We start from the raw sequence: 230,686 nt of genomic DNA on the forward strand, positions 1-230,686 counted from the left end.
TCGGCTACCGTCGCGGGTGGGCTGACCTATTTCACCACCAATTTTGCCGCCAATGGCCTCGACCGCGGCTTGCCGCGCGGGTCTGTGGTGGTGTATCCGGCGCCGTCGCAGTCGCGGGTGCCGCGCAATTTCTTTAGCGACAACGAATCGCCGGATCCGGTCCCAAATCGCAATGAAGTCGGCTATCCGATCAGCGTGCATGCCAATATCACGGCGACCGTGTCCGTGCAAAGCTTCACCATCCGTCCGCGCGGCAGCAATGCCAATCTGACCGTACGCCCACTGACTTCCGGCTCGGATACGCAAACGCCGTCATCCGCCGCGGCCATCGTCCCGCTCGACCCCCTGGCGGCCGGTACCACCTACGATGTGCAGTTTATCGGCAAGGTGGATAACATTGACGTCAACCGCTCATGGTCTTTTACAACACAGTAAGTGTTTGACAAGGCGACGGCATGCCGCCGTCGCACAAATTCTGCTATCGTCTTTCCTGATATCAACGGGAAAGACAGGCAGACCGCATTCCGTTGCTTACCGGGGAGGCAGACCATGCCGATGATAATAAGCGGACGGCGGGATGACGGCAAAACCGACAACACATAGCCATAGCGCCACGGAAGACATCGAACTGCTGCAAGCGGCTTTCGAAGCGACGGGAACCGGAATTTGTTTCCTGGATCCCGGTGGCATATTTCTGCGCGCCAATCAGGCCTTTTGCCGGATGCTGGGTTATGCGTCCGACGAAATCACCGGTCGCCACTGGACAATGGTTGCGCCGCCCGACATCGCGGCATTCGGCGATCACTTCCTTGCTGAATTATTTGCCGCATCGTCACGCTTGCCGAATGAATGGCAAATGCGCCGCAAGGACGGCTCGCTGCTGACCACCATTGTCAGTTTCCAGGTAATGACCCTTTCCGATGGCGCGCGCCGTCTGGTCATTACCTTTACCGATATCGAACAGCGCAAGGCCGCCGAAGAAACCGTACTGCGCCGCTCCCAGGACCGGTATCGCGATGTTGTCGAGAATGTCAGCGAAGCGATTGTCGTCGTGCAGGGCGATCGTTTGATTTATGCCAATCCTCGTGCCGCCGAGCTGTCGGGCTTTGCACCGGAAGAATTGCTGAAGCAGCCATTCACCGCCTTGATCCATCCTGAAGATGTTGGCAACGTGATGCGGCATTACCAGCGCCGCTTGGACGGCGAGGTGGCCGTTTCGCGCTATATCCTGTTTCGTGCGGTGCGCCGCGACGGCAGCATCGCGTGGGTCGAATCCAGCGCCGTGCGCATCGACTGGGAAGGGCAGCCCGCCATCCTCGCTTTCCTGCCCGATCAGAGCGACCGGCGCCGGCAACAGGACGCGCTTTGCTTCATCACCGACATCACCGAACGCAAGATGCTCGAGGACCGCCTCAAGCAAACCCTTGATGAGCGCGAAACCATCCTGGAAAACTCCATTGTCGGCATGGTGTTCCTGAATCAGGCAGGGCGGGTGAACTGGGCCAACGATGCGATGTTCCAGATGTTCCGGGTGAACGCGGTCGATCCCATCGGCAAGTCGCTGGAACTGCATTATCCCTCCCGCGAGGAATACCTGAAGACTGGTGCGGCGGTCGCCGCTGCGGTCAGCCGTGGCGAATCGTACGAAACCGAGCTGCGCATGCGGCGTGGAGATGGAACGTTGTTCTGGGCCTATCTGTCCGGGCGCGCGGTCAACCGGCACGACCTGTCGCGCGGCACCGTATGGGTGGTCATGGATATCACCGGACGCCGTCATCTCGAAGAAGCGCTCAACAAGTCGGAAGAACATTACCGTCAGGTCGTCAACAACGTCACGGAATGTATTTTTGTCGTGCAGGACGGGCATTTCGTGTTTGCCAATCCGCGCCTGACCGAAATCACCGGCTACAGTCCCGAAGAGTTGTTCGTCATGCCATTCACCAGTGCCGTCCATCCCGACGACCGCAGCCTGGTGACCGATCACCATATGCGCCGCCTGCGAGGTGATGCAGTCCAACAGTATTACCATTTCCGTGTTGTCAATCCAGTCCATCAAAAGATCATCTGGGTCGAACTGTCGGCGGTGATGATCGAGTGGGAAGGGCGACCGGCAACGCTGTCCTTCATGACCGACATCACCGAGCGCCGGCGTCTTGAAGAAAGCCTGCAGCAGAGCGTGGCTGAGCGCATCCGCCTTGAAACCCTGCAGATCCAGGGCGAGCTGAAGGAAGCCGAACTCGCGCGCCGGCACGCCGAGGAAACCACCAGGGCCAAGTCCATCTTTCTGGCCAACATGAGCCATGAAATCCGCACGCCGATGAACGCCGTCATCGGCATGGCCCATCTTGCGCTGCGCACCGAACTCGATACCAAGCAGCGCGACTACATTGAAAAGATCCGTACCGCAGGGCTGTCGCTGCTCGGCATCATCAATGACATCCTCGACCTGTCAAAGATCGAAGCCGGCAAGCTCGATGTCGAGCATGTCAGCTTTCATCTCGACGATGTGCTCGGCAATCTCTCCGCCGTGACCGGTGCCAAAGCGCATGAAAAACGGCTTGAGTATCTATTCGCGTTTCCGCTCGACGTGCCGCGCCATCTGGTCGGCGATCCACTGCGGCTGGGGCAGGTGTTGATCAACCTGATCAATAACGCGATTAAATTCACCGATCACGGCGAAATTCATGTCTCCTGCGAGGTGCTGGAAACCGGCACCGACCGGATACAGCTGCAATTCACGGTGCGCGACACTGGCATCGGCATGACGCCCGAGCAGACCGCCAGATTGTTCCGCGCCTTCAGCCAGGCCGATGAATCGACCACCCGCAAATATGGCGGCACCGGGCTCGGGCTATCAATTTCGAAACACCTGGTGGAATTGATGAACGGCACCATCTCGCTCGACAGCGAACTCGGCGCCGGCACCAGCGTCCGCTTTACCGGCTGGTTCGGCCTGACCGACTTGCCCGAACGACGCACCACCGTCCCCAATGCGCTGAACGGCGTGCGCGTCCTGCTGGTCGACGACAACGTACATGCGCGCAAGGTGCTGGCCGACACGCTGGGCATGCTGCCGGTGCGCATCGATCTCGCCAGCAGTGCCGGCCAGGCACTGGACATGATTCACACGGCGGACGGCAACGCGCCGTATGCGGCCGTATTTACGGATCTTGAGATGCCCGGCATGGATGGCATCGCACTCATCGATGCCGTCAGGGATGACGATGTGCTGACCGGCGTACCGCGCCTTGTCCTGCTGGCCGCGCATGGCAGTGAGGAAGCACGTGAACGTATCGGCCGTGCACGCGCCGATGTCGTGCTCGCCAAGCCAGTCAATGCGTCGGTGCTGGTCGATACGCTGGTCAACCTGTTCGCTCCGAAATCGGCATTGACGCAGGATCGTCCGGGTGAAGCGACGCCACGGTTTGCGGACCTGCGTGTCTTGCTGGTCGAAGATAACGACATCAACCAGCAGATTGCGACCGAATTGCTGGAGGCTGCCGGCATCGAAGTCGACATTGCCGCTAACGGACGCATTGCCTTGGACAAGCTGCTAGCAGCGGATGCCGATTGCTACGGCTTGGTGCTGATGGATGTGCAGATGCCGGAAATGGATGGCCATGAAGCGACGCGCCTGCTCCGCGCCGATGGGCGGTTCGCTGGTCTGCCGATCATTGCGATGACCGCGCACGCGCTGGTTGAAGAACGCCAGCGCTGCTTTGCTGCCGGCATGAACGACCATCTCGCCAAGCCCGTCGATCCTGCCGAGTTCTACCGCACCATCCGGCGCTGGTGTCCGCGGTACGCCAGGCCAGACATCCCGGTTGCAGTGACCGAAGCGGACAGCGGCCTGCCCGAACAGGAGCCCGAACTGGTTATCGATGGCATCGATGTGCAGGATGGATTGTCCCGTACCATGGGTAGCCGTTCCTTCTATCTGCAGATGCTGGGACGCTTCCGCGAAGGACAGCGCGAGTCCGCCGAATCCATCGCCGAGGCACTTGAGCATGACCGCATCGCCGCCGAGCGGCTCGCCCACACGCTCAAGGGTGTCGCCGGCCTGCTGGGCGCACGCAAGCTGCAGCGCCTGTGCGGCCAGATTGAACAAGACATCCATCGCGGTCTCGTGCGCGAACAATTGCAGCCGATGTTGGACGACCTGAACATGACGCTGCGTGGCTTGCACGCAGCGATCGATAAAGTCTTGCCGCGCCAAGCGCCGCCCGCCGCCACGCTGGTTCCCGCTTCTGTGGACCGCGACGCCATGCAATCGACCATTTTCCGGTTCGCACAATTGCTGCGCGGTTCCGATGCCGACGCTACCGAACTGCTCGAGCAGGCCTCGGGATTGCTGGCTACCGCGCTTGGCACCGATGCGCTGGAACGCATCAACAAGGCAATGCGCCAGTATGAATTCGACGATGCACTCGCCGCATTGGGCGAGAGTGCGCGGGCGGCAGGCTACCAGATTGAAAATACAGAAGGCATGGCATGACGCATCCGACGCATTCAGCACATTCGATGCATAGCACGCAATCGTCCGGCGTCGTGCAAAAGCCGACCATCCTGCTGGTCGATGATTCGCCCGACAACATCGCTTTGTTATCGGCCTTGCTGAAGGAGCAGTACAAGATCAGGATCGCGACCAACGGCATCAAGGCCTTGCAGATTGCCGCCGCCGATCCGCTGCCCGACCTGCTCCTGCTCGACGTCGTGATGCCGGAGATGGACGGCTATGAAACCTGCCGCCGGCTCAAGGCAGATGCACGCACCGCCGATATTCCAGTTATTTTCCTGACCGCCAGGGTACGGCCGGAAGACGAGGAAATGGGGTTGGGGCTCGGGGCTGCCGATTACATCACCAAGCCGATCAGCCCACCGATCGTGATGGCGCGCGTCGCCACCCAACTGCAACTGAAGAACGCGCGACAGCAGCTGAAAAACCAGAACGACCTCCTCGAGCAAATGGTCGGCTTACGCACTCGCGAACTCGTGAAGATGCAGGATGCGACCATCATGGCCATGGCCTCGCTCGCCGAGACCCGCGACAACGAGACTGGCAACCATATTCGCCGCACCCAAGCCTATGTCGAAGCACTGGCGCGTAAGCTACAGACGCATCCGCGTTTTTCCGCTCTGCTGACCGACGCCAATATTGAACTGTTGTTCAAGTCTGCTCCCTTGCATGACATCGGCAAGGTCGGCGTACCGGATCGCATCCTGCTCAAGCCCGGCCGCCTTGATGCCGAAGAGTTCGAGATCATGAAGCTGCATACAGTCTACGGCCGCGATGCCATCCTGTCGGTGGAGCGACAGCTCGGCGGCAGTAACGACTTTCTTACCTTTGCGCGTGAAATTGCGTATTCGCACCAGGAAAAGTGGGATGGCTCAGGCTATCCCGAAGGATTGTCGGGCGATGACATTCCAACCTCGGCACGGCTGATGGCAGTCGCCGATGTCTATGATGCCCTGATCACACGGCGGGTCTACAAGCCTGCGTTCAGCCACGACAAAGCGATGCACATTATGCGTGAAGGGCGGGGCAAGCATTTCGACCCCGATATCCTCGATGCCTTTATTGAGATCGAAGAACAGGTTCGCGCCATCGCCACCCAATACCGTGACGATGTTACAGACGACAACGCCGTTGCTTGAAGCACTACCGCGCAAGCCCTGCCTTACCCACATTTCCTGTGGCTAATCCTGTGGATAAAGCATGCCAGAATTGGCTATCCATCTGATTCTTCAGGGAATTTTCCCTATGATGAAAATCACCGCAACTGCGAACATCTGACGCCCGGGATAGTCCATACCTCCATATGGATGAAAGGAGAACGCCATGGCAGCAGTGAAATACACCAAGGCAGACTGGGTTGCACAAGCGGATATTCAGGAACTGGCCGATGGCCGGTATCAAGGAGTGGTTCTGGTCAGTCGGGAACACGGCAAAGATTCGGAGGATGCGCGTCACACGGTGGAAGCGCCGTCTGACAGTCCTGAGCAGGCACTGGAACAAGCCACAGCCCTCGCGCATCGGCTGCTGGCCGATGTAGCAGCGTAATTTGCCTCGCAACAGATAGATGAGGCATATCGACGCGGTCTTCCGCGCGTTGCAAAGATCGCCGTTTCGCCGGCGATTCCACCTTAAGCCCGAGGAACGTACCTACCTGGGAAACCAGGGCGTCGATGAAGTCATGCGGCATGCCCGCGACTTCATCGACACGCGCCTGGCGCCAGCCAACCCGGAAAACGACGGAAAGCAAACGCCGTTTCGCGGCCACCCGGTATTTGTCGCGCAGCATGCGACGGCAACGTGTTGTCGCGCCTGCCTGGCAAAATGGCATGGCATCGCTGCCGGCAGGGTGTTGGGCGAAGCGGAACGCCGGCATGTCATTTCGGTACTTGAGCGTTGGTTGCGTATTGAAGCGGCTCGCGCACCGCGCGCATCGGCGCAATCGGCTTTCGACTTCCCCACAAATGCCGTGGACAATCCTGTGGACAACCAAGGATGAGCTTAGCTAAGCCAATGATTCACAAGGGAAACTTTCCTTTGATCAAAATCAAGGCAGCGGGAATGCCTCTTGCATCGCCCGGCAGGTAGACAACCAGAGGAGCACAACATGGAAATCATCATTGCACTTAACTATATGGTTTTGATTGCCGCGACCTATGCGGTGCGGCGATCCTTGAAGCTGCGCGCGGCGCGCATCGAGAAGACCCCGCGTCGTCATCGTCGTTGACGGTCAATTTGTTACTGCAGTGCGGGCATGCGCGGTAAAGTTTCTACCCCTTTTAGGGGGAAGGTTGGCATGGGCGTGCGAAGAACGGGTTTCTGACTGCGTACGGTGTGTGCTTCTTACACAAAAGCTAACACATCGGACGAATCGAGGATAAACCTCAAGGGGCGATTGACAGGTAATTATTTCCCGATGCAGAAACGGCTGAAAATCACGCCCAGCAAATCATCGGACGTGAATTCGCCGGTAATGCTGTTCAGCTTGTCTTGCGCGATGCGCAGTTCCTCGGCCAGCAGGTCGAGCGCCTGATCATTGGTCTGGCCGCCACTGGCGGCCAGTTCGGCTGCGATATCGAGATGATCACGGGCCGCCTTCAAGGCCAGCAAGTGCCGTTCGCGCGCGATGAAGCGTGACTCTGCCGTCTGCTGCCAGCCGGCGACGCGCAGCAATTCCTTGCGCAGCAGATCGATGCCGCTCCGGTCGGTCGCCGACAGGTAGACATGTGTCGCATCGCTCATGCGGTCGACCGCCGGCTTGTGTCCTGACAGGTCGATCTTGTTCCAGACGCGCAGCACCGGGACATTCGGTGGAAAACGGCTGACAATGGTCTCGTCGGCCCGCGTCGGTCCACGGCTCGCATCCAGCAGATGCATGATGACATCCGCCTTGTGCACTTCGCCCCAGGTCCGCTCGATACCGATACGTTCGACTTCATCACCGGCGTCACGGATGCCGGCGGTATCGATGATATTGAGCGGAATGCCTTCCATCTGGATGGTTTCCGTCACCTTGTCCCGGGTAGTGCCGGCAATCGGCGTGACAATCGCCACTTCTGCACCGGCGAGCGCATTCAGCAGGGAGGACTTGCCGACGTTCGGCTGACCGGCCAGCACGACATTCAAGCCATCACGCAGCAGGGCGCCTTGCGAGGCCTGCTGAAAGACTTCCGCCAAGTTGGCCCGAATACGTTCCAGCTGGCCGCGCGCATCCGACTTTTCCAGGAAGTCGATTTCCTCTTCCGGAAAGTCCAGTGTCGCTTCGACCAGCATGCGCAGATGGATGACCTTATCGACCAGCGCATGAATGGTCTTGGAAAACACACCCGACAGCGATTGCGATGCGGATTTTGCCGCCGCTTCGGTCGATGCCTCGATCAGGTCGGCGACCGCTTCGGCCTGGGCCAGGTCCAGTTTGTTGTTCAGGAAAGCGCGGTGCGTGAATTCACCCGGTTGCGCAAGGCGCAGGTCGATCTCCTTGCCGGCTTCCAGGCAGCGCGCCAGCAGCATTTGCATCACCACCGGGCCACCGTGTCCTTGCAATTCCAGCACATCTTCGCCGGTGTACGAATGCGGTGCCTTGAAATAGATGGCGAGACCCTGGTCGATCGCGCTGCCGTCTTCATTGCGAAAAGGCAGGTAGGTCGCATGCCGTGGCTGCAGTGCTTTCGGGCCGCAGACTGCCTGCATGACTGACGTGAGATTTTTGCCGGAAATGCGAACGACGCCGATGCCGCCGCGTCCGGGAGCGGTGGCGATGGCTGCGATGGGGGAGGAGTCGTAGTTCATGGAAACGATTGTAGGTTTGTGTTACCGGCGCGGGCAACAGAAAACGACGGGTGGCAGTGGCGTGGGAAGTTTTTACAACGGCAGTTTAGCGCCACAAGAAAAAAGCCCGCGCAATGCGGGCTTTTTGACAGAGCCTGACAGGGCATTTATGCCGGTTGGCCAGCCTCGATTTTCTTGGTGATTACCCATTGCTGCGCGATCGACAAGATGTTGTTCACCACCCAGTACAGCACCAGGCCGGCCGGGAAGAAGAAGAACATTACCGAGAACACGATAGGCATGAACATCATGACCTTGGCCTGGATCGGATCGGGCGGCGTCGGGTTCAGCTTGGTCTGGATAAACATCGATACCGCCATCAGCACCGGCAGGATGTAGAACGGGTCCGGCGCAGCCAGGTCCTGGATCCAGCCCAGCCACGGCGCGTTGCGCATTTCGACCGATGCCAGCAGCACCCAGTACAGTGCAATGAACACCGGGATCTGCACCACGATCGGCAGGCAGCCGCCGAGCGGGTTGATTTTCTCGGTCCGGTACAGTTCCATCATGGCCTGGTTCATCTTGGCCGGATCGGACTTGAAGCGCTCGCGAATCGATTGCATCTTCGGCGTCACCGTCTTCATCTTGGCCATGCTGCGGTAGCTTGCCGCGGACAGCGGGAAGAAGGCGAGCTTGATCAGCACGGTCAGCGCGATGATGGTCCAGCCCCAGTTGCCCAGGATTTTGTGGATCTGTGTCATCAGCCAGAAAATAGGCTTGGCAATGATGGTCAGCAAGCCGTAGTCCTTCACCAGGTCAAGACCGGGAGCCAGCTTTTCCAAGGTCTCGGTTTCCTGCGGACCCGAGTACAGGCGTGATTCGACAGAAGTCGTGGCACCCGGCGCGACGGTACCTACCGGCAGGATGGTGCCGGTCGAGTACAAGTTGTTGCCAATCTTCTTGGTGTAGATTTCACGTGACATTTTTTCCGGCGGCACGATCGCCGTCACGAAGTAATGCTGGACCAGTGCCACCCAGCCGTTATCCGCTTTTGTTGCGTGCTTGGCTTTGCCTTCTTCGATGTCCTCGAAAGTCATCTTCTGGTACTTGTCAGTGTCGGTATAGACCACCGGACCCGTAAACGTGCTGTAGAAGTGCGACTCGTTTTCCATATTGTTCCCGTCGCGTACCAACTGCAGGTAAAGCGAAGGATTGATCGGCGCACCGCTGTTATTGACGATGTCATGCTTGACGCCGATGGTGTACTCACCGCGCGTGAAGGTGTAGGTTTTGATCAGTTTGACGCCGCCCTGCTCGGATTCGAGCACCAGTTGCACCTGGTTGCCATTGTCCAGCGTACGTGGACCAGGCTTGGCAATGTAAGCGGATTTGTGGTTAGGGAAATCGCCGCCAATCAAGCCGGTCTGGCCGAGATAAGTGTGCTTGCTGCCCGGGTCGAACAACAGCATGTTCTTGTTCGGATCCACCGCGTCTTTATGCTTGAGCAGTTCCAGGCGCTTGATTTCACCGCCCATCGTATCGATATCAACCTTCACCACGTCGGTCGTGATCGTCACGATCTCGCTTTTCGCTGCCGGAGCGCCAGCCGGAACAGCCGCAGCGCCTGGTGCCGCCGACGTGCTGGCTTGTGGCACATCACCCTTGGCTGCCGGCGCATTGCCCGCAGCCGGTTTGGCGACCTCTTGTGTCAGGCCCGGAAAAAACATCGAGGGCTTGCCGTTGTGGCGCATCCAGTTATCCCACAGCAGAAGCAGGGACAACGAGAACACAACCCACAGAACGGTACGTTGGATATCCATAAATATAATCAGTCAGTGTGGTCAGGATTTCAGTGATGGCAACCGCAGGCCTTGGCATCTGGCTCATCGGTTGTTTTCTGCGGCACCGGATCGAAACCGCCCGGATGCCAGGGATGACACTTGCACAAACGTTTTGCCGCCAGCACGCTGCCTTTGCCCGGGCCATACATACGGATCGCCTCGGTCGCGTAGTCGGAACAGCTAGGGTAAAAGCGGCACTTGGGCCCGAGAAAAGGGCTGATGCCGAGCTTGTACGCGCGCAATAGTAGCAGCAAAAGCGTTTTCATTCCCGGGCCTTTAACTTCGATTGCGAAGCCAGCAACTCGGTCAGTTCTGTGCGCAATTGCGCTTTCAGGTTGACGGTGGTAGCGGGTTCGGCTTTGGAGTTCACGGGCCTGGAGAGGCGGACGATGCAGTCGATCGCCGGCAGGTCGGACTGGCGGAACAGTTCGCGCGCTACACGCTTGATAGTGTTGCGGGTCACCGCACGCGGCGCGAAACGTTTAGCTGCGACAATGCCAAGCCGGGCGTGGCTTAGTTGAGTGCTGCGCGCATAAAGGACGAAATGTGCGGTCCGATACACGGGCCGCAAACGAAAAACGGATGAAAAATCATCCGTTTTAACGATTCGCCGATCGCGTGCGTAGCTGTGTGAACGATCTTCGCTCACGTCGGCAGCGTCGGTTGCAGTGCCTGGCTTAGACAGCCAGACGCTTGCGGCCTTTGGCGCGACGTGCGTTCAGCACAGCGCGGCCACCGCGGGTTGCCATACGTGCACGGAAGCCATGGGTGCGCTTGCGGCGTACGACGGAAGGTTGGTAAGTACGTTTCATGTTGGTCTCGCTAATCGGCAAAAATGGGTGGAATCATCACGCGGCCCATTCTTGTTTTGTGCGCTACACACAAAACGCAACAGGCAGTGAACCCGCAATTAGACACTCTTTTCCGCTTCTCTGTCAATCACTTAGGTATGGCGGGAATGGCAAGCCGGCGCGGTTTCGCAGGGATTTTGTGCCATTGTGCAAGGTCTGTTGGCAGAGAAGCGGGAGCGGTAAACCAATTCTGATGCGAACAATACGGGGCAGTCCAGGAAGGGTAATTCAAGCTTTGCCAAGTCCATTCCGCGCGCATTCGGCCTAGGCCGATTTGTGATGAATTGTTTAAAGTTCATGTTACCAAGCCTGAGAAAACTGCATAAAAATTAAAAATATCCTCGGCACGGCATGGTCATTCTGACATGCTGTATATTTCATCAGCACGATGTTGGATGTTTGCTTGCCGCACCTTCCTCAAGCGGAAATTTCTGCGAATGGCAAGCAATTTATTATGTGGGAAAAATGACCCAGCCTGTGGATAACTCTGTTGCCCGGCGTTAGAATAGCTCTCCCGTGTGGATAAACCCGATCGCTGACATATCGATTCTGCGCCCTGCTCAAATCCTGATCGTAGCTATGGGCCGGGCAGCAAGCTGATAGAGGGAGGTATCGTCTGGACCGGGCCAATTTAATTTCCACATAACAAGATATAGAAAAATACATGGAAGATTTCTGGCAAACCTGTTCTGCAATGCTGGAACAGGAGCTTACGCCCCAACAATACAGTGCATGGATTAAACCGTTGGCGCCCATCGATTTTGAAGATGGCCGTCTGCGTATCGCCGCGCCCAATCGCTTCAAGCTCGACTGGGTGAAAACCCAGTTCGCCAGCCGGATCACCACACTTGCATCTGAATACTGGGAAGCGCCGATTGATGTCCAGTTTATTCTGGACCCGCGCGGCAATGCGGTACGTCGCCCGGCTCCGGCGGTTGCCGACGCCTCATCTGGCGGAAATGGCAGCAATAGCCATAACAGTCAGAATGGTCAGAATGGCAGCAACGGCCGCCATGATCAAATGATTGACCAGGGACCAGACCCAATTGAGCGGGCTGACATCCTGATCGAAAACACCGCACGACGCGACCAAAGCAAGATCAATACAGCATTGACCTTCGAAAGTTTCGTGACCGGCAAGGCGAACCAGCTGGCGCGCGCCGCCGCGATCCAGGTGGCCAATAATCCAGGTGTTTCCTATAACCCGTTGTTCCTTTACGGCGGCGTAGGTCTTGGCAAGACCCACTTGATCCATGCGATCGGTAACCAGTTGCTGAACGATAAACCTAACGTACGCATCCGCTACATTCATGCAGAGCAATATGTTCGCGACGTAGTGACTGCTTACCAACGCAAAGGTTTCGACGATTTCAAACGGTATTACCATTCGCTCGACATGCTGCTGATCGACGATATTCAATTCTTCGCCGGCAAGAGCCGGACACAGGAAGAGTTCTTTTACGCGTTTGAAGCGTTGATTGCGGCCAAGAAACAAATCATTATTACCAGCGATACCTATCCGAAGGAAATCACCGGCATGGATGACCGGCTGATTTCACGTTTCGATTCCGGTCTGACGGTCGCCGTCGAACCGCCGGAACTTGAAATGCGTGTCGCCATTCTGCTTAAGAAGGCTGCACAGGAAGGTGCCGTACTGTCCGACGACGTCGCTTTTTTCGTCGCCAAGCACCTGCGCTCCAACGTCCGCGAACTCGAAGGCGCGCTGCGCAAGATCCTCGCTTACTCCCGCTTCCACGGCAAAGATATTACGATCGATGTTGTCAAGGATGCATTGAAAGATCTGCTTTCGGTCCAAAATAGACAGATATCGGTGGAGAACATCCAGAAGACGGTCGCCGACTTTTTCAACATTAAAGTTGCCGACATGTACTCGAAAAAGCGCCCGGCTAATATTGCTCGTCCGCGCCAGATCGCGATGTATCTTGCCAAGGAATTAACGCAGAAAAGCCTCCCCGAAATTGGTGAATTGTTTGGTGGCCGCGACCACACGACGGTGTTGCATGCCGTGCGAAAGATCGCAGCGGATCGTAGCAAGAGCCCGGAAGTCAACCACGAACTCCACGTCCTCGAGCAGACCCTGAAGGGCTAATCCACCACTGCTTACCGGCTTGTGGATAAGTTTCGGCACGGGCTGTCCCGGAATGTCGCTCCGGGGCAAACGACCCCGTCCGGCATTTCTGCATTGATTTGCCGCTCGGTATCCTGGAAAGACAGCGCCACCTCGGCAAAGCAAGCGGTCTACCCTGTAGATTGCCTTGTCGCTGCGGCAACAAAACGCCGTTCTATTTCATTGAAAGGAACCTTTTTCTGTCAAAATAGAGGGTATTTAGAAATGGCTCGATCCGGCTCGCGACCGTCGGTAAGCAACAGGCCTTTTCTCCGATTCACAGCATTGTTTCAACTCACACTACAAGGATAAAAAGCATGCAATTGGTGAAAACCCAACGCGACACGCTTCTCCGGCCGCTGCAGATTGTGAGTGGTATTGTCGAGCGTCGGCACACATTGCCGATTCTGGCCAATATCCTCATTCGCAAGGACGGCGAGAAAGTGTCTTTCCTGTCGACCGACATCGAAGTGCAGATCACCACGCATGCCAATGTTGGCAGCGGCGGCGAAGTCGCAGCGACCACGGTGGCCGCGCGCAAGCTGCTCGATATCCTTCGTGCGCTGCCGGATTCAGGCGATGTTTCCCTATCGCTGGCCAACAAGCGCATGACGGTCCAGTCTGGCAAATCGCGCTTTGCGCTGCAGACGCTGGCCGCCGAAGAATTTCCGACCGTGTCGCAGGCCGAGCACTTCAACGCCAAGGTCACTTTGCCGCAGAAGACGCTCAAGCACTTGTTCAACATGGTGCACTTCGCAATGGCCCAGCAGGATATCCGGTATTACCTCAACGGCCTGTTGCTCGTAGTCGATGGCAAGAATGTGATCGCCGTGGCAACCGACGGTCACCGCCTCGCTTTCTGCCAGGTCGAGACCGAACAGGATTTCCAGCGCCAGGAAGTCATCATTCCGCGCAAGACCATCCTTGAATTGCAGCGCCTGCTGGAAGATATCGACGAGTCGGTAGACCTCGAAATCGCCAACAATCAGGTCAAGCTGACTTTTGCGGATATCGAGCTGATTTCCAAGCTGGTCGAGGGCAAGTTCCCCGACTACACCCGCGTTATCCCAAAGGGCTACAAGAACAACTTCACGATCGATCGTCAGACGCTGCTCCATTCGCTGCAGCGCGCGGCGATCATGACCAGCGATAAGTTCAAGGGTGTCCGCTGCATTATCACCCCGGGTAGCCTGAAGATCAGTTCAACCAACGCCGATCAGGAAGAGGCAGTGGAAGAACTCGAAATCGATTACGGCGGCGACAGTGTCGACATCGGTTTCAACGTCACCTACCTGCTCGACGTACTGAACAACCTCAAAGGCGACAGCGTCAACATCGCGCTTGGAGATGCCAATTCGTCCGCACTGATCACCGTGCCCGAGAATGGCGACTTCAAGTATGTCGTGATGCCGATGCGCATTTGATGTATTGAACAAGAAAGAAGGCAAGGGGGCCGCCGTGGTCAAGGCGCGCCCCTTTGCTGCGTTTTAGAAAGTGCAAAATTTGTAGCTCACGGGCTTCTTCCCCGTGCTTGTTTGGCCGGGGAAGCTTGGGAAGAGGGTGAGGAAGTCGATCTATCGATTTTACGTGCTCAACTTCACCGCCACCAACCCAGGCCTCTTTTTCGTTGTAATGGAGAGGAAGCCCAAAGCCTCTCGCTCTTTAGTCGTAACTCGAATCATCAGAAAGCAGCCATGTCCGCGATTCCTCAAGAAACTCCGCAACCGCAGCAAAGCCAGTACGGCGCATCCTCGATCCAGATCCTCGAAGGGCTCGAAGCAGTGCGCAAGCGTCCCGGCATGTACATCGGTGACACCTCAGATGGCACCGGCCTGCACCACCTGGTATTCGAAGTGCTCGACAACTCGATTGACGAGGCATTGGCTGGCCATTGCTCCGAGATCCACGTCACCATTCATTCCGACAATTCGATCTCGATCACCGACAACGGTCGCGGCATCCCCACCGGCATCAAATGGGACGACAAGCACGACCCCAAGCGCAGTGCGGCCGAGATTGTCATGACCGAACTGCATGCCGGCGGCAAGTTCGACCAGAATTCCTACAAGGTTTCGGGCGGCCTGCATGGCGTCGGCGTGTCGTGCGTCAATGCATTGTCCAAACTGCTCAAGCTGACGATTCGCCGCGATGGCAAGGTCCACACGATGGAATTCGCCAGGGGCATCGTGCAAAACCGCGAACTGGAAAACCATGATGGTGTCCAGACTTCGCCGATCAAGGTCATTGGTGAAACCGACAAGCGCGGCACCGAAGTCCATTTCTGGGCGGACGAAGAAATCTTCACGCACGTCGAGTTCCACTACGACATCCTCGCCAAGCGAATCCGCGAGCTGTCCTTCCTCAATAACGGCGTGCACATCAAACTTACCGATCAGCGCTCCGGCAAGGAAGAAGACTTCGCATTCGAGGGCGGCACCCGTGGCTTTGTTGAATACATCAACAAGAACAAGAGCGTGCTGCATCCGACCGTGTTCCAGGCGACCGGCGAAAAAATGTCCGAGCATGGCACCAACATCAGTGTCGACGTTTCCATGCAATGGAACGATGCGTACAACGAACAGGTGCTCTGCTTCACCAACAACATCCCGCAGCGCGACGGTGGTACCCACCTGACCGGCCTGCGCGCCGCGATGACTCGCGTCATCAACAAGTACATCGAAGAAAACGACTTCGCCAAGAAAGCCAAGGTCGAGATTTCCGGCGACGACATGCGCGAAGGCCTGACCTGCGTGTTGTCGGTCAAAGTACCCGAACCGAAGTTCAGCTCGCAGACCAAGGACAAGCTGGTCTCCAGCGAAGTGCGCGGCCCGGTCGAGGAAATCGTCGCCAAGACGCTGACCGACTACCTGATGGAAAAGCCGAACGACGCCAAAATCATCTGCGGCAAGATCGTCGAAGCCGCACGTGCCCGCGAAGCCGCGCGCAAGGCCCGCGAACTGACCCGCCGCAAAGGCGTGATGGACGGCCTCGGCCTGTCCGCCAAGCTGGCCGACTGCCAGGAAAAAGATCCGGCGCTGTGCGAACTCTACATTGTCGAGGGTGACTCCGCGGGCGGCTCCGCCAAGCAGGGCCGCGACCGTAAGTTCCAGGCGATCCTGCCGCTGCGCGGCAAGGTGCTCAACGTCGAAAAAGCACGCTTCGAAAAAATGCTGTCGTCCGAGCAGATCACCACCCTGATCGCTACCCTCGGCACCAGCATCGGCCCGGACGAATTCAACGTCGAGAAGCTGCGTTACCACCGCATCATCATCATGACCGACGCGGACGTTGACGGCGCCCACATCCGCACGCTACTGCTGACCTTGCTGTATCGCCAGATGCCGCAACTGGTCGAGCGCGGCCACGTCTACATCGCCCAGCCGCCGCTCTACAAGGTCAAGCATGGCCGTGACGAGCGCTACCTGAAGGACGACGTCGAAGAAGCCAGCTACATGATGCAGATCGCCCTCAACGACGCGGCGCTGATCCCGACCGACAATGCATCGCCCATCGTTGGCGACGCCCTGTCCGAGCTGGTCCGCCAGTACAACACCGCCAACGCCATCATCATGCGCCTGTCGCGCGCGGTGGATGACGCGGCGCTGTCAGCGATCATGACCGGCGTCACGCTCAATCTCGATAACGTCGAGAATGCGGAGGCCTCGGCTGCCGCGCTCGGCAAGGCGATCAACGACCCGGCTGTCGAAGTCCTAGTCAAGTCCGACGAACTGTCCGACAAGCACATGCTGCGCATCCAGCGCCGCCACTTCGGCAACCTCAAGATCAGCGTAATCGATGCCGACTTCGTTCATGGCCCGGATTATCAGGTGCTGTCGGCTGCCGCAGCGACCTTCAAGGGCCTGATTGGCCCCGGCGCGATGGTGCGTCGTGGACAAGGCGACAAAGCCAAGGAAATCGCGATCCGCGACTTCCATGAAGCGATGAGCTGGTTGCGTGACGAAGCCGAGCGTGGTGTCTCGAAGCAGCGCTATAAAGGCCTGGGCGAGATGAATCCCGAGCAGTTGTGGGAAACAACGATGGATCCGACTGTGCGACGTTTGCTGAAGGTGCAGATTGAAGACGCGATTGCTGCTGACCAGATTTTCACCACGCTGATGGGTGATGATGTGGAACCGCGTCGGGCGTTCATTGAGTTGAATGCGCTGCAGGCGGGGAATATTGACGTTTGATGTTGTTCTTGTAGGTTCTCAGAGAAGATGAAAATTGTCTCACTGCGGTGAAAACAAATTTTCAAACTTGATGAAGAAATCCTACTATAAGCGTACGGTCGCCACAGTAATTGTGACCGGCCTATCAAGTCAGGCAGATGGCTGTGAAATTGAAAAGGCTAGCGTTGAACCGCTGGCCTTTTTCGTTATGTCGATGAGACCGCGAGGCTTTGCAGGAATCTGCTTCGGGGACAGCTACCGGCCAATAGAGAAAATCACTTGAGCTTCTGCAGTCTGACAGAAGCCGCTTCTTGACAGCTGGCACGGCGCTCGAACGCCGCTCGAACGCCGACGCTTACAGCTTGCTGGGAGAAGAAAACCTGCCCCCTGCGCATTCGGCAAGAAAGCCGCGGTCAGGATGTTGGGGCAGTGGATTGATGATGCACTGAAGCCACAGACTAATTGAGTCTTGCCACGCTTTTTGCCTGTCGTGTCAGTGGCCTCAATCGCAGTGCGCAATTTATGAAGTCTGAAAAAGATGAGCAATGTGTGGTCCGGACCGCAGACAGCGTGGAATATATGCCACACCAATTGGTAAAACCGGGGATGCAGACAGAAAGAAATGGCGCGTCGCCGGGATAGCCCTAGATGAGATATGTATGCGCATACTACGGCCCGCAGCCTTATTGTTCTTGCGCTACAGCAACGTCTTATTGGGGAACTAGAAAGAAGGTGATATCCAACTCCCTCATTTTAAGAGACTAGACGTTATCGAAAGTAAAAATAGTTGACATCTTCTAATATATGCGGCGTTGCGAATTGGAAATCAACTATAATTTTCTCATTGTAAGCGCTACACCTGCAGCGATGTAGGGTCGGAAAGCCACGGATCTCTCTGAGATGGCCGGGTTGCCAAAGTCGATAGGTCGGCAACCAGCCATTTACTTTAAACAGGGAAAAACCATGGCAGCAAAAACTACAGTCAAAGTCGCCACATTAACCGGTGCTGCAAAAGATGATTTCCTTGTCTCAGGTTCCACAGGTCTAACAGAAGAAAACCTGTCCGCAAAATTGGATGTATTGAGCAACGACCCAGGCTCTGCAAAGGTGTATTCATTGTTGCAGAACGGAGCAACAACACTAGCTTCCATTACCCAGTTCCCCGTGATTACGAGCGCGAAGCTCGCAAGCGGCGCGACGGTTTCCATCAATGCCGATGGGACCATTGGCTATAACGCCTCCACGGTGACCACCAATTTGCAAGCCTATGGCGCTGGTGAGGTGTTTACCGATACCTTCGAATACACCATTCGTATGGCAAACGGCGCGCTTAGCACAGCAAAGGCCACAGTGGAAATCGCTGGCGTCAACGATGTGCCTACGCTGGCGTCCATTGCGCCGGTTTCTATTCTGGACACGGCCGAAGCTGATGCAGCAGGCATTGTGGAAGGCAAGCTGGCTGGCACCGACGCCGACCGTACCGCTGTTTTGCGCTACAGTTTTCTGGACGGGAGCCAGGAAAGCACCGATCCCTACGGCACGTTGACACTCGACGCCGTAACAGGGATATATCGCTTTGTTGCCAATGCCAGCAAGGTCGATGCACTGAACGCGGGCGCTACCGCCAAGGCCAGCTTTGAGGTCAAGGTGCAGGATGAGCACGGTGCCGCATCCGCACCCGCAACATTGCAATTTGATCTGATTGGCGTGAATGATATTGCCTCCATTTCCGGTACCGTAAACGGCGGCGTCACCGAAGATGGCATGCTGGCGGCTACCGGCAAGCTGATCGTCATCGATCGCGATACCGGTGAGTCTATTTTCCAGATGCCGACATCTCTGTCCGGGGCCTATGGTGATTTCACCTTCGATGTAGCAACGGGCGAATGGGCTTATTCACTGCGTAATGGCGATGCAAACGTTCAGGCACTCAAAGGAGGTGCTTTGGTTTCGGATACACTCGTCATTACCTCGTTCGACGGCACTGCATCGGAAACAATCAGTGTCGATGTGGCAGGCACCAACGATGCCGCCAAGATTGAAGGCGATATCACCGGTAGCGTATCGGAAGATGGTGATGCAACCGCAAGCGGTGTGCTGACGGTGCAAGACATTGATACCGGCGAGGCCGGTTTCCGTACCCCAGAGAGCTTGGCCGGCCAATATGGCACTTTCTCCATCGATGTCACGACAGGCGAATGGACTTATTCGTTGGCTAACGACAGCGAACAAGTCCAGGCCTTGGCCGGCAATCAGAAAGTGATTGATAAACTCGTCCTCACCTCGATTGATGGTTCAACATCGGAAACGATCCAGGTAAGCGTGACAGGCCTTGATGAGACACCGGCGCAAGGAGGCGGCACGGATTCAGCGCCGGTCAACAAAGTGGAAAGGTACTTGGTCAACCACGGCCGGAACGATAATAACGGAGATAGATATAACTCTATCGAGAACTTCGACTCAAATGATTTCCTGGCTTACACCCCGAACTATAAATTCAAAAACCTCATAGTTACGGACATTGGGAACGATGGCATTTTTGATAGCGTAGCTACATTTGAATTCAAAACGGGCGGGGTTGCTTCTGAAGTCGAAATCGTACTCATCGGATACGCGGGCCTCACTGCATCACAGATTGTAGTCGTCAGCTAAGGGCACACAGAGAAAGGTAGGATTAAAGGCCGCATTGCAGCCTTTTCTTTTACAGCTGGCTGGGTTGGGTAAGGGCGCGGACTATCGTTAGGCAATCGAAAGCGAACCCATTGGTAAGCTGGCCAGCAATGAAGGGCTGGTACGCGAATCGGGTGGTAAAGATAGTTTGCGCCGTGGTCTGATTATCTGTGCTTACCTTCCTCCAGATATTCCTTTATGGCTCGCCCCTCTGCGAAACTCATCAGGCGTAACACCTAGCATTCGGCGAAACATGGTGATGAATGCCGAAGCACTGCTGTAGCCTAGATCGAATGCCACCCGCTCTACGGTCTGGGCGCCTTCAAGCAGCGGCATTGCCTTAACAACCCTGAGCCGCTGCCGCCATTCGACGAAAGACATTCCCAGATCGCGCTGACAGCGGCGTGTCAGCGTGCGTTCGGTCGTGTTTGCTTCGCGTGCAAGCTCGGGAAGGGAGCGCGTATCGCCAGGATGCGCTTCCAGCATTCGCAACACAGGCCCCAGTACCGGATCGTCCGAAGTGGGAAGGTAACTACCGACACAGGCGGCGCTGGCGAGCTGGTCTAATACGACCCGCAAAAGTCTATCCTCTGCTTCTGACCGTTGCTCCTGCGGCGGATGATCTCGAAGATGTTCAAGAACTGCACGCAAAAGAGGGCTGACTGTCAGGGCGCACGCCGTCTTGGGGAGTGCCGAGCAAAGCTCCTCTGCGATATACACCGAACAAAAGGTGGTTTCATACTTGTTCAGTCCCATATGCTCGACGAAGGGCGGAAGCCAGACCGCGTACTGCGGTGGGGCCAGATAGTGGCGGTCCGCAAGTTTTACCTCCATGACGCCGCTGAAGGAATACACCAGTTCCCCCCATACATGATGATGTTGCGGGTTGACCGCCTCAGCGGGAATGCTGGCCGAACGAAAGTAGATTGGCGCAGGAAGGGCTTCGCTGAACGGAGGGCGATACAGATGCTTTACGTGTGTCTTCATTGGGGTGCGCGCTTTTTGAAGCGATCTGCTTAACGTGGCGGGATTAAGGGATCCACTGTCTGATTCTCACTATATCTATATTTACCGCCAAGCGCATACTGTTTCTTCATTACAGGAAGACATCGAAGGAACAATCATGGATGCAAGGAAGGCACTGGACGGACAGGCAATCGGGCTTATGGTGGTGCTTTGCATCGTATGGGGAATGCAGCAAGTGGCGCTCAAGGCAACCGCAAGCGATATAAGCCCCTTGCTGCAGGTATCGATTCGCTCCGGCATCGCCGCGCTTCTTGTCGGACTGATCATGTGTGTAAGGAAAGAAAAGATATCGTTTGTGCAGGGAATGTGGCGACCCGGGCTCGTTGTCGGCATCCTGTTTGCGCTGGAGTATCTCTTCGTCGGTGCTGCGTTACGTTATACGAGCGCCGCGCATACCGCCGTCTTCCTGTACACAGGGCCGATTTTTGCTGCTCTCGGCCTGCATTGGAAATTGCCGGCAGAGCGTCTTGAACCGTGGCAGTGGATCGGTATCGGCGTGGCCTTTATTGGCATTGTCACTGCCTTCCTTGGGCACGGCATGCTGGAATCGTTCTCTCACGTTAGCGACACGATGTGGGGAGATTTGCTGGCGCTTGCTGCAGGTGCGTCCTTGGGTGCAACGAATGTCGTGATCCGCTGTACTAGTCTTTCGCGTGCACCGGCAACCGAGACACTCCTGTATCAACTCCTTGGGGCGTTTGTTCTTCTGTTTATCGCAGCGGCAACGAGCGGGCAGTTGTCCATCAATCCAACCCCACTCGCATTGGGTGGCCTGATATTTCAAACGCTGATTGTGTCGTTTGCGAGTTTTCTTGTATGGTTTTGGTTGTTACGTCATTACGCCGCTTCACGACTCGGCGTGCTGTCATTCATGACACCGATTTTCGGCGTTATTCTCGGGGCCTGGTTGCTCAACGAAGCGATCGAGTCGACATTTTTTGCGGGTGCACTGATGGTGCTCAGCGGGATCGGATTGGTCAGTGGTTACGAATGGTTGGTGGCTGCGGCACGTCGAATGACACCAAAACCTCAGTAAACGCTGAACGCTGAAATGCAGCCCAGCCTCTTACCTTGAGCGTTAGCATCAGATTCTCAACTGTCGAGGTCATCATGCCAGAGCAATCACATCCGGTCGCAGTCGTCGCAGCGGACGTACCACCGCGTGTCAAACCGTCGAACTATCCCGAGCCATTTGCATCGCGCATGTCAGGCCGGGAGAAGCGTGCTCTCGGCGATCTGTTCGGACTCAGCAACTTCGGTGTCAATCTCACCCGCTTGGCTCCCGGTGCGGTTTCCTCGCTTCGTCACGCTCACACCAGGCAGGATGAGTTCCTCTATATTTTGCAGGGCCACCCAATGCTACACATCGACGAAGGAAAAACGCAACTCTCGCCAGGCATGTGTGCGGGCTTCAAAGCAGGCACAGGCAATGGCCACTGCCTGATCAACCAGACGTCTGATGAAGTTGTTTATCTCGAAATCGGCGATCGGACGCCCGGCGATGAAGGCACTTATCCGGACGACGACCTCATGGCATCGCTTGTTGAAGGGAAATGGCAGTTTCAGCATAAGGACGGAACACCGTACTAAGGCTGTTAGCACACTGCGGTCAGCTGCTAGCTTGTCTTTCGCAGCAGGGATATGCTTTTGGGTAGCCAGCCAACTCCAGCTTGGATGGCCCGCATTTTCACTCAATAAGTTTCCCCTACGCCCACGACAACTTATCTAGTTTGCCAACAAGAGAGTAAACTGCGAACAAGTCCTGTCCATCCGCGATCAGAACAATCTTTTGAGCAACCCATGTCCGAATTGCCCCATCCCCTATTTGCCGACCTGAAACTCAGCGAACCGCTGCTGCGCGTACTGAACGAACTCGGTTACGAAGCGCCATCGCCCATCCAGGCGGCCACCATTCCTATTTTGCTCAACAACCGCGATGTGCTTGGTCAGGCACAGACCGGTACCGGCAAGACAGCGGCATTCGCATTGCCCATCCTGGCGCGCATTGACATCCGGCAATCCGCGCCGCAAGCCCTGGTATTGGCGCCCACACGTGAGCTGGCAATCCAAGTTGCGGAAGCCTTTCAACGCTATGCCAGTCACATTCCCGGCTTTCATGTGCTGCCGATTTACGGCGGCCAGAGCTATGGCCCGCAGCTGAGCGCCCTGCGGCGTGGCGTGCATGTTGTCGTTGGTACACCCGGACGTGTCATCGATCACCTGGAAAAAAACTCGCTCGACCTTTCGCAGATCAAGACACTGGTGCTGGATGAAGCCGATGAAATGCTGCGCATGGGTTTTATCGATGACGTCGAGACCATTTTGCAGAAGACCCCGGCGGGGCGCCAGACAGCGCTGTTCTCAGCGACCATGCCGTCGGCGATCAAACGCATCGCCCAGACTTACCTGCGCGATCCGGCGGAGGTCACCGTCGCAGCCAAGACCGGCACAGCGGACAACATACGCCAGCGCTACTGGCTGGTCAGCGGCATGCATAAGCTGGATGCATTGACACGCATCCTGGAAGCCGAGAGCTTTGATGGCATGATCATCTTCGCGCGCACCAAGCTGGCTACCGAAGAGCTGGCGAGCAAGTTGCAGGCGCGTGGATTTTCTGCAGCGGCAATTAACGGCGATATCGTGCAGCAACAGCGCGAGCGCACCATCCAGCAGCTCAAGGACGGCAAAATCGATATCCTGGTTGCCACCGATGTCGCTGCGCGTGGCCTCGATGTCGAGCGCATCAGCCATGTGATCAATTACGACGTGCCGCATGACCCGGAAAGTTACACGCATCGCATTGGCCGTACCGGACGCGCCGGGCGCAGCGGCGAAGCAATCCTGTTTATCGCTCCACGCGAACGCAATCTGCTGAAGACCATTGAGCGCGCAACCCGTCAGCCGATATCCATGCTTGAATTACCAAGCATTCAAGAGGTCAATGATGTGCGCATCGCCCGCTTCAAGGACCAGATCAGCGACACGCTCGCAGCCGGTGGCCTCGAAATTTTCCAGTCGCTGATTGAAGATTACGAACGCGAAAAGAATGTCCCGGCTGTTGAAATCGCCGCCGCGCTCGCAAAACTGGCACGGGGCGACGTGCCCCTGCTGTTAGACAAGAACAAGCGCGAGCCGCTACCCGAGCGCTCATGGTCAGACGATCGCTCAGCCCGTCCTGGAAAGTTCGAAAGCAGTACACGTAGCGAACGGCCGGACCGATTTGAACGCAAGGACCGCCCTGACCGCGCGGCGTTTGCCAGCAAGGCGCGCGTCGACCGCCAGCCGGATGCGGGCATGCAAAGCTTCCGTATCGAAGTGGGCCATGCCCATGGCGTCAAACCCGGCAACATCGTTGGCGCAATTGCCAATGAAGCGGGAATCGACGCCAAGCTCATCGGCCGCATCGAAATCTACGACGATCACAGTACGCTGGATCTGCCGGAAGACATGCCTCCCGAACTGCTGAACCATCTCAAAACCGTCTGGGTCGCCGGCCAGCAGCTACGCATCAGCCGTGACGGTGAGCCGGCGGCTATGTCAACTGCATCCGCTCCCCCGGGACGCGCGCAGGAAAAACCATCAGCCGCGCATAGCGACGCACGTGCCGAAAAGCCGCCACGCAAGGAGCGGCCCGCACGTGAAGAACCCGTAGAGCACGACGCGCCGCCAAAGAAGGAACGCTCCGGCAAGAAAGGCGAAGTCGGCATGCAGGCTTACCGTATCGAAGTGGGGCATGTTCATGGCGTGAAGCCCGCCAATATTGTTGGCGCGATAGCGAACGAGGCCGGACTTGATGCAAAGTACATTGGCCGCATTGAGATATTCGACAACTACAGTTTGCTGGATCTTCCGGATGGCATGCCGAACGAAATTTTCGAGCAGCTGAAAACGGTGAGCGTGGGCGCACATCCACTGCGCATCAGTCATTCCGGCGTCGCTCCCACTCAGGAAAAAACCAGTGGAAAGAAGATCACCTTGAGTGCGCCAAGAAAAGGCGCCGAACGGCGGGTTGAAGAGAAGAAGTCGGCAGGCAAGCCGCCACGCAAGGCAACTGAAGGATTCGGCAAGCGCAGCACTGGTGGGAAGGCCGGGTCCAAGCCGCAGCGTAAGGGCGGCAAGCCGGCATGATGGTCTTTGCCTGCTGACTTTTGGTTGGCAGGCAGATTAGCTTGCTGATGCATTGGTGAAGTGTTTGCCTGATTCAGGCTGCCAGGCCCATTCTCTGTTGAGAGGTTAGTCGATACTTGACACTCTCAACCCCCATCCCAGCCTTCCCCTCTCAGGGGGAAGGAACCGGTCCTTTCCCGGACAGTAGGAGGACACCGGTCCTGTTTTCAGACGCATCCCATTAGGACTTGGCTGGAAACAAAACACCCATTAACCTGCCCGCCATCGCCTGCAGACTCCTTCCCCCTAGCAGGGGGAAGGCTGGGATGGGGGTTGAGTGCATCAAGTACTTACTGACCTCTCAAATAAATGCTTAGTAAGGCGCGGTACACGCCAAGGCGCGCATACCAGCTCACACGACATTCACTTCCAGGGCGTAATCAAATACTTTTCCCCGGTGCTACGCTTGCCATACGCTGCAATCGCGTCCAGTTGCAGCGCCTCGGCAAGCGATACTTCTTTCGTGTAATGGCTGGCAAAGGTGGTTTTCAGTTCCGCAGCAACGCGTTGTTTGAGCCGCTGCACGACAGCAGGGCCGGCCTTTTGCAGGAACGGAAACAGCAGCCAGCCGCCCATGCCCCAGGTCATGCCAAAGTCGCGAACGATTTCAGTCGGACGCGTGTCGAGGCCGCCGTAGATATAGACCTGCTTGAATGTGGTGGAGCCATAACGGCTGTATTCCTTGGCGTTTCGGTTTGCCGCCGCTTCCATGCCGCTGAGGATTTGTCCTGCCAGCCGGCCGCCACCAATGGCATCGAACGCAATGGTCGCGCCTGTCACCGCCAGCGCATCGGTCAGGTCCTGCATGAAGGTATCGGAACTGGAGTTGCAGACATACTTCGCGCCGATTTTCCGGAGCAGATCTTCCTGCTCCTGCGAACGCACGATATTGACCAGATCGATGCCATCCTTCAGGCAGATCCGGTTCAGCATCTGACCGAGATTGGATGCGGCAGCGGTATGGACCAAGGCCTTGTGCCCTTCCATGCGCATGGTCTCGACCATGCCCAATGCGGTCAATGGGTTGACGAACGAGGAGGCGCCTTCTGCCGCAGTGGTTCCTTCGGGCAGCGGCAAACACTGGTCCACCGGAACGCATCGATATTGCGCGTACATGGCGCCACCGAGGACCGCAACAGTTTTGCCCATCAACTGCCGGGCGGCATCGGAGGTACCGGTGCCGATCACGGTGCCGGCGCCTTCATTCCCGACCGGCATGGACATGCCCAGCCGGGCTGCCATGCTTTTCATGCCCTTTTCGGGGATGCGCGCCGTAACCAGCGGGCCGCTATCCGTGTCCACGACGGTCGCGGTGCTCATGTCGGCAGCGCCGAAGAGCAGACCGATATCGGAAGGATTGATGGGAGAGGCTTCAATACGCACCAGCACTTCGTTCTCGGCCGGCGTCGGCACGGGCACGCTGACTAGCGACAATTCCAGTTCGCCGCTTTGTTTAACAAGTGAACGAAGTTGCAGCCCAGACTTTTCGGTATTCGTGGTATTCAATTGTGATCTCCTCAGTGGCTCAGTAGCTCAATAGCGCGATGGAATGGTAGGTGGCTATACCTTGACATGACCACGCCGATCTTATCACCGAGGGGATTTACAGGTTTGCAAGGCAGTTCGGAGCGATCCATTGACTAAGTTCAATGCATGCCAAGAACTTATTTTTCATCGCGGTCGTCTTAATCCATGGTCATTTTGATTCTTCAAACTTCAACCGCGTAAAGGTCAGACATGAGCATACTGGGCAATATTTTCAACAAGATCTTTCCATCCCGTGCCAAGAGCGACCAGGCAGTCGATGCCACGCAGACAGCGCAAAACACCACGACCGCAGCTACGCCAGCCGCACCTGCAGGGGCGGCACCAGGTGCAACGGGGACTCCGGCAGCAGCGCCAGCGGCAATCGAGCAAGTCGATGTTGAAGCCATTCTGAACCAGAAGGCGCAGCAGAATGGGCAGAAGCTGAACTGGCGTACCTCGATCGTCGATTTGATGAAGCTGCTCGATCTCGACAGCAGCCTGAATGCCCGCAAGGAACTGGCCCAGGAACTGAATTACACCGGTGACATGAACGACTCCGCGTCAATGAACATCTGGTTGCACAAGCAGGTGATGAACAAGCTGGCGGAGAATGGCGGCAAGGTGCCTGCCGACCTGAGGGATTAATTCACAGTACCGGCATTGCCAACGTAATCAGGCTCCTTCGGGAGCCTTATCTTTTTGGAGCCTGATCGGGGCAAGCGTTCAACCCATGCAGTCGATGCAGCCGATTGCGCTATCCCACGTTAAGATGTGTTTCATCTGTCATTACACGCCGACAACCCGGCCCTTGTCTCCCATGGATATCATTTATAGTCCTGACCACCAACTCCACCGCGGCGAGTTCGAGTTTTACCGTGGCGAACTCGTGCCTTGCTTTGAAAAGCCCGAACGTGCTGACTATGTGTTCAATGCCGTCACTGCGCAGGCGGTTGGCACAGTCTGCGATCCCGAACCGTTCCCGCTGACTGCCATCGAACGCGTGCATGCGCCGCGATACCTGCGCTTCCTTGAGCGCGCATGGGATAGCTGGACGGCGCTGGGCAACACACGGGATGCGATTCCCGCCGTGTGGCCGATCCGCGGATTCCGGCATGATGTCGAGCCGGATAATTTCATCGCCCAGCTTGGCATGTATTCGTTCGACAGCGGCACGCCGTTCACAGCGGGAACATGGCGCGCCGCGCGGCTGGGTGCGGACATTGCACTGACCGCACAACGGCGCATCGCACAGGGCGCTCGCGCAGCATTTGCCTTGTCGCGTCCGCCGGGTCATCATGCGGGCCCGGATTTCCTTGGCGGATACTGCTTCATCAACAATGCCGCTGTTGCCGCGCAGGCTTTCATCGACAGTGGCGCGTCGCGCGTCGCCATCCTCGACGTCGACTACCACCACGGTAACGGTACGCAATCTATTTTTTACGAGCGCGCCGATGTGCTGTTCCAATCCATTCATGGCGACCCAAAAACGGAATACCCGTTCTACCTTGGTCACGCGGATGAAATCGGTGCGGGCGACGGCGCAGGCTTCAATCAGAACTATCCGCTTGCTGCGGGCAGCACTAATGGACAATGGTTTGACGCACTCGACGCCGCCTGCAAACGTATTGCATCGTTTGCACCGGATGCGCTGGTGGTGTCATTAGGTGTTGATACCTACGTTGGTGATCCGATTTCAAAATTCAAGCTGGATGCGCCAGAGTATCTGCGCATGGGTAGCCAACTCGCCGGGCTTGGACTGCCGACGCTGTTTGTCATGGAAGGCGGCTATGCGGTGCAAGAGATCGGTGAGAATGTCGCGCATGTGCTGCGCGGATTCAGGGAGCTTGCTGGTTGAGTGCGGTGCGGGGCAACAGACACTCCAGAGCCCCGGCACCTGAGATCTGAATGTCGTCGCCAAGAGTGCGGACGCTTCAGCAGGGAGGAGATTTTGTCATGATCGGACTCTTGAGCCGCTGCTTCGCATCAGGAACAAGAGCGCGCACATGTGTTGCGCGCTCCGCCTCTCTTTTTATTCTCCGCCGTACGCATACGTAAACTTGTTTCCGACAATGCGCCCCATCACGCGCGAGCGCTGATCAAGGCCGACGTGGTCTTTCGGATTCATGGAAATCACGCCCTGCGGCACCATCAGGTTCTTGGTGCCTTCGATAGCCGTGCGCAACGCGACCCGAAACTCCCGCGTGCCCGGCTTGGCAGTTTTAAGCGCCTGCGGCACCGCATTCGCAATCAACAGGTAAGCACCCCAGGCATCTGCGGAAAATTGCGTCATCGTGTCCGGGCCATATGCAGCTTCATAGCGTTGCAGGAAGTCCATTGCGGTTTTCTTGATGGGGTTGGTGTTGGGCAGAGTCTTCGCGACCACGCCGGGTCCGGACGGGAAGAACGTCCCTTCGACATCTTTTCCGCCAACGCGCAGGAAGTCGAGCGTACCGATACCATGCGTCTGGTAGATGCGGCCCTTGTAGCCGCGCTCGACCAGGGTTTTTTGCGGCAATACCGCCGGCGTCGCCGAACCGGCTACCAGGATGGCATCGGGCTGCGTGGACATCAGTTTCAGAATCTGTCCCGTTACGCTGGTGTCGGTGCGCGCATAGCGCTCGCTCGCAACGACCTTGAGCTTGCGTAGTTCCGCCAGCTTGGAAAACTCGCGCCACCACCCTTCGCCATAGGCATCCGCAAAGCCGATGAAGCCAACGGTCTTCACACCATTGTCCGACATGTGCTGGGTGATGATGGTCGCCATGTGCGAATCGTTCTGCGGGATCTTGAATGCCCAGGCGCGCTTGGCATCCATCGGTTCGACGATCGCCGACGAGGCGGCCAGCGCAATCATGGGTGTTTCGGACTCGGCTGCAATATCCAGCATCGCCAGCGCATTCGGTGTGGTGACCGGTCCCACCACCGCGTCGACTCTTTCCTCAGCGGTCAGCTTGCGCATGTTGCGGGTCGCGTTGGTCACATCCGAACCGTCGTCGAGAATGATGTATTCGGCCTTCTGCCCGGCAATCTCTTTCGGCCAGAGCAGCATTGCATTCTTGGTCGGGATGCCGATTGCAGCCGCCGGCCCGGTGGAGGAAATGGTGACGCCGATCTTAATCTGCGAGAACGCCGGCACGGCCAGCATGACAAGGGAGGCACCAACAAGGGCGGGTAAACGACGCAGGTGGAAGGACATGGGCTTTCCTTGGTGGAGAAAGCTGAAATTATAGAACGGGAAGGGCGGGCGCTTCCTGCGCAGAACAGGAGATCGTCTCCGGGCAGCTACCGGGCAATGAATGGCAGAGAAGCGACATCATCATGGCGTTGCCGATGTGATTGCCGTAGGGGGAATGGTGAAGGGCGAGATGATTGCCGACTAACTCAAATGCCCAGTCATTGTCCGGTTGGGAAGAGAGACCTCGCAGCGGCAGGCAGCAATGCGCATTGTCGAACCGAAGATAGCGTGAAGACCATTGAGCCGATGGCAGCCCTTGGCCTTCACGTTATGCTTTGATGCTTTCTAAACTTATCTTGGCCGGCTGTTCATGATGGCGATCATCGCGTTCATCATGTCACGACAGGCGATGTAGTTCATTTCGCTCACGCAGGCATACCATTCACCACTGAATCCGAGCGAGACAGGATAAAGTGATACATGTGCTGGAATATAGGTCTGCATGGCCTGTCTTACCCGGGCCGGTTCGGACAGCAGCATCTGACGATAGGACGCTTCGTCCATCTGCATCATGGTGACCAGTGGCTGCGGGTCCACGTACGGCAGGTCGCTCACTTGCAATGTCACTTGCGGACGGAACGAAGCAGGCGGTATTGGTCCGATCAGGCCAGGTTGCGGGCTGTTATACAAGTTCCAGGTACGCGCCGGCATGACCGTGGTTTCCGATCCACCTTGTCCTGGCGGTGCGCTGAAGGCGACGATACGCGCGACCATGATGCCGTTTGGCATGGTCGTGGTATCGACGTCCAGCCAGGCAAAGGTTTTGTCAGCCGAGACGTTGAACCGTGCAATCACCGGCGTATAGCTGGAGGGCGGCAGTAGCTCGACGTTTTCAATGCCGGTACCGCGTACTTCGAGCCGGAAACTGCCCCTGACTGCGGCATTGTCCGCTGGTGCATTGACCAGTGCAGCAGTAAACGATGCCTGACCGGGCGAAGGGGCAGGTGTTGGCGTCGGAGATGGTGTAGGAGCGGGCGCTGGAGCAGGCAGGGGTGGCGACCCCGAGGGATCCAGCGGTTGTGAACCTGCGGTCACCGGAATCCGGCTGATCGCTGCTTCAATGCCCTGCGGCGTTACCGCTGCGGCGATCTCCATGGTGCGCTGTATCGACAACTCGGGCGTGTTGTAGTTCAGCCCTTGCTGAACCGCAAAATAATGGCCTACCGTATATTTGTTGTTCAGCAGAGCAGGCACCCAACCCCAGGTCGGATCATTCTGGAAGCTATGTGCGGAGTCGAGCATGCTGCGAATCAGCGTGCCCCTGCTGGCGGCGCCACTCGTAATGCGCCCGGCCCAGAATTGCACGTCTTCTTCGGGGGGCGCTGTGTCACCGCTGCGCCCCAGCACATTCTTGTAAATGATCCGGACAAATTCCGCTGGTGTCATGTTGACCGCATAACCGGTCAGTGACGGGTATTGGATGGCGGCGTTGTAAAAATCTTCTGAAATCTGGTCGATGCTTTGGCCTGCTCTATGGCGGTCTATCCAGAACCCAAGGCCATCGGCTTCCGGGATCCGGTTAAAGAATGCGACATAGAGCTCGATCAGTGTCTTGAGCGCGTTGGCATCGATGCCCTGTGCCTGCGCAGCCGTCGCCGTATTCACGGTGACATCGGTAAATTGCAGCCGCTGTGCGTCTGCATTGAGATTGGTAGTGCCATCCGCTCCCGCATTGTCGATCACTGCGTACCCGCTTGCACTCTTGACGATGGTGTAGTTGGCGCGTTCGCCAGAAAATACTGCCTTGTTTCCGAGGACGGTTGCTGCTGCCAGCTTCGTACCGGACGTGATCGCCGATGCTGTTTCGCCACTTCCGCCACAGGCTATAAGCAGCACGCATGCCGATGTAACGGCATACCTCTGTAAGACCGATTTCATCTGTCACCCCAACGTGTTTTTACTGATGACGCTGACCGCGTCAAGGTTCATGACCCATCATGGGCATTGATTTAAGAGCCGGCGCCAAAGGACACGGTTCCCGGCGAGGGCACGGCGGATTTGATTTCTGTTAATGATGATGCGAAGACAGCTGCGGGTGCGACAAGACGGAAGGGAGAGATCACCTCATCTTTTGAAACGATAAAAAACCGCCGGCGTAATGCCGGCGGTCGGAGCCCTATATGGAGGAGGCTGGGAGGAGGCTGCAGAATGACGCTGCCACGTCCACCATCAGCACGGGTTTACTTGCTGGTGCTGCCCGTCGTGCCTGTACTACTTGAAGGACTAGTCGTGCTCGAAGGGCTCGAGCTTGACGGTGTCGTGCTGCCAGAGCTGCTGCTACCCGACGAATCGGTGGCGCTGGAGCCGGTGGACGAGCCGGTGGTCGAGCTTCCGGAACCCGATGTGCCTGATGTACCCGACGTGCTGCTATCGGTACCGGTTGTGCCCGATCCGGACGAACCCGTCGAGCCGTAGCTTGGCATTGGCGGAACGCTCAAACCGGAACTTGAGCCAGAGCCAGAGCTGCTGGTATCGCTGGAGCTACCCGACCCGCTCGAACCGGAAGTGCCGGACGTCCCCGATGTTCCGGATGTACCTGTCGTTCCGGAAGTGCCTGATGTATCCGAGGTGCCGGACGAACTTGAGCTGCTTGGCGTCGTCGTCGAGGTCGTCGTGCTGGGACTGGAGCTGGAACTGCTGCTCGGACTGGTGGTGCTCGTACCTGACGAGCCGCTGCTGCTGGTATCGGAAGAACCGGATGAACCCGAGGTACTGCTCTTCGGCGTGTCCACGGTTGTCGTCGTGGTTGTCACCGGGGCCGATGTTCCGCTGCCCGATGCGCCGCTGCTGGAGGTTCCCGCACCTGACGAAGTGGTGTCAGCCTTGGAAGGATCAGGGGTGACGGTGGTCGTGGTGGTGGTTTGTCCGAAGGCCATGGTCGCTGTGCCGATCAGCGAAATAAAAATGGCAATAGGTAACTTCTTCATGCTCGCTCCTTTTTATAAACAATGAATTCTTCAGAACTGCCGAAGGCAAGCCGGCTAAGACAGGATCGGAATAATCAGCGCTCCGATACAAGTCATGGCAGGTTCTTTGTTTAGACCTTATTTGGTTGACAGGTTCGCATCATTGTTGGTGCGTCGCGGAAAAGTAGATGGTCTTGCCAAAATACATGACCAGTACATCGCTAGTGATATGTTCGACGGAGCAACAGCGTAGGTGCAATGAAGAAACGCGCGATGCCGATCTGTTGCCGCGTGATCATCATCAGCTCGGTCAGTCTTCGCGTTCGCGGCTTTGCTGCTTGAGTTGAGTGTATTTGGCCGACGAGCCGTATGAGGCCTCCACAGTGTATTTTTCCGCGTTTTTGCGGATCTTGTCTTCGGCGGCCTGCAACAGGTCGATCCCGCTTTCACTGGTAATCAGCAAGAGGTAGAGCAGCACATCCGCGCATTCGTCGCGCAGCTGATCATGAAAATGCGGGTCGGATGTGAGTCGCCTGAGATCGTCATCCGATTTCCACTGGGTTAGTTCCAGCAGTTCGGACGCTTCCAGATTAAGGGAAATGATCAGGTCCTTCAGCGTGTGGAATTGTCGCCAGTTGCGTTCATCACGAAAGCGGTTGAGTTGTTGGTGGATTGCGTCGAGGTCGGCCATGTTATCTGTCCTTTGGTTATCGTTGCTGCAAGTGTGCCTTGCTTCGGATTGTGCTGCCAGTGGCAACGAGCGATAAAAAGCAGCAGGCAGCGATCCAAAGCAACATCGCGCCGGACGCGATAGCATTGTCGGATGGAGAATACTCAATACACAGCGACTGCCGGTAGCGGCGTTATCGTCATTGGCGCAGGTATCGTCGGCCTATGCACTGCTTATGCCTTACGCAAAACGGGAATGACGGTTACCGTCATCGATCCTGAAGAGCCCGGCACGCAATGCTCATACGGCAATGCCGGTGCCATCTCTTTCGGCTCGGTAGCGCCGCTGGCCATGCCCGGGGTGATCAAGAATGCCGCCGCCATGCTGCTCGATGCCGATAGCCCTCTGCATGTTCCTTTTCGCTATTGGATGCACGCGGCACCATGGCTGAGCCGTTTCATTGCCTCGGCGACGCCGCAGCGGGTCGAGCAGATCGCCTCGGCATTACAGCAATTGTTTGCCGGGGCATTGGACAACCACCGTGCGCTTGCACAGGAAATCGGCTGTCCGCAACGCGTTGTGCAAACCGGACAACTGCACCTGTATCGGGATGCGAGCGCGCTGGCAAAGGACACCGGTTCATGGCAATTGCGAGAGCGCCACGGCGTACGTACCGAACGCCTGGACGCCGATGGCATTCGAGCGCTGGAACCAGCGGTCAGCCCAGCGTATCGCACTGCCGTCTTCATGCCTGATCAGGGCGCGGTGACCGAACCATTCCTGTATGCGAAAACGATCGCTGATGCATTCCGCGAGTGCGGTGGCGTCATTATTCGCGACCGCGTCTTGGGGCTGGCAAGAGCGACGGATCAATCAGCGGGCTGGCGGGTACAGGGAGTGCAACAGACGTATCAGACGCAACATGTCGTGGTGGCCGCAGGTGCCTGGTCGGCGGCGTTGCTACGCCCGCTAGGCTGGCGTGTGCCACTCGAAAGCCAGCGCGGGTATCATTTACACGTCACGGAGCCGCACGTGTCGATCTCACGTCCCCTGGTGCTCGCGGACCGCAAGGTATTCGTGGTGCCGATGGAAACCGGACTGCGCATTTCCGGCACCGTCGAGTTTGGCGGCCTCAAAATGCGGCCGACCTGGCGACGCGCGGATCTCCTCGGCGTCGCGGCGAAGGAAGGCCTGCCGGCGTTGCGGCTGGATCCACAGGCATCGCGGTGGATGGGGCATCGGCCCTGCCTGCCAGATTCCTTGCCGGTGCTCGGACCAGTGCCTCGCAGTCCGGGGCTGTGGTGCGCATTCGGACACGGACATCTTGGTGTGACAGGTTCAGTGAATACTGCGCAATGGATCGCATCGGCGATAACAGGAGCAATGGATATGGCGAAGTTCGAGGCGTTCAGTATCGCGAGGTTTTGATTTGCCGGAGCGATGGGAAAAACGACCGGGGCCAACACTCACAGGCATCGCTCTGACAGTAAAAGCAGGACGTTAATATGTGCAGACGTAGCCTGCTGTGCAGATCAGGCTGGCTGCGGCGCCCAGCCGAATAATTCCTTGAACGCCTTCCGGTATTGCGATGCACCCAGGCGCATGCTGTTGTTATGCGTACCGCCTTCCACCAGTAACAGGCGCTTCTTGCCCGGCGCCGCCTCATACAATTTTTCACTGAAGCGTGACGGCACGTAACGGTCGTCGGAACCATGGACGATCAGGACCGGAAGATCAACCCGGGATATCTTGTTCACCGAATCGAATTTTTGCGATAACAGCAATTGCAAGGGTAGCCACGGATAGGTCAGCGAGCGCGCGATGTCGACCAGCGACGTAAATGATGATTCAACAATCAGGCCATGCGCGGCAGGCAGTGAAGAAACGCCTGTCTTCTTGCTATGTTTGCCATGCAGACTGGCTGCGAGATCGATAGCCACTGCACCACCGAGCGAATGGCCATAGATGAAACGCTTTTCCGGGTCCGGTTGCAAGTCGGTCAGGTGCTGCCATGCGACTTGCGCATCTTCATACACCGTTTTCTCGGAAGGCAGGTCGCCATCGCTTTTGCCGAAGCCGCGATAGTCGATGGCGAGCACGGAAAAGCCGAACGCATGCAGTTGCTCTATGCGAAACAACTGGCCGGTGAGGTTCCAGCGTGCGCCATGCAGATATAGCACCGCGGGCGCTTTCGGATTGGATGACGGCCACCACCAGGTGTTGACATGCTGCGTCTTGCCATCGACCTGCACCGGAAGTTTCTCTTCGATGATGTCTTCGGGCATGCCGCTATACCAGCTCGCCGTGCCGGGTTCGACACGGAACGTGAGTTCACGCTCCTTTTGCGCAAGCTGACCGCAGCCGGCAGCGGCGAGAACCGAAACGATACTGGAGACTGCCGCAATGGAAACGCCGCGGCGGCGAAGGAATTGTATAAAGGCGGAAGAGAGAAACTTGAAAGCCATGAGCGGAATGAAGGGTAATAATTGTGGCGCGGGTAAAAATCATAGCTTGGGCAAACAACAGCTTGGGCATGGAACGGCTTGAACGCCATATCCGAATGGTACGTCGTACCAGCTGGAAACAATATGCCAGGATAAGACTTTTCTTTTGGCAAAACGTTCGCCCCGGACAGTATGTAAAGCCATCCGGTGCAAAAGCAAGCTTGCATCTGTAGCGCTTGTAATAAGCCTGTCAATCGTGCTGGTGATCGCTTGCTTGATCATGCGGGTGCTTGTGGATCGGATCGACCCAGTGCACTTCTTGCGGAGTCTCGACCGCGGCAATATCCAGATTGATGACCACTGCTTCATTGTCGCTGCGGACCAATACGCATTCCAGCGGCTCAGCCTCGCTTGCATTGATTTCCTGATGCGGCACATAAGGCGGAACGTAGATGAAATCACCCGGACCGGCTTCTGCGGTGAATTCCAATGCGTTGCCCCAGCGCATGCGCGCGCGGCCACGCACCACATAGATCACGCTTTCGAGTGCACCGTGATGATGCGCGCCGGTTTTGGCGTTTGGATGGATGGTAACCGTCCCTGCCCACAGTTTTTGCGCGCCGACACGCGCATAGTTGATCGCGGCGGCGCGGTTCATGCCGGGCGTCTGCGGCGTGTTGGTATCGAGGTTGTCGCCTTTGACCACCCGCACGCCGTTGTCGCGCCAATCCGGCTGGCTTGTCGTTTCGCTCATGGCATCCTCCATTGGGAATCCACATGATACGACGGTGCCCTGCATCCTGCAGGACTGTTTCCTGCGACCTTGCAACGGTGGATGGACTTGCCGCTATAGGCGGCGCTCAGTCAGTCATAAATGGGACCTACCAGTTTGTATTTGTCTTGCATCGCGCATTCCTCCGTGTCTCCAGCGTTGTTATTCGTCGTCGACTCACTGCCTGTCGGCGCATGTCATGGCGAGCATGTAGATTAAGTCCGATGACGCAATGAACGTGTCGCGGCGGATTGGCCGTGGAAGCCAAACAGCTGACCCTGAGAGTCAGGGGCGTGAATACAGAGGCAAAAGATTTTCCATGCATAAACAAGCTTGCGCCGCCTCATGAGGATGGTGGTTTTTCAATAGAATGAAATCAGACCAATGACATGAAAGGACTCCGTCATGCGCTACGAACTGTATTACTGGCCGGGTATTCAGGGACGCGGAGAGTTTGTACGGCTGGCGCTCGAAGAGGCCGGTGCGGATTATGTCGACGTCGCACGCGGATCCGAACGTCGCGGCCTTGGCATGGCAGCGATGATGGAACTGATGGAAAGCCCCGAGGTGGCGCGGCTGCCTTTTGCTCCGCCGTTTCTGAAGGCCGGCAAACAGCTGATCGGCCAGACTGCCAACATCCTGCTTTTTCTCGGACCGAGGCTAGGACTGGTGCCCAGGGGAGAGGCCGCGAGACTATGGGTGCATCAATTGCAACTGACGATTGCCGACTTCATCACTGAAGCGCACGACACGCACCATCCGATCGGCAGCGGCTTGTATTACGAGGAGCAGAAACCCGAAGCGCGCCGGCGGGCCGGCGACTTCCTGGAAACGCGGGTGCCGAAGTTCTTTGATTATTTTGAAAGCATCCTGCAACGCAATCCAGAAAGCGATGAATGGCTGGTCGGCGATGCACCGAGCTATGCGGATCTGTCGCTATTCCAGGTGATTGCCGGCATGCGCTACGCTTTTCCAAAGGCGATGAAACGGCTGGAGCCTGACTATCCGCTGCTGGTCGCGCTGCACGACCGGGTCGCCGCACGCAGACGGATCAAGGCTTACCTCAAGTCGAAGCGACGGATACCGTTTAATAACGACGGGATCTTTCGCGCGTATAAGGAACTGGATCGTTAGGCTTCATAACTAAGCGGCACGGGTAAAATAGCAGGTAATGACCACATCCAGCCTTCCTCGTCGCCATACCCGGCGCCTGCTGTTTCAACCCATCCACCCCGCCGTATGACCGGCCCCGCGTTGATTCAGCAATTTGCCTCCTGTACGCCGGGTGAAACCACGGTGCTGGCGCTACTCGCCCTGCACGGCGAACCGCTGGGCCGGCTGCGCCTCCTCGAATGCCTGCGCATGCTCGGCATTACCGATAGCGATGGCAATCCTTATCTTGCTGCCAGCGTCGCTGACCTGCTTGCCGACCTCCATGACAAGGGACTTGTCAATGAAGCGCCTGCCAACGCTGTCACCTGCGTGGAGGCGATAGTCCGGCCGGTGATCCTGCAGGCACTGGAAAGCAGTGGTCCGGCATTCGGCGCGCTGTGCCGCGCCGTCGAAGCGGCGACGCCAGTGGGCCGCACTTATGACGGTTATTTATTCCTGCGGACCTATAAGCAGGCGCTGGCACGGCTGCGCATGGCATTGCTGCAAGCACAGGGGCCGGACAAGATCGCACTGTGGATGGACACGTGCGCGCGGTTCCCGGAATTCCGGCAGCGCCATCCTTATGTCGAGTTGCTCGGCCAACCCTTCGATGCCGCTCTGCTCAAGCATCTGCATCCGGCATTGCAGGAAGAAGCGATGGTTGCCCTGCTGGCGCATACGCAAAATGCACCGGAAGCCGCCGCGCCCTTGCGCACCTGGACTGAGCAGCGGCGGGTGCAGGGTGCCTGGAATGAAGATGCATTGTCGCTGGCCTATGCCGAGCATCTGCTGCTCTGTGGTCGCCTGCAGCAGGCGCAATCCATTATCGGTGATTGTCACGCGCCCACCGCCGGCTTTACCCGCGCGGCTATCTTGCTGCTGCGTGGCGAACACACAGCAGCGCTGCAGGGGTTCGATGCGGCGCTCAAGTTCCTGCGCAAGGAAAGCGGCAAACGGAATGTATTTGTCGATGGACCGAGCGGCGCCTTCTTTGTGCTGGCGATGTTGCGATCGAAGGACACCAAACACAAGAAGCTCGCGGAATCGTTTTTGACGCTTGCGCAGCGCACGCCGCAAGGCAGTTCGCGTATTTTCCATGCCTTGCAGGGCATGCAGGACACCTGGGCCGGGACACAGAAATCCGACGTGCTGCAGGCATACGAGCGGTCGATGACCGACGACATGCTGCCCGCGCTATTTGATGCACTGGCAAGTTACTGGCTTGGACAGCCGCTGCCGAATACGGGCAATGCAAAGCTGGAAAAGATATACGCCCGTGCCCAACAGCATGGCTTCGATTGGATTGCCGCACAGGCCGCCTCGCTGCTTGCGCGACTGGGCGAAGACGGTTATGGGGAACGAGCTTTGCTCTTGCGCCGCGAGCAAGGTGTCGATGATCTGTGTGACTGGTTCGAACATCAGGAACCGTGGGAGCGGCAGCTATCGGCGCTGATGGATCTGCGGCGCGAGCAACGTCCGGCAACAAAGCCCGAAGCGCCCGGCAGGCTGGTATGGATGATTGCTTACGATGCTCGCAGCCAGGCGGTGGAAATCGAACCGAGGGAACAGCGGCGCGATTCCGGCGGCGACTGGGGGAAAGGCCGACCCGTCGCGCTCAAGCGCCTGCGTGAAGACAGCGATGCGCTGGACTTCCTGGTACCGCAGGATCGGGCGGTGCTGGCGGCGATCGGCGTCAGTCCTTCTTTCTATCGCGGCCCCAGTTATGACCTTGATAATGACAGGGCACTGCTTGCGCTGATCGGCCACCCACTGGTGTTCTGGCAAGACGCGCCCGAACAGAAGGTTGAACTGCTGTCCGGAAAAATCGAACTGATCGTGACTGAACAGGACGGCAAGCTGCGGCTTGCATTACAACCGCCGGTGGATAGTACGTCGCGCCGTGAAGTGCTCATCGTTGAAGAGGGCACATCGCGCCTGCGCATCGTCGAGATCAAGGATGAGCATCGCCGGATCGCTGCGATCATTGACAATGAACTGGTCGTGCCCTCGCACGCCAAGGCCAGGTTGTTGCAGGCGGTGAATGCGGTATCGACCCTGGTGCCGGTCCAGTCCGACATCGATATTGCGGGCAGCAACAGCGCGGTCACGGAGACCGAGAGCGTGGAGAGCGATACGCGCTTGCATGTGCATCTGCTGCCGTATGGCGAAGGCCTGAAGATGCAATTGCTGCTCAAGCCCTTTGGCGACGATGGGCCATCGTACACACCCGGCAAGGGCAGCGAAAATGTGATCGCCGAGGTGGACGGTCGTCGCCTGCAGGCAAAGCGTGCGCTGGCGGAAGAGCGGATGGCTGCCGCCAGCCTGCTCGACGCCTGCACCGCACTGGCCGATGCGGTCGACACGCATGGCGACTGGTATCTTGCCGATCCGCAGTCCTGCCTTGAACTGTTGATGCAGTTGCGTGGCTGTCCTGGTATCGTGCTCGCCTGGCCGCAAGGCGAACGTTTCAGCATCGTTGCCGAAGCGGGACCGCAACAATTACAGATATCCATTAAAAGCGATCGCGATTGGTTCGAAGCGAATGGCGCATTGCGGATCGACGACAAGACCGTACTCGAACTGCGCCGCCTGCTGTTCGATGTGCAGCAAGGTCAGGGACGCTTCATTGCGCTTGACGGTAAGCGTTTTGTTGCACTGACTGAAGAGTTCCATCGGCGCATTGCCGAACTCGCTCATGTCAGCGATCTGGAAGGTTCGGACGGTGACGCCGTGCATGTACATCCGCTCGCTGCCGGTGCGCTGGAAGAACTGGCGTCGGAGACAACCGGGTTTTCAGGCGATCAGCGATGGCAGCAGCATGTCGCGCGCCTGCATGAGCTTGATGCCTATGCGCCCGCAGTGCCGAGTACCTTGCAGGCGGAATTGCGCGATTATCAATTGGCTGGTTTTCAGTGGCTGGCCAAGCTTGCGCACTGGGGCGTGGGCGCCTGTCTTGCCGACGACATGGGACTCGGCAAGACCGTGCAAACCCTGGCCTTGTTGCTATTGCGTGCGCCGCAAGGGCCTGCACTTGTTGTCGCACCGACTTCAGTATGTCCAAACTGGATGAGTGAGATTGCCCGGTTTGCGCCTACGCTCAATCCTGTCCTGTTCGGTAGCGCAGATCGGGCACGCAAGCTGGACGATCTGCAAGCCTTTGATGTCGTCGTTGTCAGTTATGGCTTGCTGCAACAGGCAGCCGAACCGTTTGCTGCCATGCATTGGCACACCATCGTACTGGACGAGGCGCAAGCCATCAAGAACGCGCAGACCAAGCGCAGCCAGACCGTCATGGCGTTACAGGGCGGTTTCCGCATGGCGCTCAGCGGCACGCCGATTGAAAACCATCTGGGCGAATTATGGAGCCTGTTTCGCTTCATCAATCCTGGCTTGCTTGGTACGGCGGAGCAATTCAATGAACGTTTCGCGCTGCCCATCGAGCGGCACAAGAACGTCCGCGTGCGCACGCGTCTGCGCCGCCTGATTCATCCCTTCATCCTGCGCCGGACCAAGGCGCAGGTATTGGCTGAGCTGCCCTCCCGCACCGAGATGCTGCGGCATGTCGACCTCACCAGGGAAGAAACCGCACTCTATGAAGCGCTAAGGCGTATTGCGCTGGAACGGCTCGAAAAAGTGGATATGCCGGCCACACAAAAGGCCTTGCAGATCGTGACCGAACTGATGAAGCTGCGGCGCGCGTGCTGCAATCCGAATCTGGTTGCGCCTGAACTTGGATTGGCGAGCAGCAAGCTGGCGGTGTTCGGCGAACTGCTGGACGAATTGCTGGAGAACCGGCACAAGGCCCTGGTGTTCAGTCAGTTTGTCGATCATCTGAGCCTGATACGCGGCTGGCTGGACCAGCGTGGCGTGCGCTACCAGTACCTCGATGGATCAACACCGATGCAGGAACGGCAACGGCGGGTCGAGGCTTTTCAGGCAGGCGATGGCGATGTATTCCTGATCAGCCTGAAGGCGGGTGGTACCGGGCTGAATCTGACGGCAGCCGATTATGTGATTCATATGGATCCATGGTGGAACCCTGCGGTCGAGGACCAGGCATCGGACCGTGCGCACCGGATCGGCCAGCAGCGTCCGGTGACGATCTACCGGCTCATCGCTCGGCATACGATAGAAGAGGGGATCGTCGAACTGCATAAGCGCAAGCGGGAGTTGGCCGAGAGCTTGCTGGATGGCGGTGAGGCTGCAGCCGGATTGTCGTCGGAAGAGATGCTGGCGTTGTTGCGGCTGGAGTTGGGGAGGTTTGCCGGGTAGCCGGGAATTGCCGGCTACCGCTACTCCTCAAACCTCCACGACGAGCCGGGCATCGAACGCCTTGTTCTCCCAATCCACCTCGTCCACACTCTTTGCTGCCCGCCGGTTCAACGCATATCCGCGTGGATTCGCCACTACCCTCGTCCCGTTCAGCACGTAATCGAAACTGTCATGCACATGCCCGTGTATCCACAGCGCTGCCTTGCCCATCAACGCACTCAGGTCGCTAACAAAGGCCGCATTGAGCGGCGACCCGGCAAAGCGCGGATGAACCGAACTGGGATGTGGGCCATGATGCGTCACCACAATGGTCTTGCCGTCGAACGCTTCATCAAGCTTCTGCGCAAGCCAGTCACGCGAGCTCTGATGCATGCGCAATGCATGTGCCGCGCTGAACAAGCCGTCGTCGGTCATGATCCGTTTATGGTCGTACAGGATTTTCTCCGACTCGGCCATCGCGTCTTCCTGCGTCAACTCGCTGAATTGGTAATCGGTCCACAGGCAGCAACCCAGAAAACGGACATCGCCGACACGCCACTCCTCATTTTCCAGATAGCGGATATGACTGTTGGCGGTGGACTGCCGCAGCTTTGCAATCAGTCCGGAATAGTGTTCGTGGTAAGCCTCGTGATTACCGTTGACATAGACGACCGGCACAGGCCAGTCGGCAAAAGTCTCAAGCGCCCCGGCGCCATGATGGATATCGCCGGCAATTACCAGCACATCAGCGTCCGTCGGTTCAATCACCCGATAGCCGGGAAACTGTTGTTGCAGGATATCGAGATGCAAGTCGGAAGCAATCTGAATTTTCATGGGGAGCAGTATCCGCAATAAACATGCAATAAACGTGAGCCTGTTACTTTACCGTACCAGCTTCAACATGTCCTTGAAGCGCGGATGGGACGCTGTGCGCATCCATTCGAACAACACCATTTCCGTCGTCACCAGTTCAGTACCGGCAGCCTTCGCGCGTTCGAGCGCCATCTGTTTGTTGAAGGGAACGCGTGAGCCAATTGCATCGGCAACCAGGCGCACCGCGCGTCCATGCCGGCGTAAACCGAGTACCGTTTGCAGGACGCAGACATGCGCTTCGCAGCCGGCAACGATCAGGTCGCCGCGTGTTTCATGCAGCTGTTCCAGGAAGCCGGGCTCGGCACAGGCATCGAAGTCCATCTTGCCGATGACGATATCGCAAAGCGCATGCACGTCTGCAACGTTGGGTCCAAGACCTGCCGGATTCTGCGCCGTGCCCACAATCGGAATGTCCAGCAGCTTTGCGACCTGGGCCAGCCGCAACGTATTGGCCACGACCTGTGCGCCCTCGTGGATCGCGGGCATCAGTCGCTCCTGCAAATCAACAATGATAAGAGTTGCGCGGCTTGCATCGCATGGGTTGATCATTTTTTCACCTGCTGGATGAGTTTCTTCACATAGGCCGTAAACAAGGTGCGGCCATCCTGTCCGAACATGCGGATGCGGCCGGTATGGGTCAGCAGAAGCAAGCCGACACAATGGCCGAACAAGGCAGTGGTTTCCTGCGCCGCGACTTTCCTGCTGCATCCAAGGGTAATCAATCCCTCTTCGACCCCGGACAGTGCTTCACGCAGACGCGCATTCAGGCGCTCGTTCAGTTCCGGTGTCAGGCCCAGCGGCTGCATGCCCTGGAACAGGTAAAAGCCGAGGTCCAGTTCGCGCGGGTAGAGCAGGTAAAAATCGAAAAAAGCGAGCGCATGATGTTCGATCCGTTGCGCGGTATTCGCCTTCGCCGGCAGGCCTGCGTTGACGGCATCATTCAAGCGATCCAGCGACTGTGACAGCAGGTCGCCGTAGATTTCTTCCTTGCTCGCGTAATGATTGTAAAGCGCGCTGGCGGTATAACCCGCTTCGTTGGCAATGGCGCGCATGTTGGCGCCGACCAGACCATCCTTTTCAAATACCCGGCGCGCCGCATCCAGAATCATCTGCCGCTTCATGTCCTTGACCGCACGCAGACGGGTCAACCGTGGCGCTTCGGTATCGGCTTCCACTTCCATGGTGGCGTCTTTCACGGTATTTGCTTGTTTTTTCATCGAGCAAATGTAGCACAGTCGGCATTTAACTTAACATCTTGACTGGAAAATGAACTTAGTTCACATTATCCAAAAATACATCATGCTACAACCGTTGCGTGCGGTCATGACCGTTAAACCCCATTGCAGCGCACAACCAACCGTTCAGGAGCTACGATGCTGATGTCATCTGTGCAATACCGCGAATCCCTGCGCCAGTACAAGCCAAAGGTTTTTCTCGATGGGCATCGCGTCGAATCGGTGGCGGATGAGCCGGCGTTTGCACCGGGCATCAATGCGCTTGGTGTGACCTACGACTATGCGCTGAAAGGAGAGTTTGCGCCGCTGATGCTGGCCACGCAGCACACCAGCGGCAAGCAGGTCAATCGCATGTTGCACATCAATACCAGCAGCGGCGATCTGCTCAACAAGCTGGAAGCGGTACGCCTGCTTTGCCAGGAAACCGGATGTGCGCAACGCTATCTCGCGCATGACGCCTTCAACGCGATTTATCAGGTCACTCACCGCATCGATGCCGATAAGGGCACCACGTATGGCCAGACTTTCCTGAATTATCTGCATGATGCGCAGGACAGGGACTTGTCGATTGGCATCGCCATGACCGACGCCAAGGGCGACCGCAGCAAGCGACCGCATCAGCAAGCCAATCCTGATACCTATGTGCATATCGTGGAGCGCAACGGTAAAGGTATCGTGATATCGGGCACCAAGGCTATCGTCACGGGTGCGCCGTACATGCATGAGTTCCTGGTCATGCCCTGCCGGAACATGAGCGAGGCCGATGCCGAGTTCGCTGTCTGCTGCGCGGTACCTTGCGACGCGCCTGGCCTGACACTGATTGCGCGGCCGGCGGGCCGTCCCGGTGAAAAGACGGCGCTGTTTTCCAGCAAGTTCGGCCAGTCGACTGCGGTGCTGGTCTTCGATCGGGTCTTCGTTCCCTGGGAGCGCGTGTTCTACGCGGGCGAGTGGGAACACTCGGCCTACATGACCTACAACTATGCGACGCACCATCGCCATAGCTGTATCGGTGCACGCGCCGGTTTTGGCGATTTGCTGATCGGTGCCGGCGCCTTGATGTGCGAGGCAAACGGTTTCGACCCCGGCAAGGAAACGCATCTGCGCGAGCAAATGGTGGAACTGATCAAGATCACCGAAGGCTTTTACGCCTGTGGGGTTGCCGCTTCGGTATATGCAACGCAGGATGCGGAGGCGAAAACCTTCGTACCGGATGCAGTGTTTTCCAATATCGGCAAGTTGCTGCTGGCAACGCAGATCTATGACATGCACCGCATTGCGCATTATGTGTCTGGCGGCCTGATCGTTACCTTGCCCGGACCGGATGAGGACCACAATCCGGAAACGGCCGCCAATCTCGCCGACGTGCTGCGCGCCAACCCCGATGTACCTTATGACAAGCGGATACAGGCCGCGCGATTTATCGAGGACCTGACAGCGTCGTACCAGGGCGGATGGTATTCGGTGATCAGCCTGCATGGCGGCGGATCGCCGGCGGCCATGAAGCAGGAGATTTACCGGAATTACCCGATCGGCAATAAAGTTGAGCTGGTGGAGAGACTGATGGAGCGCGGGATCGTTGATGATCCGCGCCGGCCTATCACGGCGAACAAGCAGCCGGGGAAGTGTTGCTCAACGGGTTGCACGGTGCCCGGTGCACCGGTGATGGTCGATTTGCCTGCGTCGGTAAAGAAACGAGAGGACTAACTTTGGTCGGTAAATAGACGAGCGTAAGGCTATAGCGCGGCTCCTTCCCCCTGGCAGGGGGAAGGCTGGGATGGGGGTTGAGTGTTTCAAGTATCTACTGACCTTTTAGTAGCCTGAAAATCGGCTGCGACGAGCAATTCAGATGACGGCTTTCTTTTGTTGCCATATCAACTGCGATGAACGGCATTGTCGTGTCCGCTCAGCATCCGCCGCAGCTCCTGCTTGCCTTCCCGCCGTTTGCGGCGCGATGCCTGATGTCCGCCATGCGCGCCGGCCTGACGCAGCTTGGCTGCGACTACCAGCGGATTCCGTGGCTTCAGTGTCTTGATCGTGATTTTCATGTTTATCCTCTTATTGATCGTGATGCTGCCGGGATGTTGCAGTGCTGTTCACCAAAACAAAAACCCCGGCGCACTTCCTTGCCGGGGTTTGTTGAAAGTGACCGGCTCGGGTCGGCGGTAACGCCGATGCCCCGAGCGATGCGCGGGGCTATGCGATATGCAGATTCGTGTCAGCCTGACGCGGCATGGGCGGTCCTTTCCTGAAAATGGGTGAATGAAATGTGAGCGCCGATTGTGCGGCAGGCATGCCGTGAATGTCAAAGGAATAGACAGTTCTTACAGCGATTCGTTGCGTGAGCGCCAAAAGTAACGCAACACAAAAAAGCAATGCAAAAAAAAGCCCGCGGACACAAGGTCAGCGGGCATAAATCCAACTCTTGGAGAGAGTGGAGGAGACTCTTTACAAATTACAGCAATGGCGGTCGGGCTTCGCGGCGACCGCCGGTCGCCGGCACTAGATCAGGCCGGCTTCGCGGGAATTACTCGCCTGCAGCGGCGCTCTTGCCTTTGGCAGCAGCTACAGCTTCCTGGCGTACCTGGTCGCGTGTCTTGGTCGATGCGACGTTGGTAAATTCAACAAATTCGCTGTTACGGTTGCTGGCGTACTGGCCTTGTGCATAAGCTTCTTCCAGTTCAGCGCGCACTTCAGCGCGTGTCTTGCCCGAAGCAACGTTCTTGTTGGTGAATTCGACGAATTCGGCGTTGTGAGCAACCTGACCGTTCGGGTTTGCCTGCTTCATTTCGGCAATGACTTCAGCGCGTGTCTTGGTCGATACGAAACCGCTGTGATCAACGTAGGGGTAGGTGCTATCGGCAAATGCAGAGCCGGCGGCGAAAACAGCAACAGCAGCAATCAGATTCTTGGCGTTCATTATATTCTCCACTAAATAAGGTTAATTGACTCCGGGCTCATTTGTTCTGAGTCCTTCGAGAGTCGCACTGCGTTGTGTGCTCATCGATGAAGCACAGTCTATCCGTCGCGCGATGGAAGAAAAACCACGTATGCCGCAATGCATCATTTCGGTTTCCGAAATAATCGTTTGCCTGCTTCTGCATTTTTCTTCCTCGCGCCTCTCCTTGAAATCTTTGAAATCTTGTGAAAATTACCAGCCGCCACCCAGCGAGCGGATCAGGGCGACCGTCGTCGTCGCCCGTGCGCCGCGCAGTTGCACGGCGCTGCGTTCGACGGTCGCAAGGTTACGCTGGGCATCCAGCACCTCGATATAGCTGGTGCGTCCCGCCGCATACAGCTTGTTGGCCAGATCCGCCGACCGGCGTGCCGACGCCAGCGCATCATCAATCGCTTCCGCCTGTCCTGACAGCGTGCGCAAGCCAACCAGGTTGTCTTCGACCTCGGCAAACGCGGTCAACACGCTTTGCCGGTATCCCGCCACCGATTCTTCCAGCGCCGCCTGGCTACGCACGATGTTGGCCTGGTTTCGACCACCATCGATGACCGGTAGCGACAGCAGCGCACCGATGATCCAGCTGCGACTGCTCCACTTGAACAAATCGGACAAATCTGCCGATTCGCTGCCGCCCGCGCCGGTCAGGCGCAGCGCAGGGAACATTGCCGATCGTGCCACGCCGATACGGGCATTCGATGCCATCATTGCGCGCTGGGCGGCAACGATATCCGGACGGCGTTCCAGCAGCGCGGATGGCAGGCCGGCGGGAATGCCGGGCAACGTGGATGCCGTCAGCAGCGGATTGGACTCCGCACCGAAGGCCGCAGCCGGTTTGCCAAGCAATACCGCCAGCGCATGTTCCAGTTGCGCGCGCTGCCGTTCCAGCGCAATCGTTTCCGAACGGATGGTCGACAACTCGGTCCTTGCGCGCACCACGTCGAGCTCACCGGCATCACCCAGGTCGTAACGACGCTGATTGATGCGGACATTCTCTTCCCGCAGACGCACCGTCTCGTTCAGGAACGACAGCTCCGCATCCGCCGCACGCAGGCGAAAATACGTTTGTGCCACATCGGCCTGCAGTGCCAGCAACACCGAGCGATACGTCGCTTCGCTGGCAGCAGCATCCGCCTGCGCGGCGCTCACGTTGTTGCTTACCCGTCCAAACAGGTCGACTTCATAACTTGCCGTCAGGCGTGCCTGCCAAGCAGTGGTCGCCGGCACCGGGGTACCTGCCGGCAGCCCAAGGGACACCGCCGAACTGCGCCCACGCTGCGGACCGAATTCCGCGTTCACCGTCGGCATGCGATCGGCTTCGGCAACGCCGGCAATTGCACGCGCCTGCTTCACGCGGGCCGCCGCCGCGGCGAGATTGGCATTGGCGACGGTAGCGTCATCGATCAACTTGTTAAGTGCCGTATCGTTGAAGGCCTTCCACCATTCGCCGCGCGGCTGCGCTTCGGCCGGCTGGGCCGGTTTCCAGCGCGCCGCTTCCGCGAAACTTGCTTCCTTGAAGCCGGATGGCATCTCGATGTCCGGCGCACGCAACTCCGGTGCCGCACAACCCGCCAGGATCATGGCCGCGAGCAATGGCGAGATCAGTCTTGGCAGAAAGGTCTTTGTCTTCATTTCATTCGTCGTCATCATCATTTACGCAACTCCCGTCGTAGCGGATTCAATGGCAGGCACTTTTCTTTCAAGGCGCTTTGCCAGATTGCGCAACAACACATAGAACACCGGCGTCAGGAACAAGCCGAACAGGGTTACGCCCAGCATGCCGGCGAACACCGCGACACCCATCGCATGGCGCATTTCCGCACCAGCACCGGAAGAGAACACCAGCGGCACGACGCCCATGATGAAAGCGATCGAGGTCATCAGGATCGGGCGCAGGCGCAGGCGGCAGGCTTCGAGCGCGGCTTGCACCACCGTCCGTCCGTGGTCTTCGAGTTCACGGGCAAACTCCACGATCAGGATCGCGTTCTTCGACGCAAGGCCGACCAGCACGAACAGCGCGATCTGCGTGAAGATGTTGTTGTCGCCACCAGTGAGCTTGACGCCCAGCAGCGCGCACAGGATCGACATCGGCACGATCAGGATGACCGCCAGCGGCAGCGTCCAGCTTTCGTATTGCGCAGCCAGCACCAGGAACACCAGCAGCACGCACAGCGGGAACACGAACACCATGGTATTGCCGGCCAAAATTTCCTGATAGGTCAGGTCGGTCCATTCATAGGTCACGCCCTTGGGCAGTACTTCCTTGGCAATCCGTTCCATCGCTGCCTGCGCTTGTCCGCTGGACACGCCGGGTGCCGCACCGCCATTGATGTCAGCCGACACATAAGCGTTGTAGCGCTGCACACGATCCGGACCATAGCTGTCCTTGACGCGCATCAGTGACGACAGTGGGATCATTTCGCCCTTGTTGTTGCGGACCTTCAGTTGCGCAATGTCTTCCGCATGCGAGCGATAGGGCGCATCTGCCTGCACCTTGACCTGATAGGTGCGGCCGAACTGGTTGAAGTCATTGACATACAGCGAACCGAGATTGATCTGCAACGTCTGGTAAATCGTTGCCAGCGGCACGCCCAGCTGCTTGGCCTTGGTGCGGTCGATGTCGGCGAACAATTGCGGCACATTGATCTGGAAGCTGGAGAACACGCCAGCCAGTTCCGGTGTCTGCCATGCCTTCGTCTGCAGTGCCTGCACGGCCTTGTACAACTCGTCATAACCAACGTTGCCACGGTCTTCGATCATCATCTTGAAGCCGCCGATAGTACCCAGTCCATTCACCGGTGGCGGCGGGAACACCATGATGAACGCGTCTTCGATACTGCCCAGCTTGGCATTGATCTGCTGCGCAATGGCGGCACCCGATTGCGATGCGGACTTGCGCTGGTCGAATTCATCCAGGCCGAAGAACACGATACCGGCGTTAGGCGCATTGGTGAAGCCGTTGATCGACAGTCCAGGGAAGGCGATCGAATCGCGCACGCCAGGCACCGACCTGGCGATGTCCGACATGCGGCGGATCACTTCATCGGTGCGGTCGAGCGAGGCCGCATCGGGTAGTTGCGCGAAACCCACCAGGTATTGCTTATCCTGACCGGGCACAAAGCCGCTCGGCACTGCCTTGAATACGAATACGGCGGCGATCGCAAGCACCGCATACACAATCAGGGCAGCGGCCTTGCGGTTCAGCACCGTTTTCACGCCGCCTTCATAGCGCTCCGACGCACGGCCGAAGACACGGTTGAACCAGCCAAAGAAGCGGCCGAACACCTTGTCCATGCCGCGTGTCAGCGCATCTTTCGGTGCATCATGCGGCTTGAGCAGCGCGGCGGCGAGCGCCGGCGACAGCGTCAGCGAGTTGAATGCGGAAATTACGGTCGAGATCGCAATCGTCAGCGCAAACTGGCGATAAAACTGACCCGACAGGCCGGACACAAAAGCGATGGGCACAAACACTGCGCACAGCACCAGCGCGATCGCAATGATCGGGCCGCTGACTTCCTTCATCGCCTGCACTGTCGCATCGCGGGGCGACAAGCCGGCATGGATGTTGCGCTCCACGTTTTCCACGACCACGATCGCATCGTCGACCACGATACCGATGGCCAGCACCAGTCCGAACAGTGACAAGGTATTGATCGAAAAGCCGAACATCAGCAATACCGCGAAGGTGCCCACGATGGAAACCGGTACCGCCACCAGCGGAATGATGGAGGCACGCCAGGTTTGCAGGAAAACGATCACCACCAGCACCACCAGTGCAATCGCTTCAAGCAGGGTGTGGATCACTGCCTTGATCGATTCGCGTACGAACTGCGTCGGGTCATACACGACGCTATATTCAACGCCTTCCGGGAAGTCATTCTTCAGTTCTTCCATCTTGGCGCGCACGTCAGACGACAATTGCAGCGCATTCGACTGCGGCGCTTCAAAAATCGCGATGGCCGCTGCGGATTTATTGTTGAGCAGTGAGCGCAGTGCATAGTCGGTAGAGCCCAGTTCAATCCGTGCCACATCTTTCAGCAAGGTGACCGAGCCGTCCTGACCTGTACGCACGATGATGTCGCCAAACTCCTGTTCCGATTGCAGGCGCCCCTGGGTATTCACGGTCAGCTGGAACTCGGCATTCTTCGAAGGCGAACCACCAATGACACCGGCCGCAACCTGCACGTTTTGTTCGCGGATGGCGGCTACCACGTCGCTCGCTGTCATGTTGCGGGCGGCGACCTTCTGCGGATCGAGCCAGACACGCATTGCGTAGTCACCAGCACCGAACAGCAGTGTTTCTCCCATGCCGGGAATCCGGGCCAGCTGGTCCTTGATGTTGAGCACCGCATAGTTGCGCAAGTAGACATCGTCATAGCGGCCGTTTGGTGAAGACAGGTGCACCACCATGGTCAGGTTGGGCGAACTCTTGGCCGTGGTGACGCCAATCTGGCGTACTTCTTCCGGCAAGCGCGGCAAGGCGCGTTGCACCCGGTTCTGTACCTGGGTTTCCGCCTGCTCGACGTTCGTGCCAATCTTGAAGGTCACGGTCAATGCCAGTGCGCCATCGGATGTCGCCTGCGAGGACATGTAGAGCATGTTTTCGACGCCGTTGATCGCTTCTTCCAGCGGACCGGCCACGGTTTCCGAAATAACTTTCGGATTCGCACCCGGATAGGCGGCGCGCACCACGACCGACGGTGGCACCACGTCGGGATATTCCGAGATCGGCAGCTTGAAGATGGCCAGTACGCCGGCCACGAAAATCAGGATCGACAGGACAGCGGCAAAAATCGGCCGGTCGACAAAAAATCTGGAGAAGTTCATGTTGTTTCTCTCTTGAGAGTCGCTATGTCGTCTTCCATCCGGCAATGCGAGGTCCTGGCATGGTGACTGCCATTGCGGGAGTGGAACTTGTACGGTTTAGCCGTGAGCCACCAATGACCGGAATAATCGAATCATCGGGATGCCGCAGGCCATCCAGCTTGCCGTCATCTGCATGACGGGCAGCCGGGGATATAAATCTTGCGGTTTGACTATGTGGACGAGTGACGGACGGTCAGGATTTCACTGGCACGGTGTCGTCTTTCTGCGCGGCCTTTTGCTCGCCCTTCTGTTCACCCTTGGCACGCTTGTCCGAATTGGTCACGGCAGCTTCCATCGGAACCGTCTGCGCGGTGACCGGTGCGCCGGGACGAACCCGCTGCAGGCCATTGACCACCACTTTTTCGCCGGGCTTTACGCCATCACGTACAACGCGCAGGCCATCGATGACCGGGCCTAGCGTAACCGGGCGATATTCCGCCTTGCCTTCCGCATTCACGACATACACGAACTTGCGGTTCTGGTCGGTGCCGACTGCACGATCCGAAATCAGCGCAGCCTTGGTATTTGCCGCGCCCCCGTTGCCGCTTGCCAGCTGTACGCGGGCAAACAAACCTGGCGCCAGTGCGTTGTCGGCGTTCTTGAAGGTGGCGCGCATACGCACACTGCCCGTCGCCGGATCGACGCGATTGTCGACGAACTCCAGCGTGCCTTCATGCGGGAAGCCTGTTTCGTTGGCGAGTCCAATACGCACCGTCACAGGCTTGCCGCTGCGTGACTGTGCGCCGACGCGCAGGAAGGTATCTTCATCGCCGTCGAAGCTGGCGTAGATCGGATTGTTCGACACGACAGAGGTCAGGACCACGCTGCCATCCACCAGATTGCCGGCAGTGACTTCCGCCTTGCTGACGCGGCCGTTGATCGGTGAGTGCACACGGGTAAATTCCAGGTTCAGCCTGGCCGCATCATATGCAGCCTGGGCGGCACGGGCATTGGCCTCCAGTTCTTTCACGCTGGATGCTTTTTCATCGGCTTCACGCTGTGCGATTGCCTTGTCGGCGACCAGTTTCTCGGCGCGCGCCAGTTCCAGTTTTGCCAGGTCGGCTTTCGCACGCGCCGCATGCGCGGCGGCTTCAGCGCGGCTGGCCTCGGCCTGGTAGGGACGCGGATCGATCACGAACAAGACGTCGCCCTTCTTTACTTCTGCGCCCGGCTTGAAATTGATGGAAGAAATGAAGCCCGCGACGCGCGGACGGATTTCGACGCGGTCTACGGCTTCCAGGCGACCAGAAAATTCCTGCGTTTCGATCACGGCTTTTTCGACCACTTCAGCAGCTGAAATCGGCGGGCCGCCGGCCGCTTGGGGTGCTTCCTGTGCTGCCGGCTGTCCACAACCGGACAAGGTAAAAGCGGCTGCAGCGCCGAGCGCGAGCAAGCCGGGCAGACGGCGCAAGCGAAGCAGTGAGGAAAAATGGAGATTCTGTTTCATGTTCTTATTCCTTTGAATCTGTAAACTTGTAAAAAGCCTGTGAAGCGATGAGCAGTGTCAACCCTCCCGTAACGGGAAGGTCAAGTGTTTTGTTGTGCGTTCAAGCCAGCGATAAACGCGGTGATTTCATCCAGCACATTTCCCTGGCGGGCACAGCAACATCGCGCGTCCGGTACGTCCAGCGCGATCGGTGGCAAGCGACGCATCGTCGTAGCGACCCCGGATGCCAGCAGCTTCGCGCCATATTGTTCGGCTTCATCGCGCAATGGATCGTCATCGGCCGACAGAATCAATGCCGGCGGCAAACCCTTGGTACGGCTTGACTGCAGCGGCGATGCATACGGATGTGCGCGGTCGATGGCATGCGGCAGATATCCGCGGTAGGACTGGGCGCAGGCATAGGCCGCTCCCATGCCGCCATTGGCTGCAGCAACCGTGCGCATCGAGCAGCTGCTGAGGCCGGGGTCCAGCATCGGCATCATCAGTATCTGTGCTGCCAGTGCGGGACCACCGCGGTCCCGTGCCATCAGCGTTGCCACCGCGGCCAGGTTGCCGCCGGCTTCGAGTCCGGCCACGATCAGGCGTGCTTGCTTCCAGCCCTTGCGTTTGCTGAAGCGGCCGGCCCAGGCGAGTACCGCATGCGCGTCTTCCGCGGCAGACGGGAAGGGCTTTTCACTGGCCAGCGTATAGCTTGATGCCAGCACGATATAACCGCTACGCGCGGCCAGCACACGCACGAAAATGTCCGACATTTCCAGCTCGTCCTTGACGAAGCCACCGCCCGGAAAATAGATGATCATGCCTTCCGCCGGCTTGCCGGCGGGCGTGTATAGCCGCGCATCGAGTTCGCGGTGTTCGCCTTTGATGGCTTGCGCTCGCATCTTGACGTCGGCGATTTCCCGTTTCAGACTGTCCGGCATATCGTCTTCGCGCTGTTCCTGTACCATGGCGTCCTCTGCATTGCAGCTTTTGCTGTCCATGGGCCGGACTATAGCTTTGTTCTGCAATCCGGATAAAGAGCTATGATCTGAATTGACTGTTCGTAATTCTGAACAATAAAAGTCATCCTCCTGTCACAAACCGGGGCGATGATTCGTCATCATCATGAAAACAACTATGCGGGGCGCGCTCGTCGATCCGACGGCTTCCCGTTTCCGACCATTTGAGGGAGATCCCCCATGGATAAACTGCAGGCAATGGAAGTGTTTGTACAGGTTGTCGATGCCGGTGGGTTCACTCGCGCCGCCGAGAACATGCAGTTACCAAAAGCCACCGTATCGACCCTGATCCGTAATCTGGAGTCGGAACTTGCGGTCAAGCTGCTCAACCGCACAACCCGCCATGTCAGCGTAACCGCGGATGGCGCGGCCTACTATGAACGCTGCCTGAGCATACTGGCCGATGTGAAAGATGCTGAAGAATCCCTGTCGCGGACAAGGGCAAGTCCGAGCGGACGATTACGTGTCGATGTGCCGACCGGCATGGGACGCGGCATCATCATTCCTGCTCTGCCGCAATTCTTTGAGCGCTATCCCGACATCGAACTGGAAATCGGCTGCAGTGACCGCCTGGTCGAGCTGGTTGAAGAGGGGATCGATTGCGCGGTGCGCGGGGGAGAGCTGGCCGATTCGAACCTGATCGCACGCCGCGTGGGCGTCATGCATTTCATCACCGTCGCAGCACCGGGCTATCTCGCGCGCCACGGCCGTCCGCAACATCCGAACGATTTGCTGCAGCATCGCTGCATCAATTATTTTTCATCGAAGACCGGCAAGATTTACGAGTGGGATTTTGCACGTGAAGGCGAGCGCTTCCAGATCCGCGTGCCGGGTCGTGTCGCGGTCAATGATGCCGATGCATATATCGCGGCAAGCCTGTCGGGGATGGGAATAGCGCAGATGTCGCTGTTCGCTGCGCAGCCGATGCTGCTGTCAGGACAGATGGAAATGGTCCTGGAAGACTGGTGCGTCGATCCGGTTCCCGTGCACGTCGTTTATCCGCAGAACCGGCATTTATCTGCCAAGGTCAGGGTATTCGTGGAATGGATTGCAGAGCTGTTTTCCGCCCATGACGCCTTGCGTGGCGACGGTAAACGTTGCCCGGCGATGCTTGGCACGATCAAGGCAAAAGCCTTGCCGGCACCTGCCGGAGCGGTGCCTCTCCCCATATCGCTGGAGATGCAACCGCTCGCGGACAGTTTGTAGCTGGCTTATACCAATCCCGACCCGTAGCGTAACAGATGAAATCGATGGATTTTTTTGACTGGCAAGGCGCATGAGAAGTCAATAGCCTTGCTATTGACGACGATTGCAACGCAGCCAGGCGGAAAAAGACGCGATTTCATGTTGCGTTATGGGCCGGGATTGGTATTAAGCCGCAGCCATTTGTGTGCCGGCGGCGGCACGTTTCTTTGCACCTTCTGCCTTGTTGCGCAGCCGCGACGGCGGCAGGCGGCGCAGGGTGCGCAGCGACTGCAGGTCATGGATCACGATGGCGCGCTGGTCCACCGAGATCAGGCCGATGGCGTTGAACGCCGAGAAGGTACGGCTGACGGTTTCCAGTGTCAGGCCAAGGTAGTTGCCGATTTCCTGGCGTGTCATGCGCAGGTTGAACTGGCTGCCGGAGTAGCCCATTTCGGCAAAGCGCTCGGACAGGAATACCAGGAAGCGGGCGACGCGTGCTTCGGCGCTCAGCGAACCGAGTGTGCCGACCATCGCCTGTTCACGCACCAGTTCACGGCTCATTACGCCGTAGATTGCGGCTTCGAGTTCGGCATGGGTACGGCCCAGTGTCGAGAATGTCTTGAACGGAACCAGGATCACGTCGCAGTTGGTCAGGGCAACAGTTTCGGTCGAATACTGTTTGCGGTGGATGCCATCGATGCCGAACATGTCGCCCTTCATCGGGAAGCCCAGCACTTGCTCGTTGCCGAGTTCGTCAATCATCACGGTCTTCAGGAAGCCCGAATTCACGATGTACAGCATGTCGAAAGGTTGGCCGATCGTGTGGATGCGCTGGCCCGCCTTGAACTGCATATGCTGGAACTGGAAATCATCGTTGCTCAGGCGCACCGAGATGCGCAGCAGGTCACAGACTTCTTTCAGGCTGGACCACAGTTTGGCCTGACGCTGCCAGGAAGCGCCCGACGGAGACGGAGTTGCCAGGGAAACGGTATTGGAACGTAGATCGGTCATATGCGAGGTCAACATTGCTATACCTTTTTGAAATAGTTGGTGGTTGTTCTTCGTCACAAAAACACTTTGCGACGCGGCAATCAGTGGTTGAGATTATGTCCATTCAACTGACTGCTGGAAATCAGCGAGAGGATGATTAGCAATGTCGGCACTCGGACTGCGGTAGTCGGATTATTCCTACACGGCCGTTAACACATTGTTACCGCATGGAATAAAGAGAGGAAAAGGGACGGGAAAGCGCGTCGATGAAAGCGACGGTTTGGAGTTGATTTAAAAGGACATTTTGAGAAAACGCAGCTCTGTGGTTCGCAGTTACGCTTTGTTACTCCCTGTTGTTTTCAGGCATTATCGTTGCCAGACGTATTCGGTTGCTTATGCTGCTTCGCAACCTTGATAATCGCATTTCGAATGCCGGCGAGAACTGTCACCGCATTAAACGGCTTGACGATGAAGCCATGCACACCCCATTCGACCGCACGCTGCAGGAACGACGGCTCCATCTTTCCGGAGACGAGAAAGATGAGCGCTTTCGGCAATCCATTGCGCAGCGTATCAAGCCTGGCGAAGCCTTCATCATCCGGTGTGTCAATATCGATGCAAACCAGTTGCGGCTGCAACTTGATCATGTTCGCCAGTCCTGCCGAACTGGTATTGGAACCTCCCACGACGTTATGTCCTCCATTGACCAGCACGCTGGTAAGCAGGTTGCGGGAAATGGCATTGGCATCGATGACGACTACTTTCAGCATCGCTCGGATTCCTTATCGTAGCTGGGCGGCAATGCACATTATAAGGAGTATCGTATGGCCGTTGCGCCTTGATTGCTGTCGGGCGCAGGGCGATCGCACGTCACGATGGAAAGCATTGATGTGGATTCGACTCTTGCCTTTTTGGCATAGAATGAACTGATCCGCCTATGTTCAAACACCCGAGGATGCCGTCATGTTCAAGAAATTGATTTTGCCCCTGCTATTGCTTGGCGCTGCCACGCCGGTGTTCGCGCAAACCGGATCTTCCGTGGACCCTGCTTCGTGCCCGAGCATCCTCAACCAGACCTTCAATCGCCTTCAGGACGAGGCGCCACAAAACCTCTGCAAATACGCTGGCCAGGTCGTGCTTGTGGTCAACACCGCCAGCTACTGTGGCTTCACCAGCCAATATGAGGGACTGGAAAAGCTTTACGCCAAATACCAGCCCAAGGGACTGACGGTCCTCGGGTTTCCCTCCAATGACTTTGGCGGCCAGGAGCCGGGCGACAGCAAGCAGATCGCAGATTTTTGCTACAACACCTATGGCGTCAAGTTCCCGATGTTTTCCAAGACTTCGGTCACTGGCAAGGAGGCCAACCCCTTGCATGCGCAACTGGCGAAAACCACCGGTACGACGCCGAAGTGGAATTTTTATAAATACCTGATCGACCGCAGCGGAAAGGTGGTCGGCAGCTATTCCAGCCGTGTGACACCGACCGACCGCCAACTCACTGCTGATATCGAAAAGGCGCTCGCGCAAAAAATGTGAGCGTTGGAAGTTCGCCGGCCAACACCGGTGACAGCTGCGCTGGCCGGTATCCGTTAAATCGCAATGGACTGGTCATGCCCCGGAAGTTGATAAAAAACGAATTGCCAGAACTATCATGCGCTGTATGATGAGAACAGGGACGGCAATAAATTTTTATCGCACAACACACAACAAGGGGCAAGCATGTATCAAAGAATACTGGTCGCCTATAACGGCACGCCGGAGAGCCGGCTCGCACTGCAGGAATGCATTCGTCTGTCGCCCGGCCCTGCCGCGCAAATCCATCTGCTTGCTGTCGTGACGCCGGTGCCGATCGTTCTGGCGGGCGAGTTCGTCGCCGCAGTGCCCACCATGGACGAGGAACTGGCCGAGCGCGATGCAATGGCGCAGGTGCTGGAGTCGGGACGGAAGTTGCTGGCCGAGGCAGGATTGAGTGTGACGCCGCATCTGGAGGTCGGCGAACCAATCACCGTAATCAGCGATCTGGTCAACCGCTCCGGCATCGAACTGGTCATCGTCGGGCATTCGCGACACAAACCGTTTGCAATGCGCTGGTGGCGCGGCTCGATGGATGCGGTGCTGGTGGATAAGGTCCGCTGCAGCGTGCTGGTCGCCGGCGAATCGAGGCAAGGCTAAGACTTGCGGCCATCATGCGGCAGGTGGTTGCCCGCCGCAGATGATCACTGATCGCTTAGAGAAAGCGGTCGAGGAGTTTTTTGCTCGCCTTGTCGAGTGCCTCGGTGTTGCGCAGCAGGTATTGCACGCCGTGGCTGTCGGCGATCAGCAAGGTCGATTCGGCGACGCGGCGGATATCCTCTTCGCCTTTCAACACAAAACGCGCGACGCCGCGATCCGTCTCCACTTCCCAGGTGCTCGGCACGGCAAAGGTGGACACGTCGCGGATGCGCTTGATCACAGGCAGGAATTCGCGACTCTTCAACTCTTCTTCCAGCAATTCCCGCACCGGTCCCGGCAGATCCGCCAGCCGATCGATCCATGCCAGTTCATGGCCATCGATATCGACCAGCGCAATGCCCTCATCCGGCGCGCCGATCGGGAAGGCCCGCACTGGTACCACGCCTTCATGCACGCCTTCCGGTGAGGTGAATACCAGCTTGCCGAAGGCATTGCGGCTCAAAGTAAAGTTGCTCATGCAATGTCCTCGCTCAACGCGGCAACCGCATTATTTTCAGCCTGACGCTGCTGCGCCTGGTAGAGCCTGAAGTAGGCGCCGCCGCGCGCCAGCAGTTCTTCATGCTTGCCGACTTCGACGATCTGTCCCTTGTCCAGCACCACCAGGCGATCCGCCTGGCGCAGCGTCGACAGCCGGTGTGCGATCGCAATCGTGGTGCGGCCACGCACCAGGTTGTCCAGCGCCTTCTGGATCTCTTTTTCGGTCGTGGTGTCGACCGACGAAGTCGCCTCATCAAGGATCAGCAATTGCGGATCGATCAGCAGCGCGCGGGCAATGGAAATCCGCTGGCGTTCGCCGCCGGATAAGGTCTGGCCCCGCTCACCGACCATGGAGTCATAGCCATGCGGCAGGCGCAGGATGAACTCATGCGCATTCGCCGCACGTGCCGCCGCCATGATTTCGGCGCGCGTCGCATTTGGCTTGCCGTAGGCGATGTTGTCGGCGATGGTGCCAAAGAACAGGAAAGGTTCCTGCAACACCAGGCCGATATGGCGACGATACTCGGCCACCGGCAGCGAGCGGATATCGACACCGTCGACCATGATCGCGCCTTCCGACACGTCGTAGAAGCGGCAGATCAGATTGACCAGCGTGCTTTTGCCCGAGCCGCTGTGGCCGACCAGACCGATCATTTCGCCCGGCTTGATCGACAGGTCGACGCCACGCAGCACCGCCCGGTTGCCGTAACGGAAACCGATATCCTTGATGTCGATGCGGCCTTCAATGCGCTGCAGGTGAACCGGGTTGGTTGCTTCCGGCACACTTGACACGTGATCAAGGATGTCAAAAATGCGCTTGGCGCCGGCTGCCGCTTTCTGCGTAACCGAGACGATACGGCTCATCGAATCGAGACGGGTATAGAAGCGGCCTATATAAGCGAGGAAGGCGGTCAGCACACCGACTGTGATCAAGCCCTGCGACACTTGCCAGATGCCGACCGCCCAGACGATCAGCAAGCCGATCTCGGTTAGAAAGGTCACAGTCGGCGAGAACAGCGACCACACCTTGTTGACGCGGTCGTTGATGACGAGGTTGTGTTTGTTGGCTTCACGGAAACGCGCGGCTTCGCGTTTTTCCTGGGCAAATGCCTTCACCACACGAATGCCGGGAATGGTATCGGCCAATACATTGGTGACCTCGCCCCAGACCCGGTCGATTTTTTCAAAGCCATGCCGCAGCTTGTCGCGCACCACATGGATCATCCATGCGATGAAGGGCAGCGGCAACAGCGTGACCAGGGCCAGCCAAGGGTTGATCGATACCAGGATGATCGCAGTCATCGTGATCATCAGCACATCGGTGGCGAAATCGAGCAGGTGCAGCGACAGGAATACACAGATGCGGTCGGTTTCCGATCCGATGCGCGCCATCAGGTCACCGGTGCGTCGTCCGCCGAAATACTCCAGCGACAGGCGCATCAGGTGTTCATAGGTCGAGGTACGCAGGTCCGCCCCAATGCGTTCGCTGACCAGCGCCAGAATATAGGTCCGTGCCCAGCCAAGGATCCACGCAAACAGCGCTGCGCCGAACAGGCCGGACAGATAGAGCGTCACTAGGCCCGTATCGATGGACTTGCCGTTCTGATAAGGGATCAGCACATTATCCATCAGTGGCATCGACAGGTAAGGCGGCACCAGTGTTGCGGCTGTGGAAGCCAAGGTCAGCAGGAAGCCCAGCAGCAGCTGGCCCTTATAGGGTTTGGCGAAACGCCAGAGCCGAAACAGTGTCCAAGTTGAAGGTGGCGTATGAATTTCGCGCGTGCAGACAGGACAGTCTTCCTGGTCTGCGGGAATCGGTGCCTTGCAGCTGGCGCACATCGCCTGCTCAGGCTCTAGCAATACAACGCCGCTGACTTGCGCATCGCGTTGCTGCTCGAACTGGCTGATCACTCGCAGCGCATCGGGATTGTGTCCCAACGTATAGCGCCAGCATGCCAGTCGTTGCTGATCGTCGTGCAATTCCAGCGTGCCGACACCGGCATGGTCATGATGCGCTAGTGCCAGGTGTTGACGAAATGGCCATTCCTGCCACGCGCTTTCGCGTGTTGCCCTGGCAAGCAGGCGACGGTTGGTGACCACGACAATGCCGGATGAAAAACGCAATTGCGGGTCAAGGTCGAGTTCAACGCTGGCCACCGCGGTTTCGCCGGGCTGTAGCTGGCTATCCGTATCGTGCTGCCAACTGGCCGGAACGGCGCTGCGGACGGGCAGCACCGGAAGGGATTCTGTGTTCATTCAAGCTCTGAAAGGGCAAACAGGAAGAAGTTTTTGTTTGCAGTATGTAAATTTACCGGTGCAGATTGCATAAAATTGCGCTCGGGAATGGTGCCAATGCGGCATCAATGTCGCACTAATGTGGCGCCAAGTATACCGAGAGGCGATAATGTTGTTTCGCAGGATGTGATCCCAAGCGATAATTTTTTCGTGGTTTCAGTAAACTAACGACTGCGAAAAGCGTTATTCACGCACCGGCCGTAAAAGAGACAGTACAAAAATTATCGAATTCACCATAAAAAACGGCCTTTACCCTTTAGCCTCACGTATTAAATGAACAAAAAAACCATTGAGATCATCAATGTGATGTCTCTGCGCGGACCCAGCATATGGACGTATCGTCCCGTTATCGAGGCGTGGGTCGATATCGGCGATCTCGAAGATTCTCCCTCCAACACCATCCCCGGTTTCTATGAGCGCCTGACCGCATGGCTGCCGGGCCTGATCGAGCACCGCTGCGGTATTGGCGAGCGTGGCGGTTTCCTGCTGCGCCTGCGTGACGGCACTTGGCCGGCGCACATCATGGAACACGTGATGATCGAATTGCAAAACCTGGCCGGCGTCCAGACCGGGTTTGGCAAGGCGCGCGAAACCTCGAAGCGCGGCGTCTACAAGGTCGCCGTGCGCGCCCGCTACGAAGAGGTCAGCCGTGCCGCCCTGGTCGCCGCCCGTGACCTCGTCATGGCAGCCATCGAGGACAAGCCTTACGATGTCAGCGGTACCGTCAAGAACCTGAGCGAACTGGCGGAGTCGGTCGCGCTCGGCCCCAGCACCGCCAGCATCGTCGATACCGCCGGCGAACGCCGTATTCCCGCCTTGCGCCTGAACGACGGTAACCTGGTGCAACTTGGCTACGGGCATCGCTCCCGCCGCATCTGGACTGCTGAAACCGATCAGACCAGCGCCATCGCGGAAAGCATTTCCAGCGACAAGGATCTCACCAAGAGCCTGCTGTCGTCCTGTGGCGTGCCGATTCCTGAAGGTCGTCTGGTCAGCAGCCCGGACGACGCCTGGGACGCTGCCGAAGACATCGGCATTCCGGTCGTCGTCAAACCCTCCGACGGCAATCATGGTCGCGGCGTTTCAACCGACCTCAATACCCGCGACGACGTGATCGCGGCGTTCCATCTGGCCGACAAGGAAGGCAGCGGGGTTATCGTCGAGCGCTTCATTCGCGGCGACGAGCACCGCCTGCTCATCGTCGGTGGCAAGCTGGTCGCCGCCGCCAAAGGCGAAATCGCCACTGTCACCGGTGATGGCGTATCCAACGTGACCGAGCTCATCAATTCCCAACTCAACACCGACCCGCGTCGCGGCGAAAGCGAAGAGTTTCCGCTCAACGTCATTACCTACGAGGAAGAGCCGACCGTGCTGCTGGTGCTGGAGCGCCAGGGTCTCGGACCCGATTCCGTGCCGGAAGCCGGCAAGACCGTACTGATCCAGCGCCATGGCAACGTCGCCTTCGACATCACCGACGAAGTGCACCCGCAGGTCGCTGCTGCCGCATCGCTGGCTGCCCGCATCGTTGGCCTCGATATTGCCGGTGTCGACCTGGTCGCCCAGGATATTTCCCGGCCACTCGAAGAGCAGGGCGGCGCCATCGTCGAAGTCAATGCCGGCCCTGGCCTGCTGATGCACTTGAAACCCGCGAGCGGCAAGCCGCGCCCGGTCGGTCAGGCGATTGTCGACCACCTGTTCCCGGAACAGGTGAACGGTCGCATCCCGCTGGTGGGCGTCACCGGAAGCCGTGGCAAAACCATGGTCACGCGCCTGATCGGGCGCATGCTGCAACTGCACGGTCCGAATGCGGCGGTGGCTTGCAGCGACGGCCTGTTCCTCGGTCAGCGCCGGATGGACAAGAACGATTGCGCCAACTGGCAGGCCGCACATCGGGTACTGATGAACCGTGCGGTCGAAGCTGCGGTGATTGAACACGGCTTCCGCTCGATCCTCACCGAAGGCATTGCCTATGACCGTTGCCAGGTCGGTGTCGTTACCAACATCGATGCCGACGCCAGCTTGCCTGACCTGTATATCGATGACGCCGACCAGGTGTTCAATGTTGCGCGTACCCAGGTCGATATCGTGCTGCCCGATGGCGTCGCGGTCCTCAACGGCGCCGACGAGCGGGTCGCGCGCATGGCCGAGCTATGCGACGGCGACGTGATTTTCTTCAGCGTCTCACCGGACAACGATGTGGTCGCGCAGCATCGTGCGCAAGGCGGCCGTGCCGTCTATCTGCGCGATGGCCAGGTGATTCTCGCCAACGGCGCACATGAAACCTTACTGGTAAAGATGTCCGCGATCGGCATTTCCAATCTGGACAAGCGTGCCTATGTCGTCGAAAACGTGCTGGCAGCGGTAGCCGCCGGATGGGCACTGGGTATCGCATCGGATGTGATTCTCGCTGCAGCGGAAACCTTTGATTACGGTGCTTGAGCAACATGCCATGTGCCGTAACCTTGCCGAACTGTCGGTGAGGGTATGACGCCCCTCGGGGCCAACCATGATCATGCAAAAACAGCCAGGCCGGATGCACGCAAATCAGCGAGCTCCGGCTGGCAACCAAGGAAATACTGATGGAAATTTCGCGTATCCGCGCACTGCGCGGGCCCAACCTGTGGAGTCGGCATACTTCGATCGAAGCGATCGTGTCGTGCGAAGAAATTGAGCGCGACATCGCCAACCTGCCGAAGTTTGAGCCGAAACTGCGCGCACGCTTCCCTGAAATCAAGTTTCTCGAACCGGCCAGTCCACTGCATCCGTGTTCGCTCGCGCATGCGCTTGAAGCCGCCGCACTCGGCCTGCAGGCACAGGCCGGATGTCCGGTTACCTTCAGCCGTGCGGTGCAGACCGTGGAGCCTGGCATCTACCAGGTGATATTTGAATACACCGAAGAAGCCGTCGGCCGCCTCGCGCTCGAACTGGCAGAAGCGCTGTGCCGCAGCGCACTGGACGATACTCCGTTCGATCTCGAAGGCGCACTGGCGCGCTTGCGTGAGCTGGACGAAGACATCCGTCTAGGCCCGAGCACCGGTGCCATTGTGCAGGCTGCGGTTGCACGCGGCATCCCTTATCGCCGCCTGACCGAAGGCAGCATGGTCCAGTTTGGCTGGGGAAGCCACCAGCGCCGTATCCAGGCCGCCGAGACCAGCCGCACCAGCGCGATTGCGGAGTCGATTGCGCAGGACAAGGAATTGACCAAGATGCTGCTCAATGCCGCCGGCGTACCGGTGCCGCATGGTCGCTCGGTAACCGACGCCGAAGACGCGTGGAAAGCCGCCTGCGAAATCGACGGCCCGGTCGTGCTCAAGCCACGTGACGGCAATCAGGGCAAAGGCGTCGCCGTCAATATTCGTACTCGCGAAGAAGTGATCGCCGCGTTCAACGTTGCCTATGGCATCAGCACCGATGTCATCGTCGAGCGTTACATTACCGGCCACGATTACCGGTTGCTGGTAGTCGGCGACCAGCTGGTTGCAGCGGCTCGCCGCGCACCGCCGCAGGTAATCGGCGACGGCAAGCACACCATCGGCCAGCTGATCGACGAAGTGAACAAGGACCCGCGTCGTGGTGACGGTCATGCGACCTCGCTGACCAAGATCCGCCTCGACGATATCGCCCGTGCAACACTGTCCAAGCAGGGGTATACCACTGAAAGCGTACCGCCCAAGGGCGAGCTGGTGGTGTTGCGCAATAACGCCAACCTCAGTACCGGCGGCACTGCTACCGACGTAACCGAGGACGTGCATCCCGAAATGGCGGCGCGTGCGGTCGAAGCGGCGCAAATGGTCGGTCTCGACATTTGCGGCGTCGATGTCGTGTGCGAAAGCGTGCTTAAGCCGCTCGAAGAGCAGGGCGGCGGCATCGTCGAAGTCAATGCGGCGCCCGGACTGCGCATGCATCTGCAACCGTCGTTCGGCAAAGGCCGGCCAGTCGGTGAAGCCATCATTTCCACGATGTTCAAGGAAGGTGACGATGGCCGCATTCCGGTGGTGGCCGTGGCCGGCACCAACGGCAAGACCACAACCGTCAAACTGACCGCGCATATCCTCACCACCAACCGCTATCGCGTCGGCATGACCGGTACCGATGGCGTCTATATCAGCGGCCAGCGCATCGACACCGGCGACTGCAGCGGACCGCGCAGTGCGCGCAACGTGCTGATGCATCCCGACGTCGATGCCGCGGTGTTTGAAACAGCCCGCGGCGGCGTGCTGCGCGAAGGCCTCGGTTTCGACCGCTGCAATGTCGCGGTCGTCACGAATATTGGCGAAGGCGACCACCTCGGTCTCAACTTCATTACGACGGTCGAAGACCTCGCCGTCGTCAAGCGCGTCATCGTGCAAAACGTCGCCCCCACCGGCACTGCGGTGTTGAACGCGGCCGATCCGATGGTGGCCAACATGGCGGCGGTATGTCCGGGATCGATCACTTACTTTGCCAAGGATGTGCATCACCCGGTGATGACCGCGCATCGGGCGCAGGGGCGCCGTGTCCTGTTCGTCGAAAATAATGCGATCGTTGCCGCCGAAGGCAAGCGCGTCCACAAGATTGCACTGAGCGAAATTCCGCTGACCGCCAATGGCACCATCGGCTTTCAGGTCGAGAACGCGATGGCGGCGATCGGTGCAGCATGGGGACTTGGCATCGACTGGAAGGTCATCGAGGCCGGCCTCAAGTCCTTTGTCAGCGATGCGCAGAGTGCGCCGGGACGCTTCAATCTGTTTTCCTACAAAGGCGCGACGCTGATCGCTGACTATGGCCATAACCCGGATGCGATCCAGGCGCTGGTCAATGCCATCGATACCATGCCGGCCAAGAAGCGTTCGGTCGTCATCAGTGGTGCCGGCGACCGGCGTGACATTGATATCCGTCGCCAGACGGAAATCCTCGGTGACGCCTTCGACAGCGTGGTGCTGTACGAAGACCAGTGCCAGCGCGGACGGGAAGATGGCGAGGTGATCAAGCTGCTGCGTGACGGACTGGTCAATGCCAAGCGTGCCAAGGAAGTGCGGGAAATCCGTGGCGAATTCGTTGCCATCGACACCGCACTGGAAAGCCTGTCGGAAGGTGATCTTTGCCTGATCCTGATTGACCAGGTGGACGAAGCGCTTGCCTATATCGGGAAACGTGCTACTGCATAAGTTGTCACGTAATTTGATACGCAGGTTTTGTGAGCTAAATATGGAAATTCAGTGCTGTTGCGATGTCCGCGCAGGATGTCGCAACAGCGCCTGTCTTTAGTTCAGGTTTTTTTCCTCTCAGGGCACCGGTTGCAGCCGGATCAACTGGCCATTGTCATGATCGGTCAGCACATACAGCAAGCCATCCGGCCCTTCACGCACATCACGGATGCGTTGCGTCACATCCTGCAATAGCTTTTCTTCTTTCACCACCTTGTCGCCCTGCAGCACCAGCCTTGCGAGGTACTGGAGCTTGAGCGCACCGACGAAAAGGTTGCCCTGCCATTCCTTGCCGTAGCGGTCGCTGCGCAGGAAAACCATCCCGGATGGGGCGATGGAGGGATTCCAGTAATACACCGGTTGCTCCATGCCTTCCTTCTCGTTCAAACCTTCGCCGATCTTGCCGCCACCGTAATCGAGTCCCCAACTGATGACGGGCCAGCCATAATTCTTGCCGGCTTCGGGACGATTGACTTCATCCCCGCCTTGCGCGGCATGCTCATGGATCCAGAGCCGGCCATCCGGGCCGAGCGCCGCGCCCTGCGAATTGCGATGACCGTAACTCCATATCTCGGGCAATGCCCCTGCCTTGCCGACAAATGGATTATTTTTCGGTACTGAACCGTCCTTGTTGATGCGTACCACCTTGCCATGATGGTTGTCCAGTGTTTGCGCATCGTCCTTGCGCTTGTAGCGGTCGCCCAGAGTCAGGAAAAGCGTACCGTCCTTCGCTTCGACGATACGACAGCCGAAATGCGCATCGCTCCGCGTTTTCGGCTTCTGGCTGAACACCACCTTGACCTGCTCCAGTTTTTTTCCGTCATCGGACAGGCGTGCCGACGCGAGTGCGGTCGAGTTGCCGCCACCTGATTTCGCCGGCTCCGCATAGCAGAAATAGATGATGCGATTTTGCGAAAATCCGCTGTCGGTCTGCACATCGAGCAAGCCACCCTGACCGCCGACATCGACCTCGGGAAGCCCCGCAATGGGCGGACCGGCCTTGCCATTGGACTCGATCAGGCGCATTCGGCCCGGACGTTCGGTAACCAGCATGCGACCTTGGCCGATGAACGCCAATCCCCAGGGATGTTCAAGCTTGTCGGTCAGCACTTCAGGTTTGACACCGGCGGCGTGTGCGCCGGTAAGGCAAGACAACAGGAATGCGCCGGTCAACAACCATGGCCGGGCATTACGTCGGTTCGGCATGATGAAACTCCCCTTGTACAGTCGGCTCGGTCGGTGCAGTCAATACAGCGGACCGATGTGATACGCGGAGCAGGGCGTAAACTGCCAAGGCCATGTACCCGCACATCGGCATTATCTGGATTTTTTGTCCTGGGATTTTTCCGCATTTCTGCGGTCCACTCCCGGCGTGGCGTCGTCCATTTTTGGATCGACTTGTTTCGGCGGTGTTACGATCGCCTCTGGATCCGTCTTGGGCGGCACAACTACCATACCGGAATTCGACGGCGCCTTCATTGATTTATCCGGCAATGTGCTCATGCCCGGATCAGCCGGTGTGCGAATCGAAGGATCAGACCGGCCGCTGCCGGTCTGGGCAAGGGATGCCGCCGATGCCAGGGCGGCGACCACTGCAACAAGCATGGTTTTCATCGATGACATCTCCTTGAGCGTGGATGGTGGGCGGATTGCCCGGTGGTCGTGGTGACGATGTTGGCTCTACCTGCTCCGATTACCACCAGACTAAGCCTGCTTTCCGGATTGTTCCTGCGGCGAATTGAGCGGCGCAGCAGCGGCGGTTTCGTCGGTGACGCCTTCGCGCGGTTCACCCTGCGCAGTCATTTCCTGCTGCAGGGCGAGCATTTCGCGGCCGAGTTCTTCGCGCTTGTCGCCATCGATCATTCTCAGCACTGCGGGAAAAAGCTTTTCCTCTTCTTCCTCGTGATGGTGTTCCGTCTGCTCCTTCAGCACCTTGAATTTGGCCTCAAATTCCTTCTCGGCCGGATCCATTTCCAACAGGTCCGCCAGCAGGCGCTTCAATGAAAGATGCTCTTCCAGCGATTCCAGGAGATCATCCTCGGTGCGCGCCGCATTGACCGCCGGATAGAAAATCTCTTCCTCGGATTTGATATGGACTGTCAGCTTATCCGCCGCCTTGGCAAACAGCGATTGCCTGTTTGTATCGTCGCTTTCCTTGACCTGCTTGAGAAGATCTTCCATTTCCCTGTGCTGGGCGGTCAGCATTCTTACTGCATCGGTTTGTTGTTCGATCATGCTCTGGCGCTCCAAAAATGTTTTTTCAACAAGGTTAGAGACCAAGGGCATCAACTGGTTCAGGCGCTGACCGGAAGGAACGTGACGGTGCGCAAACATCATGGCTCAACGCAAAAATCTTGCCGCGCTTAAAATGTGTGCTCTGCATGGGACAAGGAAACAGCATGATTGAACGCAAACCGCTCGACACCTTCGCGATTATGGTGATGCTGGCGCTCTGCGTGCTATGGGGTATGCAACAGGTAGCAGTCAAAGTAGCGGCGCCGGACATGGGGCCTGTCATGCAGATTGGCGTGCGTTCTGTGATCGCGGCGTTGATGGTTGCCGCCCTGATGCTGGTGCGCCGCGACAAGCTGTCGCTCAGGGACGGCACGCTGCTTCCAGGCATCGGCGCCGGCGTGCTTTTCGCTACGGAATTCCTTTGTGTTGCGCTGGGATTGCAGTACACCACCGCATCGCATATGTCGGTCTTTCTCTATACCGCACCGATCTTCACCGTGCTCGGCCTGCACTGGTCGATCGCGGGCGAGCGCCTGGCACCGATGCAATGGGCCGGTGTGCTGGCGGCATTTGCCGGAATCGCCGTGGCTTTTTCCAATGGCTTCGTTGCGCAGGGACGTGACTGGTGGCATGTACTGATCGGCGACGCGCTCGGCGTGCTGGGCGGGATATTCTGGGCGGCGACCACGGTGCTGATCCGCCGTTCGGCCCTGTCCGAGGCGCCGGCGGCTACTACGCTGTTGTATCAGTTGGGTAGCTGCGGCGTCATCCTCGTTGTGATCGGGCTGGCAGTCGGACAGGGCACCGGCATTACGCTGAGCGGCACGGTGCTCGGCAGCCTGTTTTTTCAGGCAGTGATCGTGGCCTTCCTCAGCTACCTGGTGTGGTTCTGGATGTTGCGAAAATATTTGGCGTCACGCCTGTCGGTCTTCGCCTTCCTCACGCCCTTGTTCGGCGTTGGTTTCGGCATGCTGTTTTTGCATGATCCTATCGACCTGCGCTTTGCTGTTGGCGCGGTGCTGGTGATGCTGGGTGTCGTGATGGTCAACATGCGGTAGTGTCAAGTGCCGGTCGGCCATGTGGCTGCTGCATCGCCGTGGTTGAAAATTCCTATGGCACTTTTGCTGCGATGTAGAACCTAAGTTGACTGGCGCGATGTGCGCCTTGCCTGATAGGAGTTTTGCCATGTTCTTCCGTTTGGGACGACTGTTCCGCACCGTTGGTCGTGAAATCATTGTCCTATGGTACGCCTGCCGCAACCCGGCAACGCCCTTGCATCTGAAGATTGGTGCCCTGTTGTTGGGCTTGTACGTGCTCAGTCCGATAGACATGGTGCCCGACTGGCTTGTCTTTCTTGGCTGGGCCGATGATGTGACCTTGCTTGCACTCGGCATTCCCGCGTTGCTACGCCTGGTCCCGGCCCACGCACTGCAACAGGCACATATCGCCACCGATCGCCTGATGTCGCGCGTGTCGCCATTGCGCTCCGGAGGCCGCCAGCGATAATGGCAATTCGTCACGCGATATTGACGAAATAACTACGCAATAACAACGGCGCGAAGAGCCTGCAAGGCTTTTCACACCGTTGTCTTATCCGCTTCGCCGTAATCCGTTCAGGTACGCTTATCACGCTTATGCGGTCTTATGCCCCAACTAGCGTGTAAGCTTTCATGTTGTCTTCCAGCCAGCGACGCGACAGGTCGCTTTCCTGCTGCGACGGATGAAAATCGCGGCGCAGGTATTCCCGCCACGGACGATAGCTCTGGCGGATCAATCCGCGCTTGCCGAACAGGTAACTTGCCGCGCTCTTCCAGGTGCTCCATGTCCATAACGTTCCGTCATGCCTGAGGTTGTTGATCGTCTGCCGCAATGTATCGCCGAGGAAGATCAGTGTTACGCGACGGAACCAGGTGATTCGCCACTCATGCGTGCCGCCCAGCGCCTGGTACAGCTCGAATGCGGTGCTCTTGTGCTCGGATTCTTCCGCGCTGTGCCAGAGCCACATGGTCTTCAGGCGCGCTTCGCTGCCATCGAGCCAGTCATGGTTCTTCAGCATCCATTCGGCGAAGATTGCGGTGAAATGCTCATTGGCAGCGGTGATCGCCAGCCAGTGACGCGCATCGGCGCCTTCGAGCAGCCTTAGCCGCTTTTGCGCGCGCGGCGCCCAGTTATTGACCAGTCCCTGCTTATCCAGATGGGCATTGAACAGCGCATGGATCCGGCGGTGCGTAGCTTCCTGGCCGACAAAGCCTTGCACTTCCGCCTTGAAGTGTTGCTGCTGTTCGGGTGGCAGCGCCTTGAAGCCGTTGCGAACGGAATCAATGAAAAATTGTTCGCCAACCGGGAAGCTCATCGACAAAGCGTTGAATAATGCCGAGCGAAAGGCATCGCCGCCGCACCAGTGACGATCAAAAGGCGTCTCCAGGTCAATCAATAGCCGACGCACAACAAGATCGGTCATGTGCAATGCTCCATCGAAAAATTATGCGGGTTGGTACCCTTAAGTACCGGTAGCATATGGTGGTGCCGGCTATTGGTACTGTCAAGTACCAGCTTTAGAAAAGAAATTCTAAAAACGAAAAGATGACGCAAATTACGAAAACACCTGACCCAGCTGTTGCCCACCGTCACCGCCTGCTGGAGGGCATGGCGCAAGCTGTTGCGGCCAAGGGCTATGCCGAGACTACCATCGCCGATATCGTGCGCGAAGCGTCCGTTTCACGCCGCACTTTTTACGAATACTTCAACACCAAGGCCGATTGCCTGATTGCCCTGTACACCGCAGCCAGCCATAACGCGATTGACGTATTGCGCAATGCAATCGATCCCGCTCGTCCATGGCAGTCACAAGTGGAAACGGCAATTCATGCCTATCTTGGTTGTCTCGCACAAAATCCGGTACTGATGCGTACGCTATTTATCGAGATTCTCGGACTCGGTGCCGAAGGACTTGCTGCCCGGCGCCGGGTCAACAATGAAATCGCGAGTTTCATGCTCAAGGTCATCAACGCCGAGCAGGATGGCAAGCCACGTGAGACGGCACTAACGCCTGACATGGCCATGACCGTGGTCGGCGGTATCAATGAATTGGTATTGCAGGCCATAGAACAGGATAGTGCTGCCGACGTTGCCAAGCTGGCCGAACCGGCGATCCGCCTGGTCAAGGCGGTCACCCGGGATGTCGCCTAAGGCCGTTTGGGTCATCGAAAGACCTCCGCCAGCCCGGGTTCGGTCGAGGTCAAGTTGCTGGCCGACGATTTGGCACCGGTTATTTCTCACTGACGCAATTGCAGCAGCTGAATGTCGACGTGCTGAAAGTGGACCGCGCACTCATGGTGACGCTGGACCACGGGGCAGTCGCGGCGTTTGCTGCTCACTTCTTAGTCAGTCCGAGCGTCTTTTTCATCGCGGCAGTTAAGGTCTGGCGTGTCGTCAAAAACTCCTTCCAGGGATCCTGCTTCAATGTATTGAGGCGTTCCTGCAGTGTTGCAACAGTCCATGCCGCCGCCTTGTCAATGCGGTCCAGTTCTTCCCAGGCGATCGGCACCGACACCGGTAGACCAGGGCGCGCGCGCGCCGAGTAGGGCGCGACGGTGCTGGCATGACGGCGGTTGCGCTGGAAATCGACAAAAACTTTTTTCACCCGGTTCTTTTCGCCCATAGTTGCGCTGAACAGCTTCGGCAGCGTGTGCGCGAGATGCTTGGCGACAGCTTGTGAGAAGTCTGTGACCTCGTCCCATGTATGACGACGCGCAAGCGGCACCACGATGTGCAGGCCCTTGCCGCCACTGGTTTTCAAAAAGCTTTTCAGGCCTAGCTCATCGAGCATGACCTTCATCAGTTGCGCAGCTTCCTTCACGGTCTTCCATGGCAATGAGGGATCCGGATCGAGATCGAAGACCATATTGTCAGGTCTATCGATCCTGTCCGCGGTAGCACTGCAGACATGCAGTTCTATCGTGCCCATCTGGTTTACGCCGGCGAGCGCATGCGCATCATCGATGGCCATCAGCGGGTCATGTTCGGGATCCAGGGTAGGGTCGAGCAAGCGTATTCCGGGAATGGACAATTTTGTCGCATGCTTTTGAAAGAACTGTTCGCCGCGTATGCCCTCGGGACAGCGCAACAGATACACCGGCCGATTGTTCAGGTAAGGCAATAGCAAGGACGCAACCCGCGCGTAGTGGGTTGCGACATCAAATTTGGTGAGGCCGGTGGTTGGGTCAACGACCCGGTCAGCGTGGGTAATGTGGATACCGGCAACTACATCCTTGCCTCCCTGTTCCGTTTCTTGTGCGGATCCTGGGCTGGATTGACGATGCTTTGCCGTTCTCTCCGGCTTGTCGGCCTTGGCGGCTGCCGCACCATTGGAAACCGGCACCGACTGCTCGCGTCGAATCTCTTTGGCCGGCTTGTCTTCACGCAGCCCATGGAAAACTGCTTGCCGCACAATGCCATCGGAGGTCCATTCGGCAAAGGAGATTTCGGCGACCAGCTGCGGTTTGACCCAATGTGTTTCCGCGCGACGGACGCCGGCCGGCATGCTTTCGAATGGGCGTTTATCGATTTCCAGCCTGCTCAGGTGCTGGTGAAGCGCGAGCAAGGTCTTGCGGTCGAAGCCGGTACCAACGCGGCCGGCATAGCGTAATTTTCCGTCTTCATACACGCCAAGCAACAGGGCGCCCAAGAACTTGCGGCTGCCTTGCGGTTCCGTATAGCCGGCGATGACGAATTCCTGACGACGTTGGCACTTGAGTTTGATCCAGGTGTTGCTGCGCTTGCCGACGTAAGGCGAATCGGCAAGCTTGCCGATGATGCCTTCCATCGACATGCCGCACGCGCTGTCGAGCAGTTGCTGTGGCGGCTCCGACATGGGCGCACTGTAACGGATCGCGCCGTTGTCAGCGTCAGTCAGCAATTGACTGAGCCGTGCGCGACGGTCACTGAGTGCGGCCCCGCGCAAATCGTAGCCGTTCAGGTAAGGAACATCAAACAGAAAATAGAGAATCCTGGACGGACTTTTTTCATCGAAGGCATTTTGCAGCAGCTGGAACGAGGGAACGCCATGTTCATCGAGGACGACAATTTCACCATCCAGCCATGCACTCTTCAGCCTAAGGGCCTTGATGGCTTCCACTTGCCTTGGCAGGCGAGCAGTCCAGTCCTTGCCGTCACGTGTGAACAAGCGGACTTCGCCCTTGTCGACACGTGTCAGCAGGCGGTAACCGTCAAATTTGATTTCAAAGAGCCATTTCCCGGCCGACGGCACTTCATCGACCAGCGTGGCAAGGTGCGGCACCATGGTTTCCGGCAATGGTGCTTTGAGCGAACCCTGTATCTTTCCACCTGCTGAAGTTTTGGGTACGGTACGCGGTGCCTTGGTATTCAAGTGGGCATCGTTGGTCTTCCTTGGTGCCTGGGCTTTTTTCGCCGTGCTGGATTGAGGGACAGGCGCGTCCTGCAGCACGCTGTCGGGCAGCGCTTCGGTGATATCGTAGTCCTTGACGGAGCGTGCGGTCTCGTCCTTTTCCTTGATGAGCAGCCATTGCTCCTTGCCGCCGCTGCCAGCGAGACGGGTGCGCACCAGGGTCCATCCGCCATGCAGTTTTTCTCCGTTGAGCCGGAACTTGATCTTGCCTGCCCGGTAAGCGGCTGCCGGATCTTCCTGCGGTTCCCAGTAGCCAATGTCCCAGACATCGACATGGCCGGCTCCATACTGGTGTTCAGGAATATCACCCTCGAAGTCGATGTAATCGAGAGGATGATCTTCGACATGCACGGCGAGGCGCTTTTCCGCCGGGTCGAGGCTCGGTCCCTTTGGAACCGCCCAGCTTTTCAGCGTGCCGTCGATTTCAAGCCGAAAGTCATAGTGCAGGCGGCGCGCATCGTGTTTTTGCACGACGAAGCGCAAGCGCTCCGATGGTGCAACTACCATTCCTTTCGGTTCCGGCGTGATGCCGAAATTGCGCTTCGCGTGATAGGTCGACAGCTTGTCGGGCATGGCAATCCTCCTTGCTCCTTACTCCGATGGGGGCGCGCAGGCGGCACGTCAATGCACCGACTTCGAGGGTCTGCTGCGGCTTGCCGTTTTGCGTGCGGCGGGCGGCGGTACCTTCTTCGGCAAACCGCTCCGGCGGCTGCGGTTAGCGGTGCCCTGCAGACTCTGCCGCAACAGCTCGGTCAAGTCTGTTTCACTGTCGGCCGTTTCCGATTCCTCGATCTTCACATCGGTCACCTGTTCGGCCATACCTTCATCGTATTTCTTTTTGACCATGGCCATGATGTCGTCGCGGAAGGTATCGTGATACTGGGTGGGGTCCCAGTCTTCGGTCATGCTGGCGATCAGTTGCGTCGCCATGGTCAGTTCCTTGGGCTTGACTTCAACGTCTTTCAAGCCTTCTTCGGGCAAGTCCAGCGCCTCGGTCGAGCGCACCTCTGTGGCCCAGCGCAGCGTATTGAGCACGATGGCTTCCGGAGTCGCAATCAGGGCCGCCAGATGCTGCTTGTTGTGCAACACAACGAGCGCGATGCCGATTTTTTTGGATTTGCGCAGTGCTTCGCGCAGGAGGGCGTAAACCTTCTCGCCACCTTTGGTGGGCGCCAGATAATATGGCGTTTCGAAAAACAGGAAGTTAACGTCTTCAGCGTCGGTGAAACCGACAATATCGATGGTGTGCGTCGACTTGACGTTAGCCGCCTTGATTTCCTCGTCGGACAGGACGACGTACCGACCTTCGTATTTGACCGCCTTGATGATGTCGTCCTTGTCGACTTCCTTGCCGGTGTCCTTGACCACGCGCTTGTAGCCGACCGCTTGCAAGGTATCCCGCTTGAGCCAGTCGAAATCGATTTCATCCTGCTGGATTGCAGGGTAAAGCGACACCGGTGCGTGCAACAGGCCAAAGCTGATTGCGCCCTTCCACATGACACGTGCCATAAACTATCCTTTCAGCGAAGCTGATTAATTGAAATGTTAATTGTTCGACATGGCTTGCTACACTGAGTTCTCACGGCCGTCTTAACATAGAAAATTCGTTTTTTACGAACAAAAGATCATTATTTATTCGCTTTTTATATTTATCTAAAAAACGTACTATGGTGTGGTTGTGAATAGCCGGCGCCTCGCGCAAGGCGGCACACGAATACTTATTCTTCGGAGGAAACATGAAAAAGTTTTTGGTCACCTTGATGGTTGCGGTTAGCGCACTGTCTGTCGTCGTGTCAGATGCACAGGCCAAGCGCATGGGTAGCGGCGGGTCATTCGGCAAGCAGTCGCAGAGCGTCAGCCGCCAATCGGCCGCACCATCGCAAAGTCAGGCGGCCCCTGCTGCGGCTAAACCTGCACCCGCCGCTGCTCCTGCAGCCGCTGCCAAACCGGCTAGCCCGTGGAAAGGCATTCTCGGCGGCGCACTGCTTGGCCTCGGCCTCGGCGCATTGCTTTCGCACTTCGGCCTTGGCGGTGCGATGGCCAGCATGATCAGCACAATACTGATGCTTGCCCTCCTGGCTGGTGCGGTGTTCTTCATCTACCGCATGATCATGCGTAAGCGTGAAGGCGGGACAATGGCGAAAAATGGCTTGACCCCTGCTTACGCGAACGGCTCTGGTGCGGGCTCGGGCGGTTATACCCCCGAAATCGGTTCACGTATCGAACCGACGCAACCGGCGGCACTGCAGTCATCGTTCAGCGCATCGGGTAACGAGAGCGACAATAACGTCAACAATGGCGCAAGTCCTGCACCATGGGGTGTACCGGCGGACTTTGACAGCGCGGGTTTCCTGCGCCATGCAAAGACCTACTTTATCCGTCTGCAAGCTGCCTGGGACAAGGCCGATGTGAACGACCTGCGTGAGTTCACCTCACCTGAGATGTTTGCGGAAATGAAACTGCAGTTGCAGGAACGGGGCGCGTCGGCCAACCATACCGATGTGGTATCGCTGGACGCGGAGCTGCTGGGCATGGAAACAGTCGGTAACGACTACCTTGCCAGCGTGAAGTTCTCGGGCATGATCAGGGAATCGGAAAACGCGGCTGCAGAACCGTTCACCGAGGTATGGAACCTCAGCAAGCCGGTATCCGGCAATGGCGGCTGGATCCTAGCGGGTATTCAGCAGTTGGCGTAAGACAGTAGCAGAAGTAATAATTCCATCGGGCGCAATGCCCGATGGGTGAAGGACGAGAAGCAAAAAGGGGGAGCTGGGTAACCAGCTCCCCCTTTTTGCGCATTCGATGTTGAAATGGCTGCACCTCGAAACGACTTTGGGAAGGAATGTTATCGAAAATGTGTGGCGATCTGAGTGGGATTTTATTGCGCGGTGTCGAGGACCTGACTGTGTTCAGATAAATTCGATCAGATTGCAAAATGCACCTTAAAATTTCCTTCTATGCAAGGACAAATGAGCCGTTCATCTTTTCGCCAGCAAAGCCGTAAATTACTTTCTGTCCTTTCTATCAATGCATGCGCCGACGCGACGCTGCCTCATCGTTTCTCCGCTGCTCGTGGAGCATGCGTTCGAACCATTCCGCCGGCGCCGGCCGGGCAAACAGGAAGCCCTGTCCAAAATCGCAGCCTGCCGCCGTGAGCAGGTCGCGCTGTTCCGGCGTCTCGATGCCTTCCGCGATCACCCTCAATCCGAGCCGATGCGCCATCATGATGATCGATTCGGCGATGGCCCGGTCGCCTTCATTGGTGGTGATGTCACGTACGAAAGACTGGTCGATTTTCAGATAGTCGATATCAAACTTTTTCAGATACGCCATCGATGAATAACCGGTACCAAAATCGTCGAGCGCAACCTGAATGCCGGCATCGCGGTATTCGAGCAGTTTGTCTGCGACCACCTGCGATGCGTTAAGCAGCAGTCCCTCAGTAATTTCGACCGAAATGCTTTGGCCCGACAAGCCAACATGCCGCAGATAGCTCGCCCAGTTGATGTCTTCCGACTGCGAAAGAAACTGCACCGGCGATTTGTTCACCCCGATCTGAAAAGGCGAGCCTAGGATTTCGCTCCATCGTTCCGAACAAGCTGCTGCCTGGGTGAACACCCAGTTGCCGATGTCATGGATCATCCCCGACTCTTCGGCCAACGGAATAAAGCGCGACGGGTCTACCGGGCCGAGGCCCGGATGCTGCCAACGCAGCAAGGCTTCCGCTTTCGCAATGCGCCCTGTCGCCAGTTCCACGACCGGCTGGTAATGCACTTTCAATTGCCCCGCATTCAATGCATGTCGCAAATCCCCCGACAGGCGCAGGCGATGATGCGCTTCTTCCTGCATCGAGCGGGTGAAATAGCTGAACTGGTTGCGGCCCGCATGCTTGGCAACATACATCGCCTGGTCCGCATTACGTACCAGTTCTTCCGGTGTGCCCGCATCTGCCGGATACATGGTGATGCCAATGCTGCCCGACAGATAAGCGACTTCCTTTCCAAGACGGAAAGGCTCGGCCAATGCGTCCAGAATCTTTTGCGCAATGTCTTCCACGTGGACCATCGTGTCGAGTTCGCTCAGGATCACTGTGAACTCGTCGCCACCCAATCTCGCCACCGTATCTGAATGACGCACACAGTCGCCGAGACGCCTTGCTGCCTGCGTCAGCAACAGGTCACCAATATCATGGCCGAGCAGATCGTTGACTTCCTTGAAGCGGTCGAGGTCGATGAACAACAGTGCCATTTGCCTGCCGTTGCGATGCGCCTTCTTTACCTCATGCTCAAGACGGTCGCGGAACAGACGACGGTTAGGCAAGCCAGTGAGGGCGTCGAAATTGGCGTGGCGCCAGATCCGCTCTTCGGATTGGCGTTTCTCCGATATGTCGGTCATCGTGCCGGTCATGCGCAAGGGCATGCCCTCCATGTTGCGTGCGACGACCACCGCACGCGCCAGCATCCATTTCCAGCTGCCGTCCTTGCACTGCATGCGGAATTCACGACTAAACGATGAGTCCTTGCCATCCAGGCAGGACTGCAGCGTGTAGATGGTGGGTTCGAGGTCATCCGGATGCACGCGTCGTTCCCACTCATCGAAGCTGGTCGATATTTCCTGTTCGCTGTAACCCAGCATCTCTTTCCAGCGAGTCGAGTACGCCACTTCGTCTTTCACGATGCTCCAGTCCCAGACACCATCGCCCGAGCCTTCCAGCGCAAGGCGCAATCGCTCGTTGGAAGCACGCAATTCTTCGCGTGCGCGCCTGGCCTGCGTTACGTCCTGTCCCTGTACGAAGATGCCCGAGACCGATCCATCGTCCTCGAGGATAGGCTGGAAGACAAAATCGACAAACAACTCTTCCAGCGGCGCACCCTCCGCAGCTTGCACCACGACTCGCGCTTCATGTCCGACGTATTCCGAGCCGCTGGCATAGACGCTATCGAGCAGATCGACATAGCCACGCGCTTCTGTTTCAGTCAGCACCTTGCGGATCGGCTTGCCTGTCACGTCCACTTTTCCAAAAAGCTGATGATAGGCGGTGTTTGCCAGTTCGAACACGTGTTCAGGGCCGCGCAGCACCGCGATGAATGCCGGAGCATGATCGAAGAGCTGACGCAGCATCGTCAGTTCCGCATCGAGGTTGCGATTCGTGCTTGCCAGCAATTGCGAGTGCCGGAAGACGTTGCTGCGCGCATGCATCAACGTATCCGATCCGGTTTCAGCCTCCTCGAGTGCGCGTCGGAGCTTGAGCATCTCGGTGATATCGATCGGATTCTGGATCAGGAATTTGACCTTGCCGTTCTCATCCAGCACTGGCGTATGGACTGCGCTCCAATAACGATCGTCGAACACCTGGCCGTCTGCCGTATTACGTGCCACGCCATAGCGGATTATGGGTATGAAGTCGGGTTTGCCTGTGTCCATGGCCCTTTTGAGGGAAGTGCACACCGTCTCCATGCTGCTGTAATCAGGCAGCGCCGGATTGTTGGGAAATGCCATGGCGATATGCTTGCCGCGAATTTCTTCAAGCGTTCTGCCAACCGATTGCAGATAGGCATCATTGGCATCAATGATGATCAGTTCGGGCGACATTAACAGGTAGAGATTTGGCGACGCGCGGAGTGCGGCTTTGTAATCCGGTTCTAAATCGAGCTGGAGGTTCATCGCACCCGTCCAGTTAGGAAAATTGCCCACAGTAAAGGCTTGCGGTTAAGCATCAGAAACATCGGAAGCATTAGAAACATCAGAAAACTGAGAGCAAAGAGGGAGCGTGAAGTCAAAACGACAACCCTAGTAGATTGCCGAGCCAGCGTCTAGGTTCCGTCGAGCTATTGAACATTCGATGAATCAACCCCAAATACCTCTAACTTTCCGATTTTTTCCATCCATCACATTAATTACATGCGCGTGCGCCCTTCCACTGTGGTTGTTTTGAGCCTGCTGGCATTGCTGCATGCCTACATCGGCTGGCGCATCCTTCCGCAATTGCCGGTGCCGGACAGCCTGCGCGCTGTCGGCGTTGTCTTGCTGGTGCTCTCTTTCGTGCTGGTCCCGACTGGGATGATGGCGCATGGCATCGCCCGCCAACCACTAGCCGATCGCTTGTCTTGGGCTGGCATGATGGCTTTAGGCATGTTTTCGTCGTTGTTCGTGCTGACGTTACTGCGCGATGTGATGTTGTCGGCGATTGGGCTGGCCGGGGTGCATGACCCTGAAGTCGTCATGTGGTCGGCGGTTGCGGTTCCCACGCTGGCCGCATTGGCGACATTGATTGGCTTCTTCAACGCGCGCCGCACCGCACGCGTGGTCGACGTGGAGATACCGATCAACGACTTGCCTGATGCCTTACAGGGTTTCACGATCGCGCAGATTAGTGACATCCATGTAGGGCCGACCATCAAACGCGGTTACCTCGATGCCATTGTCGACCGCGTGAACAGCTTGCAGGCCGATGCCGTTGCTGTCACCGGTGACCTGGTCGACGGCAGCGTTCGCCACCTTGCGCCGCATACGGCGCCGCTGGCACGCCTGCAGGCGCGGCACGGCGCTTATTTTGTCACCGGCAATCACGAGTATTATTCCAACGCCCATGCCTGGATTGACGAAGTGCGCCGCCTTGGGCTACGCGTACTGATGAACGAACATGTGGTGTTGCCGCATGATGGTGCACGCGTACTACTGGCTGGCGTCAACGATTTCACTGCGCATTATTTTGACGAATCGCATCGCAGCGATCCGCGTGCGGCACTGGCGGGAGCGCCCGATAACGTCGGCGTGAAGATCCTGCTGGCGCACCAGCCGCGTACCGCCACCGCAGCGGCAGAAGCGGGCTTCGACCTGCAGCTGTCAGGCCATACGCATGGCGGACAATTTTTTCCATGGAATTTGTTCGTGCCAATGCAGCAGCCGTATGTGGCTGGTCTGAATCGGCTTGAACAGTTGTGGGTTTATACCAGCCGCGGCACCGGATACTGGGGGCCGCCGAAGCGTTTCGGCGCACCGTCGGAGATCACGCGGGTTCGCTTGGTCAAGGCGTGATGATGGATGTATTGCACGTCATTAGTGCGAGGTTTGCACTTGGCGAGCGCTTGTAGTTCGACGATTTTCGTGTGTTCTTTGCGTGAGTGGGCTTGTTGAGTTGATGGTGGGGGCTAACGATGATAGTGCGCTGCTGGAGTTTTTCTTTTCTTCGGTGATGCGGGTCTGTTGACTCTTCGTGGATGCTAGCCGGGACTGGCCCCGGCGGGCCACCTCCTTTCTTTGCTTCGCCAAAGAAAGGAGGCAAAGAAAGGCGACCCCGGTTCGCCGCCCTTCGGGTACCCAAAAGAGCGCGGACCAAAACGGGAAGCGAAACAAACTCGCCTGCGGCTCAGACAGGTTTCGCTTCTTTATCCGTTTTGGCCCGCGCTCTTTTGGCGTCTGCACAGGGGATTTTTAAACCCATCCCCTCCCTAGCCCTCCCCTTGAAAGGGAGGGAACTTCGGCTCGCTCGCTGCGCATCGCATTGCCGAATGCCGAATGCCGAATGCCGAATGCCGAATGCCGAATGCCGCTGTCGGCGCTCTTTGCGAACGGTACTTTCGTCGGACGGTAATTCATCCTCACTACCTCCCACCATCAAGAACGTTCCCTCCCCTTCAAGGCGGCCCGCGTAGGGGGAGGGCTAGGGTGGGGATGGGTTGAAATCCCCTGTGCAGACGCCAAAAGAGCAGTGCCGCAAGCGGATAAAGAAGCGCAGTTGTCTGAGCCGCAGGCGAGTTCTGCGCTTCCCGCTTGGGGCACTGCTCTTTTGGGAACCCGAAGGGCGGCTGAACCGGGGTCGCCTTTCTTGACTTACCTTCTTTGGCGAAGCAAAGAAGGTAAGTGGCCCGCCGGAGCCAGTCCCGGCTAGCATCCACGAAGTACTAACCGACCAGCATCACCGAAGAAAAGAACCCCCGAAATCTTGCAACAAAGCATTAGTCACCCCAAAACCCCTCCCCCCGCAACAAGTAGAAACAACTCTAACAACCTACACCCCCGTCCCACCGAACCTGCCCGCAAGAAGCATGTCGAATTCCGGCAAGCCAACCCCATAGCGGCCACATGCAAAAGCCACCCCACCGCTATGTCCCGGTCCACGGCAGCAGCAACTTGTTTTATGGAAATTCGAAGGAGATTTGACGTGGGCATTCTAGGTACCATCATGGGCAGGCGCGAGCCTGAAGTCGCATACCGCACCGTAGATGGCGGTCATCCGGCGCCATATCCGGACATGACGGACGAACAGCTTTACAACTATGAAGTCACATTCAATGTACCGAAGCGGACGTTTGACAGGCCGCCTGTATCGGCACGGCGAAGAGACGAGGAGGTCACCATATTGCGCGAACCCAGAACAGACATGCGAATTGAACCAAGGACGGAAATGCGTATTGAACCGCACGCCGAACCGAGAATGCCGCAACCCGAGCGCCCATTCGATGCGCCGCGCTATACCGCCCGCCCATTACGTGAGCCCGCGCGGGACCATGAACCCGCCGAACAGATCGAGCCGGTAGCGCCAGTTGCACCGGTTGCGCCACGCGCGGCAGCCGTACCCGAGCCGCAGCCTGCCGCAGCGCCGCCGCTGGACCTCAGTAAACCGGTGCGGCTAACGACCACCAAGCAACCGGTCGAAATCATCACCACCCGTGCACGCCATCCGCTCTACAAGGTGCATGGCTACATTGGCGACGACGATGTGGTGACAGTATTTACCCTGGACGGACGCTTGTCGGAGAATGGTTTGCCTTACCTTGAAAACATCCCTTCACAGCAGCAACTGCATGTGAACATCTATCCCAACACCGATCCACGGAGCAAGGACCGCTACCTGCTGACTCAACATGCCAGCCGCGAAGAGGCAGATGCCGAGGCGCGTCCCGGGCGACTGACCTGCGTTGCGGTTCAGTTCGACATGTGAAACACGCAGCGCGGGCGCCGAAAACACGCATCGGCAAAGGCCCGCGTTGCAACGACCTGTTTCAGCCCCACTTCCCCGCATTGAACAAGGTTTTCAGTTCGCGCGGCTGGGAACGCCAGTACTGCGGCGGCGCATCGACATGCGCACCCAGCCTGGCCGCTGCATGCCACGGCCAGCGTGGGTCGTACAGGATGCCGCGTGCCAGCGCAACCAGATCGGCCTCGCCGGAGGCGACAATCGCTTCTGCCTGTTCCGGCTCGGTGATCAGGCCAACGGCAATTGTCGGCAAGCTGGTTTCATGCTTGATGCGTTCGGCGAATGGCACCTGATAGCCGGGCCCGACAGTGATTTTCTGCTTCGTCGACAGACCGCCGCTCGATACATGAATGAACGCACATCCGCGACGTTCAAGTTCCCTGGAGAAGGCAACCGTCTGTTCCAGATCCCAGCCGCCGTCAACCCAGTCGGTCGCGGATACACGCACGCCGACCGGCCTCTCAGCGGGAAAGGCTGCACGTACGATGTCAAAAATCTCCAGCGGAAAACGCATGCGGTTTTCCAGCGAGCCGCCATAGGCATCTTCACGCCGGTTGGACAGTGGCGACAAAAACTGATGCAGCAGATAGCCATGCGCGGCATGGATTTCAATCGCATCCAGCCCCAGACGTGCCGAGCGCCGCGTCGCATCGGCAAATGCATCGCGAATGCGCTGCAAGCCAGCGGCATCGAGTGCGACCGGCGTCTCATCACCTTCTGCAAACGGCACGGCAGACGGTGCGGAGGTTTTCCAGCCGCCTTCGGCCAGCGGGATCGAATGTCCGCCTTCCCACGGTACATGTACCGATGCCTTGCGCCCCGCATGGCCCAATTGAATCGCTACCGCGGTTGGCGAATGCTTGCGCACCGCCTGCAATACCTTGGCCAGCGCCGCCTCGGTGGCGTCATCCCACAGCCCCAGATCACCGGGTGAAATGCGACCTACCGCCTCGACCGCGGTCGCTTCGATAAACATCAGGCCAGCGCCCGATAGCGAAAGGTGGCCCAGATGAATCATGTGCCAGTCGGTCGCTGCGCCATTCTCGGCGGAGTACTGGCACATCGGTGCGATTACAATGCGGTTCTTGAGTGTGAGTTGCCCGAGCGAATAGGGCGAAAATAAGATGCTCATATTCTTTTTCCTGGAAACAGATGAAAAATCCGGTACGACAGTTGATACTGCGATACATCGCCCTCGGATGAGGGAGCGCGGTGTGGGGTGGCTGCGGTCACTTTCCCGTTGCACGCAGCAACGAAGGTCTCTTCTTGCAACACACGGTGAACATACGGCGAGCACACGGCGACAACCAAAAGCAAGAGACAGCAAAACACAACAAAACACCACACAGTCATGGCCGAAAACAACAAGCTTCATTTAACCATCATTGCCTCCTATCTGCTGGCTGCGGGCGCTTTGTTCATCGTGCTGCACAAGGGCTTGCTGGCCGCGCTGTTCTCCGGCTTGCTGGTGTATTCGCTGGTGCATGTCATGTCGCCCCCGTTGTCGCGCAACATTAGCGATCACCGTGCACGCATGATTGCGGTCATCTTGCTTGGCAGCGGCATCGTGCTGGTCCTGTCGCTGGCCATCTGGGGCGGCGTCAGTTTTTTTCAGAGCGATGCCGGCAACCTGGGCGTGCTGATGAAAAAGCTGGCCGATATCCTCGAAACCTCGCGCGACCAGATGCCGGCATGGCTCAAGCAATACATCCCTGCAAGTGCGGAGGCGATCCGGGAAATGATGACGGCGTGGCTGCGCGACCATGCGTCGGAGGCGCAGTTCATCGGCCAGCAGGCGGGGCGTACGGTCGCCCATTTGTTGGTCGGCATGGCAATCGGCGCGATGGCAGCGCTGTATGACACCACCACCCCACCGAATTACAAACCGCTTGCCTCGGCACTGCATGCCCGCGTCGTGAACCTCCACAGCGCGTTCCGCCAGATCGTCTTTGCACAGGTCAGGATCGCCGGCATCAATGCGATCTTTACCGCTGTCTACCTGGTGATCGTATTGCCGCTGGCTGGCATACACCTGCCTCTTACCAAGAGCATGATTGCGATCACCTTCTTCGCCGGCTTGCTGCCCGTGGTCGGGAACCTGATTTCCAATACGGTAATTGTTATTGTTAGCCTGTCGCATTCATTGTCCATCGCCGTAGCATCATTGGTCTTTCTTGTCGTCATCCACAAGCTCGAATATTTCCTGAATGCCAGGATCATTGGTGCGCATATCAATGCCAAGGCGTGGGAACTGCTTGCGGCCATGCTGACGATGGAAGCCATTTTCGGTTTGCCAGGCGTGGTTGCCGCTCCCGTGTTCTATGCTTATGTAAAGAAGGAACTCGCCGATTACGATCTTGTTTGAGCAATATTCAATGCTGAAACTTTCGACATTTCCTGTTATCACATCAATACGGGCGGTGGTTCTGCGTTGCTGCATTGCCGTCCGCCATTGCTAATCAAAGGAGAACAACCATGTCGAATCTGAACAGAACGTCTGCTGAAGGCGAGGACAAACAGAAAGCGACTTCATCACATGGAAACGACTCGAAGTCAGTGACACCAAAGGATGTGTCTTCAAAGGATGCGGCTTCCCGTGACGTACGGGTGCGTCAGATCCAGTCTGCGGACAAGGACGAGAAAGAGGAAGAGCAGATCGACGATGCAGTGGAAATGACTTTCCCCGCCAGCGATCCGATAGCGATTCCCAAGCCTGAAACCGAAGCCGACAAGCAGCGCTCCGGACGGTAAGCCGCAATCCTGTGCCATGCGCGGGTGAGCTTCCACGCATGGCACCACCATCTCTCTGCACTTCCGCTGTCCGTTACGCTCCGCTCTGCCATGCCCACCCTGCCTCACCAGACGCGATACACGCGCCCCGTGTGCAAGCCATCCACACTCTTGACGTAAGCCTGCGCCACACGCATTGCCGGCACCGGCTCAAATCCATAGAAATACGGACCGTAGGCATCCATCGATTCCTGCAATACGGATGGATTGATCCCGTTGATGCGTAAGCCGCGTGGCAATTCGATCGCGGCTGCGCGCACGAAACCCTCGACTGCGGCGTTGACCATGGTGGCGCTGACGCCGTAGCGGATCGGTTCGTCGCCGACTATCCCGCTGGTCAGCGTGATCGAACCGCCGTCATTCAGATGACGCTGTGCGGTCAGCGCGACATTTACCTGTCCCATCAACTTGTGCTGCAGGCCGATGTGCAACTGCTGCGGTGTGATTTCCGAGAGCGGACCAAAGTGCACATTGCCGGCGGCAACCACTACCGCATCTGCCTTGCCGACACGCGCAAACAGGGCTTCGACACTGGTCGGGTCGGCAATATCCACCTGGTACTGACCATTGGTGTTGCCGACCCGGATCACTTCATGTCGGGTAGCGAGTTGTTCCGAGACTGCTTTGCCGATGGTGCCTGTGGCGCCGATAACGATAACTTTCATGCTGTTCTCCTGTGATGGGTGGTTTTCCGGGTTGCCCTATGCAAGGTTGTCAATGGCGGCAACGGTGAAGCCATTATTGATTTATTCATTAAAGGAATAAATGCGTTAGGATGAACAACATTACTAAGTATGAGTTAGCAATCGATGGACAAATTGCGCAGCATGGAGATCTTTGTCGCCGTGGTGGACAGCGGCAGTTTCACGGCCGCCTCCGAGGCGTTCAATATTTCACCGGTCATGGTCGGCAAGCATGTGCGTGAGCTGGAAGAACGGCTGGGCACCCGTCTCCTGACACGCACCACCCGGCGGCAGAATCTGACCGAGATCGGGCGCCAGTATGTTGAACGCTGCCGCCAGATCCTTGCCGACATTGCCGCTGCGGAATCGGGTGCGGAAGCCATGCGCACCAGTCCACGCGGCTTGCTCACTATCAGCGCGCCGGTATCCTTCGGCAGCCAGCTGATGGCGCCGGCCATTGCTGATTATCTCGGTCTGTATCCGGAAGTGAGCCTGGATCTCAGTCTCAACGACCGTGTGGTGGATCTGGTCGAAGATGGCATCGATGTCGCGGTACGTATCGGCAAACTGGACGATTCCACCCTGGTGGCGCGTCCCTTGCAGCCTTACCGGATGCTGATCTGCGCGTCGCCCGACTATCTGGCACGTGCCGGCACACCCCTCAGGCCGGAAGACCTTGCCGGCCACCAATGTCTGGACTTTATGCACTGGAGCAAGGAAGTACGCTGGAAGCTTGCCGCGACCGGGGACAGGCAGACTGATGTGCCGGCCAGCCGCTTTCGCTCCAACAATGGACAGGCGCTGCGCATGGCTGCCTTGCGCGGTTATGGCATCGTGATGCAGGCCGAAATCCTGTTGGGCGACGATGTCCGTGCCGGACGCCTGGTATCGCTGCTTGACGACTATGCCCCGCCGCCGCGGCCCATGCATCTGGTTTATCTGCGTGATCGCCAGCCCACACCCAAGCTTGCGACGTTCATCGATTTCATGCTGGAGCGTTTCGGAGCGAAGCAAGGGACGAAAAGCCCGGAGAAAAACACGACAAAAAGCGCGGCAAAAAACGAGGCGAAAAAAAAGCCGGCTGGGTAAGCCGGCTTGCCAACGCTACGAATGCGATGATGGGTAGGGTAAAGCCATCCGTAACGCGCATTGCTATGCTCAATGTGACCACATGAGCTATTCGTATTTGCCCCTCGCGAAAAAATTCAGCAGCTTGTCGACTTCGCTGCGCTCGTTTTCGACACGCAGGCTATTGATGAACTTCTGGTAAGCCTGCGTATCCTTTTTCGCCAGTTCCGTAAATTCGGTGACAGACATCGGCTTCTTGCCATTGGAAGGCGCTTGCACGATCAGCGTATCGAGGTCGGCCTTCTTCAGCTGCGTGGCCACGGGATTGCCTGTGACGAGCGCCGCCGGATCCTGCGCCACACCCGCCATGCCGATCGCCTGCAGGATATCCGGGCTGCGCCAACCGATCACAGATAGCGATATCAGCAGCATGATCAACAGCGTCTTCAAGGTCTTCTCCGGGAATTACAGATAAGGTTTTAAGCGATGGCGCGAAGTTATCACATCGAAAAACCCCTCGCCATGCCATGAATATGTGATGTGGGGTTTGCCCTGCAAAGCGGTGCTTGGCGCGCTACACTGCGCAGTCCAAGATTTGCGGGGGCAGAATGATGAAAATTGCGGTCTACGGTTTCGGTGCGATCGGCGGGTTGATCGGTGCGCGTCTTGCAGGCGCCGGATGCGAAGTCAGTGCGGTCGCGCGTGGTGCGACGCTTGATGCATTGCGCCGGCACGGCGCGCGCGTGCAGTCGCAGGAACAAACCCTCACCGTGCCGTTGCGGGCGGAACAAGACCCGGCAGTGCTCGGCGTGCAGGATGTGGTGATCATCGCCGTCAAGGCCACCGCCTTGCCGGACGTTGCGCGCCAGGTTGCGCCGCTGATCGGACCGGAAACCATCGTGATCACCGCGATGAATGGCGTGCCATGGTGGTTCTTCGCTGCCGATGGCCAGCCCTATGCCGGCACCCGCCTGGCGTCGCTCGATCCCGACGGCGCCTTGCTGCGAGCCATCCCGGTCGCCCAGATCATTGGCTGCGTGGTGCACTTGTCGAGTTCCTGTCCCGAACCGGGGCTGGTTCGTCTCGGCTTTGGCAACCGGCTGATTCTCGGCGAACCCGGCGGTGGCGACAGCGAACGCCTGCAACAGCTTGTGGCGTTGTTGGGCAAGGCGGGTTTTCAGGCGGAGGCCAGCAAGGATATCCGCACCGACATCTGGTATAAGCTGTGGGGCAACATGACGATGAACCCAGTCTCCGCCATCACTGGCGCCACGGCCGACAAGGTGCTCGACGATCCACTGGTACGCAGCTTCTGCCTGTCTGCCATGCAGGAAGCCGCAACGATCGGAGAGCGCATTGGCTGTCCGATCACGCAGAGCGGCGCGGACCGCATGGACGTGACGCGGCAGCTGGGCACATTCAAGACGTCGATGCTGCAGGATGCCGAAGCAGGCAAGGCACTGGAAATCGATGCGCTGGTCACGGCGGTGCATGAGATCGGCAAGCTGGTCGACGTGCCCACGCCGGCGATTGATGGCTTGCTGGGGCTGGTGCGGCTGTTTGGCCGAACGCATGGCTTGTATCCAGAATAGCCTTATTTAAGCGCTCTAATGCATTAAAAGCACTGCATGAAAGCGCCGTTGCTGCGGCAGGTCTGGCCACCCGGGGCGACGTAGGTCCCACCGCTGCCCTGATAGCGCTCGCCACCGCTCCAGCATCCTCCGGAATCGCAGCTGGTCACCGGCGCAGGAGGGGGCGGGCCGACAGCTTGTGGCACGGCAAGGATCGGCGGGGCTGGGGACGGCGCGGGCACCGGTGGTTCCGGCATTCGCACGATGGTTGCAGGCACGACGCGACGTGCGGAGCGTGGGTCGGCGGGGCGCGTTGGCGTCGATGACGAGCCTGTCGCGGCAGGTGCTTTCGCTGCGTCAGGTGCTGCGGATGCTGCCGGCGTCGTTGTCGGTTCCCTTGGCACGGGCTTGTTCTGTATGCTGAGGAGCTTGGGATCGACTGAACTGCAAGCGGTCAGCATAAGCGCAGTAGCCAGGAAACAAAGTGGTGTTCTCAAGTCGGCTCCGGCGGAAATGAAATCAAGGCTTCGATTCATTATCGTTGGACCAGACCGATCTGCAAGCTGATGGCCGGACGGCCGTTACATGAGTGCTTTCGCAGAACCTTACAATCTCACGCCGCCTGCCGCCGCAAAAACTCCGGCACCTTTGCCGCGCTCAGTGCCGTGACACGCGACAACAATTCCGTATCCACGCGGGCCAGCCCATATTGGCTTTGCAAATGCTCGCCGATATGCAGCAGCACATTGGCGCTGACTTCCGCGTCGGCCTCCGCACGGTGCGCAGTACCCTTGAAACGAATTCCAAGCGATGAGGACAGCGTACCAAGCTTGTAACTAGGCAAACCCGGAAACACCCGCCGCGACAGTTTCAAGGAACATACCAGGCGGCGATGACGCGGCATTAACCCGAGATCACGGCTTTCCGCAATCAGGAATTTTTCATCGAAACTTGCATTGTGCGCGGACAGCGCGTCATCACCGATAAACGCCAGTAACTCCGGCACCACTCGAGAGACGCAAGGCGCGCTGTCGACCATCTTCTGGGTAATCCCGGTCAGGCTGGTAATGAAGGCTGGCACGTGAACGTGGCAGTTGACCAGCGACACATAGCGGTCAACGATGCGACCTCCCTGGATCTTCAAGGCAGCGACTTCGGTAATGCGCGCTCCGGCCGCCGGCGACAATCCGGTGGTTTCAAAGTCGAGCATCACGATGGGTTCCTGGTACATGGCTGTTGCAGCGCCAATAGGATGGGATCGGCGTTATGGATGGCAAAAGGAAGCCCTGATTTTACGGTATGCGACAACAAGAAGCGATGTCGGAAAGGTCATATCTCGCACGCGCTGACACGGCGCATGCAACGCGATGCCGCATCACCTATCGTTTGCATCGCCGCATCGGCCCATTGCCATAGTCGCCCGGCTTACCTTCAGTGATCGGGAAACAGGCGGAAGCAACAGGGAACCCTTGTTGCCCGGACATTGTCTTTCTGTCAACGCAGTCGAGCTTGCGCGTGTCGCGTCCCACGCCGATCTTGCCATTCACGTAAAATTCCGTCGGCTCATTTCTGGACTTGTCATGCCAAGCAATCCTCTCAGTCATTACCGTCTTTTCCAATTCGGCGCATGCCTGGCCTTGCTCGTTTTGTTCGCAATGACGGCCCGCGCACAAGCACCGACCCGCAGTGACGACATCGCCAAACGGGTTGCGCCCTGCATGACTTGCCATGGCAAGGAAGGCCGCGCCACCAATGATGGCTACTATCCGCGCATTGCCGGCAAACCGGCGGGCTACCTGTATAACCAGCTGATCAATTTTCGTGATGGTCGCCGCCAGCAATATCCCTTGATGGTGTATATGGTCCAGAACCTGTCCGATGACTACCTGAAGGAAATGGCCACCTTCTTCGCCGACCAGCATCTTCCATATCCGCCACCGCCGACCATCGATGCGACGCCGGCTATCCTGGATCGCGGGCGCCAGCTTGTAATGAACGGCGACCCGGCACGCAAGGTGCCTGCCTGTATTGCCTGTCATGGCGAGGCGCTGACCGGCGTTGCCCCGGCCATGCCCGGCCTGCTTGGTCTGCCGCGCGACTATATCAATTCCCAGTTCGGTGCCTGGCGTGAAGGTACGCGCCGCGCGCTTGCCCCTGACTGCATGGCCGAAATCACCCGCCAGCTCCGTCCCGACGAGATCAGTGCGGTGTCCGCCTGGCTATCGACGCGCGCAGTCCCCGCAGATGCGGCGCCTGCCCGTTCCTTGCCGGCAAAGCTGCCGGTTGCCTGCGGCAGCGTCCCGCAATAAGGGGAAATCATGAAACGTATTCTGCTGGTATTGCTGGCCCTCGTACTGTGCGGCCTTGGAATCACCGCCTATCTCGGTACGCGCGAAGACGATGTCAGCGCCGCCCCAGCCGCCGTCCAGGCTGATCCCGCCGAACTCGTTAGAAGGGGCGCTTATCTTGCACGAGCGGGCGACTGCATGGCCTGCCACACCACGCGCGGCGGTGCCGCTTACGCGGGCGGTCGCGCGATCCAGACCCCGTTCGGCGCTATCCATGCATCCAACATCACGTCCGACAAGGAAACCGGCATTGGGGACTGGAACGCCGACGATTTCTGGCGTGCCATCCATAACGGTAAGTCGAAGGACGGCACGCTACTCTATCCTGCATTTCCTTATCCAAACTACACTCGTGTCACGCGCGCCGACTCCGATGCCCTCTATGCGTATTTCAAGACGGTGCCGCCGGTGCGTCAGGCCAACAAGGAACCGGAATTGCGCTTCCCGTTCAACTACCGCTTCCTGCTGGCCGGCTGGCGGGCCCTGTATTTTCGCCCCGGCGTATATGAAGCGGAACCGACGCAGAATGCCGAGTGGAATCGCGGCGCCTATCTGGTGCAGGGACTGGGGCATTGCAGTGCCTGTCATGCACCGCGCAATTTCCTTGGTGCCACGACAGGTGGCGAAAACCTGAGCGGCGCGATGATCCCCATGCTCAACTGGTATGCGTCATCGCTGACGGGTGAACGCGGGGAAGGCTTGGGCAAGTGGGAGGTGCAGCATATCGTCGATCTGCTGAAAGCCGGCGTTTCGACGCAAGGCGCCGCGTCCGGCCCGATGGCTGAAGTGGTGCGCGAAAGCCTGCAGTATCTGGACGAAAAGGATGTGCGGGCGATGGCGATCTACCTGAAATCGCTGCCGCAGAATGAAAGAGCCGAAGAGCCCCAGGGGCCAAGGCGCAATTCCGAGACCGAACAGATGCTGAGCGTCGGTGCCTCGCTCTATGAAAAGCATTGTGTCGAATGCCACAAGGCATCCGGGGAGGGGCAGCCGCCCGGCTATCCGGCGCTTGCCGGCAACCGCTCGCTGCTGCTTGCTTCGCCGGTCAATCCGATCCGGGCGGTGCTGCACGGCGGCTATCCGCCCAGCACAGCCGGCAATCCGCGGCCTTATGGCATGCCGCCTTTCGGTGCGATCCTGAACGACGATGAGGTCGCCGCGGTGGTCTCCTTTGTGCGTAACAACTGGGGCAATCGCGGTTCGATGGTAACGGGCGATCAAGTCAATAAATATCGATCGATCGCGCTGGAGTAGCCGGAGCCGGTGCGGGGGCGGTTACACTATGGGGTTTTCATCCACCCCTTGCCGCCCATCCTGCATCTGCCATGACTACCTTTAATGTAGAAAACGTCAACGTTACCCGTTTCGATTCCATGCCCACGCCGGAAGACTTGCATGCCAGTCTTCCCCTGACGGAAGCGGCGGGCACCGCTGTTACCAAGGGCCGTGAAACGCTGCGCAACATTCTCGATCGCAAGGATCCACGCATGTTCGTGGTGGTCGGACCGTGTTCCATCCATGATCCGGTTGCTGGCCTGGATTACGCACGTCGCCTGAAAAAATTACAGGCCGAAGTCAGCGACACCTTGCTGCTGGTCATGCGCGTCTACTTTGAAAAGCCCCGCACCACCACCGGCTGGAAGGGTTACATCAACGATCCGGACATGGATGATTCCTTCCAGATCGAGCGCGGCATGGCCGCTGCGCGCAAGTTTCTGCTCGACGTCTGCGAACTTGGCCTGCCCACCGCGACTGAAGCACTTGATCCGATTTCGCCGCAATTCCTGGGCGACCTGATCGCCTGGACCGCGATCGGCGCACGCACCACCGAATCCCAGACGCACCGCGAAATGTCCTCCGGCCTGTCGACCCCGGTCGGTTTCAAGAACGGCACCGACGGCGACATCGGCATTGCGATCAACGCGATCCTGTCAGCCTCGCATCCGCACTCCTTTCTCGGCATCAACGGCCAGGGCAAGGTGGCCATCGTGCGCACCAGCGGCAATCGCTATGGACATGTAGTCTTGCGTGGCGGCGACGGTCGTCCTAACTACGACACCGTGTCGGTAGCGATGGCCGAGCAAGCGCTGGCCAAGGCGAAGCTACCTGCCAATATCGTGGTCGACTGCTCGCATGCCAACAGCTTCAAGAACCCGGAGCTGCAACCGCTGGTCATGGCCGACGTGGTTAATCAAGTGCGTCTCGGCAGCAATTCGCTGGTCGGCGTGATGATCGAATCGAACATCGTCGCTGGTAAGCAATCCATTCCGGAAGATCTTTCCCAACTGCAGTACGGCTGCTCGGTAACCGATGGCTGCGTAGGCTGGGAGACCACTGAAAAGATGATCCGTGACGCCGATGCGATGCTGAAGGGCGTGCTCTCGGCACGGCTCAAATAAACTGCTTCACTTTATATAGATACTCTTTATCTTCAGCCTGCCGCAAGTTCGCAGGCTCCTCTCAAGCGCTGCCTGCATGAAGGCAGCGCTCCCCATGTAAGCAAGCCGCTTTGCCTGCCGTGCTCTATGCTGACGGGAAACAAGAATGCCATCGGCTTCCTGCCCCGCCTGGATGAATCTTTATTCGAAGTGGGACAAGGCGTGTGGTGCGTATTTTGCATGTGCGGCTGTTCATTGAAAGTCTGGAGAGCGCATCATGGCAACTGTCGGCGATTTCATCCTGCAGCGGCTGCAGCAATGGAAGGTACAACGCCTGTACGGCTATCCCGGTGATGGCATCAACGGGATCATGGGTGCCTTGGGCAGGCAGGACGCCATTTCCTTCGTGCAGACAAGGCATGAGGAAATGGCCGCTTTCATGGCCTGTGCGCATGCAAAATTTACCGGCGAGGTCGGCGTTTGCCTTGCCACTTCAGGCCCAGGCGCCATTCATTTATTGAACGGCCTGTACGACGCCAAGCTCGATCATCAGCCAGTAGTTGCGATCGTAGGCCAGCAAAAACGTGCATCGCTCGGCGGCGACTACCAGCAGGAAATCGACCTGATGTCGCTGTTCAAGGATGTCGCGCACGAGTACATCCAGATGGCGACCACGCCCGAGCAAGTGCGTCACCTGATCGACCGCGCGGTCCGGATCGCGCTTGACCAGCGTACCGTGACCTGCGTCATCGTGCCCAACGATGTGCAGGAACTCGATGCGGTGGAAGTGCCGCCGCGCGAACACGGCACCGTGCATTCCGGTATCGGCAGCGTAGGACGCAACCTGTTGCCAACCACCGACAGCTTGCAACAGGCTGCGGCATTGCTCAACAGTGGCAAAAGAGTCGCGATACTCGCCGGTGCAGGTGCATTGCAGGCAACCGATGAATTGATAGAAGTTGCTGAAATCCTTGGTGCAGGCATCGCCAAAGCGCTGCTCGGCAAGGCGGCCGTGCCTGATGAACTTCCCTTCGTCACCGGCTCGATCGGCCTTATCGGCACGCGCCCCAGCATGGATATGATGAACGAATGCGACACCTTGCTGATGGTTGGCTCGAGCTTCCCCTATGCGGAATTCCTGCCCAGAGAGGGGCAGGCGCGCGGGATCCAGATCGACATCGACGGACGCATGACCAGTCTGCGTTATCCCATGGAATGCAACCTGATCGGCGATGCTCGCGCGACCCTGCGCGCCTTGTTGCCGCTACTCGATCGCAAGAGCGACCGCAGCTGGCGCACGCAGATCGAAACCAATGTGCAGCGCTGGTGGAAGGTGATGGAACGACGTGCGCTGGACGACGCCAATCCGATCAATCCGCAACGGCCCTTTTACGAGTTGTCGCGTCGGCTGCCAGACGATTGCATTGTGACCTGCGACTCCGGATCCACTGCCGCATGGTATGCACTGCATCTGCAGATGCGGCGCGGCATGATGGCATCGCTGTCAGGCACGCTGGCGACCATGGGGTCAGCCGTGCCTTACGCAATTGCCGCCAAGTTCGCTCACCCGCAACGCCAGGTGATTGCGCTGGTCGGCGACGGTGCGATGCAGATGAACGGCATCAACGGATTGATCACAGTCGCCAAGAACTGGCGCGACTGGGGTAACCCCAAACTCGTGGTGATGGTGCTCAACAACCGGGACCTCAACTTTGTGACCTGGGAGCAGCGCGGACAGAAAGGCGATCCGAAATATCCGGCATCGCAGGATTTGCCGGATTTTGCTTACGCCGATTTCGCGCGCATGCTGGGCTTGCATGGCATGCGGGTCGAACGCCCCGATCAGATCGGTGCGGCCTGGGACAAGGCGCTCGCCTCGGACCGACCCTGTGTGCTCGAATTCGTCGCCGACGCCAACGTGCCGCCATTGCCGCCGCAAGTCACGCGTGCGCAGGCCAAGTCGTACTACGAGGCCATCGAAAAAGGCGACCCCGACGCGCAAGCCGTGAAGGCCGCATTGGCACAACAGCAGTCCGAGGCGTAATGCAGATAATGAATGTAAAGGACTAACACCTACTCAACCACTCCTGTGAGGAACGATGAAAAATACCGCTCTTCCACGTCACATTGGCTTCATCCCGGACGGCAACCGCCGCTGGGCCGTCAATCAGGGCCTGCACAAGCAGGACGGTTACGCATTCGGCATCGAACCCGGACTTGCGCTGTATGAACAGTGCAAGGAATACGGAATTGAAGAGGTGTCGGTTTACGGATTCACGCAAGACAACGTCAAGCGTCCGTCGGAACAGAAGGAAGCGTTCCGCCAGGCCTGCGTGCGTTTTGCACTCGAAATCCATGAGCGCGGTGCGGCCTTGCTGGTTGTCGGCGACGACGGTTCCCAGCAATTTCCATCCGAACTGCGCCGCTTCCGTCAGCGCCAGGGCTCCGGGATCAAGGTCAACTTCCTGGTGAACTATGGCTGGCAATGGGACTTGTCGGGTATCAGGGAAGGCGACATCTATTCGAAAGACGTGTCACGGCTCGACATGATTGTGCGGTGGGGCGGTGGAAGGCGGCTGAGCGGTTTTCTGCCGGTGCAGTCTGTCTATGCCGACTTTTATGTCGTCGATGACTATTGGCCGGACTTCAAGCTTGCGCACCTTGACGAGGCGCTGGCGTGGTTTGCCAAACAGGACCGCACGCTGGGTGGTTAAGTCAGTGGCCATGCCGATCTCGGCGTCCCGTCGCGCCACCTCAGGCATCGTCCTCTTCCGTTGTCACGTCCGATTCGATGGGATCGATCAGATGGGCATTGTTGTTGCTGACCCGGTTCACGTCGGTGCTGACCTTGTACCATTCGAAGGCTTCCGGCGGTAGTGCCACCGCACGTGCCAGGTGCTCGGCCTGATCGGGCGGCAGACTGTTGTCCATCCAGAGCGCGGCATCTTCGGCTGAAAACACGACTGGTCGGCGGTCGTGGACATCCACCAGCCCACCTTCGGCGGCGGCCGTCACGATGACAAAACCGGTATTCTCGCCCGGCTCTTTTTCCGGCCGATAACCGGTGATCGCTGCCAGAAACATCGGACGGTCGTCCCTGCGCCGGATATACCAGGGCTGTTTGTGGCCTTTCTCGCCGGTCCATTCATACCAGCCATCGGCCGGCACAATCGCGCGTCCCGCTTTCCAGAGCGAACGGAAGTAGGGACCGGTTGCCGCTTTCTCGATACGTGCGTTAATGGCGATTGGGATTTTCTTTTCGGCCGCCCACGATGGGCGGTAGCCCCAGGTAACCTGGTCAATATGTTCTCCGTCATCGCCGAAGCGGTGCATGAGCCAGGGAGCGGTACCAGGCGCCACATTCCAGCTCGGCCCGCGCCCATCTCCATGGCGGCCGAAGTCATCGACATTCCAGCCCATTTCATGTGCATACGCGACTTGCGACCGGTGTTGTGTGATGCGTCCGCACATGATGAAGAGTCCAGATGTTAGTTTTATCCGCTGACCAGCCCGTACAACATGGCGGCATTCAGCGACACGATAATCGTAACGACCAGCCACGCCAGCCGCTTCAGCCAGACTGGATTGGCAAAGATACCCATCTTGGCTTTGTCGCTGGTAAAGCGCACCAGCGGCACCACGGCAAACGGCAGCTGCAGGCTCAGGATTACTTGGCTCAGAATCAGTAGCTTCGCGGTACCGCTTTCGCCGTAGTAAACGGTCGCGATCAGCGCCGGTACGATGGCCACTGAACGCGTAACCAGACGTCGCAGCCATGGCCGCATTTTCAATTGCACATAGCCCTCCATCACTACCTGTCCCGCCAGCGTGGCGGTCAACGTCGAGCTCTGTCCCGACGCCAGCAAGGCCAGGCCGAACAGGAAACTGGCCACCGTTGTGCCGAGCAGCGGTGTGAGCAAGTGATAGGCATCCTGAATTTCAGCGACTTCATGGTGGCCGCTGGTATGGAATACCGCAGCCGAGGTGACCAGAATCGAAGCATTCACCAGCAGTGCAAAAAACAGGGCGATGACGACATCGATCGATGCGTACTTCATGGCATTACGCCGGCCTTCGTCGTTCAGTTCAAAGCGCCGCGTCTGTACCGTGGATGAATGGAGATACAGGTTATGCGGCATGACGGTCGCACCGATGATGCCGATGGCGAGATACAGCATCTTCGGATCGGTCACGGTTTGCGAGCTGGGTATGAGTCCAGCGGCGACTTGGCCCCACTGAGGGCTCGACAAAATCAGGTTGGCGCCGATGCAGACAAAGATCACTGCCAGCAACGATATGATCAGGGCTTCGAAATAACGAAAGCCGCGCTGCTGCAGCCACAGTACGACCAGCACATCGAGCACCGTGAGTGACACGCCCCAGGTGAGGGGAATACCAAACAGCAGGTTGAGCGCAATGGCGGTGCCGATGACTTCCGCCAGATCAGTCGCGCAGATCGCGATTTCGCAGACGATCCACTGAAAGAATGCCGAGCGGCGCGAGTAATGCTGTCGGCAAGCCTGTGCGAGGTCCATGCCGGTCGCGATGCCAAGCCGGGCCGACAAAATCTGGAGCAGGATCGCCATCAGGTTCGACAGCATGATGATCCATAGCAGTGAATAACCGAATGAAGAGCCGCCGGCGAGATCCGTTGCCCAGTTACCGGGGTCCATGTAACCGACGGCAACCAGATAGCCGGGACCCATGAAACCAAGCAGGCGTCGAACCCAGTGACCCTTGTGGGTCACCGTAATACTACGCAGCATGCTCGATCCGTTTGAGCCGTCGGCAGCAGTTGTCGATGCACCCCATGGAGCCGGTGTTTCTGCGATGGTGGGCGGCGGCATGAAGAGTCATCCTTTATGTTGAAAATGTCAGCGCTGAAGTACCTGTGCGTACAGCAAAACGCGCCGGCGAAAGCGATAAAGAGCTTTTGCCGGACGCATGGTGCGGGCACATTAATGCTGCATGCCCGCGCGGCATAACGTGATGATTGACATTACGGTTTAATGGTCTTGCCTTTCGCCGATTTCGACAGGCCGTCCGGTGCCGCACCGAGTTCGGCGCCAGTGGGCGGATCGATGGTCGGCTTGGACATCGTGCGTGCAGCCATGGCATCGAGAGCGGTCATCTCATCGGGCTTCAATTGCACGGTCGGCATGCCATCGCCGCCATCCACTGCTGCCTGTTCATTGCGGTCCGAGACGAACATCCATTGATCGCCCTGGTTCCAGGAACCGCGTGCATCACCTTCGCCCTGCGACATGTTGAAATACACACCGGTGAAACGAGGATCGCCTTGCAGTTTACCGGGCGGGAAATTCGGCTCGATGGCATAGAGCGCTTTTTCGAAGGACTTCTGATGCGCAATCTCCCGTGTCATCAGGAAACCGAGGGCTTCCTTCACACCAGGATCCTCCGTACAGTTGATCAGGCGCTCGTACACAATTTTCGCACGTGCTTCTGCGGCAATATTGGAACGCAGGTCGGCGGTTGGCTCGCCGATGGTATCGATATACGCAGCGGTCCATGGTACGCCGGCAGAGTTGATCAATGGCGAGCCGCCACCATACAGTACCTGGGTGACGTGGCTGTCGTTGCCGCCGCCGCTGATCTGGCGATACATTTCCGCTTCGGTGTCGATGCCTTCGGCCAGCTTGCCTTTGTTACCTTTGTTCAGCATCGCAACCAGGCTGCCAATGACTTCAAGGTGGCTGAGTTCTTCTGTCGCGATGTCCATCAGCATGTCTTTGCGCCCTGGATCATCTTCGGCCAGTGCTTGCGTGAAATAGCGGCACGCTGCAGCAAGTTCGCCCTGCGGTCCGCCGAATTGTTCAAGCAGAAGATTGGCCAGACCGGGATTGCTTTCGCTGACCCTTACTGTGTACTGGAGACGTTTGTTATGAGCAAACATGGTTATCCTTTCGAACGTTGCCTGGCACTGGCATAAGGCTGGCCAGGATTGCTTTGTGGAGTGGACGTCGAACGGATGCAAGACACATACCACGGCGCGATAACGCCGTGCGCGTGGTGATGAATGCGATATCTGCGTGTACGGGTGGGGTCGGGCGCATGCTGCGACCGGAAAGTTTTACCGGCCTATTTTATAAAATGCACACATAGGCATGCTGACATTTGCCATGTCAGACCGGACTAACAAAAAATGCTGCCAATGCACTCATATGCTTAGGCTATGAAGCTGATTGAAAATTCCTTGTGAATGAAGATGGCAAGATGCGTTCTGAACTCATTAAGCAGATCCAACAAGTCATCAAACCAGCAGACTGCTAAAGCTTAAGTACGAGTAACAGGGAAGTGTCAGCGCATCATGATGCGTCGCAGCGTGAAGCTGAACGCATCCACGAGTGCTACGAGCAAGAGCATCGCGACAATAACTGTAGCGGCCTGATGCATCTGGAAAAGCGAGAGGTGATACTTGAGCATCTGCCCGAGGCCACCAGCACCGACGACCCCGAGGATTGCCGCAGCACGGATATTATTTTCCCAGCGATAAAGTGTGTACGACATCATTTGTGGCAAAGCTTGCGGAAGCGTCGCATAAAAGAACGCGGCCATCGCATGCGTTCCGTTGATACGCAGTGCCGACTCCGGTTGGGGAAGCGCATTTTCCAGCGCATCGGCAAACAGTCTTCCAAGCACGCCACTGGTATGCAAGGCCAGCGCAAGCGTACCCGCAAACGGGCCAAGGCCGGCCGCAATCAACAGGATGGATGCCCATACCAGTTCCGGAATTGAACGCGATGCATTGAGCAGCATGCGTGTCACGCCTCGCGTTACACTACCGAAGCGTCCGCTCGCCGGAATCGCGAGCGCTGCACCGGCAAGCGCGGCAAGCAAAGTGCCCAGTGCCGACATCGCGAGGGTTTCGGCAGTAGCGCCAAGGACCTTGCGCAAAAAGTTCGGCGCCGTTTCTGGCGGCGCAAAACCTTTCAGAAAATCCACGCTGGTACGCAGTGCATCGCTGGTAAAGAGTGCCTTCCACTGCAGCGGCAGCGTCACGAAACTGGCGATCACCAGCAACAGCAGGCCGAACAGCAGCAACAGGGTTGAGCCGCGAATATGCGGGGGTGCCGGTGGCAAGCCGGTCTCGGACAACTTCATGCCAGCCTCCGCCGCAACATCTTGCTGACACCGTCCGCAGCGGCCACCAGCAGTACGAAAATGATCAACATGGTGGCCACTTCGCCGCCTGCCAGCATCTTCATGGATTCATCCATGCGCTGGCCGAGCCCGCCGGCACCGACAAAGCCCATCACTACGGAACCGCGGATCGCGCATTCCCAACGATACACGGTGTACGACACCAGTTCCGATGCCGAGTCCGGCAGTGCACCATAAAACAATGCAGCAAGGCGACTGCTGCCGTTGTATAGCAGTGCATCGGTAGCGTGCGGGTCGGTCGACTCGAGGATTTCTGCGTAGACCTTGCCGAGCATGCCACAGTAGGTCAATGCGATGGCCAGCACACCTGCGGTCGGACCGAGGCCAACGATACGCACTAGCAGCAGGGCCCAGACCAGTTCGGGCACGCTGCGCAACAGGATAAGCAGCCAGCGTAGCAACTGGCGCAGCGCACGTCCGGCCATGCTGATGCGCCCGGTGCCAAGGCGCGATATCGACAGCAATTCGGTGATCACCAGCGTCAGGGGTATCGCGCCAAGCAGCGCCAGCGCCATGCCGGCGGTCGCCATGGCAACCGTTTGCCAGGTCGCTTGCGCCACCAGTAACAGGAACTCGCTGGAATGCGCAGGCGGAATAAAAGAGAGCAGGAAGCGTCCGGTGGCTTGCAGGCTTTGCGCATCCAGCAGGATCCAGGGTTTGAATTCACTCCAGACCAGCAGCGGCCACAGCACCGCCAGTGCAATGACGAACGTAGTAACGCGGCCGCGCCATGCCGGATCGCGATAGGGCGTGAGACCGGCGTGAGCAGAATGAGCAGAATGAGCAGGGTGGGCCGGAGGTGCGGACATGCGCTTGGAAATACTTAGAAACAGCCGGGAGCGAAGCGACGCCCTGTCGTGCCCTCGCCGGCAGCGATACTATCGGCCATACCGGGATCGGTGCGATCGGCTTCGGGTGTCGACGTTCCCTGCTGGTAGAGGTCGGCAATCATGTGATCGCTCACCTTTTTGCTGGGTGCATCGAAAATAATACGGCCGTGGCGCAAGCCGACAATACGCGGAAAGAGCGCGCGTGCAAGTTCTACCTGGTGCAGGCTGCATACCATGCTGGCGTTACGTCGTGCTGCTTCTTGCTGCAGCACGTCAATCGTCTGCCGGGCCAGCGTCGGATCGAGCGCCGACAGTGGCTCGTCGATCAGGAATGCTTCTGCACCCGAGACGATCAGCCGGGCCAGGCTGCAGCGCTGGCGCTCGCCACCGGACAGACGGTCGACGCGCGCATAGAGTTTGTCCTGCAGGTTGAAGCGGCCAAGCGCTTCAAAGGCTGCCCGCGGGTCCGCCGGCTTGAGCAATGAAAGCAGTGCCTGCCCCAATGTCCATTGCGGCAGCCGCCCGGCGAGCACCGCGGTGACCACGCGCTGCCGGGGCGGCAACGGCGGTGTCTGCGGCGCCAGAAAAAGCCGGGTACGCAATGCATGCCGCTGCGCCGATGACAGCTTCCACGGCTCGACGCCGAATGCGGTAAAGCTTCCGCCATCATGCGCGCGTGCCAGTGCCAGCGTATGCAGCAGCGTGGTCTTGCCCGCACCTGACGGACCGATGAGCGCAAGCTGTTCGCCGCGCGCAATGTTCAGCGTCACATCGGACAACGCATGTTGCGGCAATGTAGGCGCATAGCGCACCGACACGCCGCTCAGTGAAAAGCTCATTACTTCAGCAGTCCTGCCTGTTGGGCAGCCTTTTCAATGGAGGTATAGTTCTCGGCCTTGGTGGGAATAAAGCGGCTCGCACGTTGCAGGTCCAGGATTTCCTTGGCTTTTGGATCATTCTTGTCGAGCGCGAGGAAAGCATCGGTCAGCTTCTTGCGCAGCGCAGGATCCATGTCCGAACGCACGCTCCAGTTGTAATCAAAGTATCCGGGCGTTGTGTAGAACACGCGCAGCGCATTGCGATCAACCTTGCCCTGTGCGATCAGCTTTTCCCAGACCGAGATGTTCAGCGCACCGGCATCCACCTTGCCACCGGATACGGCGGCGACTGTCGCATCATGCGCACCGGAGAAAGCGATGCGCTTCATGTCAGTGTCTGGATTGACGTTCGCATTCAGCAGATAAAAACGCGGCATTAGGTGACCGGAGGTCGACGATTCCGAGCCGAAAGCAAAAGTCTTTCCCTTCAGGTCTTCCAGCTTGTTGATCGACTTGTCGGTTGTAATGAATACCGATTTGAATTGTTCGTCTTCTTCGCGCTGTACCAACGGGATCACCTTGCCGCCGCTGCGTGCCTTCGCCTGCACGAAGGTAAAACCGCCGAACCATACCATGTCCAGCTTGTTGTTGATCAGGCCTTCGACCGAGGCGGCGTAATCCGTGACCGGCACGAACTCGACTTTCATGCCGAGCTTTTGTTCGAGATAGCTACCTAGCGGCTTGAACTTCCGTTGAAGTTCCGTTGGCGCCTCGTCAGGGATGGCCGACACCCGGAACACCTGTTGTGCCTGTGCCAGGCCGGCAATCAGGAATGTAGAAACGGTAAGCGCAACGCGAACAAAATTTTTCATGCGGAAGGGGAACCCAAGAGTTGAAGGAAGGCCGTTCTGGCCGGGAAGGAGGCGGCGACGCTGCGTCCGGTCGCCATGATAGCAAAACTGGACAAACTTCCCTTCCTTCGTCCGCCTGAGGATGTCCGGCAGGAACTTTTTCCTTGTTCGGCTCTCTTAACCGGTCTTTTGGCACGGATGCAGTACCCCGCTTCCATATCACTCACGGCGCACTCGCGCTGCAACATTCCTTTAATAACATTGCATGTCTGCTCATATCCACGTTCTCGTCGTTGACGATTTTTCCACCATGCGCCGTATCGTGTCCAACCTGTTACGGGAAATCGGATTCGCCAGGATTACCGAAGCAGAAGATGGAGAAAAGGCCTTGCATTGCCTGCGCTCCGGCATTCCCATCAATTTTGTGGTCACGGACTGGAATATGCCGGTCATGGATGGCTTGACCATGCTGCAAAAGATTCGCGCGACAGAAAACTTCAAAGACCTGCCGGTCCTGATGGTGACGGCCGAAGCGAAAAAGGAAAACATCATCGCAGCCGCCCAGGCCGGCGCCGACGGCTATATCGTCAAGCCCTTCAACGCCGCAACCCTGAAGGAAAAGGTCGACAAGATCCTGGCGAAAAAAGGGCTCGCTGTCTGATACGCATGACGCGCTTATCTGCGACTGAAACGACTGAAACATTACGCAGGTATGAGGAAAATGGGTATACCCGCTATGCCCTTCATGTGATGCCGGGATACCTACTTGCGAACCGGTAATCTGAAACAGTGACAAGCCTAGGTGCCTTGCTGCAGCAGTTTTAGCGTCGCACGTGCCGCTTCTTCCGAAGATGCCGGGTTTTGCCCGGTAATCAGGTTGCCGTCGACTTGGACATACGAGCTCCAGTCCGGTCCCTTCGAAAACTGACCGCCACCTTTTTTCAGCGAATCCTCGACCAGGAAAGGCACGACCTTGGTCAGCTGTACCGCTTCTTCCTCGGTATTGGTAAAACCGGTCACGCGCTTGCCTTCGACCAGCGGACGTCCGTTATGCAGCTTGGCATGACGGAGTACGCCGGGTGCATGGCACACCAGTGCGACCGGCTTGCCCGCCGCATACGCGCTCTGAATCATCGTCAATGAATCCTGGTCTTCCGACAAGTCCCATAACGGGCCGTGTCCGCCCGGATAAAACACCGCATCGAATTCCTCATGCGAAACGCTGGACAGCAACACGGTATTGGCCAGTGCCTGCTGTGCTTCCTTATCCTGCTTGAACCGTTGGGTCGCCGCGGTTTGGGCATCGGCATCATCACTCTTCGGGTCCAGCGGCGGCTGGCCACCCTTCGGCGAAGCCAATGTGATCCTTGCGCCTGCATCCTTGAAGACATAATAGGGCGCCGCGAATTCTTCCAGCCAGAAACCGGTTTTCTTGCCGGTATTTCCCAGCTGGTCATGTGATGTCAACACCATCAGAATATTCATAAGCTCTTCCCTCTATCGCTTGACAATGAATCAACGTAGAGTAAGCCTGCGTGTTGAAAGTTCGACCTTATGAACCGGAAAAGATCTTGCGGAAATGCATGGGCAATTGCTTACCGTGTAATGCTTTATTACCTGCAAGGTTATCGCGCATCCCTCATAATCGACTGAAAATAAAACCAATTATCGAGCCATCGGACCGTATCAAGAGGAGATAAGCATGACCAGCAATGCCGAAACGATTACCCACCGTATCTGTCCGCTCTGCGAGGCGTGCTGCGGACTGGAGCTGAGAGTAAGCGACAACAAGGTGGTTAGCATACGCGGCCATGACGAAGACGTGTTCAGTCACGGCTATATCTGTCCCAAGGGTGCGTCCCTGAAAGATTTGCATGAAGATCCGGACCGCTTGCGCACGCCGCTGATCAAGCGCGACGGCAAATTTGTCGAAGCGAGCTGGGATGAAGCATTCGCTGAAATCGAACGTCGCTTGCCGCCGGTGGTACAGGCGCACGGTGCCGATGCGCTTGCCATGGTGATCGGCAATCCTTCCGCGCACAAGATTGGCCTACTGCTGTACTTCGCGCGCCTGGCTAAGGCGATTGGCAGCCGCAATATGTTTTCCGCCTCCACGCTGGACCAGATGCCCAAGCAACTCTCGTGCGGATTGATGTTTGGTAATTGGTTGTCCTTCCCGGTACCGGATATCGAACGCAGTGATTTCCTGCTGATGCTGGGTGCCAACCCCATGGTGTCGAACGGCAGCTTGTGGACAGTGCCGGATTATCGTGGCAAGGCCAAGGCCATGCGCGCACGTGGCGGCCGTATCGTCGTCATCGATCCACGTCGCACCGAAACGGCCATGGCCGCCGACGAGCATCACTTCATCCGCCCTGGTGCGGATGTCTTCCTGCTGCTCGGCATGGTGCATACCCTGTTCGACGAACAACTGGTGCGGCTGGGGGTGCTTGCCGAACATGTCGCCGGTGTCGACCTGGTGAAGAGCGCGGTGAGCGACTTTACGCCTGAACGCATGGCCGATCGTTGCGGTATTGATGCTGCAACCATTCGCACGCTTGCAAGACGACTTGCGAGCGCCGAACGCGCCGCGGTCTATGGCCGCATGGGAACCTGTACCCAGGAGTACGGCACGCTGTGCAGCTGGCTGATCGATGTGCTCAATGTGCTGACCGGTCACCTTGACCAGGAAGGCGGTGCGATGTTTTCGAAGGCTGCCGCATTTTCCGCCAATACCACCGGCAAGCCCGGCATTGGCCGGGGCATCATCACCGGCCGGCGCAGAAGCCGTGTATCGGGTGCGCCGGAAGTCATGGGGGAGTTTCCGATTGTCTGTCTGGCGGAAGAGATCCAGACACCGGGCGATGGACAAGTGAAGGCCTTGATTTCGATTGCCGGCAATCCGGTGTTGTCGGCACCGAATGGACCGCGTCTTTCCGAAGCGCTCGACGGGCTGGAATTCATGGTTAGCGTCGACATCTACCTGAACGAAACCACGCGCCATGCCGATGTCATCCTGCCCGGCCTGTCGCCGCTGGAAGAATCGCATTACGACGTCGCATTCCCGCAGTTCAGCTATCGTAATCATGCGCGGTACAGCGAGCCGGTACTGCAGCGCAATCCGGCACAGCCGCCGGAATGGCAGGTGCTGCTACGCCTTGCCGCGATCGTGCAAGGCAAGGGCGCGCAGGCCGACGTATTGAAGCTGGATGATGCGTTGTTTGCCGAAGATGTGCGGCGCATGGCGGGGGAGCATGCCGATGCGGTACTGGCTGCCTTATCACATCTGAATGGCCCTGAGCGCCAGATCGACCTCGCCTTGCGCACCGGTCCCTACGGCGACCAGTTCGGCCGTAATCCGGGCGGCATCAACCTCGCCAAGGTCAAGGCGGCGCCTGGCGGCATCGACCTCGGCCCCTTGCAATCACGCATACCGGAAGTGCTGCGCACACCGTCGGGCAAGATTGAACTCGCGCCTGAGATGCTGCTCGCAGACCTGAGCCGGGTACGCGGCGATCTGGCTCAACCCGCTCCCGCGCTGGTCGTGATTGGCAGGCGCCATGTCCGTTCGGGCAATAGCTGGATGCATAATCTGCCTATCCTTGCCAAAGGCCCGTTCCGCTGTACCGCCCTGGTCCATTCCGTCGATGCGCAGCGACTTGGCCTGCAATCAGGAAGCACGGCGCGTATCAGCAGCGGCGGACGCTCCATCGAAGCACAGGTAGAAATCAGCGATGACATGATGCCCGGCGTGGTCAGTCTCCCGCACGGCTGGGGTCATGACATGCCTGGCACACGCATGCGCGTGGCGGCAGAACGCCCTGGCGCCAACCTGAATGCTATTCTCGATGAAGGCAAACGGGATCCCTTGTCGGGCAATGCGGTGTTGAGTGGGGTGGCGATAGAAATGACTGCCGTGATCAATGCATGACTTCATAAACTGCACGATGAGGGCGTAAAAAAGGCAGACCGAACGGTCTGCCTTTAGATGACTTCGAAGTCCTTACTTCTTCGCTGCGTCGGCCTTGTCTTCAGCTGCATCTTTCTTGGCTTCAGCCACTTTTTTCTTGGCCTTCTTGTCGGCTTTGGCTTTTGTCTTGTCAGCATCGGCGTTAGCCTTCGCGACTTTTTCTTCCGCCTTTGCGTCTGCCTTTGTCGATTTCTCCGCAGCCTTTGCGTCCGCCTTGGCGGCTTTTGCTTCTTCCTTCGTGGCCGGTGCAGTCGTCGTTGTTGTGCCTGCCGGTGTGGTAGCAGTTTGCGCAAATGCTGCGGTCGTGAACAGGCCTGCAATCAGGGTAGCAATCAGTTTGTTCATGGTCGTCCTCTGTAGTTGATATAGAAAATCGCTGCATCTCTACAAACGACCTGTCTTGGCCTCGAGTTGACTATGACGTTGTAAGCAATTGTTATAGCGACATCGTTGCCAAAAGTGACATATAAAGAGTTGCTTACAAGTGGTTGCGCAAAATCAAGCTTCGGCTGCATTTCTTACCGCAAAGAGTTTCGTGAAGGCAAAATTACTCATCGTTTTCAAGGAGCTAAGCATGCGCAAGAAATCACCACTGGTTGCACAAGAGGGTTACACGCCAAATCATTTGCTGGACACCCTGATGACAATGCTCGGCGCGAAAAGCGATGCGGCACTGGCTCGTATTCTCGCCGTGCCGCCTTCAACCATCAGCAAGGTGCGCCACAAGCAAGTCGCCATCAATTCCGATCTGCTGCTGGCAGCGCATGAGCTCACGGAAATGAGCATCCGCGAATTACGTGACCTGATGGGAGACACCAAGTCCAAATATTGGCTCGGTGGTATGGATAGTGTCGTTAAGACACGTACCATCTCTGCCATGCCGCGCTATCATCGCGAAGCGTCGCAGATTGTCAGCCATGCCTGAACGTCGCACGCGGGAAACCGCGTCGCAAAAAATTAAGCGGTACATGTTGCAGGCATGTACCGCACGATGAAAAGGCGATTCGTCACATCGCCTGAATCTCAACCTGCATTCAATTAGTTTTTATTTCCGTTTCCCTGCTCCTGGTTTTCCTGCTCATTGTTGTGTGCATCTGTTTGCTCGCCACGATGGTTCGCCCTGCGATCCGCAGAGTCACGCGGGACCGCGCGTCGCTCAGCCATGCGGCGTTCGCGGAACTTGTTAAGGTCGTAACTTGCTTGTTCAAACGGTGTTTCTGGTCGCGTCATTCTGTATCTCCGCCATAGGAATCGGCATTCGCCTGTACCAAGTCTAAGAGCTTGGCTCTGCGCAACTTTGATACGGAGCAAACGCACACTAGTCCTGTACAAATCAGGACAAAGAAAACGGCCATCACACATGGGTTTAAAACAAGCGCTTTAGACAAGCACTTAAAGACAACGCGCATAGGCAATCTGGCATATCGGGCAATGCATCCAGCAAGCTATCAGCGTAGAATACTGTGCATATATACAGTATGCGAAACTGATGGAACTGATCGACAAGCTGGAAATTCTCGCCGATGCGGCGAAGTACGATGCATCCTGTGCCAGCAGCGGTGCACCTAAACGCTCTTCCGCAGGTAAGGATGGCATCGGCGCCACGACTGGCATGGGAATTTGCCACAGCTACACCCCGGATGGGCGCTGTGTCTCGCTATTGAAAATCCTGTTGACCAACTACTGCTTATACGACTGCCAGTATTGCGTCAATCGACGTAGCAGCGATGTGCCGCGTGCGCGGTTTGCAGTCAACGAAGTTGTCAGGTTGACTACCGACTTTTACCTGCGCAATTACATTGATGGCTTGTTCCTGAGTTCGGGCATCATCCGTTCCGCCGACTACACAATGGAGCAGTTGATTCTGGTGGCAAAGCTGTTGCGGGAAGAGCATCAGTTTCGTGGCTATATCCATCTCAAGACAATTCCCGATGCGGCTCCCGAACTGATTGCTGAAGCCGGTCGCTATGCCGACCGTCTCAGCGTCAATATCGAGCTTCCGACTGCCGCCGGGATCGAGCGCCTTGCGCCGGAAAAGAGTGTGCATACCATCAAGCTCGCGATGGGATCGATTCGCCGCAAACTCGACGAAAAGGAAGCCGAGCCCAAAGCGCCGCGCTATGCACCGGCCGGACAAAGTACGCAAATGATCGTCGGCGCCGACCAGGCCGACGATAGCACCATCCTCAACACGGCCGAAACCCTGTACGGCGCTTACAAACTCAAGCGTGTCTATTACTCGGCGTTCAGCCCGATTCCCCATAGCCCGAGCGGACTGCCGAGCAAGCCGCCTCCGATGATGCGCGAGCACCGGCTCTACCAGGCGGACTTCCTGCTGCGTGGCTATGGCTACAACGTGAAAGAATTATTGCCGGCCGCAGGCAATCTTGCGCTCGACATCGATCCCAAACTGGCCTGGGCATTGGCTCATCGTGAACACTTTCCACTCGACCTCAATACTGCGGATCCGAGTTTGATCGTACGTGTTCCCGGCATTGGTTTGCGCAATGCGCGACGACTAGTGGAACTTCGCCGGGCACGGCGAATCCGTTATGCAGATCTGGCACGCCTTCGCTGCAGCATGGACAAGCTCAAACCATTCATCGTGACCGCTGACTACCGGCCGCAGCACGACACTGCATCATCGGAAGCCTTGCGTCGCGCACTGGCTGATCGACCGCAACAACTCGGCCTGTGGCCGGCATTGCAGGAAGCCGCATGACGGTACAGGTGCGTGTCGCCGGATTTGATGACTGGCGCGATGTGGCGAGGCAATTGATTGCTGCTCATGTCGCACCACATGATATTCAGTGGACCGCACAGCAAGTCAGCACCGACCTGTTTGCCAATGAGTCATGGCAAGCACTTGCCGTACAACCGGCCGCGAATGGAGCAAGGTCGTTGCAGGTGCCGCGGCGTCTGCTCGACATGCTGGCTACGGCCAGTTGTTATCAGGCAGACGATCGCTGGAGTTTTCTTTACAAGGTTTTATGGCGCTGGAACCTTGGTGAGCAAGCAGTGATGTCCGCTGCGGATGAGGACGGCATGCGATTACATGCGATGGTGAAAACGGTTGAGCGTGAAGAGCACAAGATGCATGCCTTTGTGCGGTTTCGCGAAAGACCTGCGGAGCAGGGTGATCCCCGGTTTGTCGCATGGTTCGAACCGGAGCACGACATCCTGACGCGCGTGGCGCAACACTTTTCGCATCGCATGGGTAAGAGCAGCTGGATGATCGGTACGCCGAAAGGTTCGGCCGTGTGGGACGGCGCCGGGCTGCACTTCGGCCCTCCGGTGGCGCGTGTCGATGACATCGCGGATAGCGGCGAAGCTCTGTGGCTCGCGTACTACCGCAGTATTTTCAATCCTGCCCGCTTGAATACCGGGGCGATGGAGATGCATATGCCTGTACGTTACTGGAAGAACCTGCCGGAAGGCAAACTGATTCCCGAACTGGTCAGCCGTGCCGGGACTGGCGGCCAGCGTGTCGGGCAGGCCAAAGAAGTTGGCGTGCGCAAAGGGAAGACCATCGACATCGCTCCTGCGGATGCACAACCGCAGCGTGATGCGCCCACCGATCTTGACCAGTGTCGGCGCTGCGACTTATGGAGCATGGCAACGCAGGGTGTGCCTGGCGTCGGACCCGCTCATGCGACGATCATGCTGGTTGGTGAGCAGCCGGGCGACCAGGAAGATCTTGCCGGGCTGCCCTTTGTCGGCCCCGCCGGAAAACTGCTGGACGATGTGATGCAGCAGGCCGGCGTGGACCGCGATACCGTCTACCTGACCAACGCCGTCAAGCATTTCAAATGGGAGCCACGCGGCAAGCGACGCCTGCACAAGACGCCGGGGCAACGTGAGATTTCAGCCTGTCATTACTGGCTGGAACACGAGATTGCGGCAATCAGGCCCAAAGTATTGGTAGCGCTGGGCAGCACCGCGCTCAAGTCGATCATGCAAAGCAGCAAGGTTACCTTGAACAGCATGCTTGGCAATCCGGTGCAGCATGACGGTCAGTGGGTGGTCGCAACCTACCACCCGGCCTACGTCTTGCGGGTGCCGGATGAGCAATTGAAAGCGGCGGCCTTCGCCGACATGGTGAAAGCCTTGCAAGCCGCGGAGCGGCTCATCGCCGGGGACGCGCGACATCACTGAATATGGAAGCATGACAGCTCGCAAATTTCCGCGCCTCGCCTTTGTCGACCTTGAAACAACTGGCGGCACCGCCACTGAAGACCGCATCACGGAAGTAGGCATCATCGAAGTCGACGATGACGGGGTGCGCGAATGGAGCAGCCTGGTGAATCCCGGCATCACGATTCCGCCATTCATCCAGTCATTGACGGGCATCTCGGACGCGATGGTCGCAGACGCGCCGCCGTTCGAAATGATTGCCGATGAAGTCGCCGCACGCCTTGCCGACCGTGTATTCATTGCCCATAACGCACGCTTCGACTACGGCTTCCTGCGCAATGAATTCCGCCGCATCGGACGCGATTTCCGACCACAAGTCCTGTGCACGGTGCGGTTGTCACGCAAGTTGTTCCCTGGCTTCGCACGACACAATCTCGATACACTGGCCGAACGCCACAAGCTGCATGTGACCGAACGTCACCGTGCGCTTGGCGATGCGCAGCTGATCTGGCAGTTCTGGCAGCGTATCCATGAAGAGCATACGATCGAAACGATTGATGAAGTTGTCGGCAAACTCATCAGCCAGCCCACCATCCCGGCGCGGCTCGATGCGCTGCAGATCGATCAGATGCCGGGGTCGCAAGGTGTCTACCTGTTCTATGGTGCAAACGATCTGCCTTTGTATATCGGCAAGGCCAATAACCTGCGTCGCCGCGTGTTGTCGCATTTTAGTGGCGACCATATGTCGTCGAAAGAGCAACGGCTCAGCCAGCAGATCGAACGCGTTGCATGGATAGAAACTTCCGGGGAACTAGGCGCGTTGCTGCAGGAAGCCGCCTTGGTCAAAGCATTGCGGCCCGCCTATAACCAGAAGCTGCGCGACAACGAAGAAGTCTGTTCCTGGCGCCTGACGATGCGCAAAGGCCGGCTAGTACCGGTGCTGACCACCACCGATGACTTGTTCTTCGGTATTGATGCCAACATGTATGGCTTGTATAGCAGCACCCGCAAGGCCAATGACGCGATACGTGCGATCGCCGACGCCAATGGTCTTTGTCAACTCTTGCTCGGGCTGGAAAAAAGCAGAGGCGGCAAGGCCTGTTTTGCCAGCCAAGTCGGCAAGTGCCACGGCGCCTGTGCCGGCAGGGAAAGTATCGACGCACACAACGCCCGGGTGCTGGCGGCACTGGAAAGGTCGCGCCTGCAGCCATGGCCGTTCAAGGGGCCGGTTGCCATTCGCGAAAACGAGACCTTCCATGTGGTCGATTGCTGGTCGTATCTGGGCGCCGCGCGCACCGGTGAAGAGACGGAAATGCTGCTGCAGAAAGGACGCCATCCATTCGATCGAGATGTGTACCAGATCGTGCGCAAATGGCTGAAAAAATCCGATGTGCAAGTTGTCGATTTATAACAACGATCAACTATCGGTTACTGAATACATTGCCTCTCTGCCATTGTTCCGTGATAATGCCGGATCGTTTCTGACCGTCCGGCCATGCCACAATCTTCTACGAACTCGATCGAAGATCGCCTTTATGTGCTGCAGAAGCGCTGGGAGAGGTATGTCGCCGACGGACGTTTCGAGCAGTTCATCGAGTTCGCCGTCGCCGTCAATAGTTTGGCCGAGTATTTCAACCGTCTGCGTTTGCCTGGCCTGGTGCGCTTGTGCGAAGGCCTTGAAAATGCCGCGCTGGCCCGATTGGGTGACGACTCCACCCATCCGATTTCACAGCAGGACGTTCTGGCGCTACAGAGGCAGATCGATGCGCTTGCAGGCGCGGTCGCCAGTTCCCGTTCTTCAGGTACCGGTCGGCGAACCCAGGAAGCCGCGGCGTCGGCTGCCGACATCGACTGGATCAAGCCGCGCTCCGTATGGCTGGTGGCCGGGATGGAAAAGCGCGAAATGGCAGACGCGCTGACCCGCCAGCTGCAGTTTTTTGGTTTCAAGGTCGGCGAGCATGCCTGGGACGACCCGGACCATGCCGATGAAAAACCGCTCGCTGTGCTTTTCATTCCCGCACAAGAAAACGCCACACCGGAGGAAATCGCCCGCATCACCACTGTCCGCGCAGCCTGCCCTGCCAGTCAGCTGATCTACCTCGGCGTCGAATCGGCCATTGAGCCTATCGTCGCACTCATGCGCGCCGGCATCGACGTCACCATCCCGGCCGAAGACCAGCCGGCCATGGTCCTCAATTGCATCCTTGACCTGGTCCAGACCAAGGAGCAGGAGCAGTACCGGGTGCTTGTGGTGGAAGATTCCCGCGTCGCGGTTGCGCTGATCCAGCGAACACTGGCCCAGCATGGCATCGATACCCATGCGATCAACGATCCGGGCAAACTGCTCAATGCGCTGGAGTCCTACAAGCCTGACCTGGTACTGATGGATATGTACATGCCGCGTTTCAACGGCGTCGAAGCTACACGTGTACTGCGCCAGATGGCCGCCTACAGTTCACTGCCGATCGTCTATCTTTCCGGCGAATCCGAAGTCGGCATGCAGGTCGAAGCGCTGCGTCTCGGCGGTGACCAGTTCCTGATGAAACCTTTCAATCCGGTGCTGCTTGCTGCCGTCGTCAAGACCCGGATCGAGCGCTTCCGCGAAGTGCGGCGCTCGACGCGGCTGGACGGCCTGACCGGGCTGTTTAACCATACGGCGGCCAAGTCGCGTCTGAAAGTGCTGGTTGATGAACTATCAGGGCCGTATCCTGCGGACCCGAGTGGCTCCGGCGAACTTACCGTGGCCATGATCGATATCGATCATTTCAAGTCGATTAACGACACCTACGGCCATCCAGTCGGCGATCAGGTGATCCGTGGTCTCGCCTGGTTGCTGAAGGGCAGGCTACGCTCGATCGACCTCATCGGCCGCTATGGCGGAGAAGAATTCCTCGTGGCCTTGCCTGGCGTCAGCGCCGAAAAAGCCATCGCTGTCATTGACCGTATCCGGCGCGATTTCTCTGGCTTGCCGCATGCACATCCTGAAGGTGCCTTGTATGCCACCTTCAGCGCCGGCGTCGCATCCTATTCTGTGACACAGACCGCGATAACGTTGACGGAGGCTGCCGATAATGCGCTATTGCAAGCCAAGCGCCTTGGACGCAACCGTGTCGAATACAGTGTTGGACTGCACGTCATCCAAGCATAAAGCGACCTCGATTCGTCTTGAATATTCCTGTTTTTGCGAACCAAACGTCTTAAGAACTTCGCTTTTTTAAAAATTGAAGCTTGTCTACGATGAGGGCTCCTATAGCACTGGAGACTTTAATGAAACCGACCATCGTTGCCAAAGGCGTCAAGCTGACGCAGGTATTACGCGATTACGTGACACGTCGGCTGCAATTTTCGTTGAACCATGCGCGCCAGTCGATCGGTGGCGTCATCGTCCGCATCTCCGACCAGAATGGACCCAAGGGCGGTATCGACAAGCAGTGCCGCATCCAGATCAATGTACCGGGTATGCCTAGTATCGTCGTCAGCAGCACAGCCGCGCGGATTGCGGAAGCGGTTGACCTTGCGGTACATCGCGCCGCCATGGCGCTGGGGCGCACGCGTTCGAGAGCAAAGAGCATAGCGCATGCACGCTACCCTGCCCTCGAATTAAATGCATAACTTGCAGCCGGCGCACCGCTCAAGCTTTTTTTCATTTACATCACTATAAGAAATCATGAAACGAGTCATTCTGTTTATCGGTACCAACCTTGCCATCATGCTGGTACTCGGCATTAGTGCCAGCCTGCTCGGTGTGAATAAATACCTTACCGCCAACGGCCTTAACCTTGGTACCTTGCTGATGTTTTCCGGCTTGATGGGCTTCGGCGGCGCATTCATTTCACTTTTCTTGTCGAAGCCCATTGCAAAATGGTCGACCGGCGCCCGCGTCATCGAGCAACCATCCAACTCGACCGAACTATGGCTAGTCAACACGATTTCCAGCCAGGCGCAGCGGGCCGGCATCGCGATGCCGGAGGTGGCGGTCTATGAGGGCGAACCCAATGCATTTGCCACCGGCGCGACCAAAAACAGTTCGCTGGTTGCGGTATCGACTGGCCTGCTGGAGTCCATGACGCGCGAAGAAGTCGAGGCAGTGCTCGCACATGAAGTCGCGCACATCGCGAATGGCGACATGGTGACGCTGACGCTGATCCAGGGCGTGGTCAACACCTTCGTCACTTTCCTTGCACGCGTGGTTGGTTATGCGGTGGATCAGGTGCTGCGCCGAAACGACGAGCAGAGCAATGGCCCTGGCATTGGCTACACCGTCACCGTCATCATTTGCGACATCGTGTTCGGTATCCTGGCCAGCATTATCGTCATGTATTTTTCGCGTCAGCGCGAATTCCGTGCCGATCGCGGTGCCGCGCAGCTGCTTGGCACGTCGCGCCCAATGATTGCTGCGCTCCAGCGTCTGGGTGGTTTGTCGGCGGGGGACTTGCCTAAAAACATGGCGGCATCGGGTATTGCGGGCGGTGCCGGTCTCATGGCGTTGTTTTCCAGCCATCCTCCCATCGAAGACCGGATCGCTGCTTTGCACAGTGCCTGACCTTTGATTGTTTTTCTTACGTGTCTTAATTGTTTGGCGGAGGAAGCTGGTGGTCAGCCACTGTCTTCCTCCATGGCGTTTCAACATCGACTATGCTGTGAGATCGCGCAGATTACCGGTAACGTGCCATGTCGCGTCCCTGCATGTTGTTGACGCTCGCTGAATCTGAATGTAAAGACCAAAGACAAGCGATTCCCTGCTTGTTTTGATGGACCTGAAATGAAAAAGCCGCGCATATGCATTGCGCGGCTTTTTAGTATTTGGTTGCGGGGACAGGATTTGAACCTGTGACCTTCGGGTTATGAGCCCGACGAGCTGCCAGACTGCTCCACCCCGCGTCTGAGGGATCGAATTGTACAGGCGATGACGTATCGATGCAATCGAAAGCTGGCCAATTACATGAAATAATAAGGGCTTCCTATTTCTTCTTAGTTCAACGAAACAATGAGTAATAAACCATCCCGCACACTGACCTTCAAATGCAAGAAATGTACAAAGCCGGTTACGGTCTTTCTGCAAAAAGTTTCTGCCTGCTCGCATATTCAGCCGTACCAGGGCATTTGCGCCTGCGGTGAAGTACTGCGTCATGCCACCGGCCAGAAAGACGCTGTCCAAGCCTTCCTCGAATCACCCGATGGCAACTGGACCCATCACCACCATCACTAAGCCTGTCGCATCAAATCGCGTCCACACCATGGTCTTCGGTGGGACCTGAAATCAGGCCGCATCTTTGGCAGTATTGCGCAGTTGTAGCGCTGTTAAGCAGGGCGTTGTCGGGCGGTGACCCGACAAGTGGCGCCACCCGAAGGTCCATGCTCAAATGGCAAATACCAGGCAAGTCGTTGTCGCATGCGCGTACAACTTGCCATGGACATCGGTAATACGGCCTTCGGCCACGGCGACCTGGTTGCCCACGCTGATTACTCGGCCTTCCGCACGGATCGGGCCTGTCTTGTCGGTCAGCGCCTTGATGTAATTCACCTTTAGTTCCAGCGTACTGTAACCCTTGCCCGCAGGGAGCATTGTCTGAACGGCACAGCCGACACAGGAATCGAGTAGTGTCGCTGCATAGCCACCATGCACCATGCCGATCGGGTTGTAATGCTCAGGTGCCGGTGTGCCCTGAAAAATCATGAGTCCATGGTCGACCTTGACTGGAACAAAATTGAGCAGTGCGCCAATCGGCGCCACCGGCAATTCGCCGTGCAAGATAGCGTTCAAAAATTCCAGGCCCGAGCGTTCACACAGTTGTTCACGAGTAGCGACTCCCGGCGCCATTAGGCCGGGTCGCACGGCAGCTTCGTCTTCTTGCCACTGTTGCAGCGTTGCTTGTGAATCCATCGATAATCCTCCTTGATTAAATTAATGCCTTAAAGAATGCTTTTGAACAATTACATGCATATACACTATAATCCAAAACTGACAATCTGGCGTGCAGACGGATAGATGGATAGATGACTACGCACCGCGATATCCGCTGCTTTCGCTGCCACACCAACCTTTGGGCCTACGCAGGAGCTGCGACATGGAAAACCAGAATACCTTGAGCCCGCGCGCCGCGTGGACGCTTACACTTGCCGCTGCGGCGATCATGATGATCACCGTCGGTGCGCGACTGACTACCGGTCTATTCGTTTCGCCAATCAACACATCGACGCAGCTTGGCATCGTTACCATCAGTTTCGCGATGGCCGTTGGGCAGTTCGTGTGGGGCGCATCCCAGCCTATCTTTGGCGCTATTGCCGATAAGTACGGGCCGGTAAAAGTCATCATCGCCGGCGGGCTGATGCTGGCGGCGGGCACTGCCATAACGCCTTTCGTCAAGACCGAGTGGGGACTGTTGTTTGCGCTCGGTGTGCTCAGTGCGGCCGGAGCCGGCGCTGGAAGTTTTTCCATCCTGATCGGCGCCACCTCACAGCGTCTTCCCGCAGAGCGCCGCGCTTTCGCTTCCGGTTTCATTAATGCCGGCGGCTCGTTCGGACAATTTGTTTTCGCCCCCTTGCTGCAGGCGATCATCAGCAGCGCAGGCTGGGTGACTGCGATGCTCACGATGGCTGTTACGACGCTGGCAACCATTCCACTGGCATGGCCATTGCGGAAACGCCCAACTGCCATGACGCAAACACCGGCCCCGACTTCGACTGCCGCAACGACGGTTGCCGCTACACCGGCACCCATGGGCCTTGGCGAGCAAGTCCGCATCGCACTGCGTGATCCAAGTTATCTGTTTTTGCATGCGGGATTTTTCACTTGTGGTTTTCACATTGCTTTCCTGGTGACGCATTTGCCTGGTGAAGTGGCTTTGTGCAATCTCCCTGCAGGCGTATCCGCAACAGCGCTGGCATTGATCGGCCTGTTCAATATTGCCGGAAGCTTGACCGCGGGCGCGCTGTCATCACGCTATCGCATGAAGTCGCTGCTTGCGCTGATGTATGCGAGCCGCGCTGCAATGATCGTGATTTATCTCATGGCGCCGAAGACGGCGATGACCTTCTACGTTTTCGCGGCTGCGCTTGGCTTCACCTGGTTGGCCACCGTGCCTCCGACCGCCGGGCTGGTCGGCAAACTGTTTGGTACACGCTACCTGTCGACTTTATTTGGACTGACCTTGCTGTCGCATCAGATCGGGGGCTTTTTTGGTGCATGGCTCGGCGGTCTCGCGTTTGTCCGCTTCGGCAACTATAACTGGATGTGGTACATCGATATCGTGCTGGCACTCGCCGCCGCGCTGATCAACCTGCCGATTCGCGAAGCGCATATTCCCGCAAGGACCGCGACCGCAGTCTGACATTGCAGACAGTAACAATAGCGACGACACAAGCAAGAAGCGAGGAATGCATTAAAGCATTGCCTCGCTTTTTTTACGCCGACCATCTACGCAGACGTTGTGTCTTCAGGAATCTTCCATCGTCACATTACCGAGTTTGAGCGGTTTGCCGCACTCAGAACAGGTCTGACCCGGTCTAGAAAGTTCTCCACATTCGCTATGGCGCAAGCGCACCGGCTTTGCATCCGGACATTGCAAGTACTCTTCGCCAAATCGCATGAGTTCAAGCACGACTGGAAAGAGTCCCATTCCGACCTTGGTCAACTGGTAATTGAAGCGCGGCGGACGCTCCTGATATGGCACCTTTTCAACCAGTCCGCCTTCGATCAGACGGTTGAGGCGAGTGGTCAGAATGTTGGTCGCCGCCCCGGTTTGCTTTTGTAGATCATCGAAGCGCAAGGGCCCGCGAAACAGCGCCCGTAGGGCTAAGAGTATCCATTCGTCACCCAGCAGCATGGCTGACCGCACAATCGGGCAGGACAGGGGGGCGGCACATTTAGTCGTCTTTTCCATAATTTTCATTTTAGACGCTTGCAAAATAAAAGTCACTAGGCTATGATGAATCCGTTACTTGCAAAACGCAAGCCACTGGGGGGCGAGCAGCGCAAGTGCATTTCTTTGGCAGCTAAATGCCGTCAACCCTTTATCGAACCTGTGGAGAATTTCAAATGAACATCAAAATGACTAGCGTTGCCCTTGCCCTTATCGCCACTTCCGCTGCCGCCTTCGCCGCAGAAGAGTTTGTCGAGCACACCAATTTCACATCAACTCGTACACGTGCGGAAGTACAGGCCGAGCTGAACAATACATCTGCGCAAAACCAGGTATCCGCGCAACAAGAGTTCGTCGAACATCAGCCGCTCGTTTCGGGCAAGTCGCGCGCCGAAGTACGTGCTGAGCTTGAAGCTGCCTATGCCCAAGGCACCTTGGGACACACACCGGAATTTGTAGAACACACCTATGTCGCCTCGACCAGGTCGCGCGAAGATGTGCGTAACGAAGCGATCCAGGCCGCAAAAGCAAGCCGTCCTGTGACAAGCCGGTACGGCAGCTGATCCGCAACGCGACGTTTTCTCTCTCCTCGTTGTCGTCTGTCTCGTCCATATTGCCCATATGGATTTCGGCCCGCCACTGGCGGGCTTTTTTTCAACCTTGTTGATCCAGCCTGTTGCGTCACTGCGTCAGCATCGATCAGAGCCCCTGCGCGTTTGCGCCGAATCAAACAGCCCTGAACCGGGATTGTTATCTTGACCAGATGCCACATGCCACGTATGCCCAACAGCTAACGCGGGGCGCGTACGCATAACAAAAACACGACAGGGAGCCCAACTCATTCGCGTGCCACCGACCAAGAGGCCAATGCCAATGGTCAGCCAAAGACACGCAAACATGAATATGGAGCTTTTCATGTCGCATTTTTTGCAAAGGCAAGTGCAATGCGTTCCCTTTCTTACGATCGCGATCATTTTTGCAGCGCTGCTGACGGCATGTGGCGGAAGCGAGCAAACATCTTCTTCAGCCACAAGCAGTAGTTTCGCCCCCGCCACCGTCGTCGGTAACACCGCTGTATTTACCGGTAACCGCCGGAACTACACCATCGTCAAGGCCGCAACCGGCTACACCGTTATTGACAATACCGGTGCAGATGGAACGTCGAACCTTGGCGCCGGGGTCAATCTGTTCAAATTCGCCGACATCACGGTCGATCCGGAAATCGGCGCCAAATCACTGACACTCCCGCCAGCGCAACTCAAGATACTGACTGAGTTATATATCGCCTTTTTCAACCGAATTCCTGAAGCAGAGGGTTTAAGTTATTGGATTGATCAGGTAAAGGCAGGACAAGACATCGGCCAGATCGCTGATACCTTCTTCAACGCGGCAATCCAGTACACGGCCTTGACCGGCTATTCGCCCCGCATGAGCAATGCCGACTTCGTTCGCGTAATTTACAAAAATGTACTTGGTCGAAGCGGCGCGACCGCACCACCCGAGGAAGACGTGCAATTCTGGGTGGGCGAACTGACCAGTGGACGAGCTACCAAAGGCACACTGGTACGCAGCATGCTCGACTCAGCGCACACCTTTGTCGGTGATCCAACCTGGGGTTTCGTTCCTTCGCTGCTCGATAATAAATTTACTGTCGGTCATTATTTTGCAGTCCAGCAAGGTATCAGCTTCAACACTCCGGAGGAATCCATCCAGAAAACCATGGATATTGCTGCTGCAGTGACTCCGACCGACACCGTGGCTGCCATCAACCTGATTCCTGTCGCCCCCGGTACGCAACCGGTCGACCCGAACACGCCGACCACGCCACCTGGCTCTGACCCCAGCCGCGCTCTCAATGCGCGCTTTAATGCTCCACGTGCGTTGGTCGCCGGCGCGGGCGGTTACCTGTACATCGCCGATTCCGGCAGTAATACCGTGCGCAAGTTCAACACCGTCACCGGCACGGTCACGACCCTGGCCGGCACACCGGGTCAATTCGGTACGCCGGGTGCCGCGCCAGTGGACGGAGTCGGTGCGGCCGCGCGTTTCAATGTAATGACTGGCATCACTGTCGATGCAGTGAGCAACCTGTTCGTCACTGATACCTTCCTCAATACCGGACGCATCCGCAAGATCACGACCAATGGCACCGTCAGCACGCCACTGGAAAACATCTACGCTTTCGGTATCGCTACCGATGCCATCGGCAATGTGTACTTCACCAATAATTTTTCTTCCTTGGTGGAGCGACTGACACCTGGCGGCGTGCGCAGCACAATTGCCAACATTCGTGAACCGCGAGGCCTGGCGCTCGATGGTGCAGGCAACCTGTATGTATCGGATACCGGCAGCGATTTCGGTCCACTCGGTCAATCGGCGTTCAGCTGCACCATTGATCGTATCGCTCCGACGGGTACAGTCAGCATCCTCGCCGGCAAAGTGGCGACCGCAGCAGTGGAGAATACCTGCGGCTATGCGGACGGCCAGGGCAATGCGGCAAAGATCGGCAGCAATGCCTATGGTGTCGCGGTCGATGCTGCGGGCAATGTGTATGTAGCCGATACCAGCAACCATGTGATTCGTAAAGTCACGCCGGAGGGTGTCGTGACTACGATCGCCGGTATGGCGGCCGCGGCCGGTAGTGCCGACGGTAATGGCGCAGCGGCACGCTTCAATGCGCCGCGTGGCATCACCGTCGATCCTAGCGGGAATCTTTATGTCGCCGATACCGCTAACCACACGATCCGGAAAATCACGCCCGCGGGTGCGGTAAGCACAATTGCCGGCAAGGCTAGTGAAGCAGGGACGGCAGATATCCCCTGACATCCTGAAGGTGCATGCATGCCGCTACGGTCAGCAACCATCGTAGCGACATACATCGGCGCTCAGGAGCTGATACACGCTGATACGCACAGACGGACCTCATCAGGGTTGATTGGCCGCCTGCATGATGGCGGAATTGTGCTGTGTGCCTCGCTCGGCAAAACGTATGGTCGCGCGCCCCGCATTTTTTGCCTCATACATTGCAAGGTCCGCGTTCTTGATCAACGATTTGCCGTCGGCGCCATCTTCGGGATAGACGGCCGCGCCGATGCTTGCTGAAATTTCAAAGGTATGACCTGAAATCTCATAAGGCAGTACCAGCAGGTCGAGGATTTTTTTCGCAACCAGCGCGGTGCCATTGCGGCCCTCGATATCCGACAATAACACCACAAATTCGTCTCCCCCAAGACGGGACGCGGTATCGGATTCCCGCATGCAGTTCTGCAAGCGTTTTGCCACCTCCTTCAGCAGCAGGTCACCATAGGCATGGCCGAAATTGTCATTGACCGGCTTGAATTTGTCGAGATCGATGAAGAGTAGCGCAACATGGCTGTGCCCACGCTTTGCCTTGCTCAGCGCCTGTCCTAGCCGTTCCTCAAGCAGCTTGCGATTCGGCAGACCGGTCAATGCATCATACAAGGCAAGTTGCATCGCCTGCTCCGCAGCATGCAGCGCACGTGCGCGATCATCCAGGAATAGCCATACCAGCAAAGCAATCATCAGGCTGATGCTGATGCCGGACTGCATGATCAACTGCGGGCGGTCGGAGCGCAAGCTCATCTCGAATTGTGGTGAGGCCGCCGTCACAACCGTCCACGTGCGGTTTGCAGCCTGGATGAAACTAACGCGCTTTAGCAAGCGCTCGTTCGACGCGGCGTCCAGTGCATCATTGGAATCAAACATCTTCGACTCGGCATTGATTGTTTCGTCGTCGTAAATTTCGATATCCAGTTCATCTGCATATTCTCCACTTACGCCATGCATGAAATCATCCACGCGGAATGGTGCATACACCCAACCAATAATATTGGCGCGACGTTGTTCCAGTGACGTATGCGGTGCGCCATTGCGAAACAGCGGTAAATACATCAGGAAGCCGTTCTGAATAGCACTTCCACCTTCCTGCACCAGCTTGACCTTAGCCGACAAAGCAGCCGAACCCGCATCCCGCGCAAAATCCATTGCCGCACGTCGGGCCGGTTCCGAATACATGTCATAGCCGAATGCACGCAGATTGCGGCCAAAGAAAGGTTCGAGGTAGATAATCGAAGTATAGATATCCCGAGTACCTTCGGGGGTGATCGTGTATTCCGGAAAGCCTTCAGCGCGAACCGCTGCAATATGACGGTCTTTCTCTGCGGCCGGAACAATCAGGCTCAATCCTATGCCCTGTACACCTGGAAACATTTCTGGTAACGACAAGGAGGAAATAAAGGACTGGAATTCTTTCCGCGTTACATCATCGGCCGAATTGAATAGTCCGACCGTGGCGCGCAGCATTTGCTGATAGATGGCCAGCCTCTGTTCGATACGGATATTGGCTTCACGCACTTTGAACTCGAACGTCGTTTGCAGCGCCTGATCTGCGGAGCGCGCCGCGACATCCCACAGGCGGTAGGTAATGAAAAGAGAAAGCACGAGCACTGCCGCCGTCAGCATTTCGCGTGCTTTGAAGAGCTGTCGGATTTGTTGTGGTCGGCGTTCGAGATAATTCATGCCTGTTCCTGGCGGAATCAAGTTGCCGCGCACCGGTGTGCCATCGGCAAATTCCTGCATCCGTTATGATCGCTGCTTAAAGTGAGCGGAGTATTGAGAACATGCAATCACCCGACCCTTGCATACTCGCCGTTTGAAAGAAAGATGGACGTTCACCCCGGTTAACGGAAAAGACGGCACGGAACAAACACGCAAGTTCAAAAGCGGACCTTATTTACGCAAGACCTTCTGCATTCGTTTGATGAAAAATCCACTGATTGAATTTCGCTCTTTCCGTTATTTTTTCTTGAGTCGCGTCGCCACAACCATGTCCAACCAGATGTTAATGGTGATCGTTGCATGGCAGATGTACGACATCACGCACAGCGCTTACGATCTCGGTATGGTCGGCCTTGCACAATTCCTTCCTGCGCTGGCCTTGTCGATGATTGTCGGCCAGGTTGCAGACCGGTACGATCGTCGTCGCATACTTGGCTGGTGCCTGGTCGCGCAACTCTGTGTGGCGACGGGGCTGATCGTCGGCACACTGGGCAACTGGCTGGGGCGTGACGCCATTCTGATTGCCTCGGTTGCCCTCGGGACAGCCAAGGCATTTCAGATGCCAACGCAGCAGGCACTTGGGCCATTGCTGGTTCCGCCCCACGTCCTGCCGCGTGCACTTGCGGTTAACTCGGCAGGCACTCAGTTCGCCATCATTCTCGGTCCGGCGATTGGCGGTTTTATTTATGTCGGTGGTGCGGCATTGGTGTATATGGTGTGCGGCGTATTGTGTCTGATGGCAATTGCGATGACGCTCCGGATACGCATTGAATAGCCTCCGGTACTGCGCGAGCCGGTGACATTGGGAAGTTTGTTTGCTGGTATTGGTTTCATCTGGAGCCGTAAGGAAATCCTTGGCGCGATATCGCTCGACCTGTTCGCCGTTTTGCTCGGCGGAGCCACTGCCTTGCTGCCGATCTTTGCACGAGACATCCTGCATGTGGGGCCATGGGGGCTTGGTTTGCTGCGATCGGCCCCGGCGGTCGGTGCTTTGCTGGTGTCGCTCTATCTCGCCCGTCATCCGATACAACGCCGCGTCGGCAAGATCATGTTCGGATCGGTGGCCTTGTATGGTATCGCGACACTGGTGTTTGCCTTGTCGAGTTCGTTTGCCGTATCGCTCGCCGCATTGGCGCTGACCGGGGCTTTCGACATGGTCAGCGTGGTGGTGCGGCAGTCGCTTGTGCAGCTCGATACGCCGAATGACATGCGGGGTCGGGTCAGTGCGGTCAATTCAATTTTCATCGGCGCATCGAACCAGCTGGGAGAATTCGAATCCGGGGTCACCGCTGCATGGTTGGGTACCGTACCATCGGTCGTGGTGGGCGGTGTCGGCACGATTCTGATCGTTGCGTTGTGGGTGAAACTGTTTCCTTCCCTGACAAACCGGGAACGGCTGACCACCGCGTAAATGCCTATACAAGACCTGATGAAGAGAAAGCCGGAACCAACATGGTATCCAGTCGTCTCAATAACATTGATTATTCCTCATCATGGAGGTTTTATGCGTAAGATGATTTTTCTAGCGATCGCGGGTTTCCTGTGGCGAAAGGTACAGGCCCGCATGTTCACCGGCGCTGCAGCCGGCCGAACAGTACGTCGTGGCAGGTTCTGACGCAGTATCAGACTGGCTGAAAACCGGAGACAGGGCGGCGCGGACCGCCCTGTTCTTTGCGTGATTCAGCATGCAGCCAGCGCACGCGACTTACGCAGCGCGAAGTATTCCAGTTCGGCAAATACCGCCACCACGACTGCCTGCGCCACGATGAATGCCTGTCCCAGGGTATTTGGCGAAATCCATTCCGAAAATGCGATATAGAAACTGTCGAGTGTCCATAAGGCATTGCAGATAATGACTGCCCATACGGCGCCGCGTGGTGGTTGCTGGCGCGTTGCCAGATAAGCGATCAGTACGGCGAGAGGTAGCAGGATAATGCCAGCCGACTGCATCAGCGCAGCCGGAATTTGCAACAGGCTTTCCAGCGTGTCGGCGCCCAGCGCCATCAGCAATCCGGTAACGGCACCGGCGGCGGCATCGGCGAGCAGCACACGGCGCAGGAAAGAGGGTGATTGAAGGTTCAACATGGCAGGCTCCATTTCATGTAGTTGGGTCATCCGCTGGCGGCTGCAAGTTTGCCGCGTCGGTGAACACATGATCGGTCAGCCCCGCATACGGGTCGATTACGCGCAAGGTAATCGGGAGCCGGTGACACCGGTGAAAGTGCGCTAAAACAGCTGCTCGAATTCTTCCGCCGGCAACGGCCGCGAAAACAGATAACCTTGCGCATAATCGCAATTGCTCGCTGCCAGCAATTGCCTTTGCAGTTCGGTTTCAACGCCTTCGGCAACTACCTTGATGCCGAGTTTGTGCGCCATCACGATGATCGCATCGCATAAGGCCATGTCGTCAGATCCTGGCGCCAGGTTTTGCACGAAGGACTTGTCGATCTTGATATAGTCGATGTCGAACTTCTTCAGGTAGGACAGCGATGAGTAGCCAGTTCCGAAATCGTCGAGTGCAACCTGGACCCCATTGTCGCGAAAGCGCAGTAACTGGTCGGTCACGCCGGCAGACGAATCCATCAGCACACCCTCGGTGATTTCCACCACGACGCATTGGCCGGGCAATTCGAGCGACTCAAGACAGGATAGCCAGCTCTCATGGTTGATTCCTTCGTTTTGCAGCTGTACCGGCGACACATTGACGCTGATCTGAAAGGACGGGTCATGACGCGTGTGCCATGCGCCAACCTGGCGTGCTGCCTGCCTGAAAATCCATTCGCCGAGTTCTGTGATCATGCCGGTTTCTTCGGCAATCGGAATGAACTCCAGCGGGTTGATCAGGCCGCGCACCGGATGCTGCCAGCGGATCAATGCTTCGGCCTTATGGATACGTCCGGTGCTGAGGTCGACAATCGGCTGGTAATAGACGCGGAATTGTTTCTCGTGCAGGGCGATGCGCAAGTCACTCACCAGGCGCTTGCGGTTCTGGGCTGCTTCCTGCATCGAGGCCGTGAAATAACTGTAGCGGTTACGTCCCTGCGCCTTGGCCGCGTACATTGCCTGATCAGCATTCTTGAGCAGCGTGTCGGTTTCCGTACCATCCTCGGGATGAAACGTGATGCCGATGCTGGCGGAAATATAAACCTGTTCAGTGCCAAGCTGAAACGGCTCGGCCAACGTGTGCAAGATATCGTTGACCGCACGCTCGACGCTGCGCGTGTCGTGCAGGTCGCCGAGGATCACGGTGAATTCATCGCCGCCCAGCCGTGCGACGGTATCGGTCTCGCGCACGCAGGCACGCACCCGTCGCGCGGCGTCCTGCAGCAGCCGGTCACCCATCGCATGCCCGAGCGTGTCGTTGACTTCCTTGAAGAAGTCGAGGTCGAGGAACAGCAGCGCCACTTGCTGGTCGGCGCGATTCGCCTGCTTGATGGCCTGGTGAAGACGATCATGAAACATGCTGCGGTTGGGCAGCCCGGTCAGGGTGTCGAAGTTGGCCTGCCGCCAGATCAGCTCATCGGTTTCGCGCTTTTTCGTGATATCGGAAAACAGTCCCACGCGGCACTGTACCGAACCGTCGCCGTTATAAATCGTATTTACCGACAGCCAGCGCAGAAAATCTTCGCCGTTCTTGCGTCGTGCCCACAATTCGCCCTGCCAGCGTCCTTCATCGCGCACGGACTTTGTCATTTGTCGGTAGCATTCCGGCGTTTCACGGTCGGAGTTGAGCATGCTGATATTCTTGCCGACGGCTTCGGTTTCTGTGTACCCGGTGATATCGGTGAAGGCAGGATTGATCGTCATGATCTCGCCGTTGCGATCGACGACTGACATCGCTTCGCTGCTTTTTTGATAGACCAGCGAAGCCAGCCTTTGCATATCCTGGGCATGCTGGCGTTCAGTAATGTCGAACACAATCGAAAACAGCAGAATCCTGCCCCGGAAATCGACAGCCGAAGAATGGATTTCGACGATGCGGATATTTCCGTCGGCGAGACGATGGCGAAAAATGAAATAGTTGCGTCGCTCTTCGAGGGCCTGGCGCATCTCGTCCTGGATCTCGTGTTCCTGCTGCGTATTGATGAGACTGATTTTCATCCCGCGCATGGTCTCTTGGGGATATCCATAAAACGCGGTCGCCGCCTGGTTGGCTTCGGCAATCGTTCCCGTTTCGGGGTCGATCAGCAGCATGATCGAGCTGTGCTTGCGAAACAACCGATGGAACAGTTCTTCTTCCGTACTGAATGTACGAAGTTTTCTCAGATAGGCGTCGAGCATGTCTTTCCAGCCATCGATGGTTCTACAGGAACTGTAATCGATATTATTTACATGGCGAGGACTCAGATTATCACCGGAAAACCCGCATTACGGTGGCAGGAGTGGAAAGTGTGGCGTTTAGTGAATAAGCCGCAAGTGAGGACAGTGTTGCATGTCGGTCCTGACTGAGGGGGATAAGCAGACAAGTAGATGACAAGTGGATAACAAGCAGCGGCGGCTCGTCGGCGACAGGCGTTTTCATTAGGCGGCCACCTGTCGCCGACGAACATCCAACCAATCAATTGCGCCGCTGCTGCCGATCGGCATGGAGGGGCACTAGGAAGGTGTCATGCCTGGCTCCGTGCGGCCATCCGACACTGCACGCATGCGAGAGGTAGTCCATGCAATTACCACGATGGCGAACAGCATCACGCCGCTGGCGGCGAACAACTGTTCCAGCGGGACGAAACGCATTAACCATCCGGTGACGGCCGACGACATCGGCGCAAGGCCCATGAAAATGAACATGAACAGTGCCATCGTGCGTCCCAGCATTGCCGGCGCGGCATGGCGCTGCAGCCAGGTATAAATCGTCACCTGCAGGAAGCCGCCAAGCACGCCGATCACCAACAGCAGCAGCATGCCCTGCCAGGTTGCGCTGATGAGGCCGAGAGGAATGAACAGCAAGCCGATCACGCCATCCAGCAACAGGATGGTTTTGCCCAGGTTACCGAAGCGCAGTTGCGGTCGGATGCTGGTGACAACCACGCCCAGAAGAGTCCCTGCGCCATGCGCACCGGCGAGTGCACCGAATGCCGCTGCGCCACTGCCGACATGGTCGGCGAGGACGGGTACGGCAACCTGGACCGGACCGGAGATGAGCAAGGCCACCGCAGCCCAATAACTGAAGCAGATGCGCAGGCTGTCGTCATTCCAGCAGTAGCGCAAGCCTTCAGCGACGGATTTCCACACCGACGTGGCGGCCGGTGCCGTTCCCGCAGGTTTCGCATGCGGCCGTACTTGCGACAGTGTCCATGCCGACACCGCAAAGGTAAGCGCGTCAAGGGCAAATGCCATGCCGATGCCGCGGGCATCCTTGATGGTCGCAGCTGTGCTGTCGCCGAACAAGGCGATCAGCAGACCGGCCAGCAATGGCCCGGCAAACATTGACAACTGACGCACACCCATCTGTATGCCATTGGCCGCCGGTAGCCACTCACGGGGAATCACATGTGGCAGCAGGGAGGTGCCGGCGGGAATGCTGAACGCGGTCGCCAGGCCAATTCCCAATGCCAATGCATAGACTGCCCACAGCGTCAGGTGCCCGCTGAGCACCAGGGCGGCCAGCACAGCCAGCAACACGGTATTCACATGCTTGGTCAGCATCAGCACGCGCTTGGGTGAATACCGGTCGACCAGTGCGCCGCCCACCAGAATGAACAGCGCGCGCGGTATGCTCATGATTGCCAGTACGGTGCCCAGTACCAGCGTATCGCCGGTCATTTGCAGGACTAGCCAGGGCAGGGCGATCAGGCTGAACTGATCGCCGAGCATCGAGATCAGCGCACCGCTGAACACCCAGCGGAAGTTACGGTCGCCAAACAGGGCGCCCCGTTTCGGGACGGGATTACCGGCCATATTGCTCTCCTTTTTATTTGCTTTGCTTAGCCAGCGTAGCGATGCCTTGCTGGACGAGATGCATTACTGCTTCATTCATGCCACTGCCGGCCATCAGGTCCGGTTCGAGGATGGAAAGTTCGCGGACCCGCTCGCGGAGCGCCGGATCCGTACCCCATATTGCGTGAAAGGTGTCGATCCATCGCTTGCAAAAGTTCATCAGTTCAGGACTCGAGGGCGATGCGCCACGCTCATGAAGCTCACGCGCCTCGGCAAACAGCAATGGCCAGTTCCGGTAATGCGCCAGATATGGTTCGCGTATGCGTTCCACCTGGTCTTTGCCGAGATGCTTCTCGTAGAGGCGGAGCCGGAACTCCGCAGTGGCATGCACCATGTACTCCAGCATGTCGACATCGACGCCGGTCAGGACTTGCACGGCCATCTCATTGCGATGCATGGCATCGAGTTTCAGGATCAGACGCGGATCGTCGCCCATGTGCCGCAGCGACGAGGTCAGCCATGGCTTTGCCAAGGCGACCGCTTCGTCGCTGTCGGGCGGGACGCCCCGTTGCATCAACGCGCGTGCGGAGGTGACGAGGGCAGTCAATTCCTTCATGTCCGCTTCGGCAGTCCGCAACGCGGCAAACTCCTTCTGCGTGAAATAACGGCCGTAGAGGGTCATCATTTCGAGTGTCGCAAGCCAGTCGTTCAGGTCCGGCTCTTCCTTTTCGGCGAGGCGTTTGCGGAGTTCCTTCAAGCGTTCGCACAAGGCCACCGTGCGTTCGACTTCGCGGTCCAGCGATGCGATCTGCTGCTGGATAACACTGTCGAAATCCCGCACATCTCCTTCCAGCAGTGAGGCGACTTCCGCCAGCGGCAGTTCAAGTCGACGCAATGCCTGAATGCGATGCAGGCGCTCGATGTCGTTGCGGTTGTAAAGCCGGTAGCCGGCATCCGATCGTACCGATGGACGCAACAAGCCGATCGCGTCGTAGTGATGCAGAGTCCGAACCGTCAGGCCGGTTCGCTTGGCCAGTTCTCCAATCTTCAACAGCATGGGATGCCTTTCTTCATGATCTCGCCACGATAAAGTCTGACGCTACGTGAGGGTCAAGCGGTTTTCAACGTATAAACAACCCTGATCAAAGGAAAAGTTGCCAAAAAGATTGCGTAACACCTGGATACAACACTCTCGCCACGCACTTGCCGCTGATTGACAGTCGTCAAATTTAAAGTGTTTCCACTCGGGGATGATGTTTGAAAACAGACAAGAATTTCAGGGAGTTACAAGTGATAGTTGAGGTGAAACGTGGCAACATTTACATCAGGTAGCCGGTATTCGGCAGGTCTTCTTTGCGTCATGCTCGCCGCTTGCGGTGGGGGAGGCGGCGATAACGGCAGCGTAGCCACACAGGCAGGAATCAGCACCGTTCCAACAGGCAGCACGGCGGTAGCCCCTTCCCCCAGCACCGCTGCATCACCCTCGGCCGGGCAAACATCTCCGGTTGGCAATACCAGTTCGGGAAGCATCGGCACGCCCGCTGGCGATTCGGCGTCAGGCGGAACCGTGGCCGCCGCCAGCGCGACCGATGCTCGCTTCAACCGCCCGCTCGGGTTGGCGCGGGACGCGGCAGGCAATATGTATGTCGCTGATTCCGGCAATAACACCATTCGAAAAATTTCCGCGTCCGGCAACGTGGTAACACTGGCCGGCACGGCGGGGACCAGCGGCAGCAACGACGGCATCGGCGCGGCGGCACGCTTCAGTTTCCTGAAAGGGATTGCGGTGGACGCGGCCGGTAACGTGTATGCGGTCGATGGCAACGCAGTGCGCAAGGTGACACCGACAGGTGTCGTCAGAACGCTGGCCGGCGTGCCAGGCCTTGCAGGCGATGCCGACGGACCGGGCGCAACAGCGCGCTTCTCGCAGCCATGGGGCATCGTCGCCGACAGTGCCGGCAATGTGTATGTCGCCGATACAGATAACTACCTGATCCGCAGAATCACATCGGATGGCATGGTGAGCACCTATGCCGGATCGCGTGGCAATCGTGGCACCGGCAACGGCAGCGTCGCCAGTGCGAGCTTCCTTGGACCCAAGGGCATCACGCGCGATGCGGGTGGCAACTTGTACGTCAGCGATTGGTATGGTCCACCCGCGCCGATGCTGCGTGAAAGCAGCACGTTCATTCGCAAGATCACGGCCGACGGCACCGTCAGTACACTCGCCGGTACCTATGGCGGCGAGACCGGACCGGCACAGTTCCGCGACACTTTTGCGATCACGGTTGATGGTGGCGGGAATGTGTTTGTGGCGGCCTTCAATAGCGTGCAGCGTATCAGTGCTGCAGGCGCGGTCACGAACGTAGCAGGACCGCTTGCTTCGGTTCAGTCGCTGGAAGGGATGACGATCGATGCAAGCGCAAACCTGTTCGTTGCGGATACGTCCAGTCATGCAATCAGCCGCGTGACCACTACGGGTGAAGTGACGGTGGTGGCCGGCAAGGTTGATGAGGCCGGAGCGGTGGATGTGCCTTGAAGAGTCACAGCGCGATTAGGTTTGTCAGCATTGCCAGGTTTTCTCTTCGGCGAGCAAGTGGCTTTGAAACGCCGAAGAGAAAACTGCCAGCGTCGTCAGCCGAATGATCTGCCGAGTACGCGGTGAGTTATGGAAGTAAGTTATGGAAGGACAGCGATTACCACTTCTTGCGAATCTTGAAATCGTGGTTCACCACAATCCGCGTAGTGGCAATCAACGGGCTCAAGCCCAGAATCAGCTGCGTCAACGCATCGCCCGGCAACGCCCAGATCTGCCCGTCCGGTTGTGCGACATGCGTCGCCGCACTGATCAGTGGCGCTACCCATTCGGCTTCAGGCGTTACGTCGAGCACGACATCGCCATCCTGTGTCGTGTGCAGATAAATTTCGCCGCCATGCCCGAGTCCGAAGCAGATCCCATGGCCTTGCGTATTCTTTTTTTCAATGGCGCGCTGGAGTTCCCAGTTGTAGTTATCAATCCAGGCTTCGACGTCGTAGGTCGTGGTGAGCACGATCCACGGACGGGCGGCAGGTTCTTGTGCCTTGTTGTCTTCTACGCTATCCATCGTTGTGTCCAGTAAGCGAATGTGTGCGGGTATGCGCGACATGTGATCGGTGTCGATTCGGCCGCTGCACTAATTAATGCATTAATTAGTGCCGGCTCGGCAACCGCGGCAAGCCCTGTATTGGGATGTCGACCAGTTTGTCGAACCACTCCCGGACCGTATTGTAGTCGCTACAGGTGCTTCATGTTTTCATCCCCGTACGCCAAGGGCTGGAACGACGTTCCAGGAGCGCTGTTGTATTTTGGACTGTGCCGCTGGTTTACCTTCAGTGAGGGCCGCGGCCGCCGTTCTTTTATCGCATGCCGCCATAGTAGCTGTAAGCACAAGCACAAGTATCACAATGCGCTCGGAGGTCGAACGAGGGGGCATTCTTTATTCTTCCAGGGATGAAGACACCTGTCCTAGACCGGGTTTGATTTCCCTAGTTCAATGCTTTTTTGCGACTTTTCGTCACCCGTATCAGAACTGCAATCCAGGCTGACAATATTCGATGTCACCTTGTTATGCGATCTTGTCAGCAGTTCTTCGAATGCTTCCGGAGGCAGTGGCTCGGAAAAAAAATAACCCTGTGCGAAATCGCAGCCCGCCTCCATCAACCAGTCGCGCTGCTCCGCGGTCTCCACGCCTTCCGCGATCACTTGCAGGCCCAGCTTGTGTGCCATCACAATGATCGTTTCAGCAATGGTGCGGCTGGTGCTGTTGCGCGTCGTGTCGCGAATAAAGGATTGGTCGACCTTGAGATAGTCGACGTCGAACTTCTTCAGATACGCCATCGACGAATAGCCGGTCCCAAAATCATCAATGGCAACCTGTACGCCGGCATCGCGCAGGCTGAACAGTTTTTCCGCCGTGGCGTCGGTGGCATTGAGCAGCAAGCCCTCGGTAATTTCTACCGACATGCTATGCCATCCCAGCCCCAGATCCTTCAGGTAGGCGCCCCAGTTGAGCGATCTGGCATTTGCAAGAAATTGTACCGGGGACTTGTTGACGCTGATCTGAAATACCTCGCCGCGCAGTGCGCTCCAGCGCTTCGACCAGGCGGCCGCCTGCATGAATACCCAATTGCCGATTTCATTAATCAGTCCGGTTTCTTCCGCAAGGAATACAAACTCGTGTGGACATACCAGGCCGCGGGTCGGATGCATCCAGCGCAGTAAGGCCTCGCCCTTCACTACCTGCCCGTTCTTCAGATCCACTACCGGCTGAAAATACAGCTTGAGTTGACGTTGCGGCAAAGCGGCACGCAGCTCACCAATCAGCTTGAGCCGCCGCCATGCCTGATCCTGCATCGACTTGGTAAAAAAGCTGAATTGATTGCGCCCCGCATTTTTCGCCACATACATCGCCTGGTCGGCATTGCGCACCAGTCCTTCAGGTTCCTTTGCGTCGCCTGGATGCAGGGTAATGCCGATACTGCCGGAGACATGAATCTCTTCATGATTCAGCAAGTAAGGCTTGTCGATCGCATCGAGGATTTTCTCGGCGATGTTTTCGACATGCGAACGGCTATCGAGATCGGTGAGGATCACCGTGAATTCATCGCCGCCGAGCCGCGCCACCGTGTCCGCTTCGCGTACGCAGGAGCGGATCCGAGCGGCGGTTTGTTTCAGGAGTTCATCCCCGGCATCGTGACCGAGCAGATCGTTGACTTCCTTGAAACGATCGAGATCGATGAACAAGAGTGCAAGCAGTCGTCCGCTCCGCCGTGAACTTATCACTTCGTATTGCAGGCGCTCACGAAACAGGCTGCGATTCGGCAAGCCGGTCAGCGCATCATAGTTAGCCCGCAGCAGGGTTTCCTGCTCCGATGAGATATCGACAGTGGTTCCCACCATGCGGCGCGCCCAGCCTTTGTCGCTGCGGTCCACCACGGCGCCGCGTGCCAGCACCCATTTCCAGGTGCCATCGCGGCAGCGGACCCGATATTCGCAGGATAGAAACGGTATGCGCCCCTGCATACAGGCAAGCACATGTTCGCGCACTCGTTCAATGTCTTCGGGGTGAGTAATCGCGACCCAATGCACCAGCGACTTACCAATATCCGTTTCTCCATAGCCGAGCATGGCACGTCCGCGGCGTGATAGCTCGAAGGTATCGCTCTGGATATCCCATTCCCATACACCATCGCCTGAGGCTTCCAGCGCCAGCCGCAGGCTGGCTTCGCTGACATGTGAAGGATCGGCGGAGGTTGGTGCAAGTGTCTGCTGCGGCGGCAAGGTGCCGCTCTGATAAGGAAAGAGTTCCAGTATGCTGCGCCCCAGCACATCGTCGCGCTGCAGGCCGTAGTGCTGAAGAAAGATATCGTTGACGTCAATTACCCTGAGTTCATGCGACAGTAACAACAGTCCTTCCGCTGCCGCATTCAACGCGGTCCGCAAGTCGATGGATTGCGTCATGTCGCACCTCTCCAGTAATGTCTGTCGGATAAACATGGACCAACGCCTTGAAAACGACGCGGCGCGGCATGCTTGCCTTCAGAATAATTAGGAAAGGTTGTTGTACTGATAGTTCCGTTGGCATCGCAGTGTTTGACGACAGTAACGGTCCGCTCAAATGTAGGATGGACCGATCTTGATTTCGCCGGGACTCTATAGCAAGACTGTACGGTGGTCACATCAATGATGCTGAGCGAACCGGGCAGGCAATCCCGCAACGCAATCAGCTCAATCGCAGGCAACCCGATTGCGCCCGGAGGCCTTTGCAGCGTACAGCGCCGTGTCCGCACGCCGCATCAGCTCCTGGAATGAATCAGTGTCGCGCAATATCGCGAGGCCAATACTAACGGTGTAGGGTGGTGTCTCGGGCTGCCCCTCGATTTGAATGGAACGCGCGCTACCTTCCATGGTAATGCGAATGCGTTCCGCGACCATGACTGCCGCAGAACGGCTTGTTTCGGGCAGCAAGACTGCAAACTCTTCCCCGCCAACGCGCGCGAAATAATCGACGCTGCGGATCGCCGTTTCGGCGCGGAGTACCGCATCGATCAGCACGCGGTCGCCGGTAGCATGTCCCCATGTGTCGTTGATCGATTTGAAGTTGTCGATGTCAAGCAACAGCAAAGCCATGGATCGGCTGGTCCGACGTGTGAAAGATAACTCGCGCTCCGCGAGTTCGAACAGTGCGCGCCGCGACCATGCCCCGGTAAGAAAATCACGGTTGGCGGCATGCTCGGCTTTGGCCAGCATGGTGTCATGGACCATCATCACCGCTCCGATGGTCAGAACAGGCAGCACGAAGGTTCCTGCCGACAGGAAAAACAGATTCCATGGAGAAGGCTGCAATAACGATGTGATTTCGCCTTGATGCACAAAATATAATCCCGCGCGAACCGCATGACCGAGAGCAATCAACCCTGCCATCCCCGCGGTAAAAAAATATGGGTAGCGGGAACGCCATGCGTGACGAGAGTGGAAAATCGTCAGCGCGATACTGCCACACACCGCTCCCTGGAACACTGCAACTGTCAGCGTGCGTAACGCAAAGGAATCGAATACATAGTGGAACAAGGCAATCGCGATGACCATGCCGGCAACGGATGCGGCCAATAGACGGATATGCAGCTTGCGACTAAAGAAACGGCGGAAGCCCGCAAGGATCGCTGCGCTTGCCGCTGCATAAACGCCATTGGCCACTTCATAGGCGATTGGCTCGGAGAGTTCGCGGCCGAACGCATATAGGAGCAAACCGGCAAAACCCAGGGCGTTAGCAAGCGCCCATTCACGAATGCCCGGCGTGCCGCTGCGTAACAGGGACATCAGCACAAGCAGCATGACGACGCAAAACAGGGCACCGATAATGAGTATGTTGAATGCGCTCGGCATGATCGGGATCCGGACAGAAATCTATAAGGCAACAAGGCAAAGGGCAAACGTTAAATAGCGGACGGTATATCAACGTTAAAAACCCTGTGCGCGGCGGAAAATTTTTGAAGAGACTCCTTGTTCTAAGAGATGTGCGGACAGAGGATTGTTCCGCGCTGAAAGACCAAGAGTTCCATGATTTTTATGTGCATGATCAAAGTTGGTTAGTCAGAGTTAGCCGACGTTGTCGGCAAGCAGAAACTTTCAAGAAGCGGTGCTATCGAATTGATAACCTGATAGAGCTTTGCGACCTGTTGTAGCCGCTTCGATTTCCTTCGCGGCTGATCCGAGCTCTGCGCGCCCCCACATACCAAGAATCCGAAGTTTCCTGGCGCGCATTCCATTCGACCCTCTTTGCATGGAGCACCGACCATGAAGCGTCTTCCTTTTTCTGTACGATTCTGTGGTGTCTTGTTGTCCTCCTGTCTGGCTGCCGGCGCTTATGCCGAGCCACCCAAGGGAGATACCGATAAGCAAGCCTCGCCAAAAAAAGCCAGCACCCAGGCAAGTAAGCCCTCTGCTGCCAGACTTGACCCCAATGCAAAGACCAAGCTGGACCATTCTGGCGAGCCGCGTAAAGGCAAGGCTTCGTTTTACGCCGATTACTTTGCCGGGCGCAAGATGGCGGATGGCACGCCAATGAATCCCAATTCGAATGTGGCCGCAAGCCGGACCTTGCCTCTTGGTACCAAGGCCGAGGTAACAAACCTGGACAATGGCAAGACAGAAGTCGTCGAGATCCGTGACCGCGGTCCTTATATCGACGGTCGCATTGTCGACGTCTCCCCAAAGGTGGCAAAAAAACTCGATATGGATGAAAAAGGCATTGCGCCAGTGGTTGTCACACCGATTGAAGTGCCGCAACCGGACGGTTCAGTCAAGTTCGGTGCTGCCTCGTCCGGGGATGAAAAAATCGCCAATCGCTGACATTAAGCATCATTGAACACCCGTCACAGCAGCACTTCACTGCACTGCGCAGGTCCAACAAGCATCTCCGTCCATCTATCGGGATTGCAGCACGTTCGATGGAGCGACGGCATCTGACACTGCTTGTGATACTGGACCAAGGCAAGGAAATCTCGCATGACCGACATGGTGGTCGCCCGGAAGGAGGGCCTGTACTGCGTGCCGGGCCGCTTTTATATTGATCCATGGCGACCGGTCGACCGTGCCGTCATTACCCACGGTCACGCCGATCATGCAAGTGTGGGGCATGGCCATTACCTCGCTGCCAGCGATGGCGCCGGTATCCTTCGCTCACGGCTTGGTGAAATTCATCTTGATACATTGCGCTATGGCGAATCGGTTGTGCATAACGGCGTGCGGATCTCATTGCATCCGGCCGGCCATGTGCTTGGTTCAGCGCAGATCCGCATGGAATACGAAGGTGAGGTCTGGGTTGCCTCGGGTGACTACAAGGTCGAAGCGGATGCGACCTGTGCGGCTTTCGAACCGGTGCAATGCCATACCTTCATCACCGAATCCACATTCGGCCTGCCGATTTACCGGTGGCAGCCACAACGCATTGTGTTCGACGACATCAATGACTGGTGGCGCAGCAATGCAGCGGAAGAGCGTGCCAGCGTGCTGTTCTGCTACTCCTTTGGTAAGGCCCAGCGCATTCTCGCCGGTATCGATCCTGCGATCGGGGCCATCATTTGCCACGGTGCGGTGATGCCGCTTAACCGCGTCTATCGCGAAGCCGGTGTGCCCCTGCCGGAAACCCGCATGGTGACCGAGATTAGCGACAAGTCCGAACTGCGTCGTGCGCTGGTGCTGGCACCCCCGTCCGCCGCGGGCTCGACGTGGATGCGCCGCTTCGGCGAATACAGCGATGCCTTTGCCAGCGGCTGGATGCAGTTGCGCGGCGCACGTCGCCGGCGCGCGGTGGATCGCGGCTTCGTGTTATCCGATCATGCGGACTGGCCCGGATTGATGAGCGCCATCAAAGCAACCGAGGCGCAACGGGTGATCGTCACCCATGGACAGGTTGCGGTCATGGTGCGCTGGCTAAGCCAGAACGGTCTGGAAGCGGGCGCGTTCCAGACCGAGTATGGTGACGAAGACGACGGCGGCACCAACACCGTCGCCGCTATTGACGGCAGTACCGATGCAGCCAACGGGGAAGCGCATGCGTGAGTTCGCACGGCTCTACGCGGAACTCGACAGCACGACGGCGACAAATCGCAAGCTCGCTGCACTGAAAAATTATTTTCAACATACCGCCCCTGACAATGCAGCATGGGCCGTGTACTTTCTCGCCGGTGGCAAGCCAAGGCAGGCCGTGCCAACCAAATTGCTCAGGCAGTTTTCCATCGAATATGCGGGCATCGATGATTGGCTGTTCGACGAGTGTTATCACGCTGTCGGCGACCTGGCGGAAACAATTGCGCACTTGTTGCCGCCGCCCTCGCAGGAATCCGATGTGGGCCTCGCGGAGTGGATGCTGGAGCGCATTGCACCCCTGCGCGGTGCCTCACCGGAACATATTCGCCATGCGATGTTTTCATACTGGGATCAGCTCGATACCGGCGAGCGCTTCCTGCTCATGAAGCTGATTGGCGGCAGTTTTCGCGTCGGTGTGTCACGTCTGCTGGTGACGCGTGCGCTGGCCGAGGTGGCGGGTGTCGACAGCAAGCTGATCGCGCAACGGCTGATGGGCTGGACCGACGGCACCGTGCGTCCGACCGCCGAACAATATCTGCAACTGATCGCGGGCGAGTCGGACTTTGAACATCAGCTGCGCGGTGGCCAGCCTTATCCCTTCTTTCTTGCCCATGCATTGCAAACCGATCCGCAGAGCCTGGGGCCGGTCACGCAATGGCTGGCAGAGTGGAAATATGATGGCATCCGTGCCCAGTTGGTACGCCGTGAGGGGCAGACATGGCTATGGTCGCGCGGTGAAGATTTGATTACCGAACGATTTCCCGAAATTAGCAGCATCCCCTTGCCGGAAGGCACGGTGATCGATGGCGAGATACTGATCTGGAAAGACAATGCGCCAGCACCGTTCGCAGCACTGCAGCAGCGCATTGGTCGCAAGACACTGTCGGCCAAAATGCGTGTCGAGTTGCCTGCGGCATTAGTCGCATATGACCTGCTGGAATCCGCCGGCAAGGATCTGCGCGCGCTGACGCAATCCGAACGCCGCGCGCAGTTGGAAGAACTCGTAGCGGGTATCGACAATGCAGCGCTCAGACTCTCGTCGCTGGTGCATGCGGCAAGCTGGGACGAACTGGCAACCCTGCGTGAAAGCTCGCGTTCACGTGCCGTTGAGGGCCTGATGCTCAAGGCATCCGATGCGCGTTATGGCGTAGGACGCACCAAGGACAGCGGCGTCTGGTGGAAATGGAAAATTGACCCCTATGCGGTTGATGCGGTGCTGATCTATGCGCAGGCCGGTCATGGCAAGCGGGCGTCGTTGTACACCGATTACACCTTTGCGGTGTGGGACACCGACGCGGATGGCGGGCGACGCCTGGTGCCGTTTGCAAAAGCGTATTCCGGTCTTACCGATGCCGAAATAGCGAAAGTCGATGCGGCGATCCGCCGCAGCACGATAGAAAAATTCGGACCGGTGCGTAGTGTGCAACCGAGCATGGTGTTTGAAATCGGCTTCGAAGGCATCGCCCGCTCACCACGTCACAAGGCAGGCATCGCCGTGCGCTTTCCGCGCATTCTGCGCATACGCGATGACAAGAAAATCGAAGAGGCCGATACCCTCGACACCTTACGGGGCATGCTGGCATGAAGACCGTGTTACACGATAAGGATGAGCCGAAGAATGCGAAGCCGCCGAAAGCCGGATTGCGGAACGCCGACCTGCAGCGCGCCGAATTGACGCCGGAGCAGCGGCTTGACGCCTGGTTCGGACAGCACGCATGGACCGTGTTTCCCTTTCAGCATGCGGTTTGGCATGCCGCCGGTGACGGCAAGTCAGGCCTTCTGCATGCGACAACCGGTTCGGGAAAAACCTATGCGGTATGGTTTGCCGCCCTGCTGCGGGCACTTCAAAATCCATCGCGATCCAAGGCCGCTTTGCGCGTGCTATGGATTACGCCGATGCGCGCTCTAGCCGCCGACACGGCGCGCGCATTGCAAGAGCCGCTGGCCGATCTGCTGCCCGCATGGCGTGTTGGTATCCGGACTGGCGATACCTCGGCATCGGAACGCGCAAAGCAAACACGTTCCCTGCCACAGGCGTTGATCACCACGCCCGAAAGCCTGTCCCTGATGCTGACACGCGCCGACGCGCAGACGCAATGCCAGTCACTGGACATGGTCATCGTCGATGAATGGCATGAACTCCTCGGCAGCAAGCGCGGTGTGCAAACCCAGCTTGCACTTGCGCGATTGCGCCGCTGGCGTCCCCAACTGCTGGTATGGGGGTTGTCGGCCACGCTCGGCAATCTCCGGCAAGCGCAGGATGCCTTGCTCGGCATTGGCCAAGGTGAATTAGTCGAGGGACATGTCCGCAAAGAGCTCCTGGTCGATACCCTGATTCCAGATCATTCATCGGTCTTTCCCTGGGCCGGCCATCTCGGTCTGCAAATGCTGCAGCCGGTGACACGCGAAATCGACGCGCATACGACCACACTGATCTTCACCAATACCCGATCGCAGGCCGAACTCTGGTACCAGCATCTGCTTGAGGCGCGGCCGGACTGGGCGGGTGTCATCGCGCTGCATCACGGTTCGCTCGACAAGTCAGTGCGCGACTGGGTCGAACTCGGTTTAAAAAGCGGACAACTGAAAGCGGTGGTCTGCACCTCGAGCCTCGACCTCGGCGTCGACTTCCTTCCGGTGGAACGGGTGCTGCAAGTCGGCAGTCCCAAAGGCATTGCGCGGCTCATGCAGCGCGCCGGCCGCAGCGGCCATGCGCCTGGTCGCGTATCGCGAGTGACGCTGGTGCCGACACACAGCCTGGAGTTGCTGGAAGCGGCTGCAGCAAAGCGCGCAGTGGCCACGCGCCAGATAGAAGCGCGTGCGGTACCCGACAAGCCGCTCGACGTGCTGGTGCAGCATCTGGTCACAATCGCGCTCGGCAGCGGTTTTCAATCGAAGGAATTGTTCGACGAGGTACGCACCGCTTATGCCTACCGCAATCTGACACAAGACGAATGGCAATGGGCACTGGAATTCGTTGCCTGCGGCGGGCGCAGCCTCGCGGTCTATCCTGAATACCGGCGCGTGCTGCCTGATGAGCACGGCGTCTATCGTGTACCTGATCCGGCGTTGGGCCGGCGGCATCGAATGGGTATCGGCACAATCGTGTCCGATGCGTCCATACAGGTGAAATTTGTATCCGGCCCCAAGATCGGCACCGTTGAAGAAGGTTTCATCTCGCGCTTGCGGCGCGGCGACCATTTCCTGTTCGGCGGGCGCCTGCTGGAGTTCGTGCGCGTACATGAAATGACCGCCTATGTGCGGCGCGGCAGCGGCAACAAGCCTGCAGTGCCGCGCTGGCAGGGCGGCAAGATGCCCTTGTCGTCCGAACTGGCGCATGCGGTGCTGGCTCGCCTGCAGGAAGCTTCACACAATGTGTTCGACGGACCGGAAATGCAGGCGATCGAACCACTACTCAAACTGCAGTTGCGCTGGTCGGGCCTGCCGACCCTGGACCGGCTGGTTGCCGAGCAGACCAGCAGCCGCGAAGGACAGCATCTCTTTCTCTATCCGTTTGCAGGCAGATCGGTGCATATCGGGCTGGCATCACTGCTTGCCTGGAGAGTGGCAAAGCGGGAAGCTGCCACGTTTTCGATCGCGGTCAACGATTACGGCCTGGAGCTGCTGTCGCTACGTCCGATCGACTGGCAAGAAGCCATGCAGCCAGGTTTGCTCACTACCGATGATTTGCTGGAAGATGTGCTTTGCAGCCTGAATGCGACGGAACTCGCACAGCGGCGCTTTCGTGAAATCGCACGGATCGCCGGACTGATCTTCCAGGGCTATCCCGGACAACCAAAGAGCGCGCGGCAATTGCAGGCGTCGTCGAGTTTGTTTTTTGAGGTCTTTCGTAAGCACGACGCGCAAAACTTGTTGCTGACCCAGGCGCAACGGGAAGTGCTGGAACAGGAACTGGAATTGTCACGGCTGCGCGCGGCGTTGCTGGAAATGCAGCAACGGGAACTGGCGTTCTACACGACACGGCGTCCGACGCCTTTTGCCTTTCCGCTGATGGTCGAGCGCTTGCGGGAAAAGCTGAGCAATGAAAAGCTTTCTGATCGTGTCGCCCGCATGCTGCGTGAACTGGAAAAGGCAGCGATGCCGTGAGCCTGCAAGATGAAAAACAGCATAGTCACGCTCACCATTGCGGGTGAAACCTTGCACCTGCTGCCGCAACGTGCCTTGTTTTGGCCGGCTCAACATCTGTTGATGATCGCGGATATTCATTTTGGCAAGGCAGCTGCATTCCGTGCGAAAGGCGTGCCAGTACCACATGGGACAACGGCACAAAATCTTGAAGCGATCGACACCTTGCTACAGGCGCACCCTGTACAACATATCGTCTTCCTCGGCGATTTCCTGCACGCGAAGGCGGCACAGCGTTCAGGTGGCCTGTCACGCCTGATCACGTGGCGCGATCAATACCCGGGGCTGCGCATGACCCTGGTGCGCGGTAACCATGATCACCATGCCGGCGATCCGCCGGCGCAACTGAATATGGAACTGGTCGACGAACCTTACTGCTTAGGTCCGTTCGCACTCTGCCACCATCCGGAGCCGCGAGCTGGCAGCTATGTATTGGCAGGGCATGTGCATCCGGTCTTCCGGCTTGCCGCGGCCGGTGACAGTGTCAGGCTGCCTTGTTTTCTGTTCGGTCCGGAGACGGCGATACTGCCTTCGTTTGGCGCGTTCACCGGTGGCTATCAGGTCATGCCAGGGCAGGGTGATCGCGTGTTTGTCACAACTGACGATGCCGTGTTTGAAGTGCCGTGGCGGGCATGACGGAACACTAAGCAGTTATGCAATTACGCGGCTTGTGTATTGTCGGCGTCGACAAACCATGCACGGCCGATCACGTACTCCAGCAGCGTCGCACATGCCAGAATCAGTGAACCGCTAACCACAACCTGTTTCGGCGTGAGCGAGCCGGCCAGCATCCAGAACAGGCCGAGCGACGTCATGCGCAACACCCAGAGCGTGACTTCTCGCGCAAGGATGCGATCCGACAGGCTGCCTTCAATATCCAGCGTGCGCTGGTTCAGGACTTGTTCGCTGGCGATCAGGAAGGGCGAGCCAGCCGCTTTCAGTACCGAATAGACAATGTACAGTGCCGGAATCCAGACGCTGGCACCGAGCATCAGAAACGCGGAACCCACCACCAGGCAGGAACCGCCCAGCCAGGCGGCGCGGTTGTCGACGCCGCGTTTGCGGCGTGTCAGGTAAAGGGCAATGCAACCTGCCATGCCTGCCAGCGTCGCAACCCAGCCAAAGCGGCTTGCCGACCCAAGTGCCTCGGATGCGCCTGCCGATGTCATTGCCTGACTGATGCCAAACAAGCCCGACTCAAGGAAGAACAGAGGAAGGCAGGCAATGAATTGCGGCTGACGCACAATCGCCACCGGATCGCGCAATGGTGCAAATGGCTCATGGGGAAGTTGTCGTCCCAGCAGCAGTGCGCCCATCACGCACAGTACGCCGTACAGGCGGTACACATAGTCGCTGCGCTCGGTCAGCATAGCGAGCATGCCGGTTACCGCAAGCGTGGTCAGCACGCTCAGCACCACCGATACCGTGCCGGCCCGTGCGGCATAGCGGTCACGTTCATTGTTGGCGAACAGGGACATTTCCAGCCAGTGCCGTGCGCCCCAGGTTGACCCTAAATAAATACCGAATGCCATGGCTAACGCGAGCGGCGATGTTGGCGCACACAGCAATAAGATTCCGGGTACCAGAAAACCCAGTCGCATCAGGCGCACACTACTCAGCCGCAGGCGTGGACCGAGGACATACGCCAGCAGGGTCGATGCCATGGCTGTCGTCAGCATGGTGGCGGTAAAGCGGAACATCGCATGGACATTCTGTTCGGCCATGGTGAAATAACCAATAAAGCCGCCAAGGGTGGCGACTGCGCCTTGCAGGGCGATCAAGGGAAGCAGGGCGCGTTCGCGCAGTGGCATAGTCATAAGCACAAGCAATAAAGAGCAAACAGGAGGTGCATGTGCACCTGAATTGCCGTGTAAGACTATCCAGCAGGAAAGAGGTTCAAACAGGAAATATGTTATCGGGAAAGAAAGCAGGATGGCAAAACAGCCTTGTCTGCTGTGGGAGAGCTGTTTTATGTTTGTTTCACTACTGTGAAGGCAGCAATAAGTCTTCACGCGGGTAACCCCACCGTGGAACGTATGCCGGGCATTCGGCATCTGTGAACGCCGCAAAATCGAGCGTCGTGAAATTTCCGCGCGGTGTACTGGCGAAGCGCAAATCGCTAGACCCTCCGGCATCGGCCAGCGGTGCACGGGCAAAGCGCATCCATGCATTGAAATGACAATTCTCGTTCTGCAAGCGACGCAATATCTGCAGGCTGCCTTGGTGTTCTGTGAACAAGGCAATCGCCGGCGTGACGGATTTCTGTTGTGCGATATTGGCAAAGTTTTCAGGACAAGCGGAGGGCGGGGTCATCTGCGATGCAATGCTGAGCACGCCACGCTTGAGTCCATAGGTTCCTGCCGCTTCATTGCTTTCCACGGAAACGAACGACCAGCACAAGGGATTGGCGGGAAAGGCGGACATCGATGCGTCGAGCACACGCGTACCGGCATCGCGTTGCGTCAGATAGCTCGCAACGAGCGCCTTAGCATGGTGTGATGCTGCCGACTGCACTCCGACAAAACCAAGCGCAATTGCGAAAGACAATATCAGCGCACGCCGTCCATGCGGGCCGCATCGCGACTGGCCGACTCCAGTGACCAATGCGACTGCCAGCAGCGCGGTCAGCGAGCCCCACGACAGAAAGCCGCGCAAGGTAAAGAATACCGGCACTCCGGCGAGCAGTATGATAAGCACTGCCTTGAACGCGCGCCCGGGCGCCAGCATGACCATCGGCATCCCCAATGCAATCCAGAACACCGGCTCCAGGATAAATACCATGTCGCCATACAGCCAGCGTGAATCGAAGGGATGAAAAGGATGAATGCCATACGAGTTGAGGTAATCCATCGACAGGTGCAGCGCAAAGCCGATGATCAGGCTCAGCACGAAGCCGCTGCGAGCGGTGCCGCTATCGCGCAGCAGGCGGCGCGCCGCCGGCCACAGCAGCCACAGCACCAGTGCCAGCAATAGCGCTTGCGGAAGTGCATAGAGTACCGTATGCGTATGTCCGCGATGATGCAGTAGATAACCCAAGGGGGAAGGCAACAGCGGCGTCAGTACCAGGTCAAGATCGGGGAAATTACTGGCCAGCCAGCAGGTAACCAGCAGCAGGCGATGACGCATACGCTGCTGGTTGGTATCGGCTTCGTCGGGGAGGCTGCGATGCAGAAGTTCGCCGGCAGCGAGGCCGGCGACGGAATGACTGAGATTGTCCATGGCCAGATGTTACCGGCTTCGGACTGGCGTTGCAGCTATGGTAATAATCTGTCGTACTTGGAGCCTTGGGTCGCATTAATCCTGAACCGTTGTTGTCGTACAGGCGCCTCAGGCACGAGGGAAAAGTCAACTGGCAACGTCGCTACATGTTTTCGCTGATGCGTCCATTGGCAGCCGCTACCGCCTTAAACCATTCGGCTGTAGCTGCATCGGCCGGGAAAAAGGATTCGATGCGCAATTCATGGACGGTGACATCGTGCGGCGTACCCAGCGTGGCGATGGTAGTGAACAGGTTGAGCGAGACATTCCCCTTTTTCAGCGTCACCGGCAGGAAGGGTAGTGCGCGTGCATCGAGATTGGGTGTGCGCGTGGCCATGGCAATCCCGTCGAACGCCGTGAGTTCTTCCAGCAGCCGGGTCGCTTCGCTGCCTGGGCCATCGCTCATCGCTTCGCGCTGAATCCAATGCAGCATGTCGCCACACACTTCTTTCCAGTTCGGGATGTACGGGCGCAAGCCTGCGGGGTCAAGCATCAGGCGCGCAACATTGATTTGCCCGTCTCGTGGAATCGGCTGCTGTTCAGGCATGCCGAGCAGCCATCTGATCATGGTGGCAGCCGGACCATTCGGCATGACCAGGTTCCATAGCCGGTCAACCACCAGCGCGGGATAGGGCGCCTGCTGCTGCAGCATGAAATCAAGAGCCTGCTTGACAGAATGGAGTTCCGGGTCGGACAGGTTGCGTTCCTGGTAGGCTGGTGCGAAGCCGGCAGCGAGCAACATCACATTGCGCTGGCGCAGCGGAACGTCGAGCACGATGCCGAGCTTGAGGACCATTTCCTTGCTGGGCTGCGAGCGGCCGCTTTCGAGGAAACTGATATGTCGTTGCGAAATGCCGCTTTCCGTGGACAGCCGCAACTGGGTGAAGCCGCGCTTTTCGCGCCAGTACCGCAACGCCGAGGCAAAGTCGCTGAAATAGCGCTGCTCGTGGGTTGCCGGAGCATGGCCGGTACGTTGTGGCACAACTCTCTGCGGTGCGTATGCTGAAGTCATTCTTGCCCCTGTAAAAAACAAGCTTGCAGATGGGAACGGCACGCAGCAGTGTAGCGCGTCTGCAGCGACTCGTACTATTGGTATGAAAACCGTAGTATCACGCTACAAGTCAGGCGGATCGATTACCTCAGGGGTAATCAATGGAATATTGTCGAGCTCGAAATAAAAAAACCGGCAGAAGGCGATTGCCTTTCTGCCGGTCAAGCTGCAGTGTCCGCTGCAGGGAGGTTCTGTCAGTAACTCAGCGCTTCACTGGTTCAGTGACGTTTGTCTGTGGCTGCGTCCGGAGCATAGCTGGTTGCCTCCAATTCGTCTTTGGTGGAGCGCCTGTGCAGGCGGATGTTAAGCATTTCAACCACAACCGAGAACGCCATTGCACTGTAGATATAACCCTTTGGAACATGGTGACCGAAGCCTTCTGCGATCAGTACAACTGCGACCACGACCAGGAAGGACAGAGCCAGCATCTTGATCGTCGGGTGTGCGGACACAAAACGTCCGATCGGACCGGCGAAGAACATCATCATGCCGACCGATGCAATCACCGCGGCGACCATCACGGCGATCTCGTCCACCATGCCGACTGCGGTAATAATGGAGTCCAGTGAAAACACCAGGTCGATCACCATGATCTGCAGCACGATGCCATAGAAGGTGCTCTTTACCGGTGTGCTGACGCCATGCTCCGCGCCTTCAAAGGATTCATGAATTTCTCCCACGCTCTTGTAAAGCAGAAAGAGTCCACCCAGCAGCAATACCAGGTCACGTCCCGAAAAGCCTTGCCCCAGTATCGTGAATAAAGGCTTTGTCATGCCAACGATCCATGACAGCGTCAGCAGCAAACCGATACGCATGAACATCGCCAGGAACAGGCCGAGGCGGCGTGTAAATTCCTGCTTTTCCTTGGGTAGTTTGTCGACCAGAATGGAAATGAAAATGATGTTATCGATACCCAGCACCAATTCGAGCGCGGTCAGGGTGAAGAAGGCTATCCATACCTGTGGATCGGAAAGTAACTCAATCATGCTAGTGTCCTTGCAGTTTTATATAGGTTGTCATTGTTTTGTGCAAAAAAAGAGGGCGCCTCGTACAACGGCGCCCTTATTCGATCCACGGGCAGAAGGTGTCGTTCCTTTTATTCGCTGGTGCTGAAGCCCAGCAAGTGCAGCAGGCTGGTGAACAAATTGAAGATCGACACGAACAGGCTGAGTGTTGCCATCACGTAGTTCGTTTCGCCGCCACGAACGATGTTGTTGGTCTCGTACAGAATCATGCCGGACATCAGCAGCACGAACACGGCCGATACGGTCAGCGACAAGGCTGGGATCTGCAGGAAAATCGCAGCGATGCCGGCCAGGAAGGCTACCAGAATTCCGATCGTCAGAAAACCGCCCATAAACGACAGGTCACGCTTGGTCACCAGTGCATATGCCGACAGACCGACAAAGGTCGCAGCGGTACCAGCCATGGCCAGCATCACCGTTTGCGTGCCATTAGGCATGTTCAGGTAATGGTTTAGTATCGGGCCCAGCGTGTACCCCATAAACCCGGTCAGTGCAAAGACCAGGGCGACGCCGAGTCCGCGATCACGGTATTTGTTGACCAGGAAAAGCAGGCCGAAATAACCGACTATGGTCAGCAGCAGCCCAGGATGTGGCAGTTGCAAGGCTGCTGAGGCACCCGCCGTCATGGCGCTGAAACCCAGCGTCAGCGCCAGTAACATGTAGGTGTTACGCAAGACTTTATGCGCACTCGCATCGATGACGGTAGTGCTGGATCGCGCGCCGAATGGTGAACTGCGTAGCGAGTTGTAACGGTCATTCATAATCTTGTCCTTTCGGGATGCTTGAACAGTGAACAGTGAAAAGTGAGAGTTGGATTCAATGACGGAAGCCGGCCGGTATGGCCACTTCGAAACAGCCACTTAACAGCATCTTGTCACGTGTATTGATGCATCGGACGCTCCTTTCAGATATAGGCCGAATCTTAAAATGCTTGCGTTTAGTGGAAAAGCGAAGATAATCGGAACATTACTTCGTAAAAACAAGATATGAAAACGACCGGACTCAATTTTCGACATTTGTACTACTTCTGGGTGGTCGCTAAGGAAGGCAGTGTGACAAGAGCGGCGGAGCGGCTGGATGTTGCAGTCCAGACAATCAGTGCACAACTCGCCTTGCTTGAACAGTCACTGGGCAAGGCTCTGCTGGCGCCACAGGGACGCCGGTTGGTGTTGACTGAAGCGGGGCGTGTCGCGGTCGGCTACGCCGACCAGATTTTTCTGCTGGGCGAGCAGATGCAGGAAGTGTTGACCGAGACGGATATTGGCAAAACCATGCGCCTGACGGTTGGACTGTCCGATTCATTGCCCAAGCTTATTGCTTCGCGCTTGCTGGAAGCGGCGCTGAAATTGCCGCAAAAGGTCAAGCTGGTATGCCATGAAGACGACTTTGAATCACTGCTTGGTGATTTGTCGGTCCATAAGCTGGACGTGATCCTGACTGACCGGCCCGTACCTTCCGGCACGACTCTGCGCGTGTTCAGCCATTTACTTGGCGAAAGCGAACTCATGCTGTTCGGTTTGCCCGAGATGGCCAAACTTTACCGCGAAAATTTCCCTAGAAGTCTGCACGGCGCACCGCTGTTGCTGCCTACGCGCAACCATGCAATCCGGGGACGCTTCGACCACTGGTTTGAAAGCCATGAGGTGCGTCCTGACGTGGTTGCCGAGTTTGATGACAATGCTTTGCTCAATACTTTTGCGCGTCATGGACATGGCTTGTTTCCTGCACCTTCCGCGCTGGCGGAAGATGTGCGTGAAGAACTTGGCGCAATACCGGTAGGTGAACTGACGCAGTTGCGTGAACAGTTTTACGCCATTTCCAATGAACGCAAGATCAAGCATCCGGCAGTGGAAGCCATCCTGACGGCAGTACACGGTGGTTTGTTTGTCCTGGCGGCACCGCCTCTTTGAGCCGCTTCAAATCTTTTACGTCACGCTCCGGATCAATCACGGCTGGCCATTGTCCCGTCTATATCCAGTTCAAATCCATCGCGGAGCGCGCGTGCCCATTCCATACAAGTCCTCGCTTTCATTTGCCTCAGCCTTCCATTTTTTGCTGACAAGCATGTTTGTCCTGCTGTTTGCCGGCACCGCCCTTGCACAGAATCAGCAGACGCTGGAACTACCGGCCGGCAGCGCAAATGCACAGGCGGATTCTGGCAGCGTCCAGTTCGTTGGGACCGCAACCGTCATCATTCGCTATGCGGGAATGACGATCCTGACCGATCCAAACTTCCTGCACAAAGGCGACCATGTGCATCTCGGCTACGGGCTCAAATCGGAGCGCCTGACCGAGCCTGCCATTCCTTTCGAGAAGCTCCCACCGATTGACTTTGTATTGCTGTCGCACATGCATGGAGATCACTTCGATCAGCTGGTGCAGGAAAAACTGGATAGAAAGATTCCTGTCGTCTCCACTCCAGGCGCAGCCAAGCTGCTGGCGGACATGGGCTTCCAGTCGCGTTACGCGCTTGATACCTGGGATACGCTGACCGTAAAGAAAGGTGCCACTACCCTACGCATCACCGCCATGCCCGGCCGCCACGGTCCCGGTCCGGTCACGGCTCTGCTTCCATCTGTAATGGGATCCATGCTCGAGTGGTCAGCAGGCGGTAAAGACAATGCTTATCGGATGTATATCAGCGGCGATACGCTGATCCACGATGAACTGGAGGAAATACCGCGTCGCTATCCGGACATCGATCTTGCATTGCTGCATCTTGGCGGCACGCGCATCCTTGGGGTCATGAAGGTCACCATGGATGGCAAGGATGGCGTCAAGCTGATGCAGATCGTCGCCCCGCATCACGCGATCCCGATTCACTATAACGATTACACGGTATTCAAGTCGCCGCTCAGCGATTTCGAGAAGGAAGTAAATGCAGCCGGATTGCAGGGCAAGGTCACCTACCTGAAGCACGGTGACACCTATGCTTTCAAGCCCGCAAAACGCTGACAGGTTTTCATGCGTGGTCTATAAAGCCTGCGTGACGAGCGACGCTGCCAGCATCAGCATCACTACGCCGATCACACCGTCCAGCCAGCGCCAAGCTGACGGTTGCACGAACCAGGCGGAAAGTAGTCGCGCGCCGAAGCCCAGCAGACTGAACCAGACAAACGCCGCCGTCATCGCACCGCCGGCAAACCACCATTTTGCCTGTGGCCCCTGTTGAGCACCAACTGCACCGAGCAGCAGCACGGTGTCAAGATAGACATGAGGATTGAGCAGCGTTACCGCCAGTACCGTCAGCAAAGCGCGGCGTAAAGGCATATTGACCGACGGCGCCGCTTGCAGGCTGCTTGGTTGAAATGCGGAGCGCCATGCGCGCAAGCCATACCATGCCAGAAACAGGGCGCCGCCCCAGCGGGCAATGTTTAAGAGCATGGGTCGCTGCTCGATAGCGGAACCGATGCCGGCCACACCAGCAGCGATGAGCAAGGTTTCACAAATAATACACACCAGCACAGTGAGCAGGACATGCTGGCGCTGCAAGCCCATGCGCAACACATGCGCATTCTGCGAGCCAATTGCTACGATCAGGCCGGCGCCGAGCCCAAGGCCTTTCAGGTAATACGGGAACATGCACTTCTCCTTTTTGATTAAGCGCATTGTCTACGGTTATCGGCCCTGCATAAACAAAACTAAATATAATTAGGGCATCATTAATTTTTCTTCATTTGACCCGCCCGCATGAAACTCGACCCACGTCAGTCGGAAGCTGTTGTCGCAGTGATCGAAAGCGGAAGCTTCGAGCAGGCTGCGACACAGCTTTATCTGACGCCTTCCGCCGTGTCGCAACGCGTGCGTGCACTCGAAACCGCCCTGGGTACGCCGCTCGTGGTTCGCAGTCGGCCCTGTCGGGCCACACCTGCTGGTCAGCGCTTGTTGCAGTACCTGCGGCGCGTGCAGTCGCTGGAAGCGGACTTGCAGGCCGAGTTTGCCGGTGCGCAGACTGCACCCGTAACGGTGACCATTGCCGTCAATGCAGACACGCTGGCGAGCTGGCTGTTGCCGGCACTGGCGCCTTTCCTGATCCGAGAACAGATCCTGCTCGACCTGAGCGTTGACGATCAGGATCATACCTACACTCTGCTGGAAGCCGGACTGGCGCTCGGCTGCATTTCAACCGAGGAGAAGGCAATGCGCGGCTGCCATGCGGAAGCCTTGGGCAAGATGCGCTATCGCTGCATGGCCTCGCCCGCATTTCGAGAGAACTGGTTCGCCAAAGGCATGACGCGTACAGCGGTGAAGCAGGCGCCTGTCGTGGTTTTCAATCGCAAGGACAGGCTGCAGGCCGACTTCCTGCTAAAGCATTATGGCGTCGCCGACGATGCCTGCCCGCGGCATTACGTGCCCGCGTCGGAAGCCTATATGCAAGCAATCGTGCTCGGGCTTGGCTGGGGTATGTTGCCGGAACTGCAGATGCATGAGTTGTACCGTCAAGGCGCACTCGTCGATATCGCGCCGCATCGCACGACCGACGTCGTGCTCTACTGGCATACGTGGAAAGTGCAGTCACCCCGTATGGAGCGTCTGTCCCGTTCCCTGATTCAGGCGGCACGGCAGATCCTCGGCTGAGCCATTGAGGGCAAGTACTTTCAAGACCTATCCCGGGTACACTGCCATTAGAGTCACATCCTAGACCCATATCGCGCCACCACCCCGTTACCCTATGTCTGCTCGCGAACCCTGGAAAATCGTCCGCCTGCTCGCCTTCACGCAAATCGTGTCGTGGGGTTCGCTGTACTATGCGTTTGCCATCGTTGCGCTCGATATTCAGCGTGAACTTGGCTGGCGCACCGAACTGGTGTTTGGCGCTTTTTCATGGAGCTTGCTGGTGGCCGGCCTGGCCGCTACGCCGGCCGGCGTGCTGATTGACCGCATCGGCGGGCGCGTCGTGATGACGGTCGGCTCCCTGTGCGCGGGACTGGGCATGGCCGGTGTCGCCATGGCCCATTCCGCGGCACTGTATCTGGGCGCCTGGACACTCATCGGGTTAGCGATGGCGATGACCTTGTATGAAGCCGCTTTTGCCACGATCAATCGCGAATTCACCCTGGCATCGCGCAAGGGCATCTCGGTGCTCACCCTGTTCGGCGGACTCGCCAGCACTGTTTTCTGGCCGCTCACTCTCAAGCTCAACACCTCGTTTGGCTGGCGCGATACCCTGTTGATCTACAGCGCTGTGCATATCGCCCTCTGTGCGCCCATGCATGCCTTTCTCGGTGCGGCCAGTTTGCGCCAGCCAGGCGCGGCGCATACCGGGGGACATGCGGGCGGGTCGCGCAATTTCACGCTGCGGGAAGCGCTTCGTGAATCCGCGTTCTGGAAACTCGCGTTCGCCTTTTCGACCAACCTGTTTATTTTTTCTGCACTATCGGTGCACCTGATCCCGTTGTTGCAGCGCTTCGGCCACTCAGTCGCCACAGCGGTTCTGGTATCGACACTTATTGGCCCGATGCAGGTGGCGGGGCGCATCGGTGAAATGCTGTTTGCTGATCGGGTGCGGCCTCAGGCTGTCGGGATACTGACGTTTTCCATCCTTCCGACCGCGCTCGTTGCATTGTGGCTGCTGGGCGAGCACCAGGTGGCGGTTGCGGTCTTTTGTATTCTCTACGGGATGAGCAACGGCATCCTGACGATCGTGCGCGGCATCGTTCCCCAAGCCCTGTTCGGCCGCGAAAACTACGGCGCGATTTCAGGCGCTCTCGCGGGGCCTTCGCTGGTATCCAAAGCGGCCGGCCCGCTCGCCGCCGCGGCATTTGTCGAATATAACGCTTCACCATCCTGGCTGATCGGCATTCTGCTGGTCATCTCGCTGCTGTCACTGGTGTGCTTTCTTGCTGCCGTGAAATCGAAAGCGACTGCGTCAGCGATGTCAACCGTCGATTAAGGGCTCGTTTTTTACCTGACGAAACTTCACCGCCGACATGGAGTCTACGAGGCATCATGAAAGGATGCTGCCATGTCGCCTGGCTTTATTTTTGCCACCGGAATTGAAAACAGCGCGCCGACCATTCAGGGTGGCCGTATCCGCATGGATGAGATGGAAAAATGCGGGCATTACCAGCATTGGCTTACCGATTTCGATCTGGTGCAGGAACTCGGTGTCCATTTCTTGCGTTATGGTCCACCGTTGCATACCTCGCTGCTCGGACCACAACGTTATGACTGGTCGTTCGCTGACGAAACCTTTGAAGCGTTGCGCGCAAGGGATCTGATTCCCATTGTCGATCTCTGCCATTTCGGCGTGCCGGACTGGCTCGGCAATTTTCAGAATCCGGATTTTCCGCCTTTGTTCGCGTCGTACGCGCGTGCCTTCGCAGAACGTTTCCCCTGGGTGCAGTTGTACACGCCAGTCAATGAGATGTTTATCTGCGCGGTCTTTTCCGCGCTGTATGGCTGGTGGAATGAACAGACGAAGAGCGACCGCTGTTTCGTCACCGCGCTCAAGCATCTGGTCAAGGCGAATGTGCTGGCGATGCGTGCGATCCTGCAGGTGCGCCCTGATGCGCTGTTTGTCCAGAGCGAATCTTCCGAATACTTCCATGCAGAAAACCCCCGTGCGATCCGGCCTGCCGAACTGGCCAACGCACGCCGTTTTCTATCGCTCGACCTCAACTACGGTCGTCGTGTCGAATCGGAGATGTATGAATATCTGCTGGACAACGGCTTGACCCGTGACGAGTATCGCTTCTTCATGTCCAATAACCTGAAGCACCATTGCATCATGGGCAACGACTATTACATGACCAATGAACATCTGGTGCATGAAGACGGCAGAATGGAAGCCTCCGGAGAGATTTTCGGTTATTCCGTCATTACGAATCAGTACTACGATCGTTACCGGCTTCCCGTGATGCATACCGAGACCAACCTCGTGCAAGGGCCAAAAGGTGATGAAGCGGTGTTCTGGCTGCGCAAGCAGTGGGCGAATGTACTGCGGGTCCGCAACGACGGGGTTCCCATCGTCGGCTTTACCTGGTATTCGCTGACCGATCAGGTTGACTGGGACAGTGCACTGCGCGAAGACAATGGCAACATCAACGCACTGGGTCTTTACGACCTCGATCGCAATATCCGGCCGGTCGGCGTCGCGTATGCCAAGCTGATCCATGACTGGCGCCAGGTGCTGCCAACCCAAAGCGTCTGCCTGCAGGTACCGGTAGTGATGCCGAGCGAAGCAGACCAGGAATGGGCGATCCGGCAGCGGCAGCAAGCCTATCAGACACGCCACGAAACATCGGCGCCCCACAACACGGAGTAGTGCCTATAATTTCCGGTTTAACCACATCCTGGAGACCGGCATGGATCAGCAGTTCGATAATGGCTTGCAAAAGCGCAGGCAGGTAATGGGTGAAGACTTCGTCGAGAATGCTTTCGCCAATGCGGATGAATTCACCCTGCCCTTGCAGGAGTTCATCACGCGCAATGCCTGGGGAACGGTCTGGTGCCGCGATGGCCTCGACATGAAGACCCGCAGCCTGATCACGGTCTCCATGCTTACCGCGTTAGGGCGTGCGCATGAACTGAAGGGGCATCTGCGCGGTGCCCTGAACAACGGCGCGACGCCGGAGGAATTGCGGGAAGTGCTGTTGCATGCCGCAGTCTATTGCGGCGCGCCATTGGCAGTCGATGCATTCCGTACCGCGCAGGAGGTTGTCGCCGACTGGCGGGCGGCGAAAGCCACCAAACCCGAATAACGCGGCGCGGTTAATTTAGCGGGCGATCCAGCACCTTGCGCCGGGATACTTCAATCGCGGATAAATATCAGGCACGTTCCCTGCATAGCGTTATGCAACACCCATGGTGATGTATAACGAAAGTGCCTGCCTTTGCAGGGAAGGAATCCTGCTGGCGAGGCAAGGAGACCGACATGAAGACGTTCTGCCTGCGTATTTTTTACATGGTATGGACTTGCCTGCTGCTCGCTTCCTGTGGCGGCCACAATGATACGCCGCTGGCCGCATTCAATACCGTACTGACGGGCCGCGAAGTCATACCGCCGATTGCCAGCAGTGCCTTCGGCACCGGCATTGTTACTGTGAATCTTGATACCCGCATCATGATTGCCACTGTGGTTACGACCGGCATCGCGGAAACCGAAGTGCATATTCACTTAGCACCCTTCGGAGCGGTGGGCACCGCGCAGTTTGCCCTTGCACGAACGACTGGAACTACGCTGTGGACGGCAAGCGCAGTCTTGGATGACGCGCAGTGGCATGCACTACGATCCGGCAATTTCTATATGGATGTGCATAGCGCCGCTTTCCCGACTGGCGAAATCCGTGGTCAGCTGATTAACGTGTTCCCTTCGTCCGACCAGATATTCCGCGTGCAACAGGCGCGGCAGGTTTCGCCGCTGGCCCAGGAGCAGTTACAGCAATTGCGAGACATCGAGGATTCGTTTGACGGGCACTTTACGGGTGTGGGCCTGACGGTCGGCTTCTGACGGTTTCGTTACGTTTCATGATGTTTGTGGAAACACCGGCTTGTAAGGGATGCACCGCCCCGATGAGCGGGGCTGGCACGATAAGTAGCGATTTACAGAGGATAGAGCTGGTAAATTGCGTCTGCGTAGTCGTCCGAGATCAGCAGGTTACCGTTAATGTCGGGCACGACATCAACCGGTCGGCCCCAGAGAATACGCTCATCGGGATGGGTGACGAAGCCGGTGACCAGATCCATTTCGGAACCTGCATTGCCAGTCGCATCGAATGGAAAATACGATACCTTGTAGCCGGCGCGCAAACTGGTGCAATTCCAGCAGCCATGCTGCGCGACTGCCGCGCCAGAGCGATAAGCGACCGGTACGTTACTCGCCTGCAGGAAACTGAAGCCCAAAGGTGCCGAATGGGCGCGCAGGCCCTTCGCAACCCGGTCAACGCCGGAGCAATTGATGACACTGTTGTCACGATTCAGTTCATAATCCGGCATCAGGTCGAGCGTGCTCATGCTCGGGCTCGGGGTCGAATTGCAATATGGCCAGCCATAGTTGCCGCCGTCGCGCAATGACGTAAACAACTCCGGCGGATTGTCATCCACAAAAGAAGGGATAAGCTTGCCGCGGTCATTCTGGCCATCACCGTCAACGTCCGCATCGATCGGTACACGCACTTCATCGCGGTTATTCACCGTTACCCAGAGTGTTGTGGTGCCTGGGAGGAAGTCCAGGCCTTCGGCATTGCGCAGACCGCGGGCGAACAGCCGCGGATTCTTTCCATCAGCCGAATACTCATAGATTGCGCCTCGTACCGGATCGCTGTTCGTGTCCTCAACGCAGGCGTTGCAGGTCGAGGCGATCGATACGAATAACCTGTGGTCTGGCGACAGTGCAATATTTTTCAGTTCATGCCCGTAGCTGCCCCGCAGTTCTGGCGTCGAATTGTCCGGCAGGTTGTCGATGATGATTTCGCGTGCCGAGGTGGCGACATCGCCGGCGCGGTACACCGAGCGCGTAATGCGGTTCGACTCTGCGACGTATAGGTAAGTAATATCACCGATCTGATGGAACACCATGTCGTGCGGATTGCGCATGTCGCCGGCGAAGTCGAACTGTTGCGGGATATCGTTCGGACGGTTGCGCAGCAATACGATCTTGCCGGCACTTGGTACCGAAACCAGGACGTCGCCGTTCGGTGCGACAGCCATGAAACGTGCTTTCGTCACACGTGCCCATACCCGAATCCCGAAGCCGGGCGGTACCAGCAGGTTTCTTGGCTGGTCGAATGGTGGCTGCGCCAATGCTGGCGGCACCTGAAGTGCTTGAATCACGGAGGCTGTCGATGCTACGGATACAGGCGCTGCGCCAGCTTGCATGGCGGATGTTGCGCCATTATTTGCACTAATAGCGGGGCTAACGCCATCTCCACCGCCACCACCACATCCCACTAATAAAGCGCTGCACAAGATGAGAGATACTCCGTGCAGAAACTTACTGCGCGCTTTCTTATCGATCAAAACGTTCATTACTTATCAACCTGTTCGAATTGTTTCTGTTGTCACTATGGATACGAGATTGATAATTTGGTTCAACGTTGAGATTTTCTAAAGAAAAAGTGTGCAATTATTTATTTCGTTCAATGCCAGATGGAAACTACATTGCACGAATTTTATGCAAAGACCGAGATTGGGATTTCCGCTAACTCTGCTTTAGCTGGAAGTGGCAGAAGATGAGATACATACAAGGGGCACGTTCGGCGACGGTTCCGTACGCAAGCTGAAGGCATTTCATTAAAAGTGCTAAAAGCATGCGCTAAATTCTTCACATGCCGTTATCGCTGCCATGGTGGAATTAACGCTTTACAGCCAGTACTGAAAGATGCGTACCGCCCATTCACGCATGCGATCACGGAGTCCGCGCTTGCTCCATGCTTCCACCGTCACTTCTTCGGATTCTCGCAGATCACGCTGAAAGAGATTTTCCATGCGGTCGGCAAATTCGGCGCTCAGGACGACCGCATTAAGTTCGTCGTTATGCAGAAAGCTGCGGATATCGAGATTGGTGGAGCCTATGGTTGACCAGACACCGTCGATCACGGCAGTTTTTGCGTGCAGCATCGCATCCTTGCGTTCATACACCTTGATGCCCGCAGCCAGCAATTCATCGTAATAGGAGCGTCCCGCGTACAGGATCATGCCGACGTCGGTAAAGCTGGGGAAAATGATGCGTACGTCGACGCCGCGCTTCGCCGCATCGACCATCGCTTGCACTATTTGCTGGTCGGGCACGAAGTAGGCAGTGGTGATATGCGCGAATTTGTCGGCATGGGTGAGAGCCGAAATATAAGTCTTATAGACGGCAAAGTCGTCATTATCAGGGGTGCTGCCAATGGCGCGCACCAGTGAATTTCCAACCGCTTTCAACACTGGAAAATACTGGGCCTCGGGTAAGGTCTTGCCAGTCTGGCGCTGCCAGGTGCCGAGGAAGAGCTTCTGGAATTCGGCGACGACAGGGCCTTCAATTTGCATATGCGTATCACGCCATGCCGCTTCCTTGGCATTCTTCGGTTGCGGTTGGCTGCGGCGGCTCGCGAGGAAGGAGCTCTTGCCATACACCTTGCTGATGTTGACCCCGCCGGTAAAGGCGATACGCCCATCGACTACCAGCAGCTTGCGATGATCGCGCTGGTTGATATCCCAGTTACCCTTGGCGTTGAGCGGATTGACCGGATTGAATTCCAGCACGTTGATGCCGGAGTTGCGCATGCGCTCGAAAAATTCGCGCGGCGTATCCAATGCACCGACACTGTCGTAGATCAGGTTGACGCGCACGCCGGCCGCCCGCTTCGCGATCAGCAAGTCCGCCAGCTTCTGGCCAATCTCGTCGGCTTCAAAGATATAGGTTTCGAGATTGATATGGTCGCGTGCATTTTTTATCGTCGCAGTCATCGCCCGGATTGTCGCGGGTCCGTCGTCAAGCAGCGTGACCTTGTTGCCGGCGACCAGGGGCTGGCCGCTGATTGCCTGCTCGACGGCAATATGCTTGGAGAGAATATCGGTGTCGCCTGCCTTTGCGGCAATACCATCGAGCAGATTCTGTGTCTTGCCGTCTGATAGCGCACCTTTGGTGGTGACGATGATTGGATCGGATTTTTTGACAAGGTCACGGTTGCTCAGGTAGCGAACATCTGGCAAGCTCGCACAGCCGCTGGCAATGGCGAACAACAGTACGAGCCCTAACCTGGCGAGACATGCCGGCACATTCCATGACATTGCAAGTGCGCTCCGCATCCAACACTCTCTTGTTGTTATTGAATATTATTCACCGATTATTCACCGGGCGGCGTGTCGACACGCCATGAGTCGTCGATCGATGACAGCGTCAACGCAATCGACATCCGTTGTACTCACATAAACATTTCTTTCATTGGAACTCATTTTCCATCTGATAATTCCGCAATAAATCAAACAAGCTGCAGAATGGATACACTCCATGTCATGCATATCGTCGGAATTGACTTCACTTCAGCGCCACGTCGCGCAAAGCCCATCACCGTAGCCCATGGCGAAGTTGAGGGGAACGTGCTGCGGATCGACCGCATCGCACCTCATCCAGACTGGGCCTCATACGAAGCCTGGTTGGCGCAACCCGGTCCCTGGATTGGGGCTTTCGACTTTCCATTCGGTTTGTCGCGGGAGCTGGTAGAACATCTCGGCTGGCCGCTACGATGGGCTGAACTGGTGCGGCATTGCGCAACCATCGACCGTGCGGAACTGCGCGCCACCTTCAAGGCTTTCTGCGATGCGCGCCCGGTAGGCAATAAATTCGCACATCGCGTCACCGACGGGCCTGCCGGTTCAAGTCCATCAATGAAATGGGTGAATCCGCCGGTCGCCTATATGTTTCATGAAGGCACGCGCCGCCTGCTCGATGCCGGCGTGACGGTGGTCGGGCTGCATCAGGGCGATCCGCAGCGGATTGCGCTGGAAGGCTATCCGGGGCTGGTTGCGCGCCTGGTGACACGCGCTTCCTACAAGAGCGATGAACGGGCGAAGCAGACACCAGAGCGACGCGCTACGCGAGCAGCCATCCTGGAGGCCCTGGAAAAGGGCAGGCATCCGATGGGAATCACACTGCGCATCAAAAGAGCCATGCGCACGCAATTGCTGGAAGATGGGACAGCGGATTGGCTGGATGCGGTGCTGTGCGCCGTTGCGGCGGCTTGGGCGGCACAGCGACCGCATTTTGGTTTGCCGCTTCAGATCGATCCGGTCGAGGGATGGACCGCTGGCGCGGTACACGACGGTTTGCTCTGAAGGAAATTGCCAGTCGCGCAAATGGACCGGCGATAAAAATAGCAGGCAGATGGCCTGTACCAGTTCTGGCCCGTTATGGGTCGGACGGTATCAAACGTTCGGGCCAATCCTTATCTTGTTGCTGACGCTGGAAATTGCGTAGCCTTTGGCGCTGATCTGCTGAAATGCATCTTCAGCGGACATGCCATGCAGGGGTTGATTGTCATGGTCAAGGTCGACATTGTTGTCGGCAGTTTCCCAGTCAATGTTGGTGGCTTCCTCGGGAATCGGGCGACCCTCCGGGACGGCGAGATAAGAATATTTGCCTTCCGATTCAGGGCGTTTGTACACATCAACTTTCATGGTGACATCCTTATAAGAACAGGTGTCTGCTATTGACATTGGGACGCGATAAAAGGTTGCGCCCAACCAGCAAAAACACTTTGTTACATCTTCCTTTCCACACAGTATGTGTGCGTATTTCCTCGTTATCCCTCTCCGCAGTTGTTTTTTGTCTTCTTTTGCTTATCCCCTTCACAAGTTTACGCAGTGAATGCTTGCCACCCGAACAAGCATTCGTAAATAAATGTTTCAGAGTTGCATAAACGAATATTGAACACCGGAAAGCTGCTCTTTAGAATGGGCAACATTGCGTCGCGTCAAGAGAAGGCGAGGCGCAATTCGGTGGTTCGCACGACGAGCCGAGATTTTGCAGTTCGACGTGGATCGGGTATATGTCACACTTACTCTTACAGAAGCGCGACGTAAGGAAACGCAGGATATTTTCTGCCGTTTGCTCCATCGCCTTCGCGGCAGTCGCTTTCGCAAGCAGCTTCTCCTTCTCTCCGCCGGCGCGTGCAGTCACGCTCGACGCCGCGCTCAATGAACAAATCGTCATGGTGCCCGCAGGTTCCGGCGCAGGCAGCGTCGAACTCGAGACCACTGTTTTCAAGCCGTCGGGTAACGGTCCTTTTCCGCTGGTGATCATGAACCACGGCAAGGCGCTCGGCAATCCGCGTAACCAGAATCGCGATCGCTTCATCGTCATTAGCCGCGAATTCGTCAAGCGCGGTTATGCGGTGGTCATTCCGATGCGTAAAGGCTTTTCCAGGTCGACCGGTGAGTATGTCGATCCCGGCTGCAACATGACCGCGCATGGCCAGATGCAGGCTGATGACTTGCAAAGCACGCTGGAATATCTGCGCACGCAAGCCTGGGCCGACAAGGACCGCATTATTGTCGCAGGCCAATCGTATGGTGGTCTGACTGCGCTCGCTTTCGGTACTCGTGAGACAGTGGGTGTCAAAGGCCTGATCAATTTCGCGGGTGGCCTGAAGATGCACGGCGGTGATTGCCACTGGCAAGACTCGCTGGTGCAGGCGTTTGCCACTTATGGCGCCAGGACGACCTTGCCCAGTCTGTGGTTCTATGGTCAGAACGACCACCATTTCGGTCCGGACCTGGCATCGCGTATGTATCACGCCTATGTACAGGCCGGTGGCCATGCGAAACTGGTTGCCTATGGCGCGTTCAAGCGCGATGCGCATGGTATGAGCGGCAGCCGTGATGGCGTAAAGATCTGGTGGCCGGAAACCGAGAAATTCCTGAAGGAACTCGGCATGCCGACCGATCCGGTCTATGCAATCAACGATGAAATCAAGGTACCGAAGGTACAGTACGCGGAGATCGACAACATCGACGCCATTCCCTACCTGCGTGGCAATGCGCGTGAGCAGTATCGCGTCTTCCTGAGCAAGTCGACGCCACGCGCATTCGCGGTATCGCCGACGGGTGCATGGAGCTGGGCGGAAGATGGCGACGATCCGGTGCAGCAGGCAATGGACGATTGCCAGAAAAACAGTAGCGTCCCTTGCCGCCTGTATGCGGTCGACAACCAGGTGGTGTGGTCTGATGATCCGGCGATCAACTCGAATGGTACGGCCATGGCCGCGGCACCGGCCGCTGCACCAGCCGTAACGGCGCCTAACACAGCTGCATCGGTGTCATTGCCGATTGCCGAGCCTGCAGTTTCCACGGCACCAACTGCCGCAACAAGCGCTGCTGTTACAGGTCCCTGATTCACGCGTATCATGGTCGGCCTTTTTATGAAACAAAGCTGACCATGAGCAATGCCTGCGGTGTCGATTTCGGCACATCCAATTCCACCGTCGGTTTCCACCGACCTGGCCAGTCCGCGCTGCTGACACTGGAAGACAATAAACCGACGCTTCCCTCGGTAGTCTTTTTTAACGCGGATGACAATCTGGTCAGCTTCGGGCGCGCGGCGCTGACCGATTATCTTGCCGGCCATGAAGGCCGCCTCATGCGTTCCCTCAAGAGTCTGCTGGGCACCAGCCTGATCGATGGGCAGACCGAAGTGCAGGGGCGGGCCTTGTCGTTTCGCGAACTGCTTGCGCAATTCCTGCGTGAACTGAAACGGCGCGCCGAACACTCGGCTGATCGCAGCTTCAGCCAGGCGGTGTTTGGACGGCCGGTACACTTTGTCGATGATGATGCGGCCGCCGACAAGCTGGCCGAAAACACGTTGCTCGACATCGCCCGCAGCGTCGGCTTTACTGACATTGCTTTCCAGTACGAGCCGATCGCCGCAGCCTTCGATTATGAGTCCGGCATTGCGGGTGAAGAACTGGTACTGATCGTTGATATCGGCGGCGGCACTTCCGACTTTTCGCTGGTGCGTCTATCGCCGGAAAGTGCGCGAAAAACCGAGCGGCGTGATGACATTCTGGCCACGGCCGGTGTGCATGTCGGCGGCACCGACTTCGACAAATATCTCAACCTGTCCTGCGCGATGCCGCTGCTTGGACTCGGCACACGACTGCTGAACAACAATGAAGTACCGTCCAGCTATTACTTCAATCTCGCGACCTGGCACACGATCAATTTCGCCTATACGCAAAAGGTGTGGCGAGAATTGCAAGACGTCTACCGCGATGCCCGTGAACGCGACAAGCTGGGACGCCTGCTGAAACTGATCGAGCAACGCGACGGCCATTGGCTGGCATTGAAGATGGAAGAAGGAAAGATCGCCTTGTCCAGTGCCGAACGTACCGAACTGGCGCTGGACCGACTGGACGCCGCGCTGCAGTTACAGGTCGATCGCGCCAGCTTCGATCACGCTATCAGTCACTTGGTCGACAGTGTGGCCAGCACTGTCGACGGTTTGCTGCGCGATGCCGGGGTACAGGCCGACGATATCGATACGATTTTCTTCACAGGCGGATCCAGCGGCGTGCAGTTGTTGCGCCAGAAAATCTCTGCGCTTCTTCCGGCTGCGCGACGCGTCGAAGGTGACCTGTTCGGCAGCATTGGTGCAGGGCTTGCACTCGATGCAGTGAGAAAGTTCGGATAAGCGTAGTCCGTATTGTGTGCAATCTCTCTATTAGAGCGAATTTCATATTGGTGTGCGGAGAAGCGGCTCGTTTTGGCGTGCAGGGCAAGGCACGCGAAGCGCCGTGTGGCGAGCCACACAAGCGACAAGCAACGCTGCCATGCGCGTCAAGGCGGGGCGAGGCGACAGTACACTAATATGTGATCCGCTCTAAGTACCACTACGGCCACAGTTACAAAAAACGGTGCGGGAACTGAGCAATTAGCTCACCACATTTTTGGTGCTTCAACCTATCATGAAATGCTCATAGGAAATCATGACGGGGAGTATCAAATGGATGAGCAAAACAGGGAACTCGCATCGCACAGCAAAAAGTCCAATCTACTAAGTGTGTTTGCAAAGAATTATTCCGGTTCTGCCGCGGGCACGATCCTGTCGGCACTCAGTGCGTGGATGATCGTTACCGGTCTCAAGGGTCTCGTCGGTTTCGAAGTAACACAACCGGGGGCACTGGCCGATCTGGCCGGTATCGCGTTGATCATTGTCCTGGCACGCTGGATACGCATCAGATACAACGTCAAGTAAGTCTGCATTGATCAGCATTGCATCGCTTGTTGCCGGTACAGTGCAGGCAGTGGACTGGCAGGGGAAACTTCAGGTCTGCGGTGTTGTCATTCATTTCACAGAAAGGAATGCAACATGCCTGAACAAAAATGGCCGCAAACGATATGGATAGTAAGACACGGCCAGAGTGCCGGCAACGTCGCACGCGATGCAGCGGAGGAAGCCGGCCTGCCTCTGATCGACATCGCCGAACGCGATATCGATGTGCCGCTATCACAACTGGGTGAACAGCAGGCTAATGCCCTGGGGCAGTGGTTTGGGGAAATGCCGGCAGAGCAGCGGCCCAATGTCGTGTTGAGCTCGTCCTATGCGCGTGCGCGCAGTACCGCCGAGATCGCGGTACGCGCAGCGGGGATCGATCGGGATGACATTACCTTCGTTGCTGATGAACGCCTGCGCGAAAAGGAATTCGGCATCCTGGACCGGCTGACCAAGTTCGGTATCATCCAGAAATATCCCGAGCTGCATGAGCAGCGCACCCATGTCGGCAAATTCTATTTCCGTCCACCCGGTGGCGAAAGCTGGTGCGACGTCATACTGCGCCTGCGCAGCGTACTCGACATGATCTCGCGTGAATATCGCAAGGAGCGCGTGCTGATTGTCGGCCACCAGGTGATCGTCAACTGCTTTCGCTATCTGCTGGAACGCATGGACGAGCGCCAGATCCTTGAAATCGATCGGGTTGCCGATGTGCCGAACTGCTCGGTGACCTCCTATGAATTCGATCCGACGCGCGGCAAGAATGGCAAGCTGGTACCGCAATTGATCAGCTTCGTCGCCCCGCTGCGTGAAGCCGGCGCACCGATCACCAGCGAGCCGGACGTGCCCGCGGCGCCGAAGTCCTGAGGGAGCATCCATGAACGATCAGCAAAACCAGGTCGGCGACATCGTGCGCGTCGATGACGACTTTCTGCGCGGCTGGCCGCTTCCCATGCCTTCAGTGGAAGGCGACAAGGAAGAACGCGGACGGGTGCTTGTCATCGCGGGATCGCGCGAGATGCCGGGTGCGGTGATCCTGGCCGCGACTGCGGCGCTGCGTGCCGGTGCGGGAAAACTTACCATTGCAACCGGCAGCAGCATTGCGCCGCTGGTTGCGCTTGCGATTCCGGAGTCACGCGTCATTGCCTTGCCGGAAACCAGTGCGGGCGGCATCGCGGCCACAGCGGTCGAGACGCTCAATAACATTGTGCCGCGTTGCGGATCAGTACTGATCGGCCCTGGCATGCAGGACGAACCGGCGACCTGCGCCTTCATCCTTTCGCTGCTGCCACGATTGGCGGACACCCAGGTCGTGCTTGATGCTAGCGCCATGAACGTGGTGCGCCGCCAATTGCAGGCCGTCGATGCCAGTCACCATGCGCAGCAGAAATACGTGTCGAGTTTCCGTTCGCCGGTGCTGCTCACTCCGCATGCCGGTGAAATGGCGCACCTGGCGGCAGTCGACAAGCAAGCCGTTGTCGATAATCCGATTGAAATTGCGCGCCAGTCGGCACGGCGCTGGAATGCCTTTGTCGCCCTCAAGGGAGCAACGACCTTTTTAGCGGCACCCGATGGCAGGATCTGGCAGCACGACGGCGGCAACGTCGGCCTGGCGACTTCCGGCTCCGGCGATACGCTGGCAGGCATCATCGCCGGCCTTGCGGCGCGGGGAGCGCCGCTGGAACAGGCCTGCGTCTGGGGCGTCGCCTTGCATGCGCGTGCCGGCGAACGGCTTGCGCAGCGCCATGGGCCGATTGGCTACCTTGCAGGCGAGCTATCATCGGAAGTGCCGGCACTGATGCACGCCTTGCGGCCACACGGGTAAAATCGGGAGGTCTTCCATCATGACCGACTTCCGTGATCACCACTATCGCAGCCCCTGCCGACACCAAGATTACCCGCTGCTTCTGGGCCAATCCCGCCAATCCGCGCTATCTTGCCTATCATGACGACGAGTGGGGCACGCCGTGCCATGACGAATTGCGGTTGTTCGAGATGCTTAATCTCGAAGGTGCGCAAGCCGGCTTAAGCTGGGAAACGGTATTGAACAAGCGCGATAACTATCGGATCGCCTTCGATCAATGGGATCCGGAAAAGATCGCCCGCTACGACGATGCCAAGGTGGCCGAACTGCTCGCCAATCCCGGCATCATTCGCAATCGCCTGAAGGTCGCGGCGGCGATTACCAACGCGCAGGCCTATCTGCGACTACGCGACGAAGTGGGCGGCCTCGTGCCTTTCCTGTGGGCGTATGTCGATGGCAAACCGATCGTTAATCACTGGGTCGGCAAGGGCGATACGCCTGCAAAAACGTCCTTGTCCGACCGCATCTCGAAGGACTTGGCGAAGCGGGGTTTCAAATTCGTCGGTTCCACCATCATCTACGCTTACATGCAGGCGACTGGCATGGTGAACGACCATGCGCTGACCTGTTTCAGGCATCCGGACTGCAAGCCGGCCCGCAAGTAAAACCGTATTACTCAGCCTGCAGGCGTTCGCCGATGATGCTGCCTTGCCGTATCACGAAGTCTCTTAGCAGGACGGGATAATCATCTGATACGGCTTCACGCACGGAAGGCCGCGCGGCAAGTGCCTGCCGCCATGCGCGGACCTTCGGCGTTGCAGTAAAAAAGTCTATGCCACTGACGCGGTCGAAGACATCGAAATAACGAAACGCCGGACCGAATGCCGCATCCACCAGGCTGAATGCGGCACCGGCAAAATAAGGGCCGTCGTCGAGCACGTTCTCAATCTGCCTGAACCGTTCCGCCAGCGCGCTGGCGCTGCTTTGATAGGTGAGCACGTCCTTTGCCGTGTAGAAGCTCCAGATCGTGTTGAGCGTCGCCGAGGCGAACTCGATCCATGCACGGTGTTTGGCGCGCTGCAAGGCATCGGATGGATGCAACATCGGAGCCATCGTATCGTCAAGGTATTCGCAGATGACAGCGGATTCGAAGATCGCCTCGCTGCCGACGCGCAGTACCGGTGTTTTTCCCAATGGTGACAAGGCGAGAAACCATGCCGGCTTTGCCGCGAGATCGATATCAATGCGTTCATAGGGCGCCTGCTTTTCCTTTAGCGCGATCACTGCCCGCTGCACATAGGGGCAGAGCTTGTGACTGACAAGAACGGGTGTCTGAGTGTTCATGTATAGAGCCTTCTTGAAAAGAATCCGATGAGGCAGGTCGATGCCGTTGTTACGCCATACCGCACGACGTCGGCATCAACTGCCGATACGATGACTGCTACGCAGCAGCCTTCAGCAAGCCTTCCGCCATCATCGCCGCCTGTACCGATGGCCTGGCCTCGATACGTTTGCGGAATGCCACGATGGCCGGCCAGCGCTGCAGGTCTATACCGACGAAACCAGACCATCCGGTGGTAACGAACAGGTAGGCGTCAGCCACGGAAAAGCCGCTATCGAGCAGATAGTCGTGTTTTGTCAGGCGCCGCTCGACATGGTCAAAGCGTGTTGCCAGTTGCTCCTTGAATGCGGTCTTCGCTTCCGCCGGCATGCCAGGTTTGAACAACGGAGAAAACGCCTTGTGGATTTCGGAGGTGATGAAGTTCAGCCAGGACTGCAGCTGGTAGCGTTCCATTGTGCCGTTGGCGGGCGCGAGCTTGGCGACCGGCGCCTGGTCGGCGATGTATTGCAGGATGGCCGGTCCCTCGGTCAGGATGAGGCCGGGCGCGATTTCCAGTGCAGGTACGTAGGCATTGGGATTGATGCTCAGGAAATCCGTACCGTGTTCGGTACGCCCGGTGGCCGGATCGACCTTTTCCAGAGTGAACGCCATACCCGCTTCACGCAATGCGATATGTGGTGCCAGCGAGCAGACGCCGGGGTTGTAATAGAGTTTCATGGTACTTCCTTTCAGGGTGGGTTAAATCAATCAGGCGGTTTTCAAACGAACGGGCAGGGCAGTGTTGGCGGACTCCAATCCAAATGCGCCGTCATCCAGCAGGGCATGCACCACCGACAGGGCAATCAGGGGCGTTTGACCGATCATCGTGAAACTCCTTTCACATCGGGTTGATGTGGTGCTAATGTACGTTTGCGTCAATCCAATGAAAATAGGCATTCATGAAATCTCCCTATGCAAAAATGCAATCGAACCTTTCACTGACGGATCTGGAACTGTTGCTCGCACTGGTACGTGGCCGCACGCTTGGAGGCGCGGCGGAACGCATGAAGGTCGACACATCGACCGTCTTCCGCGCCATCAAGCGGCTGGAAAAGGACCTTGGCGAGTTGCTGTTCGAACGCGGTCGGCAGGGCTACCTGCCAACCGAACTCGGGCGCGAACTCGCCGGCTATGCCGAACGCATCGAATCGCAATTGCAGGAAGCGCGTGTGGCGGCCTTCAAGAGCAGCAGCGAACCTTCCGGGGTGCTGCGCATCACGACTACCGACACCATCCTCAATGGATTGCTGTTGCCGGTGCTGTCCGGGTTCACCAGCGCCTATCCGAAAATCGATCTGGAACTCATTGTCAGCAATGCCATCGCCAACCTCAGTCAGCGCGATGCCGATGTCGCTATCCGCGCCACTCGCAAGCCGCCCGAATATCTGGTCGGGAGCAAGCTGGGCACGCTGCAGTCGGCGGTGTTTGTCGCCAAAACTTACCTGCAGCGCTTCGAACAGGCGCCGACGCTGGAGGAGATGGAATGGATAGCCCTGGACGAGTCGCTGGCGGAACACCCGTCGCAGAAATGGCGGCGACAGCGGTTGCCGCGCGTCGTACCGCGCTTCCGATGCAATAGCGTGCTGTCGGTAGCCGGCAGCGTAGTCTGGGGGATGGGCGCGGGCGTCGCGCCATTGTTTTTGCTGAAAGACAATCCTCAGGTCGGCATGGTCGATGGTCCGCTCGCCGAGCTGGAAACCGATCTCTGGATGCTGGCCCATCCGGATGTGCGTCATCTGCACCGGGTCAAGCTGCTATTCGAGTATCTGAAAGCCAATCTGTCCCTGTGATGGATAGTTTGATGTGCGCAGAACGGCATCCCGACCGGCGTTGCGCAACTTCAAGCAAGGCTTGCGCCGATTCTGGTAAACCTGTTATCACGTCCATTTCCCCGAGAGTTCCGCCATGACCCGTTCGTTGACGCCGTTGACGCTGTTAACAATGTTGGCGCTCGCTGTGCAAAGTCCGATTGTGGCTGCCGACAGCGCCGATTTCAGCGGTGCCTGGGTAGGAACCATCTGTCCGCCGGGCGTACAGCGGGACTTCGGGCAGTGCTCCAGTTTTGTGCTGGAACTGCATCAGCAGGGCAAGCGCTTGTGCGGCGTGCATTCCTTTTCGACCGCCGGCGCGGAGCGTACCGATGAAGGAGCAGCGCCGTCGATCAATGGCGAGATCACGGAGGATGTGGCGAACGTGATTGCGATCAGCGGCCGTGCGCCGATACGTGTTCGCGCCGAGATCAAAAAGACTGGCGCCAGCTTGCAATGGCTCAGGCAGGAAGCGCCGAGCGGCGACTACCTGCTGCCTCCGTCCGCCCGTCTGAGCAAGTCCAAAAAGAAAACCCTGTTTGCGCCAATGTTCGAACAGGAACTCAAGGCCGCGTGCTCCTCGGTCTTCACGATGGAAGCAGAAGCGGAAGCCAGGAAAAAGGCGCTGCAGAACCCCCTGCCGATGCCAGGTGTCGGACAGGAGCCGGGTACACCGCCGGCCGCCGAAGGCAATCGTTGACGACTACGTCTGCGGTCATATTTTTGCGTCCCGGTCTCAATTTTCGGGACGCCATTTTAGCCACGTGATGTACCGGCCGTTGGGCTGCTGCGCCCCTTACAGGACGGGCTCCATCACGTATATGAAGCTCGCTGGCACCTAAAATCGGCACTGAATCTTCTTAGAAAGACCAGCAAACTTTCAAGATTTTATCCGGCCTGAGGACTGCTACATTGCAGTATGTGACGGCGGATCCCGTCACATAAGGGTAATCAGCATATGACGTACGTTTTCCTCCCTGGGAACGTATGGCTAATGCAGTCTCTCCTCAGTGTCTCCTGGGGTTTTGGGGTGGAGACCACCAGTCTCCACTCCCTTTTTCATGACGAAGCCATCTGCTTTGTCATATTGACTGCATAGCTTTTTCAGCCTTTCCGAATTTTTCTGCGCTGTTCACTATTCCTACCAGAAAGACGTGTAAGCAAGAACATGGCGTGGCTCGCGAAGCGTTGCGCTGCTCATCTTTCCACGATTCTTTCCGCGCTTCTCTCCGTCACTCAGTCAAACGATCCTTCAATTGCAGATCTCGACCCTGGTACCTACCGGGACAAGCTCGAACAACTCAATGATGTCGGCGTTGCGCATGCGTATGCAGCCAATGGAAGCCGGGACACCCATGGGCGCGGTATCGGCACAACCGTGGATGTAGATGTAACGGCGCATGGTATCCACCGCGCCAAGCCGGTTCAATCCTGGCTCGCAACCCGAGAGCCAGAGTATGCGTGACAGGATCCAGTCGCTTCCTGGATGTGCCTCTGCCATTTCCGCAGAATGGATTTCGCCAGTAGGACGCCGGCCAACAAAGACGGTGCCGGCAGGGTGTCCACCTCCGATTCTGGCACGTACGACATGCAGGCCGCGCGGTGTGCAGTTGCTGCCTTGTTGTTCACCCGTGCCTTTCGCGGCGGTGGATACCGTGTAGCGGCGCAAGCTGCTGCCGTCATCGTCGAAAAGTTCGAGGCTTTGTTCCGGAATACTGATCAGGATGCGCGGCATGGCTCGTCGGAATGAACTGGGCAGCAGCTACAATAGCAGCCGCTGCCCTTCATGCACAAGAACGCAGCAGGTGGTGGTGCCTGATTGCTTATGCACGCAGCAGGTTGCGCCATTTGCCGAACACGCCCAATGCCAATGCCGTTGCACACAACACGATGGCAATGCCCGCGACGGTACCCATGGTTACCGGTTCACCCAGGAACAGCCATGCCCAGATCGACGCGGTTGCCGGTACCAGGAAGGTCACAGTGATCGCCTTGCTTGCGCCTTCGGTAGAAATCAGATGGAAGAACAGCGCATAGGCCAATCCAGTACAGATCACTCCCAGAAAGATGACGGATATCGCGACGGTCCAGGTCATGCTGACGGCGGCGTGCGGCATGCCCGGCAAGGCAAATGGCAGCAGGACCAGCGACGAGGTCGCCTGGCTGCCGGTCGCGGTCGCCAGCGATGGCAGGCCGGATGCCTTCATGCGGGTATAGGTAGCGGCATAGCCATAGCAGACTGCGGCGCCCATGCCGGCCAGCACACCGAATACCGTGCTGAGCGTCACTTCGGTCGGACCGACACGCACCAGCACAGCAACGCCGAACAGGCCGAGGAAACAGGCCGCCATTCGTGATGGCGTCATCTTTTCAGACAGCAGCAGGAAGCCAAAGACGCCGGTAAAGATAGGCGCCAGCGAATTCATGGTCGCCATATATGCCGAGGGAATGTATAACGCCGACCAGGCAAACAACGCAAAGGGAATCGCGGTATTGAACAAGCCGATGACCAGGTAGGTGCGTGCATTTTTTCGCCAGCCGAATTCGATGCCGCGCGACCGTGCAAACGCATATAACGCCACACCACCGAGCAGGGCGCGGATGAACGTGGTCAGCAAAGGCCCCAGCACCGGGGACGCAATGCGCATCAGCATGAAGCTGGTTCCCCAGATCGCGCCTAAGAGGAGCAGCCTCAACATGTTTGCAGTGGACATCGGGATGGGCTTTCCGGAATAATGGGTTGGATTAATCGATTGTGGAGTGGCGGTATACCGGCTGCACATCCGCTGTAAATCCGTTGTGAATGGCCTCCATTACCTGCTTCCGCCGGCCTTACAACATTGATCGGAAATGCAGTAAAGTACGACAATTGTAGAGCCCGCCGTGCCGAACTGCTAACGACATTTATTGACATCAACTGTTAGAAAAACTAACAACAAGCAATGCGCCCACCTCTCCAAGCCTTGCATATGTTTGAAGCCGCCGCCCGCCACCTGAACTATTCACAAGCTGCCGGCGAACTCCACGTCACCCATAGCGCGGTGAGCCAGCAGATGCGTGCACTCGAAAATGCGCTTGGCGTTTCTTTGTTTTGCCGGCAGGGACGGCAGATGCTGCTGACCCGGGAAGGTGCGCTATTGCTCAAACGTATCCAGCCGGCACTGCAACAGCTTGGCGATGCGGTAAATGAAATCGGCGTGCTTAACCGTTCGCCCGCGGTCACCATCACCACACTGCAGTCTATTGCCAACCGCTGGCTACTGCCGCGTCTTGGCAGATTCCAGAAACTGCAACCCGACGTCGCCGTGCATATCCAGGCATCGGCCGATCTCAAGGATCTGGTGCGGGCGGAGGCCGACATCGCGATCCGCTATGGTCGCGGATCGTGGAAGGGATGCAAGGCGGAAAAGCTGATGGAAGAATGGCTGTTCCCCGTGTGCAGCCCCGATTTTAACCAGGGCCGTCTGCCGCGAAGCATCAATAGTCTCAAACGCTATCGCATATTGACCGACGACTGTCACATGGAATGGCATGCATGGTGCAAGCACGCAGGAATCGATTTCGCGGAGTTTGTTCATGGCGCGACCTACAGCGACAGTAATCTGATGCTGGGAGCAGCAATCGCCGGGCAGGGCATTGCCATCGGCCGCAGTGCGCTGGTATCGGCCGATATCGCCGCCGGCAGACTGGTGCCGGTGTTCGATCTGATCGCGCCTGCGCCGTTTGCGTATTACCTGGTAAGCGCAGAAGGTCGCGGGATGCCGCCACATCTCGCCGCATTTGCGCAATGGCTGCATGCCGAAGCCGCGGGTTTCATGCAGCGCGAGGTACGCACATTGGGACTCGCCGCGTAGGCGCGTCGCCCAAGCAAGGTCGCGAGTGCCATAGGCAGGTTCGACAAGCAAGCCGCGCAGACATACACAGTGCAACAATTGACCCATGCAAAAGGAGCATCCATGACCACACCATCCTCGTCGCAACCGGACAGTCGTTTTGACATCGTCGACACGCAGGCCCTGCAGGCGCTGTTCGATAGTGTGGGCGAGGCTTCGCGTGCCAAGGAAATTGGTCACATCGATGCCAATTACCGTGCACTGATCGAGGCATCGCCCTTTGTTGCGCTCGCGACGTTCGGACCCGACGGCGTGGATTGTTCGCCGCGCGGCGATGCGCCGGGTTTTATCGAGGTGCTCGACGAAAAGACCCTGGTGCTGCCCGAGCGTCGCGGTAACAACCGTGTCGACAGCCTGCGCAACCTGATCGTCAATCCGCAGGTCGCCCTATTGTTCCTGATCCCCGGCATCGGGCATACCTTGCGTGTGAATGGGCGGGCGCGCATCAATGCCGATCCGGCCCTGCTGGCGCGGCATGCGGTCGATGGCAAAGTACCGAAGCTGGCGCTCGTGATTCATGTCGATACCGTGTTTTTCCAGTGTTCACGGGCGATTGTGCGTTCAGACCTGTGGAATCCAGCCCGCCATATCAAGCCGGATGCTGTGCCCAGTCCAGGCAGGATCCTCGAAGCGCTTACTGCCGCACGCATCGATGGCCAGGCATACGACCGCGAGTTGCCAGGACGTATAGGCGCCACCTTGTACTAAACGGATTTCATTAAAATTGCACCACTGCGGAACCGCCTTGACGCGCGAGGCAGTGTTGCTGATTGCTTCTGTGGCGAGCACTCTTCCTTGCACCGCAACCCTTGCATCCCGACCTTGTCCTGCACACCAAATCGACCCGTTTCTCCGCGCACCAATATGAGGCCTGCCTTAACCGCAAAAATGTACAAGCATCCCGGGCAAGGCCGTACTATCATGCCGGGCTGAAAGGATTTCCGATGTCGCATCCGACCCGTTTGACCAGTTTTGCCGCCGGCGCCCGTGACACTCTTCCGATGCTGGTTGGTGCCGCGCCGTTCGGCATCATCTTCGGCACGCTCATCACAGCCGGACCGCTGGCCGCCTGGCAAGGCCAGCTTATGTCCCTCAGCGTCTATGCCGGTTCCAGCCAGTTCATCGCCGCCGGCCTGGCGGCCAGCCATACTGGCATGCTGATCATCTGGTTGACCACCTTTATCGTCAATCTGCGCCATATGCTCTATGCGGCCACGCTGCTTCCGTATGTTGCGCACTTGCCCGCACGCTGGCGTTGGGCACTTGGCTTTTTTCTCACGGATGAGACATTTGCCGTGATGAACGGGTATTACCGACAGCATCCGAACGCTCCGCTCGGGCATTGGTATTTTCTCGGTTCCTGCCTGTCGATGTATGTCAACTGGCAAGTGTGGACCGCAGTCGGCTTACTGTTTGGTGCGGTATTTCCACAACTGCAGACGCTCGGCCTCGACTTCGCCATGGTGGCAACTTTCATTGCCATCATCGTGCCGCAACTGACCCGTCTTCCGCACTTTGCGGCGGCAGTCGCGGCGGGCGGTTTTGCTTTCCTTCTGCGACATTTGCCCTATAAGCTGGGATTGATGTCAGCGGTGCTGATTGGCGTTGCGGTAGGCATGACGCTGCTGCGCTGGCAGGCGCGTTCGGTAAATACCTGCGACAGCAAGGAGGCTGCATGAATGCAACCTGGATGATCCTCGGTATGGCGGTAATCACGGTGGCCATCAAGGCCACCATCTTTGCACTCGGCGGACGGGTCGTCTTTCCGGCGTGGCTACAGCAGGCGCTAGGCTTTGTGCCGGTCACGGTGCTGACCGCCATCATCGTACCCATGGTACTGGCGCCGCATGGCGAGGGACTGGAATTCACCTGGCGCAATCCGCAATTGGTGGCCGCAATTGCCGCCGTCCTCATCTGCGCGGCAACGCGCCGGCAACTGCTGACTATTGTGATTGCGCTGGTGATTTTCTTTGGCTGGCAATTCGGCATGCTCGGCAATAATTAAGATTCTGCTTTAAAACAAGGCAGCCTGGCTGCTGACTTGCCTTATTGCCCATCTGCGCCGCAGTGACAAGAAGTCGTCATATCTTGTCAGTGGAAGGAATCAGCGTGCTGATAGCAGCATGACAAGTTCGGGCAAGCTCCGGAGAATATGGCGATCCAATTTGCCGGATTAACATTGCAGGGCAGCAGAATGGCTGTCAGAATTTCCCGTATTCATCATTTTGACGGGGGAAAGCATGGGACCTGCGCTCGGGCTTCGCGGCAAATCCGTGCTGGCGCTGTTCGCTACCTGCGTTCTCGTCCTGCTGTTGGCCGGCATCGCCGGTTGGCAGGCGTATGAATCGGTTCGCTCCCATCTCGGCACGGCATTCACCCGTAATTTCACCTTGCTCAATCGCGAGCGCATTCTCGCGCCGGTCACGCGCGAGCTTGCGCTGTCGCTGCGCCTCGCTCGCTCGGAAGCAATTCGGCTGTGGCTGCTGGATGAAAACAATCCTGAAAAAAAGAACCGGGCGCTGCGGGAAGCGGAAAGCTTTCGCGCAGACTTTGCCGACAAGTCGTATTTCATCGCATCAAACCTGTCCAGTCATTACTATTTTAGTGACCAGGCATCGCCTAATGCCACCATGCCGCGGTATACCGCCCAGTCCAGCGACCCCAGCGATGCCTGGTTCTTCAACACGATGAAATTCGGGGCGGCATTCAATATCAATGTCGATCCGGATCCCAAACTCGGACTCACTAAAATCTGGTTCAACGCGCTGGTGCTTGATGGTGAGCGCAAGATCGGTCTGTGCGGTACCGGTCTTGACCTGACAACCTTTGTCCGCGACTTCATCGGCACGACCGAGCGCGGCGTCACGCCGCTGATCGTCGACGTCAATGGCGCGATCCAGGCGCATCCGGACAGCCGCCACATTGCCTTTAATTCTGGCACCACTGCTGCTGCGGCCGACAAATCACTGTTCGGGCTGCTGCCTGAAGCTGGTGATGCGGAAGCAGCACGCGCCGCGCTGGATGCCGCGGTCAGGCAGCCAGGCAGTGCCGAAATCTTTGAAGCCAGCCTGCACGGCAAAAAGCAACTCATCGCCGTCGCCTATATCCCGGAACTCAATTGGCATGTGCTGACCGCGGTCGACCTCGCCGCCGCCGATGTGCTCGATACCAATGTACTCAAACTGATTGCGGCCGTGGTAGTCATCCTGCTTGCCGTGGCAATGATGGGTTTTGTATTTGCGCTAAACCGCCTGGTGTTGAAGCCGCTGGTCAAACTGACGCAATCCGCACGGGAAATGGCCGCCGGTAACTATTCCCTGGCCTTGCCGGCGGCGACCAATGATGAGATCGGCGAACTGACCACAGCCTTCGGCGCGATGGCTGGCAAGGTGCGTCGCCATACCGGTGAACTGGAAGACACCGTGCGCGAACGCACCCGCGAACTGGTCGATGCGAATCGTGAAATGAGCGTCGCACACAAGAAAATCAGCGATTCGATTTCGTATGCCAGCCTGATCCAGCGCGCGATCTTGCCCGACCGTCAACTCGCCGGCGCCCTCGGCGACAACCACTTTGTCCTGTGGCGGCCGCGAGATGTCGTCGGCGGCGACTTTTATGTTTATCGCGAAGTCGAAGGCGGCTGCCTGCTCGGTGTCGTCGATTGCGCGGGCCACGGGGTGCCCGGGGCATTCATGACCATGCTGGCACGGGCCGCGATCGACCAGGCGATTGATGAAGCAGGCGCCGCCAATCCCGCCGGGATCCTGGCATGCACCGACCATGTCATGCGCACCATGCTGCATACCGAAAACGGGCAACGGGATATCGCGACCATGATGGATGCCGGTCTGGTCTATATTGAGTACGGTGCGCAGCGACTGACCTTCGCCGGTGCAAAGATTGCACTCTACTGGAGCGATGGCCAGGCGGTCGAGACACTCAAGGGTAGCCGCCGTTCGCTGGGAGATCGCCATCCCGGCGAATACACGAACGAGACGCTCGAACTGCTGCCATCACGTACTTTTTACCTGACCACGGATGGTTTCCTTGACCAGGCCGGCGGTGATAAAGGTTTTGGTTTTGGCAATGCACGCTTCATCGACATGTTGCGCCGGCATGCCAACCAGCCTCTGCTGCAACAGGGGGAGGCGTTTGCGTCTACCCTGGCGGCGTATCAGGGAAGCCACGCACAGCGCGATGACATTACGATGCTCTGCTTCCGCTTCGGCCCATCGCCATGACAGAAAACGGATACAACAGGATGTGCAGTGCATTCTGACAAACGACGAAAAAATCAAAAGTATTATCGACATCAAATGCATACGAACACACCAACGCAGCGGCGACATCATCATCCGGAAGCAATCCAGACATCCGGTTTTTATTGGGGAAACCATGCTGATTGATCTTTTCGCACTACAGCAGACGTATAACCAGCAGCGCATCATGCTGTGCTTTAACGGTCCGCTTACCAAGAGCCTGATCGAAGAAATCGGCCATGCCCTGCGCAATTACATGGAGCGCGAGCATGCCACCGCGTCGTCGTCGATGGATGTGTTCGGCGCCTATATCGAGATGACGCAGAACATTCGCCACTATGCATTCCGCAAGGGCTGGGCGGACTCCGACGCGGCAGCAACCATAGTCATCGCACGCGACCCGGAAGGCCGCTATGTGGTGTCCGCGGGAAATGTCGTCGATTGCGACGATGGCGCCGACCTGACTGAACGCGTGGCGGCCCTGGCAGCGCTCGACAAGGCGGCATTGAAGGCACAATACAAAGAGCAATTGCGCATACCGCGCGAAGAAGGCAGTTGCAGCGGCGCCGGTCTGGGCCTGATCGACCTGGCGCGCAAGGCCAGTGAACCGCTGGCTTGCTCGCTGAAGACGCTGGACGATGGACGCGCGTTTTTCAGCATCCGCGTCGTGATGTAACCGAACTGGAAGGATCGATAAATGGATAACCTGAACATTGCCGGCACCTCGTCGACGCCCGCCATCATTGCCGACGCCACACTCGGCACGGTCGAGATGCGGGGCGACTCTTACCCGGAAAATTCGTTTGAGCTGTTTTCACCGGTGATGGCCTGGATCGAGCAATACTTTGCCGAAGCTGAGCACAACCAGCACAAACTGACGCTGAACCTGACGCTGCTGTACCTCAACACCAGTAGCGTCAAGGCCATGATGGACATCTTCGACCTGCTGGAAGATGCGCATCAGTCCGGACGCGAAGTCGCCGTCAACTGGTTTTATGACGAACAGAACGAAAGGGTGGCGGAACTGGCCGAAGAATTCAAGGAAGATTGCAGTTTCCCTTTCGATATCACTAGCCAGGTAGGATGAGTGTGCGCGACGAAGAGCATATCGAGCTGCGCGTCGAGAAGCTGCTTGCGGATCCTGAATACCAGGACAATCCCCTGCGCTTTGCGCTGGATGAGTTGTACACAGAGTTTCGCGGCCTGTTGCGCCAGATCGATCGCATCACCCGCATCTCGGATCGCTATCAGAGCGTAAGCATCGCCGAAAAACTGTCGGTGACCGACCGCTATCACAAGCAATTGCGCCAGCTGGAAAAGATTGCGCGCATTTCTGACCGTTACCAGTCCATGATGCGCGACCTCAACGAGGCGCTCAAGGAAGCCTCTACCCGCGATGCGCTCACCGGCATCGGTAACCGGCGCATGCTGATGGACAGAGTCAAAATCGAGATGGCGCGCGCCGAACGCATGGAACGGCCAATCACGCTCGCCTTGCTCGATGTCGACCGTTTCAAGGCGGTCAATGATGCCCACGGCCACGAAGCCGGCGACAAGGCGCTGATCGAGATTGCCAGGGCAATCGAGTCAGGCATACGCGATTACGATATCTGCGGGCGCTGGGGCGGCGAAGAATTCATGGTGATCATGCCCGAGATCGGTGCAACCGAAGCGGTCGTGGTGGTCGAGCGTGTACGCAATGCGATTGCCGGGCTGAATCTGGTGGCCGGCGATATTTCCCTAGAATTATCTGCAAGCTTCGGTATTGCCGAGCGCCGTAACGGCGAAAGCGTGTCCGACACCATCAAGCGTGCCGATGCCGCGTTGTTCGAAGCCAAGCGCGGCGGCCGCAACCGCTACGAAGTTGCCACCTGAAAGATCGCCGTCGATCAGGTACACTTGAGGTCTGCATTGAACCGGCCCCATTCCATCGGGATGGATAAGCTGTTCACCGCACACCCGAAATGACTTTCAAATTTCATCAATACGATGTTGCCGCAGCGGGGACGACCCCATTCGCGGTTTTTTATTGTGGACGACCACGCGCACTCACAAGGTGGAATATGTCCTGGACTCTTCTTTTAATCGCCGGCCTGATGGAAGTCGGCTGGGCCATCGGTCTTAAATACACGCAAGGCTTTACCAAGCTGTGGCCATCGGTCGCGACGCTCGTCTCCATGGTGTTCAGCGTGATCTTGCTGGGCATTGCCATGAAAACCCTTCCGGCAGGCACCTCGTATGCGGTGTGGACGGGAATTGGCACGGTGGGAACGGCGGTGCTAGGCATGGTGTTGCTAGGAGAATCGACTTCGTTCCCCAAAATCGCCTGCGTGCTGCTAATTCTGTGTGGCGTGGCCGGGTTGAAGTATTTTGACTGAGGTCGTCTGGTGTAAAGCCTCGCTGTGTTCCAGGCTGATAATAAAAAAATCAGCGCGAGAACGGCGATAACACGGAGGGAGCGCGGCGCATCTGGCGCACCGCTCTCTCTGTCCCCGACACCGGGGAATCATCGCATTTACGCAGCTTGCTTCTTCTTCCGTTTCGGCGCCAGCAAGGTGCCACGGCAGCTCGGCGTGCCGCACAGGCAACGATAGGCACGCTTGAGTGCCGGCGTGTGACGTTCTTCCATGATCAGCCCATAATCGTAGTACAGCTCTTCACCCCGTGTGATATCGCGCAGGGCGTAGATGAATACCTTGCCGTCTTCTTCCTGCGCTTCGCAATTTGGTTCACAGGAATGGTTGATCCAGCGGGCGTCATTGCCGTTATCGCCGCCGTCGATGATCTTTCCGCTATCCAGGCTGAAGAAGAAGGTATGGAAGTCGTCAGGTGCCTTCAGGTTTTCACGCCGCACCGCCTCCTTCCATGTGATGCGTTCACCCTGGTATTCGATAATGCAGGTCCCCTGCGGGATCTTGCGGGTGGCGAAGACGCCGTTTCCGTGGATCTTCGAGTGACGCACGACATAAAAAGGTTTAGCGGCTGGTGTGGCGGTCACTGCGGGAGCCGCGGTGGAAGCAGAAGTGCTTGAGCGTTTCATGTGAGTTCAGGGTATGTCGGACATGGAATTCGGGAGCGCGAGCACGAAGTGTAATCAATGATGGACCGTTGTGCATGCGGCAAACACGGTTTTTTGAGCGGCGTTGCATGCGCGGCTAAAATGGAAGTCCTTTACCTACGTGTTTACCATGCCCGGTCACCGACTCGTTCCCGCCATCCTTGCCTATCTGGACGGCATTCCCTATTCGGAAATCTACGGCGACGTCTACCATTCCGCGGACGGTGGACTGGCGCAGGCGCGCCATGTCTTCATTGGCGGCAATCGCTTGCCGGAACGCTGGCGTGACCGTCGGCGCTTCGTGATCTTCGAAACCGGCTTTGGCCTCGGGCTCAATTTTCTCGCCACCTGGCAGGCGTGGCGTACCGATCCCGAGCGCTCGCAACAACTGCACTACATCGCCATCGAGAAGCACCCGTTCAGCCGCGCTGACCTGGAAAGCCTGCATCGCCAGTGGCCGGAACTGGCGGAGTACGCGCAGGCGCTGCACAGCCGGTGGCCGCCTCTGGTGGCTGGCTTTCATCGACTGCTGCTCGATGAAGGACGTGTCGTGCTGACACTGGTGTTGGGCGATATCGCCGAATGCCTGCCGGAGATCCATGCCGCCGTCGATGCGTTTTACCTCGACGGTTTTGCGCCGAGCCGGAATCCCGAAATGTGGGCGCCGCCGATTCTTACTCGCCTGAACCGGGTCGCCGCACCGGAAGCGACGCTGGCGACTTACAGCATTGCCAGTACGGTACGCGCGGCATTGACCCAGGCCGGTTTCGTCTGCGAAAGAGTGCCCGGCTTCGGCCGCAAGCCGGAGATGCTGGCTGCGCGCTTTGCGCCGCGCTGGACGCAAGCGCCACGCGTCAAGATTAAGGAAGAAGCGGTTGAACGGCGTGCCATCGTGATCGGCGCCGGGATCGCCGGCAGCGCCGCCTGTGAACGGCTTGCGGCGCGTGGCTGGCAGATTGCGTTGATCGAAAGGCATGCAAAACCTGCACAGGAAGCATCCGGCAATCTTGCAGGCATCGTCATGCCCTTGCTGTCACGAGACGACAACCTGGCATCCCGGCTGGCACGATCCGCCTATTTGTTCACGCTGCAACTCTGGCAGCGGCTCGGTGGCGCCGGCAAGGCGTTCATGGCGGATACCTGCGGGGTGCTGCAACTGGCTGATGATGCGGAGCATGCGCAGCTGCAACGCGATACGCTGGCCGACAGCGGTTTTCCAGAAGACTATGTGCGCTGGGTGGGTCCGGACTGGGTGGAACGGAAAACAGGCAACCCGTCATCGCATGGCGGCTGGTTCTTCCCGCAAGGCGGCTGGGTAACGCCGGCGAGTTTGTGCGATGCCTTGCTGGATGCCTGTGGCACACAATTGCAGAAGCACTTCGGGCAGCAGGTCGCGTCGCTGCAACAAATCGATGGTGAATGGGTGGCACGCGATGCGGATGGCAAGGAGATTGCCCGTGCACCCGTGCTGATCCTGGCAGCAGGAACCAACGCCGCGCTGTTGCCTCAAACACAAGAACTGCCATTGCAGGCGATTCGGGGCCAGGTCACGCATTTGTCCGCTTCGGCGTTGCCGCCACCGCCGCTGGTTGTGTGTGGCGAAGGTTATGTGACACCGCCGGTGCACGGACTCTGTCCCGTTGGTGCGTCATACGACTTTGACGAGGACCGGACGTTGCGCCGCAGCAGTCATGACGAGAACCTGCAAAGGCTGGCTCAGGTCTTGCCGCAGGCGCTGACCGGTGCGGTGCGGAATGCGCCGGTCGAGGGCCGGGTTGGCTTTCGCAGCGTATCGCCGGACCGTCTGCCGTTGATCGGTGCCTTGCCGGATCCGTCGGTACCGATTACCGGGAGCCGCTTGCGCGATGTGCCACGGTTGCCGGGTGTCTATGGCTTGCTCGGCTATGCGTCGCGCGGATTGATCTGGGCACCGTTCGGCGCGGAACTGCTTGCCGCCGCACTGGAAGGCGAACCGCTGCCGATTGAACAACAGCTGGCCGATGCGTTGGATCCTGCCCGTTTTGCATTGAAGGCCTATCGGCGGGGCGGCAGCTGACGCCGCTGATTCTGCTAACCCTTGCAGGAATGCGATGCCATGCGTAAGCCCGTCAAAATTGTTCTTGTTACCGTTGCGACATTGCTGCTCCTGCTGGTAGCTGGCATCGCGGTGATCGCCGCACGCTTCGATCCCAACGATTACAAGCCAGACCTGGTTCGCATGGTGCAGGAAAAATACCAACGCAAGCTGGCGATCCCCGGCACCATCCAACTCAGCTTCTTTCCCAAACTTGGCGCGGACCTGGGGCGCGTCACCCTATCGGAGCGGCAGGGCACGACCGAATTTGCCGCGGTCGATCGCGTTACGCTGTCCCTTGCCTTGTTGCCCTTGCTGTCGCGGCAATTCGTTGTCGACAAGATCCGCGTCGACGGCTTACAGGCGAAAGTGATCCGTTTCAAGGATGGCAGCACCAGTATTGATGATTTGCTGCCCAAGGAGGAGGAAAAGAGCACGGCACCGGCGCAGCCAGAAGGAAACACTGCAGTCCGGCTCGACATCGACGGCATCCACCTGTGCAATGCACGGATTGCCATTGACGATCGTCAGAAAGCGCGGACCATGGAACTTCGTAATGCCGATCTGACCACTGGCAAGATTGCCGAAGGTGCATCGGGCAAACTGCAGTTCTCCGCCGATATCAGTGCAAAGAACCCGGACATCAATGGCAAGCTGAGCATCCGCGCCGGCTACACGCCACGCTGGTCACAGCAGCACTACACCGTCACCGACATGGATACCAATTTCAAGGGCAGGTTGGCGGATTTCAGCGACCTGTCGCTCACGCTGTCCGGTAATGCGGAACTGTGGCTGGCAACGGGGCGCTTTGCGCTGGATCGACTTCGCCTCAGCGCTACCGGCAAGCGTGCCAGCGAAGCGATCGATGCGCAGGTCGATATTCCGCAGCTGGCCATCACCGATGCGCAGGTCAGGGCTGCCAAACTGACTGGCAATGCCAGGCTGAACGCTGGCACCCGCACCACGACGGCGCATATAGAATTGCCCTCCTTCGAGGGCACGCCACAGGCTTTTCGCATACCGGCGTTCGTTATCGACAGCACCATCAAGGATGACAAGCTCGATGCGCGGGCTCGCCTGTCGGGACCGGTGACGGGAGATGTCGACAAGATGCTGTTCGCGTCGCCTGGCCTCACCGTCAACCTGTCAGGCAAGCAGGAGGCGACCGCGATCAGCGGTAACATCTCCGCGCCACTGTCGGCGAATTTCAAGACACAGATAATCAGTATTTCCAAACTGGTCGCTGACCTCAGTCTGCCCAATCCGGGCGGCGGTGCATTACAACTGAAGGCAAATGGTAATGCGACACTCGACCTCGGCAAGAAAAGTGCGACCGCCACCCTGGCCGGCAACCTCGACCAGAGCCGCTTCGATCTGCGCTTGGGCATGAGCGAATTTTCTCCGGCCGCCTATACCTTCCAGGTCGGCATCGACCAGCTCGACGTCGATCGCTATCGCCGCAAACCGGCGACCGCCAAGCCGAGCGGAACCGCGTCTCCTGCGCCAACCCCGACCGAACCACCAATCGATCTGTCCGCGTTAAGTAAGCTGAGGGCCAGCGGCAACCTGCGCATCGGTGCGCTGAAAATTGCCAACATCCGTGGCAACAATGTGCGCGTAGACCTGCGGGCCGGCGCGGGCAAGTTAGATATCAATCCAATCAATGCCAATTTATACGGCGGCAGCGTCGCGGGATCGCTGAGCGTAGTTTCGGCAAGTCCAAACCGTTTCGCGTTGCGGCAAAGCTTGTCAGGTGTTCAAGTCGGTCCGCTGCTCAAGGATGCGATCGGCAAGGATCCGATTGAGGGAAGCGGTAACGTGCAACTCGACGTCACCACCAGCGGCAATCTCGTCAGCCAGCTCAAGAAACAGCTCGCCGGCACGGCAAGGCTGGACCTGCGCGATGGCGCGATACGCGGCGTGAACATTGCACAAGCGGTACGCAGTGCGAAAGCGAAGATCGGCGAACTGCGCGGCAATGAGAATCCACAGGGGGGTACCGCATCGACTGCCGAGAAAACCGACTTCAGCGAGTTGTCGGGAAGCTTCCGGATCGCCAACGGCATTGCCCATAACGAAGATCTGGTCATCAAATCACCGCTGGTGCGCGTCAGTGGATCAGGCGACATCAATATTGGAGAGGACCGGCTGGACTATGTTGCCCGCACTACCGTGGTGTCGACTCTGCAGGGGCAGGGCGGCCCCGAGTTACAGGCACTCAAGGGACTCACCGTACCGGTGCGACTCTCCGGACCCTTCAGCGCGATTGGATGGCGTGTGGATTTTGCCGGCATGGCAAGCGAACTGGCTAAGCAAAAACTCGAAGAAAAAATCGGTGGAAGCAAGGACGACATCAAGGCCAAGGCACAGCAGTCGATCGACGAAGAAAAAGCAAAGGTACGCGATCAGTTCAAGGATCGATTGAAGGGTTTGCTCGGCAAGTAAGTGATGCTGTTAATGCCATTACTATACCCCTAAGCCGGCCTGTCAGGATATAACTATCTTGTGCCTTTGCGACCTCCTTGCTGCATCATTGGAAGGCACAGGCATTACATGCCGATCAACCGAATTGCGATGCCTTTTATGTTCAATTCAGTGAATTGAAATTGAACCCTTTGATCGCATCAGACGCGCATGCATAAAGTTTGATTTTGCATGTCACGCCCTTGTCGCATTTTCGCAGCAGCGCTCTTGTTATCCCGTCTATAAACAGGCTTGCGATGACAGCGATGACGCTAAAAAGTTTTACGCAATCGAATCGTAAAACTAAAAAAATACGTCATAAATAGCGCTTTGAAAAGAGCATTTGAAAAGCCTAATTTTCAACATTTTCCGCTTACAAAAAAAACGCGAAAATTTCCTAGCGACCAGAGAAAATCGGGCGTAGTATGAAATTGCGGAGTGGAAATTCAGTCTTGAATCCGACCCACAAACGACCGGCAATTACATCAAAGGACCCCCCATGAAAATCTTTGACAACTACGCAGCACGGTATGAGCGGACTCGGGAAGAGGAATACTCCCTGCAGGAATATCTGGAACTGTGCAAGCGCGATCGACTCGCTTATGCCACTGCTGCCGAGCGCATGCTCGAGGCAATCGGCGAACCTGAGATGATCGACACGCGCCATGATTCGCGTCTCTCGCGTATCTTCGCCAACAAGGTTATCAAGATTTATCCAGCCTTCCGTGAGTTCTACGGTACGGAAGAGGTGATCGAGCAGGTAGTGTCCTACTTCCGTCATGCTGCTCAAGGCCTCGAAGAGCGCAAGCAGGTACTTTATCTGCTCGGCCCTGTCGGCGGCGGCAAGTCGTCCATCGCTGAGAAGCTCAAGGCGCTGATGGAGCAAGTTCCGTTTTACGCGATCAAGGGTTCGCCCGTGAATGAATCGCCCCTCGGCCTGTTCAACGAAATCGAAGACGGTGCGATCCTCGAAGAAGACTACGGCATCCCGCGCCGTTACCTGAAGACCATCCCCAGCCCGTGGGCAGTCAAGCGCCTGCACGAGTTCAACGGCGATATCAACCAGTTCCGCGTAGTCAAGCGTTATCCGTCGATCCTGAAACAGGTGGCGATTTCCAAGACCGAGCCGGGCGATGAAAACAACCAGGACATCTCTTCGCTGGTCGGCAAGGTCGATATCCGCAAGCTCGAAGACTATTCGCAGGATGATCCGGATGCGTACAGCTACTCCGGCGGCCTGTGCCTGTCGAACCAGGGTCTGATGGAATTCGTCGAAATGTTCAAGGCCCCGATCAAGGTATTGCACCCGTTGCTGACCGCAACGCAGGAAGGCAACTACAAGGGTACCGAAGGCTTCGGCGCGATCCCGTTCGACGGCGTGGTACTGGCTCACTCGAACGAATCCGAATGGAAGGCATTCCGCAACAACAAGAACAACGAAGCGTTCCTCGATCGTATCTATATCGTCAAGGTGCCGTACTGCCTGCGCGTGTCGGAAGAGGTCAAGATTTACGACAAGCTGATCCAGAATTCCTCGCTGTCGAAAGCGCCCTGCGCTCCTGGCACTCTGAAGATGATGGCGCAGTTCGCGGTGCTGTCGCGTATCAAGGACCCGGAAAACTCCAGCATCTTCAGCAAGATGCAGGTGTATGACGGCGAGAACCTGAAGGACACCGATCCAAAGGCGAAGTCGCGCCAGGAGTATACGGATTACGCCGGCGTCGACGAGGGCATGAACGGCCTCTCCACGCGTTTCGCGTACAAGATCCTGTCCAAGGTCTTCAACTTTGACAACACTGAAGTCGCTGCCAATCCGGTGCACCTGCTGTACGTGCTGGAACAGCAGATCGAGCGTGAGCAGTTCGCACCCGAACTCGAACAGCGCTACATGTCCTACATCAAGGAATACCTGGCGCAGCGTTACGTCGAGTTCATCGGCAAGGAAATTCAGACCGCTTACCTGGAAAGCTATTCCGAGTATGGCCAGAACATCTTCGACCGTTATGTGACGTTCGCCGACTTCTGGATCCAGGACCAGGAATTCCGCGATCCGGACACCGGCGAGAGCTTCGACCGCGATTCGCTCAACAGCGAACTGGAAAAGATCGAGAAGCCGGCGGGGATTTCCAATCCGAAGGACTTCCGTAACGAAATCGTCAACTTCGTGTTGCGTGCCCGCGCGCAGAACAGCGGCAAGAACCCGGCATGGACCAGCTATGAAAAGCTGCGCACCGTGATCGAGAAGAAGATGTTCTCGAACACCGAGGAACTGCTGCCGGTGATCTCCTTCAACGCGAAGGCCAGCGCCGACGATGCGAACAAGCATCAGGAGTTCGTCGCCCGCATGGTCGCGAAGGGTTACACCGCGAAGCAGGTTCGCCTGCTGTGCGAGTGGTACCTGCGCGTACGCAAGTCGTCGTGATGTAATCTCCCGCTCCGCGCGGGCTCCTTCCCCCTTGCAGGGGAAGGTCGGGATGGGGTAGTGAGCTTGTGCAAAAGTGTCGGTTGATCCGACCTCACTACCCCCACCCCAGCCCTCCCTCTGCAAGGGGGAGGGAGCCGGCAGGATGAAGCGGGAAGCTCTTTCTTCCACCATGGAAAAGAGCAATAACAAACGCCCATACTGTTTCAGGAGGCAATTTGGCTCACCTCATCGACCGGCGCTTGCAGGGTAAAAACAAGTCCGCTGGCAATCGCGAACGCTTCTTAAGGCGTTACAAGGGCCAGATCAAGGACGCCGTTGCGCGCGCAATCAAAGGCCGCTCGATCAAGGATATCGAGAAGGGCGAAAAAGTATCGATCCCCGTCAAGGACATCAATGAACCGACGTTCGGCCATGCGCATGGCGGCGTATGGGAAGTCGTTCGTCCCGGCAACAAGGAATATCAAAAAGGCGACCAGATCCAGCGGCCGAAAGGCGGCGCTGGCGCAGGCAAGGGCAAGGCAGGCAACAGCGAGGAAACCAGCGAAGACGATTTCGCGTTCGAACTGACCCGCGAAGAGTTCATGAACTACTTCTTCGAAGATCTCGAGCTGCCCAACCTGATCAAGACCCAACTGAAGTCCATCACCGAATTCAAGCAGCAACGCGCCGGGTACACGGTGTCCGGCACGCCGTCGAACATCCACGTATTGCGTTCGCTGCGAGGTGCGCTCGGCCGCCGTATCGCGGTCGGCGGAAAGTCGCGCAAGCGCCTCAGAGAAGCAGAGGAAGAACTGGCGCAGTTGATGCAGACGACATTCGAGGATGATCATCGCATCCTGGCGCTGCGCAAGGAAATTCATCAACTGCGCACCCGCTTGCATGCGATTCCTTTCCTCGATCCGATCGACCTGCGTTACAGCAATCGCATTAAGGTACCGAAGCCGTCCAGCCAAGCCGTCATGTTTTGCGTGATGGACGTTTCGGGTTCGATGGATCAGGCCAAGAAGGATGCGGCGAAGCGTTTCTTCATCCTGCTCTACCTGTTCCTCGAGCGTGCATATGAAAAGATCGAAGTGGTCTTCATCCGCCACCATACACAGGCGACCGAAGTGACCGAGGACGAGTTCTTCAACTCGCGCGAATCGGGCGGTACCGTGGTGTCTTCCGCGCTAGTCCTGCTCGACAAAGTCATCCAGGAACGCTATGCCAGCAGCGACTGGAATGTGTATGTCGCGCAGGCATCGGACGGCGACAATTGGGATAACGATTCGGTGACTTGCCGTGAACTGCTGATCAACAAGATCATGCCGATGGTCCAGTACTACGCGTATGTCGAGATTACTGATGGCGAACCGCAGAACCTGTGGCACGAGTACACACAGATTCCCGACCATTGTCCGCACTTCGCGATGCAGAAAATCGAGTCGCCGGCCGATATCTATCCGGTGTTCCGTGAACTGTTCAAGAAACAACCGAAATGACGACGACAGCGATCAAGAAACCTGCAAGGAAAACGGCTGCCAAGCCCGCACGCAAAAAGGCGGGCAAGCCGTTTCGTCTGCCCGAGCAATCCGAGTGGACCTTCGAGCTGATCGAATCGGTCCACGAAGAAATCCGCCGCGTCGCGGAAGGCTTCGGACTCGATACCTATCCAAACCAGCTGGAAGTCATCACCGCCGAGCAAATGATGGATGCGTACGCATCGGTCGGCATGCCGGTGTCCTACGCGCACTGGTCTTATGGCAAGCAGTTCCTGTCCACGGAAAAGAGTTACAAGCGCGGTCAGATGGGTCTGGCGTATGAGATCGTGATCAATTCGAACCCATGCATCGCCTACCTGATGGAAGAGAACAGCCTGACCATGCAGGCGCTGGTGATCGCGCATGCGTCGTACGGCCACAACTCCTTCTTCAAGAACAACTACCTGTTCCGTACCTGGACCGACGCCGAAGCGATCATTGACTACATGGTGTTCGCCAAGAACTATATTGCCGACTGCGAGCGGCGCTATGGCATCGACGCGGTGGAGTTGCTGATCGACTCCTGCCACGCACTTCAGAACTATGGCGTGGATCGTTACAAGCGTCCGGCCAAGCTGTCAATGGCGGAGGAGCGCGAGCGCCAGGAAGACCGCGAGCGTTACCTGCAATCGCAGGTGAATGACTTGTGGCGTACGATCCCGCGCAAGGCCGAGGTCGTACAGGAAATCGGTCCGTCACGTTTTCCCGCGGAGCCGCAGGAAAACCTGTTGTACTTCATCGAAAAGTCGGCACCGCTGCTGGAGCCATGGCAGCGCGAGATCGTGCGTATCGTGCGCAAGATTTCGCAGTACTTCTACCCACAACGCCAGACGCAGGTAATGAACGAAGGCTGGGCCACGTTCTGGCACTACACCATCCTCAACCAGTTGTACGACGAGGGCGTGGTCGGTAACGGCTTCATGATGGAGTTTTTGCAGAGCCATACCAACGTCGTGTATCAACCACCGGTGACCAGTAAGTATTTCAATGGCATCAATCCGTATGCGCTGGGCTTTGCGATGATGCGGGACATTCGTCGCATCTGCGAAAACCCGACTGACGAAGATCGCCAGTGGTTTCCCGATATTGCTGGCAGCGACTGGAAGAAAACGCTCGACTTCGCGATGCGCAACTTCAAGGATGAAAGCTTCATCGCACAATACCTGTCGCCGAAAGTCATCCGCGATTTCCATTTCTTCGCGGTGCTGGACGACGACAAGAAAGAGAAACTGTCGATTTCCGCCATCCATGACGATGCCGGTTATCGCTATATCCGCGAACAGCTTGCCGGACAGTACAACCTGGGCAATCGTGAACCCAACATCCAGGTCTGGTCAGTCGACACGCATGGCCATCGCGCACTGACGCTGCGTCATAACCAGTATCTGCGCAGGCCGCTCTCCAACCAGACCGGCGAAGTACTCAAGCACGTCGCACGTCTATGGGGATTTGACGTCATCCTGGAAACTGTCGATCCGGATGGCAAGGTAGTAGAAACGACGGAATGCAAATGCGAAAAGAGGCAGCGCGGTAACTAGGGGAGGGGTTCGCCGGACGCCGCAGGAACAGGGGAGCGTCAAAGACGCTGTGGCGCCCATTGCGGCCCTGCCGCATTGTTTTGCTTCGCATGCAGTGCGGTCATTATCGCCATGTCTCTTTTCATGGGCGCTTGCCGGGTAACCGGCAAGACTTGATGCCAAGGTGAAAGCCTTGGCATTTTTTTTGATCATCCGGTTAGTTGCACCATAAACGCATTCAAGTTCGCCAGAGCGGACTCATGTGGTTAACGCAGGCAAGGAACGTAACCACGGACACCGTTCAGATCCGGTGCTTGTAAATCTGTAATTTTTTCCGCCCCTCTGTAGAGTCTTCCAGATCAGCGTTGCATTCATGATCTACTCCTTCTATGGCAGCCCAGTCAAGAAGGGACGTGCAGGCTATTGGCACATACATTGCCTAACAGCCGTTTACATCAAGTGATGGTTTCCGATGGCTATTGCCATCATGTTCCTGAAGGAGATTCCAGATGCAACAACGTAAAAACCTCAATCGCATGCTCGGAGTTGCCGCACTGGCAATGATGTTCGGTAGTGCCTCTGTGTATGCCCAAAGCACCGGTACGACCAGCAGCGGCACGGCAGGGGGCAACACCCAGTCCGGCGCCACGTCCGGATCGTCCGGCACCGGTTCGTCGGGAGCAAGCAAAGGCAGCAGCAGCTCAGTCGCCAAGGCTGACCAGAAAATGATGCGCGACCTGGCAGAAGCGAATCTGGCGGAAATTGAAACAGGCAAGCTGGCGCTGGAGAAATCCCAGAACGATCAGGTCAAGGCTTTTGCGCAGAAGATGATCGATGACCATACCCAGTCGCAAAAAGAACTGGAGCAGCTGGCGCAACAAAAAGGTGTGACTCTTCCAACCGAAACTGACATGAAACACAAGGCTGCGGCAAAGGCACTGAGCGCTCTTGAGGGCGACAAGTTCGACAAGATGTACATGAATCAGGTGGGCGTGCGCGATCATAAGAACACCCACCAGCTGCTTACCAAGGCGCAAAAAAATGCCAAGGATCCGGATCTGAAGGCGATGGCAGAAAAGACTGCCCCAATCGTCAACAATCACCTGACCATGGCACAGGACCAGACTGGCAAGAAATCTTCCAGCAGCGGTTCGTCTTCAGCCAAGGGGTCGAGCGCTTCCGGCAGCGGCAGCACCTCCAGCAACAAGTAAGTGCAAAGTCAGTGTGAGTTGGTAGTACGTGAGCAATGTGCCGTCCCACGCGGCGCATTGCCTTGCGATGGTGACTGGAATGCTCCCCATGCCACCGGACATGCATACGGCCGTGCTCGGTCCTGACTGTACTCCGCGCACTTCATCAGATTGATGCCGCCTGGCGGAAGAAAACGCCGGTAAGTTTTATAAAGGAAACGACATGGATAACGATGATGTAATCACAACATTGAACGACCTGATCGAAACCACCAAGGATGGCGAAGACGGTTTTCGTGCTTGCGCGGACGATGCCAAGGATCCGACGCTCAAGGCCTTCTTTGCCAATCGTGCGCAAGCCTGCGCTGCTGCTGCCACCGAACTGCAGAATGCGGTGCGCTCGTATGGCGGCGACCCGGAAACCAGCGGCGGCCTGGGCGGTGCATTGCATCGCCGCTGGGTCGACATCAAGTCGATGATCACCGGTAAGGACGACAAGGCCGTGCTGCAGGAATGCGAACGTGGCGAAGATGTCGCCGTCTCCAGCTATCGCCGGGCACTGGAAAAGAACTTGCCGGTGGAAGTACGGACCATGATTGAACGCCAGTACCAGGGCGTGCTGCAGAATCATGACCAGGTAAAGAGCCTGCGCGACCAGTATCGCAGCGCATGAGAGGCGACCGGCCAGCGGACGCATCTCGTCGCAATACGCATTACGCGATGCAAGCGAAAGCTGACCGGTCTTTTCGCGCCGTCACCCCAGTAGAGTAAAATACCGGCCTGCCAATGCTCGCCCTCCGGCGTTGGCCCGGACCGCGGTCACTCTGCAAACACGCCGCGACAGTCCGTCCACACAGAATTTTTCCGGATTGCCCGCATGCTGCGACTGACCAACGTACAACTCCCGCTCGACCATCCCGAAGCCGACCTTCAGGCGGCCATTCTTTCCCGGTTGCAGATTCCCGCGGAACAGATGCTCGGCTATACCGTATTTCGGCGCGGCTATGATGCCCGCAAACGCAGCGCGATCAACCTGGTCTATACCATCGACGTCAATGTTCAGGACGAGTCCGTGGTACTGGCGCGTTTGCAGGGCGCCCCCAATATCACGGTCAGCCCCGACACCAGTTACAAATATGTCGCAAAGGCGCCCGCGGCGCTGCCGTTGCGACCGGTGGTCATCGGTTTCGGCCCCTGCGGCATCTTCGCGGCCCTGATCCTCGCGCAGATGGGATTTCGTCCCATCATTCTCGAACGCGGCAAGGTCGTGCGCGAACGTACCAAGGACACCTGGGGCCTGTGGCGCAAGCGTGAGTTGCACCCCGAGTCGAATGTGCAATTCGGCGAAGGCGGCGCGGGGACGTTTTCCGATGGCAAGCTGCATAGCCAGATTAAAGATCCCAAGCATTATGGCCGCAAGGTGCTGACCGAATTCGTGCAGGCGCATGCGCCTGAAGAAATCCTGTTCGTCAGCAAGCCGCATATCGGCACCTTCCGTTTGGTCAAGATGGTCGAGGCGATGCGCGAGACGATTGAATCGCTGGGCGGAGAATTCCGCTTCGAAGCCAAGGTCACCGACATCGAGATCGACAAGGGCCAGGTACGCGGCGTGGTACTCGAAAGCGGCGAGCGTATTGCAACCGAACACGTGGTGCTGGCGGTTGGTCATAGCGCGCGCGACACCTTCCAGATGCTGTATGACCGCGGCGTCTATATCGAAGCCAAGCCCTTCTCGATCGGCTTCCGTGCCGAGCATCCGCAATCGCTGATCGACCGCGCACGCTTCGGCAAATTTGCCGGCCACCCCTTGCTGGGTGCAGCCGATTACAAACTGGTACACCATGCGCGCAATGGCCGTTCGGTCTATAGCTTCTGCATGTGCCCCGGCGGCACCGTGGTTGCCGCCACTTCGGAGCCGGAACGTGTGGTCACCAACGGCATGAGCCAGTATTCACGCAACGAGCGTAATGCCAACAGCGGAATCGTGGTGGGCATCACGCCCGAGGATTATCCCGGCCACCCGCTGGCCGGCATCGATTTCCAGCGCGAACTGGAGTCACGTGCCTATGTGCTGGGCGGACGCAACTACAATGCACCGGGCCAGCTGATCGGCGATTTCATCGCCGGCAAACCATCCACTGAATTCGGCACGGTGCAACCATCCTACAAGCCGGGCGTGACACTGACCGACCTCGGCCCTTCGCTGCCAGACTATGCGATCGAAGCAATGCGCGAAGCATTTCCGGCGTTCGACCGCCAGATCAGGGGCTACGCCATGCGCGACGCGGTGTTGACGGGCGTAGAAACACGCACCTCGTCGCCGATACGCATCAAGCGCCAGGAAAATTTCCAGAGCATGAATACGGTTGGCCTTTTCCCTGCTGGTGAAGGCGCAGGCTATGCCGGCGGCATTTTGTCCGCAGGCGTCGACGGCATCAAGGTAGCGGAAGCGGTCGCGCTGAGCATCATGGGCAATACCGATGTGCGCGGCGGCGGCCATGCCGGTGAGCTGATGTATTGAGCCCTGATTGTCAGAAACCCTATCATCCGCATGTCTCGGTCGTCATGTTGATTGGTGCGCTTAGTCCACCTCCAGGGTCTGCAGTTCGGCTTTCGGTACTCCGTTGCTTACTTCAAGAAACGCCAGCGAAATCGGCAAGCGAAAGCGACGTGGACCGGCGCTACCTGGATTGACGTAGAGCACGCCTTTTTCCTTTTTTACCGATGGCTTGTGCGAATGGCCGGAGATGACGACCTTGATGCCCGCCGCCGCCGGATCGATATCGAGCTCATGCAGGTCGTGCACGACATAGATTTTCACCCCGTCCACCTCGATCACTTCCTTCTCGCGTAGCGCCATTGCCCAGTCGCCCCGATCATTGTTGCCGCGCACCGCGATCACCGGCGCGATCTCTTCCAGCTGCTCCAGTACTTTTGCATTGCAGATATCGCCGGCATGGATGATGCGGCTCACACCGTTCAGCGCGAAGCGTGCCTCCGGTCGCAGCAGCCCATGGGTATCTGAAATCAAACCTATGCGTTGTGTCTCCATAGTTACCAACAAATTGCAAGGAACAAAATGGTATGCACTTGCAAGATGCATACCTTGACCTGACCTGCGCGGTCACCCAGATGCATATGCACGTCGCACGCAAACAACCGAAATATGCTTTAATGTCCTATCGAATAATGCATAAGCTTATTTACTTTTTGATTCGACAAATGGACAAGCAAAGCGTTTTCACCCGCATGTTGGGTTGTTGTCGCAGTCGGCCTGGGAAGGCGACTCGCTGACGCGCACGCGCACGTTTTTTTGTCGACACCCCATGGCCGCAGCGTTGAAAAACCTGCGGCCATGTTGTTTTTCCACTGTGATAACAAAAGGAAAAACGCAAAGGAATCCGATGAGCAGATTACAAAGCAGACCAGCCACAGCCGTAGTACCGTTTCCATCCGGGAAAGCTGAGGAAAAACAAGTCGATGCACCAACAGCTGCCATGATCTGGCAGGACATCCATGCCGCTGCGGTTGAGGTGGCGCAGCACGAAGCGTTCCTGCAGCCACGACTGCAGGCATTGGTGCTGGCCCATGCCGGGCTGGCCGGCGCCATGGCCGCAGTACTGGCGCGGCGGCTGGCCAGCGCCGATATGGACGAGCAAGCCTTGCATGCCTTGTTTTCCGATGTTATCGACAATGAGGTGACGGCGCGCATTGCGGCTGATCTCTTCGCGGTGAGAACCCGCGATCCCGCCTGCGGTGATTATCTGCATGTGCTGCTGAACCTGAAGGGTTTCCAGGCCTTGCAGACTTACCGCATCGCCCATGCGCTGTGGCTGCAGCACAGGCAGGCGCTGGCACACGCGCTTGCTAATCAGGCATCGCTGGTATTTGCCGTCGATATCCATCCCGCTGCGCGTATCGGTTGCGGGGTAATGTTCGACCATGGTACCGGGATCGTGATCGGCGAAACGACGCTCATCGAAGACAATGTCTCCATTCTGCAGAACGTCACACTGGGCGGCACCGGCAAGGAGCATGGCGACCGTCATCCCAAGATCCGCAGTGGCGTGATGATTGGGGCGGGCGCAAAAATACTGGGCAATATCGAAGTCGGTACGATGAGCAAGGTGGCTGCGGGCAGCGTCGTCCTGCGTCCGGTGCCGCCGCATTGCACCGTTGCCGGCGTGCCGGCGCGCGTGGTTCGCCATCATCTCGACCAGGCTTGTCCTTCGGCGGAAATGGACCAGACAATTTGAGTGACTAGTTTGCTCACGCAACAATCATGCGCCGGCTTTGCTGTTCCAGCAGTTCGGTAAAGGCTTCAGCCGATACGGGTTTGCTGTAGTAATAGCCCTGCGCCGACGGACAGCCGTGGCTCTGCAGGAAATCGACCTGTTCCAGGGTTTCGACCCCTTCCGCCAGCACCTTGAGCCGCAGACTGTTGGCCATGGAAATGATGGCAGTGACCAGTGCGGTGTCATTGGAATCCTGACCGATGCCGTTGACAAAGGAGCGGTCAATCTTGAGCGCATCCACCGGAAAGCGTTGCAGGTAAGCGAGGCTTGAATACCCGGTGCCGAAATCGTCGATCGACAGCTTGATACCCATGCCGGACAAGCGCTTCAAGGTTGCGACGTTGTCTTCGGTGCGCTGCATCAGGATGCCTTCCGTGATTTCCAGGTCAAGCCGGTTGGCAGGAATTCCTGTGTCGTTCAGCACATCGATGATCATGTCCTGAAAATTCGGCTGGAAGAACTGGCGTGGCGACAGATTGACTGCCATGACCAGATCGGTGTAACCGCTTTCATGCCAGCGTTTGAGCTGCTCGCAAGCTTGTCGCAAGACCCATTCGCCAATGGGCAAAATCAGTCCGGTCTCTTCGGCGATGGTGATGAATTCATTGCAGGCAACCGGTGTATCGCCATTGCGCTTCCAGCGCAGCAAGGCTTCGGCAGAAAAAATGGTGCCCGTTTCCAGATCAACCTGTGGCTGGTAAAACAGGGTGAACTCTTCCCGCGCCAGAGCATGGCGCAGGGCGTTCGTTAACTGATGGCGGCGTTGTGCCGCCTTGTTCAGGCTTTGTGTGAAGAACTGGTAGTTGGCCCGGCCTTTTTCTTTTGCATAATACATCGCCGTGTCTGCGGTACGCATCAATGTCTCGACATCCTTGCCGTCGTCGGGGAACAGGCTAATGCCGATACTGCCGGAAATGTGCAATTCATGGTCACCGCAGTGAAATGGCGCATCGAGGGCGTCGAGTACTTTTTGCGCGACCATCGCCACATCGCCGCAATCGCCTATCAGCGGCAGGGCCAGCACGAATTCATCGCCGCCCAGGCGTGCCACGCTGTCGCCTTGACGCACGCAATGCAGCAGGCGCTCGGCGACATGGCGCAGCAGGCAGTCGCCGACCTCATGACCGAGCGAATCGTTGATATGCTTGAAGTAATCGAGGTCGATGAACATGACCGCGACCTGTGTCTCCGTGCGTCCACCGTGCGCAAGCGCCTGCTGCAGGCGGTCACGCAGCAATGCACGATTCGGCAAGCCTGTCAGCCCGTCATGATCCGCCATGTAGCGGATACGTTCTTCGGCGCGCTTGTGCTCGCTCAGGTCGAGCACAAAAGCAACCCCCGTCTTCTGACGGCGACTGATGACTGCGCCGCCGATCAGGATCGGTACCCGTGTGCCATCCTTGCGCAGGTATTCCTTTTCATAGGGTGTGAAGCGGCCCGTCTCGCGCAATTCGGCCAGCCCGCGTTCGGTTTGCGCCTGGTACTCGGGCGTGGATAGCTGATCCCATCGTACCTCTCCCGCTTGTACCTCTTCCTGGGTATAGCCGAGCAGGCGTAGAAAAGCGTCATTGGCTTCGGCGATCCTGCCATCCGCTTCCCAAAAATAGACGCCGATGATGTTGGCTTCGACCAGGCGCCGCATACGGACTTCATTGCGGCGCAATGTCACTTCGATGCGTCGTCTTTCTTCGATTTCGGCGACCAGTTGTGCGTTGGCACGCGCCAGTTCCCCGGTGCGTAACGCGACTCTTTCTTCGAGCAAGTCGTAGGCATGTTGGAGATAGGTTTCAATTTCCTGACGCAATGCAACTTCACGCTGCAGCATATCGTTCTGTTCAGCAAGCTTGCGCTGTGCCGCACGTAAAGCGAGGTGGGTATTGATGCGTGCCAGCACTTCGTCGAGCTGGAAAGGCTTGGTGATGTAGTCGACGCCACCTGCAGTAAATCCGGCGAGTTTATCCGCGCTTTCCGACAGGGCGGTCATGAAGATGACGGGCACATCGCGCAAGTCTTCGTTTTCCTTCAGCCGGCGGCAGGTGGTAAAGCCATCAATGCCAGGCATCATGACATCGAGCAGGATCAGATCCGGCAGCACGAACTGTACGCGGCGCAGCGCTTCCTCGCCATCTTGCGCAACCAGCACGCGGTCGCCACGCTCTTCCAGTACCTGCGCAAGCAAGGCCAGATTGGCCGGCGTGTCGTCGACCATGAGAATGGTATGGGCAGAGGTGACGTCTGGTTCCGGGACATTCATGCAGTGATCCCCATTGCAGACAACTTCCGGTGATTGATTTGCGTGGTCTGCTTGGTATATAGGATGCGCCGTGGGGGAGCAGGAACTGCAATCTTATTCGGTGAATGCAATGAGCTGGTCATGTAGTTGCGGAAGGTGAGTGAAACTTGCATCCGTCAATGCTGCAGCCGAGCTGCTGCCACTTGCTGCCTACCTATATCGCCGCACTCCGTGACTCCGTGCAGTCACCGGAAAAGCAAGACGGGACGTTTGCCGCACGGAGAGGCACATCCACGCCCGGCGCAGCCATTAGATGCAACGCAGCACGGGGAGTTCAGGCCGCTTTCCCCACGACGGCTGTCAACATGCTGACCGATCCGAGATCCATGCCATCGACGGCAATGCTGACGTCTTCATCATCGCGTCGCGCGCCGGCAATGTAAAGGAGCGGCAGGAAATGTTCCGGCGTGGGAACGGATAAGGCGGCATCGTCTCCCCAAGCGGCGTAGTCGACCAGTTTATCGTTGTCGCCCTGCATCAATGCGTCGCGTACCTGCGTATTGAAACGCTCGGCCCAGTCGTAGCCTTGCGTCGTTCCCCGCCGCATGGTTCGCAGATTGTGCACCACGTCGCCGCTCGCCATCAGCAATACGCCCTCGTCGCGCAGGACCGACAGGCGGCGACCGAGTTCGAGATGGAACGCATTTGGCTGCGTAGCATCGATGCTGAGCTGAACAACCGGTATGTCGGCTTTCGGAAACGCTTTTACCAGTACCGACCATGTCCCGTGATCCAGCCCCCATTCCGTATCAAGCTGAACCGGCACAGGCGATAACAAGGATTGTATCCGCCGCGCCAGTGCCGGGTCGCCGGGCGCCGGATACCGGATGTCGAACAATTCCTGCGGAAAGCCCCCGAAATCATGGATGGTCGGTGGATATTCCATCGCGGTCACTGCGGTACCTTTGGTGTACCAATGTGCGGAAACCGCGACGATGGCGCGTGGGCGCGGCATGTTGAGTCCGATCTGTTCCCAAGCCCTGGTGTAAGCATTGTCGTCGAGCGCATTCATCGGGCTGCCATGGCCGAAAAAGATGGCCGGCATGCGAATGTGAGAAGTGTTGGTCATGATCTTCCTTCCGTTGATCTCTTGCTGTCCGGCCACGCTGAAAAAGCGGGCCGACACGTCGAATGAATACCCGTCAGGCCGTCTGCAACCGGTCAGACGCTTGCCGACGTACGATGTTCGAAAGGGCTAGCGCACCATCGCCCAGCAATGCCACCACGACGGCGCTTGCTACCAGAAAGGCAGGATATTCCCAGCCACCATTCTTTGCGGTGAAGAGCCAGCCGTTGCCGATATGCACCGATAGTGCGCCCAACAGTACCGGCAGCGACACCACGGCCGCCACGCGCGAATGGAAGCCGACGATCATCGCGGCACCGGCAAGCAATTCGATGGCGGTAACTGGATAGGCCATCCAGCCGGGAAAGCCCTGGCTGGCAAAAAAGCCGACGGTGCCAGGCATGGTGAAGACAAAAACCTTCAGCAGACCGTGGGCCAGCAGGGCGATGCCCAAGGTGATACGGAGAAAGCTGGCCGCGTAGAGCGAGAGGGATTGTTGCTGGCTGTTCATGATCGTCCTTTCAAATAGGGGTAATTTTTGCGATGTCCTGTTGTCACCGCTGCATCGATGGACGTACTGTAAGCTTTTTCATTTTCCTGAAAAATACGGCTATGAGAAAATAATTATTCCGATATGCGGAAATATAGGGAAATCAGGAGGCGGAATGGATCTATTTCAATCGATGAAGGTATTTGCCAAGGTCGCGGAAATCGGCAGTCTGTCCGGAGCCGCGCGTGCGCTCGACATGTCGAATCCGTCGGTTACCCGCCACATCGGCGACCTTGAGGCATATCTGAATGCGCGCCTGTTCAACCGGACCACACGCCGCCTGAGCCTGACCGAAGCCGGTAGCGATTATCTCGAACGTTGCAGGCAGCTACTGCAGGACCTGGAAGAAGCGACACTGGCGGCCGGCAGCAGTGCCGCCAAACCCACCGGTACCCTGCGTATCAGCGCACCGGTGTCGTTTGCCGTCAATCACCTGGGACGGGTATTGGGCGAGTACGGACAGCGCTATCCCGACGTCGCGCTCGATATCACCTTGTCTGACCGCATGGTTGACCTGGTGGATGAAGGATTCGATCTGGCGATCCGCATCAGCCGCATACGCGACTCCGCACTGGTGGCACGGCAATTCGCATCGGCACGCAGCATGGTCTGCGCCTCGCCTTCCTACCTGAAAAAACAGGGTACGCCGCGTGTGCCGGAAGACCTGGCGAGCCATACCTGCCTGAGCTACAGCTATCAGGCGACACGCGGCGAATGGCACTTCAGCCGCAAGGGCAAGACGCATATAGCGAAGGTCAAAGGTACGATCAATGCGAACAACGGCGACTTGTTGCGCGAAGCGGCAATTGCCGGCATGGGGATCATCGTGCAGCCTTCCTTCATCGTCGCCGACGCGTTGCGCAGCAAAACGCTGGTACCGCTACTGACCGACTATGACATGGCGTCGCTGCCGATTTATGCGGTCTATCCGAGCCGGCGGCACTTGTCGGCCAAAGTGCGTACCTTTGTTGATTTCCTGCTGGAGCGATTTGGCGAGAACCCCGAATGGGAACGCAATCTGCCAGCTTAAGCGGCGTGCATTGTCGCAGCCGTCACGCACCAACACGCAGTTCTCATCCACGCGATCTTGCCGCTGGTTCCTTCCTTTCGCAAATCCCCGACGGCCCGACTTCATGCACCAGCACGCCGGCACCTTCCGGCGCGCGGATACGCCAGGCACCATGTTCGATGGCACGCATGGCATCCTGATAGCCCTGATCCCAGCGCCATTCAATCGAGCCGCGCGAAAAATTGATGTCCTTGGACGCCATCTGCCAGTCGCGGCCCGCATAGGCGAGTTGCACGATGTGGATGGTCGACTCGTCTCCGATCGCATCGATTTCCTGCTGTTCGGCCGTGCTGAGTGCGCCGTCCGGCAGCTTGGCGCGCAGCATGCGGACAGTGCGCCGCAATTTGTGTTCGCGCAGGTAAGCGTCGATATGGCGCTGCGAACGCGACGCGAACATCACATCCTTTTGTCGCGTCTGCACCTGCTCCAGTGTCTTCGGTTCCGGTCCGTCCGCACTCCACAGATCGACCATGAAACACACGGTATCGACGCGCGGCTCGTCGGCAAGCACGGTCTCCAGCGGGGTATTGGAATACAAGCCGCCGTCCCAGTACAGTTCGCCATCGATGCGCACCGGCGGAAAACCCGGCGGCAACGCGCCGCTTGCCATGATGTGCGGGATGCCAACCCGCTGCTGCGATGTGTCGAAATTGTCGAGCAGGCCGCAGCTGACACGGATTGCGCTGACAGTCAGGCGAATGCCTTCCGGACTGTTGAGGTAGTCCAGATCGACCAGGCGGGCCAGTGTATTTTGCAGGGGGCCGGTATCGAAGAAGCTGGCGGTCTCCGGCGGCACCTGCCAGCCGAGGGCAAAGGGATTGCCCCAGCGCGGCAAAAAGAATCCCGGAACGCCTTGCGTCATCGCATTCCAGGTGGTCAGCATGGTGTTGAAATGGCGTACCGAATCCGGCACGCTGCGCATATCGAGCAAGTCGTTTTGCGCCACTTCGTTCCAGAACTGTCGCACGCGCGTAAGGCGATTTGCGCGCTCATTCCCCGCAATCAGTGCCGCATTGATAGCGCCGATCGAGGTCCCGACGACCCAGTCCGGTGTCAGACCGTGCTCGTGCAAGGCCTGGTACACGCCGGCCTGGTAAGCGCCGAGCGCGCCGCCGCCCTGCAGCACCAGCACAATGCGCGGCCTGGCGCCGATTGTGGCAATCGTTGTCGCCATATGGCTTTCCTTACTGGTATGGCTGCGCACCACACCGGTGCGCAGCAGATGGCCGACTCAGGTCTATTCAGGCCTTGCTCAAGCCAGACGTTGCTCAAGCCTTACGCAGGCCTTCCGCGACCATCGCGGCCCGAACGGCGGGACGTGCGCCGACGCGCTCGAAGAAGGCATGCACGGCGGGCCAGCGTGCAAGATCCAGCTTCACGTGCCGTGCCCAGGCCAGCACGGTAAACAGATAGGCGTCGGCGACCGTGAATTGCGCACCGGTCAGGTAATCGCGGCCCTGCAATTGCTTGTCCAGCCATTCAAAACGTGTTGCCAGCGTATCCAGCGCGGTTTTTTTCGTTTCATCCGGCGTGGTCGGCTTGAACAACGGAGAGAAGGCTTTGTGTACTTCAGTCGAAATAAAGTTCAGCCACTCCATCAGGCGATAGCGCTCCATGGTGCCCACTTGGGGGACCAACTGTTTTTCCGGCATCTGGTCGGCAAGGTATTGCACGATCGCCGGTCCTTCGGTCAGCACTTCACCATTATCGAGTTGCAGTGCAGGCACATAGCCCTTGGGGTTGATCTGCAAGTAGTCGCCGCCGCTCGCGGTTTTCTTGTCTGCAAGATTGACCTTTTCAGTGTCGTATTGCATGCCGAGTTCCTGCAGCACGATATGTGGCGACAGCGAACAGGCGCCAGGGGAAAAGTACAGTTTCATGCAATTGCTCCTTGAGGAATGATGCGCGGACGAGTTGGGTTTAATGCATATCAAATTGTGAACTCGTTGACAGTCTTGATGGTAGCCTAGAGTGCAGAATCGTGCTGCTGACCTCGCGCATCCCACGTATGCAAACGAAGGTCGTGCACCCTATAATGAATTTCCATTATAAAAACGAGACGGAGACAATGAACGCCCCTCACCACGCCCCTCATTACGCGCATTGGCCAACGGGCCTGCCCCATGCGATCACAACCCCGGCGACCAGTGTCTATGTGAACCTGCAGGTAGCCGCGATGCGCTATCCCGACAAGCCGGCCATCATCTTCTACGACACCGTGCTCAGCTATGCGCAAGTGCATGACGAAGTGCTGGCGCTTGCCGGCTACCTGCAGCAGGTCTGCGGCGTCAAGCGCGGCGATCGCGTGTTGCTGAACATGCAGAACAGCCCGCAGTTCATCATCGCGTATTACGCCATCATGCGCGCGGATGCGATGGTGGTGCCGGTCAATCCCATGCTGATGACCGATGAGTTGCAGCATTATGTCGACGACAGCGGTGCGACAACTGCGCTGGTGTCGCAGGAAATCTTTTCGCGCATTGCACCGCTGGTCGGCAATAGCAGCCTGTCGCAAGTAGTCGTTGCCGCTTATTCCGATTACCTGATTTCGCCCACCGACCTCAACGTGCCGGATTTTGTACGTGCGCCTTACGGTGTGGCCGCTGCACCAGGTGTCGTGTCGTGGAAAGAAGCGCTCGCCGCGCGCCATGCCCTGCGGCCGCATGAAGCGGGGCCGGATGATCTCGCTTGCATGCCCTATACCTCGGGCACGACCGGCAAGCCCAAGGGTTGTGTGCATACGCACAGCTCGGTGATGTTCAACGCGGTGGCGAGTCCGACCTGGTCGGGGCCGATGACGCCGGATCATGTCACGCTGGCGGTGCTGCCGTTCTTCCATGTGACCGGCATGCAGTCCGTAATGAATGCCATGATTTACACCGGCGGTGCGATTGTGGTGTTGCCACGCTGGGACCGGGATGCGGCCGGTCAGCTGATTACGCGCTACAAGGTGACGACATGGACACTCATCCCGACCATGATGATCGACTTCCTGTCGAATCCGCGTCTGGCCGAATATGACATCTCGCGTTTGCAGCGGGTGTCGGGCGGTGGTGCGGCGATGCCGGCGGCGATTGCACAGAAGCTGCTTGACCTCACCGGGCAGAAGTACATGGAAGGCTATGGGCTGTCGGAGACGATGGCGGCTTCGCATGTGAATCCGCCGAATCATATGAAGCAACAGTGCCTGGGCGTGCCTTACCTGAATGTGGATTCACGGGTCGTCGATCCGGTAACGCTGAAGGAAGTGCCGCAGGGCGAGACAGGCGAGATCTGGATTCATGGACCGCAGGTGTTCCAGGGCTACTGGAACGATCCGAAGAAGACGGCGGAAGCGTTTGCCGAGCTGGATGGGAAGCGGTTCTTCCGTTCGGGTGATCTGGGGTATATGGACGAGGAGGGATATTTCTTCTTTACCGATCGCCTGAAGCGGATGATTAATGCGAGTGGCTTCAAGGTGTGGCCGGCGGAGGTGGAGTCGATGATGTATCAGCATCCGGCGGTGCAGGAGTGCTGCATTATCGCGGCGCGTGATGCGTATCGCGGGGAGACGGTGAAGGCGGTGATCGTCAGGCGGCCCGGGGTTGAGGTGACGGGGGAGGATATTACCAAGTGGGCGCAGGAGAAGATGGCGGCGTATAAGGTGCCGAAGGTGGTGGAGTTTGTGGAGGCGTTGCCGAAGTCGGCTACGGGGAAGGTGATGTGGAGGAGTTTGCAGGAGAAGGAGATGGAGAAGCAGGGGTAGGGGTTGGGCTTTTCTATCGTTCTTTTTTCTTCGGTGATTCAGTACTGTTAGTTCTTCGAACGAGCTTGCCGGGACTGGCCCCGGCGGGCCACCTCCTTTCTTTGCTTCGCCAAAGAAAGGAGGCAAAGAAAGGCGACCCCGGTTCGCCGCCCTTCGGGTACCCAAAAGAGCGCGGGCCAAAACGGGAAGCGAAACAAACTCGCCTGCGGCTCAGACAGGTTTCGCTTCTTTATCCGTTTTGGCCTGCGCTCTTTTGGCGTCTGCACAGGGGATTCTTTAAACCCATCCCCACCCTAACCCTCCCCTTGAATGGGAGGGAACTTCGGCTCGCTCGCTGCGCATCGCATTGCTGATTGCTGATTGCTGATTGCTGATTGCTGATTGCTGATTGCTGATTGCTGATTGCCGCCGCGGGCGCTCTCTGCTGATGGCACTTCTTAGGACGGCAATCCATCCTTACTGCCTTCCATCATCAAGAACGTTCCCTCCCTTTCAAGGGGAGGGCTAGGGTGGGGATGGGTTCAACCGCACAAATTCAAATCGCCCAACACTTGTCATTCCACCAGCACCACCGCCCAATGCCGTCACCCCTCGCCAGACCGGCGTAAAATACCCCCTCAGCCATCCGCCGTTTCCCCATGACCATCCTGCTGTCCACCCTCAACGCCCGCTATACGCACGCCTCGCTTGGCCTGCGTTACCTGCTTGCCAATATGGGCGATTTGCGTGAAACCACACAGTTGCAGGAATTCGTGATCGGTGCAAAAACCACCGACGTCGTCGAACGCCTGCTCGCCCACCAGCCACGCATCATCGGCTTCGGCGTGTATATTTGGAATGTCGAGGAAACCACACGCGTGGTCGCGCTGCTCAAGCGCGTGGCGCCGCAGGTGACGGTCGTGCTCGGTGGTCCAGAGGTATCGTATGAATCCCAGGAGCAGCACATCGTGCAACTGGCCGACTACCTGGTCACTGGCTGGGGCGATGTGACTTTTCCTGCGCTGTGCCGGCAAATCCTGCGTGGCCCCAAACCGCTGATGAAAATCCATGCTGGCGTGCAACCGCCACTGGATGAGATCAAGCTGCCGTATGCTGACTATACCGACCAGGATATTGCCCATCGCACGCTTTACGTCGAGGCTTCGCGCGGTTGTCCGTTCAAATGTGAATTCTGCCTGTCTTCACTCGACAAGACTGCGTGGCCATTCGACCTCGATGCCTTCCTTGTCGAGCTCGAATCGCTGCATGCGCGCGGCGCGCGGTTGTTCAAATTCGTCGATCGCACTTTCAACCTGAATATCAAGGCCAGCCTGAGGATCATGCAATTCTTCCTCGACAAGCTGGCCGCGCATCCGGACGATCCGGTGTTCGCGCATTTCGAAGTCGTGCCCGATCATTTGCCGGATGCATTGAAGGAAGCAATCCAGCAATTTCCACCGGGGACGCTGCAGTTTGAAATCGGTATCCAGAGTTTCAATCCGGAAGTCCAAGGCATCATCAGCCGCAAGCAAAATAATGACAAGTCCGCCGCCAACATCCGCTGGCTGCGCGAACACTCGCATGCGCACCTGCATGTGGACCTGATCGCCGGCTTGCCAGAGGAGGACCTCGACAGTTTTGCGCGCGGTTTCGACCAGCTGGTGGCGCTGGCGCCGCATGAGATCCAGTTCGGCATCCTCAAGCGCCTGCGCGGCACGCCCATCATCCGGCATACCCAGGCCTATGGCATGGTGTTCGATCCGTATCCGCCTTACACCATCCTCGCGACCGACCGCATCGACTTCGCCACCATGCAGCGGCTGGTGCGCTTTGCGCGCTACTGGGACCTGGTTGCCAATTCGGGGCGCTTTGCCAATACGCTACCGGTGGTTCTGGGCAATGTACCGTTTGCCAATTTCATGGCGCTGTCGGACTGGCTGTATGCACACACCGACGCAACCCATCGTATCGCACTCGACAAACTCGCCGCGCTGGTCACGCAATGGCTGTGCAGCCGTGGCATGGCTGCCGAAGATGCGGCAGCGCTGGTAGACAGCGACTATGCGGGACAGGCGCACAAGGCCAAGCCAAAAGCGGATGCCAAGGCGATCAAAGTCGACGCCGCCCCGCAGCGCCAGGCACGGCATCTCGCGGCCTGATCTGACTTTTTAAAGGCAGAATCTCAGGGTACGACCGACTGCAGTTTTTCCGGGTTGCGCGTGATGTAGATAGCCTTGATCAAGCCATCGGGACCGCCTTCAAGCGCGATGGTTTGTACCGGAACGCCCTCTGTCGTGTAGACGATGAAGCCGGGCATGCCGTTGACCAGCGACGGGCGCATGCCATACCGTGTCTTATCGTAGTTGCGGGTAAAGCCGATCAATACCTTGGCAATCAGATCACGGCCGTGCAGCGGCTTCGGCACCGCCGTGACGCGACCGCCACCATCCGATACAAATACCGCATCCTGCGTCAGGACCTGTGCCAGTGCAGCGATGTCGCCGTCGCGGATCGCATTGGCAAATGCCGTGGCGAGCCGGGTGCCTTCAGCGGGACTGACCTTGAAGGCAGGACGGTTGGCATGCACGTTGGTGCGCGCCCGTGAGGCCAGCTGGCGGCAGGCCGCTTCCGTACGGCCGAGGGCGGATGCGACTTCGGCAAAGTCCATGTCGAACACGTCATGCAGCAGGAAAGCCGCACGTTCCAGCGGCGACAGCCTTTCCAGCGTCAACATGAAGGCAATCGACAAATCCTGCGCCAGTTCATGCGCTGCTTCGGGGCCGGGCTGGAACGGCGTATCGTCGTCGACCACCGGTTCCGGCAGCCACGCGCCGATATAGACTTCGCGTTGCGCCTGGGCCGATTTCAGCCGGTCCAGGCAGAGCCGCGTTACGGTGCGCGACAGGAAGGCGCGCGGATTGTCGACCTGCTTGCGATCGGTGGATTGCCAGCGCAGCCACGCATCCTGTACTGCATCTTCGGCCTCGGCGCGGGTGCCGAGCATGCGATAGGCGAGCGCCCGCAAATGCCGCCGGTGCGACTCGAACTCGAGCACGTCCTGCTGTGTGACGGTCGCGCTCATGCCGGTGTTGCCGACGCGGCGGTCGTCGGTTCGAGGTGGTCCCGGAGATGCGTCTCCACGCAGCCGACGCGTAGCCGTGCACATGCCTGGCCGTGGCCGAGTGCATATTTCATCGTGGGATAGAGCCGGGCCGAAGTGATTGCCATGGCCAGAGTGACTACAGCGCGTTTTCCCCAGCGAGCGGCAATCTGCTCGCGCAAGGCGTCGGCGGCAAGATCATGTGCGAGCACCGCACGCGTGAAGCGTGCAACCAGCGCTGCATCCTCACCCATGGCGGTTTCGTCACCGCTGATAATGCCGCGCAGGACCTCGGCGCTGACACCTTCGCGCTCGGCCATGCTTACCGACAATTGCGCGCACGGTCCGCAATCTTCGGCCATGGTGGCGATAATCTTCGCCGCATACCAGACCGCGGCCGGGACATCCTGGCGAAAGCTCGACATCTTCATTACCGGAATGAAGCGCCGGGCAGCCGGCCAGCTGATGTCCATCATGTCATGAATGTAGCTGGCGTCGTAATCATAAGCCCGCTCAAAAGCGGCGAGCTGGCGGTGTGCTATCCATTGCAGCATTGCAGTTCTCCTGATGGCCTGATGAAAGCCTTGCCGGCACTCCGGATAACATCCGGTATTGCATCTCATGTCGGTTGTGACACTGACGGGCGCGGAATATTTATCCTACCTTATCCATGGGCGGTCAATTCTTTTCGCATGGACTGGCCGGCACGATGTTCACCTCGGCCCGCGGGTGGACATCGACTGAATAAACCTGCCGCACCGGCCATGCAAGCCAGACCGCCGCCAACGGCAACAGGAACACGCCGGGCAGATCGCGCAGGAAATGGGACATGCTGAAGGTGCCGGTCACGGCTTCGCCGACGTGCACCAGGGCATGTAGCAGCAGAAACGCGCTACCCGTCAACGCCGCAGGCCAGGCGCGCGAGTCACGCGAGAACCAGGCAAATGCCGCGCCGGCGCACAGGTAGGCGCAGCCGATGTCGCGGACAAAGTGCACGTTCAGCGGGCCGGTGCCGGTGACACCCGGAATCAGTTGATACCATAGCGGCGGCACGAACAGCATCGCGGCGCCATTGCCGGCAAGGATCAGTGCGAGCAGCAGACAGGCGATGGTACGGGTTGACATGGAAGCCTCGTTTTCAAGCTGGTACAGACAAGACGAGGCAGCGGGCGGACTTGTGACATGCCGGTGACGATGCCGGCATACATTGCATCAGGGAAAGCGCGTATTCGTATTCAAGTGGCGCCGGTTCGCCATTCCTCCAGTAACTGGCGCGCGTTCTGGTCCAGATCGGACAAGGGTAACGATCTGGTTTTGTGGAAAATCATGAGCGCATACACGGTAGCCAGCGCGTTGACTTCGGGCGACAAGGCGCGTTCCTCGCCGCTGGAAGGGCGCAGCGTGCGCCAGTAATTGATCGCTTGTTCGAGTTCGGGAAGAGTAATGTCCATGCGGCTATTGTAAAACACTAAACACCTGGCACAGTCGGTGCAGGAATAGACCGGCCAAGCACTCTCGGTTTCTTATTCCCTTGTTATCATCAAAGCCCTGTTCGCCGGCACCGATAACATTGCCGGCACCCTGCACCGGATAAACATAAAGGCCAGAGATGACACCAGTAATAGAGCAAAGCAAGACCGTTACAGGCAAGAGCGCCATCATCACCGCGGCGTCTCGCGGCATGGGTGCGGCATGCGCCCGAGAACTCGCCGCGCGCGGGTACGACGTTGTCCTGATGTCACGGTCGGAAGAGATCCATGCACTCGCTGCTGAACTGGGTGGCATTGCGATGCAAGGATCAAGCGACAATGCCGATGACCTGCAAAACCTGGTCGGACTGGCGATAGAAAAGCACGGGCGAATCGATGCGGTCGTCAACAACACCGGCCATCCGAAAAAAGGCCCCTTGCTGGAACTGGCCGATGCCGACTGGCATGCCGGACTTGACTTGCTCTTGCTCAATGTCGTGAGGATGACCCGCCTTGTTACGCCGGTCATGCAGGCACAGGGCGGCGGTGCGATCGTCAATATTTCCACCTTTGCCGCATTCGAACCGTCGGCGCGCTTTCCGATTTCCGCAACATTGCGCGCCGCACTTGCAAGCTACACCAAGATCTATGCGGACGAGGTGGCAAAGTTGAATATCCGCATCAACAATGTCTTGCCCGGCTATGTCGATTCCATCGCTCAGGACGAGGCGACGATCGCCCAAATTCCAATGGGACGCCAGGCCGGCAAGGAAGAAATCGCCAAAACCGTCGCCTTCTTATTGTCGACCGACGCGGGATATATTACTGGCCAGAATCTGCGGGTTGACGGTGGCATTACCCGCTCGGTGTAAACACAGGTTAACTGTGCTCTCGAATCCCGGGCTGGGATTCACGCTAAACCAAGCGGGTTGGATATTGTCTGACCTCGCTGAAAATATCGTCTTGCCGACCTATCGCTCCGACTACTCTCATCGCCACCTGCCTTCAACCCCGCGGCGTCAGCAAGAAAAGGAAAAGCGCAGTAATGAATTCTGCAGACAAACAACCCGCCGATCTTTCTCTTCTCGCATGCGAGAGCGAGCCGATACATATCCCCGGCGCCATACAGCCTTTCGGCATATTGTTGACGATAGACCCGGATAAGCTTGCCATCAGCAACAGTAGTGAGAACGTCGCTTCCCTATGGGGCATCGCGGCTCCGGACCTGCTCGGCCGCAGCTTTACAGATTTTGTATCGCCGTCAGCGGTTGCAGCAGTCAGGGAATATCTGCGCCATCCACGCCTGAAGGAACAAAGTCCCTTGCGGCTGAAGCTTGCATTCAGCCATGAAAATGGGAATGACTGGGAGTTGTTTGTGCATGAATATTTCGGCATCCAGTATCTCGAAATCGAACCGGTAAGCAGTGAGCGGACCAATGCGTCGCCGTTATCCTTCCACCTGCAATTACGCGATGCGATCCAGGCGCTCCAGCGTGCCGGCAGCCTGGAGGAGCTTTGCCGTACCGCTGCGGAACAGGTGCGCGTCATCACCGGTTTCGACCGCGTGATGATCTACCGTTTTGATGAAGACTGGCATGGCGAAGTGATTGCGGAAGCACGCAGCAAACAAGTCGCTTCCTATCTGGGACACCATTTCCCCGCCTCCGATATTCCAGCGCAGGCACGCGCGGTGTTCCTGCAAAACTGGCTACGCATGATCCCCGATATCAGCTATACGCCATCAAAGATCTATCCCGGCCGGCATCCCGCGACGGGCGCGCCACTGGATCTCGGCAAGGCACAGTTGCGCAGCGTCTCGCCGATCCACCTCGAATACCTGGCAAACATGCAGGTGCGGGCAAGCCTGACAGTGTCGCTGATCAATGACGGGCAGTTGTGGGGCTTGATCGCCTGCCATCATGCGCATCCCTTGCTGGTCGATTCCGATACGCGCCTTGCCGCACAACTCATCGGCCAGCATGTGTCATCGCATATCCGGACCAAGACCGACCTCGGTGAACTCGATTACCGGGTACAGCTGGAATGGGTCCGCATGGCCTTGCTGCGGCATATGGAAAAACAGGAGAACCTTGCTCAGGCCCTGGTACAGCATGCACCCGGCATCGTGGAACTTGTTGCCGCCCAGGGAGCGGCAATCGCTGATGGCGGCGAATGGGTCGTGTCCGGAAAGACGCCTGCGGTGGCGGACATCGAAGGCATCGTGTCCTGGCTGATCGAGACGCATGCCGACAAGCCTATCTTCCAGACAAACAGCCTGCCAACCGTCCATCCACCAGCGGCGGCCTACAAAGATGTGGCCAGCGGTTTGCTGGCGATTTCGATTGCGCCGTCGCAAAGAAATTACATTCTGTTGTTCCGTCCCGAGATCGAAACCTTCATTACCTGGGCCGGAGAACCGGCCAAGGCGGTAAGGGAGACTGCACAGCAAACCACACTGCATCCGCGTGAATCCTTCCAGTCCTGGAAGCAGGAAGTACGGGGCAAGTCCTTGCCATGGGTCCAAGCTGAAATCCAGGCGGCCAACAACCTGCGCATGGATGTGCTTGCGCAGGCCTTGCGTCGCGAGTTCAGAAAGGAACAGGCGGCACGCAAAAGAGCGGAACAGCTGACGCGTGAAAAGGAGGAAATGGTGATGGTTGTTTCCCATGACCTGCGTACGCCATTAAGCATTACCAAGATGGGATTCGACTTCTTGCAGCAGTTCAAGACGGACCTGGAGCCTGCCGCGCAAAGAACCATCGAACGTGGCGTCCGTGCGGCGAGCGCGATGGAAAATCTGATCTCCAACATCCTCGACATGGCCAAGATCGAAGCGGGAACGCTGGACCTGGTCTTGCACGACGAAGACGCTGAACAACTGGTCAGGGAAGCGGTCGATTTTTCGCTACCGCTCGCCGCCGCAAAAGGGATCAGCTTGTCAGTCAATGTGCAGCAAACCGGCTGCACGGCTTATTGCGAAAAGAGCCGGATCTTCCAGGTGCTCGACAACCTGATCGGCAATGCACTGAAATTTACCGCCGCCGGCGGCCAGGTCACGGTGTCGATTGAAGGATGTGACAAGAGTGTGACTTTTTGCGTTTCGGATACCGGTGAAGGTATTCCGGCGCAAAACCTGGAAAAGATTTTTGATCGTTTCTGGCAAGCGGAACTGACCAGGCGGCTGGGTACAGGGCTGGGTTTGTCCATTGCCAAAGCCATTATTGAACAGCACAACGGAAGAATCTGGGCGGAGAGCGAGGTCGGTGTGGGAACGCGGTTTTATTTCACGTTGCCTAATTCCAATCCCAACCTCAATCCCAACCCATAACGCGTCTTACTGCTTCGCCATGAATTGTTCGAGTCGCTGGCAGCCTTCCTCCAGCCGGTCAAGCGAACTGGCGAAGCACCAGCGGATATAGCCTTCGCCTTCCGGTCCGAAAGCGCTGCCTGGCGCCAGTCCCACCCGCGCCTCAGTCACGAGACGTTTGCACAACGCCAGCGTATCGTCGACGCCATCGACCCGGAAAAACAGGTACATCGCGCCCTTGGACTTGGGTGCGGTAATGCCTCGCATCGCATTGAGCCGGGTGTACAGGAAGTCGCGCGCCGCGTGATAGCGCTCGACGGTATGCGCGATGATTTCTTCGCCGCGTTCCACCGCGACAATGCCGCCGCGTTGCACGAATCCCGGTGCACAGGACGTGTTGTATTCAATCAGCTTGCCCAGATCAGCCATCAACGGCTGCGGTGCCACGACCCAGCCAAGTCGCCAGCCGGTCATCAGCCAGGATTTTGAAAAGCTGTTGGCCGATACCAGCCGGTCCTGCTCGTCAGCCAGATCCAGGAAGGACGGCGCGCAGGAACGGGTTCCCGGTTCGCCGGGTTCTATATCGTAGACCAGTCGCTCATACACGTCATCAGACAGGATCCAGATGCCATGCTGCCGGCAATGCGCGAGGATGATTTCCTGCTGCTCGCGGCTAATGACCCAGCCAGTCGGATTGTTCGGCGAGTTGATCAGCACGGCGCGCGTGCCGGGCGTCAGCGCATCCAGCAATTGCTGGACATCCAGTTCCCAGGTCTGGCCAAAGCGCAGCGGTACCTTGACTACTTCCGCGCCGAGGATTTTCGGAATTTCGACGAGGTTCGGCCACAGCGGCGTCACCGCTACCACACGGTCGCCAGGCTGGATAATCAGCTGTGACAACAGCATCAATGCCGATACGCCCGACGATGTCACTGCGACGCGACTCATATCGGTCGGCTTGTGCAGCCGCGACACATAAGCTGCAATCGCTTCGCGCAGCGGCGGGATGCCGAAGTTGTGGGTATAGAACGTATCGCCCGCGTCCAGTGATGCCTTTGCCGCATCCCGAATGAACGCCGGCGTTTCCTGGTCCGGTTCGCCGAACCAGAACGGAAGCACATCGGACAGGCCGATGCCGGCGTTGGCGACTTCACGGATGCGCGATGCGCCCAGAGCCTGCACGGCGGAACGCGCAGCGGGCGGAGTAGTGCGATTCAAAAGCATAGGACGATACGGTTGGCAAGGTCGACAACGAAGGAAGGACGCAGGTAAGCGACAAACGCAAGCGCTAGCACGGAGGCACCAAGGGCACCGAGGAGCAACTGGATGACACGCTTGCGAAGCGTGTTGTTGCTATTACTGTTTTGCATGCTGTTAACGCTATTGCTCACGGCGCCCTCACGGATTCGCGGATACTGGTTTCAGGCGAGCGCAGGCTGTGGCTGCCGGACAATCGCCTTTTCATTGATAGGCAGGTTGATCAGCGCGGCAAAGATGCCGAGCGCAATCGTGATGCCCCATACGGTATTGTAGTTGCCGTCGCGGGTGAACAGAAAACCGCCCAGCCACACCCCCAGGAAACTGCCAACCTGATGGGAAAAGAACACGAAGCCGGATAGCATCGACAGGTATTTGACACCGAAAATGCCGGCGATCACGCCATTGGTGAGCGGCACGGTCGACAGCCACAGCAAGCCCATTGCGCAGGCGAACACATAGACCGACCAGTTGGTTAACGGTGCCAGCAGGAACAGGGAAATCACGACTGCGCGGGTAATGTAGATGGAAGACAGCAGATAGCGTTTTGGCAGCATGCCGCCGAGTTTGCCCGCGTAGTAAGAGCCGAAGATATTGAACAGGCCGATCAGCGCCAGCGCCATGACAGCCACGCCGGGATCCATGATGCCCTTGTCTTTCAGGTAGGAAGGCATGTGCACGCCGATGAACACCACCTGGAAGCCGCACACGAAATAGCCTGCGACCAGCAGCAGGAAAGGGCGGTAGGCGAATGCTTCGCGCGTGGCTTCCAGGATGCTCTGTTCGCTGCCACCGGCTTTTTGCACCGGCATTTCACGCAGGCCAAATGCCATCGGCAACATGACCAGCGCCACCAGCGCGGCCAGCAGGTAAAACGCGGTTTGCCAGCCGGTAATGGAAATCATCTGTTGTTCGACCGGCATCATCACAAACTGGCCGAAGGAACTGGCGGCCGACGAAATACCGAAGGCCCAGGAGCGCCTGTGTTCAGGTGCGGTACGGCCAATGATGCCGCTGACTGCGCCAAAGGCAGTACAGGCAAGCGCGGCGCCGATCAGTACGCCTGAGCCGATCACAAACAGCGTGGGTTGCGCCACCGTGGCCATCCATAACAGGCCGCCGGCATAACAGAGGGCGCCGACGATCACCACGCGTGCCGTGCCGAAACGGTCGGCGGCCATCCCGGCGAACGGTGCGAACGCGCCCCACATCAGGTTTTGCAAGGCCATCGCCAGTGAAAAGGTTTCGCGCGTCCAGCCGTAGGCTTGCGAAATGGGTTGCAGCCAGAAGCCGAAGCCGTGGCGCACGCCCATGGCAAGCGTCAACACCGCGCCGGCGGCGATGAGCACAGTCTTCAGTTGGGGCGGGCGGCTAGCGGTCAGCATGGCGATTTCTCGGTACAAGGAGGGGAATCGAGTTTATCGCAAAGCAAAAAAACATGTGGCCTGCCGGTTTCACCGGGCCTGTTGCGGGCAGGCCAATATATGAAACCCGCCCTAGCCCTCCGCCACCGGTGTCGGCTGCGATTGCGCATTGAGCCAGCCGCGGATAGCGTCGATTGCGGCTTGCAACTCTTCCCGAGTGTCGGTGAACAACTGGGTAACCATGCCCGGATCGCGGCTCAGCATCAGTTCCAGTTCCAGCGCAATTGCGGAAAAACGTTTAAGTCCAAACGATCCAAGCGAACCGCGGGCCTTGTGCAAGAGCCGGGTGGCATCCGCTGTGCGGCCGTCACGCCAGGCCTGCCACGACTCGTCCAATGGCTGCGTGCCATTCTCGACAATGGTGGTGAGAAGGCTAAGGACGATTTCCCGGTAGGCAGCATCAGCAGCGATCAGGGAAATCAGTTCTTCGGGATTAAATACGGCGAGCGCTTGCGGACTTGACACGGCGTGAACACGATCGGTGCGATTGATTGGAATCGTATGTTACACGCTTACACGCGCCATTCCGGATTCGTTTAATTGCATTGGGAAAGATTTGTATTGGAAAAATAATAAGCCGCAAGGAAGAACATCCTTGCGGCTTAGCCCTGCAGCAAATTTGTCGATTTACTGTTTGCGGCCCATGAATCCACCGATGACGGTCTGGCCGCTGCCTGCGTTGGACATCTGGAACGTACCACCGATTTCGACTGGCGCATTGCCAGACAGCGGGCCGAAGTAGCGTCCACCAAGCTGTCCGGATAGTGCGCCACTGCTCACCGCGCCGGAAAGGAAGTTGGTCAGGTTGCTTCCGGCTGCACCCATTGTTGTGACGGTCGTGAAGTTGACCGGCACCGGTGCTCCTGCGGAGTCCTCCGTAGTGGCGTTCTGAACGGTAATCGTCACTGCGCGGGTGGCGAAGTTGACGGTCATCGTGGCATTGCCGCGGAACACCGATGGGTCTCCTGTGCGGTTAGCAGCATAGTAGCCATAAGCGAAGCCCGAATAGGTCGCCGTGCCAGTAGTTGGGACGGTAGCTGGATTCGTCACATCGCCATAGGTAATCACGCCGCGACGGTTCTTGTTGTGTTCGTTGCCACGCTTTGCCCATTCCTCGATCCACACCGTATCCTGCGTCAGCCAGGTACTCAGGTTGGCGTATTGGAAACTGTAGTTGTCGAAGCTGCGGTAGCCCTTCGAACCGGGGAAGGGAACGCCGATGCCATTGCCACCTTCCAGAATGGTGCCGTTCGGGCCGTTGCCAGCGTGGACATCACCATCTTCATGAACGCGAATAAAACTAGTCCCGTCGGGCCGGATGCCACCAGTGCGCCAGTCGCCAGTTTGTGGGCCCGCTGGCTCAACGGTTTCGGTTGTGGCGCAGTTGGCCGGTGGCACTTCCGGAGCGCATCGCGACGGTGCGCTGCGTGGGAAGTAGCGGTTGTTGGCATAGTTTTCTTGCGTTCCCAATGCACCCTTTGTGCCAAAGTCGTAATAGTTCAGGTCCGACGGGCTGGGCAGGGCACCGGCAACAACAATACGGCCGGCCTCGTCCAGCCTGGTAGTTCCCGCCGTTGGATTAAACGTTTCAAGAATAGGCGGACGATCCTTTACGCTGTCCCATGTCAAACCCAGGTTTCGCAGAATGAGCGCCCGCGAAGAAATCCTGCCTGTTGTCGGATCCTTTGCAACCCGTACTTCGGCGACGCCGTTAGCTGCCTCGCTGGTTGGTAATGCGAAGCCAAATGCGCCTGTCTTGATCACAATGGGATTGGCAAGATCGCTGGTCGACGTGCCGTATGCCTGAACGCCGGAATTGGTCAGGATAATGCCGTTTTCTCTTGCAAGCACCGTGCTTCCGCTGCACTGAAAGCCAGCGCCTTCGGGGCACGACATGGTGGTCGAGGTTGCACCGCCGGTGCCACCAGTGCCTGTACCACCAGTACCTGTACCGCCAGTACCTGTACCGCCAGTACCTGTACCGCCAGTACCTGTACCGCCAGTGCCTGTACCGCCAGTGCCTGTACCGCCAGTACCTGTACCGCCAGTGCCTGTACCACCAGTACCTGTACCACCAGTGTCTGTGCTACCAGTGCCCGTACTCGGTGCAACGGTGTCACCGCCACCACCGCCGCCACAGGCGCTCAATACGCCTGCAGTAATCAGTGCAAGGCAAATCGGCTTGATATCAAGACGCGTCAATTTCATACGGTTGCTCCCTGTAGTGTCAACGCCATCGCGGCGCCATGCTGTTGCATGTCCTTGGATAAGGAAATCATTGAAAGCCTTTCATTCGTTGTGCTGTGTTACGGTCTGGCCAGATACGGTTGTCGCCAGATCGAAAATCAATGGTGGCCGACCGCTTGCTACAACTGCGGCGGCACGGTGCTTCGCAAGTCATATTCTTTCCTGCAGAACAAAAGCTGGAAAACTTGTCATGCCATGATGCAGGGTATGCCTCGATAGGTTCTTGATAACAATTAAGCGTCGATGCATGATCTTGTAACCTTTGGTTTCAGAGTTTCAAACCGGAAAGCCACTCCAGCGCTTTTCCCGATGATGCAACGTTGACGTTAATCACAACTAGCCAAAGTTACGCTGGCAGGGTGAAGCAATGAATCGCATCCGACACCAAGCAGCGTTGACAGCACTGTTACTAGCCTTATTCCTGATTCTCAATGGCTGCGTGCCTGTGCCTACAAAGCCAACAGTGCAGATGGTGCCAGCTGCCCGGACGCTCCAAGCGGAAGATGAACGCTATTACTTGCAGTTGCATGCCGCGGGCAAACCGGTACTCGCGGTCGATACCGAAAAATCGCTGATCGTGATTGAAGTGCATCGGGGTGGAAGGCTGGCACGACTCGGCCATGAACATATAGTTGCATCGCATGATGTGCGCGGGTGGGTCGCGCCCGATGAAGGACGTGCCGATCTTGCCATTCCGCTCGACAGTCTGACGGTCGATGAAGTGCCATTGCGTGCCGAGGCCGGACTTGATCCAGACTTGCCGCAGCAAGCCATTGAAGGTACCCGCCGCAACATGCTCGACAAAGTGCTGGAGAGCGCACGTTATCCGCTCGCGCATGTACGGATTAGCCGTGACGCTACACAAGCCAATCTCTTGCATATCGCACTTTCGATCCATGGCGTGACGCGTAACATGGACGTGCCGGCACGCATTACCCGGCAAGGCAATGGCGTCTTGGCCGAAGGCCGTATCTCTTTCCGACAGAGTGAGTTCGGCATTGTTCCTTTTTCGGTGCTCGGCGGAGCACTGCAGGTCGAGGACCGGATCGACCTGCGTTTCCATATCGCTACAGCACCGTTACAGCCATCGTCTGGACAACTGTCGCCTTAGCCTTGATAGAAAAGGCAAATACATTGCATTAGTCGATACGTCAGGATGGAACACTTATGTCATGCCGCGTGCGAAGATGAGTCCCAACGATGTGCGGATAAACGCGGTTTGTTTCAGCTCGCCTATCCGTCCATGGAAAAAGCAGGGACTTAGCAGCGCAGTTTGAGCGGACACAAAGAGATGCAGATGTGCGGTGGAAAACAGGGAACATGCGGGACATGATGATATTCAGAGCAGACTCGGACAGTGCATGTTGTTTCTGTTGATTTTCGCTTACAAATCGTCTTGTCTCCGCTCATGACCTCAAACGATATTTCGATTTCGCTATTTGAAAATTCCATCCCCCATGCACTGGAGGATGAGTTGGAAAAACTGTACCAGAACCTCTACTCCACGCTTGCGCATCACCGTACCTATGGCGACTTGTCGTCCGGTGTCAGTATCTATGTCGCGCGCCGGAAGAACGAACCGGTGGCCATTCTTTTGCTGCGCCGGGACAAGGATACCGTCCGCGTACTCAATGAGCAGATACGGCTTGACGCTCAGGAAGTCACCCGGTTCGCCAACTACATCTTTACCACTTTCAGCAGCGTCAACATCATCCTTTTCCATGCAGTAGAAGCCGAACTGAAACGGGTAGATTTTCCCTGCCAGCACTTCAGCTGCACGGAAGATATCGTGCTCGAATTACCGTCATCGACCGAGGCATATCGGTCAAAGCTGGGCAAGTCGACACGCAGCTATATCAATCGTTATCAGAACAAGTTGCGGCGTGATTTTCCGACGCTGCGACATGATGTGTACACCCATGAGGAGATAAGAGAAGAGCATGTGCGTGCAATCATCGCCATGAACCGCGCCAGGATGGCGGACAAACATCGCTCGTCCTATATCGATGATATCGAAGCTGAGCGGATCCTGAACTTCGCTCGCAAGTTCGGCATGGTGAGCGTGGTCACGATTGACGGGCGGGTCTGCGCAGGTACGATCAATTTTCGCATCGGAGACAATTATTTTCTGAAGGTGATCGCACATGACCCTGCATTCAATGATTATGGTCTCGGCACCGTATGCTGTTATCTCACCATCTGCGAATGCATTGCGCGTGGCGGCAGGGAATACCACTTCCTGTGGGGACGGTATGAATACAAGTACCGGCTGCTAGGTGTGCAGCGCAACCTCGACCACATCGCACTCTACCGTTCGCGCAGATACATGGTGTTCAACGGCCGGCGTGCGCTGCATAACGCTCTCCTGGGTAATGCCTTGCAAGTGCGCAGCTGGTTGCTGCAGCGGTCACGCGATAAGGACCAGTTAGGCATTGCGATCAAGGCAACCATCGATACCCTGCATGGGGCCAAGGCTGCAGTCGGCGCAGCGCGCGCCTTGCTGGCGCGCAGGCCGGTCAGGAAGAGCTAAGTTGCTACGAGGGTGTTGCGGATCATTCTGCATTGGATGGTTGTGGAATGTTATGCACCCAGCACCTTTTCAAATTCTTCCGGTGGTATGGCTTTCGAAAACAGAAAACCCTGGCCATAGTCACAGCCGGCTTCCATCAGCAAAAATTTCTGTGCATCGGTCTCGATGCCTTCGGCGATTACCTTCAAGCCGAGCTCATGTGCCATGGCGATGATGGAACGGACAATTGCACGATCGCCTGCATCAATGGCGACATCGCGCACGAATGACTGGTCGATCTTCAGGTAGTCGATATCAAACTTGCGCAGATAAGCCATCGATGAATATCCGGTTCCGAAATCGTCGATCGCTACCTGGATGCCGGCGTCACGATATTGCAGCAGCTTGTCTGCCACGCGCGCCGATGCGTTGAGCAAGGTACCTTCCGTGATTTCCACGGAAATGCTGCTGCCGGGCAGCCCGAGCCGCTGCAGGTAATGAGCCCAGTTGCTTTCATGGCTGCGTGACATGAATTGCACTGGCGACTTGTTGACGCTGATCTGGAAAGGTATACCAAGCCGGCGTCCCCAGTGTCCGGACCAGGATGCTGCTTCATGGAATACCCATTCACCGATTTCACTGATCAGTCCGGACTCTTCGGCAAAAGGGATGAATTGCGGTGGATCGATCAACCCCAACCGGGGGTGATGCCAGCGCAACAGTGCCTCGGCTTTCGTGACGTCACCGGTTGCAAGATCGACGACCGGCTGGAAATACACCTTCAGCTGGTCGCTGGAGAGCGCCTTGCGCAAGTCTGAAATCAGTCGCAGCCTTGCATGCGCATCCTGCTGCATCGAACGCGTAAAGTAGCTGAACTGGTTGCGTCCCCCATTCTTTGCAGCATACATCGCCTGATCAGCGTTGCGGATCAGGTTTTCCGGACTGCTTGCATCGTTCGGATACATGGTGATGCCAATGCTTGCAGACAAATACACGACTTCGCTGGCCAGATGGAAAGGCGAAGCCAGTGTGTCGATCATCTTTTGTGCCAGTATTTCCACGTGCGCGAGATCGTCGAGTTCGGTCAGTATGGCGGTAAATTCGTCGCCGCCCAACCGGGCCACAGTATCCGATTCGCGCACGCAACCGCTGATACGCCTCGCCGCTTCGACCAGCAACTGGTCACCGATGTCATGGCCAAGTAAATCGTTGGCTTCCTTGAAACGGTCGAGATCAATAAAGAGCAGAGCCAGCGGTTGATGAGTGCGGTGCGCTTTCTTGACATCATGGTCCAGGCGGTCGCGAAACAACCTGCGATTCGGAAGGCCGGTCAGGGTATCGAAGTTGGCATGGTGCCAGATGATCTCTTCCGATCGCCGTTTTTCCGTAATGTCCGACACCGTGCCGGTCATGCGCAGTGGATTATTGTGCGCGTCCCGCTGGACGACGATGGCGCGCGTACGCAACCATTTCCAGTCGCCGCGATCGGAGCGCGTCCGGTATTCGCTCTGAAATGATCCGGTGCTGCCTTTCAGACAGGCATTGAGTGCGGATAGCACTTGTGGCAAATCTTCCGGGTGCACGCGTTTTTCCCATTCACCATAGGCAAACATCTGCTTCGGCTCCGACAAACCGAGCACCTGGTTCAACTTGTCTGAATGCAGCATCTGGTTGGACACGATGTGCCAGTCCCAGATCGCGTCGCCCGAGCCTTCAATGGCAAAGTTGAGGCGCTCATTGCTGATCGCCAGTTCTTCAAGCGCCCGTACTTCATCGGTCACATCGAGCGAAATGCCGACGTGCCCCGCATACTCACCATCCTCACGAAACCATGGTGCCGCATGCGATTCCAGCCAGCGCCATCCATCATGGGTACGCCGCACACGCAGGCGGTGCGTCATCGGCGCGCGTGCCAGTTGTGCATGGCGGATGGCCTTCAGATAAGGTGCCGTGTCGTCAGGGTGAAGAAGCGTGATCCATGACGTGCCGAACAATTGTTCCGGCGGAATATCCATCAGGTCGACAGTACGCGAATTGACGTATTTGACGCTGCCAGAAGGATCGATATGCCAGATCAGTGCCGGACAGGTCTCGGCAAGGGCGCGAAAGCGCGCTTCACTTTCCGACAGCGCCTGCTCGGCCTGCATCCGTGCGGTAAGGTCAACCGTTACCACTAGCAAGGAAACCGGCTCTCCGTATTCATCGTCCAGTCGGGTCACGCTGCTGTTGGCCCATACCAGGCTGCCGTCGGGACGCACATAGCGCTTATCAATGGACGCGGGTACGCCGTGCTCCAGCAAGGCACCAAGCGCTGCCAGGCTTTTCGGTATGTCCTCTGGATGCGTCACATCCGGCACGCCCATTTGTAGCAGCAACTCGCGCGGGCGGTCGAGCATGCGGCACAGCTCATCGTTGACACGAATGAATTTGCCTTGGGGCGAAATCTCCGACAAGCCCACCATCGCGCGGGCAAAAATTGCCGACAGGCGCGCTTCGTTTGCGCGCAAGGCCTGCTCGACCCTGACGCGCTCGGTGGTATCCGTGACAATAGCCAGTACCCCCGTTGGAACACCTCGCTCATTGAGCACCGGGGAAAAATCGAGATTGAGCCAGGCGCTTTCCGTTTCACCATTGCGCTCAATCAGAAATTCCTGGTCGCGAATAAGAAGCGGCTCGCCGGCCAGGACGACCTTCATCACTTGCGTGTGAAAATCGGCGCGTTCCGAGCAGCCATCTTCGACCTTGCGGCCCAGCAGCCAGGGATGCTGGGCACCGGCAATAAGGGCATAGGCATCGTTGTAGAGCATGATGCCGTCGCTTCCCCATAGCAGCAGCGCCGGCATGGGCATGCCAAGCAGGATGTCCACTGTAGTACGTAAACATTGCGGCCATGCATGGAGCGGGCCGAGGGTGGTGGTCGACCAATCGAAGTTACGGATAGCAATCCGCATTTTACCGGCGCCTGTCGGCCATTCCGGATCATCTGGCATATCTTGACCTTGCCAAGGTGCTGCGCTTTGGCGGCGGAGCCGCGCAGTCGAAGTCTTGCCTATGAGGGGCGCCTGCGTTCCGGTGTGCAGGCTTTAGCTTGTCGCTCTTGCGAAAATCACGACTGGGGTTCGCCGTGACCGCTATTCAAAATGGTGCATGCCTTATGCGAAGAGCACATTGCAGCACAAAAGTTCAGGCCTACCAGACAATGGGCGGTGGTTACCTGTCAGGACGATTGTGGCGGATGGCGCGCTCATTCCCCATATCGAGAAGGATGTTGTACGCTAGAACGAATTTTCGCGGAGGGAACACCATGCTAATGCTCGCTAATGTCTTGATCGGTATCGTGCTGCTAATCCACGTGTATATCTTTTTGCTGGAAACGGTACTGTTTCGCAGTCGTGGGCGCAAGGTCTTCGGACTGACGGAGCAGCAGGTCGAAATGATGGCGCCGGCAATGTCCAATCAAGGCTGCTATAACGGCTTTCTGGCGGCTGCGCTGGCGGTATATTTCCTGCATCCCGATCCAGCCATTGGCAAAGCCTTTGCGGTATTCGGGCTGGTCTGTGTCGCGGTGGCAGGCATCTGGGGTGCGACTACCGTTCAGCGACGCATCCTGTTCATCCAGACTGTACCCGCAGTACTGGGGCTGGCGGTGCTGATGCTGGCAAAGTAAGCCCAAGGCAGGCCCACAGCGGACCGAAAGCGCTCTAGCGCTTCAGAAAGTCCCTCACCAGGCCGATCTGTTCCGGGACATTCAGGGCCGGCGCATGTCCGCAGCCGGCAATCACTTCCAGTTGCGCACGCGGACCGCGCCGCGTCATTTCCTCGACGGTGTCCTGCAGCAGCAGGTCGGAATCGATCCCGCGCATCACCATGGTTGGCATGGTGAGCGTGTCATAGGCTTCCCACAGATCGTAATCTTGTGGATGGACGATGAACTGGCGCACCATCGCGGGATCGTAATGCGGCGTGATTTTTCCGTTCGGCAGACGCCGCGCCGAAGTCTCGGCCATGCGCCGCCATTGCGCATCGCTTTGCCAGCCATAGGGCTTGTACACGGTGCGCAAAAACTCTTCAAATTCCGTCAGGGTGTCGAACTGCGGCGGATTGCCCGCATAAGCCTTGATCCGCTCAATCGCTGCGGCAGCCAGTGCCGGCCCGTTATCGTTGAGTACCAGGTGACTGATACGGTCCTTCAGCGTGGTTGCCGCTGCCACCGTACCGATCGCGCCGCCCATCGAGGTGCCGACCCAGCGTACTTGCGAAAAGCCGAGCCGGTCAACCAGTTCGGCCGCAATACGTGCATAGAAGGCAAGGCAGTACTCGTTATCGGGATCGGGGCTCCACTGTGAAAACCCGCGTCCCGGCGTATCCGGACAAATGATGTGATAGCGATCAGACAGTGCTTCCGCCAGGTCATCGAAATCGCGGCCGGTGCGCGCCAGCCCGTGCCACATGATGATCGGCGGCTGGCCGCGCGTGCCCCATTCGACGTAATGAATTTCACGCCGGCAGCACAGTGTGTAATGGGACGATGGGGTCATTGACGCTCCCGCAGTTTGCCTACGATGCCGGTCGGGAAGAAGTACACCGACAGGATGAACAGGATGCCCAGCCACAGCAGCCAGCGGTCGGGCGACAGCAGCGCCGAGAGCAGCGGCACCGATTGCATTGCGTTTGCCGCCATGCCCATCAGGTCCTGCAGATAGCTCTGCGCCAGCAGGAACACCGTGGCGCCGAAGATCGCGCCATACATGGTGCCCATGCCGCCGATCACGACGATCAGAAGGATGTCGATCATGATCTCGAAGGACAAGGAGGTGTCCGGGCCGTTGTAGCGCAGCCAGATCGCCAGCAGGCAGCCGGCCAGCGTGGCAAATACGGCGGCCAGCACATTCGACCAGGTGCGGTAGACGACGGTGCGATAACCGATCGCCTCTGCACGGAAATCGTTTTCACGAATCGCCTGTAACACGCGGCCGAATGGAGAATTGACAATGCGCAGCATGGCCAGGAACAACACGACCGCGCTGAAAAACACGAGATAGTAGGTAATCAACCTGCCATCGAGCGAGGCGCCGAGAAAAGGGTTGTCGCTCAGCTGAAAGGACGGCGCCAGGACTTCCGGCAGTTTGAAATTCAAGCCATCTTCACCGCCGGTGATTTCCGACAATTGCGAAGCGAGCGTCTGGAATGCCGAGGCCACCGCCAGCGTAATCATCGCGTAAAAGATCGCCCGCACCCGTAGTGAAAACAAGCCGATCACCAGCGACAGCAGCAGCGACAGCAACATCGCGCCGAGCGCTCCTGCCAGCAGGCTGGTCCAGCCCGGCCCCATGCGGGTACTGGCAATCGCGATGCCGTAAGCGCCGATGCCGAAAAACATCGTATGCGCGAAGGAAACGATCCCGGTATAGCCAAGCAGCAGATCGAAGCTGGCCACCAGCACAATGAAGATCAGAATCTTCGCGGCCACGTTGAGTGACTTTGCGCCAGGAAAAATGAACGGTGCCAATGCCAGGCCGAGCACGATCACGGTCAGGATCACCGCCAGGATGCGGCTGCGCGGCAAATCGTGAGAAAGTATGCGGGTAATCATCGGCTGCTCACCTGTTCGTGACCGGGTAGACGCCCTGCGGACGCCACAGCAAAATGGCGATCATCAGGAGAATGTTGGAAAAGAGGGCGACTTTCGGCACCAGAAAGCCGGTGTAGTTGGCCAGCAAGCCAACCAGCAGCGCGCCGAGGAAGCAGCCGCCGGTAGAGCCGAGGCCGCCAATGATGATGACAATGAAGATCAGCACGTTGACCTGCGCGCCCATCTGCGGAATCACATTCTGCTGGTACAGGCCCCACATCACGCCGCCGAGGCCGGCCAGGGCCGAGCCAGCAATGAAGACGCCGACGAACAGGCGGCGGATCCGGTAACCGAGGCTTTCGACCATTTCGCGATCCTGCACGCCAGCACGGATCAGCAGTCCGAGCTTGGTGCGGTTCAGTACCAGGACCAGCGCAGCGAACACCGCCAGTCCAACCACCACCGCGATCAGCCGGTATTTTTCGATGGCTGCGTCACCGAGCAGCACCGAGCCGCGCAGGGCGGTCGGCAAGGGCAGCGGAATTTGCGCAGGGCCCCAGATGACCTTGATCAATTCTTCGCCGACCACCATGCCGCCCATCGTGATCAGTATCTGTTTCAGATGCTGGCCGTACACCACCCGCACCAGCACCCGTTCGAATACGGCGCCGAGCACGCCGGCCACGACCATTGCCGCCAGCATCGCCAAGCCGAGCGCACCAAGGTTCTGCGCCAGGCTGTCGGCGTTGCTCCAGTCCGACATCGAACCCATCACCGACACCGCGACGAAGGCGCCAAGTGCGATGAACACGCCGTGGCCGAAGTTGAGTACGTCCATCAGGCCAAAGATCAGCGTCAGGCCCGAAGCGATGATGAAGATGATCATTCCCATCGCCAGCCCGGCCGCGGTCAGCGTGACCCAGGTCGACGTGGAGCCGACGAAGGGCAGGGCGGCCAGGGCCAGCACTGGCACCAGTGCCAGCGGCATCCAGTCGATTTTCCTGGCCACCGGCGGCGCGATGGCTACGGGCGTTGCCTTGTCCACGGTTGTCCCTGCCTTGTCTGTGATCGGCACTGCGGAAGTCTGTTCCGTTGTCGTTCCCATCGTTATTCCTTAATGATGCGCAGCCAGCGACAGGCCGAGCAGGCGGGTTTGCAACTCTTCGTCCTCTGCCAGTTCCGCCATCTGTCCACGGTGCACAATCTTGCCGTCATCCATCACCGCTACCGTATCGCCCAGTTGCCTGGCGAAGTTGAAATTCTGCTCGACCAGCAGGATGGTCGTGTCGGTCTGCTTCAGCTCACGGAAGGCGGCGATCATGTTGGCGATGATGGCCGGCGCCAGGCCTTTGCTTGGCTCGTCGATCAGCAACAGTTTGCGCGGTTCGACGATGGCGCGCGATACGGCCAGCATCTGCTTTTGGCCACCGGACAGTTTGCCCGCCGGGTGCAGCCAGAATTTTTTCATCGCCGGGAACAAGCCAAAGATCCACTCCAGCCGCTGCGTGTCGATGTCATCGACGCGGCGTGCGCCACGTGCCGCCAGCAGCATGTTTTCCTTGACCGACAGGTCGGAAAAAATACCCATGCTTTCGGGAACGTACGCGATGCCCAGCTGCGAAATATCGGGTGTCGACGTTGCGGTAATATCCCGGCCGTCGAAACTGATGCGGCCCTGCGATGCCTGCCACAGGCCGATGATGGTGCGCAGCGTCGTGGTTTTACCGGCGCCGTTGCGGCCCAGCAGCATGGTCAGTTGTCCGCGCGGCACGTCAAGGTCGACGCCGTGCAGGATGTGATAGGCGCCGATATGCGTATGCACACCGTCGAGTTTGAGCAAGGGGGCATTCATGCCGCTTCCTCCACCGGCGCAAGGCCGAGATACGCTTGTTGTACAACCGGCGACGAAATCACCGTTTCCGGGTCGCCGTCGGCCATCAGGGTGCCGTTGTGCAGCACGATGATGCGGTCGGCCAGTTCCCGCACCACGTCCATCTTGTGCTCGACCAGCAGGATGGTCCTGTCGCCTCGCGCCTTCAGCGCACGGATCAGGTCCAGGATCACCGGCACTTCATCGACGCTCATGCCGGCCGTCGGTTCGTCGAACATGTAGACATCGGGATCGAGCGCCATCAGCAGCCCGACTTCCAGCTTGCGCTGGTCACCGTGCGGCAGGGCCGATGCCTGCACGTCGTGCTTGGAAAGCAGCGCCACGCTGTCGAGCAATTGCTCGGCCCGCTCGATCAGGTCGCGATGGTGGCTCCAGACATTCCACATATCCAGGCCCACACGACGGCGCGACTGCAAGGCCAGTCGCACGTTTTCCATCACGCTGAGATTCGGGAACAGGCTGGTCAGCTGGAAGGCGCGGCCCAGGCCGGCATGGGTGCGCGCCGAGGCCGACAGCGATGAGATGTCATTCCCGTTGAGTAGCACCTGACCTGCGCTCGGCTTGAGTTGACCGGAGATCAGGTTGAAATAGGTGGTCTTGCCGGCGCCGTTGGGGCCGACGATGGCGGTCAGGGTACCGGGGGCGAATTTGCACGACACCGCATTGACAGCGACATGGCCGCCGAAGCGGATGGTCAGGTCGCGGGTTTCAAGTGTGCCGGCGTGAGAGCCCGGGGATTGAGGCTGGGACATGGGTGCTCCGCGGTTGAAATCACCTGCATGCGGGCTCCTTCCCCCTCGTAGGGGGAAGGCTGGGATGGGGGTGAGGAGGTCGTGCAGGGGGCTGCGCTTGATTCAACCTTCACACCCCCACCCTAACCCTCCCCCTACGAGGGGGAGGGGACCGGCATGAGGAAGAATTACGGATAAATTGTGGTTCCGATGGCGAAGCTGTCACAACCTCGCCACACCACTCAATCAATCAACGCTTGTTCTTGATCGGAATGTTCATGTCTTCGGCCTTGATCTCGCGCACCAGCTCCGGGACACCCCATGGGAAAGCGGGATCGACCTTGATCTTGAAGTGATACATCGATTGCATCGCCTGATGGTCTTCCTTGCGGAAAGTCATCTTGCCCTTCGGCGTCTCGAAGCTCATGCCTTCCATGGTCGAGATCAGCTTTTCGGTATTGGTGTCGCCACCGGTCTTTTTCAGCGCTTCTACCAGTGCAATACCGGCCGACATGCCGCCGGCGGTAAAGAAGTCAGGCGGATTCTTGTATCGCTTGTAGTGCTCGGACACCAGCCAGTTGTTGGCCGGATTCTTCGGAATGCCGAAGTAGTAGTAGGTCGCGCCTTCCATGCCGGGGAAGTTTTTGTAGGCGGCCATGGCCGGCAGGATGTTACCGCCGGTGGCGATCTCGATGCCGTAACGCTTGGGATCGAGGTCGGCGATCTTGAACGGATTGCCGGCGCCAGCCCAGATGATGAATATCACCTTGCGGCCCGGCTTGTCCTTCAGCGAATCGAACAGACGTTGCGCACCGGCGGTAAAGTCGGTGGTATTGGTCGGCAGGTATTCTTCATGGACGATCTTGGCCTTCTTCAGCGCGTCCTTGAAAGCCTTGACGCCGTCACGGCCGAACGCATAGTCCTGCGCCAGCGTGGCAATGGTCACGCCTTCCTTATCGAGCGCCACGGCGTTGGAGATCGCGTCCTGCGAAGAGTTGCGGCCGGTGCGGAAGATGTAGCGGTTCCACTTGTCGCCGGTGATCGCATCGGCGACCGCCGGCTCGACCAGCAGGATCT

The 230,686-nt window shown here is 57.7% G+C and carries 196 protein-coding genes, 1 tRNA gene, 1 pseudogene and 1 riboswitch (2 of these 199 running past the window's edge); of the genes and pseudogenes, 103 read left to right on the forward strand and 95 right to left on the reverse strand.

What is annotated here, in order from left to right:
• The 5 genes from ACFQUU_RS09500 to ACFQUU_RS09520 form a co-directional block, all read left to right on the forward strand.
• Positions 1-435: the 3' end of a CAP domain-containing protein gene (locus ACFQUU_RS09500; protein ID WP_382246056.1), read on the forward strand. It extends 516 nt beyond the left edge of the window; the window shows 435 of its 951 coding nt (coding positions 517-951); its start codon lies off the left edge, out of view; it ends in the stop codon at positions 433-435.
• A 142-nt stretch (positions 436-577) separates the two neighbouring features.
• The gene (locus ACFQUU_RS09505; RefSeq protein ID WP_382246059.1) at positions 578-4,495 is read left to right on the forward strand and encodes a PAS domain S-box protein; all 3,918 of its coding nucleotides are present in this window, start codon (positions 578-580) and stop codon (positions 4,493-4,495) included.
• A gap of 26 nt (positions 4,496-4,521) precedes the next feature.
• On the forward strand, positions 4,522-5,655 hold the full coding sequence (locus ACFQUU_RS09510) for an HD domain-containing phosphohydrolase (RefSeq protein ID WP_382246062.1): 1,134 nt from the start codon (positions 4,522-4,524) through the stop codon (positions 5,653-5,655).
• Between the two features lie 184 nt (positions 5,656-5,839).
• Positions 5,840-6,061, forward strand: a complete 222-nt coding sequence (locus tag ACFQUU_RS09515) for a hypothetical protein (protein WP_057288995.1) — start codon at positions 5,840-5,842, stop codon at positions 6,059-6,061.
• Between the two features lie 19 nt (positions 6,062-6,080).
• On the forward strand, positions 6,081-6,512 hold the full coding sequence (locus ACFQUU_RS09520; protein WP_382246065.1) for a DUF4186 domain-containing protein: 432 nt from the start codon (positions 6,081-6,083) through the stop codon (positions 6,510-6,512).
• A 407-nt stretch (positions 6,513-6,919) separates the two neighbouring features.
• On the opposite strand, the gene mnmE is transcribed toward ACFQUU_RS09520, so the two are convergent.
• The 5 genes from mnmE to rpmH all read right to left on the reverse strand — a co-directional run bounded on the left by mnmE (position 6,920) and on the right by rpmH (position 10,934).
• Positions 6,920-8,302: a tRNA uridine-5-carboxymethylaminomethyl(34) synthesis GTPase MnmE gene (mnmE, locus tag ACFQUU_RS09525; RefSeq protein ID WP_382246068.1), complete on the reverse strand. Its 1,383-nt coding sequence runs from the start codon at positions 8,300-8,302 to the stop codon at positions 6,920-6,922.
• Between the two features lie 146 nt (positions 8,303-8,448).
• Complete coding sequence (gene yidC / locus ACFQUU_RS09530) at positions 8,449-10,101, reverse strand: membrane protein insertase YidC (protein ID WP_382246070.1); 1,653 nt, start codon at positions 10,099-10,101, stop codon at positions 8,449-8,451.
• Between the two features lie 29 nt (positions 10,102-10,130).
• Positions 10,131-10,388 (reverse strand): membrane protein insertion efficiency factor YidD, encoded by a 258-nt coding sequence (gene yidD, locus ACFQUU_RS09535; protein ID WP_382246073.1) that lies wholly within the window; start codon positions 10,386-10,388, stop codon positions 10,131-10,133.
• Positions 10,385-10,771: a ribonuclease P protein component gene (gene rnpA / locus ACFQUU_RS09540; RefSeq protein WP_382246076.1), complete on the reverse strand. Its 387-nt coding sequence runs from the start codon at positions 10,769-10,771 to the stop codon at positions 10,385-10,387. Before rnpA ends, yidD begins: the two co-directional genes overlap by 4 nt.
• 28 nt (positions 10,772-10,799) lie before the next feature.
• Complete coding sequence (rpmH, locus tag ACFQUU_RS09545) at positions 10,800-10,934, reverse strand: 50S ribosomal protein L34 (RefSeq protein WP_057289000.1); 135 nt, start codon at positions 10,932-10,934, stop codon at positions 10,800-10,802.
• Between the two features lie 703 nt (positions 10,935-11,637).
• Here rpmH and dnaA point away from each other — a divergent pair.
• From dnaA to ACFQUU_RS09565, 4 genes are all read left to right on the forward strand, one after another.
• Entirely contained in the window at positions 11,638-13,083 is a 1,446-nt protein-coding gene (dnaA, locus tag ACFQUU_RS09550; RefSeq protein ID WP_382246079.1) for a chromosomal replication initiator protein DnaA, read from the forward strand.
• 335 nt (positions 13,084-13,418) lie between these two features.
• A complete protein-coding gene (gene dnaN, locus ACFQUU_RS09555; protein ID WP_382246081.1) occupies positions 13,419-14,525 on the forward strand; it encodes a DNA polymerase III subunit beta in 1,107 nt (368 codons plus the stop codon).
• A 270-nt stretch (positions 14,526-14,795) separates the two neighbouring features.
• Entirely contained in the window at positions 14,796-17,291 is a 2,496-nt protein-coding gene (gene gyrB, locus ACFQUU_RS09560; RefSeq protein ID WP_382246084.1) for a DNA topoisomerase (ATP-hydrolyzing) subunit B, read from the forward strand.
• A gap of 821 nt (positions 17,292-18,112) precedes the next feature.
• Positions 18,113-18,187: riboswitch (cyclic di-GMP riboswitch) on the forward strand.
• Positions 18,188-18,233: 46 nt separating this feature from the next.
• Entirely contained in the window at positions 18,234-19,922 is a 1,689-nt protein-coding gene (locus tag ACFQUU_RS09565; protein ID WP_382246087.1) for a VCBS domain-containing protein, read from the forward strand.
• 192 nt (positions 19,923-20,114) lie between these two features.
• On the opposite strand, the gene ACFQUU_RS09570 is transcribed toward ACFQUU_RS09565, so the two are convergent.
• The gene (locus ACFQUU_RS09570) at positions 20,115-20,927 is read right to left on the reverse strand and encodes a helix-turn-helix domain-containing protein (protein WP_382246090.1); all 813 of its coding nucleotides are present in this window, start codon (positions 20,925-20,927) and stop codon (positions 20,115-20,117) included.
• Between the two features lie 136 nt (positions 20,928-21,063).
• On the opposite strand from ACFQUU_RS09570, the gene ACFQUU_RS09575 reads away from it, so the two are divergent.
• The 3 genes from ACFQUU_RS09575 (at position 21,064) to ACFQUU_RS09585 (ending at position 25,094) form a co-directional block, all read left to right on the forward strand.
• Positions 21,064-22,002 (forward strand): DMT family transporter, encoded by a 939-nt coding sequence (locus ACFQUU_RS09575; RefSeq protein WP_382246092.1) that lies wholly within the window; start codon positions 21,064-21,066, stop codon positions 22,000-22,002.
• A gap of 74 nt (positions 22,003-22,076) precedes the next feature.
• A complete protein-coding gene (locus ACFQUU_RS09580; RefSeq protein ID WP_382246095.1) occupies positions 22,077-22,556 on the forward strand; it encodes a cupin domain-containing protein in 480 nt (159 codons plus the stop codon).
• 210 nt (positions 22,557-22,766) lie between these two features.
• Positions 22,767-25,094, forward strand: a complete 2,328-nt coding sequence (locus ACFQUU_RS09585) for a DEAD/DEAH box helicase (protein WP_382246098.1) — start codon at positions 22,767-22,769, stop codon at positions 25,092-25,094.
• A 402-nt stretch (positions 25,095-25,496) separates the two neighbouring features.
• Here the strand turns inward: ACFQUU_RS09585 and ACFQUU_RS09590 are convergent, their stop codons facing one another.
• Positions 25,497-26,639: a zinc-binding dehydrogenase gene (locus tag ACFQUU_RS09590; protein ID WP_382246101.1), complete on the reverse strand. Its 1,143-nt coding sequence runs from the start codon at positions 26,637-26,639 to the stop codon at positions 25,497-25,499.
• Between the two features lie 231 nt (positions 26,640-26,870).
• Here ACFQUU_RS09590 and ACFQUU_RS09595 point away from each other — a divergent pair, with 231 nt between their 5' ends.
• Both ACFQUU_RS09595 and ACFQUU_RS09600 read left to right on the forward strand, forming a co-directional pair.
• On the forward strand, positions 26,871-27,305 hold the full coding sequence (locus ACFQUU_RS09595; RefSeq protein ID WP_382246103.1) for a DUF3597 domain-containing protein: 435 nt from the start codon (positions 26,871-26,873) through the stop codon (positions 27,303-27,305).
• Between the two features lie 172 nt (positions 27,306-27,477).
• A complete protein-coding gene (locus ACFQUU_RS09600) occupies positions 27,478-28,515 on the forward strand; it encodes a histone deacetylase family protein (RefSeq protein WP_382246106.1) in 1,038 nt (345 codons plus the stop codon).
• Between the two features lie 174 nt (positions 28,516-28,689).
• Here the strand turns inward: ACFQUU_RS09600 and ACFQUU_RS09605 are convergent, their stop codons facing one another.
• A complete protein-coding gene (locus tag ACFQUU_RS09605; protein WP_382246109.1) occupies positions 28,690-29,856 on the reverse strand; it encodes an ABC transporter substrate-binding protein in 1,167 nt (388 codons plus the stop codon).
• A gap of 330 nt (positions 29,857-30,186) precedes the next feature.
• On the reverse strand, positions 30,187-31,773 hold the full coding sequence (locus ACFQUU_RS09610; protein WP_382246111.1) for a DUF4214 domain-containing protein: 1,587 nt from the start codon (positions 31,771-31,773) through the stop codon (positions 30,187-30,189).
• A gap of 270 nt (positions 31,774-32,043) precedes the next feature.
• Between ACFQUU_RS09610 and ACFQUU_RS09615 the strand changes: the two genes are divergently transcribed.
• Together ACFQUU_RS09615 and ACFQUU_RS09620 are read left to right on the forward strand one after the other, a co-directional pair.
• A complete protein-coding gene (locus ACFQUU_RS09615; protein ID WP_382246114.1) occupies positions 32,044-32,310 on the forward strand; it encodes a hypothetical protein in 267 nt (88 codons plus the stop codon).
• 90 nt (positions 32,311-32,400) lie between these two features.
• Entirely contained in the window at positions 32,401-32,847 is a 447-nt protein-coding gene (locus ACFQUU_RS09620) for a hypothetical protein (protein WP_382246117.1), read from the forward strand.
• 264 nt (positions 32,848-33,111) lie between these two features.
• Here ACFQUU_RS09620 and ACFQUU_RS09625 read toward each other — a convergent pair whose 3' ends face one another.
• On the reverse strand, positions 33,112-33,492 hold the full coding sequence (locus ACFQUU_RS09625; protein WP_382246120.1) for a nucleotide pyrophosphohydrolase: 381 nt from the start codon (positions 33,490-33,492) through the stop codon (positions 33,112-33,114).
• A 132-nt stretch (positions 33,493-33,624) separates the two neighbouring features.
• Between ACFQUU_RS09625 and ACFQUU_RS09630 the strand changes: the two genes are divergently transcribed.
• A complete protein-coding gene (locus tag ACFQUU_RS09630; RefSeq protein WP_382246123.1) occupies positions 33,625-34,899 on the forward strand; it encodes an NAD(P)/FAD-dependent oxidoreductase in 1,275 nt (424 codons plus the stop codon).
• A gap of 104 nt (positions 34,900-35,003) precedes the next feature.
• Here the strand turns inward: ACFQUU_RS09630 and ACFQUU_RS09635 are convergent, their stop codons facing one another.
• Positions 35,004-35,936 carry an alpha/beta hydrolase gene (locus tag ACFQUU_RS09635; protein ID WP_382246126.1) on the reverse strand — a complete coding sequence of 311 codons (933 nt, stop codon included), beginning with the start codon at positions 35,934-35,936 and terminating at the stop codon, positions 35,004-35,006.
• A gap of 229 nt (positions 35,937-36,165) precedes the next feature.
• The gene (locus ACFQUU_RS09640) at positions 36,166-36,669 is read right to left on the reverse strand and encodes a cupin domain-containing protein (RefSeq protein WP_382246129.1); all 504 of its coding nucleotides are present in this window, start codon (positions 36,667-36,669) and stop codon (positions 36,166-36,168) included.
• Between the two features lie 423 nt (positions 36,670-37,092).
• Between ACFQUU_RS09640 and ACFQUU_RS09645 the strand changes: the two genes are divergently transcribed.
• Positions 37,093-37,821, forward strand: coding sequence for a glutathione S-transferase (locus ACFQUU_RS09645; protein ID WP_382246132.1), 729 nt, complete (start codon positions 37,093-37,095; stop codon positions 37,819-37,821).
• A 105-nt stretch (positions 37,822-37,926) separates the two neighbouring features.
• Positions 37,927-42,111, forward strand: coding sequence for an SNF2-related protein (locus ACFQUU_RS09650; RefSeq protein WP_382246134.1), 4,185 nt, complete (start codon positions 37,927-37,929; stop codon positions 42,109-42,111).
• 27 nt (positions 42,112-42,138) lie between these two features.
• Here the strand turns inward: ACFQUU_RS09650 and ACFQUU_RS09655 are convergent, their stop codons facing one another.
• The 3 genes from ACFQUU_RS09655 to ACFQUU_RS09665 are packed head-to-tail and all read right to left on the reverse strand — an operon-like array spanning position 42,139 to position 44,159.
• Complete coding sequence (locus tag ACFQUU_RS09655) at positions 42,139-42,924, reverse strand: metallophosphoesterase (RefSeq protein WP_382246137.1); 786 nt, start codon at positions 42,922-42,924, stop codon at positions 42,139-42,141.
• Positions 42,925-42,972: 48 nt separating this feature from the next.
• Positions 42,973-43,512 carry an isochorismatase family protein gene (locus tag ACFQUU_RS09660; RefSeq protein WP_382246140.1) on the reverse strand — a complete coding sequence of 180 codons (540 nt, stop codon included), beginning with the start codon at positions 43,510-43,512 and terminating at the stop codon, positions 42,973-42,975.
• A complete protein-coding gene (locus tag ACFQUU_RS09665) occupies positions 43,509-44,159 on the reverse strand; it encodes a TetR/AcrR family transcriptional regulator (protein ID WP_382246143.1) in 651 nt (216 codons plus the stop codon). Before ACFQUU_RS09665 ends, ACFQUU_RS09660 begins: the two co-directional genes overlap by 4 nt.
• 177 nt (positions 44,160-44,336) lie before the next feature.
• Between ACFQUU_RS09665 and ACFQUU_RS09670 the strand changes: the two genes are divergently transcribed.
• Entirely contained in the window at positions 44,337-45,902 is a 1,566-nt protein-coding gene (locus ACFQUU_RS09670) for a 4-hydroxyphenylacetate 3-hydroxylase family protein (protein WP_382246146.1), read from the forward strand.
• A gap of 167 nt (positions 45,903-46,069) precedes the next feature.
• Here ACFQUU_RS09670 and ACFQUU_RS09675 read toward each other — a convergent pair whose 3' ends face one another.
• The 6 genes from ACFQUU_RS09675 to ACFQUU_RS09700 all read right to left on the reverse strand — a co-directional run bounded on the left by ACFQUU_RS09675 (position 46,070) and on the right by ACFQUU_RS09700 (position 54,441).
• Positions 46,070-46,243, reverse strand: coding sequence for a hypothetical protein (locus tag ACFQUU_RS09675; protein WP_382246148.1), 174 nt, complete (start codon positions 46,241-46,243; stop codon positions 46,070-46,072).
• Positions 46,244-46,722: 479 nt separating this feature from the next.
• Positions 46,723-47,115: a DUF4148 domain-containing protein gene (locus ACFQUU_RS09680; protein ID WP_382246151.1), complete on the reverse strand. Its 393-nt coding sequence runs from the start codon at positions 47,113-47,115 to the stop codon at positions 46,723-46,725.
• 231 nt (positions 47,116-47,346) lie between these two features.
• A complete protein-coding gene (locus ACFQUU_RS09685) occupies positions 47,347-48,801 on the reverse strand; it encodes an efflux transporter outer membrane subunit (RefSeq protein WP_382246154.1) in 1,455 nt (484 codons plus the stop codon).
• A complete protein-coding gene (locus tag ACFQUU_RS09690; protein WP_382246157.1) occupies positions 48,802-51,975 on the reverse strand; it encodes an efflux RND transporter permease subunit in 3,174 nt (1,057 codons plus the stop codon).
• Positions 51,976-52,207: 232 nt separating this feature from the next.
• A complete protein-coding gene (locus tag ACFQUU_RS09695) occupies positions 52,208-53,461 on the reverse strand; it encodes an efflux RND transporter periplasmic adaptor subunit (RefSeq protein ID WP_382246160.1) in 1,254 nt (417 codons plus the stop codon).
• 80 nt (positions 53,462-53,541) lie between these two features.
• Positions 53,542-54,441, reverse strand: a complete 900-nt coding sequence (locus tag ACFQUU_RS09700; RefSeq protein WP_382246163.1) for an alpha/beta hydrolase — start codon at positions 54,439-54,441, stop codon at positions 53,542-53,544.
• 198 nt (positions 54,442-54,639) lie between these two features.
• On the opposite strand from ACFQUU_RS09700, the gene ACFQUU_RS09705 reads away from it, so the two are divergent.
• On the forward strand, positions 54,640-55,665 hold the full coding sequence (locus ACFQUU_RS09705) for a LysR family transcriptional regulator (RefSeq protein WP_382246166.1): 1,026 nt from the start codon (positions 54,640-54,642) through the stop codon (positions 55,663-55,665).
• Between the two features lie 165 nt (positions 55,666-55,830).
• Here ACFQUU_RS09705 and ACFQUU_RS09710 read toward each other — a convergent pair whose 3' ends face one another.
• Positions 55,831-56,655, reverse strand: a complete 825-nt coding sequence (locus ACFQUU_RS09710; protein ID WP_382246710.1) for a Crp/Fnr family transcriptional regulator — start codon at positions 56,653-56,655, stop codon at positions 55,831-55,833.
• 338 nt (positions 56,656-56,993) lie between these two features.
• Entirely contained in the window at positions 56,994-57,404 is a 411-nt protein-coding gene (locus ACFQUU_RS09715; RefSeq protein WP_382246169.1) for an ANTAR domain-containing response regulator, read from the reverse strand.
• Between the two features lie 193 nt (positions 57,405-57,597).
• On the opposite strand from ACFQUU_RS09715, the gene ACFQUU_RS09720 reads away from it, so the two are divergent.
• Together ACFQUU_RS09720 and ACFQUU_RS09725 are read left to right on the forward strand one after the other, a co-directional pair.
• On the forward strand, positions 57,598-58,173 hold the full coding sequence (locus ACFQUU_RS09720; protein ID WP_382246172.1) for a glutathione peroxidase: 576 nt from the start codon (positions 57,598-57,600) through the stop codon (positions 58,171-58,173).
• 183 nt (positions 58,174-58,356) lie between these two features.
• Positions 58,357-58,809 carry a universal stress protein gene (locus ACFQUU_RS09725; protein ID WP_382246175.1) on the forward strand — a complete coding sequence of 151 codons (453 nt, stop codon included), beginning with the start codon at positions 58,357-58,359 and terminating at the stop codon, positions 58,807-58,809.
• Between the two features lie 55 nt (positions 58,810-58,864).
• Here ACFQUU_RS09725 and ACFQUU_RS09730 read toward each other — a convergent pair whose 3' ends face one another.
• Complete coding sequence (locus tag ACFQUU_RS09730) at positions 58,865-59,326, reverse strand: DUF1854 domain-containing protein (protein WP_382246178.1); 462 nt, start codon at positions 59,324-59,326, stop codon at positions 58,865-58,867.
• Positions 59,323-61,602, reverse strand: coding sequence for an ABC transporter ATP-binding protein (locus tag ACFQUU_RS09735; RefSeq protein ID WP_382246181.1), 2,280 nt, complete (start codon positions 61,600-61,602; stop codon positions 59,323-59,325). The genes ACFQUU_RS09730 and ACFQUU_RS09735 overlap by 4 nt, the downstream gene beginning before the upstream one ends.
• A gap of 312 nt (positions 61,603-61,914) precedes the next feature.
• Here ACFQUU_RS09735 and cphA (ACFQUU_RS09740) point away from each other — a divergent pair, with 312 nt between their 5' ends.
• Together cphA (ACFQUU_RS09740) and cphA (ACFQUU_RS09745) are read left to right on the forward strand one after the other, a co-directional pair.
• The gene (cphA, locus tag ACFQUU_RS09740) at positions 61,915-64,080 is read left to right on the forward strand and encodes a cyanophycin synthetase (RefSeq protein WP_382246184.1); all 2,166 of its coding nucleotides are present in this window, start codon (positions 61,915-61,917) and stop codon (positions 64,078-64,080) included.
• Between the two features lie 140 nt (positions 64,081-64,220).
• Entirely contained in the window at positions 64,221-66,788 is a 2,568-nt protein-coding gene (cphA, locus tag ACFQUU_RS09745; RefSeq protein ID WP_382246187.1) for a cyanophycin synthetase, read from the forward strand.
• Positions 66,789-66,905: 117 nt separating this feature from the next.
• On the opposite strand, the gene ACFQUU_RS09750 is transcribed toward cphA (ACFQUU_RS09745), so the two are convergent.
• The 3 genes from ACFQUU_RS09750 to ACFQUU_RS09760 form a co-directional block, all read right to left on the reverse strand.
• Positions 66,906-68,033, reverse strand: a complete 1,128-nt coding sequence (locus ACFQUU_RS09750) for a PQQ-dependent sugar dehydrogenase (protein WP_382246189.1) — start codon at positions 68,031-68,033, stop codon at positions 66,906-66,908.
• Positions 68,034-68,144: 111 nt separating this feature from the next.
• A complete protein-coding gene (locus tag ACFQUU_RS09755; RefSeq protein WP_382246192.1) occupies positions 68,145-68,441 on the reverse strand; it encodes a hypothetical protein in 297 nt (98 codons plus the stop codon).
• Positions 68,442-68,531: 90 nt separating this feature from the next.
• Entirely contained in the window at positions 68,532-69,062 is a 531-nt protein-coding gene (locus tag ACFQUU_RS09760; protein ID WP_382246195.1) for a hemerythrin domain-containing protein, read from the reverse strand.
• Positions 69,063-69,226: 164 nt separating this feature from the next.
• Between ACFQUU_RS09760 and ACFQUU_RS09765 the strand changes: the two genes are divergently transcribed.
• Positions 69,227-70,120 (forward strand): DMT family transporter, encoded by an 894-nt coding sequence (locus ACFQUU_RS09765; protein ID WP_382246198.1) that lies wholly within the window; start codon positions 69,227-69,229, stop codon positions 70,118-70,120.
• A 127-nt stretch (positions 70,121-70,247) separates the two neighbouring features.
• The gene (locus ACFQUU_RS09770) at positions 70,248-70,568 is read left to right on the forward strand and encodes a YkvA family protein (protein WP_382246201.1); all 321 of its coding nucleotides are present in this window, start codon (positions 70,248-70,250) and stop codon (positions 70,566-70,568) included.
• Positions 70,569-70,704: 136 nt separating this feature from the next.
• Here ACFQUU_RS09770 and ACFQUU_RS09775 read toward each other — a convergent pair whose 3' ends face one another.
• Positions 70,705-71,523, reverse strand: coding sequence for a metal-dependent hydrolase (locus tag ACFQUU_RS09775; RefSeq protein ID WP_382246204.1), 819 nt, complete (start codon positions 71,521-71,523; stop codon positions 70,705-70,707).
• Between the two features lie 122 nt (positions 71,524-71,645).
• On the opposite strand from ACFQUU_RS09775, the gene ACFQUU_RS09780 reads away from it, so the two are divergent.
• Positions 71,646-72,251 (forward strand): TetR/AcrR family transcriptional regulator, encoded by a 606-nt coding sequence (locus ACFQUU_RS09780; protein WP_382246206.1) that lies wholly within the window; start codon positions 71,646-71,648, stop codon positions 72,249-72,251.
• 184 nt (positions 72,252-72,435) lie between these two features.
• On the opposite strand, the gene ligD is transcribed toward ACFQUU_RS09780, so the two are convergent.
• Both ligD and ACFQUU_RS09790 read right to left on the reverse strand, forming a co-directional pair.
• The gene (ligD, locus tag ACFQUU_RS09785) at positions 72,436-75,063 is read right to left on the reverse strand and encodes a DNA ligase D (RefSeq protein ID WP_382246209.1); all 2,628 of its coding nucleotides are present in this window, start codon (positions 75,061-75,063) and stop codon (positions 72,436-72,438) included.
• 48 nt (positions 75,064-75,111) lie between these two features.
• On the reverse strand, positions 75,112-75,999 hold the full coding sequence (locus ACFQUU_RS09790; RefSeq protein ID WP_382246211.1) for a Ku protein: 888 nt from the start codon (positions 75,997-75,999) through the stop codon (positions 75,112-75,114).
• Between the two features lie 227 nt (positions 76,000-76,226).
• Here ACFQUU_RS09790 and ACFQUU_RS09795 point away from each other — a divergent pair, with 227 nt between their 5' ends.
• Complete coding sequence (locus ACFQUU_RS09795) at positions 76,227-77,186, forward strand: Tim44 domain-containing protein (RefSeq protein WP_382246214.1); 960 nt, start codon at positions 76,227-76,229, stop codon at positions 77,184-77,186.
• A gap of 328 nt (positions 77,187-77,514) precedes the next feature.
• Here ACFQUU_RS09795 and ACFQUU_RS09800 read toward each other — a convergent pair whose 3' ends face one another.
• Positions 77,515-80,154, reverse strand: coding sequence for an EAL domain-containing protein (locus ACFQUU_RS09800; RefSeq protein ID WP_382246217.1), 2,640 nt, complete (start codon positions 80,152-80,154; stop codon positions 77,515-77,517).
• 237 nt (positions 80,155-80,391) lie between these two features.
• Between ACFQUU_RS09800 and ACFQUU_RS09805 the strand changes: the two genes are divergently transcribed.
• Together ACFQUU_RS09805 and ACFQUU_RS09810 are read left to right on the forward strand one after the other, a co-directional pair.
• Positions 80,392-81,528 carry a metallophosphoesterase gene (locus tag ACFQUU_RS09805; protein WP_382246220.1) on the forward strand — a complete coding sequence of 379 codons (1,137 nt, stop codon included), beginning with the start codon at positions 80,392-80,394 and terminating at the stop codon, positions 81,526-81,528.
• Between the two features lie 1,126 nt (positions 81,529-82,654).
• Entirely contained in the window at positions 82,655-83,434 is a 780-nt protein-coding gene (locus tag ACFQUU_RS09810; protein WP_382246223.1) for a hypothetical protein, read from the forward strand.
• A 61-nt stretch (positions 83,435-83,495) separates the two neighbouring features.
• Here ACFQUU_RS09810 and ACFQUU_RS09815 read toward each other — a convergent pair whose 3' ends face one another.
• Complete coding sequence (locus ACFQUU_RS09815) at positions 83,496-84,602, reverse strand: NADH:flavin oxidoreductase/NADH oxidase (RefSeq protein ID WP_382246226.1); 1,107 nt, start codon at positions 84,600-84,602, stop codon at positions 83,496-83,498.
• A gap of 219 nt (positions 84,603-84,821) precedes the next feature.
• Between ACFQUU_RS09815 and ACFQUU_RS09820 the strand changes: the two genes are divergently transcribed.
• Both ACFQUU_RS09820 and ACFQUU_RS09825 read left to right on the forward strand, forming a co-directional pair.
• A complete protein-coding gene (locus ACFQUU_RS09820; RefSeq protein ID WP_382246229.1) occupies positions 84,822-85,835 on the forward strand; it encodes an AI-2E family transporter in 1,014 nt (337 codons plus the stop codon).
• Positions 85,836-85,945: 110 nt separating this feature from the next.
• The gene (locus ACFQUU_RS09825; protein ID WP_382246231.1) at positions 85,946-86,221 is read left to right on the forward strand and encodes a hypothetical protein; all 276 of its coding nucleotides are present in this window, start codon (positions 85,946-85,948) and stop codon (positions 86,219-86,221) included.
• A gap of 104 nt (positions 86,222-86,325) precedes the next feature.
• Here ACFQUU_RS09825 and ACFQUU_RS09830 read toward each other — a convergent pair whose 3' ends face one another.
• Positions 86,326-86,925 (reverse strand): short chain dehydrogenase, encoded by a 600-nt coding sequence (locus tag ACFQUU_RS09830; RefSeq protein ID WP_382246234.1) that lies wholly within the window; start codon positions 86,923-86,925, stop codon positions 86,326-86,328.
• A gap of 144 nt (positions 86,926-87,069) precedes the next feature.
• Here ACFQUU_RS09830 and ACFQUU_RS09835 point away from each other — a divergent pair, with 144 nt between their 5' ends.
• Positions 87,070-88,032 carry a LysR family transcriptional regulator gene (locus ACFQUU_RS09835; RefSeq protein ID WP_382246236.1) on the forward strand — a complete coding sequence of 321 codons (963 nt, stop codon included), beginning with the start codon at positions 87,070-87,072 and terminating at the stop codon, positions 88,030-88,032.
• 87 nt (positions 88,033-88,119) lie between these two features.
• Here the strand turns inward: ACFQUU_RS09835 and ACFQUU_RS09840 are convergent, their stop codons facing one another.
• Entirely contained in the window at positions 88,120-88,461 is a 342-nt protein-coding gene (locus ACFQUU_RS09840) for a hypothetical protein (protein WP_382246239.1), read from the reverse strand.
• A 161-nt stretch (positions 88,462-88,622) separates the two neighbouring features.
• On the opposite strand from ACFQUU_RS09840, the gene ACFQUU_RS09845 reads away from it, so the two are divergent.
• On the forward strand, positions 88,623-89,603 hold the full coding sequence (locus tag ACFQUU_RS09845) for a 2-dehydropantoate 2-reductase (RefSeq protein WP_382246713.1): 981 nt from the start codon (positions 88,623-88,625) through the stop codon (positions 89,601-89,603).
• Positions 89,604-89,626: 23 nt separating this feature from the next.
• On the opposite strand, the gene ACFQUU_RS09850 is transcribed toward ACFQUU_RS09845, so the two are convergent.
• Positions 89,627-90,079 (reverse strand): hypothetical protein, encoded by a 453-nt coding sequence (locus tag ACFQUU_RS09850; RefSeq protein ID WP_382246242.1) that lies wholly within the window; start codon positions 90,077-90,079, stop codon positions 89,627-89,629.
• A gap of 116 nt (positions 90,080-90,195) precedes the next feature.
• A complete protein-coding gene (locus tag ACFQUU_RS09855) occupies positions 90,196-90,813 on the reverse strand; it encodes a PolC-type DNA polymerase III (RefSeq protein ID WP_382246244.1) in 618 nt (205 codons plus the stop codon).
• Between the two features lie 349 nt (positions 90,814-91,162).
• Here ACFQUU_RS09855 and ACFQUU_RS09860 point away from each other — a divergent pair, with 349 nt between their 5' ends.
• From ACFQUU_RS09860 to ACFQUU_RS09880, 5 genes are all read left to right on the forward strand, one after another.
• On the forward strand, positions 91,163-91,891 hold the full coding sequence (locus tag ACFQUU_RS09860) for a c-type cytochrome (protein ID WP_382246247.1): 729 nt from the start codon (positions 91,163-91,165) through the stop codon (positions 91,889-91,891).
• Positions 91,892-91,900: 9 nt separating this feature from the next.
• On the forward strand, positions 91,901-93,184 hold the full coding sequence (locus ACFQUU_RS09865) for a c-type cytochrome (RefSeq protein WP_382246250.1): 1,284 nt from the start codon (positions 91,901-91,903) through the stop codon (positions 93,182-93,184).
• 71 nt (positions 93,185-93,255) lie between these two features.
• Entirely contained in the window at positions 93,256-94,329 is a 1,074-nt protein-coding gene (locus tag ACFQUU_RS09870; protein WP_382246253.1) for a 3-deoxy-7-phosphoheptulonate synthase, read from the forward strand.
• A 256-nt stretch (positions 94,330-94,585) separates the two neighbouring features.
• Positions 94,586-96,352, forward strand: coding sequence for a thiamine pyrophosphate-requiring protein (locus ACFQUU_RS09875; protein WP_382246256.1), 1,767 nt, complete (start codon positions 94,586-94,588; stop codon positions 96,350-96,352).
• Between the two features lie 55 nt (positions 96,353-96,407).
• Positions 96,408-97,022: an undecaprenyl diphosphate synthase family protein gene (locus ACFQUU_RS09880; RefSeq protein WP_382246259.1), complete on the forward strand. Its 615-nt coding sequence runs from the start codon at positions 96,408-96,410 to the stop codon at positions 97,020-97,022.
• A 40-nt stretch (positions 97,023-97,062) separates the two neighbouring features.
• Here the strand turns inward: ACFQUU_RS09880 and ACFQUU_RS09885 are convergent, their stop codons facing one another.
• The 7 genes from ACFQUU_RS09885 to ACFQUU_RS09915 all read right to left on the reverse strand — a co-directional run bounded on the left by ACFQUU_RS09885 (position 97,063) and on the right by ACFQUU_RS09915 (position 104,010).
• On the reverse strand, positions 97,063-97,779 hold the full coding sequence (locus ACFQUU_RS09885) for an SOS response-associated peptidase (protein ID WP_382246262.1): 717 nt from the start codon (positions 97,777-97,779) through the stop codon (positions 97,063-97,065).
• A gap of 23 nt (positions 97,780-97,802) precedes the next feature.
• Positions 97,803-99,155, reverse strand: a complete 1,353-nt coding sequence (locus ACFQUU_RS09890) for an Nramp family divalent metal transporter (RefSeq protein ID WP_382246265.1) — start codon at positions 99,153-99,155, stop codon at positions 97,803-97,805.
• A gap of 152 nt (positions 99,156-99,307) precedes the next feature.
• Positions 99,308-100,222, reverse strand: coding sequence for a manganese catalase family protein (locus ACFQUU_RS09895; RefSeq protein ID WP_382246268.1), 915 nt, complete (start codon positions 100,220-100,222; stop codon positions 99,308-99,310).
• 404 nt (positions 100,223-100,626) lie between these two features.
• Positions 100,627-101,430, reverse strand: coding sequence for a phosphonate ABC transporter, permease protein PhnE (gene phnE, locus ACFQUU_RS09900; protein ID WP_382246271.1), 804 nt, complete (start codon positions 101,428-101,430; stop codon positions 100,627-100,629).
• On the reverse strand, positions 101,427-102,299 hold the full coding sequence (locus tag ACFQUU_RS09905) for a PhnE/PtxC family ABC transporter permease (protein ID WP_382246274.1): 873 nt from the start codon (positions 102,297-102,299) through the stop codon (positions 101,427-101,429). The genes phnE and ACFQUU_RS09905 overlap by 4 nt, the downstream gene beginning before the upstream one ends.
• Positions 102,300-102,313: 14 nt before the next feature.
• Positions 102,314-103,159, reverse strand: a complete 846-nt coding sequence (locus ACFQUU_RS09910; RefSeq protein WP_382246276.1) for a phosphonate ABC transporter ATP-binding protein — start codon at positions 103,157-103,159, stop codon at positions 102,314-102,316.
• On the reverse strand, positions 103,159-104,010 hold the full coding sequence (locus ACFQUU_RS09915) for a putative selenate ABC transporter substrate-binding protein (RefSeq protein ID WP_382246279.1): 852 nt from the start codon (positions 104,008-104,010) through the stop codon (positions 103,159-103,161). Before ACFQUU_RS09915 ends, ACFQUU_RS09910 begins: the two co-directional genes overlap by 1 nt.
• A gap of 244 nt (positions 104,011-104,254) precedes the next feature.
• Here ACFQUU_RS09915 and ACFQUU_RS09920 point away from each other — a divergent pair, with 244 nt between their 5' ends.
• Positions 104,255-104,650 (forward strand): chemotaxis response regulator CheY, encoded by a 396-nt coding sequence (locus tag ACFQUU_RS09920; RefSeq protein ID WP_382246282.1) that lies wholly within the window; start codon positions 104,255-104,257, stop codon positions 104,648-104,650.
• Between the two features lie 137 nt (positions 104,651-104,787).
• Here the strand turns inward: ACFQUU_RS09920 and ACFQUU_RS09925 are convergent, their stop codons facing one another.
• Positions 104,788-105,474, reverse strand: coding sequence for a type 1 glutamine amidotransferase domain-containing protein (locus tag ACFQUU_RS09925; RefSeq protein WP_382246285.1), 687 nt, complete (start codon positions 105,472-105,474; stop codon positions 104,788-104,790).
• Between the two features lie 217 nt (positions 105,475-105,691).
• Between ACFQUU_RS09925 and ACFQUU_RS09930 the strand changes: the two genes are divergently transcribed.
• The gene (locus ACFQUU_RS09930; RefSeq protein WP_382246288.1) at positions 105,692-107,920 is read left to right on the forward strand and encodes a molybdopterin-dependent oxidoreductase; all 2,229 of its coding nucleotides are present in this window, start codon (positions 105,692-105,694) and stop codon (positions 107,918-107,920) included.
• A 72-nt stretch (positions 107,921-107,992) separates the two neighbouring features.
• Here the strand turns inward: ACFQUU_RS09930 and ACFQUU_RS09935 are convergent, their stop codons facing one another.
• Entirely contained in the window at positions 107,993-108,304 is a 312-nt protein-coding gene (locus ACFQUU_RS09935) for a hypothetical protein (protein ID WP_382246291.1), read from the reverse strand.
• A 229-nt stretch (positions 108,305-108,533) separates the two neighbouring features.
• Between ACFQUU_RS09935 and ACFQUU_RS09940 the strand changes: the two genes are divergently transcribed.
• Positions 108,534-108,884, forward strand: a complete 351-nt coding sequence (locus ACFQUU_RS09940; RefSeq protein ID WP_382246294.1) for a hypothetical protein — start codon at positions 108,534-108,536, stop codon at positions 108,882-108,884.
• 113 nt (positions 108,885-108,997) lie between these two features.
• Here ACFQUU_RS09940 and ACFQUU_RS09945 read toward each other — a convergent pair whose 3' ends face one another.
• Positions 108,998-109,189, reverse strand: a complete 192-nt coding sequence (locus tag ACFQUU_RS09945) for a hypothetical protein (RefSeq protein ID WP_382246297.1) — start codon at positions 109,187-109,189, stop codon at positions 108,998-109,000.
• A gap of 259 nt (positions 109,190-109,448) precedes the next feature.
• Between ACFQUU_RS09945 and ACFQUU_RS09950 the strand changes: the two genes are divergently transcribed.
• The 6 genes from ACFQUU_RS09950 (at position 109,449) to htpX (ending at position 116,636) form a co-directional block, all read left to right on the forward strand.
• Positions 109,449-110,681 (forward strand): putative DNA modification/repair radical SAM protein, encoded by a 1,233-nt coding sequence (locus tag ACFQUU_RS09950; protein WP_382246299.1) that lies wholly within the window; start codon positions 109,449-109,451, stop codon positions 110,679-110,681.
• Entirely contained in the window at positions 110,678-112,114 is a 1,437-nt protein-coding gene (locus tag ACFQUU_RS09955; protein ID WP_382246302.1) for a UdgX family uracil-DNA binding protein, read from the forward strand. The genes ACFQUU_RS09950 and ACFQUU_RS09955 overlap by 4 nt, the downstream gene beginning before the upstream one ends.
• 10 nt (positions 112,115-112,124) lie before the next feature.
• On the forward strand, positions 112,125-113,504 hold the full coding sequence (locus ACFQUU_RS09960; RefSeq protein WP_382246305.1) for an exonuclease domain-containing protein: 1,380 nt from the start codon (positions 112,125-112,127) through the stop codon (positions 113,502-113,504).
• An 84-nt stretch (positions 113,505-113,588) separates the two neighbouring features.
• Positions 113,589-115,241 carry a diguanylate cyclase gene (locus ACFQUU_RS09965; protein WP_382246308.1) on the forward strand — a complete coding sequence of 551 codons (1,653 nt, stop codon included), beginning with the start codon at positions 113,589-113,591 and terminating at the stop codon, positions 115,239-115,241.
• A 119-nt stretch (positions 115,242-115,360) separates the two neighbouring features.
• Positions 115,361-115,705: an HPF/RaiA family ribosome-associated protein gene (locus tag ACFQUU_RS09970; protein ID WP_382246311.1), complete on the forward strand. Its 345-nt coding sequence runs from the start codon at positions 115,361-115,363 to the stop codon at positions 115,703-115,705.
• 55 nt (positions 115,706-115,760) lie between these two features.
• The gene (gene htpX / locus ACFQUU_RS09975) at positions 115,761-116,636 is read left to right on the forward strand and encodes a protease HtpX (RefSeq protein WP_382246313.1); all 876 of its coding nucleotides are present in this window, start codon (positions 115,761-115,763) and stop codon (positions 116,634-116,636) included.
• 261 nt (positions 116,637-116,897) lie between these two features.
• Here the strand turns inward: htpX and ACFQUU_RS09980 are convergent.
• Positions 116,898-116,974: transfer RNA gene (locus ACFQUU_RS09980), tRNA-Met, on the reverse strand.
• Between the two features lie 106 nt (positions 116,975-117,080).
• On the opposite strand from ACFQUU_RS09980, the gene ACFQUU_RS09985 reads away from it, so the two are divergent.
• Positions 117,081-117,302: a hypothetical protein gene (locus tag ACFQUU_RS09985; RefSeq protein ID WP_382246316.1), complete on the forward strand. Its 222-nt coding sequence runs from the start codon at positions 117,081-117,083 to the stop codon at positions 117,300-117,302.
• A 150-nt stretch (positions 117,303-117,452) separates the two neighbouring features.
• Here the strand turns inward: ACFQUU_RS09985 and ACFQUU_RS09990 are convergent, their stop codons facing one another.
• A complete protein-coding gene (locus tag ACFQUU_RS09990) occupies positions 117,453-117,977 on the reverse strand; it encodes a PaaI family thioesterase (RefSeq protein WP_382246319.1) in 525 nt (174 codons plus the stop codon).
• Between the two features lie 184 nt (positions 117,978-118,161).
• Between ACFQUU_RS09990 and ACFQUU_RS09995 the strand changes: the two genes are divergently transcribed.
• On the forward strand, positions 118,162-119,424 hold the full coding sequence (locus ACFQUU_RS09995; protein WP_382246321.1) for an MFS transporter: 1,263 nt from the start codon (positions 118,162-118,164) through the stop codon (positions 119,422-119,424).
• A 105-nt stretch (positions 119,425-119,529) separates the two neighbouring features.
• On the opposite strand, the gene ACFQUU_RS10000 is transcribed toward ACFQUU_RS09995, so the two are convergent.
• A complete protein-coding gene (locus tag ACFQUU_RS10000; protein WP_382246324.1) occupies positions 119,530-119,976 on the reverse strand; it encodes a winged helix-turn-helix transcriptional regulator in 447 nt (148 codons plus the stop codon).
• Positions 119,977-120,131: 155 nt separating this feature from the next.
• Between ACFQUU_RS10000 and ACFQUU_RS10005 the strand changes: the two genes are divergently transcribed.
• Together ACFQUU_RS10005 and ACFQUU_RS10010 are read left to right on the forward strand one after the other, a co-directional pair.
• On the forward strand, positions 120,132-120,518 hold the full coding sequence (locus tag ACFQUU_RS10005) for a DUF4148 domain-containing protein (RefSeq protein WP_382246327.1): 387 nt from the start codon (positions 120,132-120,134) through the stop codon (positions 120,516-120,518).
• Positions 120,519-120,870: 352 nt separating this feature from the next.
• Entirely contained in the window at positions 120,871-122,778 is a 1,908-nt protein-coding gene (locus ACFQUU_RS10010) for a DUF4214 domain-containing protein (protein WP_382246330.1), read from the forward strand.
• A 102-nt stretch (positions 122,779-122,880) separates the two neighbouring features.
• On the opposite strand, the gene ACFQUU_RS10015 is transcribed toward ACFQUU_RS10010, so the two are convergent.
• Positions 122,881-124,494 carry a CHASE domain-containing protein gene (locus ACFQUU_RS10015; RefSeq protein WP_382246333.1) on the reverse strand — a complete coding sequence of 538 codons (1,614 nt, stop codon included), beginning with the start codon at positions 124,492-124,494 and terminating at the stop codon, positions 122,881-122,883.
• Between the two features lie 241 nt (positions 124,495-124,735).
• On the opposite strand from ACFQUU_RS10015, the pseudogene ACFQUU_RS10020 reads away from it, so the two are divergent.
• Positions 124,736-125,944 (forward strand): annotated as a pseudogene (locus ACFQUU_RS10020) (MFS transporter).
• 269 nt (positions 125,945-126,213) lie between these two features.
• On the opposite strand, the gene ACFQUU_RS10025 reads toward ACFQUU_RS10020, so the two are convergent.
• Positions 126,214-126,618, reverse strand: coding sequence for a hypothetical protein (locus tag ACFQUU_RS10025; protein WP_382246336.1), 405 nt, complete (start codon positions 126,616-126,618; stop codon positions 126,214-126,216).
• Here ACFQUU_RS10025 and ACFQUU_RS10030 point away from each other — a divergent pair.
• A complete protein-coding gene (locus ACFQUU_RS10030) occupies positions 126,617-126,763 on the forward strand; it encodes a hypothetical protein (RefSeq protein ID WP_382246339.1) in 147 nt (48 codons plus the stop codon). The genes ACFQUU_RS10025 and ACFQUU_RS10030 overlap by 2 nt on opposite strands.
• Here the strand turns inward: ACFQUU_RS10030 and ACFQUU_RS10035 are convergent.
• The 3 genes from ACFQUU_RS10035 to ACFQUU_RS10045 all read right to left on the reverse strand — a co-directional run bounded on the left by ACFQUU_RS10035 (position 126,760) and on the right by ACFQUU_RS10045 (position 131,467).
• Positions 126,760-128,814 (reverse strand): EAL domain-containing protein, encoded by a 2,055-nt coding sequence (locus ACFQUU_RS10035; protein ID WP_382246342.1) that lies wholly within the window; start codon positions 128,812-128,814, stop codon positions 126,760-126,762. The two genes, ACFQUU_RS10030 and ACFQUU_RS10035, sit on opposite strands and share 4 nt — an antisense overlap.
• Positions 128,815-129,129: 315 nt before the next feature.
• Complete coding sequence (locus ACFQUU_RS10040) at positions 129,130-130,431, reverse strand: MFS transporter (protein ID WP_382246344.1); 1,302 nt, start codon at positions 130,429-130,431, stop codon at positions 129,130-129,132.
• Positions 130,432-130,444: 13 nt separating this feature from the next.
• The gene (locus ACFQUU_RS10045; RefSeq protein ID WP_382246347.1) at positions 130,445-131,467 is read right to left on the reverse strand and encodes a MerR family transcriptional regulator; all 1,023 of its coding nucleotides are present in this window, start codon (positions 131,465-131,467) and stop codon (positions 130,445-130,447) included.
• 252 nt (positions 131,468-131,719) lie between these two features.
• On the opposite strand from ACFQUU_RS10045, the gene ACFQUU_RS10050 reads away from it, so the two are divergent.
• Positions 131,720-132,949 (forward strand): hypothetical protein, encoded by a 1,230-nt coding sequence (locus ACFQUU_RS10050; protein ID WP_382246349.1) that lies wholly within the window; start codon positions 131,720-131,722, stop codon positions 132,947-132,949.
• A gap of 157 nt (positions 132,950-133,106) precedes the next feature.
• On the opposite strand, the gene ACFQUU_RS10055 is transcribed toward ACFQUU_RS10050, so the two are convergent.
• The 3 genes from ACFQUU_RS10055 to ACFQUU_RS10065 all read right to left on the reverse strand — a co-directional run bounded on the left by ACFQUU_RS10055 (position 133,107) and on the right by ACFQUU_RS10065 (position 137,335).
• Entirely contained in the window at positions 133,107-133,514 is a 408-nt protein-coding gene (locus ACFQUU_RS10055; protein ID WP_382246352.1) for a hypothetical protein, read from the reverse strand.
• A gap of 401 nt (positions 133,515-133,915) precedes the next feature.
• Positions 133,916-135,910 (reverse strand): putative bifunctional diguanylate cyclase/phosphodiesterase, encoded by a 1,995-nt coding sequence (locus tag ACFQUU_RS10060; RefSeq protein ID WP_382246355.1) that lies wholly within the window; start codon positions 135,908-135,910, stop codon positions 133,916-133,918.
• Between the two features lie 267 nt (positions 135,911-136,177).
• Positions 136,178-137,335 carry a diguanylate cyclase gene (locus tag ACFQUU_RS10065; RefSeq protein ID WP_382246358.1) on the reverse strand — a complete coding sequence of 386 codons (1,158 nt, stop codon included), beginning with the start codon at positions 137,333-137,335 and terminating at the stop codon, positions 136,178-136,180.
• A gap of 411 nt (positions 137,336-137,746) precedes the next feature.
• Here ACFQUU_RS10065 and ACFQUU_RS10070 point away from each other — a divergent pair, with 411 nt between their 5' ends.
• The 5 genes from ACFQUU_RS10070 (at position 137,747) to pdeM (ending at position 144,322) form a co-directional block, all read left to right on the forward strand.
• Entirely contained in the window at positions 137,747-138,301 is a 555-nt protein-coding gene (locus ACFQUU_RS10070; RefSeq protein ID WP_382246361.1) for a septal ring lytic transglycosylase RlpA family protein, read from the forward strand.
• A 156-nt stretch (positions 138,302-138,457) separates the two neighbouring features.
• The gene (locus ACFQUU_RS10075) at positions 138,458-139,513 is read left to right on the forward strand and encodes a ligase-associated DNA damage response exonuclease (RefSeq protein WP_382246364.1); all 1,056 of its coding nucleotides are present in this window, start codon (positions 138,458-138,460) and stop codon (positions 139,511-139,513) included.
• Positions 139,506-141,125 carry an ATP-dependent DNA ligase gene (locus ACFQUU_RS10080; protein ID WP_382246367.1) on the forward strand — a complete coding sequence of 540 codons (1,620 nt, stop codon included), beginning with the start codon at positions 139,506-139,508 and terminating at the stop codon, positions 141,123-141,125. The genes ACFQUU_RS10075 and ACFQUU_RS10080 overlap by 8 nt, the downstream gene beginning before the upstream one ends.
• Complete coding sequence (locus ACFQUU_RS10085) at positions 141,122-143,647, forward strand: ligase-associated DNA damage response DEXH box helicase (protein ID WP_382246369.1); 2,526 nt, start codon at positions 141,122-141,124, stop codon at positions 143,645-143,647. The genes ACFQUU_RS10080 and ACFQUU_RS10085 overlap by 4 nt, the downstream gene beginning before the upstream one ends.
• Before the next feature lie 9 nt (positions 143,648-143,656).
• A complete protein-coding gene (gene pdeM / locus ACFQUU_RS10090; protein ID WP_382246371.1) occupies positions 143,657-144,322 on the forward strand; it encodes a ligase-associated DNA damage response endonuclease PdeM in 666 nt (221 codons plus the stop codon).
• Between the two features lie 23 nt (positions 144,323-144,345).
• Here pdeM and ACFQUU_RS10095 read toward each other — a convergent pair whose 3' ends face one another.
• From ACFQUU_RS10095 to ACFQUU_RS10115, 5 genes are all read right to left on the reverse strand, one after another.
• On the reverse strand, positions 144,346-145,503 hold the full coding sequence (locus ACFQUU_RS10095; protein WP_382246375.1) for a hypothetical protein: 1,158 nt from the start codon (positions 145,501-145,503) through the stop codon (positions 144,346-144,348).
• Positions 145,504-145,669: 166 nt separating this feature from the next.
• Positions 145,670-146,905: a metal-dependent hydrolase gene (locus ACFQUU_RS10100; RefSeq protein ID WP_382246377.1), complete on the reverse strand. Its 1,236-nt coding sequence runs from the start codon at positions 146,903-146,905 to the stop codon at positions 145,670-145,672.
• 142 nt (positions 146,906-147,047) lie between these two features.
• On the reverse strand, positions 147,048-147,956 hold the full coding sequence (locus ACFQUU_RS10105) for a helix-turn-helix domain-containing protein (protein WP_382246379.1): 909 nt from the start codon (positions 147,954-147,956) through the stop codon (positions 147,048-147,050).
• 257 nt (positions 147,957-148,213) lie between these two features.
• Entirely contained in the window at positions 148,214-148,981 is a 768-nt protein-coding gene (locus ACFQUU_RS10110) for a TerC family protein (RefSeq protein WP_382246381.1), read from the reverse strand.
• Positions 148,982-149,091: 110 nt separating this feature from the next.
• Complete coding sequence (locus ACFQUU_RS10115; protein ID WP_382246383.1) at positions 149,092-149,781, reverse strand: Bax inhibitor-1/YccA family protein; 690 nt, start codon at positions 149,779-149,781, stop codon at positions 149,092-149,094.
• 225 nt (positions 149,782-150,006) lie between these two features.
• On the opposite strand from ACFQUU_RS10115, the gene nhaR reads away from it, so the two are divergent.
• Together nhaR and ACFQUU_RS10125 are read left to right on the forward strand one after the other, a co-directional pair.
• The gene (gene nhaR, locus ACFQUU_RS10120; RefSeq protein WP_382246385.1) at positions 150,007-150,930 is read left to right on the forward strand and encodes a transcriptional activator NhaR; all 924 of its coding nucleotides are present in this window, start codon (positions 150,007-150,009) and stop codon (positions 150,928-150,930) included.
• A gap of 154 nt (positions 150,931-151,084) precedes the next feature.
• The gene (locus ACFQUU_RS10125; protein WP_382246388.1) at positions 151,085-151,975 is read left to right on the forward strand and encodes an MBL fold metallo-hydrolase; all 891 of its coding nucleotides are present in this window, start codon (positions 151,085-151,087) and stop codon (positions 151,973-151,975) included.
• 18 nt (positions 151,976-151,993) lie between these two features.
• On the opposite strand, the gene ACFQUU_RS10130 is transcribed toward ACFQUU_RS10125, so the two are convergent.
• Entirely contained in the window at positions 151,994-152,602 is a 609-nt protein-coding gene (locus ACFQUU_RS10130; protein ID WP_382246391.1) for a LysE/ArgO family amino acid transporter, read from the reverse strand.
• A 108-nt stretch (positions 152,603-152,710) separates the two neighbouring features.
• On the opposite strand from ACFQUU_RS10130, the gene ACFQUU_RS10135 reads away from it, so the two are divergent.
• The 5 genes from ACFQUU_RS10135 to ACFQUU_RS10155 all read left to right on the forward strand — a co-directional run bounded on the left by ACFQUU_RS10135 (position 152,711) and on the right by ACFQUU_RS10155 (position 157,472).
• A complete protein-coding gene (locus ACFQUU_RS10135; RefSeq protein ID WP_382246394.1) occupies positions 152,711-153,598 on the forward strand; it encodes a LysR family transcriptional regulator ArgP in 888 nt (295 codons plus the stop codon).
• A 94-nt stretch (positions 153,599-153,692) separates the two neighbouring features.
• Positions 153,693-154,913, forward strand: coding sequence for an MFS transporter (locus ACFQUU_RS10140; RefSeq protein WP_382246397.1), 1,221 nt, complete (start codon positions 153,693-153,695; stop codon positions 154,911-154,913).
• Between the two features lie 72 nt (positions 154,914-154,985).
• Positions 154,986-156,287, forward strand: a complete 1,302-nt coding sequence (locus ACFQUU_RS10145; RefSeq protein WP_382246400.1) for a family 1 glycosylhydrolase — start codon at positions 154,986-154,988, stop codon at positions 156,285-156,287.
• Positions 156,288-156,327: 40 nt separating this feature from the next.
• Positions 156,328-156,723 carry a carboxymuconolactone decarboxylase family protein gene (locus ACFQUU_RS10150; RefSeq protein WP_382246403.1) on the forward strand — a complete coding sequence of 132 codons (396 nt, stop codon included), beginning with the start codon at positions 156,328-156,330 and terminating at the stop codon, positions 156,721-156,723.
• Positions 156,724-156,896: 173 nt separating this feature from the next.
• Complete coding sequence (locus ACFQUU_RS10155; RefSeq protein ID WP_382246406.1) at positions 156,897-157,472, forward strand: CHRD domain-containing protein; 576 nt, start codon at positions 156,897-156,899, stop codon at positions 157,470-157,472.
• Positions 157,473-157,564: 92 nt separating this feature from the next.
• Here ACFQUU_RS10155 and ACFQUU_RS10160 read toward each other — a convergent pair whose 3' ends face one another.
• Positions 157,565-158,794, reverse strand: a complete 1,230-nt coding sequence (locus ACFQUU_RS10160; RefSeq protein WP_382246410.1) for a PQQ-dependent sugar dehydrogenase — start codon at positions 158,792-158,794, stop codon at positions 157,565-157,567.
• 528 nt (positions 158,795-159,322) lie between these two features.
• Positions 159,323-160,753 carry a cardiolipin synthase gene (cls, locus tag ACFQUU_RS10165; protein ID WP_382246413.1) on the reverse strand — a complete coding sequence of 477 codons (1,431 nt, stop codon included), beginning with the start codon at positions 160,751-160,753 and terminating at the stop codon, positions 159,323-159,325.
• 189 nt (positions 160,754-160,942) lie between these two features.
• On the opposite strand from cls, the gene ACFQUU_RS10170 reads away from it, so the two are divergent.
• Complete coding sequence (locus ACFQUU_RS10170) at positions 160,943-161,779, forward strand: DUF429 domain-containing protein (RefSeq protein ID WP_382246416.1); 837 nt, start codon at positions 160,943-160,945, stop codon at positions 161,777-161,779.
• A 90-nt stretch (positions 161,780-161,869) separates the two neighbouring features.
• Here ACFQUU_RS10170 and ACFQUU_RS10175 read toward each other — a convergent pair whose 3' ends face one another.
• A complete protein-coding gene (locus tag ACFQUU_RS10175; RefSeq protein WP_382246419.1) occupies positions 161,870-162,121 on the reverse strand; it encodes a DUF6139 family protein in 252 nt (83 codons plus the stop codon).
• A 371-nt stretch (positions 162,122-162,492) separates the two neighbouring features.
• On the opposite strand from ACFQUU_RS10175, the gene ACFQUU_RS10180 reads away from it, so the two are divergent.
• From ACFQUU_RS10180 to ACFQUU_RS10205, 6 genes are all read left to right on the forward strand, one after another.
• Complete coding sequence (locus ACFQUU_RS10180) at positions 162,493-163,836, forward strand: dienelactone hydrolase family protein (RefSeq protein ID WP_382246422.1); 1,344 nt, start codon at positions 162,493-162,495, stop codon at positions 163,834-163,836.
• 44 nt (positions 163,837-163,880) lie between these two features.
• Positions 163,881-165,131: an Hsp70 family protein gene (locus ACFQUU_RS10185; RefSeq protein WP_382246425.1), complete on the forward strand. Its 1,251-nt coding sequence runs from the start codon at positions 163,881-163,883 to the stop codon at positions 165,129-165,131.
• A gap of 312 nt (positions 165,132-165,443) precedes the next feature.
• Positions 165,444-165,695, forward strand: coding sequence for a hypothetical protein (locus tag ACFQUU_RS10190; RefSeq protein ID WP_382246428.1), 252 nt, complete (start codon positions 165,444-165,446; stop codon positions 165,693-165,695).
• A gap of 114 nt (positions 165,696-165,809) precedes the next feature.
• Positions 165,810-166,580 carry a histidine phosphatase family protein gene (locus tag ACFQUU_RS10195; RefSeq protein ID WP_382246431.1) on the forward strand — a complete coding sequence of 257 codons (771 nt, stop codon included), beginning with the start codon at positions 165,810-165,812 and terminating at the stop codon, positions 166,578-166,580.
• A gap of 10 nt (positions 166,581-166,590) precedes the next feature.
• The gene (locus ACFQUU_RS10200) at positions 166,591-167,538 is read left to right on the forward strand and encodes an NAD(P)H-hydrate dehydratase (RefSeq protein ID WP_382246433.1); all 948 of its coding nucleotides are present in this window, start codon (positions 166,591-166,593) and stop codon (positions 167,536-167,538) included.
• 32 nt (positions 167,539-167,570) lie between these two features.
• Positions 167,571-168,182 carry a DNA-3-methyladenine glycosylase I gene (locus tag ACFQUU_RS10205; RefSeq protein ID WP_382246436.1) on the forward strand — a complete coding sequence of 204 codons (612 nt, stop codon included), beginning with the start codon at positions 167,571-167,573 and terminating at the stop codon, positions 168,180-168,182.
• A gap of 7 nt (positions 168,183-168,189) precedes the next feature.
• Here ACFQUU_RS10205 and ACFQUU_RS10210 read toward each other — a convergent pair whose 3' ends face one another.
• The gene (locus ACFQUU_RS10210; RefSeq protein WP_382246438.1) at positions 168,190-168,861 is read right to left on the reverse strand and encodes a glutathione S-transferase family protein; all 672 of its coding nucleotides are present in this window, start codon (positions 168,859-168,861) and stop codon (positions 168,190-168,192) included.
• A gap of 97 nt (positions 168,862-168,958) precedes the next feature.
• Complete coding sequence (gene gstA, locus ACFQUU_RS10215) at positions 168,959-169,576, reverse strand: glutathione transferase GstA (RefSeq protein ID WP_382246441.1); 618 nt, start codon at positions 169,574-169,576, stop codon at positions 168,959-168,961.
• Positions 169,577-169,797: 221 nt separating this feature from the next.
• Here gstA (ACFQUU_RS10215) and ACFQUU_RS10220 point away from each other — a divergent pair, with 221 nt between their 5' ends.
• Entirely contained in the window at positions 169,798-170,688 is an 891-nt protein-coding gene (locus ACFQUU_RS10220) for a LysR family transcriptional regulator (RefSeq protein WP_382246444.1), read from the forward strand.
• 115 nt (positions 170,689-170,803) lie between these two features.
• A complete protein-coding gene (locus ACFQUU_RS10225; protein WP_382246447.1) occupies positions 170,804-171,406 on the forward strand; it encodes a hypothetical protein in 603 nt (200 codons plus the stop codon).
• A 552-nt stretch (positions 171,407-171,958) separates the two neighbouring features.
• On the opposite strand, the gene ACFQUU_RS10230 is transcribed toward ACFQUU_RS10225, so the two are convergent.
• Positions 171,959-172,441, reverse strand: a complete 483-nt coding sequence (locus ACFQUU_RS10230) for a L,D-transpeptidase family protein (protein ID WP_382246450.1) — start codon at positions 172,439-172,441, stop codon at positions 171,959-171,961.
• Between the two features lie 88 nt (positions 172,442-172,529).
• Positions 172,530-173,405, reverse strand: coding sequence for a DMT family transporter (locus ACFQUU_RS10235; RefSeq protein ID WP_382246453.1), 876 nt, complete (start codon positions 173,403-173,405; stop codon positions 172,530-172,532).
• Positions 173,406-173,648: 243 nt separating this feature from the next.
• Here ACFQUU_RS10235 and gcvA point away from each other — a divergent pair, with 243 nt between their 5' ends.
• The 9 genes from gcvA to sugE all read left to right on the forward strand — a co-directional run bounded on the left by gcvA (position 173,649) and on the right by sugE (position 181,236).
• On the forward strand, positions 173,649-174,560 hold the full coding sequence (gcvA, locus tag ACFQUU_RS10240; protein ID WP_382246456.1) for a transcriptional regulator GcvA: 912 nt from the start codon (positions 173,649-173,651) through the stop codon (positions 174,558-174,560).
• 102 nt (positions 174,561-174,662) lie between these two features.
• A complete protein-coding gene (locus tag ACFQUU_RS10245; RefSeq protein WP_382246459.1) occupies positions 174,663-175,307 on the forward strand; it encodes a pyridoxamine 5'-phosphate oxidase family protein in 645 nt (214 codons plus the stop codon).
• A gap of 236 nt (positions 175,308-175,543) precedes the next feature.
• A complete protein-coding gene (locus ACFQUU_RS10250; RefSeq protein WP_382246462.1) occupies positions 175,544-176,278 on the forward strand; it encodes an AzlC family ABC transporter permease in 735 nt (244 codons plus the stop codon).
• Positions 176,275-176,604 (forward strand): AzlD domain-containing protein, encoded by a 330-nt coding sequence (locus tag ACFQUU_RS10255; protein ID WP_382246465.1) that lies wholly within the window; start codon positions 176,275-176,277, stop codon positions 176,602-176,604. The genes ACFQUU_RS10250 and ACFQUU_RS10255 overlap by 4 nt, the downstream gene beginning before the upstream one ends.
• 235 nt (positions 176,605-176,839) lie before the next feature.
• Positions 176,840-178,840: a biofilm regulation protein phosphatase SiaA gene (gene siaA / locus ACFQUU_RS10260; RefSeq protein WP_382246468.1), complete on the forward strand. Its 2,001-nt coding sequence runs from the start codon at positions 176,840-176,842 to the stop codon at positions 178,838-178,840.
• 154 nt (positions 178,841-178,994) lie between these two features.
• The gene (gene siaB / locus ACFQUU_RS10265; protein WP_382246471.1) at positions 178,995-179,534 is read left to right on the forward strand and encodes a biofilm regulation protein kinase SiaB; all 540 of its coding nucleotides are present in this window, start codon (positions 178,995-178,997) and stop codon (positions 179,532-179,534) included.
• Positions 179,535-179,555: 21 nt separating this feature from the next.
• Positions 179,556-179,945 carry a biofilm regulation phosphoprotein SiaC gene (siaC, locus tag ACFQUU_RS10270; protein WP_382246474.1) on the forward strand — a complete coding sequence of 130 codons (390 nt, stop codon included), beginning with the start codon at positions 179,556-179,558 and terminating at the stop codon, positions 179,943-179,945.
• Complete coding sequence (gene siaD / locus ACFQUU_RS10275) at positions 179,942-180,733, forward strand: biofilm regulation diguanylate cyclase SiaD (protein ID WP_382246477.1); 792 nt, start codon at positions 179,942-179,944, stop codon at positions 180,731-180,733. The genes siaC and siaD overlap by 4 nt, the downstream gene beginning before the upstream one ends.
• A 188-nt stretch (positions 180,734-180,921) precedes the next feature.
• A complete protein-coding gene (gene sugE / locus ACFQUU_RS10280) occupies positions 180,922-181,236 on the forward strand; it encodes a quaternary ammonium compound efflux SMR transporter SugE (RefSeq protein ID WP_382246480.1) in 315 nt (104 codons plus the stop codon).
• Positions 181,237-181,373: 137 nt separating this feature from the next.
• Here the strand turns inward: sugE and ACFQUU_RS10285 are convergent, their stop codons facing one another.
• The gene (locus ACFQUU_RS10285; protein WP_382246483.1) at positions 181,374-181,898 is read right to left on the reverse strand and encodes an SET domain-containing protein; all 525 of its coding nucleotides are present in this window, start codon (positions 181,896-181,898) and stop codon (positions 181,374-181,376) included.
• A gap of 148 nt (positions 181,899-182,046) precedes the next feature.
• Here ACFQUU_RS10285 and mnmC point away from each other — a divergent pair, with 148 nt between their 5' ends.
• The 8 genes from mnmC (at position 182,047) to ACFQUU_RS10325 (ending at position 195,626) form a co-directional block, all read left to right on the forward strand.
• A complete protein-coding gene (gene mnmC / locus ACFQUU_RS10290; RefSeq protein WP_382246486.1) occupies positions 182,047-183,972 on the forward strand; it encodes a bifunctional tRNA (5-methylaminomethyl-2-thiouridine)(34)-methyltransferase MnmD/FAD-dependent 5-carboxymethylaminomethyl-2-thiouridine(34) oxidoreductase MnmC in 1,926 nt (641 codons plus the stop codon).
• A 39-nt stretch (positions 183,973-184,011) separates the two neighbouring features.
• Positions 184,012-186,435: an AsmA family protein gene (locus ACFQUU_RS10295; RefSeq protein WP_382246489.1), complete on the forward strand. Its 2,424-nt coding sequence runs from the start codon at positions 184,012-184,014 to the stop codon at positions 186,433-186,435.
• A 517-nt stretch (positions 186,436-186,952) separates the two neighbouring features.
• Complete coding sequence (locus ACFQUU_RS10300; protein ID WP_382246492.1) at positions 186,953-188,875, forward strand: PrkA family serine protein kinase; 1,923 nt, start codon at positions 186,953-186,955, stop codon at positions 188,873-188,875.
• A gap of 218 nt (positions 188,876-189,093) precedes the next feature.
• Complete coding sequence (locus ACFQUU_RS10305) at positions 189,094-190,359, forward strand: YeaH/YhbH family protein (RefSeq protein WP_382246495.1); 1,266 nt, start codon at positions 189,094-189,096, stop codon at positions 190,357-190,359.
• Positions 190,356-191,936 carry a SpoVR family protein gene (locus ACFQUU_RS10310; protein WP_382246498.1) on the forward strand — a complete coding sequence of 527 codons (1,581 nt, stop codon included), beginning with the start codon at positions 190,356-190,358 and terminating at the stop codon, positions 191,934-191,936. The genes ACFQUU_RS10305 and ACFQUU_RS10310 overlap by 4 nt, the downstream gene beginning before the upstream one ends.
• A gap of 488 nt (positions 191,937-192,424) precedes the next feature.
• Positions 192,425-193,126, forward strand: a complete 702-nt coding sequence (locus ACFQUU_RS10315; RefSeq protein WP_382246501.1) for a DUF4142 domain-containing protein — start codon at positions 192,425-192,427, stop codon at positions 193,124-193,126.
• A gap of 202 nt (positions 193,127-193,328) precedes the next feature.
• A complete protein-coding gene (locus tag ACFQUU_RS10320; protein WP_382246503.1) occupies positions 193,329-193,778 on the forward strand; it encodes a PA2169 family four-helix-bundle protein in 450 nt (149 codons plus the stop codon).
• 204 nt (positions 193,779-193,982) lie between these two features.
• The gene (locus ACFQUU_RS10325; protein ID WP_382246506.1) at positions 193,983-195,626 is read left to right on the forward strand and encodes an NAD(P)/FAD-dependent oxidoreductase; all 1,644 of its coding nucleotides are present in this window, start codon (positions 193,983-193,985) and stop codon (positions 195,624-195,626) included.
• A 60-nt stretch (positions 195,627-195,686) separates the two neighbouring features.
• Here ACFQUU_RS10325 and ACFQUU_RS10330 read toward each other — a convergent pair whose 3' ends face one another.
• On the reverse strand, positions 195,687-196,157 hold the full coding sequence (locus ACFQUU_RS10330) for a metallophosphoesterase family protein (protein ID WP_382246508.1): 471 nt from the start codon (positions 196,155-196,157) through the stop codon (positions 195,687-195,689).
• A 352-nt stretch (positions 196,158-196,509) separates the two neighbouring features.
• Here ACFQUU_RS10330 and cysE point away from each other — a divergent pair, with 352 nt between their 5' ends.
• Positions 196,510-197,361 (forward strand): serine O-acetyltransferase, encoded by an 852-nt coding sequence (cysE, locus tag ACFQUU_RS10335; protein WP_382246511.1) that lies wholly within the window; start codon positions 196,510-196,512, stop codon positions 197,359-197,361.
• 13 nt (positions 197,362-197,374) lie between these two features.
• Here cysE and ACFQUU_RS10340 read toward each other — a convergent pair whose 3' ends face one another.
• From ACFQUU_RS10340 to ACFQUU_RS10350, 3 genes are all read right to left on the reverse strand, one after another.
• Complete coding sequence (locus ACFQUU_RS10340) at positions 197,375-199,654, reverse strand: EAL domain-containing protein (RefSeq protein WP_382246513.1); 2,280 nt, start codon at positions 199,652-199,654, stop codon at positions 197,375-197,377.
• A gap of 313 nt (positions 199,655-199,967) precedes the next feature.
• The gene (gene ygiD, locus ACFQUU_RS10345; protein WP_382246516.1) at positions 199,968-200,762 is read right to left on the reverse strand and encodes a 4,5-DOPA dioxygenase extradiol; all 795 of its coding nucleotides are present in this window, start codon (positions 200,760-200,762) and stop codon (positions 199,968-199,970) included.
• A gap of 73 nt (positions 200,763-200,835) precedes the next feature.
• Complete coding sequence (locus ACFQUU_RS10350) at positions 200,836-201,270, reverse strand: DoxX family protein (protein ID WP_382246519.1); 435 nt, start codon at positions 201,268-201,270, stop codon at positions 200,836-200,838.
• Between the two features lie 154 nt (positions 201,271-201,424).
• Between ACFQUU_RS10350 and ACFQUU_RS10355 the strand changes: the two genes are divergently transcribed.
• On the forward strand, positions 201,425-202,339 hold the full coding sequence (locus ACFQUU_RS10355; protein ID WP_382246522.1) for a LysR family transcriptional regulator: 915 nt from the start codon (positions 201,425-201,427) through the stop codon (positions 202,337-202,339).
• A gap of 43 nt (positions 202,340-202,382) precedes the next feature.
• Here the strand turns inward: ACFQUU_RS10355 and ACFQUU_RS10360 are convergent, their stop codons facing one another.
• The gene (locus tag ACFQUU_RS10360; protein WP_382246525.1) at positions 202,383-203,552 is read right to left on the reverse strand and encodes a patatin-like phospholipase family protein; all 1,170 of its coding nucleotides are present in this window, start codon (positions 203,550-203,552) and stop codon (positions 202,383-202,385) included.
• A 94-nt stretch (positions 203,553-203,646) separates the two neighbouring features.
• Complete coding sequence (gstA, locus tag ACFQUU_RS10365; protein WP_382246528.1) at positions 203,647-204,258, reverse strand: glutathione transferase GstA; 612 nt, start codon at positions 204,256-204,258, stop codon at positions 203,647-203,649.
• Between the two features lie 188 nt (positions 204,259-204,446).
• On the opposite strand from gstA (ACFQUU_RS10365), the gene ACFQUU_RS10370 reads away from it, so the two are divergent.
• Both ACFQUU_RS10370 and ACFQUU_RS10375 read left to right on the forward strand, forming a co-directional pair.
• Positions 204,447-206,123: a long-chain fatty acid--CoA ligase gene (locus ACFQUU_RS10370; RefSeq protein WP_382246531.1), complete on the forward strand. Its 1,677-nt coding sequence runs from the start codon at positions 204,447-204,449 to the stop codon at positions 206,121-206,123.
• Between the two features lie 638 nt (positions 206,124-206,761).
• Positions 206,762-208,261: a DUF4080 domain-containing protein gene (locus tag ACFQUU_RS10375; protein WP_382246534.1), complete on the forward strand. Its 1,500-nt coding sequence runs from the start codon at positions 206,762-206,764 to the stop codon at positions 208,259-208,261.
• A gap of 23 nt (positions 208,262-208,284) precedes the next feature.
• Here the strand turns inward: ACFQUU_RS10375 and ACFQUU_RS10380 are convergent, their stop codons facing one another.
• From ACFQUU_RS10380 to ACFQUU_RS10395, 4 genes are all read right to left on the reverse strand, one after another.
• A complete protein-coding gene (locus ACFQUU_RS10380; protein ID WP_382246537.1) occupies positions 208,285-209,184 on the reverse strand; it encodes a sigma-70 family RNA polymerase sigma factor in 900 nt (299 codons plus the stop codon).
• The gene (locus ACFQUU_RS10385; RefSeq protein ID WP_382246540.1) at positions 209,181-209,756 is read right to left on the reverse strand and encodes a hypothetical protein; all 576 of its coding nucleotides are present in this window, start codon (positions 209,754-209,756) and stop codon (positions 209,181-209,183) included. Before ACFQUU_RS10385 ends, ACFQUU_RS10380 begins: the two co-directional genes overlap by 4 nt.
• 124 nt (positions 209,757-209,880) lie before the next feature.
• Complete coding sequence (locus ACFQUU_RS10390; protein WP_382246543.1) at positions 209,881-210,327, reverse strand: hypothetical protein; 447 nt, start codon at positions 210,325-210,327, stop codon at positions 209,881-209,883.
• A 110-nt stretch (positions 210,328-210,437) separates the two neighbouring features.
• Complete coding sequence (locus ACFQUU_RS10395) at positions 210,438-210,653, reverse strand: DUF3717 domain-containing protein (RefSeq protein WP_382246546.1); 216 nt, start codon at positions 210,651-210,653, stop codon at positions 210,438-210,440.
• A gap of 158 nt (positions 210,654-210,811) precedes the next feature.
• On the opposite strand from ACFQUU_RS10395, the gene ACFQUU_RS10400 reads away from it, so the two are divergent.
• Both ACFQUU_RS10400 and ACFQUU_RS10405 read left to right on the forward strand, forming a co-directional pair.
• A complete protein-coding gene (locus tag ACFQUU_RS10400; protein WP_382246549.1) occupies positions 210,812-211,543 on the forward strand; it encodes an SDR family oxidoreductase in 732 nt (243 codons plus the stop codon).
• Between the two features lie 173 nt (positions 211,544-211,716).
• Positions 211,717-213,999, forward strand: a complete 2,283-nt coding sequence (locus tag ACFQUU_RS10405; RefSeq protein ID WP_382246552.1) for an ATP-binding protein — start codon at positions 211,717-211,719, stop codon at positions 213,997-213,999.
• A gap of 6 nt (positions 214,000-214,005) precedes the next feature.
• Here ACFQUU_RS10405 and ACFQUU_RS10410 read toward each other — a convergent pair whose 3' ends face one another.
• The 6 genes from ACFQUU_RS10410 to ACFQUU_RS10435 form a co-directional block, all read right to left on the reverse strand.
• Positions 214,006-215,202: a pyridoxal phosphate-dependent aminotransferase gene (locus ACFQUU_RS10410; protein WP_382246555.1), complete on the reverse strand. Its 1,197-nt coding sequence runs from the start codon at positions 215,200-215,202 to the stop codon at positions 214,006-214,008.
• Entirely contained in the window at positions 215,193-215,348 is a 156-nt protein-coding gene (locus tag ACFQUU_RS10415; protein WP_382246558.1) for a hypothetical protein, read from the reverse strand. Before ACFQUU_RS10415 ends, ACFQUU_RS10410 begins: the two co-directional genes overlap by 10 nt.
• A gap of 51 nt (positions 215,349-215,399) precedes the next feature.
• On the reverse strand, positions 215,400-216,620 hold the full coding sequence (locus tag ACFQUU_RS10420; protein WP_382246561.1) for an MFS transporter: 1,221 nt from the start codon (positions 216,618-216,620) through the stop codon (positions 215,400-215,402).
• A gap of 111 nt (positions 216,621-216,731) precedes the next feature.
• Positions 216,732-217,124 (reverse strand): Hpt domain-containing protein, encoded by a 393-nt coding sequence (locus ACFQUU_RS10425; protein WP_382246564.1) that lies wholly within the window; start codon positions 217,122-217,124, stop codon positions 216,732-216,734.
• 162 nt (positions 217,125-217,286) lie between these two features.
• Positions 217,287-218,510: a hypothetical protein gene (locus tag ACFQUU_RS10430; RefSeq protein WP_382246567.1), complete on the reverse strand. Its 1,224-nt coding sequence runs from the start codon at positions 218,508-218,510 to the stop codon at positions 217,287-217,289.
• The gene (locus ACFQUU_RS10435; RefSeq protein WP_382246570.1) at positions 218,480-218,797 is read right to left on the reverse strand and encodes a hypothetical protein; all 318 of its coding nucleotides are present in this window, start codon (positions 218,795-218,797) and stop codon (positions 218,480-218,482) included. The genes ACFQUU_RS10430 and ACFQUU_RS10435 overlap by 31 nt, the downstream gene beginning before the upstream one ends.
• A 476-nt stretch (positions 218,798-219,273) precedes the next feature.
• Between ACFQUU_RS10435 and ACFQUU_RS10440 the strand changes: the two genes are divergently transcribed.
• Complete coding sequence (locus ACFQUU_RS10440) at positions 219,274-220,017, forward strand: YceI family protein (protein WP_382246572.1); 744 nt, start codon at positions 219,274-219,276, stop codon at positions 220,015-220,017.
• Between the two features lie 297 nt (positions 220,018-220,314).
• The gene (locus ACFQUU_RS10445) at positions 220,315-221,436 is read left to right on the forward strand and encodes a GNAT family N-acetyltransferase (protein WP_382246574.1); all 1,122 of its coding nucleotides are present in this window, start codon (positions 220,315-220,317) and stop codon (positions 221,434-221,436) included.
• Positions 221,437-221,486: 50 nt separating this feature from the next.
• Here ACFQUU_RS10445 and ACFQUU_RS10450 read toward each other — a convergent pair whose 3' ends face one another.
• A complete protein-coding gene (locus ACFQUU_RS10450; protein WP_382246577.1) occupies positions 221,487-224,405 on the reverse strand; it encodes an EAL domain-containing protein in 2,919 nt (972 codons plus the stop codon).
• A gap of 314 nt (positions 224,406-224,719) precedes the next feature.
• Here ACFQUU_RS10450 and ACFQUU_RS10455 point away from each other — a divergent pair, with 314 nt between their 5' ends.
• On the forward strand, positions 224,720-225,082 hold the full coding sequence (locus tag ACFQUU_RS10455; RefSeq protein ID WP_382246580.1) for a DUF1304 domain-containing protein: 363 nt from the start codon (positions 224,720-224,722) through the stop codon (positions 225,080-225,082).
• A gap of 34 nt (positions 225,083-225,116) precedes the next feature.
• Here ACFQUU_RS10455 and ACFQUU_RS10460 read toward each other — a convergent pair whose 3' ends face one another.
• The 6 genes from ACFQUU_RS10460 to ACFQUU_RS10485 form a co-directional block, all read right to left on the reverse strand.
• Complete coding sequence (locus ACFQUU_RS10460; protein ID WP_382246583.1) at positions 225,117-225,953, reverse strand: alpha/beta fold hydrolase; 837 nt, start codon at positions 225,951-225,953, stop codon at positions 225,117-225,119.
• A complete protein-coding gene (locus ACFQUU_RS10465; RefSeq protein ID WP_382246586.1) occupies positions 225,950-227,008 on the reverse strand; it encodes a branched-chain amino acid ABC transporter permease in 1,059 nt (352 codons plus the stop codon). The genes ACFQUU_RS10460 and ACFQUU_RS10465 overlap by 4 nt, the downstream gene beginning before the upstream one ends.
• A 7-nt stretch (positions 227,009-227,015) precedes the next feature.
• Positions 227,016-227,975: a branched-chain amino acid ABC transporter permease gene (locus tag ACFQUU_RS10470; protein ID WP_382246716.1), complete on the reverse strand. Its 960-nt coding sequence runs from the start codon at positions 227,973-227,975 to the stop codon at positions 227,016-227,018.
• A gap of 126 nt (positions 227,976-228,101) precedes the next feature.
• Complete coding sequence (locus tag ACFQUU_RS10475; RefSeq protein WP_382246589.1) at positions 228,102-228,839, reverse strand: ABC transporter ATP-binding protein; 738 nt, start codon at positions 228,837-228,839, stop codon at positions 228,102-228,104.
• Positions 228,836-229,630 carry an ABC transporter ATP-binding protein gene (locus ACFQUU_RS10480; protein ID WP_382246592.1) on the reverse strand — a complete coding sequence of 265 codons (795 nt, stop codon included), beginning with the start codon at positions 229,628-229,630 and terminating at the stop codon, positions 228,836-228,838. Before ACFQUU_RS10480 ends, ACFQUU_RS10475 begins: the two co-directional genes overlap by 4 nt.
• 229 nt (positions 229,631-229,859) lie before the next feature.
• A protein-coding gene (locus ACFQUU_RS10485) for a substrate-binding domain-containing protein (protein ID WP_382246595.1) crosses the window boundary here: on the reverse strand, positions 229,860-230,686 show its 3' portion. The gene runs 346 nt beyond the window's last position; the window shows 827 of its 1,173 coding nt (coding positions 347-1,173); its start codon lies beyond the right edge, outside the window; the stop codon is at positions 229,860-229,862.

It is taken from the genome of Herbaspirillum sp. GCM10030257, from assembly GCF_042666555.1.
Lineage (GTDB): Bacteria > Pseudomonadota > Gammaproteobacteria > Burkholderiales > Burkholderiaceae_D > Noviherbaspirillum.

Bases quoted from the DNA above. Each gene is read 5' to 3' on its own strand.
- ACFQUU_RS09505 (WP_382246059.1), top strand. From the start codon at position 578: ATGACGGCAAAACCGACAACACATAGCCATAGCGCCACGGAAGACATC.
- ACFQUU_RS09510 (WP_382246062.1), top strand. From the start codon at position 4,522: ATGCATAGCACGCAATCGTCCGGCGTCGTGCAAAAGCCGACCATCCTG.
- ACFQUU_RS09515 (WP_057288995.1), top strand. From the start codon at position 5,840: ATGGCAGCAGTGAAATACACCAAGGCAGACTGGGTTGCACAAGCGGAT.
- ACFQUU_RS09520 (WP_382246065.1), top strand. From the start codon at position 6,081: ATGAGGCATATCGACGCGGTCTTCCGCGCGTTGCAAAGATCGCCGTTT.
- mnmE (WP_382246068.1), bottom strand. From the start codon at position 8,302: ATGAACTACGACTCCTCCCCCATCGCAGCCATCGCCACCGCTCCCGGA.
- yidC (WP_382246070.1), bottom strand. From the start codon at position 10,101: ATGGATATCCAACGTACCGTTCTGTGGGTTGTGTTCTCGTTGTCCCTG.
- yidD (WP_382246073.1), bottom strand. From the start codon at position 10,388: ATGAAAACGCTTTTGCTGCTACTATTGCGCGCGTACAAGCTCGGCATC.
- rpmH (WP_057289000.1), bottom strand. From the start codon at position 10,934: ATGAAACGTACTTACCAACCTTCCGTCGTACGCCGCAAGCGCACCCAT.
- dnaA (WP_382246079.1), top strand. From the start codon at position 11,638: ATGGAAGATTTCTGGCAAACCTGTTCTGCAATGCTGGAACAGGAGCTT.
- dnaN (WP_382246081.1), top strand. From the start codon at position 13,419: ATGCAATTGGTGAAAACCCAACGCGACACGCTTCTCCGGCCGCTGCAG.
- gyrB (WP_382246084.1), top strand. From the start codon at position 14,796: ATGTCCGCGATTCCTCAAGAAACTCCGCAACCGCAGCAAAGCCAGTAC.
- ACFQUU_RS09565 (WP_382246087.1), top strand. From the start codon at position 18,234: ATGGCAGCAAAAACTACAGTCAAAGTCGCCACATTAACCGGTGCTGCA.
- ACFQUU_RS09570 (WP_382246090.1), bottom strand. From the start codon at position 20,927: ATGAAGACACACGTAAAGCATCTGTATCGCCCTCCGTTCAGCGAAGCC.
- ACFQUU_RS09575 (WP_382246092.1), top strand. From the start codon at position 21,064: ATGGATGCAAGGAAGGCACTGGACGGACAGGCAATCGGGCTTATGGTG.
- ACFQUU_RS09580 (WP_382246095.1), top strand. From the start codon at position 22,077: ATGCCAGAGCAATCACATCCGGTCGCAGTCGTCGCAGCGGACGTACCA.
- ACFQUU_RS09585 (WP_382246098.1), top strand. From the start codon at position 22,767: ATGTCCGAATTGCCCCATCCCCTATTTGCCGACCTGAAACTCAGCGAA.
- ACFQUU_RS09595 (WP_382246103.1), top strand. From the start codon at position 26,871: ATGAGCATACTGGGCAATATTTTCAACAAGATCTTTCCATCCCGTGCC.
- ACFQUU_RS09600 (WP_382246106.1), top strand. From the start codon at position 27,478: ATGGATATCATTTATAGTCCTGACCACCAACTCCACCGCGGCGAGTTC.
- ACFQUU_RS09605 (WP_382246109.1), bottom strand. From the start codon at position 29,856: ATGTCCTTCCACCTGCGTCGTTTACCCGCCCTTGTTGGTGCCTCCCTT.
- ACFQUU_RS09610 (WP_382246111.1), bottom strand. From the start codon at position 31,773: ATGAAATCGGTCTTACAGAGGTATGCCGTTACATCGGCATGCGTGCTG.
- ACFQUU_RS09615 (WP_382246114.1), top strand. From the start codon at position 32,044: ATGACGCTGCCACGTCCACCATCAGCACGGGTTTACTTGCTGGTGCTG.
- ACFQUU_RS09625 (WP_382246120.1), bottom strand. From the start codon at position 33,492: ATGGCCGACCTCGACGCAATCCACCAACAACTCAACCGCTTTCGTGAT.
- ACFQUU_RS09630 (WP_382246123.1), top strand. From the start codon at position 33,625: ATGGAGAATACTCAATACACAGCGACTGCCGGTAGCGGCGTTATCGTC.
- ACFQUU_RS09635 (WP_382246126.1), bottom strand. From the start codon at position 35,936: ATGGCTTTCAAGTTTCTCTCTTCCGCCTTTATACAATTCCTTCGCCGC.
- ACFQUU_RS09640 (WP_382246129.1), bottom strand. From the start codon at position 36,669: ATGAGCGAAACGACAAGCCAGCCGGATTGGCGCGACAACGGCGTGCGG.
- ACFQUU_RS09645 (WP_382246132.1), top strand. From the start codon at position 37,093: ATGCGCTACGAACTGTATTACTGGCCGGGTATTCAGGGACGCGGAGAG.
- ACFQUU_RS09650 (WP_382246134.1), top strand. From the start codon at position 37,927: ATGACCGGCCCCGCGTTGATTCAGCAATTTGCCTCCTGTACGCCGGGT.
- ACFQUU_RS09655 (WP_382246137.1), bottom strand. From the start codon at position 42,924: ATGAAAATTCAGATTGCTTCCGACTTGCATCTCGATATCCTGCAACAA.
- ACFQUU_RS09660 (WP_382246140.1), bottom strand. From the start codon at position 43,512: ATGATCAACCCATGCGATGCAAGCCGCGCAACTCTTATCATTGTTGAT.
- ACFQUU_RS09670 (WP_382246146.1), top strand. From the start codon at position 44,337: ATGCTGATGTCATCTGTGCAATACCGCGAATCCCTGCGCCAGTACAAG.
- ACFQUU_RS09675 (WP_382246148.1), bottom strand. From the start codon at position 46,243: ATGAAAATCACGATCAAGACACTGAAGCCACGGAATCCGCTGGTAGTC.
- ACFQUU_RS09680 (WP_382246151.1), bottom strand. From the start codon at position 47,115: ATGAACGCCAAGAATCTGATTGCTGCTGTTGCTGTTTTCGCCGCCGGC.
- ACFQUU_RS09685 (WP_382246154.1), bottom strand. From the start codon at position 48,801: ATGATGATGACGACGAATGAAATGAAGACAAAGACCTTTCTGCCAAGA.
- ACFQUU_RS09690 (WP_382246157.1), bottom strand. From the start codon at position 51,975: ATGAACTTCTCCAGATTTTTTGTCGACCGGCCGATTTTTGCCGCTGTC.
- ACFQUU_RS09695 (WP_382246160.1), bottom strand. From the start codon at position 53,461: ATGAAACAGAATCTCCATTTTTCCTCACTGCTTCGCTTGCGCCGTCTG.
- ACFQUU_RS09700 (WP_382246163.1), bottom strand. From the start codon at position 54,441: ATGGACAGCAAAAGCTGCAATGCAGAGGACGCCATGGTACAGGAACAG.
- ACFQUU_RS09705 (WP_382246166.1), top strand. From the start codon at position 54,640: ATGGATAAACTGCAGGCAATGGAAGTGTTTGTACAGGTTGTCGATGCC.
- ACFQUU_RS09710 (WP_382246710.1), bottom strand. From the start codon at position 56,655: ATGACCGATCTACGTTCCAATACCGTTTCCCTGGCAACTCCGTCTCCG.
- ACFQUU_RS09715 (WP_382246169.1), bottom strand. From the start codon at position 57,404: ATGCTGAAAGTAGTCGTCATCGATGCCAATGCCATTTCCCGCAACCTG.
- ACFQUU_RS09720 (WP_382246172.1), top strand. From the start codon at position 57,598: ATGTTCAAGAAATTGATTTTGCCCCTGCTATTGCTTGGCGCTGCCACG.
- ACFQUU_RS09725 (WP_382246175.1), top strand. From the start codon at position 58,357: ATGTATCAAAGAATACTGGTCGCCTATAACGGCACGCCGGAGAGCCGG.
- ACFQUU_RS09730 (WP_382246178.1), bottom strand. From the start codon at position 59,326: ATGAGCAACTTTACTTTGAGCCGCAATGCCTTCGGCAAGCTGGTATTC.
- ACFQUU_RS09735 (WP_382246181.1), bottom strand. From the start codon at position 61,602: ATGAACACAGAATCCCTTCCGGTGCTGCCCGTCCGCAGCGCCGTTCCG.
- cphA (WP_382246184.1), top strand. From the start codon at position 61,915: ATGAACAAAAAAACCATTGAGATCATCAATGTGATGTCTCTGCGCGGA.
- cphA (WP_382246187.1), top strand. From the start codon at position 64,221: ATGGAAATTTCGCGTATCCGCGCACTGCGCGGGCCCAACCTGTGGAGT.
- ACFQUU_RS09750 (WP_382246189.1), bottom strand. From the start codon at position 68,033: ATGCCGAACCGACGTAATGCCCGGCCATGGTTGTTGACCGGCGCATTC.
- ACFQUU_RS09755 (WP_382246192.1), bottom strand. From the start codon at position 68,441: ATGAAAACCATGCTTGTTGCAGTGGTCGCCGCCCTGGCATCGGCGGCA.
- ACFQUU_RS09760 (WP_382246195.1), bottom strand. From the start codon at position 69,062: ATGATCGAACAACAAACCGATGCAGTAAGAATGCTGACCGCCCAGCAC.
- ACFQUU_RS09765 (WP_382246198.1), top strand. From the start codon at position 69,227: ATGATTGAACGCAAACCGCTCGACACCTTCGCGATTATGGTGATGCTG.
- ACFQUU_RS09770 (WP_382246201.1), top strand. From the start codon at position 70,248: ATGTTCTTCCGTTTGGGACGACTGTTCCGCACCGTTGGTCGTGAAATC.
- ACFQUU_RS09775 (WP_382246204.1), bottom strand. From the start codon at position 71,523: ATGACCGATCTTGTTGTGCGTCGGCTATTGATTGACCTGGAGACGCCT.
- ACFQUU_RS09780 (WP_382246206.1), top strand. From the start codon at position 71,646: ATGACGCAAATTACGAAAACACCTGACCCAGCTGTTGCCCACCGTCAC.
- ligD (WP_382246209.1), bottom strand. From the start codon at position 75,063: ATGCCCGACAAGCTGTCGACCTATCACGCGAAGCGCAATTTCGGCATC.
- ACFQUU_RS09790 (WP_382246211.1), bottom strand. From the start codon at position 75,999: ATGGCACGTGTCATGTGGAAGGGCGCAATCAGCTTTGGCCTGTTGCAC.
- ACFQUU_RS09795 (WP_382246214.1), top strand. From the start codon at position 76,227: ATGAAAAAGTTTTTGGTCACCTTGATGGTTGCGGTTAGCGCACTGTCT.
- ACFQUU_RS09800 (WP_382246217.1), bottom strand. From the start codon at position 80,154: ATGAACCTCCAGCTCGATTTAGAACCGGATTACAAAGCCGCACTCCGC.
- ACFQUU_RS09805 (WP_382246220.1), top strand. From the start codon at position 80,392: ATGCGCGTGCGCCCTTCCACTGTGGTTGTTTTGAGCCTGCTGGCATTG.
- ACFQUU_RS09815 (WP_382246226.1), bottom strand. From the start codon at position 84,602: ATGAGCATCTTATTTTCGCCCTATTCGCTCGGGCAACTCACACTCAAG.
- ACFQUU_RS09820 (WP_382246229.1), top strand. From the start codon at position 84,822: ATGGCCGAAAACAACAAGCTTCATTTAACCATCATTGCCTCCTATCTG.
- ACFQUU_RS09825 (WP_382246231.1), top strand. From the start codon at position 85,946: ATGTCGAATCTGAACAGAACGTCTGCTGAAGGCGAGGACAAACAGAAA.
- ACFQUU_RS09830 (WP_382246234.1), bottom strand. From the start codon at position 86,925: ATGAAAGTTATCGTTATCGGCGCCACAGGCACCATCGGCAAAGCAGTC.
- ACFQUU_RS09835 (WP_382246236.1), top strand. From the start codon at position 87,070: ATGGACAAATTGCGCAGCATGGAGATCTTTGTCGCCGTGGTGGACAGC.
- ACFQUU_RS09845 (WP_382246713.1), top strand. From the start codon at position 88,623: ATGAAAATTGCGGTCTACGGTTTCGGTGCGATCGGCGGGTTGATCGGT.
- ACFQUU_RS09855 (WP_382246244.1), bottom strand. From the start codon at position 90,813: ATGTACCAGGAACCCATCGTGATGCTCGACTTTGAAACCACCGGATTG.
- ACFQUU_RS09860 (WP_382246247.1), top strand. From the start codon at position 91,163: ATGCCAAGCAATCCTCTCAGTCATTACCGTCTTTTCCAATTCGGCGCA.
- ACFQUU_RS09865 (WP_382246250.1), top strand. From the start codon at position 91,901: ATGAAACGTATTCTGCTGGTATTGCTGGCCCTCGTACTGTGCGGCCTT.
- ACFQUU_RS09870 (WP_382246253.1), top strand. From the start codon at position 93,256: ATGACTACCTTTAATGTAGAAAACGTCAACGTTACCCGTTTCGATTCC.
- ACFQUU_RS09875 (WP_382246256.1), top strand. From the start codon at position 94,586: ATGGCAACTGTCGGCGATTTCATCCTGCAGCGGCTGCAGCAATGGAAG.
- ACFQUU_RS09880 (WP_382246259.1), top strand. From the start codon at position 96,408: ATGAAAAATACCGCTCTTCCACGTCACATTGGCTTCATCCCGGACGGC.
- ACFQUU_RS09885 (WP_382246262.1), bottom strand. From the start codon at position 97,779: ATGTGCGGACGCATCACACAACACCGGTCGCAAGTCGCGTATGCACAT.
- ACFQUU_RS09890 (WP_382246265.1), bottom strand. From the start codon at position 99,155: ATGCCGCCGCCCACCATCGCAGAAACACCGGCTCCATGGGGTGCATCG.
- ACFQUU_RS09895 (WP_382246268.1), bottom strand. From the start codon at position 100,222: ATGTTTGCTCATAACAAACGTCTCCAGTACACAGTAAGGGTCAGCGAA.
- phnE (WP_382246271.1), bottom strand. From the start codon at position 101,430: ATGAAGTTGTCCGAGACCGGCTTGCCACCGGCACCCCCGCATATTCGC.
- ACFQUU_RS09905 (WP_382246274.1), bottom strand. From the start codon at position 102,299: ATGTCCGCACCTCCGGCCCACCCTGCTCATTCTGCTCATTCTGCTCAC.
- ACFQUU_RS09910 (WP_382246276.1), bottom strand. From the start codon at position 103,159: ATGAGCTTTTCACTGAGCGGCGTGTCGGTGCGCTATGCGCCTACATTG.
- ACFQUU_RS09915 (WP_382246279.1), bottom strand. From the start codon at position 104,010: ATGAAAAATTTTGTTCGCGTTGCGCTTACCGTTTCTACATTCCTGATT.
- ACFQUU_RS09920 (WP_382246282.1), top strand. From the start codon at position 104,255: ATGTCTGCTCATATCCACGTTCTCGTCGTTGACGATTTTTCCACCATG.
- ACFQUU_RS09925 (WP_382246285.1), bottom strand. From the start codon at position 105,474: ATGAATATTCTGATGGTGTTGACATCACATGACCAGCTGGGAAATACC.
- ACFQUU_RS09930 (WP_382246288.1), top strand. From the start codon at position 105,692: ATGACCAGCAATGCCGAAACGATTACCCACCGTATCTGTCCGCTCTGC.
- ACFQUU_RS09935 (WP_382246291.1), bottom strand. From the start codon at position 108,304: ATGAACAAACTGATTGCTACCCTGATTGCAGGCCTGTTCACGACCGCA.
- ACFQUU_RS09940 (WP_382246294.1), top strand. From the start codon at position 108,534: ATGCGCAAGAAATCACCACTGGTTGCACAAGAGGGTTACACGCCAAAT.
- ACFQUU_RS09945 (WP_382246297.1), bottom strand. From the start codon at position 109,189: ATGACGCGACCAGAAACACCGTTTGAACAAGCAAGTTACGACCTTAAC.
- ACFQUU_RS09950 (WP_382246299.1), top strand. From the start codon at position 109,449: ATGGAACTGATCGACAAGCTGGAAATTCTCGCCGATGCGGCGAAGTAC.
- ACFQUU_RS09955 (WP_382246302.1), top strand. From the start codon at position 110,678: ATGACGGTACAGGTGCGTGTCGCCGGATTTGATGACTGGCGCGATGTG.
- ACFQUU_RS09960 (WP_382246305.1), top strand. From the start codon at position 112,125: ATGACAGCTCGCAAATTTCCGCGCCTCGCCTTTGTCGACCTTGAAACA.
- ACFQUU_RS09965 (WP_382246308.1), top strand. From the start codon at position 113,589: ATGCCACAATCTTCTACGAACTCGATCGAAGATCGCCTTTATGTGCTG.
- ACFQUU_RS09970 (WP_382246311.1), top strand. From the start codon at position 115,361: ATGAAACCGACCATCGTTGCCAAAGGCGTCAAGCTGACGCAGGTATTA.
- htpX (WP_382246313.1), top strand. From the start codon at position 115,761: ATGAAACGAGTCATTCTGTTTATCGGTACCAACCTTGCCATCATGCTG.
- ACFQUU_RS09985 (WP_382246316.1), top strand. From the start codon at position 117,081: ATGAGTAATAAACCATCCCGCACACTGACCTTCAAATGCAAGAAATGT.
- ACFQUU_RS09990 (WP_382246319.1), bottom strand. From the start codon at position 117,977: ATGGATTCACAAGCAACGCTGCAACAGTGGCAAGAAGACGAAGCTGCC.
- ACFQUU_RS09995 (WP_382246321.1), top strand. From the start codon at position 118,162: ATGGAAAACCAGAATACCTTGAGCCCGCGCGCCGCGTGGACGCTTACA.
- ACFQUU_RS10000 (WP_382246324.1), bottom strand. From the start codon at position 119,976: ATGGAAAAGACGACTAAATGTGCCGCCCCCCTGTCCTGCCCGATTGTG.
- ACFQUU_RS10005 (WP_382246327.1), top strand. From the start codon at position 120,132: ATGAACATCAAAATGACTAGCGTTGCCCTTGCCCTTATCGCCACTTCC.
- ACFQUU_RS10010 (WP_382246330.1), top strand. From the start codon at position 120,871: ATGTCGCATTTTTTGCAAAGGCAAGTGCAATGCGTTCCCTTTCTTACG.
- ACFQUU_RS10015 (WP_382246333.1), bottom strand. From the start codon at position 124,494: ATGAATTATCTCGAACGCCGACCACAACAAATCCGACAGCTCTTCAAA.
- ACFQUU_RS10030 (WP_382246339.1), top strand. From the start codon at position 126,617: ATGGCAGGCTCCATTTCATGTAGTTGGGTCATCCGCTGGCGGCTGCAA.
- ACFQUU_RS10025 (WP_382246336.1), bottom strand. From the start codon at position 126,618: ATGTTGAACCTTCAATCACCCTCTTTCCTGCGCCGTGTGCTGCTCGCC.
- ACFQUU_RS10035 (WP_382246342.1), bottom strand. From the start codon at position 128,814: ATGCTCGACGCCTATCTGAGAAAACTTCGTACATTCAGTACGGAAGAA.
- ACFQUU_RS10040 (WP_382246344.1), bottom strand. From the start codon at position 130,431: ATGGCCGGTAATCCCGTCCCGAAACGGGGCGCCCTGTTTGGCGACCGT.
- ACFQUU_RS10045 (WP_382246347.1), bottom strand. From the start codon at position 131,467: ATGCTGTTGAAGATTGGAGAACTGGCCAAGCGAACCGGCCTGACGGTT.
- ACFQUU_RS10055 (WP_382246352.1), bottom strand. From the start codon at position 133,514: ATGGATAGCGTAGAAGACAACAAGGCACAAGAACCTGCCGCCCGTCCG.
- ACFQUU_RS10060 (WP_382246355.1), bottom strand. From the start codon at position 135,910: ATGACGCAATCCATCGACTTGCGGACCGCGTTGAATGCGGCAGCGGAA.
- ACFQUU_RS10065 (WP_382246358.1), bottom strand. From the start codon at position 137,335: ATGCCGAGCGCATTCAACATACTCATTATCGGTGCCCTGTTTTGCGTC.
- ACFQUU_RS10070 (WP_382246361.1), top strand. From the start codon at position 137,747: ATGAAGCGTCTTCCTTTTTCTGTACGATTCTGTGGTGTCTTGTTGTCC.
- ACFQUU_RS10075 (WP_382246364.1), top strand. From the start codon at position 138,458: ATGACCGACATGGTGGTCGCCCGGAAGGAGGGCCTGTACTGCGTGCCG.
- ACFQUU_RS10080 (WP_382246367.1), top strand. From the start codon at position 139,506: ATGCGTGAGTTCGCACGGCTCTACGCGGAACTCGACAGCACGACGGCG.
- ACFQUU_RS10085 (WP_382246369.1), top strand. From the start codon at position 141,122: ATGAAGACCGTGTTACACGATAAGGATGAGCCGAAGAATGCGAAGCCG.
- pdeM (WP_382246371.1), top strand. From the start codon at position 143,657: ATGAAAAACAGCATAGTCACGCTCACCATTGCGGGTGAAACCTTGCAC.
- ACFQUU_RS10095 (WP_382246375.1), bottom strand. From the start codon at position 145,503: ATGACTATGCCACTGCGCGAACGCGCCCTGCTTCCCTTGATCGCCCTG.
- ACFQUU_RS10100 (WP_382246377.1), bottom strand. From the start codon at position 146,905: ATGGACAATCTCAGTCATTCCGTCGCCGGCCTCGCTGCCGGCGAACTT.
- ACFQUU_RS10105 (WP_382246379.1), bottom strand. From the start codon at position 147,956: ATGACTTCAGCATACGCACCGCAGAGAGTTGTGCCACAACGTACCGGC.
- ACFQUU_RS10110 (WP_382246381.1), bottom strand. From the start codon at position 148,981: ATGATTGAGTTACTTTCCGATCCACAGGTATGGATAGCCTTCTTCACC.
- ACFQUU_RS10115 (WP_382246383.1), bottom strand. From the start codon at position 149,781: ATGAATGACCGTTACAACTCGCTACGCAGTTCACCATTCGGCGCGCGA.
- nhaR (WP_382246385.1), top strand. From the start codon at position 150,007: ATGAAAACGACCGGACTCAATTTTCGACATTTGTACTACTTCTGGGTG.
- ACFQUU_RS10125 (WP_382246388.1), top strand. From the start codon at position 151,085: ATGTTTGTCCTGCTGTTTGCCGGCACCGCCCTTGCACAGAATCAGCAG.
- ACFQUU_RS10130 (WP_382246391.1), bottom strand. From the start codon at position 152,602: ATGTTCCCGTATTACCTGAAAGGCCTTGGGCTCGGCGCCGGCCTGATC.
- ACFQUU_RS10135 (WP_382246394.1), top strand. From the start codon at position 152,711: ATGAAACTCGACCCACGTCAGTCGGAAGCTGTTGTCGCAGTGATCGAA.
- ACFQUU_RS10140 (WP_382246397.1), top strand. From the start codon at position 153,693: ATGTCTGCTCGCGAACCCTGGAAAATCGTCCGCCTGCTCGCCTTCACG.
- ACFQUU_RS10145 (WP_382246400.1), top strand. From the start codon at position 154,986: ATGTCGCCTGGCTTTATTTTTGCCACCGGAATTGAAAACAGCGCGCCG.
- ACFQUU_RS10150 (WP_382246403.1), top strand. From the start codon at position 156,328: ATGGATCAGCAGTTCGATAATGGCTTGCAAAAGCGCAGGCAGGTAATG.
- ACFQUU_RS10155 (WP_382246406.1), top strand. From the start codon at position 156,897: ATGAAGACGTTCTGCCTGCGTATTTTTTACATGGTATGGACTTGCCTG.
- cls (WP_382246413.1), bottom strand. From the start codon at position 160,753: ATGCGGAGCGCACTTGCAATGTCATGGAATGTGCCGGCATGTCTCGCC.
- ACFQUU_RS10170 (WP_382246416.1), top strand. From the start codon at position 160,943: ATGGATACACTCCATGTCATGCATATCGTCGGAATTGACTTCACTTCA.
- ACFQUU_RS10175 (WP_382246419.1), bottom strand. From the start codon at position 162,121: ATGAAAGTTGATGTGTACAAACGCCCTGAATCGGAAGGCAAATATTCT.
- ACFQUU_RS10180 (WP_382246422.1), top strand. From the start codon at position 162,493: ATGTCACACTTACTCTTACAGAAGCGCGACGTAAGGAAACGCAGGATA.
- ACFQUU_RS10185 (WP_382246425.1), top strand. From the start codon at position 163,881: ATGAGCAATGCCTGCGGTGTCGATTTCGGCACATCCAATTCCACCGTC.
- ACFQUU_RS10190 (WP_382246428.1), top strand. From the start codon at position 165,444: ATGGATGAGCAAAACAGGGAACTCGCATCGCACAGCAAAAAGTCCAAT.
- ACFQUU_RS10195 (WP_382246431.1), top strand. From the start codon at position 165,810: ATGCCTGAACAAAAATGGCCGCAAACGATATGGATAGTAAGACACGGC.
- ACFQUU_RS10200 (WP_382246433.1), top strand. From the start codon at position 166,591: ATGAACGATCAGCAAAACCAGGTCGGCGACATCGTGCGCGTCGATGAC.
- ACFQUU_RS10210 (WP_382246438.1), bottom strand. From the start codon at position 168,861: ATGAACACTCAGACACCCGTTCTTGTCAGTCACAAGCTCTGCCCCTAT.
- gstA (WP_382246441.1), bottom strand. From the start codon at position 169,576: ATGAAACTCTATTACAACCCCGGCGTCTGCTCGCTGGCACCACATATC.
- ACFQUU_RS10220 (WP_382246444.1), top strand. From the start codon at position 169,798: ATGAAATCTCCCTATGCAAAAATGCAATCGAACCTTTCACTGACGGAT.
- ACFQUU_RS10225 (WP_382246447.1), top strand. From the start codon at position 170,804: ATGACCCGTTCGTTGACGCCGTTGACGCTGTTAACAATGTTGGCGCTC.
- ACFQUU_RS10230 (WP_382246450.1), bottom strand. From the start codon at position 172,441: ATGCCGCGCATCCTGATCAGTATTCCGGAACAAAGCCTCGAACTTTTC.
- ACFQUU_RS10235 (WP_382246453.1), bottom strand. From the start codon at position 173,405: ATGTTGAGGCTGCTCCTCTTAGGCGCGATCTGGGGAACCAGCTTCATG.
- gcvA (WP_382246456.1), top strand. From the start codon at position 173,649: ATGCGCCCACCTCTCCAAGCCTTGCATATGTTTGAAGCCGCCGCCCGC.
- ACFQUU_RS10245 (WP_382246459.1), top strand. From the start codon at position 174,663: ATGACCACACCATCCTCGTCGCAACCGGACAGTCGTTTTGACATCGTC.
- ACFQUU_RS10250 (WP_382246462.1), top strand. From the start codon at position 175,544: ATGTCGCATCCGACCCGTTTGACCAGTTTTGCCGCCGGCGCCCGTGAC.
- ACFQUU_RS10255 (WP_382246465.1), top strand. From the start codon at position 176,275: ATGAATGCAACCTGGATGATCCTCGGTATGGCGGTAATCACGGTGGCC.
- siaA (WP_382246468.1), top strand. From the start codon at position 176,840: ATGGGACCTGCGCTCGGGCTTCGCGGCAAATCCGTGCTGGCGCTGTTC.
- siaB (WP_382246471.1), top strand. From the start codon at position 178,995: ATGCTGATTGATCTTTTCGCACTACAGCAGACGTATAACCAGCAGCGC.
- siaC (WP_382246474.1), top strand. From the start codon at position 179,556: ATGGATAACCTGAACATTGCCGGCACCTCGTCGACGCCCGCCATCATT.
- siaD (WP_382246477.1), top strand. From the start codon at position 179,942: ATGAGTGTGCGCGACGAAGAGCATATCGAGCTGCGCGTCGAGAAGCTG.
- sugE (WP_382246480.1), top strand. From the start codon at position 180,922: ATGTCCTGGACTCTTCTTTTAATCGCCGGCCTGATGGAAGTCGGCTGG.
- ACFQUU_RS10285 (WP_382246483.1), bottom strand. From the start codon at position 181,898: ATGAAACGCTCAAGCACTTCTGCTTCCACCGCGGCTCCCGCAGTGACC.
- mnmC (WP_382246486.1), top strand. From the start codon at position 182,047: ATGCCCGGTCACCGACTCGTTCCCGCCATCCTTGCCTATCTGGACGGC.
- ACFQUU_RS10295 (WP_382246489.1), top strand. From the start codon at position 184,012: ATGCGTAAGCCCGTCAAAATTGTTCTTGTTACCGTTGCGACATTGCTG.
- ACFQUU_RS10300 (WP_382246492.1), top strand. From the start codon at position 186,953: ATGAAAATCTTTGACAACTACGCAGCACGGTATGAGCGGACTCGGGAA.
- ACFQUU_RS10310 (WP_382246498.1), top strand. From the start codon at position 190,356: ATGACGACGACAGCGATCAAGAAACCTGCAAGGAAAACGGCTGCCAAG.
- ACFQUU_RS10315 (WP_382246501.1), top strand. From the start codon at position 192,425: ATGCAACAACGTAAAAACCTCAATCGCATGCTCGGAGTTGCCGCACTG.
- ACFQUU_RS10320 (WP_382246503.1), top strand. From the start codon at position 193,329: ATGGATAACGATGATGTAATCACAACATTGAACGACCTGATCGAAACC.
- ACFQUU_RS10325 (WP_382246506.1), top strand. From the start codon at position 193,983: ATGCTGCGACTGACCAACGTACAACTCCCGCTCGACCATCCCGAAGCC.
- ACFQUU_RS10330 (WP_382246508.1), bottom strand. From the start codon at position 196,157: ATGGAGACACAACGCATAGGTTTGATTTCAGATACCCATGGGCTGCTG.
- cysE (WP_382246511.1), top strand. From the start codon at position 196,510: ATGAGCAGATTACAAAGCAGACCAGCCACAGCCGTAGTACCGTTTCCA.
- ACFQUU_RS10340 (WP_382246513.1), bottom strand. From the start codon at position 199,654: ATGAATGTCCCGGAACCAGACGTCACCTCTGCCCATACCATTCTCATG.
- ygiD (WP_382246516.1), bottom strand. From the start codon at position 200,762: ATGACCAACACTTCTCACATTCGCATGCCGGCCATCTTTTTCGGCCAT.
- ACFQUU_RS10350 (WP_382246519.1), bottom strand. From the start codon at position 201,270: ATGAACAGCCAGCAACAATCCCTCTCGCTCTACGCGGCCAGCTTTCTC.
- ACFQUU_RS10355 (WP_382246522.1), top strand. From the start codon at position 201,425: ATGGATCTATTTCAATCGATGAAGGTATTTGCCAAGGTCGCGGAAATC.
- ACFQUU_RS10360 (WP_382246525.1), bottom strand. From the start codon at position 203,552: ATGGCGACAACGATTGCCACAATCGGCGCCAGGCCGCGCATTGTGCTG.
- gstA (WP_382246528.1), bottom strand. From the start codon at position 204,258: ATGAAACTGTACTTTTCCCCTGGCGCCTGTTCGCTGTCGCCACATATC.
- ACFQUU_RS10370 (WP_382246531.1), top strand. From the start codon at position 204,447: ATGAACGCCCCTCACCACGCCCCTCATTACGCGCATTGGCCAACGGGC.
- ACFQUU_RS10375 (WP_382246534.1), top strand. From the start codon at position 206,762: ATGACCATCCTGCTGTCCACCCTCAACGCCCGCTATACGCACGCCTCG.
- ACFQUU_RS10380 (WP_382246537.1), bottom strand. From the start codon at position 209,184: ATGAGCGCGACCGTCACACAGCAGGACGTGCTCGAGTTCGAGTCGCAC.
- ACFQUU_RS10385 (WP_382246540.1), bottom strand. From the start codon at position 209,756: ATGCTGCAATGGATAGCACACCGCCAGCTCGCCGCTTTTGAGCGGGCT.
- ACFQUU_RS10390 (WP_382246543.1), bottom strand. From the start codon at position 210,327: ATGTCAACCCGTACCATCGCCTGTCTGCTGCTCGCACTGATCCTTGCC.
- ACFQUU_RS10395 (WP_382246546.1), bottom strand. From the start codon at position 210,653: ATGGACATTACTCTTCCCGAACTCGAACAAGCGATCAATTACTGGCGC.
- ACFQUU_RS10400 (WP_382246549.1), top strand. From the start codon at position 210,812: ATGACACCAGTAATAGAGCAAAGCAAGACCGTTACAGGCAAGAGCGCC.
- ACFQUU_RS10405 (WP_382246552.1), top strand. From the start codon at position 211,717: ATGAATTCTGCAGACAAACAACCCGCCGATCTTTCTCTTCTCGCATGC.
- ACFQUU_RS10410 (WP_382246555.1), bottom strand. From the start codon at position 215,202: ATGCTTTTGAATCGCACTACTCCGCCCGCTGCGCGTTCCGCCGTGCAG.
- ACFQUU_RS10415 (WP_382246558.1), bottom strand. From the start codon at position 215,348: ATGCAAAACAGTAATAGCAACAACACGCTTCGCAAGCGTGTCATCCAG.
- ACFQUU_RS10420 (WP_382246561.1), bottom strand. From the start codon at position 216,620: ATGCTGACCGCTAGCCGCCCGCCCCAACTGAAGACTGTGCTCATCGCC.
- ACFQUU_RS10440 (WP_382246572.1), top strand. From the start codon at position 219,274: ATGAATCGCATCCGACACCAAGCAGCGTTGACAGCACTGTTACTAGCC.
- ACFQUU_RS10445 (WP_382246574.1), top strand. From the start codon at position 220,315: ATGACCTCAAACGATATTTCGATTTCGCTATTTGAAAATTCCATCCCC.
- ACFQUU_RS10450 (WP_382246577.1), bottom strand. From the start codon at position 224,405: ATGCCAGATGATCCGGAATGGCCGACAGGCGCCGGTAAAATGCGGATT.
- ACFQUU_RS10455 (WP_382246580.1), top strand. From the start codon at position 224,720: ATGCTAATGCTCGCTAATGTCTTGATCGGTATCGTGCTGCTAATCCAC.
- ACFQUU_RS10460 (WP_382246583.1), bottom strand. From the start codon at position 225,953: ATGACCCCATCGTCCCATTACACACTGTGCTGCCGGCGTGAAATTCAT.
- ACFQUU_RS10465 (WP_382246586.1), bottom strand. From the start codon at position 227,008: ATGATTACCCGCATACTTTCTCACGATTTGCCGCGCAGCCGCATCCTG.
- ACFQUU_RS10470 (WP_382246716.1), bottom strand. From the start codon at position 227,975: ATGCCGCTGGCACTGGTGCCAGTGCTGGCCCTGGCCGCCCTGCCCTTC.
- ACFQUU_RS10475 (WP_382246589.1), bottom strand. From the start codon at position 228,839: ATGAATGCCCCCTTGCTCAAACTCGACGGTGTGCATACGCATATCGGC.
- ACFQUU_RS10480 (WP_382246592.1), bottom strand. From the start codon at position 229,630: ATGTCCCAGCCTCAATCCCCGGGCTCTCACGCCGGCACACTTGAAACC.